Below are 230,686 nucleotides of genomic sequence, written 5' to 3'. Positions count from 1 at the left end.
GCCTCCAACCATGCCGCCTTCAATACCGCCAATGCACTCGGCCCGTGGCTGGGCGGCATGGCGATCAGCGCCGGCTTCAGCCCGGCCAGCACCGGCTATGTCGGTGCGGCCACTGCGATCGGCGGCCTGCTGCTGTGGTGCGTGGCAGTGATGCTGGACAGGAAGCGCAAGGCCACCGCCGGCAGCCACTGAACACGGCGCCGGCTCGTCAGCTGCTGCCCGCGCGGCGGCGGCGATCCGGACGCAGCAACGCCGTATCGCCGGCCGCCAACGTCGGTCGCGCCAACTTACCGCGCCGTACGCGGTCCAGCACCCGCCGCGAGTTGGCCGCGCAGTCGATGCCCTCCGGCCGTGCCTGGATGTCCTCGATCAGGGCCAGCAGATGGGCCCGGCTCTGTGCCAGCCGCAACTGCAGCGCCTCGATGTCGGTCACCTTCTGCTGCAGCATCGTGATCAATGCGTCGTGCTGCCACTGGCCCATGTCCGGTGGCAGCAGGGCGCGTATCTCCTCCAGGCTGAAGCCGGCGCGCTGCGCACCGGTAATCAGCTCCAGCAACAGCACCGCCTGCTCCGGGTAGTCGCGGTAGCCGTTGGCCTGCCGCTGGACCACCAGCAACCCGGCCTCTTCGTAGAATCGGATGCGCGACGCTGCCAGGCCTGTGCGCCGGGCCAGCTCACCGATCTTCATCTGCCTGAATCCTCGACATCGGAACCTGTTGACCTTCAATCAAACTTGAAGGTTAGCGTAGCGCCATTCCCCTGTCCTGGAGCTGTCCGATGTCGCTGTTCTCGCCCCTGGCACTACCCTCCGGTGCCGTCATCCGCAACCGCATCGCCAAGGCGGCGATGGAGGAAAACATGGCCGATGCCGACCACGCCCCCTCCGAAGCGCTGCTGCAGTTGTACCAGCGCTGGGCCGACGGCGGCGCCGGACTGATCATCACCGGCAACGTAATGGTCGATGGGCGTGCCATGACCGGGCCGGGCGGCGTGGTACTGGAAGACGATCGTCACCTCGACCGCTTCACCGCCTGGGCGGACACTGCCCGCTCGCGGGGTGCGCAGATGTGGATGCAGATCAATCACCCGGGGCGGCAGATGCCGGCCGCACTCGGCCAACCCGCGCTCGCGCCGTCAGCCGTTGCTTTGCAGATGGGCGCGCTGTCCAAGCAGTTCGCACCGCCGAAGGCGATGACCGAGGACGACATCGACGCGGTGATCGCGCGCTTCATCCGCAGTGCCGAGCTGGCCGAGCGCGCCGGTTTCAGCGGGGTGGAGATCCATGCTGCGCACGGCTACCTGCTCAGCCAGTTCCTGTCGCCGCTGTCGAACCAACGCAATGACCGCTGGGGCGGCAGCCTGCACAACCGCGCGCGCCTGCTGCTGGAGATCGTGCAGGGGGTGCGCGCGGCCGTGGCGCCCACCTTCGTGGTGGCGGTGAAGCTCAACTCCGCCGACTTCCAGCGGGGCGGCTTCTCGCCCGAGGACGCGCGCGCCGTGGTGGAGATGCTGGCGCCCCTCGGCGTGGATCTGGTCGAACTGTCCGGCGGCAGCTATGAAGCACCGGCCATGACCGGCGCCGCACGCGACGAACGCAGCGTGGCCCGCGAAGCGTACTTCCTCGAATTCGCACGCGAGATCGCCACGGTGGCAACGATGCCGCTGATGGTCACCGGCGGCATCCGCCGCCGCGAAGTGGCAGAACAGGTGTTGACCAGCGGCGTGGCCATGGTCGGCATCGCCACCGCGCTGGCGATCGAGCCGGATCTGCCGCAGCACTGGCAGCAGGGCCGCGACCCGGTGCCGACACTGCGCAACATCAACTGGCGCAGCAAGCCGCTGGCGGCCAGCGCGCACATGGCCGCAGTGAAGTATCAGCTGGGCCGGTTGAGCCGGCACCGCCCCACCGCGCCAGGTATCTCACCGGCCTGGGCACTGCTGCTGGCACAGGCGGACGTAAAGTGTCGGACCCGCCGCTACCGGCGCTGGATCGGCGCCAGCGTCATCGCACATTGAGCCGCGCGGACTTCTCTTCACCGCAGCGATGCTCCACCATCTGCAGGATCGGCGACACTCCGCCGCCGGTCGCAACTTGGAGATGGAAGCCACGTGGCAGCAGGATCGACCAGGAACCGCGAGAAGCTGCTCGACGACCTGCTCTCGCTGGGCCGCAACTGGGCACTTGCCATCGCCATCGCCGGTGCCGGCGCGGCCGTCCACTACAACGAATCGGTCTACGAGGCCGGGCTCTGGCGTGGCCTGCTGCCCACCCTCTGCTTCCTGGTCGCGATCATCTGGATCGTGCTCAGCATCATCCGCTTCGACCTGACCCTCCAGCAGCACTTCGAGCGCAAGCGCACGCGCTGGCTCAGCCGCCTGCTCTACGTGGTGCTGCTCGGTACCGGTATCACTGCCGTGTTCTTCGTGACCGAACTGGCGTCCAACAACCACATCGCAAGAATGTGCGACGCCGTGGCCAACGAACCGGCCAGCCGGATCCACAGGTCCGCCGAGTGCCAGCGCCTGTATCAGCATCGGGCGGCCTACCGGCAACGGCTGGAGTCGGCCGAGGGCGAGTTCGACTGAAGCCTGCGCCGGCTTCGCATCGCGTGCGCGAAAAACACATGGCGTGGATATGCCGTCGGGCACAGTGGCTGCGCCTCCCTTGCAGCGAACGAACGCCGCCGACATGCACCACCCACCCGCCCCTGCCCGTCACGATGCCATCGCCCTTCAGGCCGGTGTACTCGGCAGTGTGTTGGGCGTGACGCTGTTCAAGGCGATCGCACTGTCCGCACTGGCGAGTGGATCCTTGATGGTGATCGGGCTGTGGCTGCTGGCCTGCGCGCTGCTGGCTGCCTGGGCACTGGCCGCCTGCCTGGCCTGCCTTGCGCTGAGCCGGCGCGTATTCGTGCTGATGCTGGCGCTGAGCATGATGCTGATGATCTGCGTCGCCTGATCCCAGCAGGCGCGGGACTATCGCGCATCTGTTACAGAATAACAAGTGCGGTTGGTCGGATTGTGCGTGCCCGGGGTCACGGATTTGAATGCCATGGCCAGCCCGGCACCACCCGAGACCTCCCCATGACCCTGCAGCCCCTGCTTCGCGCCTCCCTCACCACCGTTGCCCTGGCCTCGCTCAGCGCCTGTGCCACCTATGACGACAGCAACATGCATCAGGCCTGCCAGGAATCACCGCATCTGAAGGACCTGCCGCGCGAAGTGGCTGCCCGCGAGAGCCGCTGCAACAAGGGCATGGAAGTGTGGTCGAGCGAGCGCAAGGGCAGTGACAGGCCGATCGACCTGAGCGGCAGGAAGAAGGATCTCTGAGCCGCCTGGCATCTTGATCGTTCCGATGCATGCGGATGACCAGCCCGTCACGATCAGAAGGGCAGGATAACGCCTCCCCACCGCGACGACTTTCCCGATGCCGGCCACTGGTCACCCTGTCATCCATGCCTTTGAAGCTGTGTTCGACCTGTCTGGCGGAGTGGAGCGCATTACGGCGCTCACTGTCATCTGCCGGCATTGTTCTGAAACCCGCTCGGCCAGCGAAGACAACTTGGTCCAGCTGCCGGGCGGTGCCTTGTTCCGCTGCGATGGATGCGGCAGTCATCAGGCGGTGAGCCATGCGCGGGTTGCCGATTGGCAGGTGAATTCGCTTCTGGGTGTCTGAGGCTGGAATACGACGGTGCCATGACGCAGGCTGTTGGCGCAGGGATGATGGTGAAGTCAGAGGCCGCCCCGTGAGCCACCTCGTCGGCCCGAAGGGCCGATGACGGCCAGGGCGCAGGACCTGTGCAGAGCGCAATGACATCACCTCGGCTAAGCTGCGGCACCTTTCTTCGCGCACGGCCATGCATCCCTTCCCCCTTCCTGTCTCGGCACCCGATCAACTCGCCTACCGGCTGCTGCAGGACAGCGACTGGGCCCGCTCCGCCGACGCCGCCAACGCTACTCCCGAACTTCGCGCTCTGCTGGCGATGATCCTGGATTCTCCGGAGCCGCTGTGGATCGCATGGGGCCGCGACAACAAGGCGTTCTTCTTCAACGATGCCTACCTGCCGATGCTGGGCGGCAAGCTGCACGGCGCCATGGGCAGCCGATTGGAAGACGTCTGGGCGGACGTCTGGGCCGACGTCGTCGATGCTGTCAACGACGCCTTCGGCGGCACGAGCCGCAGTTTCAAGAACATGCCGTTGATGATGGACCGTGATGGCACGTTGCGCGAGACATTCTGGACGTTCTCCTACTCGCCGCTGCGTGCCGGTTGCGGAGGCGTGGCCGGCATCATCTGCGTCGTCAGCGAGCAGACCGAACGGGTGATCGAGCGCGACCGGCACACGCGCCAGGTAGCGGCCATCACCGAGCAGGCACGCGAGGCCCACCTTGAACTGGTACGCGCCCGCGAACAGCTGCGGCAGTCGCAGAAGCTGGAGGCCATCGGCCAGCTGACCGGCGGCGTTGCACACGACTTCAACAATCTGCTGCAGGTCATCACCGGCTCCGTGGACATGCTGCTGCATACCTGGCCAGCCGGAGATGCGCGCCTGCGCTATGTACAGGCCATCGAAACCGCCGCTGACCGCGCCACTCGCCTGACCGCCCAGCTTCTGGCGTTCTCGCGTAGACAGAGCCTGTCGCCGCAGGTGTTCGACCTTTGCGAGAGCGTGCGCGCGCTTTCAGACATCATCACCACAGTACTGGGTGCGCGCATCTCCGTATCAGTAAACCTGCCCGACGCCCCGTTGCCGGTACTGCTGGACCGGACCCAGCTCGACACCGCACTGATCAACATCGCGGTGAACGCGCGCGACGCCATTGACGGCCACGGCAAGGTGACGATCGATGTGGAACAGCTGACATCGGTGCCTTCCGTGCGGTTCGCGGCGCCGATGAAAGGCAACTTCGCTGCGATCAGCGTCAGCGACACCGGTGCCGGTATCGATCCGTCCGTGGTGGACCGGATCTTCGAGCCATTCTTCACCACCAAGGGAGTGGGCGCGGGCACCGGGCTTGGCCTCAGCCAGGTGTTCGGCTTCGTCAAGCAGTCCGAGGGCGAAGTGGACGTACAGAGCCAGGCCGGTGTCGGTACGCGCTTCACGTTGTATCTGCCGCTGGCGCAGGAAAACGCCACCATCGAGCTGCCGACCACGCAACAGGGGCTGCTGCATGGCCACGGATTGTGCGTACTGGTGGTGGAAGACAACGTGGATGTGGCCGAGTTTGCAGTCGGGGCGCTGCGCGAGCTTGATTACAACGTCGTACTCGCGCGCAATGCCGACGAGGCACTGGCGGAGCTCGAGCGCGACGCTGCGCGTTTCCACGTGGTGTTCAGCGACGTGGTCATGCCCGGGACCAATGGGCTGGATCTCGCCCGCACCATCCGCAGCCGCCTGCCCGATCTTCCGATCATTCTCACCAGTGGCTACAGCGAACTGCTGGCCCGCGATCCAGGCCACGGTTTCACGCTGCTGCGCAAGCCCTACTCACTGAAGCAGCTGGCCTCCGTGATGACCGAGGCCAGCCGTCGCTCGCAGACGATGGTGACTGCGCTTTAGCCGGCAGATCACCGCGTCGGACCGGTCCAGGAAGCAAGCGCCGAATCAAGGCCGGGCATATCTCCTCCTATGCCGCAGGTCCAGGCAACGACGCCATCCGGGCGCACCAGCACCGCCCCCAGACCCGATGCCACATCTCCAGTATCTGCGGCGCAGGCGATGGAAGGCTGCCAGCGTTGGTCATGCTGCGGCGGCGAAGACGCCGGGTCGAAAACAATCAGCGCCCCCTGCCCCGCTCTCAGCAGTTCGCCCAGGCGGCGGCCATCGGCCAACCGGAAGTCCGGCGCGCTCCTGCCGACCAGCGGGTGCTCTCCGCCAAGTTCCAGCTGCTGCGAAACACCCCAGATCCGCTCGGCCAGATACGTGGCCCCATCGCGGGTGCCGGCCAGGTCGGCCATGATCGCTGCCAGCGCGCGCGAGCCGGCCCCGGGACGCATCAGCGCAACCTGCGCGCGCGACCAGTCCAGCACCTTGGTGCCCACCGGATGGCGCTCAGACTGATAGTTGTCCAGCAGCGCCTCATCAGCCTTGCCCCGCACTACGGCGGCCAGCTTCCAACCGAGGTTCATCGCATCGCCGATGCCAAGGTTCAGCCCCTGGCCGCCCAACGGTGAATGCATGTGCGCGGCATCACCTGCCAACAGCACACGGCCGCTGCGATAGGCCGTCGCTTGGCGCGCAGCATCGGTCCATGTCGTGGCCAGGTGCAATGCAGTGATCGTTGCCTCGCGGCCAGACACCCGCCGCAGCAACGCTTGCGCGGAGTGCCGGTCCAGTGGCGTGCGATGGCCCGCGCCACCGTCGAAATCGGCCAGCGCCAGCAGGCCTGGCGGGTTGAAATTGCACATCCCGTGATCGGTGAACTGTCGGCCCGGTGTGAGTACACACCCATCTGCCAGTTCGACCAGCAGCGTGTAACCGGTGAACTCCGGCCCGGTTCCGGCAAAGATGAAGCCCGATTGCTTGCGTACCGTGCTGCGGGCCCCATCACAACCGACCAGCCAGCGGCCGTGGACCCTGCCGGAGCCGATGTGCACGGCAACCTGCGCCTCGTGCGCATCCACCGCCTGTACCGCACGCCCGCGTTCGATGCGCACGCCCAGCGCAATCGCACGTTCGGCCAATACCGTTTCCAGGGCCTGCAGCTCCACCGCCATCTGAGTGCCCACTGGCGTCGGCAGGCGCCAGCTCCAGCGCGTGCGGTCGACGTCGTCCAACGCAAACGGAATGCCGGCGAAGTGGCCACCCAGCGCCCGCGGTTGCGCCAGCCAATGGGCGGTGCCTAGCGGCGGCGCGCCCTTGTCGGGCTTGAGCACCTGAGTCGCGACGACCGCGTCCAACAGGCCACGCCGATCCAGTGCCTCCAGCGTGGGGACGTTCAGGCCGCGCAGCCCGAATGGCAGGCGCTTCAACGGCGAATCAGCGGACCCGGCCTGTTCCAGCACCAGCACCGAACACCCGGCATGGGCCAGTTCGCAGGACAGGAACAAGCCAACCGGGCCAGCACCGGCAATGACGACGTCGTACAGCATGGAGATTCCTTGTGAGCGCCGGGTCGGCGCTCTGGCGGGACAAATGCTACACTCGGTGTACCTTTTCACACGTGAACCACCCATGACCCCGCTTCCTGGCCGTCGCGAGCAGCGCAAAGCCGAGACCCGACAAGCGATTTCCGACGTCGCCACCGAGCTGATCATCCGGCGGGGCTTCGAGGCCGTCTCCATGTCCGAGATCGCCGAAGCCGCGGGCGTCTCACGCAAGACGGTCTTCAACTACTTCGCCAGCAAGGAAGACCTGGTGTTCGATCGCGATGAGGAGGCGCGCACGCTGCTGCGCGAGGGCATGATGGCGCGCAGCGGAATGACCCCGCTGATGGCCTTCCAGTCACTCGTGCGCGAGTTGCTGGAGGCGGGCCATCCACTGCTGCGCATCAATGCCGGTGCTGCCGCCTTCTGGGGCACCGTGGCGGAGAGCCCGGTACTGGTCGCGCACGCGCGACGGCTGCAGGCGCAGTTGACTGACGATCTGGCGCAATTGATGGCCGACGCTGTCGGCCGGCCCGGACATGACGCCGAAGGGCGATTGGGCGCGGCCATGCTGCTGGCGTCGATGGTGGCGGCCTATGAGAAAGGACTGGCAAGCCAACTGCAGGGCGAGGACCCGCGCGAGGCCATGCTGCAGCTGATCGTGCGCGGCGCCAACGGGGTACTGGTGGCCTTGGCGGGCACCCCATATACGGACCCCGGCGCGCGTCCATAGCGCATTCGGGGGATAGGTTTCGAAGTGTTGCAAATGCTAATCTTTCTCATTTGCAGACACATAGCCCCTCCCCAATGCCCCTTCCCACACCCCTGCAACGCGCCCTGTACCTGGCACTGACCCTGCCCTTGGCACCGCTTGCCCATGCTGCCGAGTCCTCTACTGCCGCGCCCAAGGACCTGGACAAGGTCGAGGTTCGCGGACGTGCACAGGCGCTGTACCGGGTGGACGATGCCGCGGTCGGCACCCGCACGGATACACCGCTGGAGCTGGTCCCACAGTCGATCCAGGTCATCCCGCGTGAACTGATCGACGACCAGGCGGCGCGTCAGGTAACCGATCTCTATCGCAGCATCAGCGGCATCAGCTATTTCAGCTATGCCGGGGTGACCCTGCGCGGCTTCCGCCAGGAGAACGTGCTGTATGACGGTCTGCGCGGCGACCCGTATGCAGGATTCTCGGTGCCGCAGTTGTTCAACATCGAGCGCGTGGAAGTGCTGAAGGGACCGGCAGGCGCGCTGTATGGCGGGGGTGATGCGGGCGGTGTCATCAACTACGTGACCCGCAAGCCCAAAGCCGCTGCCGAGCGCCGCATCGAGGTCCAGCTGGGCGACAAGGACTTCCGTGCCGGATCGATCGAGGGTACCGGGCCGTTGAATGCCGCCGGCAGCGTGCGCTATCGCGCCGGGCTCTATGCCGACAATGAAAAGGGCGTGCGCTGGAACACCGACAGCGAGAGCGTGATCGGCGATGCCTCGCTGGCCTTCGACGTCGGACAGACCGGCGAACTGGTGCTGCAGTTCACCGACATCACCCAGAACCTTGGCGGCAACCGTCTGCGCGGCGTGCCGGTCAACGATGCAGGCACGTTTCTGACCGACCGCCGCTGGAACCACAACGAGGCCAGCGACTTTCTCGACATGCGCGCCAAGGTGGCGCTGGCGCAGTACCGCTTCGCGCCGCTCGACACGCTGGACCTGGACTTCGCCGCCCGCTGGTTCAGCAACAACGAGCACCAGATGTACCACGAGCCGATGGGCCTGCTCGATCGTGACCGCGATGGCGTGGCCGAATGGATGACCCGCCAGCTGCGCAACCAGATCCGCGACAACGACGCATTCACTGCCAACGGCAATGCAGTCTGGCGGGTGACCACCGGCGCGGTGGAGCACAAGGTGCTGTTCGGCGCCGATGTATACCGGCTGGATGCGGACTTCACCGCACAGACCGCGAACAGCGCTGACCTTGCGCGTGGCGCCGGGCCGGTGCGCGGCATCGACCTGTTCAATCCCGTGTACGGCGCCAGTACCTGGCACGACTACAACCTGGCGGCCCTGCCCTGGCGCAGCACGTCCACCCGCAGCAAGCGCTATGGCGGCTACCTGCAGGACGAACTGGCACTGGGCACACGCTGGCATGTGCTGGCCGGGCTGCGCTGGGATGGCTTCAAGGATGAGGACCGCATGGGTGGCAGCAGCGTGGATGGCAACGATCTCAGCTGGCGGCTGGGTAGCACGTTCACCGTGCGCGAGGGCCTGAATGTCTACGCCAACATCGCCAATGGTTTCGTGCCGCAGAGTGCCGCCAACCAGAACCCGGCCGCTGGCGGACCGTTCGATGCCGAGCGCAGCAAGCAGTGGGAAGTGGGCATGAAGTCGCTGCTGGCCGACCGTGTGACCTTGAACATGACGGCCTACCGGATCGACCGCAGCAACATCGTGCAGGCCACCGGCGAGGTGATCGGTGGCGTGAACCAGTTGGCCGCGCTGGGCCTGGTACGTAGCACCGGCATGGAGCTGGACCTTCTGGCCGACCTCACCGAGCGCTGGGTGCTGAACCTGACCTACGCCTACAACGATGCGCGGGTGAAGGACGCCGGCCCGAATGGCATCACCAACGCCTCCGGCGACCGATTCGCCAATGCGCCGCGCAACAAGCTGGGACTGTGGACGCGTTATGACCTGCCGGCGATCAACTCCGCCATCGGCTTTGGCGCCGATCACGTCGGCGAACGCCTCAGCCTGGATGGGCAGACGGTCAAGGCCTACACCGTGTTCGACGTGAGCTGGAAGACCACGTGGAGGCAATGGCACTTCCAGGCCAACGTCAAGAACCTGTTCGACAAGGTGTACGCGGCCAGTGGCTTCATTGAACGCAACGGGCATTTCCCCGGCGAGCCACGGCGGGTGTATGTGCAGGCGGCCTACAGCTTCTGACACAGGGCTGCGAACCATGATGACAGGGGGAGGCGGCTGCCCACCTCCCCTCCCGGCATCAGTGCGAGCAGGCCACCAGCATCGAGCGGGTGGTCATCTGGGTGGAGGTGAAGCCGTTCTTGTTGCCCACCGCGATGGCGTTGCCGTCGTCGCCATCCTTGCTGAAGACCACATAGCCGCCTGGGCATATCTGCCCGGCCTTTTCGTAGCAACCACTCCAGGAGCTGGAGCCGCTGCAGTCGATGGAGACGCCGCGTCGGCCATCGGGGGTAACGGTCATCCTGGCGGTGGTGCAGCCACTCAGCGCGGCCACGAACAACAACGGAACGAACAACTTCATGGGTACTCCAGGGGGTGGGATCAGCGAAAGGGCGCCAAGGCTGGAGTGCCCGGATTGCGCGAACCTTGCGCCGACATCCGCTTTCCTGCGTCCATTACAGCCTTGCGGGACATCGGGAAGGCACGCCATGTTCACGCAATGTTCCTGTCATACGGTGCCGGCGCGTGCCGAACCGCCCCGCCACGCCCCCTTCCTGCGCAAACCCCGCCGATGCACATCCTGCTGATCGAAGACGAAGCCGAACTGGCCGCTACCCTGAAGTCCGCCCTGCAGCGCGAGCGCTACGTGGTGGACCTGGCCAACACGCTGGCGCTGGCCCGCGAAGCGGCCCTGTGCGGATCGCACGACCTGGTATTGCTGGACCGCACCCTGCCCGACGGCGACGGACTGGGATTGATTTCGCTATTGCGTGAGCGCAACCCCGGGGTGCCGATCATCGTGCTGAGCGCGCTGGGGCAGCTGCCGGACCGCATCGCCGGCCTGGATGAGGGCGCGGACGACTATCTGGCCAAGCCCTTCGCACTGGAGGAGCTGTTCGCCCGCATCCGCGCTGCCGGGCGCCGGCCGAGCGGCATGCAGGTGGAACTGGTGAGCATCGGCCGGTTGGTGTTCGACCCGGCATCGGGCGAGGCGAGCGTGGGCGGGCAGCGGCTGGAGCTGCCGCGCCGTGAGATACGTGTACTGGCCGCGCTGGCCCGGCGTCTGGGTCGCACCGTGCTGCGCGAGTCGATTGAAATGGCGGTGTATGGATTCGATGACGGCATCCATTCCAACACGCTCGATTCGCACGTATCGCGCCTTCGCCGCAAGCTGGCCGATGCCGACGCAGGAGTAGAGATACACGCCATCCGCGGTGTCGGCTATCTGATGCGGGAAGCCAAATAATGGCGCGTCGTCCATCGCTGAAGCGTCCGTTGATCGTCAAAACGCTGATCTATCAGCTAATGGCGTTGCTGGTGGCGTTCTTCGCGCTGCTGATGGTGCTGATACGTGCCGACAGCGGTGGCTACTACACCATCCAGACCTTTGCGCCGGTGGCCGCCGACGCGGTGCACCGCGACCGCAATGGCGAACTGTACGTGCAGAACACACCGGAACTGGCCGAACTGCTGAAGATCGTTCCCGGTGCATGGTTCATCGCCGAGGATGAGCATGGCCACTACGTTACGTTCGGACCTGTGCCGCCGGCCTATGCCTCGCTGGTAGGCGCACTGGATGGCATCCCCTTTGGCGACCTGCGCGGGCGGGATCGCAGCGATGGCCTGGCCGTCGTGGTCCGCCAGCACAGCGGGCCGGCCGGCAAGCTGACCATCATGGCCCATGGCGAAACCGATACGCTGACCTGGCAGATGGCGCTGGCGGCACACATCATCACCCTGCCGATCTTCCTGCTGCTGGGCCTGGCCACCATCGTCCTGACACCGATCATCGTGAGACGGGCCCTGGCCGGGGTGGAGCGCATCGCCGAGGAAGCCCGCAACATCTCCGCCAGCCGCCGCGGTGTCCGCCTGACAGAAACCGCCGTGCCTGTGGAGATCGCTCCGTTGGTGACGGCGGTGAATGAAGCACTGGAGCGGCTGGACGAGGGGCACGAACGGCAACGCCGCTTCATCGCCGCCGCCGCGCATGAGCTGCGCACACCCATTGCGATTCTGAGGGTAAAGGTCGATGCGGCCGACGACGCCACCTCGTGCAGCCTGGCCGTGGAAGTGGCGCGACTGGCGACGCTGGCAGAGCAGCTGCTGGATCTGCACCGCATGGACGAAGACGGGCCGAAGGAAACCATCAACCTGGCGCGGGTGGCCAAACGGGTGGCCGCCGATCTGGCGCCGCTGCTGATCCAGTCGGACAAGACCGTAGCCGTGGCGGTGGAATCACATTTCCCGGTGCTCGGCGAGACCGGCGCAGTGGAACGGGTAATTTCCAACCTGGTACTGAATGCTGCCGAACATGGCGGACGCCAGATCATCGTGCGCATTCAAGGCAGCTGCCTGGAGGTCGAGGACGACGGCCCCGGCATACCGGTCGACCAGCGCGAACGGGTTTTCGAACCCTTCCAGCGGTTGCGGCCACGGCAGACAGGCGCGGGCCTGGGGCTGAACCTGGTGCGCCAGGTGATCGACCGCCACGGCGGCCACGTCACGATTCTGGATGCGCCGGGCGGTGGTGCATTGATCCGTGTCGAGTTTCCATTGCATCCGGGCGTGACCAGCACGCCACCGCTGGAGCACTGAACACATCGCATGCACCTGTGTAACCGGCGCCTGTCCATGCGTGGCCAGGAGCGAGGACAGGCAAGGTTGCGGCAATGTTCGCTGGACAGCATCGGGGTGTGGCACCTGCCGTGCCACCGCGTTCCTATCTGACAGGAAGCCTGCATGTGACCCAGGGAGCTCCCCCACCGTCCCCTTCCGCACGCACTGTGCCACCGCGGAATTCGTCGGGACTTACGGCTGCCGCATGGAATCGCCGCCCACACAATGTCCGCGCGCCCGGCCTGCAACATTGGCCGCTTTGGCTGCGGACAGTCCCCGATATCGAGCGCGCTGGCGTGTTGATGCGGCTGTTCGGCGCGTTGTTTCTGCTGCTGCCCGGCATTGCGCTGATGGCTTCAGCGTATCGGCATGCGAGCACAGCGGTGGCGACGGCCGTGCTCCTGTTCGTTGCCGTGCATGCTGCGCTGCATGGGCTGGCGGCATGGCGGGCGGCAACCCCGCACCCAACGCCACCGCTGCTGCGCGCCCTGGACGGCCATGCCGCTGGGATAATGATTGCCAGTACGCTGCTGATCGCCATCGGTGCAGGAATGGCGAAGCTGCATGCTTCGACCTTCCCCTGGTTGTTGGCCAGCGCGGCGATTCAACTCTGCGCTGCGCGCATCGCAGGTCACCGGCTGCGAAATGCACTGCTGGTTCTCGGTAGCGCCCTGCAGTTCATCGCCGTGGCACTGCTCGCTCTTCATGCCGCGCGCTGACACAACGATCGCCCCGCAAGGTTCGCGCAACCCAGCGCATCGAGACTCGACGCCCAACCACGTCTGCCCCGACAGACGTGTGTCTCTTCTGTCGCAAGGACCCCCGATGACCTGTCTCTTCTGGTTGCTGAGCCGATGAGCACCGTACCCCGCAAGCGCCGCCGTGCGCTCATCGTCGCTGCCGGCCTGCTGTGCTGCGCGCTGACTCTGTTCGCGTGGTTGCGGCCCGCACCACCTCCGCACCTGCAGGTTGCACCGGTCGCTCGCAGCAGCATCGAACAGGTGGTGGAGGCCACTGGCACGCTGAAGCCCTCGCAACTGGTAAGCGTGGGTGCACAGGTCTCCGGACGCATCGAAACCCTGCATGTAAAGCTGGGCGACAAAGTGAAAGCCGGCGATCCCATCGCCGACATCGACTCGCGTACTCAACGCAATGCATTGCTCAGCGCGCAGGCCGCACAACGCACCGCGCGTGCCAACCGCGATGCGCTGGCCACCGACCTGCGCCAGTTCGAGCTGACACTGCATCGGCAGCAGCAACTGGTGGCCTCGCAACTGGTGGCCCGCGCCGACTTCGATACTGCCAAGGCCAAGGTCGATGCCACCCGTGAACAGGTCGCTGCGCTGGACGGTGAAGTGGCGCGCCGACAGACCGACGTCGATGTTGCTCAGACCAATCTGGAGTACACCCGCATCACCGCCCCCACCGACGGAACCGTACTGGCCGTGGTCGCGCGCCAGGGGCAGACCGTGAATGCGGTGCAGAGCGCCCCCACCATCGTGATGCTGGGCAACCAGGACGTGATGACGGTGTACGCCGAGATCTCCGAGGCCGACGTCGTACACACGTCTGTTGGCCAGGAAGCATTCTTCACCATTCTTGGTGATGCCGGCCGCCGCTACAGCAGCACGTTGCGGGATATCGCGCCAGCGCCGGAATCCATCACCAACGAAGACAGCTCCAGCCTTGCTGCACCGGCAGTGTCGGGTGGCAGCCGCACGGCCATGTACTACAACGGCCAGTTCGACGTGGATAACGCCGATGGCCGCCTGCGCAGCTACATGACCGCGCAGGTCCGCATCGTGCTGGGCCGAGCCAACAACGTACTGACCATTCCCTCGGCCGCATTGGGTGCGCGCGCCGCCGATGGCAGTTACAGCGTGCAGGTACGTGGTGCCGACGGCCGCGCCAGCACGCGGCGCGTCACTACCGGGCTGGATGATCAGATCCAGGTGGAAGTACGCACCGGGCTGAAGGAAGGCGAACAGGTCGTGCTGGCGCAGGCCGACGCCGAAGCCACCAGCGCACCCACGCAGTCCAGATGAGCACGACCACGACCGAGCCGCTGCTGCGCGTTCGCGGCGTACGCCGCGAGTTTGCCGCAGGCGAGCAGACATTGGTGGTACTCGACGGCATCGACCTGGATATTCACGCAGGTGAACTGGTGGCCATCGTAGGCCAGTCCGGTTCGGGCAAGTCCACGCTGATGAACATCCTGGGCTGCCTGGATCGCCCTTCCGCCGGTGTCTATCAGATCTCCGGGCGCGAGACCGCGCAGATGTCGCCGGATGAACTGGCCGAACTACGCCGCGAACACTTCGGCTTCATCTTCCAGCGCTACCACCTGCTGACCGATCTGACTGCACTGAGCAATGTGGAAGTGCCTGCGATCTACGCCGGCATGCCTGCCGATGCACGCCATGCGCGTGCGGCCACGCTGTTGTCGCGGCTTGGCCTGGGCGAGCGCATGCAGCATCTTCCTGGTGAGCTATCGGGTGGCCAGCAGCAACGCGTTTCGATTGCACGTGCGCTGATGAATGGCGGCGCAGTGATCTTCGCCGACGAACCTACAGGTGCGTTGGACACGCATTCCGGCAAAGAAGTGATGAAGATCCTCGGCGAGCTGCACGCCGAGGGCCATACCGTGGTGCTGGTTACGCATGACATGGCCGTGGCCGAGCACGCGCAGCGCATCATCGAAATCCGCGATGGGCGGATTGCGGATGATCGTGCAACCGGTACTGGTCTGTCAGCGGGCGTGGCGACGCCAGCCGTGACCCAGCCTGTGGGCAACAGCGGCTGGCGGGTCTGGCGGGACCGTTTCGCTGAAGCCTTCCGCATGGCATTGCGCGCGATGAACGCCCACCGCATGCGCACCTTCCTGACCATGCTCGGGATCATCATCGGCATTGCATCGGTCGTAGCGGTGGTGGCACTGGGTACCGGCGCACGGCAGGCCATCCTGTCCAACATCTCCTCGTTGGGTACCAATACCATCGAAATCTATCCCGGATCGGGCTTTGGCGACCTCCATTCCGCGCGGGTGGAAACACTCACTCCCGGCGACAGCGTGGCCCTTGCCCGGCAGCCATTCGTGGACAGCGCCACCCCCGGTGTTGCCACCAGCGGCACTGCCCTGCGCGGCAATCGTTCGGCCAGCGTGCAGGTGCAGGGCGTCAGCGAGCAGTATTTCCGCGTGCATGGCCTGAAGCTGGGCGAAGGCGCATTCTTCGGCCCACCGGGTGTGAGCGGCTACCAGCAGGTCGTGGTGATCGACGCCAATACCCGCGCTCGCTTCTTCGCTGCCGCGGACAATCCCATCGGCCAGACCCTGCTGCTGGGCAACGTGCCTGTGCGTATTGTGGCCGTGGTGAAGAAAGATGCCGGTGCTGCCGGCGATGCGTCACTGCTGCGGGTATGGCTGCCTTACACCACCGCCATGGCACGCATGCTGGGGCAGAGCCACGTGTCCAGCATCACCGTACGCGTTTCCGATGCGATCAGCATGGAAGCGGCCGAGCAGGCCATCGGACGATTGCTGACGCGGCGTCATGGCAGCACCGACTTCTACATGAGCAACAACGCGCAGATCCGTGAATCCATCGAACAGACCACCGGCATCCTGACCATGATGATCAGCTCCATCGCGGCCATCGCATTGGTGGTCGGCGGGATCGGCGTGATGAACATCATGCTGGTGTCGGTGACCGAGCGAACCCGCGAGATCGGCGTACGCATGGCGGTGGGTGCGCGCCGCAGCGACATCCTGCAGCAGTTCCTGATCGAATCGGTGCTGGTCTGCCTGCTCGGTGGTGTACTCGGCATCGGCGTGGCCCTTGCGTTGGGCGCGGCTCTGGAGCTGGCCGATGCGGGCTTCAGCCTGGTGTTCTCCGTCAACTCGATTCTGGCCGCCTTCGCCTGTTCCAGCCTGATCGGCGTTGGCTTCGGATTCCTGCCGGCACGACGTGCCGCACGGCTCGATCCGGTGGAGGCACTGGTCCAATAGCCAATGCATCTACCTGTGTTGACAGCAGGTTCGCGCAATGTCCGCAGTGTGTACTACGGCTACCGAGAATGTCTGCACAGGAGCTGGACGATGTTTCTTAGAACAGGAAAGCCCGCACTGCTGCTGGTAGCTGCCGCGCAGCTACTGGTGTTGATGCCCTACTCCAGCGACGCCCACGCACAGCGTGGCGATCGCTACAGCCCAAACTGGAGCCAGGACTACCGTGATCGGGAGCGCGATGCATGGGAGCGGCGCGAACGTGAGCGGGAACGCGAGCGCCGGCACGACGCCAAAGCCACCGGCGTGGTAGTGGGCGTGGTGGGTGCAGCGGTGGTGGCCGGCGTGATTGCCGCTGCTGCCAAGCGCGAACGCGAAGTCCGCGAGCGCGCCGACTACTGCATGAACCGCTACGGCAACTACGACCGCCGCAACGATACCTATCGCGGCACCGACGGCTACACCTATCCCTGCCGCTGATTGACCCTCAACAAGGACAAACACCCCATGACCAGAACTGCTCTGTTGATTGCCTTGGGCGCTGCCCCATTACTGGCCGAGGCCGCACCGGCCGACCCGAAACAGGCCTACATCGATTCCACGTTCACCGCGATGGATACCAACAAGGATGGACGCGTCGACAAGTCCGAGTACGCAGAATTTCAGCAGGGCCGTTTCAACAAGCAGGCCGATTCAATCAATGCCGCATTTGCCGCGATGGACAAGAACAAAGATGGAAGGATCAGCAAGGATGAAGCCATCGTGGTGCCGGAGATCGCGAAGTACTTTACTGGCCTGGACACCGATGGTGATGGCTATCTGTCACTGAAGGAAATGCAACAAGCCATGGTGGCCGCTCAGACTGCAGACGCGCCAACAAAGTAAATCCAGGGCGGGGCGCTGAAGATGGATGCACATCCGGACACGGTGCGGGCTGAACACACCCTCTTCCCACGTTAGCCTCCGAGGTGCCCATGGAGGGCTATCAACGGAGTGAAGCATGAAGATTGGATTCAAGCTGCCTGTTGCTATTGCGGCTGCTGCACTGACCCTGGGAATCGGCAGTGCCTCCGCGCAGTCCCGCTGTACCCCGTGCTACACCGCCTACGAGGCTTGTCTGGCGGCGGGCAATGGCGAGAACGTCTGCTACCCGGCGTTTGCCCGTTGCCTGCGGAACAGCGGCTGCACCATCCCGTAAGTCACGCATTGCCGTGATGTGTGCCGCCCCCCATTTTGGGGGCTGGCACTGGTGCGCGCCACATTCCATGCGCGGCTGACAATCAGCTCAGGGCGAACGCTTGAAACCACGATAGGTTTCACCCCACTCGCGCATGGCCAGCAGCACGGGAACCAGCGTGCGCCCGAACTCGGAAAGCTCGTATTCCACCTTCGGCGGCACTTCCGGGTACACGTGGCGGATCACCACCCCGTCGGCTTCCAGTTCCCGCAGCTGGCTGGTCAGCATGGACTGGGTAGCGTTGGGCACACGCCGCGTGAGCTCCATGAAACGCCGCTTGCCTGTCATCAGGTGGAACAGAATGATCGGCTTCCACACGCCGCCCATGACCGACAGCGTGACTTCCACCGCGCAACCGCTCTTGCCGTCCCAACGCTTGCTACGCATGCATACTCCGGAAAACCATAGTACCTACGGAAAATCATCGTTCTTGTTGCGATAGTGGTGCGAGCCTAGCATGGGTTCATCCATTGAACGTGAGACCGCACCATGAGTTTCAAGGCACTGCTGACCCGCAAGACCAACGACGGCGTTTCCACGGAGCTGGTCGATTTCGATGAAGCCAACCTGATGGATGGCGACGTGCTGGTGCAGGTCGAGTACTCCACGCTGAACTACAAGGACGCGCTGGCCCTCACCGGCGCGCGCCCGGTGATCCGGACGTTCCCGTTGATCCCTGGCATCGACCTGGCTGGCGTGGTGCTGGACTCCAGCAGCGTCGACTTCAAACCCGGCGACCGCGTTGTGCTCAATGGCTGGGATCTCAGCATGGGCCACCACGGCGGCCTCGCCCAGCGCGCCCGTGTTCGCGGCGAATGGCTCAACAGGATTCCCGGCAACCTGAGCACCCGCGACGCCATGGCCATCGGCACCGCCGGCTACACCGCGATGCTGTGCGTGCTGGCACTGGAAGATGCCGGCGTGACGCCCGATAGGGGCGACGTGCTGGTAACGGGGGCCAACGGTGGCGTCGGCTCGATCGCGGTGGCGATCCTTTCAAAGCTGGGCTATCGCGTGGTGGCCGCCACCGGGCGCCCGGAACACGCCGAGTATCTGCACAGCCTGGGCGCCGCCGAGATCATCGACCGCGCGCAGCTTTCAGAACCGCGCGAGCGGCCGGTGAGTGCCGAGCGCTGGGCCGGCGTGGTCGATGTGGCAGGCGGCCCTACCCTCGTCAACGCCCTTGCCGAGACGAAGTACCGCGGCGCAGTGGCCGCGTGCGGGCTGGCGCAGAGTGATGAGCTGCATGGCTCGGTGCTGCCCTTCATTCTCCGCAACGTGACGCTTGCCGGCGTGGATTCGGTGAATGCGCCGCAGGCCGTTCGCCAGCGTGCGTGGGACCGGCTTGCCACCGACCTGGACCCGCAGAAGCTCGAAAGCACCGTGCAGCTGATTGGGCTTGCCGAAGTGCTGGACGTCTACGACCAGATCATTCCGGGCAAGGTGCGTGGGCGGATTGTTGTGGATGTGAATGCCTGACGACAGGCAGTCCCGCGGTGGCACGCTGCCGCCGCGGGGCCGATGCCGTGCTCTGCGTCAATGCAGCGCTATTCTGAAACTTCAATCGGCAGCTTGCATTCGCTGCGGAATTTCCCCGCTTTCCGGTCCAGTTCAGCACGTAGCTTCAGAATCTTCGCCAGCTTGCCGCGCATCGTCGCGATGGGCAGCACGCCCTTGGCGTAACTTTCCGTCACACCCAGAGCGTTAGGCGCACCGCGGATGTGCCACACCAGTTTTTCCAGGCCCGTACCGTAAGCCAGCAGCGTATCCAAAGACAGAAAAGCCCTTCCGCCGAGGTCTCCGTTTCGGAGGCGATTCCAGTCCATACTGCCCGTCAGGCTGGTGGAGTAGACTGAAAACTGCTTGTTCGGATCTTCCGACCGATACAGGTGTATCCAGGTGTGTCCGGGATCCTTCGGCTCCTGGCCGATCTCCTTGGCGTCAAAACGGAAATCCATGACCACTACAACCTCGGCCTCTGGAACAACCTTCTGGCGCGTCGCGTCTTGTGGCCAGTAGTAATTCAGGGTCCAGCTGCTGGCCATGCCAGTGCCGAATGGCGTGCTGTTTGACGTCCATTCGTAGGTGTCGCGCGATGCCGTGGCACCCGTTGCTGCGTCCACCTCTCGGGACACACTCCATGTTCCATCCGCCTCTTCAGTCCAGAAGCCACAGAACAGTGATGGGGTGGGCGATTGCGCCGCCGCAGGCAGTGCTGCCAAAGACAGTACAACAGCCAGAAGGCAGTTGCGGCCAGATGTAGAGAACATTCCTGCAGGCATTGGATTCCTTCCCGGGGCGCCATCCACGCAGTGGTCGCAGCCATCCGCTACGGCATGGCGACAGCCTAACCCACTCCGACCGCACGGCAACAGTCACGCGCCTGATCAAGCCCCCTTATCATGGGGCTGTAAGGGCGCTTTACGCCCAGTGACGTACGCAAGGCAGTATCTTGATGTCTATGGAATGGCGCCCCTCGGGCTGGGGCCAGCGTGTGACCCGCTCGCCGGACTGGCGGCTGCGGCTGGATGGCGAGCATGTCGAGCTTCTGATTGAAGGCCGGCAGTACCGCCAACACGTCGATGATGACCAGCGTGTGCGGGTTCTTCCGGGCCTGTTCTGGGCTAGGGTTGCGCTGCAGAGCGAGGACGGCGAAACGCTGTCCGTGGACGGCCTGCCCAACGGCCAGGCTTCCCGCCTCGCGGGTGCTGTCCAGCAGGTGCTCTTCGCGCGCACCACACGCGGGCGCAAGGCGCTCTTCGAGGACATCCTGGAGCAGATCCAATCGTGGCTGGCCGAGGCCGACGCCCTCACTGACCGGGGCACCGCCGGCCGCCGCTGGATCACCCACGAACAGCAGCATATCCTGCTGGCCGAGCGCCCCACCCTGCCCTTGTCGCCGGCCGAGCTGGAACGGCTGTTCCTCGATGAGGATGTGCACGACGACCTGCACTCCCATAGCCATCGTGCCGCATTGGATGCCCTGCACGACTGGCAGCTGGATTGGCCCGCCGTATGGGGGGACGCCAATGCGACCATGGCGACGCGGGAGTTGGTGCTGGCCAAGGACTTCCTGGACCGGGTCGAGAGCAAGCCGCTGACCGAGGAACAGGCCCGCGCCGTCATCTGCTTCGACAACCGGGTCCAGGTCGTGGCCGCGGCCGGCTCAGGCAAGACCTCCACGATGGTCGCCAAGGCCGCTTATGCCATTGACCGCGGCTTTGTCGAACCCGAACGCATCGTGATGCTCGCCTTCAACAAGGATGCCGCCAGAGAGCTTGAAGAACGCGCACAGCGTTCCTTCGACCGATTAGGCATGGGCGACATCACGATTGAGGTACGGACCTTCCATGCACTCGGCCTGGCCATCATCGCCAAAGCCACGGGGCGCAAGCCCGATATCCCGGAATGGGCCATTGACGCCACGCTGGGCTTCAACAAGCTGGCCGAACTGGTGGACGACCTGAAGGATCGCTCGACCCACTTCCGCACCCAATGGGACATGTTCCGCCTGGTATTCGGGCGCGACCTGCCGCCATTCGGCGCGGAAATGGAGGCCGACGGCTACGACCGCGATGGCATGCCCTACATCCGCACCCTGCAGGGTGAGCGGGTGAAGAGCCTGGAAGAGTGCGTGATCGCCGACTGGCTCTTCTACAACGGCGTGACGTACGACTACGAGCGGCGCTACGAGTTCGATACCGCGACAGACACCCACCGCCAGTATCGCCCCGACTTCTATTACCCGGACGCCGGCCTGTATCACGAGCACTTTGCGCTGGATGCCGATGGCCAGCCGCCGGCGCACTTCGCCCATTACGCCGAGGGCATGCACTGGAAGCGCCAGCAGCATGCGGCACGGGGCACCGCGCTGGTCGAGACGACGTCGTTTGGACTGCGCAGTGGACATGCCCTGCAGGATCTTGCGGAGAGGCTTGACGGGTCCGGTGTCGAACTCGACCCCAACCCCGACCGCGAGCTACCCGAGCAGGGCGCAAAGCCCATGCCGGACGCGGACCTGATCGGGCTGATGCGCACGTTCATTGCCCACGCCAAGAGCAACTGCCTGACGCTGGATGACATGGCCGAGCGCCTGCGACAGATGCCCGAAGATCAGTTCAAGGAACGGCATCGACGCTTCCTGGAAATCGCCAGCCCTGTCTTCCAGGCCTGGGACAAGGCACTGGCTGACGAGCACGGCATCGATTTCGAAGACATGCTCAACATGGCGGCCGGACTGCTGGAACAGGGCCGCTATGAATCGCCCTACGAACTGGTGATGGCCGACGAATTCCAGGATGCCTCGCGCGCCCGCGCTCGCCTATGCCGCGCCTTGGTCAGTAAACCGGGGCGCTACCTGTTTGCGGTGGGCGATGACTGGCAGTCGATCAATCGCTTCGCCGGCGCCGACGTTTCAGTGATGACCGGATTCCGCGAATGGATGGGGCAAGGCCAGGTGCTGAAACTGGAGCAGACATTCCGCTGCCCGCAGGCGCTTTGTGATGCTTCCAGCCGCTTCATCAGCCGCAATCCGGTGCAGATCGCCAAGGCGGTTCGTTCTGCGACGCCGGCGGTGGGCCCGGTGTTGCAGGCGTTCCAGATGAACCGACGCGAAGAAATGCAGGATGGTGTTCGCCAGTACCTCACCAGGCTGCATCAGCAGTTGTCGTCCGGGGCGGTGCCACAAGGGCGCAATGGACGCGTGACGGTGTTCATCCTGGGGCGCTACCGCGCCGATCGCAGCGCGATGCCTTCGGACTGGAAGACAGCCTTTGGCAGCACGATGGACGTCGAGTTCCTGACCGCTCATCGCTCGAAGGGGCGCGAGGCGGACTATGTCATCCTGCCGGGCATGGTCAATCGCGGCTTCCCGAGCCTGCGCGCGGATGATCCTGTGCTTTCCTTGGCGATGCCGGATGGCGACACCTATCCACTGAGCGAAGAACGGCGTTTGTTCTATGTGGCGCTGACGCGAGCGCGACGGTCGGTTGCCATGTTCACCCTGCAGGGCAAGCATTCGCCGTTCCTGGATGAGCTGGTGCGGGACGGCGCCGTGGAAGTGACCACGATTTCAGGCGCAGCCATCCACGAAGCACGCTGCCCGGTGTGCAAGGTCGGCGTGTTTGTGGACCGCAATGGGCCGCATGGGGCGTTCCGGTCGTGCTCCAGTTACCCGTTGTGCCACAACAAGCCGAGGGGTGGGCGTCGGGGATGACTGCATCCCGCCCCTTTCAGCACGCACCCGCCCGCCTGCATCAGAAGGCACTTCTACGCCATGGCGTCTCCGGAAAAGAAAAAGCCCCGGTTGGACCGAGGCTTTCGTCTGGATGGTGGCAAGACTGCGGGCATCGTAAAGACCCTGCAAATCCCCACGATGTGTTCTTACGGGATAATGCAACCGTTCGCACGCATGCATTGCGTATAGTTTCGGATGCAGATGCTCACGTCTGCGCCTGACGCCTCACACGCTCTGTACTGGACCTCGCAGACGGTACAAGGGCCGGGGGCTTTCGCCGTGGCGCTACTGATTCCAAAGGTCAACGCACAGGCCGCAATAGCAACAGAAAGCTTGAATCCAATCTTCATGCCATAACTCCGTTGATCGCCCTCCTTGGGCATGCGCAGCCTAGCGCGGGTGACTTGTACATTCAAATTGACCGGCACAAGTCTCTGCGCCTGTGTATCAGAACCGCTTACGGTTCTTGATTTTCCTCTGTCCTATCGGAGTCCCGATCAAAGGAAGGCATCCGTTTGTCCGTTCACTTGCCCTTGTGGGCGGATGGGTGGATGAATGGCAGCCAGGGCCGTAGAAACGAAAAAGCCCCTGTTTCCAGGGGCTCTTTGAAACAACTGGCGGAGAGAGTGGGATTCGAACCCACGGAAGGTTTGACCCTTCGCCGGTTTTCAAGACCGGTGCCTTAAACCGCTCGGCCATCTCTCCAATCGGGTCCCGGTCGCCCGGGCAGCGGCGTATTCTCGCACGTGAAGGGCATTTGCCCAAGACCACCCTTGCCCCCGCCCTTCGCATCCGGCACGGTGGGGCCTTCACTGCAATCGGAGCCCCCATGGCCCACCTCGACCTGGCCAACCTGCGCACTACCCTGCTGGACGACACCCAGCTGGCCGCTGTGGCCCTGCACCGCACCTTCGCCGGGCACCTGCCGGTCAGCAGCGGGCACGTGGTGGTCTGCGATCCGCTGGTGCAGGCCGAGGCGCCGGCGCTGGCCGACTACACCGCCCCGCTGGGGCGGCATCCGGTCGAGATCATCGTGCACAGCGGCCGCCCGGCGTTGGCCGTGGTCTGGTTCAAGCCACGCGAAGCTCTCACCGCGACCGCCCTGCACTGGCAGATGGCGCGCTGGACCACGCAGGACCTGACCGGACTGGATGAGGACAGCTTCATCGGCTACCCGGTCGACGCCGGCATCGGCTGCTTCATGGATACCGACACCCAGCAGGCACTGCTGGCCCTGATCGAACGGGCCGATGGCGACGAAGGCGGCGAGTGGTCGGATGCGCTGATCGACCATGATGGCCTGGACGAAGGCACCGAATACCGCCCCTGGGGCGAGGACTCACCGCATGGCCTGGTCGTATTCACCAGCGGCTGGGGCGACGGCGTTTACCCCAGCTACTGGGCGCTGGATACGTCCGGCATTCCAGTCGCTCTGGTCACCGATTTCCTGTGCATCCAGGGCGGAGACGGGCGCGACGAGCGCGAGATCGCCGACCAGGCCTATCGCGACAGCCTTCCATCCGAAGAGGCTGAAGCGCTGGCACGGCTTGTAGCGGCGGTGGAACGCGATGATGCGAACGCACTGCGCGACCTGCTGAAGGCTGCGCCACAGCGCGCCAACCAGATCGAGCCTGGTTGCGGCGGCACCGCCGTGTTCGAGGCGATCCGTCTGGACCGTCCAGAGGCATTGCGGGTACTCCTGCAGGGCGGCGCGTTGCCGGCAATGCCCGAGCGGCTGCACATGAGCAAGGTGACCAGCTACCTGGACTATGCGCGCTTCCTGAAGAAGCCGCGCAGCGCGGAGCTGATGGCGGTGCTGGAAGCACCGGTCATTGCCGAGCCCACACCGGCCGCACCGCCGCGGCGCGGCTTCTGGGTCCGGCTGTTCGGCCGGAACTGACCGGGGCCGGAAAGCAGCAACGCCGGGCATGGCCCGGCGCTACCGTTTCACAGATTGGCGGTGCAGTTGCGGGCAGGTGCCTCAGCCCGCATCCACTGCCAACGCGCCCAGCGCACTGGCCTTGATCCGCTCCTTGGCCTTTTCACAGGCGCCACCGCAATCCAGGCGCGAGGCCTCCAGCTGCGGCGGCAGGTGCTCGGCCAGAAAGTCGATGAACACGCGCACTGCCGGCAGCAGGCCGCGACGCGAGGCGAACACGGCATGGCACACGCCCTGCGGCAGCGACCAGTCCGGCAGCACCACTTCCAGCTCGCCGTTACGCACCGCATCGGCGCACACAGTCTCCGGTAGCATGGTGATGCCGAAGCCGTCCTTCACCATGCTCTGCAGCAGCGGGAAATCGAAGCCGGCCACGCGTGGCTGCAGGTCGACCCGGCGCACTTCGCCTTCCGGCCCATGCAGTTCCCAGCGCTGGCGGGCTTCGTCTTCGCTGATGCTGAGGGTGACGTGCTGGGTCAGCTCTTCCGGGTCCTTCGGGCGGCCAGCGCGGTCCAGGTACTTCGGGCTGGCCACCAGCAGTTCCTGCACCTGTCCGAAGCTGCGCATCACCAGGCTGCCGTCGTCGTCCAGGCGCGAACGCACGCGCAGGGCCACGTCATAGCCTTCATTGATGATGTCCACGCGGCGGTTGCTGATGTTCAGCTGCAGGCGCACCTTCGGGTACTGCTCAAGAAACTTGGGCAGCAGCTTGGGCAGCTGCATCTGCGCCAGCGACACCGGCACGCTGGCGCGCACCACGCCGCGCGGTTCCGCACTGAGGCGGTCGACCACTTCGCGGGCGGCCTGCGCCTCGGCCAGCATCGTCTGCGCGTGGCGGTGCACACTGGTGCCGACGTCGGTGACCGCGAAACGGCGCGTGGAGCGCTGCAGCAGGCGCACGCCCAGGTCGGTCTCCAGCTGGCTGATGCGGCGGCTCAGGCGCGACTTGGGGATGCCCAGCGCACGCTCGGCGGCGGCAAATCCGCCGTGGTCGACCACCATCGCGAAGTAGTACAGATCATTCAGGTCATGCATGCCCGAGTTCCATATCTAGAACAATACGTGGCATTCAAACACCTTTATCCCGCCTTTGCAACAACCTATCGTTCTCTCCGTCGGCGGGGCCACCCCGCCCCTCCCTCCCAGAACATAGGTGACTGCCATGAAGCTTCTGCATCTCGACGCCAGCGTGCTTGGCGAGAACTCCGTCTCCCGCCACCTGACCGCCGCCGTGGTGGCCCGCTTCAAGCAGCAGATCGAAGGCCTGCAGATCGATTATCGCGATCTTGACGCCAATCCGGTACCGCATCTTCGCAGCAGCTCGCTGGCCAAGGCGGACGCGGCCGAAGCCGCCGATGCTGAACAGGTGCTCGAGCAGTTCCTTGCCGCGGACATCGTGGTGATCGGCGCGCCGATGTACAACTTCAGCATCCCGTCCACGCTGAAGGCCTGGATCGACCGCGTGGCCGTGGCCGGGCGCACCTTCAAGTACACCGAGAACGGCCCGATCGGCCTGGCCGGCGGCAAGCGCGTGATCGTGGTCAGCAGCCGCGGCGGCATCTACACCGATTCGCCGGCCGACTTCCAGGAACCGTTCCTGCGCCAGACGTTCGCCTTCTGGGGCATCAACGACATCGAGTTCGTACGTGCCGAAGGCATCGCCTACTCGCCGCAGCACCGTGAAGACGCCATCGCTGGCGCGTTGGCGGCCCTGCCGTCGCACGAAGCGGCTGAAGCCGCCGCTGCATAAGCGTTCCAGCGTTCGGTGCCCCTCTCTCCTCGTCTGGGCGCTGAACGCGGGCCGGGATCCCCTCCCCCATCCCGGCCCACCTGGCGGCCCCGCTTTGCGGGGCCGCTTTTCTGTGTCTGGCCCGAGGGCTCGCCATCCACGCACGGTGTGGATCTACTGCACGTGTGCGTGGATTCGGTGCCATGCGCGGCGCTCACCAGAACGTTAGGCTGGGGCCATGAACTACATCGTGACCACTGCACACCGCAGCGAATTTCCGCACCCGATCACCCTGCGCCGTGGCCAGGCGCTGGTGGTGGGCGAACGCTATGAAGGCCCGGAGGGCTGGGACGACTGGTTCCTGTGCGAAGCCGAAGGGCAGCAGCCCGGTTTCGTGCCGGCGCCCGTGATCGGTCGCACTGCGCAGGGTGACGCGTTTGCCACCGAGGATTACTGCGCACGGGAGCTGGATGTGGATCCCGGGCAGGTGCTGCGTGGGCAGCGCACGCTCAATGGTTGGGCGTGGTGCGTGCCGGAGACCGGCGAACCGGGATGGGTGCCGCTGGAGAAGCTGCGGGCCATGCGGTAATCGCGGGGTTCATCCACGCTTGGCGTGGATCTACTGAGGCATCGGTGAATTCATGCCGGGCGCGTGCAACATCCTCCAGTAGATCCACGCCATGCGTGGATTCGGTGCCATGCAAGCATGGCACCCACCAGAGCCACAGCGGTGCCATGCATGCATGGCACCCACCCGATCAGAGAATCAGGCGATGGTTTCCAGCCCACCCATGTACGGGCGCAGCGCTTCCGGCACGGTGATGCTGCCGTCGGCGTTCTGGTAGTTCTCCATCACTGCGATCATCGCGCGGCCGACCGCCACGCCCGAGCCATTCAGGGTGTGCGCCAGCTCCGGCTTGCCGGTGGCCGGGTTGCGCCAGCGCGCCTGCATGCGGCGGGCCTGGAAGTCACCACAGTTCGAGCACGAGGAGATTTCGCGGTAGGTTTCCTGCGACGGCAACCAGACTTCCAGGTCGTAGGTCTTGATGGCCGAGAAGCCCATGTCACCGGTGCACAGCAGCACCTTGCGGTACGGCAGGCCCAGCTTCTCCAGCACCACTTCGGCGCAGCGGGTCATGCGCTGGTGTTCGGCGTCGCTGTCTTCCGGGCGGCTGATCGAGACCAGCTCGACCTTCTCGAACTGGTGCTGGCGGATCATGCCGCGTACGTCGCGGCCACCGCTGCCAGCCTCGGCACGGAAGCACATCGAGTGGGCGGTCATACGCAGCGGCAGGCGCTCGGCATCGACGATCTCGTCGCGCACGATGTTGGTCAGCGGCACTTCCGAGGTCGGGATCAGGTAACGCGTGGAGTCGCCCACGGCGGTCTTGAACAGGTCGTCCTCGAACTTCGGCAGCTGGCTGGTGCCGCGCAGCGAATCGGCGTTGACCAGCAGCGGCACGTTGGTTTCCTCATAGCCGTGCTCACCGGTGTGCAGGTCGACCATGAACTGGGCCAGCGCACGGTGCAGGCGCGCGATCGGGCCGCGCAGTACGGTGAAGCGCGAGCCAGACAACTTGGCCGCGGTCTCACCGTCCAGCCAGCCGTTGCGGGCGCCCAGTTCGACGTGGTCGAGCACCTTGAAATCGAACTGGCGCGGGGTACCCCAACGTGCCTGCTCGACGTTGTCGTTCTCGTCGGCACCGGCCGGCACGTCATCGGCCGGCAGGTTCGGAATGCCCATCGAGATCGCTTCGATCTTCTCGCGCAGCTCGTCCAGCGCCACTTCCGAGGCCTTCAGCTCGTCGGCGAAGGCGGCAACCTCGGCCATGATGGCCGAGACGTCCTCGCCCCTGGCCTTGGCCTGGCCGATGGCCTTGGAACGGCTGTTGCGCAGGCTCTGCAGCTCCTGGGTCCGCACCTGGATGCGCTTGCGATCGGCCTCCAGGGACTCCAGGGCAGACACGTCGAGCTCGAAGCCGCGGCTGGTGCGCAGGCGTTCGGCGAGGTCGGCGGGCTGGTGGCGGAGCAGGGCTGGATCAAGCATGGCAGGTGTCGTGGTGGGTATCAGGGATGGGATTATCGCTTGTTATACGGATTTCTGCCGCCCGGTTCATTCCCGCCGTGGCAGAATCGGGCCATTCCGTACTGGTCCGGTCCATGTCTGCACCCCGCTCGTCGTCCGCCAAGTCGTTCACTGTGCATATCCCGCGCAACGCCCTGAAGATCGCCGGCATCGCCTTCGGCGTGGGCGTACTCCTGTTCGTGCTGGTCTGGCTGACCGGTCGCGACAAGGAGTTCTTCCGCGCCGATCCTGCCGCCCAGACACCGCAGGAAACCGCCCAGATCGAGCCCCTGCCGGAGCCGTTGGCCGCTGCGGCCGGTTCCAGCGACATGCCCGATGCCAAGCCGGCCCCGGTAGAGGAAGAAGCACCAAAGCTGGTCGAAACGGCCCCACCGCCGCCTGCCCCCATCGCTGAAGCAGCCCCGGCCGCACCGGGCCCTGCGCCGGCGGCCACCGGCAACAGCCAGCCGATGCCGATTGCCGGCCAGTCGCCGCCCCCCGCCTACCCGGCTGCCGCGCTGCGTGCTGGCGAAACCGGCACCGTGGTGGTGCGGGTGGACGTGGACGCCACCGGCTATCCAAACAACGCCACGGTGATCCAGCGCAGCGGTTCACGCGAGCTCGACCGTGCTGCCACCGACGCCGTGCGCCGCTGGCGCTTCACTCCGGCGCAGAGCAACGGCCAGGCCGTCCCCGGCAGCATTGAAGTGCCGTTCGACTTCAAGACCCAGTAACTGAACGCTTCCCGGCAGGCAAACTGAACCCTGCCGGTGGCGTTGACGCAACGCTGACACTTCTCGTCCGTGGCTCGCGCAACACTTCCCACGTCGTCCATTGACGGAAGGAGTTAGCGATGACTGCCACCACCCACGAAGACCTTCATTCGCCGCAGCTGCAGGAGGATTCCAGCCTGCAGCACAAACCCACGTCGCCCTGGATGTGGATCGCGCTGATCGTGGCGATGTTTGCTGCCGCCCTGCTCTGGCTGCGTCATTCCAACCAGGAAGATGTGGCGCCAGCGCCGGTCGGTGAGCGCATGCTTCCAGCCCCCGAGCAGGCAGCGGTGACGGATGCAGCGGCCCCTGCCGCGCGCCAGGCAGCCCCGGCTACTGCTTCGCGGAAGGCCGCGCCGGTAGCGCGCAATCGTGAGGCCCGCCCGCTGGCCAGCAACCGCATGCCCACCTACCCCGCCGCTGCGCTGCGTAGTGGCGTGCAGGGCAGCGTGATCGCCAGCCTGAGTGTCGATACCCACGGCAATGTCGCTAATGCTGCGATCGTTTCGCGCAGCGGCGAGCGCAGTCGTGATCTGGATCGCGCGGTGCTGAACACCGTGCAGAACTGGAAGTTCCAGCCGGCGATGCACGAGGGCCGTGCCGTCGCCAGCGTGGTGCGGGTCCCGGTGGATTTCCGTACCGAGCAGCGTTGATCGCGGACGAGGGGTTCGTGATGTTTAGACGGAGGCTTCGGCCTCCGTCCTTTTATGCGGAAAAGCGTGCCAACCGAGGTTGGCACCTACCGGATGAGGTGAGCGCGCCAACCGAGGTTGGCTTCTACCGTGCAATGCGATCCGCCGGGCGTGGCCCGGAGGTTGCTGTGACGATCAGGCCAGGTTGAACCCGGCGCTGCGCGCCAGGCCATCGAAATCCGGGAAGGACGTGGCGACATTGGCGATGTCGTTGATGCGCACTTCGCCGTCACTGATCTGGCCGGCGATGGCGAACGCCATGGCGATGCGATGGTCACCGTGGCTTTCGATGGTGCCGCTGCCCAGGCGAACGCCACCATGCAGGGTGGCGCCGTCTTCGGTTTCGTCCACCTGCATGCCCAGCGCGCGCAGGCCGGTGGCCATCGCAGCAAGGCGGTCGGATTCCTTCACCCGCAGCTCGGCCGCACCGCTCACCACGGTCTGGCCTTCTGCGGCGGCGGCGGCCACGAACAGCGCCGGGAACTCGTCGATCATGTCCGGCACCAACGCTTCCGGAATGCGCGCGCCCTTGAGCGGCGCATAGCGCACCACCAGGTCCGCCACCGGCTCACCGCCCTGCTCGGCCGGATTCTCTTCGGTGATGTCCGCCCCCATCAGGCGCAGCGCGTGCAGCAGGCCAGTGCGGCGCGGGTTCAGGCCGACCTGCTTCAGGCGCAGCTCGGAACCCGGAATGATGCTGGCGGCCACCAGGTAGAACGCCGCAGACGAGAAGTCGGCCGGCACCACGATGTCCGTGGCGCGCAGGCGCTGGCCGCCACGCAGGCGGGCCTTGCCCGGTGAAAATTCGATGTCCACGCCGAACGCCGACAGCATGCGCTCGGTGTAGTCACGGGTCGGATGCGGTTCCAGCACGCTGGTTTCGCCCTGCGCGTACAGGCCGGCCAGCAGCACTGCGGACTTGATCTGTGCGCTGGCCACCGGCGAGGCGAAGTCGATGCCGTGCAGCGACTGGCCGCCATGCACATGCAACGGCGGCGTGCCGTCATCCTGGGTGTCGATCTTCGCGCCCATCTGCGACAGCGGGCCAGTGACGCGGCGCATCGGGCGGCCCGACAACGATTCATCGCCGATCAGCGTGCAGTCGAATGCCTGGCCTGCCAGCAGGCCTGCCAGCAGGCGCATGCCGGTACCGGCGTTGCCGCAGTCCAGCGGTGCGCTGGGTGCCTGCAGGCCGTCGATGCCGACGCCGTGCACGATGCGCTGCGACGGGCTGGGGGTTTCGATGCGCACGCCGAGCTGGCTGAAGATGCGCGCCGTGGCGCGGGTGTCTTCGCCTTCCAGGAAGCCCTCGATATGCGAGGTGCCATCGGCCAGCGCGGCGAACATCACCGAGCGGTGCGAGACCGACTTGTCGCCGGGAATGGTCAGGCTGCCCTGCAGCGGCTGGCCCTTGCGGGCAATCCAGTGTTGCGCGTTGCTCATCGTTCGATCATTCCGTAAACACCGGCAGCGCCGGCGATGCATCAGGGAGCGGCGGCTGTTGCCGCCGCAGCAGCACTCAGGGCACGGCCACCGGGTAGGAGCCGAGCACCTTGATCTGCGCCGAGTGCGCTTCCAGTTCGGCCAGCGCAGCCTGCATCGGCGCGTCGTCGATGTGGCCGGCCAGGTCGATGAAGAAGCCGTACTCCCACTTGCCGTGGTGCGACGGCCGCGACTCGATGCGGTTCATGCTGATGCCGTGGCGGGCGAACGGGCTGAGCACGTCGAACAGCGCACCGGGCTTGTCATGGATGAACACCAGCACCGAGGTGCGGTCGTGGCCGGAGGTCGGGAAGATGTTGCGACCCACCACCAGGAAGCGGGTGGTGTTGTCGGCATCGTTCTGGATCGGCTTGGTGACCACCTTCTTCAGGCCGTACACGTGGCCGGCGCTCTCGCCACCAATGGCCGCCGCATCATCGGCGTTGCGCGCGCGACGCGCGCCTTCGGCGTTGCTGGATACCGGAATCTTCTCGGCCTTCGGCAGGTTGGCGCGCAGCCACGCCGAGGTCTGCATGAACGACTGCGGGTGTGCGTAGATGCGCTCGATGTCCTCGATGCGGCCGCTGCGCGACATCAGGTACTGCTGCACGCGCAGTTCCACTTCGCCACAGATCTTCAGGTTGGAGGTCAGGAACATGTCCAGAGTGATCTGGATGGTGCCCTGCCCCGAATTCTCCACCGGCACCACGCCGAAATCGGCGTTGCCCGCTTCCACTTCCTGAAACACCTCCTCGATGCTGGCCATCGGCAGGCCCAGCGCGGAGCGGCCGAAGTGCTTGAGCACCGCCTGCTGGCTGAAGGTGCCTTCCGGGCCGAGGTAGCCGATCTTCAGCGGCTCCTGCTGGGCCAGGCAGGCCGACATGATCTCGCGGTAGACGTGCACCAGCAGTTCATCGCTGAGCGGGCCTTCGTTACGGTCCACCACCATGCGCAGCACCTGCGCTTCGCGCTCGGGGCGGTAGTAGTCGACGGCGGCGGCGAGCTTGCCCTTGGCCTTGCCGACCTGGTGGGCGAAGCGCGCGCGCTCAGCGATCAGGTTCTGGATGTCACGGTCAATCTGGTCGATCTTCGAGCGCACATCGGCCAGCGCCAGCGGCGCCAGGGTAGGCGCCGGATTCGACGCGGCCTTGGACGTGCTCTTGCCCTTGGCCTTGGTGGAGGCGCTGTCCTTGGCCGGTTCGGCCTTCTTCGGCGCCTTCTTGCTGGATTTGCTGCTTGCCATCGGAGTTCCTTGTTGCGGGGCACGCACCCGACGGTGCGCGCCGTTCATTGCTCAACCGTGACGCTGCTGGAAATCAGCCATGAAGGCGACCAGCGCCTCGGCCCCGGCCAGCGGCATGGCGTTGTACAGCGAGGCCCGGATACCCCCGACCACCTTGTGTCCCTTCAGCGCCAGCAGGCCTGCGGCCTTGGCTTCGGCGACGAAGCGGGCATCGAGCTCGGCATCGGGCAGGAAGAACGGGATGTTCATCCGCGAACGGGCCGCATGTGCGACCTCATTGCGGTAGAAGCCGCCGGAGCCGTCGATGGCGCCGTACACCAGCGCGGCCTTGGCGGCGTTGCGCTTGGCGAACTCGGCCACCCCACCTTCTGCCAGCATCCACTTGAACACCAGGCCGGCCAGGTACCAGTTCCAGGTGGGCGGCGTGTTGAGCATCGAATCACGGGCGACGTGCGAGCGGTAATCGAAGATGTCCGCACGTGGCTGGCCACTGCGCTCGAGCAGGTCGCGGCGGATGATCATCACCGCGATGCCGACCGGGCCCAGGTTTTTCTGCGCGCCGGCGTAGATCACGCCATAACGGCGCACATCCAGCGGTTCGCTGGCGATGGACGAGCTGAAGTCCGCGATCAGCGGAACGTTGCCGGTGTCGGGCACATCACGGAACTCGACGCCGTGGATGGTCTCGTTGGCGGTGATGTGCACGTAGGCGGCATCGGGCGACAGCTGCCAGTCGGCACGCGCCGGCAGTTCGCGGTAGCCGTTGGCCTCGCTGCTGGCGGCGATGTTGACGTCGACGTAGACACCGGCCTGCTTGACCGCGGTCTTGCCCCAGTGGCCACTGACCACGTAATCGGCACGCTGCCCCGGGGCAGCGAAGTTGAGCGGGATCAGCGCCTGCTGGGTGGTGGCACCACCGGACAGGAACAGCACCGCATAGTCTTCGGGGATATCGAGCAGGCGACGCAGGTCAGCCTCGGCCTCGGCGGCCACGGACATGAATTCCGCACCGCGATGGCTCATTTCCACGATCGAGGCACCGGTACCGTGCCAGTCCAGCATTTCCGCCTGCGCCTGGCGCAGGACCGATTCCGGCAAGGTTGCAGGGCCGGCACTGAAGTTGAACGCGCGCGTCATGTCACACCTGTGGGGCAAGACCCCTAGTATGCCGCAGTGCACCAGCCTTGCGGCCTTGTGGCGCAAGGGAAATTTGGTTTCATTGGAATCCATTGGCCACCCGCATGGCGCCGGTAGTCGCCGACCTTGGTCGGCGTACGCCGTCAGGCGTCATTCCCGCCGAAGGAGCGTGCCGACCAAGGTCGGCACCCACCAACGCGGACCCAGCGGATACGGGGTCAGCGCGCGCCGAACCAGAGCAGCAGGCTGAGCAGCGCGGCCAGCAGCAGCGCACTGACCAGCAGCCACGGCCAGCGCCGGACCTTGCGCGGCACGGCCGCCAGCACCGGCGCCTGCTCGGCGTCCTGGCTGGACTCGTCTTCATCCGGCAGCGGGCGACGGCGCGGGTCATGCGGCACTTCCAGCACGAACCGGTGCTGACCATCGAACACGACCTGGTCGCCCGCCTGCAGCCAGCAGTGGCGCACGGCCACACCGTTGACCCGGGTGCCGTCGGCACTGCCCAGGTCACGCAGCAGCACGCGCTCGCCGTGCACTTCCACACGGGCGTGCTGTTCGGCGAAGGCCGGTTCATTGATCTCGATGTCAGCGTCGCCGCCGCGGCCGATCAGGCGGGACCGCGACAGCGTGAAGCTGCGGCCATGGTGCAGGCCACCGACACCGCGCAGCAGGCGCTGCTGCTCATCGGAGCCGTCGTCGTTCTTCGGCGCAGGCGCCTGCAGCAGGCTCTCGACCTCGCCCTGCAGGACCATTTCCACGCCGTCCACATACACCGCATCGCCGGCACGCAGCAGCGCCATGCGCCGCACCGGGCGACCGTTCACATGAATGCCGCGGATACCGTTGCCGACCTGCAGCCAGAGGCCGCGATCATCCACGCAGAACTGCGCCAGCAGCAGGGCACCGTGGCCGGCATCGCCGAGCCGCACACTGCCGTTGGCCTGGCGCACGATGCGTTGCACCCCGGGCCGCAGCGGCTGGTCGGGCTGTTGTTGCTGACTGAAGTGGACAAGCAGGTTCTGCACGCGGCGCAGCCTAGCAGGTTGGCCGCCAACGAAGAAGAACCCACGATGAGTGCTTGGCGCGGAGGCCCTCGATGCGCACAATGCTCGCCCTCATTGATCATCCCCGCCCTGCGCCAGGAGCCTGCATGTCCACCATCGATGTCCGCCACGCCCACGCCCTGCCCGACGCACAGGCGCGCGCCGCGATCGAACAGGTTGCCGCCAAGTTGTCCGAGCGCTTCGGCCTGAAGTCGTCCTGGACTGCCGACGTACTGAATTTCTCCGGCAGCGGCGTGGATGGCGCGATCGAACTGCAGCCGGGCGCCGTACGCGTGACCGCCAAGCTGGGCTTCCTGCTGTCTGCGATGAAGGGCATGGTCGAAGGCGAGATCCAGCGCGTGCTGAAGGAAAAGCTGGGCTGAACCCCGGCGGCGGCCATCACGGCCGTGCAACGCCAACGCGCGCTACTCTCGGGGGCAGGCCCAACTCCCACGGGAAGTGCGATGAACCAGTACGAAAACGATGACCGCCGCAACGACGACGCCTCGTTCGGTGACCAGGCCGAGCGCTTCTCGCGCAAGCTGAGTGACTCGGCGCAGCAGGTCTGGCTGGCCGGCCTGGGCGCTCTTGGCCGTGCACAGGCCGAAGGCAGCCGCTTCTTCGACGGCCTGGTGAAGGAAGGCGAAGCCTGGGAAGCCCGCCGCCGTGAACGCAACGGCGAACAGGGCCCGGGCTGGCGCGACAACGTTGAAACCTCGCTGGACGAGGCCCGCGAGAAGGCCTCCGGCACCTGGAACAAGGTTGAAAAGGCGTTCGACGATCAGGTGCAGGGCGTACTCAAGCGCCTGCACGTACCCACCGCCGACGAGGTGACTGCGCTGGAGGCGCGCATCGATGCCCTGCAGGCGCGCCTGGCCAAGCTGGAGAACCGCGACGCCGCGGGCACTGATGCACCTGCACCGGGCAGCCATCAGTCGCCAGGCAGCGTGCCCTGACCGGCCATTGTTGCAATGCAATAAATTTTGATTGACAATCGCGAGCAACCCGCCAATCGCTTCGGCTGCCGTTTGTTCCCTCCCCTCACGGCTTCAGGATTGGCGGGTTTTTCGTGCCTGCGCTATTCCGAACTGCGCGTTCCATCACGCTTCCTGTCAGGAACCTCCTGACTCAGCGGCACGGCGCGACCTTTACACTGTCGCCTTCGCATTCGCCCCTTCCGCGCACCTCCTGCATGCTCCCTTGGATCCTGGCCCTGCTGTCGGCCCTGTTTACCTGTTCCCTGGCCGTTGTCTATCTGTGGTGGATCAAACGGCGGCAGAAGGAGATGCAACTCGGCCTGCAGGCCCTGGCTGGCATGCACTGGCGCGAATTCTCGGTACTGGTCAAGCGCATGCTGCGCGAGCAGCGCGGCCTGCGCGAACTGGATGACCCAGGCGAGGAATCCCGTGAGCCCAGCAGCGATTTCCTGCTCAGTGACGGCCCCAACAGCTGGCTGGTGTCGTGCAAGCACGGCCTGGCCTACCGCATCGGCACCGCTGCAGTGAACGAACTGGGTGCGGCCGCGCGCCTGGCCGGCGCCAAGGGCGGCGTGCTGCTGACCGAAGGCCGGATGGAACGCGACGGCCGCAACGCCGCCGAGAAGCAGGCGGTCGAGGTGCTGGACGGCCCGCGCCTGTGGCCGCTGCTGCAACCCTATCTACCGGCGGAAATCGAAACCCGTGTGCGCGCCAGCGCCCGCCATGAAGCCCTGCGCCGGATCGCCATTGCCGCGCTCGGCGCGGTCACGCTGGGCCTGCTGGTGGGATTGAGCCTGCAAGGGCTGCACGTGCAGGACGCCCCGCCCGTTGCCGAGGTGGCGGTCGCCCCCGCGCCGGTTGCGCCTGCGGTTGAAGCGGCGCCCGAACCGGCGCCGGCCCCCGCCACCATGCCGCCGGCCGCTACGCCTGCACCGGCCGCGCCCTCAACCGATGCGCGCAGCAACCCCAACCCGGATGCCGCTACGCTGGAGCGCTTCCAGGCCGATCTGTCCCGTGCCTTGGCCGGCAAGCCCGGCATCGCCAGCGGTGTCTGGTTGACCCGGCAGACGCTGGCGATCAACCGCACCGGCGAGCTGGACGCGGTGTGGCCGCAGGTCTGCGAGGAAGTGCTGCACTACCCCGCCCTGCGCAACGTGCGCATCCAGCTCAATGCCCGCCCCGGTGTGGATGAGCCGGTGCGCTGGCGCCAATGCGCCACGTATTGATGGGGCAGCATCCACGCATGGCGTGGATCTACCAGGGATTCACACGCGTCGGATAATCCCAACCGGGATTCAGTAGATCCACGCCATGCGTGGATACGCCTCTAGCGCGCCCCAGGCGCGAAGCGCGCAACCAGGTCCCAAGCATCGCCGAGGAACACCTGGCGCACGCGGGTGATCGGCTGCTCACCGCGCCAGGTCAGGCGCTCGATCACCAGACAGGCGGTACCGGGCTTCACATCGAGCAGCTTGGCGGTGACAGCATCCGCGCCCCAGGCACTGATGCGATGCTGGGCGCGGGTCCACGACACGTTCTGCAGCAGCCAGCTGCCCGGCGCGGTAGTGCTGAAATCGACCTCCAGCACCTCGGGCACGCCGACGGGGCTGATCAGGCGATGCTCCAGCGCCAGCGGGCGACCATCGGCCAGGTGCAGGCAACGCATCGCCAACAGCATTTCGCTGCCGGCCAGTTCCACTTCGCCGGCATTGCCCACTTCAGCCAGACGCAGCTCGCGCTGCAGCAGCCGGTAGCCGTACTGATGCCCGCGCGAACCGACCTCCATCGCAATGTCCGGAATTTCCAACGCCACCTGCTCCAGGTGCGGGGGTTGCCGCGCCACGAACGAACCCGCACGACGGCGACGTTCGATCATGCCGCTCTCGGCCAGCGCGGTCAGCACCTTGTTCACCGTCATCCGCGAGCAGCCGTACTGCTCCATCAGCTCGTGTTCGTATGGAATGCGGAAGCCCGGCGCCCATTCTCCGCTGAGGATGCGGCTTTCCAGATCGCTGCGGATACGCTGGTTGAGCGTGGCGGACTTGCTGGCCTTCACGTAATGGGGTCCCGGTGGCGGAGGCGATCAGCCCAGCACGCCCTTCAGGGCGGCGGCGAAGGCGGTGGTGATCGCCTCGCGCTGCAGGTGGCGGCCCTCGGCCACGCATTGGCGGCCATGGCGCCAGACCGATCGCAGCGCGCCATTACGTGCGGCGAACACCCAGCTGTCAAGCCATGCGTCATCCTGTCGCGCCTGCAGCGCCGGGAGCGCGGCGTCCAGTTCAACCAGATCGGCACTGGCACCGACCTGCAGGCCAGCGGCCACGCCCAGCGCCTGCGACCCACCGTGCAGTGCGCCTTCGAACAGGAAGCGGCCGGTGCTGCGGGTGGCGTCCGGGGCCAGCACATTGCGCCCACGCAGGGTCAGGCGTTGGCCGTATTCGAGCAGGCGCAGTTCTTCGGCGGCATCGATCAGCACGTTGGAATCGGAGCCGACACCGAAACGGCCACCCTCGCGCGCGAACGCCTGCATCGGGAACAGACCGTCGCCCAGGTTGGCTTCGGTGATCGGGCACAGGCCGGCCACGGCCTGGCTGGCCACGATGGCGGCACGCTCGTCGTCGGTGATGTGGGTGGCGTGCACCAGGCACCAACGCGCATCGACCGGTGCGTGGTCGTACAGCCACTGCACCGGGCGCTGGCCGCTCCACGCCAGGCAGGCCTCGACTTCACGCATCTGCTCGGCGATATGGATGTGCACCGGGCCATCGGTGAGCGGCAACAACGCACCCAGTTCCTCGCCCGTGACAGCGCGCAGGCTGTGCGGTGCGATGCCGAGCACCGCATCGGGCAGCGCGGCCAATGCCGGCTTGGCGGCATCCAGCAACTGCGCGAAGCCGTCCACATCGTGGATCAGGCGACGCTGAGCGGGATTCGGCGCTGCCCCGCCGAAATCGGCATGCGCATAGAACACCGGCAGCAGGGTCAGGCCGATGCCGGTCTGATCGGCTGCCGCCGCGATCCGCGCACTCATCTCGGCGCGGTTGGCATAGGCGCGGCCGTCGGCATCGTGGTGCAGGTAGTGGAATTCGCCGACGCGGGTGAAGCCGCTTTCCAGCATTTCCATGTAGGCGTGGGCGGCGATGGCCTGCACCGCGTCCGGGCGCAGATGGGCCAGGAAGCGGTACATCAGTTCGCGCCAGCTCCAGAAGCTGTCACCGTCAACGCCGCCGATCTCGGTCAGGCCGGCCATGCCGCGCTGGAAGGCGTGGCTGTGCAGGTTGGGCAGGCCCGGCACCAGGATGCCGACGCGGGTGTCACCGTCCTGCGCGCCCTGCCCCGTGCTGATCGCGGTGATGCGGCCGTCCTGAACCTGCAGGCGGACATCACGGGCCCAGCCCTCGGCCAGCAAGGCGTGGGCGGCATGGAAACAGTGCGGGGAACGCGAATGGGACATGGCTGGACAACCCGAAATGGACACCTATATTGTATAGACATATAAGCACAGCCGCGTTGTGGATGCCATGCACGTCGATACCCTCTGGTCCAACGTCCACCTGATCACCCTCGACGGCGAGGGGCTGGGTGTCATCCGCGATGGCGTGCTGGCCTGCGCCGACGGCCGCATCGTCCATGTCGGCCCGGCCGGCAGCGACGCCCACCTGAAGCCGACCACCCGCATTGACGGCGAGGGCCGCTGGATATCGCCGGGCCTGATCGACTGCCACACCCACCTGGTCTACGCCGGCAACCGCGCCAACGAATTCGAGCAGCGCCTGCAGGGCGTCAGCTATGCCGACATCGCCCGTGCCGGCGGCGGCATCGTCTCCACCGTGCGCGCCACCCGTGCCGCCACACCCGAGCAACTGGCCAGCGAAAGCCGCCCGCGCCTGCTGGCGATGCGCGCCGAAGGCGTGACCACGATCGAGATCAAGTCCGGCTACGGCCTGACCCTGGCCGACGAACGCAAGCAGTTGCAGGTCGCACGCGCATTGGGCGAGGAATGCCGGGTCAACGTGGTGACCACCTTCCTCGGCGCGCACGCGATTCCGCCAGGCCGCGAGGCGCAGGAGTACACCGACGAGGTGTGTGAGGTGATGATTCCGGCCATTGCCGCCGAAGGCCTGGCCGAAGCGGTGGACGTGTTCTGCGAGAACATCGCCTTCTCGCCCGCGCAGGCGCGCCAGGTCTTCGAAGCGGCGCGTGCGAACGGGCTGGCGGTGAAGATCCATGCCGAACAGCTGAGCAACCAGCACGGCGCCGAACTGGCCGCTGGTTTCGGCGCGCTGTCGGCCGACCATATCGAACATCTGGATGACGCCGGCATCGCCGCGATGGCCGCCGCCGGCACCGTGGCCGTGCTGCTGCCGGGCGCCTTCTACTTCACCCGCGATACCACCCTGCCGCCGATCGCTGCATTGCGCGCGGCCGGCGTGCCGCTGGCGCTGGCCACCGACAGCAACCCCGGCACCTCGCCGCTGACCAGCCCGCTGCTGGCGATGAACATGGGCGCCACCCTGTTCCGCCTGACCGTGGACGAATGCATCGCCGGCTTCACCCGTGAAGCGGCGCGCGCACTGGGCCATGGCGAGCGTATCGGCCGTCTGGCCGTCGGCATGGACTGCGACCTGGCGATCTGGGACATCGACGCCCCCGCCGACCTGGTCTATCGCATTGGATTCAACCCGCTGCACGCGCGCGTGGTGCGCGGGCAGCCCGACCTGCCTGCCTCCTGGAGCAACACATGAGCAACACCCTGGTTCTTCGCCCCGGCCATGTCACTCTCGCCCAGTGGCGGCAGGTCTATCGCGGCGCGCCGCTGGCACTGGATCCGGCCGCGCTGCCGCTAGTGCGCGCCAGTGCTGCTGCAGTCGCCGCCATCGTCGCCAAGGGTGCGCCGGTGTATGGCATCAACACCGGCTTCGGCAAGCTGGCCAGCGTGCGCATCGAGCGCGAGGACCTGGCCACCCTGCAGCGGAACATCGTGCTCTCGCACGCTGCTGGCGTGGGCGAACCGATGCCGGCCAGCGTGGTGCGGCTGATGATGGCGCTGAAGCTGGTCAGCCTCGCGCAGGGCGCTTCCGGCGTGCGCGAGGAAACCCTGCGGCTGCTCGAAGCGATGCTGGTCAGGGGCGTGCTGCCGGTAGTGCCGGCGCAGGGTTCGGTCGGCGCCTCGGGCGACCTCGCGCCGCTCTCGCACCTGGCCAGCGTGATGCTGGGCGTGGGCGAAGCGTTCATTGGTGACGAACGCCTGCCCGCAACCGACGCACTGGCGCGTGCCGGCCTGCAGCCGATCGAACTGGGCGCGAAGGAAGGCCTGGCGCTGCTCAACGGCACCCAGTTCTCCACCGCCTACGCGCTGGCCGGCCTGTTCGAGATCGAAACCGTGTTCCAGGCGGCACTTGTCACCGGCGCGTTGTCGGTGGAAGCGGCCAAGGGCTCGGACACCCCGTTCGATCCGCGCATCCATGCCATCCGTGGCCAGCGCGGCCAGATCGCCACAGCGGCCACCCTGCGCACGCTGATGCAGGGCTCGGGCATACGCGAATCGCACCGTGACAACGACGTGCGCGTGCAGGATCCGTACTGCCTGCGCTGCCAGCCGCAGGTGATGGGCGCGGCGCTGGACATCCTGCGCCAGGCCGCGACCACGCTGGAAATCGAAGCCAACGGCGTGTCCGACAATCCGCTGGTGTTCACCGATACCGGCGAAGCACTGTCTGGCGGCAACTTCCACGCCGAGCCGGTGGCCTTCGCCGCCGACATGCTGGCGATGGCGGTGTGCGAGATCGGCTCGATCAGCGAGCGCCGCCTGGCGATGCTGGTGGACCCGGCGCTGTCGGGCCTGCCGGCGTTCCTGACCCCACGCCCGGGCCTGAATTCCGGCTTCATGATTCCGCAGGTGACTGCCGCTGCGCTGGTCTCGGAAAACAAGCAGCGCGCCTACCCGGCCAGTGTTGATTCGATCCCGACCTCGGCCAACCAGGAAGACCACGTGTCGATGGCCGCACACGGTGCGCGGCGCCTGATGCAGATGGCCGAGAACGCGGCCAACGTGATCGGCATCGAACTGCTGGCCGCGGCGCAGGGCTGCGACTTCCATGCGCCGCTGCGCTCCAGTGCCGCGCTGGAAACCGTGCGCGCCACGCTGCGTGCGCAGGTGCCGACGCTGGAAGAAGACCGCTACTTCCATCCGGACATGGTAACCGCCACGAATCTGGTGCGCAGTGGTGCGCTGGCGCAGGGCCTGACCGACCTGCTGCCAACCGTGGAACCACAGGCATGAATACCCATCCCGAATGGCTGACGGTGCACGAGGGCGACGCACCCCTCATCGTCAGCTTCCCGCATACCGGCAGCGAGCTGCCGCACGACCTGATCGGCGACTACCACTCGCCGTGGCTGGCACGCCGCGATGCCGACTGGTGGGTGCACGAGCTGTACGACTTCGTGCGCGGCATGGGCGCGACCACGGTTCGCTCGGCGATCTCACGTTCGGTGATCGACCTCAACCGCGATCCCAGCGGTGTGTCGCTGTACCCGGGCCAGAACACCACCGGCCTGTGCCCGCTGACCACCTTCGACAACCAGCCGCTGTACCACGCGGGCCGCGAGCCGGATGACGCCGAGATCGCGCGGCGCCGCGACACGTATTTCCTGCCCTACCACGATGCGCTGGCCGCACAGATCACCCGCCTGCGCGCGCAGCACGGTACGGTGGTGGTGTACGACGCGCATTCGATCCGCTCGCATATTCCGCACCTGTTCGATGGCGAGCTGCCGCAGTTCAACCTCGGTACCGCCGGGCCGTCCGGCGCACCCGACACGTCCTGCGACAACGCCTTGAGCGATGTGGTGGAAAACCTGCTGAAGATCAGTGGCATGAGCCAGGTGCGCAACGGCCGCTTCAAGGGCGGCTGGATCACCCGCCACTACAGCAACATCGCCGGCGGCGTGCACAGCCTGCAGATGGAGCTGGCCTGCCGTGGCTACATGCACGAACCCCTGCCGGACCAGGTGGACGAACACAGCTGGCCCACCCCGCTCGACCCCGACCACGCCGCACCACTGCGCCACACCCTGGCGCAGGTGCTCAATGCCTGCCTTGAATTCGCTACGAACCGGAGCGCCGCATGACCCGCAACGACCCGTCCCGCACCATCGCCGCGCCGACCGGCACCACGCTCAACGCCAAGAGCTGGCTGACCGAAGCGCCGTTGCGCATGCTGATGAACAACCTGCACCCGGACGTGGCCGAGCGGCCGCAGGAGCTGGTGGTGTACGGCGGCATCGGCCGCGCCGCGCGTGACTGGGAGAGCTTCGATGCCATCGTCGAAACGCTCAAGCGCCTGGACGACGACCAGACTCTGCTGGTGCAGTCGGGCAAGCCGGTGGGTGTGTTCCGCACCCATGCCGATGCACCGCGCGTGCTGATCGCCAATTCCAACCTGGTACCGCGCTGGGCCAACTGGGACCACTTCAACGAGCTGGATAGGAAGGGCCTGGCCATGTACGGCCAGATGACCGCCGGCAGCTGGATCTACATCGGCGCGCAGGGCATCGTGCAGGGCACCTACGAGACTTTCGTGGAAATGGGCCGCCAGCACTTCGGTGGCGACCTGACCGGGAAGTGGCTGTTCACCGGCGGCCTCGGCGGCATGGGCGGTGCACAGCCGCTGGCTGCCGTGATGGCCGGCGCCTCCTGCCTGGCCGTCGAGTGCCGCAAGAGCAGCATCGACATGCGCCTGCGCACCGGCTATCTGGACACCTGGACCGACAATCTTGACGAAGCGCTGCGCCTGATCGAGGAGTCGTGCAAGGCCGGAACGCCGAAGTCGGTGGGCCTGCTCGGCAACGTTGCCGACGTGCTGGCCGAACTGCTCAAGCGCGGCGTGAAGCCGGACCTGCTGACCGACCAGACCTCCGCGCACGACCCGGTGAACGGCTACCTGCCGCAGGGCTGGACCGTCGAGCAGTGGGACGAGAAACGTGTCTCCGCCCCCAAGGAAGTGGAAAAGGCTGCGCGTGCCTCGATGGCCAACCACATCCGCGCCATGCTCGGCTTCCACGCGCTGGGCGTGCCGACCGTGGACTACGGCAACAACCTGCGGCAGATGGCGCTGGAAGAAGGCGTGGACAACGCTTTCGACTTCCCCGGATTCGTGCCGGCGTATATCCGCCCGTTGTTCTGCCGTGGCATCGGCCCGTTCCGCTGGGCGGCGCTGAGTGGCGACCCGGAAGACATCGCCAAGACCGATGCCAAGGTGAAGGAGCTGATTCCGGACAACCCGCACCTGCACCGCTGGCTGGACATGGCCGCCGAAAAGATCAAGTTCCAGGGCCTGCCGGCGCGCATCTGCTGGGTGGGTCTGGGCGACCGCGATCGTCTGGGCCTGGCGTTCAACGAGATGGTCGCCAACGGTGAACTGAAGGCGCCGGTGGTGATCGGCCGTGATCACCTGGACAGCGGCAGTGTGGCCTCGCCGAACCGCGAGACTGAAGCGATGGCCGACGGCTCCGATGCGGTTTCCGACTGGCCGCTGCTCAATGCACTGCTCAACACCGCCAGTGGCGCGACCTGGGTGTCGCTGCACCATGGCGGCGGCGTGGGCATGGGCTTCTCGCAGCACGCCGGCATGGTGATCGTGTGCGATGGCACCGAGGCAGCGGCGAAGCGGATTGGCCGCGTGTTGTGGAACGACCCCGCCACCGGCGTGATGCGCCATGCCGATGCAGGGTATGAAATCGCGATTGAGTGCGCGAAGGAGAAGGGACTGGATCTGCCGGGGATTCTGGGCTGATATGGGATTGTCAGCCAGCGGCCGGCACTATCGTGAACGTGTGGTAGTGCCGGCCGCTGGCCGGCTCTCCCTCGTGCGGGAATCGGTGCTCTTGACCCGATCTCCTGCCCTGACCAAGATGCGCCATCGCCGCTGATGGACCACCGCGATGTACCGCGCCCTTGCTGCACTCTTCTGCGCCCTGGCAGTCACCCTGCCCGTTTTGGCACGTGATGTTCGCGACGCTCTGTCGGCGCGCCTCGACACCCAGCTGCAGGCCAACCAGGAACGCTACGGCATCGCCGGGCAGGCGGTACTCGTTACCCACAACGGCCAGGTGCTCTACCAACGCGCCAGCGGAGATCGCGATCGCGTCACCCGCGCACCAGCTACCGTCGATTCCATCTTCGCCGCGCAGTCGATGGCCAAGCTGCTGACCAGCACACTGGTGATGCAGCTGGTCGACCAGGGCACGCTGGATCTCGACACGCCCGCCAGCCGTTACGTGCCGGAACTGCCCGCGGCATGGCAGACGATTCACGTGCGCGATTTCCTCAACCACAGTTCCGGCATCGCTGAGTATTACGACCGCGTCGACAACCGCTGGGTGAGCAGAGGCTACCCTGGCGTCGCGCCCACGCTTGCCGCTGCACTGGAGGTGGCTGGTGCGGCGCCGATGCAGTTCGCCACCGGCAGCCGCGTGCAGTACACCCAGGCCAACTATCTGGTGCTGACCGCGCTGCTGGAAGCGCACTACCGCAAGCCCTACCCGGCCATCGCGCGCGAACGGATCCTGCTGCCGCTGAGGATGCGCAGTACGTCCTGGGGACTGGCCAGCGTGCCAGTGCAGCGCGCAGCCGTGCCGTACATCGGCAAGGACGGCGCGTTGCAGCCCGCCAATGAAGATCCGTGGCCGGGCTACGGCTGGGGCCATGCCGATCTGCAGACCACCGTGGGTGATACGAATCGTTTCCTGCAGGCCCTGGCCAGCGGGAAACTGGTACGCACGGCGACACTGGAGAAGCTCTGGCAGCTACAGAAGCGCGCCAACGGCCGCAGTAATTTCTTCTCCACCAGCTGGGACACCACGCGCCGTGATGGCTACACCAAGGTCGGCCACGATGGCGGCCCCCGTGTGCGGGCACAGCTGGCCGACAAGGGCAGCCTGGCCAGCGGATACTGGGTGTTCGTGTATTTCACCAATGGCAGCGCGCGCAACGTGTGGTCGAGCACCCTTGTGGAAAGCACGATGGCGGTGGCTGCACCGCAGCAGTTTGCGAGTGCGGTGCTGCCCGAGCGCCTGATCGCCTGTGCGTCGGATGAGACGGCTGACGCGGCACGGGCGATGCGCGACTGGTTGCAGTACAACAACCGCATCACCGACAGCGAACGAGAACGCGCAATCAACGCCAGTGGTTACGCGATCCGCGAGCGCCTGGGTGCGGCGAAGGCGTTGAAGGTGTTCAGCCTGAACACCGAACTGCACCCGGATTCGGCCAACGCCTGGGACAGCCTGGCCGAGCGCCATGCGGCGCTGGGGCATGCCGAGATTGCCAAGGCGATGTACGAGAAAGCGTCGCAGATTGCCGAGCAATCGAAAAATCTGCAACCGGGCGATTCTCCCATGCCTCAGAAATAGACAAAAATTCGCAGCAACCGACCGGCCCATCCAATCAACGCCGCCGACTCAATCAACTACGGATCTAGCCATTGAAAATCGTCAGAAACCCCGCCTCGACCTGCATTTTCGCAAGAGATGCAAGCGCAGCCAAGAGAGCGCCAATCGGTACGTCGGTAATTTTTCCGTCAGACGATGACTGGAATGACTACGGATATCAGCTCAGAGCCAAAATTGCACTGAAAATCGACGATGCAACCACCGTAGTGACCGACATCCTAATCGGATTCTATGAAGAAGATGCAAAAGAAGAGAACGGACGAATCCGCCTCATCCAATTGGTTGGATCCTCGAAAGAGAAGATCCAAGCCAACCTCCATAAATTCTTCATCATGCTCCCCTCGATACAAAGCTATCGAGATCTAGCATCATCAATCAAACCACCCACACTCAAAAGAATGCTCATCAATGCAAACGAGCTTGCAACACTAAAACACTTCAAACCAACATCGAAAATCATCTCAAAAGCAATCAAGGAACGCATATTTAACCTTGGATTTCTTCGAGATTCAGAGGTCCATTTCGCCCTCCACAACGCAGGATCGATAATTCAAGGACTTTCCAACGAGAGAACAGTTCGCCCCGCCACACAATGGAGGCTCAACTTCAATCTCGACAAAAAGCAACTGCAGTATGAATTTGACATAAATTTCAACCATGAATCTGAACTTCCGCGACGCATTGCTGTAATCATCGGAAAGAACGGCGTAGGAAAGTCGCAATCCCTCAATGCAATATGCAGAAGCCTTCTTAATAGAGAAAATAATTTACGAGAGTCGGAGTCGGGCGAACGACCTCAGATCAGTCGCCTAATCGCTTTTGCATCAACTATAGAATCAATTTCAACTTTCCCTGCCGAGAGGCGAACCCAGCGGACCTGGTACAAGCGGCATCATATTGGCTCTGCATCCAAGCAGAAAGTGGGCTCAAGGCTACCGGAAACAATACTTAGGATCTCTCAGTCTGAACAATCAATTGCGAGGCGCAGCAGGCTCTCAATTTTCAACGACTCACTTTCTGCGATACGTGACCATGAACAACTGGCACTAGTACGCACCGACGGCGGCATGCCAGTTAGAATTTCGGAAATAAAGAGCGGAACCAGCATTCGAAACTTAGAGCAACAGGCCTCCATCGACCCACAAAAAGATCCTGTACGCGTAGTGGACGGAAAAGCAACGAAACTCAGCAGCGGCGAGCTCTCATTTATTAACTTTTCAGCCCTTGCCTGCGAGTCCATCGAGAATGGCTCACTAATCCTTCTTGATGAACCAGAAACCCACCTCCATCCTAACTTCATCAGCGAATTCGCAGCATTACTGGACCGCATTCTCGAGCTAACAGGCTCTTCCGCAATCATTGCAACACATTCATCCTACTTCGTCCGGGAAGTCTTCAAAGAACAAGTGTCGGTTATTGAAAAAGATGAAGACGGGAAGATTCAAGTGCTCAAACCTCGGCTCAGGACATTTGGTGCTGATGTAGGAGCAATTTCAAGGTTTGTATTTGGCGAAAATTCCAATTCAAGCATATCGAAAAGAGTAAAGAGAAAAATAATAAATTCCAACAACTCCTGGGAATTTATATACGAGAACTACAAGGATGAACTCTCACTCGAGACACTAGGGGAAATACACGAATTGATCTTAAACAAGGAGTCGAGCTGAGATGCGCCACTTGAACGCCTGGAAAATAAACGACCACATGCTCATAAGATCACTGGCGCGAAATAAAGAGCTTTCGAGCCATCCCCACTTGAGATCGGAAGCAGCAGCAATTTCAATAGCCTACATGACATATTTGGAATCGAATGGGAACGCACACTCCATAGAACCAAAGGGCGTTGGCAAAGCTGCAACCAAATACCTTCACGCACACTACAAACACCCCCCAGCCTCTCACAAATTTATCAAGAAACTAAGAGATGATAATGCCGCGATGACTTGCACCATGTGCGGATCACCGAACTGCGGAACGCTCGATCACGTTTTACCAAAGGCCATATACCCAGAGTTCAGCCTGTTTTCTGCAAACCTAGTTCCCGCCTGCCTCTGTAATAACAAGCGGAAGGACATCTATAGGGGAAAAGCGGGAGAACGGGTCCTCCACCCCTATTTCGATAGCTTCATGAATGAGAGACTGGTAACTTGCAGATTCCGCGACCATGACAGGGCACCATCTATTGAAATAGTTAATAATCTTGCGGCTTCGGATGCAAATTTCGCAGCTGTCGATTTTCACATTAACAATGTCGTAAAAAAAAGCGCAATAATCGGGTCATTACGCAGAGACTGGGGAACGCTCGTGAGAAAGCCAAGCCTCATAAACTCCAGCCTCGGAACCGCTCCTGCATCAAAAATTCATTTGGCTAGAATACTATCTGAAGAGCTACACAAATCGGATGACCGCCAAGAGAGCAAGAATAGCTGGCTCTCCATATTTGTATCTGGCCTACTAGAGGACGTAACGCTCGACTGGCTATTTAGCAGGCTAACTACCCCAGGTAGATGTGATGACGCCCCTCTGATCGCAAAAATATGAAATGCATTTTCTTTGATGTCTCGTCGAGAATTTCACGCATTTAATGTCGAATCGTGGGCGCCTGCTGACCAATTGTTCTAACTCTACTTGCGCGCAGGGCATTGAGGGGCGTCACAAAAAATTCAGTGCTCGATTAATCAGCACCGCACCCATACGCCGCCGATGGGTGACGTGGCACCCGCGATATGTTAACTTGCGCGACACTTTCGTAGTTTACAGCATGTCCGCATGTCCCTTTCGTCGTACCGCCCCACCCCGTCGCTGTTGTTCCTGGCCGTTTCCCTCGGCCTTTCCTCCACCGCCGGCGCGGCCCCGCAGGCCACCACGATGGATGCCGTGCAGGTCACCGCTGCTGCCGATGCCAGTGCCCAGGCGCGCGAGGCACTGAAGCGTGTACCCGGCGCCAGCAACGTCATCGACGTGGCCAAGGCCGACAGCCGCCTTTCCAGCAGCGCCGATGTGCTGGCCTCCCAGCCCGGCATCAGCGCGCAGTCGCCGGGCAACGAGGGCACCAAGATCTCGATCCGGGGCTCGGGCATCAACCGTGGCCCGGGTGCGCATGCGTCTGGTATTGCAGTTTCGATCGACGGGCTGCCGCTGACCGGACCGGGCGGCACGCCCTACGAGCTGCTGGAACCGCTGTGGCTGTCACGCGTGGAAGTGCTGCGGGGCGCCAATGGTTTCGAGCGCGGCGCGCTGGCGCTGGGCGGTGCCATCGACTATGTAAGCCGCAGCGGCCGTGATTCGGCCGGCGTGCAGCTGCACTACGAAGCGGGCAGCCGTGGCTACCAGAAACGCGGCATCAGCTGGGGCGGTGTCAACGGAGATCTCGATTACTTCCTGGCCTACACCGATACCGAGTTCGATGGTTATCAGCGCCATGCGCGCGGCGACGGCAAGGGCGCGATGGCCAACATCGGCTGGCAGATCACGCCCGACCTGCAGACGCGTTTCTTCGTGCGCTACCGCGAAACCAATCACGAAACGCCCGGTCGCTTGACCCGCGATCAGATCCGCAACGATCCGCATGCGGCAAACGCGGCCAACCTGGCCATCGATGCGCGCCGCCCGCAGCCGGGCAGCACCTGGGTGGGCAATGTCACCACGCTGCAGATCGATGAGGACTCCTCGCTGCAGGCCGGGCTGGTCTACCACACGTATCCGATGGACTTGAACGAGAGCCTGTACCGCCAGCAGCTGGACTACGCCAACCTCAACGCCACGCTGGACTACCACCGCCGCCACCGGCTGTTCGGCCTGGACAGTGAAACCACGGTCGGTCTGCGCGTCACCCACGATCTGGACGCCGACGTGCGCGAGTCGCTGCGCTTTGCCAGCAACGGCTATGCCGCCGGTACGCGCACGCGTGACTTCCGCCACCACGGCACCGACAGTACGCTGCACGTCGGCAATACCCTCACCTTCAACGACCGCCTGCGCATGCAGACCGGGCTGGCACTGATCAGCACCCGCCGCGACGTGCAGGTGACCTGGCCGAGCAGCGGAGGCCGCCTGCGCGACCACGACTGGGACTACGCGCCGCGACTGGGCTTCACCTGGCAGCACAGCGCGCAGACGCAGTGGTTCGGCAACCTCAGCCGTTCGGTGGAGGCGCCGCACCCGTGGTCGATGATCTGGGGCTCGAACCAGTACTTCGGGCCGGGCAATGGCCCGTCTACCGGCCGCCAGCGCGCGCCGGTGCCGATGCAGAACCAGACCGCCACCACGCTGGAACTGGGCGCGCGCGGTGACGCGGCGCTGGGTCGCTGGGAACTGACCGGCTACTACGCCCACGTGAACCATGAATTGTTGAGCGTGGAGCTGCAGCCGGTACCGAACCTGTTCATCGCAGAGAACAACGCCAGCCCCACCGTGCACCGTGGCATCGAAGCCGGATTGGACAGCACACTGTGGCAGGCCGCGCCGGGACGCCTGTCGTTGCGCCAGGCGTACACCTTCAGTGATTTCCGTTACCGCCACGATGCGCGCTTCGGCAGCAACCGCCTGCCGGGCCTGCCGCGCCACAGCTACCAGGCCGAGCTGCGCTTCGATCATGCCTCCGGCCTGTACGCCGCGCTGAACAGCGAATACGCCTCGCGCATCGCGGTGGACTACGCCAACAGCTACTGGGCCGATAGCCACGTGATCTTCGGCAGCCGCATCGGCTACGAGGCACCCGGTGGTCGCTGGCAGGCCTGGGCGGAGATGCGCAACATCGGCAACCGCCACTACGCGGCCACGGTCACGCCGGGCTACGACGACGCCGGCAAGGATGTCGCGCGCTCGACGCCAGGCGAAGGCCGCGGCGTCTATGCGGGCGTGCGCTGGCGCTTTGACTGATGGCCGCAGGCGGCGCCGGGTCTGACCCGGCGCCGTCGTTCCAGGGTCAGCCGATACGCCAGGCCGGCAGGCGTTCGCTGCGCTTCCAGATGGAAGGCGCGAAACCAATCAACACCAGCGCCGCCAGCCACTTCGGTGAGGTGTTGAGCAGTGTCGAGGTAAGCGAACCATCGCCGAGGGGGGCCATGTCCTGCCACGGGTTGTAGCCCAGGTAGACGACGCTGCCAGCCCACCATAGCAACGCCACGCCGACACCCACCAGCAGCAGGGACAGCGTGCGGCAGGTCCAGCGCTGCGACGTGGTGCCCCATTCCCGCGACGCTGCGATCAGCAGACCCACCACCAGCAGCGACACCAATGCAACCAGCCCGATATCGACTTTAGGCCCGATGCGTTCATAGCTGCAGGCGCGGCATTGCGCCTCTTCCGTGGCAGTGGCTGCTTCGGCGCCATCGGCCTGCCCGGCTGCGGGCTGCGCCAGTGCTGCAAACGGCATCAGTACTGCCAGCAGCGTCACCATGATCCAACGAAACAACGTCCTGTTGCGGCGTGTAGCGACATCCATGCGCTCTTCCTCGTCAGTGGTTGTACGTCCAGGGCCGCAGTATGCGGCCGTCCCATACGCCGCCCAGACCCCGTTCCGGGGGTTCGGCCATCCAGCGTCCTTGTTCCCGATGCAGCACGACAAGCTCCCGGTAGACGAAATCGTCGGAACACGAATCCCGGGCGACCGCAATCATAGCCCACTGCCCATCGACGCTGAAAACAGGCCGGGTCAGATAGGCGACGTGGTCGTATGTCCGAGTCGGCCCATGCACCGTTGCCCCGCCCCCCTGCTCCCGCAGCGCTCGAAGCCCCGCGCCGCCCATCCGCTGCGCACCGGCCAATGCGGCCGCAGGCACTGGCGTGGACCGGCGATTGGCGGGAACCAGGTCCGCCTGCAGCTGCAACCGCAGCGCATGGATGTCCGGCGGCCACCAATCGTCCAGCGGCAGGACCAGATCGTCCACCTCCTGGCAGATGGAGGCACTGCTGCCCGGCCAGCAATAGGGCAAGGTCTGCTCCATCACGTAGATGTCCTCCCCCACCGGGTCGGTCAACTGCGGCTGTTCCTGCGGGCGCCATTGATCAACGCGCGTGAAGGGTGTCTGCGGTGCGCTGGGCACCTCGCTCAGCGACGATGGCAGAACTGGCGTTGGCTGCGGCACTGGCGGGGGTGGAGGGGGGAATGGGGGGGCTCTGCCGGATCGCCAGCGCCATCGCCTCCGCCTGCATCTGCGCTGTTCCCAGGTTGATCGGTAGCCGACCGATCTCCTGCTGCCACCTCGGGCGCAGGCTGCAGATCCCGGCCATGAGAGCCAAAGCCGACAGCGCCGCCGCCAGCGATGCAATGCGTCGCTAGGTGATCCGTTGTTGGCAGTCACGGTCTGGCTTGAACGAGGTATCTGTCATCACGACTCCGCCAACACGGGCCACAGGCCGTGTCCAACGCTCATATGGCGGACAGGCTCCACTCGAATACGCTCCCATCCGCTCTTCCTGCGGTGCAGAAGGTAGAGGACGCGCATCGCCGTTCCTCCACTGCACAGATCCGAGGCGACCGATGCCATTGCCCAGTTCCCCTCCTGGCTGAACACAGGACGCTGCAGATAGACAACGCCCAGATCGGGATTGCCCGGGCCACCCGTGCATCCCTCGATGCCACGCGCACGCCGTTGCTGAAGCTCGTCCCACGTCATCCGTTGCGCTCGCACATGCGCAAGCTCAGACGCGAGGTCGGGTACGCGTACAGCCCGGCGGTTCGCAACCTGCAGCATCGACTCCAGATGCTGCTGCAGTTGAAAGGACGCCGCACTGTCATCATCACGCCATTCCACGACGCTGTGACGAACCTGGCAGACAGGGGCGGGGTCTCCTTCGCCACAGGTAGGCGCAGTCCATTCCATCACGACAAATGGCATGTCGGGCTCCCAGCCGCGCGGCTCGAAGTGTGCTGGCGCGACATCTTCCAGCGGCACTGCCGCGGTCGCGGATCCACTGTTACCGGTCAGCATCGGGGAGAAGATTCCCTTGATTGGAATCGGTGGTTCCGGCGGCTTCCCTGGTGGTGTCGGTCGCAGGTCGATGAGCTCTGCCATCACTTCGGCCTGCATCCGTGCCGTTCCCAGATTGATCGGAGGCGGGCCGACTGCCTGCCGCCATTGCGGGCGCACGCTGGCGATCAGCGCTACGACTGCAACCATCGATAGAACGACCGTTGTGGCCAGGACGCGTTTCCGTGCAATGCGCTGTCGCATGAAGTTCCTGGAAGAAATGAAGCAGGTTGGGATATCGGCCGGGGACGTGACGCTACAGCGCTTGAATGACCTGCAGCAGATGGGTCGCATCTGGCGCGAGTTCCTGCGCGAGCCAGCCCAGCACCACGAAGAACAGCAGCAGGCCGAGCAGCGGCCAGATCGTGTGCGTCACGCATACCCGCCACCACCCCTGCTCGTGCATGCCCTGCATGCGCCGGTACAGGCCACTGGCAATGGCCGCGTCCACCAGCAATTCGGCCATCAGCACCGGTGCCGACCACACCACCCACACGCTCGCCAGCAGGACGGACGCCACCAGCGCGACGATGCCGAGGATCGCCAGCAACGGCAGGCCCGCTTCGTCTTCGGCCAGGCCGGTCAACGGCAGCTCACCGGCATCGCCGCCGCCGGCCTGCGCCGACTCATTCCACGAAGCTGACGCGCCGCCACCTCCAGAACGGCCACCGACGCCGCCCCACGGTGATTCCACGGTACTTCCGCGAGGTGAAGGGCTGCCACTGCCCACATCCGGCGACAGGCCATCCAGCACGTTGTCCCAGCGCCAGCGGATCCAGATCCACATCAGCAGCAGGAACACGCCATAGGCCAGCAATACGGCCATCGGGTAGCGAAGCAGCATCGCGTCGATACCGGCCAGACGCAGCAGGTGCGAGGCAAGGAAACCGGCCGCACCGGTCAGGGCCACGATCAGTGCCATCTGCAGGCGTGGCCAGCCGCGTTCCCGCAGGTGTTGCCGTGCGCGCACAAGCTCACCGGCGCGGTTCACCGGCAACTTCAGCGGGCTCCGCGCAAAGAAACGGGTGCGTTTCATCGGCACCACCGGGTGCCGCGGATCGTGGAGCGTGGAAGCTCAAGAACCTGATACAGCATGCGGACATCCTTGCCGGGCACGCGCGGGTAGTGTTGCGCGGATTCTACCGCGGCCGGGGCCTCTGTGTAGGCGACGGGCCGAGGCCATTGATCATCAACTGCGGTCGACGATCCGCACGATGCGACCGTCCTCAAAAGCGAACTCGCTGTGTCCCTGCAGTGCCAGTTCCGTATCCGCGCCGGGACCATCGGGAATGTCCTGCGCGAACACGCCACGCCAGTCGATGCTGGCCAGCACCACGCCATCCTTGAAGATCAGCTCCAGCAACCGCTGCTCGCGCTCGCGGAACAACGGCGCCGATTGCCGTGCCAGTTCGCCAAAGGCATCGATGCCTTCGGTGACCATCGTCAGCTGGCCACCGCTGTGGTTCTCGAAACGCACGTTATGCGCCAGCACCGCCAGCATGGCGTCGATGTCGAAGCGGTTGTAGGCCTGCAGGTAGTGCTCGATCAGATGGCGGCAGTGCGATTCGTCCACGGCGGCGTCCAGTCAGGGCCTGCGCCGAGTCTCCCGCGACCGTTCAGCCGTATCAAGGAGGCGCGGCGGCCTTCAGCAACTGCGCGGCCACCTGGTCGAACGGGGCGATGTCCTGCAGTGCGCGGCACATCGCCACCGCACCTTCCACACTGGCAATCACCAGATTGGCCAGCCCACCCGCGGCGACCGGATCGTGGCCGTCGGCGATGAACGCTGCGGCCAGATGGGCCTGCCAACGTGCGAACACTTCAGCAGCTGCTGCACGGGGCTGGCTCGGCACTGCCTCCACCGGCTCCTCCACGGCAGCGGCCAGTACCGGGCAGCCCGCCCGGAACCCGGAGCGCAGCAGGCGCTCGCGCCACATTGCCAGGAACTGCTGCAGGCCCTGCACCGCCCCTCCCTTCAACAGCTCGACGAGAAGCGCCTCCACCTTGTCGCCGGCCATGTAGGTGGCGCGCGCCAGCAGTTCCTGCTTGCCGCCAGGAAAATGGTGGTAGGTGGAGCCCAGCGGCGCCTCGGCCAGCTTGGTCACCTCACGAATGCTGGTGGCATTGAGGCCTACCCGCGCCAGCATCTGTGCTGCGGCATCAATCACCCGTTGCGGGGCATCAGAGGGTCGTGGGCTCACGGCGATCGCCTTGCTAAGACAGTCGTCATAGATTAGCGTACCGGCCGTTCTATAACAGTCGTCATAGCCATGAATCTCTGGTTCCGCCTGCTCCATCTGCTGCTTTGCAGCCTGTTCCGGCCGAAGCTGGAGGCCCCGTTCGGGGTCTCGCGCCTGCAGTTCCGTGTGCTGCCCAACGACCTGGACAGCAACCTGCACATGACCAACGGCCGCTACTGGAACATCTTCGATCTGGGCCGGCTGGACCTGATCCTGCGCATGGGCCTGGGCCGGGTGGCGCTGCGCGAGAAGTGGGCGCCGATCGTCGGTGCCGGCACCATCCAGTTCCGCCGCGAACTCAAGCCGTTCCAGCGCTTCACCCTGGAAACGCGCCTGGTGGGCTGGGTCGGCTCGCGCGGCATCATGGAGCAGCGCGTGCTGATCGGGCCCGAGCAGAAGATCGCCACCCGTGCGCTGCTGGTCACCGGCATCTACGACCGTCGCGCGCGCCAGTTCCTGAGCATGCCGAAGATGATGGAAGCGATCGGCGTGGTCGCCCCACCGTCGCCGTCGCTCAGTGCAGCCGCCGAGGCGTTGCTGGCGGCCGATGCCGCGTTGAAGCTGGACGATGCCTGAGGCACGTCACCCTACCTTCGGCATGTTCTTGGTCACGCAATGGATGCCACCTCCGCCGCCGGCGATCGCATCGATATCCACCTGTTCGATCACGCGGCCGGGATACATGTCCTCCAGCAGTTCACGGCAGTAGCCATCGGCTGCGTCGTCACCGAACTGCGGCGCTACCACCGCGCCGTTGATCGGCAGGTAGTTGATATAGCCCGTCGCCAGATCGTCGTTGTCGCGGGTATGCACGTTGTCGCGCCCGTCCAGCGGCGGCGGCAGCGTATGCACCTGCAGGCGACGGCCATCGGCATCGGTGGCCTCGCGCAGGATCTGTAGATGTTCGCGGGTCAGGTCGTAGTCGTAGGACTCCGGATCATTGTCCAGGTTGGCAATCACTACACCCGGGCGCACGAAGCGCGCATAGAAATCCACATGCGCGTCGGTGATGTCCTCGCCGGCGATGCCGGGCAGCCAGATCACCTTGCGCAGGCCCAGGTGATGCTTCAGCTCGGCCTCGATCTCCGCGCGCGACCAGTCCGGATTACGGTTGCGGTTCACCCAGCAGCTTTCGGTGAGGATGGCGGTGCCATGGCCATCGACTTCGATGCCACCGCCCTCGCCCACCAGATCGCTTTCCAGCAGCGTCGCGCCGGTCACCTGTGCCAGCCAGGGCGCCACCGCGCCATCGTTGCGTGCGCTCTGCTTGCCTCCCCAACCGTTGAAGTTGAAGTCGACCAGCCCCAGCCCGCCCCGGTCATTGGTGACGAAGCAACCGCCGTAATCGCGCACCCATATGTCATCCAGCGGCACCTCGAGGAACTCGATGTTGTCGCGGCCGCAGCGGTCCTGCGCCTGCTTCAACTGGTCCGGGCGGCACAGCACGCTGACCGGCTGGTGGCGGGCGATGGTACGGGCCAGCCGCGCCACGGCGGTGTTCACCGCATCGGCCTGCGCGCCCCACACCCGCGGTTGCGCGGCGAAGGCCAGAAAGACACGTTCCTGCGGCCCGTGCTCGTCCGGCATGCGCCAGGCGCCCGCAGCTTGCCCCGCTGCGGATACGCGAGCCGGCAGCCCCGCCAGACCGAGGGCGGCCAGGCCGCCAAGACCGGCGGCGCCCGCCAGCTGGGTGAGGAAGTGACGACGGCTGCTCATGACGGGCTCCAGGGCCGGTGTGGGATGGAAGCTATGCTGCGCTTGCCTATCCATAAGAACAAACGATAGATTCAGCCATCAATTGAACAGTTTTACTTACCTGAAATGCTCAAGCATTGGCCACCGCTGAACGCGTTGCGTGGTTTCGAGGCCGCCGCCCGCCTGGGTAGTTTCCACAGGGCCGCCGAGGAACTGCATCTGACCCAGTCGGCCATCAGCCAGCAGATCCGGGGCCTGGAAGCCTCGCTGCAGCAGCCGTTGTTCTTCCGGCAGGGCCGCAGCGTCACCCTCACCGACGCCGGCATCGACCTGCTGGAAACCACCCAGTCCCTGCTGCGGCAGCTGGCCAGTGGCATCCGCCGGCTCGATCAGTACCGCAAGCCGAATCAACTGATCGTCAACACCAGCCCGGCCTTTGCGCGCCATTGGCTGGTGCCACGCCTGGCCGGGTTCCATCGCCTGCATCCCGGTGCCGACCTGTGGCTGCTGACCAGCGAGGACGCGCCGGACATGACCACGCAGACGCTGGACGTGGCGGTACGCGATGACCTGGACTCACAGGCGCAGTGCCAGCATCGCGTGCTGCTGCAGGATCGCCTCTATCCGGCCTGCCATCCGGCCCTGCTCGCCACACCGGTGCACGAACGACTGACCCTGCATGGCGAGCGCGAGATGGATTGGAGCCAATGGCAGGTGCAGGGCGGCGCCGATGTCGGCCAGCGCCGCGAGGGCATGAATTTCTCCGAGCCCGGGCAGCTGCTGGATGCCGCATGCCAAGGGCTGGGCATCGCGCTGGTCAGCGAGCTGCTGGCGTCACGCGCCTGCGAGCAGGGCCTGCTGCAGCCGCTGGATGAGGCACGCGTGCGTGGTCCGCGCTGGAGCTGGCTGGTGCATGAGGACAGCGCGGCCGATACGCTGGTGATCAGTTTCTGCGAGTGGTTACTGGCGAGTCTGCCCGCGGGAGCTACTTCTGCTGCAGCGCGCGCTTGACCGCCGCTTCGGCCAACGGCGCCATCACCGCATAGCCCTTCGCGGTGGGATGCACGCCGTCCTCGGCCAGCTGCGGATCGAGGCCACCAGCCGCATTGGCCATCGGCGTGTAGTAGTCCAGATAGACCAGCTGCTTCGCCTCGGCATAGCGCTTCAACGCCGTATTCAATGCGCGCACCTTCGGCGCAGGCGTGATGCCCGGCATCCACGGGTACTCGCTCACCGGCAGCACGGAGGCCAGCACCACGGCGATGCCATGTGCACGGGCCAGCTCCATCATCGCGTGCAGGTTGTCTTCGATCATCGCCTGCGTGGACGGGCCGGTGTTGCCGGCGATGTCGTTGGTGCCGGCCAGGATCACCACCACCTGTGGCTTCAGTGCCAGCACGTCCTGCGGGAAACGCACCAGCATCTGCGCCGTGGTCTGGCCACTGATGCCGCGGTTGAGCCAGCCCTTGCCGGGGAAGAAACCGGCATTGCCTTCCCTGCCCCAGCCCTCGGTGATGGAGTCACCGAAGAACACTACGCGTGGCTGGCCCGGCACTGCCGCAGGCAGTCGCGCGTTCGCGTCACGATAGCGTTGCAGCTGCGGCCAATCGGCCAGGCGCTGCTGCATGAAACGAATTTCGTCGGGGCGCAGCTGGTCGATCGGCGTCTGCAGCAGCGGATTGACTGCGACGGCTTCTGCAGCGCCCAGCGGAAAAGCCAACGCGAGGCCCAGCGTCACGACGGTGGCAGCGGCAAGCTCAACAGATCCACGCATGCGAGTACTCCTGAAATCATCTTCCGCAGTCTAACGCCCCGCCCTGTGCTCAGCGTGCAGCCGTACGCGCCGCCACACCCGTGACTTTCGCCGGCATCCACATGCCCGGCGTCCAGCCGCTGGCAGCGAGGATCGCCTTCGGGTTGTCCTGCTGGATCAGCGCACGCACCGCATCACGCTTGTCCTTGGCCTGCAGGTAATAGGCCTTGGCGATGCGGTAGCCCACCCAGTACCCGAGGTCGTAAGGCTCCTGCGAGCCCGGCTTGTAGTTGTACAGCCATGGCGACAGATCGGTGCTGTCCAGATCCAGCGCGAACGCGCTTTCGATATGCACTTCCCGGCCACGGGTCCAGGCCGCGTGGCGCCCGTTGCCGACGTTGCCGGAAATCAGTTCGGCGATGAACTCGGCGATGCCCTCCCCCAGCGAAACACGCAGCACCGTCGCATGCGGGTCGCCCGGCTCGAAGTCGGTCAGGCCCGTCTGCTGGATGTGCACGTACTCGTGCGCAATCACGTGCACGAAGCGGTCCTGCACATTGGGATTCATGAAATCGGCTGCGCACAGCGCTTCCAGGCCGATGATCACCCCGCTTTTCGAGGTCAGCCCGACCGGACGGCCACGGCCCACCGCGATGGTCACCGGCGGAAACGCAGCCTGCGGGTAGATCGCCTGCAGGTTGGAAAACACCTGCGTCAGGCGTTGTTTCACCGCTGGCAGTTCGGCCAGGCAGCTTCGTCCCTGCGCATACAGTTCCGGCTGGTTGGCGATGGACTCGGCAATGCGCTCGGGGGTGACCCGGCGCGCCTTCGCCAGTTCGGCCAGGCCCGCCGAACCCTCGGCCATGTATCCACGCAACTGCGCAACGCTGGGTTTGCCACCTGCGTTGTCGTACAGCGCGTAGAAGCGACTGACATCGTCAGTGACAATCTGAGGCCCGGCCGGTACCGCCGCCGTGGCCATGTCAACTGCCCCGGCACAGGCCAGGGCCAACAGGCCGCGCAGGATCATGGACATCGCTCCGTCCTTGGTGGAGTGCAGGCGAAGCGCGCAATCTATCACCCCGGCCCGGCCGCCGCAGCAAGCAGATGCGGGCACTCCGGCGCTGTGCCAGACTCGATTCGGCACCTGCCACGGAAGATGGAGCACCCCGCGATGATGATCGTTCCCGCGTACTGGGCTGAAGCCCGCCTGCAGGCCCGCTTCCGTGGCCGGCCGGTGGTGGTGCGCCGCTTCGGCTGGTCCGACGAAGGCCCTGCAGAGGCGCAGGTGCACGCCGACCGCCGCGCCAACGAAGCCCTCAATGCCATCCTCGCCGGGCAGGCGCTGCCGCGCCGCGAAGTGCGCAGCAACTACGGCGTGGAGGGCGTGCCGATCCGCGAGCAGATCGTGCAGCGCGACGGCGACGTCATCATCACCCGCAACAGCTATGGCGCACTGTGCCTCAACAGCCCGGACGTGCTGTTCGCCGACATCGACCATGCGCAGCCGCCAGCCGGCTGCGTGATGCCGGCCATTGTTGCGGCGGTCGTGCTGCTTGCCGGCGCCGTCACTGGCACGCTGCTGTGGCACTGGCTGGTGGGGCTGGTGCTGGGCGTGGCGGCGGTAGTTCTGGTCAATGCCGCATTGCTGTTGCGCAGCAGGCAGCGTCTGGCCGCCGCCGGGGGTGCCGAAGGGCTTGCGCTACGGCGCGTGGAAGTCTTCAGCGAACAACACCCCGACTGGCATCTGCGCGCTTACCGCACGCCTGCGGGACTGCGTGTGCTGGCGATGCATGCCACCTTCTCGCCCGAGGACGAGCAGCTGCAGGCGTTCTTCAAGGCACTGGGCACCGACACCTTGTACGCGCGCATGTGCCGACTGCAACACTGCTTCCGTGCGCGGCTGACACCGAAGCCGTGGCGCGTCGGCCTGCGTTATCGCATCCGCCCGCCGGTGGCCGCGTGGTCCGCCGAACAGGCCAACAACCCGGATCGTCTGGCCTGGATTGCGGAGTACGAAAAGAAGAGCGCCGGCTTCGCGGCCTGCGCTTATCTACGCAGTTTCGGCGATACCACCCGGGTGCATGCCAAGGCAGAACATGTGCGTGACCTGCATGACCGGCTGTCGCGCGCGCAGGACCGCCTACCGCTGGCGTGAGGGCGGGTACTCAGTCAGCGCTCTGCACGAACGGCTGCCCTGCCAGGGTAGTGCCCAGCCGCACCGCGATCTGTTGACCGTCCTTTTCGAAGGTCGTCGCACATTGCTTTCCATCCTTCTGGCATCCGACTTCCGGAAAGCCGTCCAGCGATTCCGGCGCGCCCTGCGCAGGTTTTGCCCGCCAGCCTGCGGCATCCAGCAGGCGCTTGGCCTTGGCGTAAGGCATGCCGGCGATGATCCCCAGCTGCGCCAATTCGGTGGGCAATGGCTGCGCACCTGCAGTTGAGACCAGGACCAAGGACAACGTTGCAGCAAGAAGGATGGCTTTCATTGCACCGACCTGGAACGAGCTATCAGGTTCAGCCTAGACCATTTGCGCGGCGTGCGAATGTGCCGGTAACACGTCGTTACCGAGTCTCCACAGTTGATTGCATAGCACCTGCAACTGTTTACAGGCCAACGGATAGCCGAGCGTGGGCTCGGCTCTACAGCAGGATGCAGGAAGGCCGCCCGAAGGCGGCCTTCTGCAAAGCGGTCGAGCAGGCTCGACGCTACTGGGCATTCTTCACGTAGGTGTCGAACCAGTTCAGCATTTCCGCCACCAGCTGCTCGTTCGATTCCAATGCGGTATACCAGTGCGGTTCGTTCGGCAGCATCACCAGGCGGGTGGTGCCGCCGTTGCCGCGGATCGCCTGGTAGAGCTTGCGCGACTGGAACGGCTCGGTGCCCGGGTTGGCGTCGTCCTCGCCGTGGACCAGCAGCAGCGGCAGCTTGATCTTGTCGGCATAGAAGAACGGCGAGGCCTTCAGGTACACGTCCTGCGCCTGCCAGACCGAGCGGCGTTCGTTCTGGAAGCCGAACGGGGTGAAGGTCTTGTTGTACGAACCGCTGGTCGCCACACCGGCCTTGAACAGCTTGGTGTGCGCAATCAGGTTGGCGGTCATCAGGCCGCCATGGCTGTGACCGGTCACGCCGATGCGGTTGCGGTCGACCACGCCCATGTCCACGGCCTTGTCCACCGCCGCCTTGGCGTCGGCTTCCAGCTGCTCCAGGTAGGTGTCGTAGGCGTTCTTCGGGTCACCCACGATCGGGAACGAGGCGTTGTCGATGATCGCGTAGCCGGCCAGCAGCATCAGGCGGTACGGCTGCAGGCGGGTGAAGGTCTGCTGCGAACCGGACACCTGGCCGGCCTGCGCGGCGTTGGCGAAGTCGGCCGGGTACGCATACAGGATCGCCGGCACGCGCTGGCCCTCCTTGTAGCCCGGCGGCGTGTACAGGGTGAACGACAGGTCCACGCCGTCGGCGCGCTTGTAGGTCACCAGCTGGTTCTTGATCTGGCGCACTTCCGGGGTCGGGTCGACCAGCTTGGTCAGCGCGGTCGTGGTGGACGCGAACTGCGCCTCGCCGGCCTTCGCGTCGGCCACCGCCTCACCCTGCTGCCGAATGAAGGCATTCGGCGGATCGATCACCGACTGGTGCCAGGTCAGGTAGCGCCCCGGCGTGTTGCTGAAACCGAGGAACTGTTCGTAGGCATCGGCACTGCTGCGGAACAGGCGCTCGCTCTTCAGCGTGCCCAGGTCCAGGCGGTCCAGGAACGGACGGTCGCCCTGCGGCGACGCGCCACGGCCGCTGAGGAACACATGGTTGCCCTCACGGCGCACGACCTGCGCGCCATTCGACAGGCGGGTGAAGACCAGGTTGCCGGGGTTGCCGTACAGCTCATCGCTGGACATGTCCCACAGCAGGCGGCCTTCCTTCTTCGGCTGGTCCACATCGACGATGCGGGTCTGCATCCAGTGGCGGTTCTCGTCGTTCTCGAACTGGAACGCCACGGCCGGATCGGCGGTCCATGCGAAGCCTTCGAAGCGCTGTGCGGTGCGGGTGATCTCGACCGGCTTGCCGTTGAACGGTGCCTTCAGCATCAGTACGCGGTCGCGATGCGGCACGTTGACCTTCCAGTCGCCCTTGTCCAGCGCTTCGGCATAGACCAGGGTGGCCGGATCGGTGGCACGCCAGTCGAAACCGCGCGGACCTTCCGGTACGCCGTGCACCGGCACGCGGTCGGCCAACGGCAGGCTGGCGATCGGCGTGGACTTGCCGCTGGCGATGTCCAGCACGGCCACGTCGTTTGCGAAGCGCTGGTAGGTCACCGCATGCGAATACGGTGCCTTGATCGATTCGGTCAGCACGTGCACGCCATCGGGCGCGGCGCTGACTTCATTGAACAGCGCCGGTTGCCCGACCGGGCGCACGCGGTTGGCGACGGCATCGACCACGGCCAGCTGCGAAGTACCGTAATAGGCGAACAGCTTCTCGTCATGGACGCTGGTCAGCGTGTCGCGGGCTTCGTAGGTGCTGCTTTCGCCGCTGCTGCCCAGCGACTCCTGCGCGTCCGGACCGGTCGGCACGCCGCCATTGGACGGCGCCGGGCCCTGATTGGCCGGGACCAGCTTCACCAGCAGATTCTGGCTGCCGCCCAGCCACTGCACGGTGTAGCCGAAGATCGGGTTCAGCTGCACGTTCGGCACCTGCTTCACCTGGCCGGTGGCCGCATCGCCCACCCACAGCTGCACGCTGGTATCGACCGCATTCTGGAAGGCGAAGTGGCTGCCATCGGCCGACCACAGCGCGCCGGTGGCGCAGCCCTGCGGCAGGTTGACCTTGGTCTCCTTGCCGCTGCCGATATCGACCAGGGTGAAGTCGGCCACGCAGGCCGGAATGCCGTAGCCACCGGGGGTGTCATGGCGGCTGCGATTCTTCGGCTCCAGGCGCACGCCGGCCAGCTTCAGGTAAGGCTGGGCGACGCGGCTGATTGACGGGTAGGTCTGCGCGGTGGTCAGCAGCAGGCGCTGGCCGCCCGGGGCCACGTTCGGCGCCGGCGGCGGCGGTGCCTTCAGCACCTTGAGCAGATGTTCCGGCGGCTTGGCGTAGTCGGCAAGCGCCGGGCCAGCGGCCAGCAGGCCGACGGTGGCGACGGCAACGGCCGCCGCCAGAGAGGTTCGACGGATCAGCATCCTTATCCCCTGGAGTGTGAATGGGTACCCGGAATCGGGCATGGACCCGAATCTAGCACCGCAGGGGTTGTCGTGAATGGGCCGGAAGGGCTAGTGGCCGGATGGGGCAAAGTGCAGCTCCGGGAGGTGCCGGGGAACTGCCGGCACCTGCCAGGCATGGCGTGGCACTACTGCTGCGCGTGCAGGTCCCAGGTGGCCAGGTAGTCGGGGTCGACCACGATCATGCCACTGGTGTGCATGCGGTACTCCCCGGGCTCGGCTGGCTGGTACTGGTCCAGCATCGGCGGCAGGTAGCGCTCGTGGCCATCATTCTCGTCGGCCAGCACCACGCCCTCGTCGGCGCTGATGCGCAGCACCGTGCCGGCATACTGCTCCAGCCCCTTTACCTGGCCGTCGCCGCCATAGCGGGTCACACCTACCAGTACGACCTTGCCGATCATTTCCTCGACCTTGGCGTCGTCCAAGGGCGGCAGCATGGGAGTGAATTCGTCGCTCATCGGTGCACCTCCGTAGCCTGCAGGACATCGTGGATGAGGTTTCCGCTTCGCAGTGCGCGTCGCTGGCAGCCGAGCAGGTGCCCGGCCTGAAGCCTCTGCATCGAGAGTGCCAGTACGCCCATGAACCCAAGGGTTCCTGGAGCACGATGCTGCCATCGCAGGCGGAAGGGACAGGTGAAGGCCGAACTCGGTCCTCGCCGATCAGGGGGTTGCACCCGCACCACGCTAGAATGCGCCCATGCGCACCGTACATGCCCTCCGCTACATCACTCCCTTGCGGGAAGGTGGCTCCCTGCCGGCCGTGGTCGAGACCGACGACGACGGCATGGCCGTGCTGAAGTTCCGTGGCGCAGGCCAGGGCCCGAAGGCGCTGATCGCCGAGCTGATCGCCGGCGAAATGGCGCGCACGCTGGGCCTGCCGATTCCGGAAATCCTGTTCGTGGAGCTGGACCGCGAGTTCGCCCGCACCGAACCGGACCCGGAAATCCAGGAGCTGATCCGTGCCAGCGAGGGCCTGAACCTGGGCCTGGACTACCTGCCCGGTGCGATCAACTACGACCCGGCGGCGATGCCGGTGGATGCCGATCTGGCCTCGCGCATCGTCTGGTTCGATGCGCTCACCAGCAATGTCGATCGCACCACGCGCAATCCGAACCTGATGGTGTGGCATCGAAAGCTGTACCTGATCGATCACGGTGCGGCCATGTACTTCCATCACGACTGGGCCAACGCCGGCGATGCCTGCGAAAAGCCGTTCGTGCTGATCCGCGACCACGTGCTGCTGTCGTTCGCCAGCCGCATCGCCGAGGTGGATGCCGAACTGGCCGCGCGCCTGACCGATGCCGAGATCGAGCGCATCGTCGGCCTGGTGCCGGACAGCTGGCTGGTCAACGAGCCGGCATTCGACAGTCCGCAGGCCTATCGCCAAGGCTACATCGACTATCTCAAGCATCGCCTGAAAGTGCGTGCGGTGTTCGTGCAGGAGGCCATCCGTGCCCACGCTGCACACGTATGACTACGCGGTCATCCGCGTGGTACCGCGGGTGGAACGCGAGGAATTCATCAACGTCGGGGTGATCGTCTCCTGTCCTGGCGCGCGTCATCTGGAGGCGGCCATCGAGATCGATCCTGCGCGCCTGCGCGCCTTCGCGCCGGCGCTGGACCAGGAGGCGCTGCAGCCGTGGCTGGATGCGATCGTGGCCATCTGCCGCGGCGACGCCAGCGCCGGCCCCATCGCGCAGCTGCCCGCGCGAGCGCGCTTCCATTTCCTTACCGCCAAGCGCAGTTCGGTTGTGCAGATGTCGAGCACGCATGTGGGCCGCACTGCGGACCCGGCGGGCGTGGTGGAACACTTGATGACGAAGATGGTGCGGGTGCCGCGCTGATGCGCCCGTCTCTCACTTCCTGGCGCGCGCCCGGTACCAGGCAATGAGTGCACAGGCTACCGCAGGGGAAATCAACACCCACCCGGCTGCTGCCTGTCCATGCAGGTAGCCTTGTGCATACGCAGCACTGGTACCTTCGCTGGCCATCGCCGGGACACCCCTGAGTATCACGTGCACCCCGCGCAGCAGGAGCACCATGCTGGCGACCAGACACACCACGGGAAGGAATCGGCTCATGGACCGATTCTGGTCCGCCAACTGCCCCAGCGTCAACATCGCTGCAGCACAGTCGCTCGGGGCTACAACGGCACTCTTCGCGCGATGTAGTTGACCACGTTGCTGATCGCATCCGGATCGACATTGGCCAGGCCAACGATCACATAGCCCTGTGCGGGCATCACCACGATGGCACTGTTCGATCCGGGCGCACCGCCTTCGTGGCCGTACTGGTGCTCCCTGCCCTTGCCCTGCACCACGAAGCCGAATCCATACCAGCCCTTGTGGTTCTGCGCCGTGGTGGCCTGCTGCAGCAATGCAGGTGAGACCAGCTTTCCACTGCGCAATGCCTCGGCGAACTTCACCATGTCGCCCACCGCGCTGTAGCCCCCACCGGCTGACATGCCGCGCCAGGGCAGCGACTTCGTTTCACGGACCCATTGCCCGTCCTTCTTCGTGTAGGCGACGGCACGCTGCGGGACGTTCACTGTTTCCGGTTCGAAGCCGGTGCCCATCATGCCCGCCGGGCGCAGGATGTGTTGCTCCACATAGGCGTAGTACGACTGCCCGGAGACGGCCTCGATGATCCGCCCAAGCACGATGAAGCCATAGTTCGAGTAGCTGTCCTGGCTGCCTGGCGTGAACTGCGGCGCATCCTTGGCAAAGCGCCGCACGTAGTCATCCAGCGTCTTCAACGACGCGGAATACTGTTCGAAATCGTCGCCGAAGAAGTCGCCCAGGCCACTGGTATGTGACAGCAGCTGGCGAACGGTTACGCTGTTGGCAACGGCCTTGTTCGGATAGTCCGGCAGGCGACTGCCGATCGTGTCATCGAGACTGAGCTTGCCGTCCTGCACCAGCCGCAGGACGGCCACTGCGGTGAACATCTTGTTGGAGGACGCAAGGCGGAACTGTGTATCCACGTCCACTGGAATGCCAGCGGTGCGATCGGCATCGCCACCGCGCCAGTCCAGCAGCACCTTGCCATTCTGCGCCACCTGCAATGCACCCGACAGCGCGTCCTGCGCCCGCAGCGCCTCCAGCCTTGCCGCGGCATCAGCCATCAGCGCAGGCAATGCAACCCGTGCCGGCTTGTATTTGTCTGGCGTTTCAGTGCCCTCGATCTGGAACTGCTTCACGTGCGACGGGTTGGCCGGGTCCATGACCGCCGTCACCCACATCGCACGTTCGCTCAGCTGGCCCATCACCAGCAGCTTCGCCTGGCTGGGCGCGCGCTCGAGTGTTTCCAGAACGCTCAGCGGGCCCGTGCTCTCGCGGAACTCGAGATAGTCCTTGGGCGTGCTGCCCTCCTGCTTGGCATATCTGTCGGCGAATGCCTGCAACCCCTCGAGGCTGCCCGCATTGAAGGCGGCAAGCCAGTCATCGATGGCATCCCGCGCGCGTGGATGTTCGCGCTCGGAAGATGCTGCGCCAACTGCCGGAAATGCCGAGGCGGTCACCAGGACCAAACAGGCCAGCGCATTGCAGAGAAACAGGCGTCCAACAGCCCTCATGGCAATTCCTTTGCGGGTATCCCTGGGCGCATCCTAGACGATGGATCGGCCCGCCGCATCCACGCTAGGGACGCTGCCGCACCACCTCGACGGTGACGTTGAATGCCTCGATGCTATGCCATTGGCCCCGTTCGTACGGCAGCGATTCCACCCCCATGCCGATCTGATACCTCACCGCATCCGGACCTTCGCGCCAGTAGTAGGGTGCGCCGTTGCTCCAGCCACAACAGACGTAGCGCAATGCAGGCAGGCCGAATGCCGTGTGCAGATAGGCTTCGACCTGCGCCGCTTGCGCGCCTGAAACACGATAGTGGGCCTCCATCGGCTTGATGTAGGACACGTCATCCTGGCTGCAGCTTACATACTGCAGTTCCGGAGGCTTCCGGCCCATTGCCTGCAGGAAATCCTGGCATTCAGTATCAGGTCGCGCCAGGCCATCCGCGCGCCCTTGCACCTCCCACTCGGCCAACGCCTGCGCAGGCGTCTGCTGCGCAAGCACGCTGGCGCTGGAAAATGACGCCAGCAGCAGGACGCGGGCGGCATGCTGCGGCAACGGGAGAGACATCACGGGGCGAGTCCTTCGCATGGGAGCACAGGAATGCTGATCGATGCCACGCTATCGCCTTGCCATCGTCTGCTCTGTGAAACGCGCCACGCAGAAGTCCAGGAAGCTGCGCAGCTTGGGCGTCAGCTGGCGGTCGCGCGGATACACCAGGTTGATCCACGTCGATACCGGCACATGGTCCGGCAGCACTTCCACCAGTTCACCACGCGCCAGCGCAGCGGCAAGCATTTCGTAGGGCTGCAGGATCAATCCCAGCCCACCCACGGCCGCTGTCAGCAGCGGCTCGGCCTGGTTGACCATGAAGCGACTGGACACCGGCACGGTCAGCACGCTGCCATCGGCATCGCGGAAACTCCAGCGTGTGCGGATGATCGAATGCGCGAAGCCCAGGCACTCGTGGCGGCTCAGGTCATTGGGATGGGTGATGGCCGGGCGCGAAGCCAGGTAGTCCGGCGAGGCACATAGGACGAGCGGATACGGCCCCAGCCGTCGCGCCACCAGCCCGCTGTCGGCCAGGTCACCGGTACGGAACACCAGGTCGTAGCCGTCCTCGACGATGTCCACCAAGCTGTTGGACAGATTCAGATCGACCTGCACATCCGGGTACTGCTGCATGTAAGCCACCACCGCCGGGCCGAGTGCGTGCACGCCGAAGGTGACCGGCGCGCTGATGCGCAGGCGCCCCATCGGCCGTCCACGCGCCACTTCCGCCAATTGCTCGGCGCCCTCCACTTCCTCCAGGATCACCCGCGCCCGCGCAAGGTAGGCCTGGCCGAAGTCGGTCAGGCTCTGCTTGCGCGTGGTGCGGTTGAGCAGGCGCATGCCCAGGTGCTGCTCCAGCGCCTGGATATGCTTGCCGACCAGCTGCGGCGACAGGTCCAGTGCCTCGGCAGCGGCGGCGAAGGAGCCGACCTCGGCCACCTTGGCGAAGGTCCGCAGGGGAGCGATCAGGTCCATTGCAAACAATTGTTCTTCAATGAAACACCAGATTACCCCTTATTCTGGATGCAGACTACGCGCACAGTAGCCGTGACCCTTTCGCCGGCGCCCTCGTCGGCCCTTCCTCGGAGCCCCCATGAGCCAGATTGTCCGCATCCACGAATATGGCAGTGCCGATGTGCTGCGCATCGACGATATCGACGTTCCCGCCCCCGCCCCTGACGAAGTCCAGATCCGGGTGAAGGCAATCGGCCTGAACCGCGCCGAGGTGATGTTCCGCAACGGCGCCTATCTGCAGGAAGCGCAGTTCCCCAGCCGGCTGGGCTATGAGGCCGCTGGCGTGATCGAAGCGGTCGGCAGTGCGGTGAGCGGCTTCACTGCTGGCGATGCGGTCAGCGTGATACCGCCACTGGACATCGCGCGCTGGGGCACCTATGGCGAGCTGGCCAACGTGCCGGCACGACTGGTGGTCAAGCACCCACAGGCGTTGGACTTTGAAACGGCGGCCGCGGTGTGGATGCAGTACGTCACCGCCTGGGGCGCGCTGCTGGAACAGGCTCATCTGGCCGCCGGGGATTTCGTCATCATTACCGCCGCCAGCAGCAGCGTCGGCCTGGCCGCCATCCAGATCGCCAATGCAGTAGGCGCCACGCCGATCGCGGTCACCCGTGGCCCGGGCAAGCGCCAAGCCCTGCTCGATGCCGGTGCCGCCCACGTCATCGCCACCCAGGAGCAGGATCTGGTGACCGAAGTGGCGCGCATCACCAGCGGTGCCGGTGCCCGTGTGGTGTTCGATCCGATCGGTGGCCCGCAGTTCGTGCCGCTCACCGAAGCGATGGCCCGTGCCGGCATCCTGCTGGAGTACGGCGCGCTGAGCAGCGAACCCACGCCGTTCCCGCTGTTCAACGTGCTGGGCAAGTCGCTGACGCTGAAGGGCTATCTGTACTCGGAAATCGTTTCTGACGATGCCGCACTGGGCCGCGCCAAGGCGTTCATCGTCGATGGCCTGGACAAGGGCACGCTGGCGCCAAAGATTGCCAAGGTGTTCCCGTTTGCGCAGATCCAGGAGGCACACCGTTACCTGGAATCGAACGAGCAGATCGGCAAGGTGGTGGTGACGGTGTGATCCAGCGTCATGCAATGGGGGTGGATCATCGCCCCCATTGCGGTTACCTGGGCAACGCAAACGCCATCACATAATCGCCGTTCGGGGTTTCCATGAAATGGTGGCCGCCGGCCATGATCACTACGTACTGGCGCCCGCCCTGCTCGTACACCATCGGATTGGCCTGGCCGCCCGCGGGCAGCTTGGCATGCCACAGTTCCTTGCCGGTCTTCAGATCAATGGCACGCAGCAGGTCATCGGTGGCAGCGGCGATGAAGATCAGGCCGCTGGCGGTGATCACCGAACCACCATTGTTCGGCGTGCCGATCTCGATCGGCAGGCCGGAACGGATGCCGAACGGTCCGTTGCCGCGCGCACTGCCGAATGGACGGTCCCACAGCAGCTTGCCGGTACGCAGGTCGATGGCACGGATACCGCCATAGGGCGGCTGCTTGCACAGCAGGCCGGTGAACGGCAGCCGCCAACCAGCGTTGACCTGGATGCCATACGGCGTGCCCACCTGCGGGTCGCCCGCGCCTTCTGCACCGCCCTTGTCGAACCGGATCTTCTCGCGTGGCAGCCAGCCCAGCCGGTCGGCCTCGGCGCGTGGCACCAGCCGGTTGTAGTTGGGCATGTCGTTGTAGTTGGCCACGATCACGCCGCGGCGCGTATCGATGGACACGCTGCCCCAGTCCGAGCCGCCGTTGTAGCCAGGGTACTCGATGGAATGGCGCTCGCTGCTCGGCGGCGTGTAGAAGCCTTCGTAGTACGCCTTGCGGAACTGGATGCGGCAGACCAGCTGGTCGATCGGGGTGATGCCCCACATGTCGCGCTCGGTCAGGTCATGTTCGCGGCGCAGCGTGTGGTACAGCGAAAACAGCTGGGTGGGTGAACGCTGCTCGGGTTCGACGCCGCCGACCGGCACCTTGCGCTCTTCGGCGGCGGTCAGCAGCTGGCCGTTGCGGCGATCGAGGATATAGAGGTCGCCCTGCTTGGTCGGCAACAGGATCGCCGGCACCTTGCCCGCCGCCGTCGGGTAGTCAATCAGGCTGGCCTGCGAACCCAGGTCGTAGTCCCACACATCCTTGCGCACCGCCTGGAAATGCCAGACCGGCTTGCCGGTGGCCACGTCGATCGCCACCAGCGAGGTTGCATAGCGGTTCTGGCTCTCCGTGCGCGAGCCACTCCAATAGTCTCCCGCAGAATTGCCCAGCGGCAGGTAGACCAGCCCCAGTGCTTCATCACCGGTGGCGGTGGTCCACATGTTGGGTGTGCCGCGCGTATAGGTCTGCTCGCGCGGCGGCAAGCCGCTGCGCTCGGGCTGGTCCATGTCCCATGCCCAGCGCAGCTTGCCGGTGATGGCATCGTAGGCCTGGATCACGCCCGAGGGCGCATCGCGGCGCTGTCCGTCGAGCACCTGATGACCGGTCACGATCACGCCGCGCACGATGGCCGGCGGCGAGGTGATCGACACATAGCCCGGCGGCACTTCGCCCATGCCCAGGGTGATGTCGACCTGGCCGTTGTTGCCGAAATTCGCGCACGGGCGGCCACTGTCCGCATCCACCGCGATGATGCGCCCATCCAGCGTGCCTTCGATGATGCGCGCCCAGCATGCCGGACGACTGCCCGGTGCAACACTGCGGGTGATGCTGGGCGGCGGTTCCGGCAGCGCCAGATCAGCGGCGACATCGGCCAATGCCGCATCAGCAACGGTCGGCGTGCTGGGCTGCTCGTAATAGCTCACACCGCGACAGGCAGCGGTATAGGGAATCGAAGCATCCTTCACCCTTGGATCGAACCGCCACAGCTCCTTGCCGCTGGCGGCGTCGAGTGCGATCAGGCGGTTGCGCGCGGTGCACAGGTACAGGCGATCGCCAATCTTCAGCGGCGTGGTTTCCGCGCCCCAGCGCTTCTTCGGCATATCGCCGGTACGGAACTGCCAGGCCGGCTGCAGCGTGGCCACATTGGCCGGGGTGATCTGCTGCAGCGGCGAATAGCGGGTGGCCGCATTGCTGCGGCCCCACGCCGGCCAGTCGCCCTCGGCGGGCTGGTCAGCCGGCTGCAGGCCCGTGGTATCGCGCGTAGGTTCCAGTCCGGCGCTGACCGCGCCTTCCGGGAACGGCAGGTGCCCGTCCACTTCACCATGCGGCGCAAAGGCCAGGCCGAAGGCAGCTACGAACACCAGCATCAGCACGCCCGCCACGCTGCGCGACAGGCGCTTGGACACCGGTTCGCGCAGGGTCGGTGCCAGCAGCGCCACCACGATGCCCAGGGCCGTAACGAGGCCCAGGCGCGGCACCCAACGCCAGTAGTCGCTGCCCGACTCCCACCAGGTCCACAGCAGTGTGCCGATGAACACCAGCGCGTACAGCAGCGCGCCGCTGCGACGGTTGCCGAACAGCAGGAGGCCGCTAGCCAGCAGGCCGAGCCCGGCGATGGCGTAGTACGCCGAGCCGCCAAGGCTGAGCAGCCATGCGCCGAGCCCGCCGATGACCAGGCCGAGCACGACCAGCAACAGCGACAGCACGGTCACCAGCGGATGGCGCGGGGTTCGGACAGGAGCAGGATCGGACGGCGGCGTGACGGACATCGTCGATCTCCGGGGGCAGCATGCGCCCTTATCCCACCGCCGGCGTGAAGCGCGCGCGTATGTGTGGCGTCCGGTTACGACGACGCCGGCACAGGGCCGGCGTCGTCGGGTACTTCAGGCTCGCGGCAGGATCACTCCTGCGCGGCGTCCTCGCTGCTGGCCGCAGCCGGGGCGCCGTCGGTCGTGGCCGGGGCGGCAGCCGCCACCTCGTCCTCGTCCTCTTCGATGGAGGCATCCATGCGCTCCACCGCCTGCAGCTTCTCGTCCTTGGACAGGCGGATCAGGGTGACGCCCTGGGTGTTGCGGCCGACGCGGCTGATTTCCGAGCCACGCGTACGCACCAGGGTGCCGCCATCGGAGATCAGCAGGACTTCGTCGCTGGAGCCCATCAGCACCGCGGCGACCAGCTTGCCGTTGCGCTCGGTGGTCTGGATGCCGATCACGCCCTGCGTACCACGGCCCTTGCGCGGGTAGTCCGGCAGCGGGGTGCGCTTGCCATAGCCGTTCTCGGTGGCGGTGAGGATGTACTGCACGCTGGCGTCGTCAGCGCCGTCGATCACCGCATCGCCATTGGCGGCGGCTTCTTCGACACCGTTGTCGTCCTCGTTCTCGTCCTCGATGCCACCGGCACTTTCGGCCACGATCAGGCTGACCACTTCCTCGCCGGCCGGCATCTTGATGCCACGCACGCCGGTCGCGGTACGGCCCATCGAGCGGACCTTGTCCTCGCCGAAGCGCACGGTCTTGCCGTTGGAGGCGAACAGCAGGATGTCGCGCTCGCCGTCGGTCAGGCCGACGCCAACCAGCGCGTCGCCCTCGTCGAGGTTGATCGCGATCTTGCCGCGGGCCAGACGGAAGGCGAACTCGCCCAGCGGGGTCTTCTTGACCGTACCGTTCTTCGTGGCGAAAAACACGAACTGGCCGTCGGCGTACTCGCGCACCGGCAGCACGGCCTGCACGCGTTCGCCCGGTTCCAGCGGAATCCAGTTGATGATCGGACGGCCACGAGCGTTGGAACCGGCTTCGGGCAGCTGGTAGACCGGCAGCCAGAACACCTTGCCCGAACTGGTGAAGGTCAGCAGCGTGTCATGCGTGTTGACCAGCCACAGCTGTTCGATGAAATCCTCTTCCTTGGTCGCCGCCGCACTGCGGCCACGGCCGCCACGGCGCTGCGCGCGGTACACGCTCACCGGCTGGCGCTTCACGTAACCGGCGTGCGACACGGTGACCACCACGTCTTCCGGCGCGATCAGGTCGAGGATGTCCAGGTCTTCTTCGCTGTGGCGGATCTCGGTACGACGCTCGTCGCCGAACTCGGCCTTGACGCTGACCAGCTCTTCGCGGATCACCTGCAGCAGGCGGTCGGGGTCTTCCAGGATGTGGATCAGCCCGGCGATCACTTCCAGCAGCTGCTTGTACTCGTCGGTCAGGCGGTCCTGCTCCAGCCCGGTCAGGCGGTGCAGGCGCATTTCCAGGATCTGGGTGGCCTGGATCTCGGTCAGCTGGTAGCCGCCCTCGATCAGGCCCACGCCCTTGGGCAGGTCCTCCGGACGCGAGGCTTCGGCACCGGCGGCGCCCAGCATCGCACCGACCAGGCCCGGCTCCCACACGCGCGCCAGCATGCGCTCGCGTGCTTCGTTCGGGTTCGGCGAGGTCTTGATCAGTTCGATCATCTCGTCGATGTTGGCCAGCGCGACGGTCAGGCCTTCCAGCACGTGGGCACGGGCACGCGCCTTGCGCAGCTCGAACACGGTGCGGCGGGTGACCACTTCGCGACGGTGGCGGACGAACGCCTCCAGCATCTGCTTGAGGTTCATCAACTGCGGGCGGCCATCGACCAGCGCCACCATGTTGATGCCGAACACCGATTCCATCTGCGTCTGCTGGTACAGGTTGTTCAGCACAACCTCGGCAGATTCACCGCGCTTGATCTCGATGTAGATGCGCATGCCGTCCTTGTCGGACTCATCGCGCAGCTCGCTGATGCCTTCGATCTTCTTTTCCTTGACCAGCTCGGCGATCTTCTCGATCAGACGCGCCTTGTTCACCTGGTAAGGAATCTCGGTGACGATGATCGATTCGCGGCCGTTGTCGGCCACTTCGATATCGGCCTTGGCACGGATGCGCACGCGGCCACGGCCGGTGCGGTAGCCGGCGACGATGCCGGCGGTGCCATTGATGATGCCGGCGGTCGGGAAATCCGGGCCCGGGATGTATTCCATCAGGCCGTCGACGTCGATTTCCGGGTTGTCGATCAGCGCGATGCAGGCGTTGATCGATTCGCTCAGATTGTGCGGCGGGATGTTGGTCGCCATGCCCACCGCGATACCGGCCGAACCATTGACCAGCAGGTTCGGGAACCGGGTCGGCATGACCGTCGGCTCCAATTCCTTTTCGTCGTAGTTGGGCTGGAAATCGACGGTTTCCTTGTCGATGTCGGCCATCAGCTCATGCGCGAGGCGCGACATGCGCGCTTCGGTGTATCGCATCGCTGCGGCGGAGTCGCCGTCGATGGAGCCGAAGTTACCCTGGCCATCGACCAGCATGTAGCGCAGCGAGAACGGCTGTGCCAGGCGCACCAGCGTGTCGTACACCGACTGATCGCCATGCGGGTGGTACTTACCGATGACGTCACCGACGATACGTGCCGACTTGAAGTAGGGCTTGTTGCTGTGCGCGTTCAACTCGTTCATCGCGAACAGCACGCGGCGATGCACCGGCTTGAGGCCGTCGCGCGCATCCGGGAGCGCGCGGCCCACGATCACGCTCATGGCGTAATCGAGGTAGCTCTTGCGCATCTCGTCTTCCAGGTTGACCTGGATGATTTCCTTGGCGGTTTCTGCCATTCGGGTTCCGTTGTCTGGTAGCGGTCCAGTCCGGCGCAGCCCTCTGCGGGAGGGGGTCGTGCCGGAACCTCGATTCAACCTGTGGATACTACCACAACAGGCCGTTTTCCGCCTCCCTTTACGGGGATTTTACCGGCACAAATCAGGAACTTAGGACCCCATACCGCCCCTGTAGAGCCGAGCCCATGCTCGGCTGCGGCGGATTCGCTGGCTGAGCCGAGCGTGGGCTTGGCTCTCCAGACATCCGCGACCCTGCCCGCCTCAGCCGCCGAAGGCGGCGCGCATGTTGTCGGCGGTCGGGTTCAGGATCACCCCGCGCTCGGTCACGATGGCATCGATCAGCTCGCCCGGAGTGACGTCGAACACCGGGTTCCAGGCGGCGATGCCCTCGGCCACGGTGCGGGTACCGCCCACGCCGTACAGCTCGCCCGGATCGCGCTGCTCGATCTCGATCTGGCTGGCGTCCACAGTTTCCATGTCCACGGTCGAGGACGGCGCCACCACCATGAACTTGACCCCGTGATGGCGGGCGGCAATGGCCAGCTGGTAGGTACCGATCTTGTTGGCGGTATCGCCGTTGGCACAGATACGGTCGGCACCCACGATCACCCACTGCACGGCACCGGTCTTCATCAGGTGCGAGGCGGCCGAATCGGCAATCAGGGTGGCATCGATGCCATCCTGCTGCAGCTCCCACACGGTCAGACGTGCGCCCTGCAGCCACGGACGAGTCTCGCCGGCAAATACCCGGGCGATGCGGTGCTGGGCCATGCCGGCACGGATCACGCCCAACGCGGTACCGAAGCCGGCGGTGGCCAGCGAGCCGGTGTTGCAATGGGTCAGCACGCCGCTACCGGCCTCGATCAGGCCGGCGCCCAGCGCGCCCATGTGGCGGTTGGCCGCCAGGTCTTCCTCGGCGATGGCCTGCGCCTCCGCTTCCAGCGCGGCCTTCCAGTCGGCACCGGCGGCATTCAGGCAGCGGCGCATGCGCGCCAGCGCCCAGGCCAGGTTGACAGCGGTCGGGCGCGACGCGTTCAAGCGCTGCAGCGCCGGCTCCAGCTGCTGCAGCGCATGCGCGCCATCAGCGGCCTGCACGTCACGTGCGGCCAGCACCACGCCCCAGGCCGCGGCAATGCCGATGGCCGGCGCGCCACGCACGGTCAGCGCGTGGATGGCGGCGGCAACCTCGTCACTGTCATGGCAGACCACGTGCTCGACCACGAACGGCAGCTTGCGCTGGTCCAGCAGTTGCAGGGCATCGCCGGTCCAGAGGATCGGGCGGATGTGGTCATAACGGGCGTAGTCGATGTCGGAGGCAGTGTTCATGGGCCCATTGTAGGGCCACGCCCCGCGCGGTTGGAGCCTGCCCCGGCTCAATTCACCGAGAATTCGGCGCGGCAGCCGCCGTCCACCCAGATCCCGTTGCGGTTCCAGCCCCAGGTGTTGCCTTCCTCGCACGGGGTGCTGGACAACTGTTCGGTGACGACGGCGCCGACCGAAATGCTCGCGCCACAGAAGCGGCGCTTCTTCGACTTCGACTCGCAGGTCAGGCGGCGTGGCACGTCGACAAAACGGCCGTCCTCGTCAGCCACTTCGAAATCGCCCTGGCAACCACGGCTGGTCCAGACTTCATTGCGCTTGTAGCCCCAGCCCTGCCCTTCGCGGCACGGCAGCACCGACAACTGGCGCAGCAGGCGCACCGGCGCCCCGTCCAGGCGCACCGGGCAACTCTGCGGGCGGCCATTGGATTCGCAGCGCACCACACGGCGGACCAGGCGCTTGCCTTCCGTTGCCGCAGGCGCTGCACCTTGCGCTCGACGCGCACGGAACTCGGCCCGACAGCCCAGGGTGACCCACACGCCACTGCGGTCGGTGCCCCACTCGCTGCCTCGGATGCAGCTGTTGCTGGACAGCTGGCGCACAAGGTCGATGCCATTGCTGACGTCGATATCGCAATGCACCCAGCCCATGTCGCGCGATTCGCAGGTCACCACTTCGCCGTCATAGCCCGCCTGCTGGGCCGACGCCGATGACGGCAGCCAGGCACCCCAGAGCGCGATGGAGTACACCGGTGCAGCGACAACCGCAAACCACTTGACCAAAGCCTTCCCCAGCAGGAATGGATGAACTGCGTGCCAGTGTCCGGCATCTGCCGTGATAAGAGCATCATCCCGCTTACCGAAGCAAGCGCAGAAACGCGGAATTCCGTTCAGTCTTCGATGTTCAGGAACGTGCGCACCGCGCTCACGCGTGGGCGAAGTCGTAGGCCAGCACATCGGCGATACGCGGCGTGCGGTTCATCGCCATCAGCAACCGATCAACACCCACCGCCACGCCGGCGCAGGCGGGCATCGAGGGCAATGCGGCCAGCAATGCTTCGTCCAGCGCCGGCTGCACCTGGCCGCGCTCATGGCGGCGCTGCAGGTCGCGCTGGAAACGCGCACGCTGCTCGTGGGCGTCGTTCAGTTCGTGATAGCCGTTGGCCAGTTCCACTGCACCCAGGTACAGCTCGAAACGCTCCGCCAGCGGCGGCGCGCCGGCACGGATGCGTGCCAATGCGGCCTGGCTGGCGGGCCAATCGTGGACCACGGTCATCACCGCGTCATCGAAATGCGGCTGGATATGATGGGTCATCAGCAGATCCAGCCAGTCATCGCGGGTCAGCCCGACCGGGTCGATGTGCACCTCGCCCAGCGCGGCACGCAGCGCAGTCTCATCGGCATCGAACGGATCCACGCCCACGTACTGCTGGAACAGCTCGCGGTAGCTGAGCACACGCAGCGTCGCACTGCGCCCGACCAGGGCCAGCGCCTGGCCAACCAGCTCGGCGGTTTCCTGCACCAGGCGATGGTGGTCCCAACCGACCCGGTACCACTCCAGCATGGTGAATTCCGGATTGTGGCGGCCGCCCGCCTCGCCATTGCGGAACACCCGGCCCAGTTCGTAGCAGTCACCCACGCCCGCCGCCAGCAGGCGCTTGAGCGGATACTCCGGCGAGGTGCGCAGCCAGCGGCGGCGTCCGCCGGCATCGACATGGCCGGTGAAATCGGTATGGAAGCTGTCGATGTTCGGCTCGGTGTTGCCGGCCACCGACAGGATCGGCGTCTCCACCTCCAGCACGTCGCGCTCGGCGAAGAAGCGGCGCACCAGCGCATTGAGCGCGGCGCGCTGCTGCAGCATGCGCAGCAGGGCCTCGCTCACAGGATGCCCTCCGGGCGCGGGTGGTCCAGCGGCAGAGTCAGCAGATCGCGGGTGTCATCGATGTAGCCGCTGGCCAGGTACAGGCGCCGGGCCAGTTCGTTGTGGTGGTTCACTTCCAGGCGCAGGCGGCTGACGCCACGCCCGCGAGCGCGCTGTTCGCAGATGGCCAGCGCCTGCTTGCCGCGGCCACGACCGCGCGCGCGATGGCTCAGGTACAGCTCGTCCAGCAGCATGAAGTGGCCGCCCTGCTCCAGGCTGAAACCCATCGCGATCACTGCGTAGCCGACCACCTCGCCCGCCTCGTCCAGCCACAGCAGCACTTCGCCATTGCGCGGGTCAGCCAGCAGCGCATCCACACCGCGACGCACGCGCGCGTCATCGAAGTCGATCCTGTCTTCGGCGTAGAACTCGCGCATCAACGCGATCAGCAGCTCTTCGTCAGCTCGGGTAGCCAGGCGGAAATCCAGCGGGGCGGTCTGCATCGGTGTTCCTTTGTGTTTCATGCCGGGCGCAGGGGCACCCGGCGGGGTCATCATTCGTGTTCGGCAAGATAGGCCAGCAGGCGGTCTTCGTCCCACACCGGCACGCCCAGCGACTGTGCCTTGTCCAGCTTGGAGCCTGCCTCGGTACCGGCCACCACAAAGCTGGTCTTCTTCGAGACGCTGCCGGAGACCTTGGCGCCCAGCGCCTCCAGGCGCTCCTTGGCGGCATCGCGGGTGAGCTGCGCCAGGGTGCCGGTCAGTACCACGGTCTGCCCATCCAGCGGACCGGCCACAATCTCGGCCAGCGCCGGCGCCTTGGCCAGGATCTGCTGCATCGCCTTCTCGGCGGCCAACAGCATCGCGCCATGGCCTTCGGCGTCCAGCCACTCCGCTAGACCGCGCGCAGTGTCGTCCGGTAGGCCGGCGTTGACGAACTGGCCATGCTCGGCGTCGAGCACCGCCTGCGCGCCAGGCAGCGCAGCCACCAGCTTTTCCGCGCGCAGGCGGGTAATGCCGGGGATCTCCGACTCGACCAACAGCTGCGCCAGATCCAGGCCCTCGCGCAGCTTGGCACTGGGCGCGTGCACATCGCTGATGCGCACCTGGCCAACCTGCAACAGGTCATCGATGGCCTGCTGGTTGCCCTGCTGCTCGAAGAAATGGCCGAGCGAGCGCGCCACTTCGCCACCGATGTCCGGCACACGCTTGAACAACGGCCACGGCAGATGGCGGATCAGCTCCAGGTCACCGAACCACTGCGCCAGCGCCTTGGCCGTGCTTTCGCCCACATGCTCGATGCCGAGCGCGAACAGCAGGCGCTCCAGCGTGGCATCACGACTGGCGTCGATCGCCGCGATCAGGTTGTCGGCCCACTTGGTGGCGATCTTCTTCGTGTTCCATTCGAAGCTGGCCGGCTGCACCAGCGCCCGCGCACGCCAGCCCGGATCGTTGCCGTCCAGCTTCAGCACCGCATTGAGCACCGCACCACTGCCCTCGGCGGGCAGGTGCAGCTTCAGCGCAGCGGCCAGTGCTGACGGATCCTCGGCGTCCAGTACCAGTTTCAGGTGCAGCAGCTGGTCACGGCTGAGGCGGTACAGGTCGGCCACGCTCTTGACGATGCCGGCGTCGACCAGGGTTTCGATGTACTTGTCACCCAGGCCATCGATGTCCATCGCGCGGCGCGAGGCGAAATGGGCGATGGCTTCCTTGCGCTGCGCCGGGCAGGACAGTTCGCCCGAACAACGCCACGCCGCTGCCCCCTCCTCACGCACGATCTCCGAGCCACAGACCGGGCAGCGCGTCGGCATCTGCCACGGCGCCGTGCCCTGCGGGCGGCGGTCGAGGATGACGCTGACCACTTCGGGAATGACATCGCCAGCACGGCGCACGATCACGCTGTCGCCGACGCGCACATCCAGGCGTGCGATCTGGTCGGCGTTGTGCAGCGTGGCGTTGGACACGATCACGCCGGCCACCGCCACCGGCGCCAGGCGCGCGACCGGCGTGGCCGCACCAGTGCGGCCGATCTGGATCTCGATGGCCTCCACGGTAGTGCTCTGTTCCTGCGCCGGGAACTTGTGCGCGATGGCCCAGCGCGGCGCGCGCGAAACGAAGCCCATCGCCTGCTGACCCGCACGGTCATCGAGCTTGTAGACCACGCCATCGATATCGAACGGCAGGCCATCGCGGCGCTCACCGATGTCGCGGTAGTAGCCGAGCAGGCCGTCGGTGCCGTCCACCACCTTGCACAGCTCACTGACCGGGAAGCCCCAGGTACCGAGCTGGGCCAGGGTGCCCGAATGGGTGTCCGGCAGTTCGCCGCCCTGCACTTCGCCGGTGCCGTAGGCGAAGAAACTCAGCCTGCGCTGCGCACTGATCTTCGGATCGAGCTGGCGCAGCGAGCCGGCCGCGGCGTTGCGCGGATTGGCCAGCACCTTGCCACCGTGCTGGCGTGCACGTTCGTTGTACGCCTCGAAATCGGCGCGCGCCATGTAGACCTCGCCGCGTACCTCCAGCACATCCGGCCAGTCCTTGCCGTGCAGGCGCTTGGGAATGTCACCGATCTCGCGCAGGTTGGCGGTCACGTCCTCGCCGGTACTGCCATCGCCACGGGTCGCGCCGAGCACGAAATGACCCTCTTCGTAGCGCAGGCTGATCGCCAGGCCGTCCATCTTCGGCTCGGCCGAGAACCGCAGGCTGCGACGACCCAGGCGCTCATCGATGCGGCGCACGAAATCGGCCACTTCTTCATCGCTGAAGGCATTGGACAGCGACAACATCGGTACCGCGTGGCGCACCTCCGGGAAACGGCCGGAGGGCCGCGCACCGACCTGCTGGGTCGGGCTGTCGGCACGGGCCAGTTCCGGGTGCTCGCGCTCCAGCGCTTCCAGCTCGCGCACCATCCGGTCGTAGTCGACGTCAGGGATCTCCGGCGCGTCCAGCTCGTGGTAGGCGCGGTTGGCCTGGGCGATCTGCCGGCGGAGGTCTTCGGCGCGTTCGGCTGGGCTGGGGCTCATCGGGATCCGGTGGTTCTGGGATGGCCGGGAATTCTACCGCGCCCGGCCGTCAGGCCCGGTAACGGCCCCGCTTTTGCAGCGTCGAGCCATGCTCGACTGCCCCCCCCTCCGCTCTGGCAGGTGCCAACCTTGGTTGGCACGTCTGTAGTCGAGCACGGCTCGACGCTGCAAATGCAGCTTGCCGCCCACCCTCACCGGCGCTAGCGTGCGACGGTCTGCCCTTCGGAATCCTGCCCGTGCCCCTGCCCGCTTCCCGTCGACGCTTCCTGCAACTGGCCAGTGCTGGCCTCGCCGTCGCCGGCAGCGGGCTGCCGCAGCTCGGCCATGCCCAACCCGCGACAGCCGCCGCCCCCGCCCCCGCCCCCGCCGAAGGTGCGGTGCTGCTGAATTTCAACGAATGCCCCTACGGCCCCTCGCCCGCAGCCCAGCAGGCGGCACGCGACAGCATCGCCGGTTGCGGCCGCTACCGTTTCGCACTGGCCGGACAGGTGCGCGACGCCTTCATCGAACAGGCACGCATTCCGGCTGATCACGTGCGGTTGTATCCGGGTTCCAGCGAACCGCTGAACCGTGCCGCCGTGCTATGGACCGGCCCGCTGGCGGGACTGGTAGTCGCCGACCCGACCTTCGAGACGCTGGGCGAGGTCGCCGCCGCACACGGTGCGCACGTGCAGAAAGTGCCGCTGCGCGACGACGGCGCACATGACCTGCGTGCAATGGTTGCCGCCGCGCATGCACGCCCGACCAGACTGCTGTATGTGTGCAACCCGAACAACCCGACCGGCTCGATCAGCCCACCGGATGAGCTTGCCTGGCTGCTGGCCCACAAGCCCGCCTCCACCCGCGTGCTGCTGGACGAGGCCTACCTGCAGTACAGCGAGCAGCCGAGCCTGATTGCGCAGGTGGCGCAGCGCGACGACCTGATCGTGTTGCGCACGTTCTCCAAGCTTTATGGCATGGCCGGCCTGCGACTGGGCGTGGCGGCCGCGCATCCCGACCGCCTGCGCGAACTGGCCAGCCTGGGCGACAACCCGCTGCCCGTGCCGGCACTGGCCGCTGCACTGGCCAGCCTGCGCGATCCGCAGTTGATTCCTCAGCGCCGCCTGCAGAATGCCAAGGTGCGGCAGGCCACCATCGCGTGGCTGGGCAAGCGTGGTTTCAGCTGCGTGCGGTCGGAAGCGAACTGCTTCGTGGTCGACGTCCGGCGCGATGGCAGCGCGTTCGCCAAGGCAATGGCCGACAACGGCGTGGTGATCGGGCGAAGCTGGCCGATCTGGCCACAGCGCGTGCGCGTGACCGTCGGCACCGAAGAGGAGATGGCCGCGTTCCGCAATGCGTTCGCGAAGGTGGCCGGCGTACCGGCCTGACCCTGTTGGTGGGGGCGAACCTTGGTTCGCCCCATCCACGCTTGGCGCGGATCTACTGTTGTGGGTGCCGACCGTTGGTCGGGGTGGGTGCCGACCGTTGGTCGGCACGCCATGGCGCTTACCAGCGCGGGGTCTTGGTCAACGGCGGAGCCTGGTGCTGACGGTCATAGGCGCGCAGCTCGTCACGGATGTGCGCGATGCGCTGGCGCCCCAGGGCGTTGCGGCTGTCATCCAGCACAACGCCATCCAGCAGCTCGGCCATGCGCTGCACGGTCGGCAGCATTTTCTCCCAGGCATCCAGCGCGGTCAGCGGCGCCGGCAGGGTCAGGAAGAAGGCGATGGCTGGGGTCTCCATGGCACGGATGTTGGCCATGTCGAAGCTGCCCGGCTTCATGATGCTGGCCATCGAGAAGATCGGGCCGCGCTCGGGGTGGCCTTCCACCAGGCGGTGGAACACGTTCATGTGGCCGAACACCAGGCCGGTCTTTTCGGCCGCCACCACGATGTCTTCGCCACGCAGCTGTTCGCCGGCCCGAGCGGCCACGAACAGCGAGACGATCTTGTCGAAGTCCTGGGTGGCGCGCTTGCCGAGGTCGCTGGCGCCCGGATCGGTTTCGCCCAGGCCGAGTTCGGCCTGCTCACCTTCCGTGCCCATGCCCGGTTCGACGCGGCCATCGGCCACGGTGACGCCGTCTTCGCCCAGCACCGGCTCGCGGCGCTCGCCGCTGTTCGGTTCCGCGCTTTCCACGCGGCGGCCCTGGGGCTTCTTCTTCGGACGGCCAAACAGGAAGATCGCGGCGATCAACAGCAGGCCGGCGGCCAGGATGCCGATGCGCAACAGTGCCGTGTCGGACATTCGATAGGTTCTCCGGCTAGTTCATTCAGGTAACTAGGATGGCACGTCAGGCCGCGCCCGCCAATCGCGCGGCTTCTTCCAGGTCCACGCTGACCAGGCGGCTGACGCCCGGCTCGCGCATGGTCACGCCCGACAACTGGTGCGCGGCCTCCATCGTCGCCTTGTTGTGGCTGACGAACAGGAACTGCACCTTTTCGCTCATTTCCTTGACCATGTTGGCCAGGCGGCCGACGTTGGCTTCGTCCAGCGGCGCATCCACCTCGTCCAGCAGGCAGAACGGTGCTGGATTCAGCTGGAAGATGGCGAACACCAGCGCCACCGCAGTCATCGCCTTTTCGCCGCCGGACAGCAGCGAGATGCTGGACACGCGCTTGCCCGGCGGACGCGCCATGATGGTCACACCGGTGTCGAGCAGGTCTTCACCGGTCAGCTCCAGGTAGGCGTGGCCACCGCCGAACAGGCGCGGGTACAGCGCCTGCACGCCGGCGTTGACGCGGTCGAAGGTGTCCTTGAAGCGGCCACGGGTCTCGCGGTCGATCTTGCGGATCGCATCTTCCAGGGTTTCCAGCGCCGTGGTCAGGTCGGTGTGCTGCGAATCCAGGTAGTCCGAGCGCTGCGACGCCTCGCCGTACTCGTGGATGGCGGCCAGATTGACCGGCTCCAGCCGGCGCATGCGGCCATCGATCTGATGCACGGCCTGCTCCCAGTCGCCCAGGCGGGCATCCTCGGGCAGCGCATTGAGCACGTCCTGCAGTACGAAACCGGCCTTCTCCACCGCCCCCTGCAGGGTCTCCGCGCTGAGCACCAGCGCCTGCTGGTCCAGCTTGCGCTGCGAAATGCGTTCGCGCTGGGCCAGCGCCTGTTCGTCGCGCTGGTGGCGGGTCTGTTCGTAGTTGCGCAGTTCGGCGTCGATGCCGTCCAGCAGCGTGCGCGCCTCGGTCAGCACGCGATCGGCCCGCACACGCTCTTCCAGTGCGTTCTGGTGCTCGGCCTGCAGCGACTCGACCGGCGAATCACCTTCATCCAGCTGCGAATGCAGTTCGCCCAGGCGCGAATCCAACTGCCCGCGCTGGGTACCCATGCGCTCCAACGCCTGGCTCAACGAGGCCAGCTGCGCCCGCTGCGATTCCAGGGTCAGGGCCAGCGAGTGCGACCGCTCGCGCACCGCACGTGCAGCGTCGCGGGCCAGGTCGCGGGCCTCGGTCAGCTGGCGGCGCTCGCCCTCCAGCCGCTGCCGGGTCGATTCCAGGTCGCCCATGCTGCTGACCGCGTTCTCCAACCGCGAGCGCGCCTCACGCGCCTGCTCGTTGTTGGCTTCCAGCGTGTCCTGCAGCTGCTTCAGCTCACCTTCGATGCGGTCGATGCGCGTGCGCGCGGCCTCCACCTTGCCCTGCTGGCCCTGCAGCTGGCCTGCCAGTTCAGAGACCGCGCGATGGGCCTGGTACAGCGCACGCTGCGCGTCTTCGCGCTGCTGTTCGGCGGCCTGCAACTGCTCGCGGAAGCCTGCCAGCTGTTCTTCCAGCTCGGCTTCGCGGTCCTGCAGCTGCTCGATCTGCTCACGCAGTTCATTGATCTCACGTTCGCGCAGCAGCGCGCCCTGCTGGGCCGCGCCGGAACGCGATACGCGCAGCCAGCCCTGACCCAGGCGCTCGCCACTTTGGGTGATGATCGAATCGCCTTCCGGCAGGCTGGCCTGCAGCGCCTTGGCTTCGGCCAGATCCCTGGCACCGTGCAGGTGCGCCAGCAGGCGCCGGATCGCTGCCGGGCCACGCACGCGTGCAGCCAGCGAGGTCGGCGCGACCTTCAGGTCCGCGCCATCGTTGGCGACCAGTGCAATGTGGCCCTCGCCCAGTTCGCCCAGCGCGTCGACCAGGCTGGCCGGGTCATCGACCAGCACGCCTTCGATCAACTGGCCAAGCGCGCTTTCCACCGCGTTTTCCCAACCGGCATCCACGTCCAGGCGTTCGCCGACGCGCGCCGCCGAATCCAGCCCGCGCGCCTTCAGCCAGGCCACGGCCGCGCCCTGCTCCTGGCCCAGTGCGGCCTGCTGCAGGGTTTCCAGCGAGGCCAGGCGACCGCGCAGGCCGTTGGCCTGCTTGCGCAGTTCAGCCAGTTCGTTCTGGCCATTCCGCTGCTGCTCCTGCACGGCCGCCACGCCCTGCTTGCGCAGCTCGACGTCTTCGCTCAATTCATCCAGCGCGGTCTTCTGCGTGTCGTGCTGCAGGTGCAGCTGCTCGAAGGCTTCTTCCAGCGCATCCACGTCCAGGCCGGCGCGTTCGGCGGCCAGGGCCTCGCGACGCCGGTCGGCGTCGAGGATCTGCTTGTCCAGGTAGTCCACGCGCGTGCGCTCGACATCGCCGGCGCGCGAGGCTTCCGAACTCTGCGAGGTGTGCTGTTCCCAGCGCTGCTGCCAGCTGGCCAGCCGCTCTTCAGCCTCACGCAGGCTTTCCTGCTTGATCTCGTTTTCTTCCTGCAGTGCTTCCAGCTGCGGAGTGGCGGCCTCCACCGCCTCGCGCAGCACCCTCAGTTTGGCCTCGTCGCCGCTGATGTGCTGGCCCAGTTCAGCCAGCGCCTGCTGGGTTTCATCGCGCGCCTTGTGCAGGCGCTGCGACAGCTCGCGCTGGTGCTGGATCTGCTGTTCCAGGCGCGCCAGCGTGCTGCCGACCTGGTAGACCGCCGCCTGCGCGGTGTTGAGCGCATCGGCGGCCTCTTCGCGGCGTACCCGCGAGGTCTCGATGCGGGCCTCGGCATCACGCTGGTCAGCGATCAGCTGTTGCAACCTGGTTTCTTCCTGCGACAGCCCTTCGCGCAGCTTCGACAGGCGCCCGTCGAGGCCACGGAATTCCAGCGCCTTCCATTCGGCATCCTTGACCCGGCGCTCTTCCTGCAGCGCCTGGTACTGCTCGGCCTGCTTGGCCTGGCGCTTGAGGTGCTCCAGCTGCTTGCTGATCTCGTCGCGCAGGTCGCCCAGCCGGTCCAGGTTCTCGCGGGTGTGGCGGATGCGGGTCTCGGTCTCCTTGCGGCGCTCCTTGTATTTGGAGATGCCGGCCGCCTCTTCCAGGTAGACGCGCAGGTCTTCCGGGCGTGCCTCGATGATCTGGCTGATCATGCCCTGCTCGATGATCGAGTAGCTGCGCGGGCCCAGGCCGGTGCCGAGGAACAGATCGGTGATGTCGCGGCGGCGGCACTTGGTGCCGTTGAGGTAGTAATTGCTGGTGCCGTCGCGGCTGACCGTGCGCTTGACCGAGATTTCGTTGAACGAGGCGTACTCGCCCGAGATCGTGTGGTCGGAGTTGTCGAAGATCAGCTCGACCGTGGCCTGCGAGACCGGCTTGCGCGCATTGGACCCGGAGAAGATCACGTCGGTCAGCGAGTCGCCGCGCAGGCGGCTGGCCGAACTCTCGCCCATGACCCAGCGCACGGCGTCGATGATGTTCGACTTGCCGCAGCCATTGGGCCCCACCACGCCGGTCATGTTGGTCGGCAGGTGCAGAGTGGTCGGATCGACGAACGACTTGAAGCCGGACAGCTTGATCGTGGAAAGACGCATGGCGTGATTGGGTTCCAACGGCCGCCCAGAGGGCGTCCGCATTGTGGATGTCAGGTCAGCCAGCACCTCAAGCCATTGATTTCAAAAGAATTCAATGAAGCCAAGGGTGACACAATGGAATGAGTATAACGGCGCGAATGTTCCACGGGCGGGATGACCGGCCGAGAATGCCCATACACGAACTCCGTTTCACGCTTGAATGTCGCTTTGGGACCGCGCAGCCCCCTCCCTCCTGAACCAAATATTTGATTTTAAAGTATATTTTTTGAGTCAGCCTAGCCAGCCACGTCTCTAGGCTGCAGCATGGACCGATGAACAGCCCTAGCCAGCCTGCCTACCAGGAGCTGAAGTTTGAGCACCTTGGCCAAGCCCGGGATCGCGCCTTTCTTGGAGGCAATCCATACCTGCCTCCCGATACTCGCTGGCCTTGCGACGCAAAGGGGAAGCCGATGCTTCATCTTGCGAGCCTACCTGCTCCCTTCATTCAAACGCACATCCCGAAGATCGCAATCAGAGCTCACCTCTGCGTGTCGATCTTCACGCCTTATGGCGTTCTTGATGATGCCTACATCGAAACCGCTGTACTGACTGGCGGACGTGTCATCGCTTACGCACCCTACGAATCCGGCCCAGACAGCGCAGCGCCCCCTTTTGATCCGCGCCTGATCACCACTGCCACGGCCTCCATCCCGGATGACGCCGAGAACGGAATCGCCAAGATTGGCGGAATTCCCGCTTGGCTTCAGGACGATTGCACTGATGGACGGGAATTCATCCTCCAGATCAACGGTTCCCGATTGAACCGGGCAGCACCGACGCATCGAGGAATCCTGGTCGGCGGAATGGGCTATCTGTTGCTTGATCGCAACATTCCCTCACCTTCGATGGACTGCGGTCGATTCGTCATCCAGACCACTTGAGAGCTGCCCATGCAGATACAGATCAGCGGCCAGTATGGCGATCCGCCGTCAGGCGCCCTATTTGCCCCGCTCCAGAGACAACTGAACATCTGCTTCGAGCGTCATGTGAAGGGGAACTATCTTCGATCCATCACCAAATTCGGAATCGTTCTTCGGGTCTCCGGGACGATCGGGACATTCGAACCGGATGGACCAGACCGCTTGAAGCTGTTTCTCAAAAGGCAGCTGCTGACCATGGATATGGTCTACGGCTGCCAGCCTTGGAAAACCGTCGACAGGAACGCCCTCGTGTCCGTTGTATCTGCAGATATGGCGACCTGTATCGGCATGATGATCGAACGGGCACATCGCGCAGGAGAACTTCTGCAACCCGATCAACTACGGATGGACGTTGCCAATGCGCTTGCAGATTTTGAACGCCACTTCCCGGGTGAGGCTGCCTAGCAGGCAGTGGTGCAGGACGGATGGCAAGTCGAGCATGGCTCGACTCTACATACCCGACATTCGCCCAAAACAAAACGGGCACCCTTGCGGGCGCCCGTTCTGCGGTGATGCCAGGCCTTACGGCGTGGGATCAGGCTTCGGCGACGACGACAACCTTGACGGTGGTCTCGACGTCGGCGTGCAGGTGGATCAGCACGTCGTACTCGCCGATGTTGCGGAAGGCGCCTTCGCCCAGGATGACTTCGCTCTTGCTGACCGGCAGGCCGGCAGCGGTAAAGGCATCGGCGATTTCGCGGGCGCCGACCGAGCCGTACAGCTTGCCTTCGGTCGAAGCGTTGGCCGGGATGGTCACGCTCGCGCCGTCCAGCTTGGCCTTGCGGGCGTCAGCTTCGGCGTGGATGGCCTGGGCCTTGGCTTCGTACTCGGCGCGCTTGGCTTCGAACTCGGCCTTGTTGCTCTCGGTGGCCGGCACGGCCTTGCCCTGCGGCACGAGGAAGTTACGGCCGTAGCCCGGCTTCACGTCGACCAGGTCGCCCAGGTTGCCGAGGTTGGTGACTTTCTGCAGGAGGATCAGCTGCATGGTATTGCTCCAGATGAGTTATTCGTTAGCGAGGCGATGCCCCGCAACAAAGGCTGTCCGAATAGCTGGCACAGCGGGGCGGCACCGGGCCGCCCCGCCGGGCATCAGACGTCGTGGTTGTCGGTGTACGGGATCAGGGCCAGGAAGCGAGCGCGCTTGACGGCGGTCGCCAGCTGGCGCTGGTACTTCGACTTGGTACCGGTGACGCGGCTCGGCACGATCTTGCCGTTCTCGGTCAGGTACTGGCGCAGGGTGTTGAGATCCTTATAGTCGATCTCCTTCACACCTTCAGCCGTGAACTTGCAGAACTTGCGGCGACGGAAGAACTTGGACATGGGAAGGCTCCTTAGGCGGCAGAAGCGGCGTCGTCGCCGGCTTCGTTGTCAGCGGTGGTGGTGGACTCGCCTTCTTCGTCGTCACGACGACGGCGCTCACCGCGCTCCGGCTTGTCACCCTTCTCGTCCTTGCTCTTCATGATCAGCGACTGCTCGGTGTCAGCCTCGTCACGCTTGATGACCAGGTTGCGCAGCACGGCGTCGTTGAAGCGGAAGCTCTCGGTCAGTTCGTTCAGAACGGCCTGGTCGGCTTCGATGTTCATCAGCACGTAGTGGGCCTTCACCAGGTTCTGGATCGGGTACGCCAGCTGGCGGCGGCCCCAGTCTTCCAGACGGTGGATGGTGCCGTTGCCGTTCTCGACCAGCGACTTGTAGCGCTCGATCATGGCCGGGACCTGCTCGCTCTGGTCCGGGTGGACCATGAACACGATTTCGTAATGACGACTCATGTTTTTTCTACCTTTCGGATGTGGCCTTGCGGCCGGACAGCCCCCCGCCGTTGAGACCGCGGTGGGGCAAGGGTTCCCGCCGGGTAGGCAGGAAGCCGCGCATTATGGCGCAGATGGGGAGGATGGGCAACCGGGGGTACCCGACATGCTGAACCGGGGTGCCCTGCCCCGGTGCCGATCAAGGTCGGCACCCACCAGGCGGGTAGCGCCGGGCCATGCCCGGCGGCCGGCCGTCAGGCCTTGTCGGCGTCGGTGGTGAAGCTCTCGCCGCAGCCACACTCGGCGGTGGCATTGGGGTTGCTGAACGTGAACGTCTCGCTCAGGCCGTGCTTGCCGAAGTCGATCACGGTGCCGTCCACCAGCGCCAGGCTCTTGGCGTCGACGTAGATCTTCACGCCGTCCTGGTCGAACACGGTATCGCCCTCGCGCTCGTCGCGGGCCAGGTCGGTGATGTGACCCCAGCCGGAGCAACCGGTCTTGGTCACGCCGAAACGCAGGCCCAGCGCGCCGGGGGTCTGGGCGACGAAGCGCTGCACGCGCTCGAAGGCAATGGGGGTCAGGCTGACGGCCATGGGGCTACTCCAGAGGTACGGGGACATTATAAGGAGCCGTTGCCGCGAAAAATGCCTCGCAAGCAGAACGCTGCAACCGGTAAACTCCCGTGTTCACAGATCGAGTCGATCAGCAGAGGATTCAAGTCATGACGGTGGTCAGCGTTGAACATGCGCTTGCCGGGAAGATCCCGGAAGGCGGCGAAGTCACGGTACGCGGATGGGTGCGCACGGTGCGCGGTTCAGCGAATCTGGCTTTCGTGAATGTGAGCGACGGCTCCTGCTTCGCCCCGATCCAGGTCGTGGCCGGCGACGGCCTGGCCAACTTCGACGAGATCAAGCGCCTGACCAGCGGCTGCTCGGTCATTGCCACCGGCACCTTGGTGAAGTCGCAGGGCAAGGGCCAGTCGTTCGAGATCCAGGCCAGCGCACTGGAAGTGGTCGGCTGGGTCGAAGACCCGCTCACCTACCCGATCCAGCCCAAGCCGATGTCGCCGGAGTTCCTGCGCGAAGTGGCACACCTGCGCCCGCGCACCAACCTGTTCGGCGCGGTCACCCGCATCCGCAACTGCCTGGCCCAGGCCGTGCACCGTTTCTTCCACGAGAACGGCTTCAACTGGATCAGCACCCCGATCATCACCACCTCCGACGCCGAAGGCGCCGGCCAGATGTTCCGCGTGTCCACCCTGGACATGGTGAACCTGCCACGCGATGAGAGGGGCGCGATCGATTTCAGCCGCGACTTCTTCGGCAAGGAAACCTTCCTGACCGTGTCCGGCCAGCTGAACGTCGAGGCTTACTGCCTGGCGCTGAGCAAGGTCTACACCTTCGGCCCGACCTTCCGCGCCGAGAACAGCCACACCACCCGCCACCTGGCGGAATTCTGGATGATCGAGCCGGAAATCGCCTTCGCCGACCTGGCTGAAGACGCGCGCCTGGCCGAAGAGTTCCTGAAGTACCTGTTCCGCGCGGTGCTGAACGAGCGCAGCGACGACCTGGCCTTCATCGCGGAGCGCGTGGACAAGAACGCAATCACCAAGCTGGAAGACTTCATCAACGCACCGTTCGAGCGCATCGACTACACCGATGCGGTCACCCTGCTGCAGAAGTCCGGCAGGAAGTTCGACTTCCCGGTCGAATGGGGCCTGGACCTGCAGACCGAGCACGAGCGCTGGCTGACCGAGGAACACGTCGGCCGCCCGGTGGTGGTGACCAACTATCCGGAGCACATCAAGGCCTTCTACATGCGCCTGAACGACGACGGCAAGACCGTCGCCGCGATGGACGTGCTGGCCCCGGGCATCGGCGAGATCATCGGCGGCAGCCAGCGCGAAGAGCGCCTGGACGTGCTGGATGCGCGCATGGCCCAGTTCGGCCTGGATCGCGAGCATTACAGCTGGTACCGCGATTTCCGCCGCTATGGTTCGGTGCCGCACGCCGGCTTCGGCCTGGGCTTCGAGCGCCTGGTGGTCTACGTCTGCGGGCTGTCCAACATCCGCGATGCGATTCCCTACCCGCGCGCCCCCGGCAGCGCGGACTTCTAAGCCCCACACGACCACGGAGGTACTGCCCCATGACCCTGTTCTTCGCCCTCTGTTTCGTCGGCGTTGCAGTGGCCGGGTTCAGTGCCTTCGTGATCTTCTGGCCGCTGACCCTGGTGCATGTGCGCGACCGCCATCCGGCGCTCGCCGAGCGCTTCGGCAGCGGCGCCTTCCTCAAGCCCGATGCCCTGGCCTGGCTGCTGCGCCGCGACTATCGCAATCAGCCGGACCGCTCGCTGTCCGGGCTGGCGACGCCGGCCTGGGTATCGCTGCTGACCCTGCTGGCCGGACTGGGCATGGCCGCCCTGCTCTGGCTGGCCTCGCTCTGGTAACACACCCATGAATGACATCACCGCCTCGCGCGACAGCTGGTGGCTGGCCAGCCTCGGCAACACCCTGATCTGGGCGCGCCTGCGCGTGCGCCCGGCCGGCACCGCCGAAGTGCTCGACAGCGATGGCAACACGCTGAGCTATGACAGCGAAGACACCGCCCGTTCGCAGCTGTTCGACGCCGAGTTCGTCGAGTACGACGGCCTGGACGAAGAGGACGCGCTGGTGCGCGGCTTCAGCCTGCACGAAGTGCAGCCGCCGCAGGCCGACAGCGACGAGGGCCTGCGTGGCCGCATGATCCAGTCGCTGGGCGGGCGCGCCTGAACCCAGCATGTTCACCCCGCGCGCCTTCGCCGAGACCGACCTGCTCTGGCTGGACCGCCTGCTGGCGCGCGACCCGTTCGTTACCGTGCTCACGCCCGGTCGCGATGGTCTGCCGGAGCTGACCCGGATGCCGGTACTGTACCGGCGTGACGGCGAACAGATCGAACTGCGCGGCCACTGGGCCCGCGCCAACCCGCAGTCGCGCCACAGCGGCGCGACCAAGGTGCTGGTCGACGGCCCGCACGGCTATGTCTCGGCCAGCTGGTACCCGGACAAGGAACCTGCGGCGCGGGTGCCGACCTGGAACTACGCCGCTGCCGAACTGCGTGGCCAGCTGCAGACCTTCGACGACACTGATGCGCTGGCCGAACTGGTCGGTACGATCAGCGACCGTTTCGAAGCCAGTATCGGCCAGGCCTGGCAGTTCGATGCCACGCGTGCCGAACACGGCCCGGAGCTGCGCGCCATCGTCGGCTTCCGTTTCCAGGTCGAGCAGGTGCAGCTCAAGCTCAAGCTGAGCCAGAACCATCCCGACGCCAACCAGCGCGCCGTGATCGCCGAACTGGAACAGCTCGGCACCCCCTCTTCCACCGAGTTGGCGCAGTGGATGCGCTGGCACCGCGAACAGGCTGCCCGCAGCGACTGAACGCCCCAGATTCCCGCGACGACGCAGCCGGATGGCTGCGGCGCGCCCCCACCCGACGCCAGGGACCCGTACATGAAAGACATCCACAAGCTGCTGCAGAACAACCGCGACTGGGCCGACCGCATCGAGAAGGAAGACCCCGAGTTCTTCCACCAGCTGGCCAAGCAGCAGCACCCGGAATACCTGTGGATCGGCTGCTCCGATTCGCGCGTGCCGGCCAACCAGATCATCGGCATGGCCCCGGGTGAAGTGTTCGTGCACCGCAACGTCGCCAACGTGGTCGCCCACACCGACCTGAACTGCCTGAGCGTGGTGCAGTACGCGGTGGACCAGCTGAAGGTGAAGCACATCCTGATCGTCGGCCACTACGGCTGCGGCGGTGTGCATGCCTGCCTGCACAACACCCGCGTCGGCCTGGCCGACAACTGGCTGCGCCATGTGGGCGACGTGATGCAGAAGCACACCGGCATCCTCGATGCGATCGAGACCGATGAGCTCAAGCACGCTCGCCTGTGCGAACTGAACGTGATCGAGCAGGTTGCCAACCTGTGCCGCTCGACCATCGTGCAGGACGCCTGGGCCCGCGGCCAGAAGCTGATGGTGCATGGCTGGGTCTACAGTCTGAAGGACGGACGCGTGCGCGAGATGGGCATCGACGTCGGTTCGCAGGAAGAGCTGCAGCCGGCGTATGAAAAGGCCCTGTCCTACATTCCGCGCAAGGGCAAGCGCGACTGATCCCTTACGGATGACCACCATGCTCGCTTCGCCGATCAACCTGCACGCCTGGATCGAAGAAAACCGCCACCTGCTGAAGCCACCGGTGGGCAACAAGATGATCGACAATGGCGACTTCATTGTGATGGTGGTGGGCGGGCCGAACTCGCGTACCGACTTCCACTACGACGAAGGCCCGGAGTGGTTCTACCAGCTCGAAGGCGAGATGGTGCTGAAGGTGCAGGAAGACGGCGCGGTGCGCGACATTCCGATCCGCGCCGGCGAGATCTTCCTGCTGCCGGCGAAGGTGCCGCACTCGCCGCGGCGTCCGCCCGGTGGCATCGGCCTGGTGGTCGAGCGCAAGCGCCTGCCGCATGAGATGGACGGTGTGATCTGGCATTGCGAACACTGCAACCACAAGCTGCACGAAGAGTACTTCCCGCTGCAGAACATCGAAACCGACCTGCCCAAGGTGTTCGCGCGTTACCACGCCAGCCTGGAGCTGCGTACCTGCAGCCAGTGCGGGCACGTGGATCCGCTGCCGGTGCCTGCGGCGGGCTGAGCACCTGCCCCTGTAGAGCCGAGCCCATGCTCGGCTTCGTGGCCCGGCAGCGGAGCATGGGCTCGGCTCTACAGGTTCGGCGGCAGGCACGCCGCCAAGCGCTACACTGGCGGTCCCGTTGCAGCCTGTTGCCCGACCATGTCCGACCTGCTCAGCCGCACCCACGCCATCGCCCTGGACGCCGCCGATCCGCTGCGCCCGCTGCGCAATGAATTCCTGATTCCGCGCCATGGTGGCGGCGAGCAGACCTACTTCGTCGGCAACTCGCTGGGGCTGCAGCCGCGTGGCGCACAGGCGGCCGTGCAGGAAGTGATGAAGCAGTGGGGCGAGCTGGCCGTGGAAGGCCACTTCACCGGCCCGACGCAGTGGCTGTCCTACCACCGTCTGGTGAGCGCGCAGCTGGCCCGCGTGGTCGGAGCATTGCCCAGCGAAGTGGTGGCGATGAACACGCTGAGCGTGAACCTGCACCTGATGATGGTCAGCTTCTACCGGCCAACGGCCGAGCGCCCGGTGATCCTGATGGAGGCCGGTGCATTCCCGACCGACCGTCATGCGGTGGAAGCACAGATCCGCTTCCATGGTTTCGACCCGACCGAGTGCCTGGTGGAAGTGCAGCCGGACGAGGCCAACGGCACGATCTCGCTGGCCGCGATCGAGCACGCCATTGCCGAACACGGCCCGCGCCTGGCGCTGGTGCTGTGGCCCGGCGTGCAGTACCGCACCGGCCAGGCTTTCGACCTGGATGCGATCACCCGTGCCGCCCGCCTGCAGGGCGCACGCATCGGCTTCGACCTGGCGCACTCGGTCGGCAACCTGCCGCTGCGCCTGCATGACATCGCACCCGACTTCGCCGTGTGGTGCCACTACAAGTACCTCAACAGCGGCCCTGGCGCGGTTGCCGGCGCCTTCGTGCACGAGCGCCACCATCGCGACACCAGCCTTCCGCGTTTCGCCGGCTGGTGGGGCCATGAAGAGTCCACCCGCTTCCAGATGGCACCACAGTTCACCCCGGCCATCGGCGCCGAAGGCTGGCAGCTGAGCAACCCGCCGATCCTCGGCCTGGCACCGCTGCGTGCCTCGCTGGAGCTGTTCGAGCGTGCCGGCATGGAGGCGCTGCGCAGCAAATCGCTGGCACTCACCGGCATGCTCGAAGCACTCGTACGCGCGCGCCTGCCGCAGGTGCTGGACATCATCACCCCGGCCGACCCGCAGCGTCGCGGCTGCCAGTTGTCGCTGCGCGTGATCGGGGGCCGCGAACGTGGCCGCGCACTGTTCGAACACCTGCGCGGCATCGGCGTGCTCGGCGATTGGCGCGAACCCGACGTGATCCGTATTTCGCCCACCCCGCTCTACAACCGCTACCTGGACGTGCACCACTTCGTCGAGGAAGTGGAAGCCTGGGCCGGCCTCTAAGCCGGTCCCTTCCCCTACTGCTGGACAGTTCGTTGATCGCACACGCTTCCCGCTCGTTGAGCATTATCGGTGCCGGCCTTGCCGGGTCCCTGCTGGCCATCCTGCTGTCACGCCAGGGCTGGCGCATCACCCTGTACGAGCGCCGCGGCGATCCGCGCGTGGCCGACTACGAGAGCGGCCGCTCGATCAACCTGGCGCTGGCCGAGCGTGGGCGCAATGCGCTGCGCCAGGCCGGCGTGGAAGACGAGGTGATGGCGCGCGCGGTGATGATGCGCGGCCGCATGGTGCACCCGCGCGAAGGCGAACCGCAGCTGCAGCGCTATGGCCGTGATGACAGCGAAGTGATCTGGTCGATCCACCGCAGCGACCTGAACACCACGCTGCTGGAACTGGCCGAACAGGCCGGCGCCACCGTGCACTTCCATCGCCGCCTGCACACCGTCGATTTCGATGCCGGCTACGCGCGCTTCATCGATGATCGCGACGACAGCCCGCACGACATCCGCTTCGACACCCTGATCGGTGCGGACGGCGCCGGCTCGGCGCTGCGCGCGGCGATGAACCGCCGTGCGCCGCTGGGCGAGGACATCGCCTTCCTCGACCACTCCTACAAGGAGCTGGAGATCCCGCCGGCCGCAGATGGCAGCTTCCGCATCGAGCGCAACGCACTGCACATCTGGCCGCGCGGCCACTACATGTGCATCGCCCTGCCCAACCACGAAGGCACCTTCACCGTCACCCTGTTCCTGCCCAACCAGGGCGAGCCCAGCTTCGCCACGGTCAACACCGGCGTACAGGCCGAGGCGCTGTTCGCGCGGGAGTTCGCCGACACCTTGCCGTTGATCCCGAACCTGCGCGCGGACTGGGAACAGCACCCGCCGGGCCTGCTCGGCACGCTCACCCTGGACCGATGGCATCAGCAGGGCCGCGCCGTACTGATCGGCGATGCTGCGCATGCGATGGTGCCGTTCCACGGCCAGGGCATGAACTGCGCATTCGAGGATTGCGTGTCTCTGGCCCGTCATCTGATGGAAGCGGACGACCTGGAAGGCGCGTTCGAAGCCTTCGAAGCCGAGCGCAAGCCGAATGCACGTGCCATCCAGCAGATGGCGCTGGAGAACTACCTGGAGATGCGCGACCGCGTGGCCGATCCTGCGTTCCTTCTGCAGCGCGACCTGGAGCAGGAACTGCAGCGGCGCTGGCCGACCCGCTTCGTACCGCATTACACGATGGTCACTTTCCTGCACACACCCTACGCCGAGGCGCTGCGCCGCACCGAACTGCAGCGCGAGATGCTGGCGGCGGCCACTGCAGGTCACCACTCACTGGACAACATCGACTGGACGGCACTGGAAGCGCAGATCCACGCGCAGCTGCCGATCCTGGAGGGCGCGCACTGATGGCTGACAGCTTCCTGTTCTACGATCTGGAAACCTTCGGCCAGGACCCGCGACGCACGCGCATCTCCCAGTACGCCGCCATCCGTACCGACGCCGACCTCAACGAGATCGATACCCCGGTCAGTTTCTTCGTGCGCCCGGCCGACGACCTGCTGCCCTCGCCGATGGCCACCCTGGTCACCGGCATCACCCCGCAGCAGGCCCTGGCCGAGGGCATCAGCGAGGCCGAAGCCTTCGACCGTATCAACGAGCAGCTGTCGCGTCCCGGCACCTGCGCATTGGGCTACAACACCCTGCGCTTCGACGATGAGTTCGTCCGCTACGGCCTGTTCCGTAACTTCCATGACCCCTACGAACGCGAGTGGCGCAACGGCAATTCGCGCTGGGACCTGCTGGACATGCTGCGACTCATGCGCGCGATGCGTCCGGACGGCATCCAGTGGCCGCTGCGCGAGGACGGCGCCACCTCGTTCAAGCTCGAGCACCTGGCCGAGGCCAACAACGTGCGCGAAGGCGACGCGCACGAAGCGCTGTCCGACGTGCGCGCCACCATCGGCATGGCACGCCTGTTCAAGCAGTCGCAGCCGCGGCTGTGGGAGTACGCGCTGAAGCTGCGCGACAAGCGCTTCGTCGGCAGCCTGCTGGACATGACCGCGATGAAGCCGGTGCTGCACATTTCCATGCGCTACCCCGCCAGCCGCCTGTGCGCGGCACCGGTGCTGCCCTTGGCCGTGCATCCCACCATCAACAACCGCGTGATCGTGTTCGACCTGGATGGCGACATCGACGACCTGCTGGCACTGCCGGCCGAGGTGATCGCACAGCGCCTGTACATGCGCGCCAGCGAACTGCCCGAAGGCGCGGTGCGGGTGCCACTGAAGGAAGTGCATCTGAACAAGGTGCCAGCACTGATCGCCTGGAACCACCTGCGCGCCGATGACCACGCGCGACTCGGCCTGGACGTGGCCGCGATCGAGGCCAAGGTCGAGCGCCTGCGCGCGTTCGCCCCACAACTGGCCGAGAAGGCGCGCCAGGTCTACAACCAGCCCCGTGCGGCCACCGTGGCCGACGTCGATGCCTCGCTGTACGACGGCTTCCTCGGCAATGGCGACAAGCCGCTGCTGGCGCTGGCCCGCACCACAGCGCCGGAACAGCTGGCCGCGCTGGAAGGCCGCTTCCGCGACCCGCGCCTGCCCGAACTGCTGTTCCGCTACCGCGCGCGCAATCATCCCGACAGCCTCGCGCCGCCTGAACGCCAGCGCTGGCAGGATTACCGCCGCCAGCGCCTGCTCGGAGACGGCGGCCTGGGCGAACTCAACCTGCCCCAGTACCAGCAGCAGCTCGATGCACTGGCCGCCGAAGCGCCCGATGACACCCGGCGCCAGGCCCTGCTGCAATCGCTGCGCGACTGGGGCCAGCAGCTGCAGGAGACCTTGTGAGTACCTATTTCTCGGACGCCAGCTTCAAGTTCCTGCGCAGCCTGGCGCGGCATAACGAAAAGGCGTGGTTCAACGATCACCGCCAGCAGTATGAAGACCACGTCCGGCAGCCGTTCCTGCGCCTGCTGGGTGACCTGCAGCCAGCGCTGGCGGAGATCAGCGACCACTTCCGCGCCGATACCCGTGGCGTCGGTGGCTCGCTGTTCCGCATCCACCGCGACGCGCGCTTCTCCAACGACAAATCCCCGTACAAAACCTGGCAGGGTGCGCGCCTGTTCCATGAGCGCCGCCGCGAAGTGGCCGCGCCTTCGTTCTACGTGCACCTGCAACCGGGCGAGAGCTTCGTTGGCGCCGGCCTGTGGCATCCAGAACCGGAGACCCAGCGCCGCGTGCGCCACTTCATCCTCGACAACCCGGGCAGCTGGAAGGCGGCCGCGCATGCTCCCGCGCTGCGCAAGCGCTTCGACTTCGAGGAGAGCGAAAAACTGGTGCGTCCACCGCGCGGCTTCCCGGCTGATTTCGAGTTCATCGACGACCTCAAGCATCGCAACTGGGTGATGTGGCGCTCGCTGGACGACGCCACCATGACCGGCCCTCGCCTGCTTTCCACGCTCGGCAGGGATCTGGCAGGGCTGGGCCCGTTCGTCGACTATCTGTGCGCGGCGCTGGACCTGGAATTCTGATGTCGTTGGCGCACCAACGCCGCACGCTGGGCCGCACCGGGCTGGCGGTTTCGCCGGTGGGCCTGGGCTGTTCCGGCTTCTGGGGGCATCGCCGGTTCCCGGAACAGTCGGCCGCGCACGTGGTCGAGCACGCACTGGCACAGGGCGTCAACCTGTTGGACACCGGTCACAACTACTCCGGTTTCCACGCCGAGCCGCGGCTGGGCCGCATCCTGCGCCCGTTGCTGAAGCGATACCCGCGCGAGTCGCTGGTGATCTCCAGCAAGGGCGGCACGCTGACCGGCCAGGCCGGCATCAGCGGCGCCGAGCAGCGCAATTTCTCGCCCGCCGCCATCACCGCCAGCTGCGAAGCCTCGCTGCGCAACCTCGGCCTGGATTACCTCGATATCTACCAGCTGCACGGTGCCAGCCAGCACGACATCAACGATGACCTGCTGGCCGCACTGCAGCGACTGCGCGAACGCGGGCTGATCCGGCACACCGGCATCAATACGCACACGGCGTCGACCCTGTGCTGGATGATCGACCATCCCATGCTGTTCGATGTGGTGCTTCTGGACTACAACGCCCTGCAACAGGACCGTGAACCGCTGATCGACCAGTTGCACGCGGCGGGCATCGGCGTGCTGGCCGGCACCGTGCTGGCGCAGGGCCATCTGCTGCCGTCACGCGCCCGCCTGCCGCGCCCGGCCGACGCCTGGTACCTGGCCAGAGCCTGGCTCAAGCCAAGCAGCCGCGCACTGATGCACAGTGCACGCCGGATGCGCCACGCCATCGCTACCATCCGCAGCCAGCGCCCCGCCCAGACCGCGTTTGCCTACGCCCTGGGCCATCCCGGCGTGGCCAGCGGCATCCTCGGCACCACCCGCACCGTCAGCCTGGACGAAGTACTGGCGACGCGGCTTGAGGCACTGACCGCAGCCGAACGCCAGCAGCTGGTGAACGCCTTCGGTGATGGGCGCGGATCACCCAGTCATTGAGTCTTCACCCCATGCCGCTGCGGTTGCGGCAGTCTGTGCGGCATGAAGAAACTCACTGTACTCGTTGTGCTGCTGGTCCTGGCCTTGGCCGCCTGGTGGTTCGGTGGCCCCTACATGACCGTGCGCGGGCTGTCCCAGGCCATTGAACAGCGCGACACCGCGCGCCTGGAGCGCTACGTGGATTTCCCGCGCGTGCGCAGCAGCCTGCGGGCGCAGCTCAACGACTACCTGGTGCGCCAGGCCGGCCCGGATGTGGCGGCCAGTCCCTTCGGTGCCCTGCTGTATGGGTTGGGCGACCAGCTAGGCGGTGCCGCGGTGGACACCATGGTGACCCCGACCGGTATCGGCGCGATGCTGCAGGGCCACGTGCTGTGGAAGCGCGGCCGCAATGAACTGCAGGGCGGCGATGCCTTCGGCCCGACCGAGCCGGCGCGACCGCTGAAGCATGCCGAGCATCATTTCGAAGCGCTGGACCGCTTCGTGATCGATGTCGATCGCGACCCCGGCCAGCCGCCGATGAAGGTCGTGCTGGAGCCGCAGGGCCTGCGCTGGAAGGTGGTGGACCTGCAGCTGGGGATGTCGGGCAGCCCTTGATCGCACCCGGGGGCCTGAGGGCGATGCCGACCTAGGTTGGCAACTACCGGGGCATGCGGCTCTGGTAGATGCCCACCTTGGTGGGCATGGATCCAAAGCAGTGCCAACCGACGGTCGGCACCTACCCGGCATGGCTTCAGCCTTCGTTGGCGACGCCGTGCGGTACGTGGCCGGCGGCCACATGCTCGCGGGCGCTGTCGATGTTGTGCTGCGAATCATCGAAGAAGATGTCGGCGCCGAACGCCTGCAGGAACGGGCCCTTGTGGCGGCCGCCGAGGAACAGCGCCTCGTCCAGGCGCACGCCCCACTCGCGCAGGGTGCGGATCACCCGCTCGTGCGCCGGTGCCGAGCGTGCGGTCACCAATGCGGTGCGGATCGGTGCGCTTTCGCCGGCCGGGAAGACTTCCTGCAGCGTATGCAGGGCCGACAGGAAGCCGCGGAACGGGCCGCCACTGAGCGGTTCCCGGGCACGTTCGCGCTCGTGGCGACCAAACGCTTCCACGCCCTGCTCGCGCGAAATGCGCTCGCTCTCATCACCGAAGATCACCGCATCACCGTCGAAGGCGATGCGCAGCTGCCCGGCCGGGCGGGTGATGTCGATCTGATCGGCTGCCGCCGCGGCGGTTTCGCCGGGCGGCTTGGGCAGGATGGTGGCCGCAGCGATGCCATGGCGCAGCGCGCTGCGCACTGATTCCGGGTTGGCCGACAGGAACAGGTCGGTGCCGAACGGCTTCACGTAGGGCCAGGTCGGCTCGCCGGCGGTGAACGTCGCGCGGATGATGCCCAGGCCATAGTGCTGGATCGAGTTGAAAATGCGCAGGCCGGTATCGGCCGAGTTGCGCGACAGCAGGATGACCTCGACCCGCGGGTTCTCCGGGCTGGCGCCCTGGTTCAACGCCAGCAGCTTGCGCACCACCGGGAACGCCACACCCGGGCCGAGGATGTCGTCTTCGTGCTGACGCTGGAACTCGGCATAGGCCGCCACGCCATCGCTCTCGAACAACGCGTGGCTTTCCTCGAGGTCGAACAGCGCGCGCGAGGTCACCGCGACGGTCAGCAAACGGGGGGAGTTGTCGCCCATCGGTGGGGGTCCTTCAAGCGGTCGGCATGGCCGGCCGCCTATTGTCCTCAAAAAACGAACTGTTCGCTCAGGATCCGGTCTTCCAGATTGTGCTCCGGGTCGAACAGCAGGGTCACGCGGCGGTCCTTCGACTCGCGGATGGTCACCTCGACCACGTCGCGGGTCTCGTGCGAATCGGCGGTCACGCTGACCGGACGCTTGTACGGATCAAGCACGCGGAAGCGCACTTCGGTATCCGCCTTCAGGATCGCGCCGCGCCAGCGCCGTGGGCGATAGGGCGCCAACGGCGTCAGCGCGATGGTGTGCGAGCCCAGCGGCAGCACCGGGCCATGCGCGGAATAGTTGTAGGCGGTGCTGCCGGCCGGGGTGGCCACCAGCACGCCGTCGCCGATCAGTTCAGCCACGCGCTCCTGGCCGTTCAGGTCGATGCCGATATGCGCGGCTTGCCGGGTCTGCCGCAGCAGCGAAACATCGTTGTAGGCCAGCGAACCGGTACTGGTGCCCGATTCGGTCAGCGCGACCATTTCCAGCGGGCGCAGGTTGGCCGGTTCGGCGCGCGCAATGCGGGCCTGCACGTCATCGTCGCCACGGTACTGGTTCATCAGGAAACCGACCGTGCCCAGCTTCATGCCGAACACCGGCTTGCCCAGGTGCCCGTGCCGGTGCAGGGTCTGCAGCATGAAGCCGTCGCCACCCAGCGGGCACAGCACGTCGGCCTGCTCCGGCGTGTGATCGCCATAACGCGAAATCATCGCCGCGCGAGCCATCTGCGCAGGTTCGGTGGTGCTGGCCAGGAAAGCGATGCGGGGGGTGTCGCTCATCGGTGGATCCGGGTGGGGTGTGCCAGCAAGAGCATACCCGGTAGTGCCGGCCGCTGGCCGGCAGCTGCACCCGGTTGCGGTTCATGCGGTTGCCGGCCAGCGGCCGACACTACCAGGCAATGCAGAACGGCCCCGCTTTCGCGGGGCCGTTCCTCCAACTGCTGCAGATCAGGAGCCCCCCTGAGTCAGGGGGGCGCGCCAACGGCGCGGGGGTCTGGGAGCATGGTTGGCATGGGGCCCACGGTTTGCAGAGCAAACCGTGGGGCGTCAGCGCGAATGCGCTTACGCACCATGCGCGGCCAGCTGGCCCAGGCGCTGGACTGCGACCGAAACGGTCGGGTAGTCCAGGGTCTTCTGCTCGGCCAGTTCGGCCAGCATCGCCAGGGTGAAGCGCAGGCTGTTGTCGTCACGGCCCATCCAGGCTGCGACCTTGGCCTCCGCGCTGCTGCCCTTGGTGCCCAGCACCTGGCCGGCCAGGTTGCGGTGGTTGGCCGCCAGTTCGTCACGCAGCACGCCACGTGCCACGGCGTGCCAACGACCGTTGACCTCCAGCGCGTCGACCTGCTCGAACAGCCACGGCAGCTGCAGGGCATCGCCCAGGCGGAAGTGGACCTTGGACACGTCCACCGGCTTCAGCTTGCGGGTGCGGGCCAGTTCGATGATGTCGAACGCCGGCTCCAGGAAGTGCAGTTCGGCCAGCTGCTGCGCCAGCGCGGACGGCAGGCCCTTTTCCTTCCACTCGGCCACCAGGGCTTCGTAGGTCGGACGCTGCGAATCCGGCAGCACACCCGAAGCAACGCGGATGTCGTTGAACGGACCCTGGTAGCGGTTGACCGCTTCGGTGATGCCCGGCATCGCACCCGGGCGCGACAGCAGCCAGCGCACGAACGAGCGCTGCAGCTTCCAGATCACTTCCAGCGCATCGATCTGCACCGACTCCGGCACTTTGCCGTCGAGGGCATCGATCTGCGCCCACAGCGCGCGTGCATCCAGCGTTTCGCGGCTGATGGTGTAGGCCTTGGCGACCTCGGCGATGGAACGGCCGGTGTCTTCCTGCATGCGCATCAGGAAGGTAGCGCCCATGCGGTTGATGGTCTGGTTGGTCACGGCCGTGGCGATGATTTCGCGCTTCAGGCGGTGACGCTCCATCGCGTCGGCGTACTTCTTCTGCAGCGGGGTCGGGAAGTAGCGCTGCAGTTCCTTGGACAGGTACGGATCTTCCGGGATGTCCGAATCCAGCAGCTGGGCGAACGCCACCAGCTTGGAGTAGGACAGCAGCACCGACAGTTCCGGACGGGTCAGGCCCTGGCCACGTGCCTTGCGCTGGGACAGCTCGGCGTCGGACGGCAGGAACTCGATCTGGCGGTCGAGCAGCCCCTGCTGTTCCAGGGTACGGATGAAGTGCTGCTTGGAACCCAGGCGCTTGACCGCCATCCGCTCCATCAGGCTCAGCGCCTGGTTCTGGCGGTAGTTGTCGTTGAGCACCAGCTCTGCGACTTCATCGGTCATCGAGGCCAGCAGCTTGTTGCGCTGCTCGACGGTCAGCTTCTTGGCCCGCACCACATCATTGAGCAGGATCTTGATGTTGACTTCATGGTCGGAGGTGTCGACACCGGCCGAGTTGTCGATGAAGTCGGTGTTGAGCAGCACGCCGGCCTGCGCGGCTTCGATGCGGCCCAGCTGGGTCATGCCCAGGTTGCCGCCCTCGCCCACTACCTTGCAGCGCAGCTCGCCACCATTCACGCGCAGCGCGTTGTTGGCGCGGTCGCCGACATCGCTGTGCTGCTCGCTGGCAGCCTTCACGTAGGTACCGATGCCGCCGTTCCACAGCAGGTCGACCGGTGCCTTCAGGATCGCGCTCATCAGATCGTTCGGCGACAGCGCCTTGACGTTGTCGTCCAGGCCCAGCGCTTCACGCACCTGCGGGGTGATCTCGATCGACTTCAGGCTGCGCGGATAGATGCCGCCGCCCTTGCTGATCAGCTTGGCATCGTAGTCCGCCCAGCTCGAACGCGGCACGGTGAACAGGCGCTCACGTTCGACGAACGTGGTGGCCGCATCCGGGTTCGGGTCCAGGAAGATGTGGCGGTGGTCGAATGCAGCGACCAGGCGGATGTGGCGCGACAGCAGCATGCCGTTGCCGAACACGTCGCCGGACATGTCGCCGACGCCGACCGCGGTGAAGTCCTGGCTCTGGCTGTCACGACCCAGCGCACGGAAGTGGCGCTTGACCGACTCCCACGCACCGCGTGCGGTGATGCCCATGCCCTTGTGGTCGTAACCGACCGAACCACCGGAGGCGAATGCATCGCCCATCCAGAAGCCGTGCGCAATGGCCAGGCCGTTGGCGATGTCGGAGAAGGTCGCGGTGCCCTTGTCGGCCGCCACCACCAGGTACGGATCGTCCATGTCGTGGCGCACGACATCCACCGGCGGCACGATCTTGTTGTTGACGATGTTGTCGGTGATGTCCAGCAGGCCCTGGATGAACAGCTTGTAGCAGGCCACGCCGTTGGCGAAGATCGCATCGCGATCGCCATTCACCGGCGGCATCTTGGCGAAGAAGCCACCCTTCGCGCCGACCGGCACGATGACGGTGTTCTTGACCATCTGCGCCTTGACCAGGCCCAGCACTTCGGTACGGAAGTCTTCGCGACGATCCGACCAGCGCAGGCCACCACGGGCCACGGCGCCGAAGCGCAGGTGGGTACCTTCCACGCGCGGGCCGTAGACGAAGATTTCGCGGTACGGGCGCGGCTTCGGCAGGTCCGGCACCAGCGCCGAATCGAACTTGAAGCTGATGACATGGCCGTGCTGGCCGTTGGCATCGGTCTGGTAGTAGCTGGTACGCAGGGTCGCGTCGATCACACCCATGAACGAGCGCAGGATGCGGTCCTCGTCCAGGCTGGACACGCGGTCCATCAGCTTCAGCAGCGCATCGCGCGCAGCCTGCATCTGTGCGTCGCGGTCACCCTTGCGGGCGTCGACCACGGTCTTGAGCACCTTCAGGGTGGCGTCGTCGCCAGCAGCCAGCACATCGAAGTGGGCCTTCAGCTGGGCCTGGCCGGCAGCGATGTCGTCCCTGCTCTCGTGGCCGGTGGCCGGATCGAAGCGTGCTTCGAACAGCTCGACCAGCAAGCGGGCCAGCAGCGGGTAGCGCGCGAAGGTGCCTTCCACGTAGGCCTGCGAGAACGGCACGCCGGTCTGCAGCAGGTACTTGCAGTAGCCACGCAGCATGGCGACCTGGCGCCAATGCAGGCCGGCAGCCAGCACCAGGCGGTTGAAGCCATCGTTCTCGGCATCGCCGTGCCAGACGCGGGCGAAGGTCTCGCCGAAGGCTTCATCGACGCTGGCGGCATCGATCGCGCCGGCGGTCGATTCGACCTCGAAGTCCTGCACGTACACCGGCGCGTTGTCGACCGACAGGCGGTACGGACGCTCGGCGATCACGCGCAGGCCCATGTTTTCCATCATCGGCAGCGCATCCGACAGCGGAATGTCGTCCAGCTGGCGATACAGCTTCAGGCGCAGGCCATCGCCGCTTTCGCGCGGCACGGCCTGCAGGCTCAGGCGCAGGTCGTCCGGGCCGGTCAGGGCGTCGAGCTGGCTGACATCGTTGGCGGCAACCGCGGTGCTGTTGTCTTCGATGTAGCCGGCCGGCAACGCCTTGCCGATGCGGGCGGCGATGCGCAGGCCTTCGGTCTCGCCATGGCGGGACACCAGCGCTTCGCGCAGGTCGTCCTGCCAGTTGCGCAGCACCTGGGCCAGCTTCTGCTCCAGTTCGGCGGTATCGACGTCGAGCATTTCACCCGGCTTCGGGCGCACGATCAGGTGCACCTGGGCCAGCGGCGATTCGCCCAGCACCACCGAGCTGTCCACGTACTCGCCGTGCAGCGCTTCCTTCAGCATCGCTTCGATGCGCAGGCGCACGTCGGTGTTGAAGCGCTCGCGCGGCAGGTAGACCAGCGCGGAAATGAAACGGCTGTACTTGTCGCGGCGCAGGAACAGGCGGCTGCGCACGCGCTCCTGCAGGCCCAGCACGCCCATCGCGGTGCGGAACAGTTCGTCCTCGCTGGACTGGAACAGTTCTTCGCGCGGCAGGGTTTCCAGGATGTGGCGCAGGGCCTTGCCGCTGTGGCTGGCCGGGGCCAGGCCCGACTGCTTCATCACGTGCTCGTGGCGCTGGCGCACCAGCGGGATTTCCCACGGGCGACGGTTATAGGCGCTGGAGGTGAACAGGCCGAGGAAGCGCTGCTCGCCGATGATCTTGCCCTTGGCGTCGAATTCCAGCACGCCGATGTAGTCCATGTAGCCAGCGCGGTGCACCCGCGAACGGGCATTGGTCTTGGTCAGGATCAGCGCGTCCTTCAGCCCGGACGTGGTGTTCAGGCCCTGCGCGGCCAGGGTCTTGACCGGACGGGCGGCGGACTTGTCCTTGCCGCGCATCAGGCCCAGGCCGGTGTCGTTCAGCGGCGCCAGCACGTCTTCCTTGCCCTGCTTCTCGACGCGGTACTCGCGGTAGCCGAAGAAGGTGAAGTGGTTGTCGGCGGCCCAGCGCAGGAACTCCTGTGCTTCCTTGCGCGACGCGTCGTCGACCGGCAGCTGGCGGCTGCCCAGGTCGTCGGCCAGTGCCAGCGCCTTGTCCTTCATCGGCTGCCAGTCGCGCACGATCGCACGCACTTCGTCCAGCGCCTTGTTGATGGCCTGTTCGATGGCGGCCATGGCGTCGGCCGGCTGGCGGTCGATCTCCAGCAGCATCACCGACTCGGCATCGCCTTCGCCGACCTTGACCAGCTTGCCGGCCTTGTCGCGGGTGAAACGCAGCACCGGGTGGCCCAGCACGTGGACACCCACGCCCTGTTCGGCCAGCGACATGGTGACGGTGTCGACCAGGAACGGCATGTCGTCGTTGACGATCTGCAGCACGGTGTGCGGCGACTCCCAACCGTTGGCCTTCGCGGTCGGATTGAACACGCGGACGTTGGCCTTGCCGGCCTTGCGGGCACGGGCGAATTCCAGCGTCTCAGCCGCGAGAGCGGCCCACTCTTCAGCGCTGTGGTGCGGGAACTCGTCCGACTCCATGCGCTTGTAGAAGTCAGTGGCAAATGCCACTGCTTCGGCCTGTGCGGCCGCGGGGTAGCGCTTGCGCAAGGCCGTGTACACCGGCTCCAGGGAGAAACCAGCGGTCACTGCGACCTCCGCTTCTGCTGGTTTGGTCTTGTTTTTCACGGTCTTGGCTGCGGTTTTTTGCGGTTTCATGGCAGAGCGATGCGCTTGCTCAGTTGGGAAAATGAAATTGTAGCCCTACCGCACGAAAAGGCCTTGCTGCAGGACGGAATAACCAGATTCGGGTTTGCTGCGGTTTAGACGCCTATTCAGTTCGCACCGGTATGGTGCTGGCGCCCGCTTCAGCACTGCCGACAGGATCGGCAAAGCGTGTTACCGGAAGACACACGCGGCGACACCGATTCGATTCCACAATCCTGAACTGGACGGTATAGTCCACCGCGTGAATCCGGCCTACCTCCCCGTTGCCCTCGACGCACGCGATGAGCGCGTGTTCGATGCCGTGCGCGAGCTGCTGGCCCAGCAGGGCATGCAGATGAGCATGGATGCGGTAGCCCAGCACGCCGGCTGCTCCAAGCAGACCCTGTACTCGCGTTACGGCAGCAAGCAGGAACTGCTGCGCCGGGTGATGCAGCGCCACGTCGGCCACGCCACCGGCGCCATGGTTCGTGCACTCCGCACTGACGACCTGCGTGCCAGCCTGCTCCAGTTCGCCACCGACTTTCTGGAGCACTTCAACCAACCGCACGTGGGCCAGGCCTGTCGGCTGATCGCCGCCGATGCATCCCAGTTTCCCGAAGAGGCGCGTACGCTGTACCGGCATGGTGCCGGCGCGCTGACGCTTCATCTTGCTGAATGGATTGAAACCGTTTGCATGCGAGGCCAGCTCCGGCATGACGACCCGCACTTCATGGCCGAACTGCTGCTGAGCATGATCGCCGGTCAGGATTTCGACAAACAGCGCTTCCATACCCCCCATCGTGATGACGCGCAGCTGCGTCGGCGCTGGGCAGAGTTCTCCGTCGACAGCTTCCTGCGCGCCTTCGCGCCTCAGCCGTCGCCGGCCCCGTCTTCAAACCAACCCCGGAGTTCCTCCTGATGACCGTCCCACTCCGCACCCTTGCCTTGACGTGCGCCGTTGCTGTCGCGCTGGCTGCCTGCAAGAAGCCGGAACAGCAGACGCCCCCGCCGCCGGAGGTGGGCGTGATCGACGCCAAGCCGCAGACCCTGCCGCTGCAGCGTGAGCTGGTCGGCCGCCTGTCGCCGTTCCGCAGCGCCGACGTGCGTGCGCGCGTGCCGGGCGTACTGCTCAAGCGCGTCTACCAGGAAGGCTCCCAGGTCAAGCAGGGGCAACCCCTGTTCCTGATCGACCCGGCGCCGCTGCGTGCCTCGCTCAACGCCTCCGAGGCCCAGCTGGCTTCGGCCCGCGCCACCTACGCCAATGCCAAGGTGGCCGCCGACCGCGCCCGTTCGCTGGCGCCGCAGCAGTTCGTCTCCAAGTCCGACCTGGACAACGCCGAATCGGCCGAACGCACCGCGCTGGCCGCGGTCAAGCAGGCCGAAGCGGCGGTGACCTCCTCGCGCATCAGCCTGGGCTATACCGAAGTGACCGCACCGATCAGTGGCGTGGCCAACAAGCAGCAGGTCACCGAGGGCGCACTGGTCGGCCAAGGCGATGTGACCCTGCTGACCACCGTCGACCAGCTCGACCCGCTGTACGTGAACTTCTCGCTGAGCGTGGATGAGCTGACCCAGCTGCGTGCGCAGCAGGCCAAGGGCGCGCTGGCGCTGTCGGGTGACGGCAAGGCCACGGTCAACGTCAAGCTGGCCGACGGCACCACTTACAGCGAGCCGGGCACGCTGGACTTCTCTTCGACCACGGTCGACCCGGCCACCGGCGCGGTGTCGCTGCGTGCGCTGCTGCCGAACCCGCAGCAGATCCTGCTGCCGGGTGCCTTCGTCAGCTTCCAGGCCAACCTGGGCGAGCGCAACAACGCCTACCTGGTGCCGCAGCAGGCACTGCTGCGTGACACCACCGGCGGCTACGTGATGGTGGTCGGTGCCGACGGCAAGGTCATCCGCAAGAACGTGAAGACCGACGGTGCACAGAACGGCAACTGGCTGGTCAGCGACGGCCTGGCCGCCGGTGACAAGGTGATCGTGGCCGGCGTGCAGAAGGTCAAGGAAGGCGCACCGGCAGTCGCCAAGCCGTGGACCCCGGGGCAGGACGCCAACGGCAAGCCTGCCGCAGGCGGCGCCGCTCCGGCGGGCGCGGCACCGGCCGCAGGCAAGGCACCGGCCGACGCGGCCAAGCCCGAGCAGGCCGATGCGGCCAAGCCGGCAGCCACCGATTCGAACAAGCAGTAACGGGAACCTTCCGTCATGCCTAAATTTTTCATCGAACATCCAGTCTTCGCCTGGGTGGTTGCGATCCTGATCTCGCTCAGCGGCGTGATCGCGATCCTCAACCTGGGCGTGGAGTCCTATCCCAACATCGCCCCGCCGCAGGTCACCGTCTCGGCCACCTACCCGGGTGCCAGTGCCGACACCACGGAGAAGTCGGTCACCCAGGTGATCGAGCAGCAGCTGACCGGTATCGATCACCTGCTGTACTTCAGCTCCTCGTCCGCCTCCAACGGCCGTGCACAGATCACCCTGACCTTCGAGACCGGTACCGATCCGGACATCGCCCAGGTGCAGGTGCAGAACAAGGTCTCGCTGGCCACGCCACGCCTGCCCTCGGAAGTCACCCAGCAGGGCGTGGTGGTGGCCAAGGCCAACGCCGGCTTCCTGATGGTGGTGGCGCTGCAGTCCGATACCCCCGCCATCAACCGTGACGCCCTGAACGACATCGTCGGTTCGCGCGTGCTCGACCAGGTCTCGCGTATCCCCGGCGTCGGCAGCACGCAGCAGTTCGGTTCCGAGTACGCCATGAACATCTGGCTGAACCCGGAAAAGATGCAGGGTTATGGCCTGTCGGCCAGCCAGGTGCTGGCGGCGGTGCGCGCGCAGAACGTGCAGTTCGCCGCCGGTGCGCTGGGTTCGGACCCGTCGCCGGAGGGCCAGCACTTCACCGCCACGGTCTCGGCCGAAGGCCGCTTCAGTTCGCCGCAGGAGTTCGAGAACATCATCCTGCGCGCCAATGCTGACGGTTCGCGCGTGCTGCTGAAGGACATCGCCCGCGTTGCCTTCGGTGCCAACAACTACGGCTTCGACACCCAGTACAACGGCAAGCCGACCGGCGCCTTCGCCATCCAGCTGCTGCCGGGCGCCAATGCCCTGAACGTGGCCGATGCGGTGCGCGCCAAGATGGACGAACTGCAGCCCAGCTTCCCGGCCGGCGTCACCTGGTTCTCGCCGTACGACAGCACCACCTTCGTCAAGATCTCGATCCAGGAAGTGGTCAAGACGCTGTTCGAGGCGGTGTTCCTGGTGTTCCTGGTGATGCTGATCTTCCTGCAGAACTTCCGCGCCACCCTGATCCCGACCCTGGTCATCCCGGTGGCCCTGCTCGGTACCTTCCTGGGCATGTGGATGATCGGCTTCACGATCAACCAGCTGACCCTGTTCGCGATGGTGCTGGCGATCGGCATCGTGGTCGATGACGCGATCGTGGTGATCGAGAACGTCGAACGCATCATGACCGAGGAGGGCCTGGCGCCGAAGCCGGCCACGCAGAAGGCGATGACCCAGATCACCGGCGCGGTGGTGGCGATCACCGTCGTGCTGGCCGCGGTGTTCATCCCCTCCGCCCTGCAGGGCGGTGCCGCCGGCGAGATCTACAAGCAGTTCGCGCTGACCATCGCCATCTCGATGGCGTTCTCGGCGTTCCTGGCGCTGGGCTTCACCCCGGCGCTGTGCGCGACCTTCCTCAAGCCGACGCACAACGACAACCCGAACATCGTCTACCGCACCTTCAACAAGTACTACGACAAGATCAGCCACACCTACGTGGGGCACATCACCTCGGCGGTGCGCCATGCGCCGCGCTGGATGATCCTGTTCGTGGTGCTGACCGCGCTGTGCGGCTTCCTGTTCACCCGCATGCCGGGCAGCTTCCTGCCGGAAGAAGACCAGGGCTATGCGCTGGCGATCGTGCAGCTGCCGCCGGGCTCGACCAAGGGCCAGACCAACGAAGTGTTCGCGCAGATGCGTGGCATCCTGGAAAAGCAGGATGGCTATGAAGGCATGCTGCAGGTGGCCGGCTTCAGCTTCGTCGGTTCCGGCGAGAACGTGGGCATGGGCTTCATCCGCCTGAAGCCGTGGGAGGAACGCAAGTTCACCGCGCCGGAGTTCATCCAGAACATGAACGGCGCGTTCTACGGCATCAAGGAAGCGCAGATCTTCGTGGTCAACCTGCCCACCGTGCAGGGCCTCGGCCAGTTCGGTGGCTTTGACATGTGGCTGCAGGACCGTAGCGGTGCCGGCTACGAACAGTTGACCCAGGCCCGCAACATCCTGCTCGGCCAGGCCGCGCAGAAACCGGACCACCTGGTCGGTGTGCGCCCGAACGGCCTGGAAAACGCGCCGCAGCTGCAGCTGCACGTGGACCGCGTGCAGGCGCAGTCGATGGGCATGTCGGTGTCGGACGTGTACAGCACCATCCAGCTGATGCTGGCCCCGGTGTACGTCAATGACTTCTTCTATGAAGGCCGCATCAAGCGCGTGACCATGCAGGCCGATGGCCCGTACCGCACCGGCCAGGAGTCGCTGAAGAGCTTCTACAGCCCGTCCAGCCTCACCACCAATGCCGACGGTACCAACGCGATGATCCCGCTCAACACGGTGGTCAAGTCCGAATGGGTGTCGGCACCGCCGTCGCTGAGCCGCTACAACGGCTACTCGGCGATCAACATCGTCGGTTCGCAGGCACCGGGCACCAGCTCGGGTGAAGCGATGCAGACCATGGAGGCGATCGTCAACGACGACCTGCCGGCCGGTTTCGGCTACGACTGGTCCGGCATGTCCTACCAGGAAATCCTGGCCGGCAACGCGGCGACGCTGCTGCTGGTGCTGTCGATCGTAGTGGTGTTCCTGTGCCTGGCCGCGTTGTATGAAAGCTGGTCGATCCCGGTGGCGGTGCTGCTGGTAGTGCCGCTGGGCGTGCTCGGCGCCCTCGGCCTGTCCATGCTGCGTGGCCTGCCGAACGACCTGTTCTTCAAGATCGGCCTGATCACCGTGATCGGCCTGGCGGCGAAGAACGCGATCCTGATCGTCGAGTTCGCGGTGGAGCAGCGCGCAGCTGGCAAGACCCTGCGTGATGCCACCATCGAGGCGGCACGCCTGCGTTTCCGACCGATCCTGATGACCTCGTTCGCGTTCATCATGGGCGTGATCCCGATGGCGATCTCCACCGGCGCCGGCGCCAACTCCCGCCACGCCATCGGTACCGGCGTGATCGGCGGCATGCTGTTCGCCACCCTGCTCGGCCTGTTGATGATCCCGGTGTTCTTCGTGGTCGTGCGCCGCATGCTGGGCGACAAGCTGGATGAACCGTCCAAGGAGTTCATGGAACGCCAGCGTGATGCGGATGCTGCACACCGCCCGGATCGTTGATCCGGTGGTGAGCTGAAACGAGAAAGGCCCCGGAGCGATCCGGGGCCTTTTTTCTGCTTTTGAATGCATCCCAACCAAGGTTGGCATCTACCAGGGCAACGACATGCCCGACGGCTGGCAATCACCAGAGCTGCGGCATGCCCGGTAGCCGCCAACCTTGGTTGGCGCCGTTCGGGCCACGTCTCAGCGCAGTAGCGCAATCACCACGCACACCACCACGAGAGCCAGCGCAGGCCATTGCATCGGCAGGAAGAAGAAGTGATGGGGTGCGGCCTCGCCCTTCTGCCGGGGCACACGATTGAGCCACAGGCCCAGCAGTACGTTCACCGCTGCGCCGATGCCTGCACCCAGCAGCACCTGGGGCAGTGGAGTGTTGCCCTTGGAGCCTTCATGCGGGAAGAAGTACGCCAGCAGCAGGATGGCTGCGATCGGCGTCACCAGCGTCATGAATCCCCAACCTCGATAGATCATCTTTGCAGACCGCGTAATAAACGACCTGTATTGGAACAGATCGGGTATCGCCCAGCCAGGAAGACCGTGTAGATCCACGCATGGCGTGGATCTACCGGCCGCGCCGCCGTTGCAGCGGCGCGGCCCTTGCCACTCAGCGCAGTCCGGTCTCGTTGCGGGCGATCACCAAGCGCTGGATTTCCGAGGTGCCTTCGTAGATCTCGGTGATCTTGGCATCACGGAAGTAGCGCTCCAGCGGCATTTCCTTCGAATAACCCATGCCGCCATGGATCTGCACCGCCTGGTGGGTGATCCACATCGCGGCTTCCGAAGCGGTCAGCTTGGCCACCGCGGCTTCGGTGCTGAAACGCTTGCCCTGGCCCTTCACCCATGCGGCGCGCAGGGTCAGCAGCAGCGCTGCGTCCAGCTTGCACTTCATGTCGGCGATCTTGGCCTGGGTCATCTGGAAGGTACCGATGGCCGCGCCGAACGCCTTGCGCTCCTTCACGTATTCCAGGGTCGCTTCATAGGCGGCACGGGCGATGCCGATGGCCTGCGAAGCGATGCCGATGCGGCCAGCATCAAGCACGCTCATGGCGATCTTGAAGCCCTCGCCTTCCTGGCCCAGCACGTCTTCGGCCTGCGCCACGTAATCGTTGAACTCGATCTCGCAGGTGGCCGAAGCACGGATGCCCAGCTTCGGCTCGGTCTTGCCGCGGCCGAAACCCGCCTTGTCGGTATCGATGATGAAGGCGGTGATACCACGCGCGCCCTTGTCCGGCTCGCTCATCGCGAACAGCACGATGTACTTGGCCACCGGGCCGGAGGTGATCCAGCTCTTCTTGCCGTTGATCACGAAGGTGCCGTCGGCCTGCTTCACCGCGCGGCAGCGCATGGCGGTCGCGTCCGAACCCGACTGCGGCTCGGTCAGCGCGAATGCACCGATGGCCTCGCCTTCGGCGATCGCACGCACGTAGGTCTGCTTCTGCGCTTCGGTACCGTGAGTGAGGATGCCGTTGCAGAACAGCGAGTTGTTCACCGACATGATGGTCGAATGGGCTGCGTCGGCGGCGGCGACCTCCACCATCGCCAGCACGTACGCGATCGGGTCCATGCCCGCGCCGCCGTATTCGGTCGGCACTTCGATGCCCATCAGGCCGTTCTCGCCGAGCAGGCGGATGTTGTCCAGCGGGAACTCGCCGGTACGGTCATGGTGCTCCGCGCTCGGAGCGATCTTCTCCTGCGCGATCCGCCGCGCCACGTCCTGCAACATCAACTGCTCTTCAGTAAAGCTGAAATCCACAACACCCTCCCGGGTACATGATGTTATGGGCCGCGCACGGCGTGCCCAGGTGCCCCGATTGTACCGGGGCCGGCGGCTTCCGTACGCCAGCGACTTGACCGCGGCAGGCCTTCTCAGCGAATATATCTCTATATCGCGATAGGTAGATATTTATGGATCTTGAAGACTGGTCGACCCGCCTGAAGGTGTTCGCCGATGCGACCCGCGTGCGCCTGCTGGCGCTGCTGGAGCAGGAGGAACTGACCGTGGCCGAACTGTCGGCGATCACCCGGCTGGCACAGCCGCGGGTGTCCACCCATCTGGCGCGCCTGAAGGAAGCCGGCCTGGTTCGCGACCGCCGTGCCGGCGTGTCGGCCTATTACCGCTTCGACGAGGCCCAGCTGGACCCCGCGCAGCGTGCATTGTGGCATGCCTTGAGCAATGGAAGCGACGACCCGCTGCTTCGCCAGGACGCCGAACGCGTCGCCGCCGTGCTGGCCCACCGCGCCTCCGACCAGAACTGGGCCGACAGCGTGGCCGGCGACATGGAGCGCCACTATTCTCCAGGCCGGACCTGGGAGGCCCTTGCGCGCACCGCGCTGCCACTGCTGGAAACCGGCGACGTGCTGGACATTGCCTCCGGTGATGGCGTGCTGGCCGAACTCGTCGCCCCGCATGCCAAGCGCTACATCTGTATCGACACCAGCGCACGCGTGGTCGCCGCCGCCAGCGAGCGCCTGCGCCGCCTGCCCAATGTGGAAGTGCGCGAGGGCGACATGCACGCCCTGCCGTTCAAGGACGGCAGCTTCGACCTGGTGGTGCTGATGCATGCGCTGACCTACGCCAGCAAACCGGCGCAGGCGGTGACCGAAGCCGCACGCGTGCTGCGCCCCGGTGGCCGCCTGCTGCTGTGCAGCCTCGCCCGCCACGAGCACAAGGCAGCAGTGGAGGCTTACGGCCACGTCAACCTCGGTTTCAGTGACAAGGAACTGCGCAGGTTCGTCGACAAGGCCGGCCTGCAGGTGTCCAGCCTGGAGACGGTCACCCGCGAAAAGCGTCCGCCGCACTTTGAAGTGATTTCACTGATCGCCAACAAGCCCTGAGCCGAGACCGCCATGCCTGCCCTGCCCTGGTTGCATCCTGATCGTGCCAACGCCCTGCTCGACGCCCTGCGCGAGCGGATCCTGATCATCGACGGCGCGATGGGTACGATGATCCAGCGCCATGGCCTGCAGGAAGACGATTACCGTGGCGAGCGCTTCGCCGATGGCTACGACCATCTGCATGGCCCCGGCTGCGATCACGCAACACCGGAAGGCCATGACCTGAAGGGCAACAACGATCTGCTGCTGCTGACCCGGCCGCAGATCGTCGCCGACATCCACACCGCCTACCTGGAAGCGGGCGCGGATCTGGTCGAGACCAACACCTTCAACGCCACGTCGGTCAGCCAGGCCGACTACCACCTCGAACACCTGGTGTACGAATTGAACAAGGCCGGTGCCGCAGTTGCGCGAACCTGCTGTGATGCAGTGGCTGCGACCACGCCGGGCAAGCCCCGCTTCGTGATCGGGGTGATCGGCCCCACCAGCCGCACCGCCTCGATCAGTCCCGACGTCAATGATCCGGGCTTCCGCAACACCAGCTTCGACGAGCTGCGCGACACCTACCGCGAAGCGATCGAGGGCCTGATCGACGGCGGTGCCGACACCCTCATGGTCGAGACCATCTTCGACACGCTCAACGCCAAGGCGGCGCTGTATGCGCTGGAAGAGGCTTTTGATGCGCGTGGCGCGCGCTTGCCGGTGATGATCTCCGGCACCATCACCGACGCGTCCGGACGCACCCTGTCCGGGCAGACAGCGGAAGCCTTCCATGCCTCGCTGGCGCATGCACGACCGCTGTCGATCGGACTGAACTGCGCGCTGGGTGCCGATGCCATGCGCCCGCACGTGGAAACCCTTGCACAGGTCGCCGGCTGTTATGTCAGCGCACACCCCAATGCCGGCCTGCCCAATGCCTTCGGCGAGTACGACGAAACGCCGGAGGACATGGCCAGTACCCTGCGAGGCTTCGCCGAAGATGGCCTGCTGAACCTGGTCGGCGGCTGCTGCGGTTCCACCCCGGACCATATCCGTGCAATTGCCGAGGCCGTGGCCGGGCTGCCGCCGCGCGCCCTGCCCGGTTCCCAGGAGCAGCAGGCCGCATGAGCACCTCGCCCTACACCCGCCTGTCCGGCCTGGAACCGCTGGTCATTACCCCGGATCTGCTGTTCATCAACGTCGGCGAACGCACCAACGTCACCGGCAGCGCGCAGTTCCGCAAGCTGGTCAAGGAAGGCCGCTACGAAGAAGCGGTGGACGTGGCCCGCCAGCAGGTGGCCAGCGGCGCGCAGATCCTCGACGTCAACATGGACGAGGGCCTGATCGATTCGGAAGCGGCGATGACCCGCTACCTCAACCTGATCATGTCCGAGCCGGACATCGCGCGTATCCCGGTGATGGTCGACTCCTCCAAGTGGAGCGTGATCGAGGCCGGCCTGAAATGCCTGCAGGGCAAGAGCGTGGTCAACTCGATCTCGCTGAAGGAAGGCGAGGCACTGTTCCGCGAACACGCACGCAAGGTCCTGCGCTATGGCGCCGCCGCGGTGGTGATGGCCTTCGATGAAAGCGGGCAGGCCGATACCTGCGCGCGCAAGGTCGAGATATGCACCCGCGCCTACCGCATCCTCGTCGACGAGATCGGTTTCCCGCCGCAGGACATCATCTTCGACCCGAACATCTTCGCCGTCGCCACCGGCATCGAAGAGCACGACAACTATGCAGTGGACTTCATCGAAGCCACCCGCATCATCAAGCAGACGCTGCCGCACTGCCATGTGTCCGGCGGTGTCTCCAACGTGTCGTTCTCGTTCCGTGGCAACGAAACGGTACGCCAGGCCATCCACTCGGTGTTCCTGTACCACGCCATCGCCGCCGGCATGGACATGGGCATCGTCAACGCCGGCGCCATGCCGATCTACGACGAGCTGGAGCCGGAACTGCGCGAGCGCGTGGAGGACGTGATCCTCAACCGCCGCAGCGACGCCACTGAGCGCCTGCTGGAAATCGCCGAGCGCTACAAGGGCAAGAAGGGCGCGGCAAAGACCGAGGACCTGGCCTGGCGCGAGAAGCCGGTGGCGCAGCGCCTGGCGCACGCGCTGGTGCATGGCCTGGACGCCTATGTGGAAGAGGACACCGAACTGGCCCGCCAGGCCTCCAGCCGCCCGCTGGATGTGATCGAAGGCCCGCTGATGGACGGCATGAACGTGGTCGGCGACCTGTTCGGCGCCGGCAAGATGTTCCTGCCGCAGGTGGTGAAGTCCGCGCGCGTGATGAAGAAGGCGGTGGCCTACCTGCTGCCGTACATCGAAGCGGAAAAGGCGCGCAGCGGCGACACCGCCAAGAGCAACGGCAAGATCATCATGGCCACGGTGAAGGGCGATGTGCATGACATCGGCAAGAACATCGTCGGCGTGGTCCTGGCCTGCAACAACTTTGAAGTAGTCGACCTTGGCGTGATGGTGCCGGCACAGAAGATCCTCGATGCCGCCCGTGAACACAACGCCGACCTGATCGGTCTGTCCGGGCTGATCACTCCGTCGCTGGAGGAGATGAGCCACGTCGCCCGCGAGATGCAGCGCCAGGGCTTCGAGCTGCCGCTGCTGATCGGTGGCGCCACGACCTCGCGTGCGCATACCGCGCTGAAGATCGACCCGCATTACAAGGCCCCCACGGTGTGGGTGAAAGATGCCTCGCGCGCGGTCGGCGTGGCCCAGTCGCTGATCTCGCGTGACCTGCGTGAAGCCTTCGTTGCCGCCAACGAGGCCGACTATGCCGAGATCCGCGCGCGCCACCGCAATCGCGGCGATGCCAAGCGCCTGGTCACGCTGGAACATGCACGCGGGCAGAAATTCCAGGGAGGATGGGACAGCTACACGCCGCCGGCACCGAACCAGCCCGGCCTGCACGTATTCGACGACTACCCGCTGGCCGAACTGGTCGACTACATCGACTGGACGCCGTTCTTCCAGGCCTGGGAGCTGGCCGGCAAGTTCCCGGCCATCCTCACCGACGAGATCGTCGGCACTCAGGCCAGCGATCTGTACAAGGATGCCCGCGCGATGCTCGAGCGCATCGTCGGCGAAAAGTGGCTGACCGCCAAGGCCGTGTTCGGCCTGTGGCCGGCCAACAGCGTCGGCGACGACGTGCGCGTGCAGCACCCGCAGGGCGAGACCACGCTGCACTTCCTGCGCCAGCAGGTGGACAAGCCGCCCGAGCGCCCCGATTTCTGCCTGGCCGATTTCATCGCGCCGGCCGACAGTGGCCAGCAGGACTGGATCGGCGCCTTCGCGGTGACCGCCGGCATCGGCATCGACGCCCACGTGGCGCGCTTCGAGGCCGACCATGACGATTACAACGCGATCCTGCTCAAGGCCCTCGCCGACCGCTTCGCCGAAGCGTTGGCCGAGCGGCTGCACCAGCGCGTACGCACGGAATTCTGGGGCTACGACCACGCCGAGACGCTGGACAACGAGGCACTGATCGACGAACAGTATCGCGGTATCCGCCCCGCGCCGGGCTATCCCGCCTGCCCGGAGCACAGCGAAAAGCGCTGCCTGTTCGACCTGCTGCAAGCCGAAGCGAACGCCGGCATGGCGTTGACCGAGAGCTTCGCGATGCTGCCCACCGCAGCGGTATCGGGTTACTACTTCAGCCACCCGCAGAGCCAGTACTTCGTGGTCGGCCGGCTCAGCCGCGAACAGGTCGGCGACTACGCACGCCGCAAGGGCGTGGACCGCGCCCAGGCCGAGCGCTGGCTGGCCTCCAACCTCGACTACGATCCCGAATGACACAGAAAAGGGGCGGAGGGGATCAAGTCGTTTGTGCCCCAAACGACTTGATCCCCTCCGTCCCCCTTTTTGCTTCATCATTCCGCGATGACTGTCCCCGTTGCCCGCCTCTCCAGCTTCTACCTGTTCTACTACGCAGCGCTCGGTGCGTTCACCCCGTACTGGAGCCTGTTCCTCACCGCGCGCGGCATGAGCGTGACCGCGATCAGCGTGATGATGGGCCTGTGGTATGCAACGCGTGTGGTTGCGCCCAGCACCTGGACCTCGCTGGCGGCGGCCTCGCCACGGCCGATCCGCCTGCTGCGTATCGGCTGCCTGCTGACCCTGATCAGCTTCGCCGCGTTCCTGCTTCCTCTGCCGCAGCCGTGGATGTATCCGGCAATGGTGGTGTTCTGCTTCTTCTACAACGCGGTAATGCCACAGTTCGAGTCGATCACCCTCACCCATCTCGGCAGCGACAGCCATCGCTACGGCCTGATCCGGGTCTGGGGCTCACTGGGCTTCATCGCCATCGTGACCCTGTTCGGCTGGCTGATCGAAGGTGACGGCACCTCCAGCCGCGCCGGGCTGCTGCCGTGGATGATGCTGCCGCTGTTCGTCCTGCTGGTCGCTTCCGCCTTCAGCAATCACTACGCGCGCGGCATCGGCCGGACCGAAGGCGACGCCAGCGGCTTCTGGCAGATCGTGCGCCGCCCTCCGGTACTCGCGTTCTTCCTCGCTGCCTTCATGGAGCAGCTTTCGTTCGGACCGTACTACACGTTCTTCTCGGTCTACATGGACCATCACGGCTACCGCACATCCACGCTCGGCCTGCTGTGGACCATCGGCGTGGTGTTCGAGGTCGGCGTGTTCTTCACCATCGGCCGTTTCTTCCGTCGCTACGACGCCAGCTGGATGCTGCTGATCGCGCTGGTCAGTTCCTGCCTGCGCTGGGCGGTCACCGCGCTGTTCCCGGAGAACCTGCCGGTGATGCTGCTGGCCCAGACCGCGCATGCGCTCGGCTTTGCTGCTTTCTTCGCCGCAGCCATGCAGATGCTGGCGACCTATTTCCCGGGCCGCCTCAACGGCCATGGCCAGGGCCTGCTGTACGGTTTCTCGTCCGGTGTCGGCGGCGTGCTGGGCGCGCTCATTGCCGGCCAGCTGTGGAAGATCGACGATGGCCGCACCGCATTCCTGGCGGGGAGCGGGTTTGCCCTGGTCGGCGCATTGCTGTGCTTCTTCGCACTGAGCCTGCCGTTGATCCGTGCACGCCGGAACCGCTCCGAGGCCTGACGACGGCGCCAGTCCTACTGCTGCAGCAGTACCTGCTGCAGCGATGGCAGAAGCACACGGTTGCCATGCGCGCTGAGGTGGTCGCCATCGAAGAACAGCGGCCGGCCATCGCGCTGCGCCCGGCACAGCACGTCATCGCACAGCACCGGCATCGGATCCCACAGCACACCGCCTGGCAGGCCATCGACCACCTGCTGCAGGCTGCCCAGCATCGGTGCCCGCAACGTTTCCATCGCCTCGCGCATGCTGTCCAGACCATTGCGGCAGACCTCGTTACGTGAATTGAAGCGATCCGAGCATCGATACGGCGGCGCCGGCAGCACCGGTTTGGGCGCCTCCAGCACGATGCGTACACCACGCTCTGCCAACGGCCGCCATTGGGCGATCGCCTCCACCACCTCGGCCTCACGCCCCGCCGTGGCTTCCGGGGTCAGCTCGCCCGCCAGCTGCGCCTGCGCATCGAACAACACGAACTGATCGGACAAGCGCGGTATGCGCAGCGACACCAGCACCACGGCATCACCCGGCTGCGCACGCCGCGTGATGTCGGCGAGCACCGCCGCATCGAAATCGCCACAGCCCGCGCCCGCACCCCGCCACTTCTGCAGGCTCACCTGCGGGCATCCACCACGGCCATAGAGGACGACCTCCGAACCGGTCTCAAGCGCCAGTCGCTGCAGTAGTTCGATGTAGGCCATCGCATGCGAATCGCCGGCAACGAACACCCGCTTCGACGTACCGGCCGGCAGCGGCCGGTTGCAGGCCCCACGGGCATAGGTGCGCATGCTGCCGCCCGCGAAGCGCTGCTTGTCCGTCACCAGTGCACAATCGGGATAGTCGCCTGCCACGCTCTTGCCGTTGGGATACCAGTCGGCCGGATGCCGGCTGACCGTGCTCAGTGATATCCACGGTGCCTGCAGGTACAGCACCGTCTGGGTGCCGGCCGCGACCAGCAGCACAGCCGCACCTGCCAGCACCCAGCGACCCGGGCGCAGACGCTGCGCCCATGGCCCCCGGAACGGTTGTTCTACCCAGCGCCACGACACCCACGACAGCAGCAGCACCAGCGCCATCGCAGCGGTCATCTGCAGGGGCGTCTGCAGGCCCACGGTCCAGCGCATCAGCACGAACACCGGCCAGTGCCACAGATACAGTGAGTACGACAGCAGGCCAATGGTGCGCATCGGCCTGCTGGCCAACAGGCGTGCCACCCAGGCCTGCGGATGATGATGCAGCGCCCATAGCAGGCCTGCCGATGCAAAGGTCGGCAGCAGGCCATCAGGCCACGGCGAACGGCCGGCCCGTGCGCTCCACAACGCCCAACTCAGCAAAGCCAACGCCACCACCGCGAGCAGCGAGAACACGGGCGCAGCGCGCTTCAATGCCGCCCCCGTCACTTGATCGAGTGATGCGCGCACGTGCAGCAACTGGAACAACAGTACGCCAACACCCAGTTGCCACAGCCGCGTAGTGGTGGCGTAGAACGCCCACGATGGGGGTGCCTCGCGCAGGCCCAGCACCGCCGCATGCAGCAGCGACGCCGCACTGACCACGGCAAACAATCCCAGGCTCATCCAACGCCCGCGCGCGCCGCGCGCCCAGGCCAGGAACAGCAGCGGGAACAGCAGGTAGAACTGCTCCTCCACGCCCAGCGACCAGGTATGGGTGTAGGGATTGAATTCGGCCTTGGGCGCGAAATAATCGTTGCCGATCAGCGCCAGTACCCAGTTGCTGAAGCCGAAGAATGCCATCAGCCCGGTCTTGTCACTGGCCTCGCTGAGCCAGGACTCGGGAATGAACAGTACGCTGGCGACGGCGGTCAACAGCAGGCAGCTGATCAGCGCAGGTGCGATGCGACGGATGCGGCGCGAATAGAAGCGCAGCATCGACTGCCACAGCGACAACGGCGGCAGCCGTTGCACCGACGCGCTGACCACAAACCCGGAAATGACGAAGAACACGTCTACGCCGGTGAACCCGCCTGGCAACCAGGCCGGGTCAAGGTGGAACACGATGACGGCCAGTACGGCAATCGCGCGCAGGCCGTCAATGTGCGGTACGTAGCCACGGCTTGGATCAGCGGTCATCCCTTTCTCCCGACCGCAGAGACAGTGCCGTCCGCAGTGGTTGCGCCTTTACCAGACCAGGTCGTCCGGCACCTGGTACTGCGGGTCCGCGTACGGATCTTCCTCGGTCGGCGCATCCGGATCGACCTTCAGCGCCACCGAGGCGGCGAACACCGCTTCGGACTGCGCCAGCACGTCGGCGGTTACCAGCAGGTAGCGGCCATTGAGCTGCACCACGCCCAGCTCACCGGCATTGAGCGCGGTCAGCTGTTCGGCGGTCACGTAGATGCGCTTGATCTTGCCGCCATACGGGAAGTGACGCGCGATGTCCGCCGCCTCGGCGTTGAGGCTCTTGTCCTTCAGCAGTTCTTCCAGCTTGGCCTTCGCCTCGCGGCGAACGCGTGCTTCTTCCTGCTTCAGGCGCTCGGTCTCGATGCGCTCTTCCTTCTCCCGCTGCGCGCGGATGGCATAGGCCTTGGCCAGGTCCATCTCTTCGGCGCTGCGCGGCTTGCGCGGCCCCTGCTGTCCCTGGCCACCGCGCGCATGCCCGCCGGGCTTGCCCGCGCCACCATGACCGTGCCCGCGACGCTCGCCGGGCTTGTGTTCGCCCTTGCCTGCGCCCTGCGGCTTTCCATTGCCGTTGCCACCCTTGCCCTGCGGGCGGCCATCACGACGGGGGCCATCATTCTTGCGCTCGGGCTTGGGCGCGGGCTTGAAGCCCAGGCCCATCAGCTGGTCGCGGAGGGTATCGCTCATAGGATTCGGATCAGTAGTGCGGCGGCGGCGGTTCGCTCGCCGGATCAGAAGAATTCAGTGCGTTGCGGACCTTGCCCAGGTCTTCCAGCAGCACGCGCAGCACATCGGCGTTGCGCATGCCCTGCATGCGGGCATCAGCCAGCGCATCGCTCAGTTCGGCCAGCGCCTGTTCCTGGAAGGACACGCGCATTTCCAGCTCGACCAGGCGCGCTTCCAGCGCCTGCTCGCGTTCAGTGGGCATATCAGACATGCAACGAGCGCCCCCGGCCAATGCCGTAGTACGCAAGACCTGCAGCTTCCACTTCGCCCGGCTCATACAGGTTGCGGCCGTCGAACACCACTGCGTCCTTCAACTGCTCGCGCAGCTTCTGGAAGTCAGGGCTGCGGAACTGCTTCCACTCGGTGACCACCACCAGTGCATCGGCGCCCTGCAGTGCTTCGCCTGCCGTGCTGCAGAACGTGAGGTCGTCGCGCTCACCGAAGATGCGCTGCGATTCATGCATCGCTTCCGGGTCGTAGGCACGCACCGTGGCACCGCCTTCCCAGAGCTGGGCCAGCAGGCGACGGCTGGAGGCCTCACGCATGTCGTCGGTGTTCGGCTTGAAGGCCAGGCCCCATACGGCGAACGTCTTGCCGCGCACGCCTTCGTCCTCGCCCTTGTCGTAATGGCGCTGGATGAGGGCGAACAGGTGGCCCTTCTGTGCATCGTTGACCGCTTCAACCGCATTGAGCAGCTTCGGCTCCAGGCCATACTGCTGGGCGGTACGGGCCAGTGCCTGCACATCCTTCGGGAAGCACGAGCCACCGTAGCCGGCGCCTGGATAGATGAAGTGCCAGCCGATGCGCGGGTCCGAGCCGATGCCCTGGCGGACCTGCTCGACGTCGGCACCCACGCGTTCGGCGATGTTGGCGATTTCATTCATGAACGAAATCTTGGTCGCCAGCATCGCGTTGGCGGCGTACTTGGTCAGCTCGGCCGAGCGCACGTCCATTTCCACCACACGGTCGTGGTTGCGGTTGAACGGCGCGTACAGGCGACGCATCACCGCCACCGACTCCTCGCTGGTCGCACCGATGATGATGCGGTCCGGGCGCATGCAGTCGGCGACTGCGTCGCCTTCCTTCAGGAATTCCGGGTTGGACACCACGTCGAAGGCGATGTCCGCGCCCCGCGCGGCCAGCTCTTCAGCGATGGCTGCACGCACCTTGTCAGCTGTGCCGACCGGCACCGTCGACTTGTTGACCACCACGGTCGGCACGCTCATGTGCCGGCCGATGGTGCGGGCCACGGCCAGCACGTACTGCAGATCGGCGCTGCCATCCTCGTCCGGGGGCGTGCCAACGGCGATGAACACCACCTGGCCATGCTCGATGGCGGCCGCCGCATCGGTGGTGAACGCCAGCCGCGAGGCGGCATGGTTGGCCTTCACCATCGGCTCAAGGCCCGGCTCATAGATCGGGATGATGCCCTGGTTGAGGCCATCGACCTTGGCCTGATCGATGTCCACGCAGACCACCTGGTGGCCTGCGTCGGCCAGGCAGGTACCGGTCACCAGTCCAACGTAACCGGTACCAAAAATCGCAACGCGCATATCCGTATTCGCTCCTGAATGACTTACGGCAGAACGCCCAGCAGCTCGACGTCGAACGTCAGCGTCGCGTTCGGGCCGATCGGGCCGCCGGGGGTGCCGTTCTCGCCGTAGGCCAGTTCGCCCGGGATCCAGAAGCGGTACTTCGAACCGACCGGCATCAGCGCGACGCCTTCGGTCCAGCCCTTGATCACCTGGTCCAGGCCGAACTCGGCCGGCTGGCGGCCGTAGGAACTGTCGAACACGGTGCCGTTGAGCAGCTTGCCTTCGTAGTTCACGCGCACCTTGCTGCTCGGCAGAGGGCGCTCGCCGCTACCCGGGCGGATCACCTGGTACTGCAGGCCCGACGAGGTGGTCACCACGCCCGGCTGGGTCTTGTTCTTGGCCAGGAATGCGTTGCCTTCCGTGCGGTTGGTCTGCGCAGCCTGGGCGGCCTTGGCCTGCATTTCAGCCTGCTTGGCACCCATGAAGGCCTGGATGGTGGCGGTCGCGTCAGCTTCCGTCATCTTCGGCTGGCCCTTGGTCAGGCCGGTGCTGATCGCGTCAAACAGCGAGGCGACATCGATATCGTCCTTCAGCTGCGCCAGCGACGGGCCCACCGAGTAGGAGCCGATCATCTGCGACACCTTGACGCGGTCGACCTTCGGCGGCTGCGAACCCGGTGCCACGCCCGGCACCTGCTGGCCACTGCGGGCCATCACGACCTGGCGCAGGGCGGCATCGGTGGCCTTGGCCTGTTCCTGGGTGATCTGCGGCTGCAGGCCCTCGAACGAGCGCTCAACGGCGGTGCGCAGGGCGGCCACATCGATCTCTTCGGCGATCGGGGTGAACGACTTGGCCACGTCCAGGCCGATGGCATAGCCGAGCTTCTGCTTGGGGGAATTCAAGGTTGCGGTCTCCTTGGCGGCTGCGGGGGCAGCCGGTTGTTGCGACAGAGCGACACCCGAAGTGCCCATCGCCAGAATCAGAACCGACGCCGCGGCGCCGCGCATTCCCATCTTCATTCGCTGCATTCCTGGAAGTGTCTGGGCGCCGACGTCGGCGCGAAAAGAAGCATTGTCGCACGCATGCCGTCGATGTCGAGGCATGCGTGCCGGATATCAATGCGTGGCGGCTGCCGCCAGCGCCTTGTCGATGGCCGCGGTCAGCTGCGGATCGTCCGGCGTCACCTTGCTGGCGAACTGGGCAATGACCTTGCCATCGCGGCCCACGAGGTATTTGTGGAAGTTCCAGGCCGGCGCAACGCCGGTCGCTGCGGTCAAGCGCTGGTACAGCGGCGTGGCCTGGGTACCGACCACATGCACCTTCTCGAACATCGGGAACTTGACGCCATAGGTCAGGGTGCAGAAGTCCTGGATCTGCTTCTCGTCACCCGGTTCCTGGCCCTTGAAGTCATTGGAAGGGAAGCCCAGCACCGCGAAACCGCGGCCGGCATAGCGCTTCTGCAGCGCCTCCAGCCCTTCGTACTGCGGCGTGTAGCCACACTTGCTGGCGGTGTTGACCACCAGCAGCACCTGCCCGTGATAGCGCTGCTGCAGATTCACCTGCTGCTTGCTGGCCAACGGCCGGTATTCCAGATCGAGCAGGTCGGCCGCCAGCGCACTGGCGGAACCGGCGACACCGGCCACCATCAGGGCCAGCAGGGACAGGCCGCGCAGGCGGCACGGGGAAACGGTCGGCAGGGGCATCAGAGGCGGTCCGCGGTAGCCATTCACAAGGCCCGGCCAGCGCTGGCCGGGAATCGGCCGAACTATAGCACCGGGCTCCGGCACCCCTGATGGCACAGGCCCACACGGGCTTTGCGCTGCGTGGCGGATGCGCTGCCCGGGCGCCATCGATGGCGCAGCGATGACATAGCATGGACATCACTGAATGGAAGGCGGCCCCGGGAAGACCCCTGCGGCAGTGCTAGTTCCCCTTTTAAATCAATCAAATAAAGGGATATTTCAGCAATCTGACCACCCCTGCCATCAGTTGGGGGCGGCAAGGGGTTGCACGTAGGCGTGCCGGTGTTATAGTTGCATACAACACCAGTCACCTGAGACAGGGGGAAGCCATGAACGTCCGGATCCGTCGCAACCTCACCGCGCCCGCGGCCGTCGCTGTTTCGACCCTGCTCGTGCTGGCCTGGTGGGCCACGCCCACCGCCCCTGCTTCTGCCGCTGCTGAAAGCGCGCAGGACGCGACGCTCTCCCCGGCAGGGAACGCCCCCTCCTCCCCCCCTCCCCCGCGTCGGCTGCACAGCGCGCTGTCCATGCCGTACTTCTCGTTCGCCCAGCCGCTGACCCCACGGAGCTGAATATGAGCGACATCCAGTGGAGCGACGGCGCTCCCATCTATCGTCAGTTGAAGGAGCGCGTGATCGCCATGATGCTCGACGGAATCCTCAAGCCGGGCGATGCCCTGCCTTCGGTGCGCCAGGTGGCCGCCGACTATCAACTCAATCCCATCACCGTTTCGCGCGCTTACCAGGAACTGGCCGACGAAGGCCTGGTCGAGAAGCGCCGCGGCCTGGGCATGTTCATGACCGAGCAGGCGGCCACGCAGCTGCGCAGCAGCGAGCGCGACCGTTTCCTCAACGAAGAATGGCCCGCGGTTCTGGAGCGCATCCAGCGCCTGGGCCTGAGCCTCGACGAATTGCTGCCCCAGGGGAAAGTCTGATGAATAGCACTGCAAGTGAGTCGGTCATCACCGCCCGAGGCCTGCGCAAGGCCTACAAGACCACGGTCGCCCTCGACAATGCCAGTTTCAGCATTCCAAGCGGGCGTATCGTCGGCCTGATCGGGCCCAATGGCGCCGGCAAGACCACCGCGCTGAAGGCCCTTCTGGGCCTGACCTCGGTGGAGGGTGAACTGAGCGTGCTCGGCCGCGATCCGCGACTGCACCGCGACGAACTGATGAACGACATCTGCTTCATCGCCGACGTCGCCGTACTGCCGCGCTGGCTGAAGGTCCGCGAGGCGATCGACTTCGTCGCCGGCGTGCACCCGCGCTTCGACCGCGCCCGTTGCGAGCGCTTCCTGGCCAATACCAAGCTGCAGCCGAAGCAGCGCGTGCGCGAGCTGTCCAAGGGCATGATCGTGCAGCTGCACCTGGCGCTGGTGATGGCCATCGATGCCCGCATCCTGGTGCTGGACGAACCGACCCTGGGCCTGGACATCCTGTACCGCAAGGAGTTCTACCAGCGCCTGCTGGAAGACTACTTCGACGAACAGAAGACCATCATCGTCACCACCCACCAGGTGGAGGAGATCGAGCACATCCTCAGCGACGTGATGTTCATCCGCGACGGCCGCATCGTGCTCGACGCGGAAATGGACGACGTCGGCCGGCGCTACACCGAGCTGCTGGTCAATGCCGACCAGCTGGACACCGCCCGCGCCCTGAAGCCGATCGACGAGCGCAGCCTGGCGTTCGGCAAGACCGTGATGCTGTTCGATGGCGTGCCGCGCACCCAGCTCTCCACCCTTGGCGAGACCCGCAGCCCGGGCCTGGCCGATCTGTTCGTCGCCATCATGAAGGGGACCTACGCATGAATGCCGTCAACCACCCCGTCAGCCCGATGGGCACCCTGCGCTGGCTGCTCAAGCGCGAGTACTGGGAGAACCGTGGCGGTTTCCTGTATGCACCGCTGATCGCCGGCCTGATCTCGCTGGTGATGAGCACCATCGGCATCGCCTTTGGCCTGTTCGCTCTGCATCGGGCCGCGCGTGATGGCGGCCTGCACATCGATGGCGAAGACGTGAACATCAACGGCCTGGACCTGGCCCTGCTGACCCGCGACATCAGCACCAAGGACCTGGCCGACCTCGGCAACGGCCTCGACCTGACCCTGGTGCTCAGCTCGGCCTGGCCGTTCCTGGTGCTGGCCTTCGTGGTGTTCTTCTACTGCCTGGGCGCCCTGTACGACGATCGCCGCGACCGCAGCATCCTGTTCTGGAAGTCGTTGCCGCTGTCGGACACGCAGACCGTGCTGTCCAAGGTGATCAGCGCACTGATCGTGGCACCGTTGATCGCGGTGATCGCTGGCATCCTCACCATGTTCGGTTTCATGCTGATCATCAGTGCCGTCGCGCTGCTGCACGGTGGCAGCCCGATGACCCTGATCTGGGGCCCGGCCAGCCCGCTGACCCTTGCCGCTGGGCACCTGGCCTGGATTCCGGTCTATGCCCTGTGGGCCCTGCCCACCGCCGGCTGGCTGCTGCTGTGCTCGGCATGGGCCAGGAGCAAGCCGTTCCTGTGGGCGGTGATGCTGCCGCTGTTTGCCGGCGTCATCATCAGCACCACCAAGGTGATGCCGCTGATCGGCCTGACCACGGGCTGGTTCTGGCAGAACATCGTCGGGCGCCTGCTGCTGGGCGCCGTGCCGGGCACCGACCTGGTGTACCGCCTAAGCGCCGATGAGGGCTCGCGCCGCGATCTCGAGTCGGTCGTCAGTCTGATGTCCCCCGCCTCGCAGCTGAAGTCGCTGGCGATGCCGGAACTGTGGATCGGCGCCGTCGTCGGTGCAGTGTTCATCTTCCTTGCCATCCGCCTGCGCAAGCGCGCCGGCGAGATCTGATCCCATCCATCCGGAGGCATTACCCATGCGTTCCCTGCTCGCCTGTTCTGCGTTGTTGCTGTTGCCGTTGTCGGCGCTGGCCGCCGATGCTCCGAACTGCAAGTTCACTGCTGCCCGCGCGCTGAAGCTGGACGTGGCCGGTGCCAAGACGGTGGTGTTCGAGGTCAACCAGCATGACCTGAAGGTGGTCGCCAGCGCTGGCGGCGGCCAGCTGGACGGCCGCGCCTGCGCGTCCAGCCAGGAATGGCTGGACCAGCTGGTACTGGACCAGCGCAAGGTGGGCGACAAGCTGGTGGTGAGCCTGCGCCGCGACGGCCGCCAAAGTGGCATCAGTCTGGGCAACAGCTACGCCTGGCTGGATATCCGCGGCAGCGTGCCGGACAACCTGCCGCTGCAGTTCAAGGTCGGCTCGGGCGATGCCAGCGTGGAAAACGCACAGTCCCTCAGCGTGGACGTCGGCTCAGGTGACGCGGTGGCCCGCGGCACCCACGGCAGCATCCACGCTGCAGTGGGTTCCGGCGACCTCAACATCGATGGCGGCAGTTCCTTGAATCTGCTGTCGCTGGGTTCCGGCGACGTCACCGTAAGCAACATCAGCGGCGACGCCAGCACCGGTACCGTCGGCTCCGGTGACCTGAAGATCACCGATGTACGTGGCAACGCGCGGCTGGACACGGTGGGCTCGGGTGACATCGAGTTCAAGCGCGTGCAGGGCAACGTTGAAGTGGGCGTGGTCGGCTCCGGCGGCGTCGACCTGGCCGACATCGGCGGCAATGTGCACGTCCGCAGCCACGGCTCGGGCGACATCCACGTCGACGGCGTGCGCGGCACCCTGACCGTCGATCACAGCGGCAGCGGTGACGTCGATCATCGCAACGTCAGCGGGCGGGTCACTCTGCCGCGCAGCAAGTAACCCTCTTCCAGACACTATCAGGGGAACACCATGAACCTGTTGCGCCTGTTGCCCGCTGTGCTGCTGTCCCTGCCGCTGATCGCCTGCGGCGGCACGTCGTCCGCGCCCGACAAGACCGTCGGCAAAAGCGTCGCCGAAGCCACAGGTGGCGTTGGCGAGACCGTCAGAAACGCCATGGACGATGCCCGCAAGGATATCGCCCAGGGCAACATCAAGATCTCGGCGGACAAGCAGCCGCGTGCGGAGATCACCCCGGATGGCCGCCTGCTGATCGCGGGCAAGGAGATCGCTGCCAACGATATCCAGCGCCGCCATCTGCAGGACTACCGCGGCCACGTGGTCGCCATCGCGATGGACGGCATGGATGTCGGTCTGGCAGGCGCCAAACTGGGTGCCAGCGCGGCCGGCGAAGCGCTGAAGGGCATTTTCAGCGGCGACAGCGAAGGTGTCGAAAAGCGCATCAATGCCGAAGCCGAGAAGATCGAAGCCCGGGCCAAGCGCATCTGCGACCGCCTTCCGGCGATGCTGGCCAGCCAGCAGGCGCTCGCACGCGAACTGCCGGCGTTCAAGCCCTACGCGACCATGGACCAGGGCGACGTGGACGACTGCGGCAAGGACACCGTGGTCCAGCGCTAGGCCTGTGACAGATCAGCGCACCCGGCCGGCAGCGGCGTCCGGCTGCCGGCCGTAGTGCGCCGTCCGGCTTACAATGGCGGCCCCGGACGCCCCCGAACCGAATGTCATGAAGAAGCTGTTTCTGCTGCTGACCGCCCTGCTCTGCCTCGGCCTAGTCGGCTGTGACCAGGAATACCGCAACCACCGTGCCGAGCGCGGCAAGCCCAAGATTTCCGTCAGCGAAGGCATGGTCACCGTGCGTCGCCCGCCAGCACCGAACATCATCATCCTCGCCGATGGCACGATGAAGATGGACGAGATCCAGATTCCGCTGGACGACGGACAGAAGCAGATGCTGCAGACCATGTTCGGCAAGCTGCAGGTGCTGCGCCAGAACACCCTGGTGGCCGCACCGGCCGATCCCAACATGCAGCCGGTGAAGATCCAGCCGCCCGAGGGCATGGAAGTGATTCCGACGGACCTGATCCAGCGCATCCCCGAGTTCAAGGATTACACCGACACCTTCGGCAACATCGTCGCCGACCGTCGCTGAAGAAAAACGCCGCCCGAGGGCGGCGTTTCCTTTTGTAGAGCCGGGCATGGGCTCGGCTCTACAGATTACAGAATCCGGATCAACCGCCGCCACCGCCACCGGCCTGGATGCCACCGGCCGTCAGCGCGGCCGGGTCCAGCAGACGACGCAGCTCGGCTTCGGCCAACCCGCTGTCCTCCAGTGCCACGTCCAGCACCGGGCGCTGTTCCTTGTAGGCACGCTTGGCAATCGCCGCAGCCTTCTCGTAGCCGATGATCGGATTCAGTGCGGTGACCAGGATCGGATTACGCGCCAGCGCCTCGGCCACGCGATCCTCACGCACCTTCAGCCCGGCGATCGCGCTGTCCGCCAACAGGGTCGACACGTTGGCGAGCAGGCCGATGCCATCGAGCAGGTTCACCGCGATCAGCGGCAGCGTGACGTTGAGCTGGAAGTTGCCGGTCTGGCCAGCCACGGTGATCGCGGTGTGGTGGCCGATGACCTGCGCACAGGCCATCACGGTCGCTTCCGGAATCACCGGATTGACCTTGCCCGGCATGATCGAGCTGCCCGGCTGCAGTGCCGGCAGTTCGATCTCGCCCAGCCCGGCCAACGGACCGGCGTTCATCCAGCGAAGGTCATTGGCGATCTTGATCAGCGCCACGGCCAGCGCATTGAGCTGGCCGGACAGCTCGACTGCATCGTCCTGCGCGGCCAGGCCTTCGAACTTGTTCTCGGCGCTGTCGAACTTGACACCGGTCTGCTGCTTCAGCGCCTTGGCCACTTGTGCACCAAAACGTGGGTCGGCGTTGATGCCGGTGCCGATGGCGGTGCCGCCCAGCGGCAGGCGACGCACGCGCTTCAGGCTGTCTTCGATGCGCTCCTGCGCCGAGGCCAGCTGTGCGGACCATGCGCCGAACTCCTGCTCGAAGGTGAGCGGCATCGCATCCATCAGGTGGGTACGGCCGGTCTTGACCACCTTGCGCAGGCTGCGGCCCTTCTTGTCCAGGGTCTTGCGCAGGTGCACCAGCGCCGGCAGCAGCTGCTCATGCGTCGCCAGTACCGCCGACACGCGCAGCGCGGTTGGAATCACGTCGTTGGAGCTCTGCCCCTGGTTGACGTGGTCATTGGGATGCACAGCGGCCTTGCCGGCCTTGCCGGCACGGTTGGCCAGGGTGGCGATGACCTCGTTGGCATTCATGTTCGAGGATGTACCCGAACCGGTCTGGTAGACGTCGATCGGGAAGTGCGCGTCCCAGTCGCCGGCAGCCACTTCGGCGGCGGCGGTCTGGATGGCCTTGGCCACATTCTTCGGCAGGTGGCCCAGCTCGGCGTTGACGCCCGCGGCGGCGCCCTTGACCAGGCCCAGGGCACGGATGAAACCGCGCGGCATGCGCTGGCCCGACACCGGGAAGTTCTGCACGGCACGCTGGGTCTGAGCGCCCCACAGGGCGTCCACAGGCACCTGCAGCTCGCCCATGCTGTCGTGTTCGATTCTGAAACCCTTGCTTGCAGCTTTGCTCATTGCATCAACTCCGCACTACTTCAGTTGGGGAAAGGGAAGCGGCGGCTGGCAGGGTGTCGCTTCCCGGGCTGGCGGCTGCGCCAACGATACTCCCTTGCCCGCAGCGTGGGATGACGAGCGCGGGCCAGATCGTTTCATCCGCAGGGCCGTGTTGTAGAACCGAACCTACGCTCGGCTGGCCCGTGGGCGCTGGATTACCCGGAGCAGCCGCGCGTGGGCTCGGCTCTACAGGGCACGCCTGCCCGGCACGTCGTAGAATATGGCCCCCGCCGCTCGTCCCAGCCCTGCCGACATGTCCGATTCCGCCCTGCTCGCCCTGTCCCCGCTCGATGGCCGCTATGCCGGCAAGGTCGATGCCCTGCGCCCGATCTTCTCCGAGTACGGCCTGATCAAGGCCCGCATCACGGTCGAAGTGGAGTGGCTGCTGGCCCTGGCCGCCGAGCCGGGCATCGTCGAGCTGGCCCCGTTCTCCGACGCCGCCGTCGCCCGCCTGCGCGCCCTGGCCGCCAGCTTCAGCCCGGCCCAGGCCGCGCGCGTGAAGGAAATCGAGCGCACCACCAACCATGACGTCAAGGCGGTGGAGTACTTCATCAAGGAACAGCTGAAGGACGACACCGAGCTGGCACCGGCGCTGGAATTCGTGCATTTCGCCTGCACCAGCGAAGACATCAACAATCTCAGCTACGGCCTGATGCTGGAGCAGGCCCGCCGCGAGGTGCTGCTGCCGACCCTGGACGGCATCGCCAACAGCCTGCGCAGCCTGGCCCACGCCCAGGCCGGCCAGCCGATGCTGTCGCGCACCCACGGCCAGACCGCCTCGCCGACCACCCTGGGCAAGGAACTGGCCAACGTGGTCGCGCGCCTGGAGCGCCAGCGCAGGCAGATCGCTGCCGTCGAGCTGACCGGCAAGATCAACGGCGCAGTAGGCAACTACAACGCGCACGTGGCCAGCTACCCGGACGTGGACTGGCCGGCCTTCGCCGAGCGCTTCGTGACCGGCCTGGGCCTGGTGTTCAACCCGTACACCACGCAGATCGAGCCGCACGACAACATCGCCGAGATCGGCGATGCCGCACGCCGCGCCAACATCATCCTGATCGACCTGGCCCGTGACATCTGGGGCTACGTTTCGCTGGGCTACTTCAAGCAGCGCCTGAAGGAAGGCGAAGTCGGCTCGTCGACGATGCCGCACAAGGTCAACCCGATCGATTTCGAGAATGCGGAAGGCAACTTCGGCATCGCCAACGCGCTGTTCGAGCACTTCAGCGCGAAGCTGCCGATCAGCCGCTGGCAGCGTGACCTGACCGATTCCACCGTGCTGCGTGCACTGGGCACCGCGTTCGGCCACAGCCAGGTGGCACTGGATTCGCTGGCCAAGGGCCTGGGCAAGCTGGAAGTGAACCCGCAGCGCCTGGACGCGGATCTGGACGCGGCCTGGGAAGTGCTGGCCGAAGCCGTGCAGACGGTGATGCGCCGCCATGGCCTGCCGAATCCGTACGAGCAGCTGAAGGCGCTGACCCGTGGCCAGGGCATCACCGCCGAGTCGATGCGTGCGTTCGTGCAGGGGCTGGAACTGCCGACGGATGCGAAGCAGCGCCTGCTGGAGATGACCCCGGGCAGCTACACCGGTCTGGCGGAATCGCTGGCGAAGAAGATCTAAGGTTTTCCTGCGGCGGCGGCCGCGGGCGCTGCCTGCGGCAGGCAACGGCAACAGCAACATAAACCTCAAGAGCGGCTCTGGATTGCTGCTAGCTGGGCGGGTCGGGACGGAATTTGAGAGGGACGCGGCTTCGCCGCGTCCCTCTTTGTCTTGGGATCGCTGTAGAGCCGAGCCCACGCTCGGCTGCCTTTCGCAATGGCAACGGCAAGCCGAGCGTGGGCTCGGCTCTACACGAGCAAGCGCAGCGCGCGACCCGCTTTTGCCTTTGATTTTCCTCTTCCATTCCGTGGCGGGCCGCGCAGGAAATTGTCAGGGGCCGGGCGGGTGGGCTGCGCGGGGGTGTCCGCCGCATGGATGCGGCGGCCAAGCTTACAGGGACGTACTTGCAGCGTCCCCCGCGCAGCCCACCCGCCCGGCCAAACCCGGCTTTTGCTTTCAGCGACCAACCCAGACCCGACACGAGGGGCTCCGCCGTTGGCCGGCACCCCGCGACAAACCACCGCACGTGCGCAATCCCAACGAACGTCGGACAATGGAGACCTTGGCGGCCCGCCGCGCCGCCCCTCCCGCTTTCCGCTGCAAGGATTCCCCCATGGCCGCCCGCAAGTCCTCCGCCCCCCTCATCGAAGTCACCGCCCGTCCCGGCCAGCCGCTGGGCATGGCGCCGGCCACCTTCCTGCGCGATTTCTGGCAGAAGCGCCCGCTGCTGATCCGTAACGCCTTCCCGGACTTCCAGACCCCGGTGCAGCCGGAAGACCTGGCCGGGCTGGCCTGCGAGGAAGGTGTACTGGCGCGCCTGATCGAGCACGACAAGGCCCAGGACGGCTGGCGCGTGCGCACTGGCCCATTCCAGGAAGACGTGTTCCCCGCCCTGCCCGACCACGACTGGACCCTGCTGGTGCAGGACGTGGACAAGTGGGACCCGGACGTGCGCGCCCTGATCGAGCACTTCAGCTTCCTGCCGCGCTGGCGCATGGATGACGTGATGATCAGCTTCGCCGCTACCGGTGGCTCGGTCGGCGCCCACGTCGACCAGTACGACGTATTCCTGCTGCAGGCCCACGGCCACCGCCGCTGGCAGATCGATGCCAGCGAATCGATCAAGGGCAAGCAGCCGCCGCTGGGCTTCCGCCCGGACGTGGAACTGAAGCTGCTGAAGGTGTTCAAGCCGACCCACGACTGGGTGCTGGCACCAGGCGACATGCTGTATCTGCCGCCGAACGTGCCGCACCACGGCGTGGCCGAAGACCCCTGCCTGACCTTCTCGTTCGGCATGCGTGCGCCGTCCTCGGCCGAGCTGATCAGCGACTATCTGGACACCCTGATCGCCGATGCCGACGAGAACATCCGCTACCAGGATGCCGACCTGAAGGTGCCGGCCGACCCGAACGAAATCGACACAGTGGCGATGGCGCGGGTGATCACCGCGCTCAATGCCATCCGCATGAACGACCCGGACAAGCTGGGCGACTGGTTCGGCCGCTTCATCACCACCTACCGTGCAGCGGGCGAAGTGATGGCCCACCAGGCCGCACCGGCACCGGAGGAAGTGGCCCAGGCGCTGGCCTCGGGCCTGCTGCTGCAGCGCCACCCGTGGGCGCGACTGGCCTGGCGCCGGGCCAAGCGTGGCGCCAGCCTGTATGTCAGCGGCCAGGACTTCGCGTTGCCGGTGAAGGACGCACAGCGCCTGGCCGGTGCCGAGCAGCTCGACGCCACCGCCTATCGCGGCCTGTCCGACAAAGGCCGCGCGGTGGTCCAGCAGCTGCTGGTCGGTGGCGTGTTCCAGTTGATCGATCCGAACGAGGTGTATGACGCCGAAGACGAGGACGACGGCGAAGACGCCGTGGTGCTCGGCGAAGTGGTCGAAGGCCGTGACCGCGTGGATGCGATAGACGCCGATGCGGTGTCCGACGATGTCCACTCCGTGACCGTGCACGACGACGGCATCGAGGTCATCGTCAACTTCGACGACGACGAGGAAGACGACAGCGACGCCGGCCGCGTCTGAGTCGCCGCCATGGTTCGGGTCCAGCAGGTCAGCCACGCCGACGCCCACGTCGCCATCCACGACGTGCGCCAATGCGTGTTCGTGCAGGAACAGGGCATCGCCGCCGAACTGGAACGCGATGCGCTGGACCCGGTCAGTGCCCATGTGCTGGCGCTGGACAGTGAAAACCAGCCGGTCGGCACCGGCCGACTGGCCCCGGACGGCCGCATCGGCCGCATGGCGGTGCTGGCCAGCCATCGCAGCCAGGGGGTCGGCGAGGCCCTGCTGGAGGCACTGGTCGAGGCCGGGCGCCGCCTCGGCCTGGCCGAACTGCACCTGCACGCCCAGCTGCCCGCCCGTGACTTCTATGCCCGCCAGGGCTTCCTGCCCGAGGGCGAGGTGTTCGAGGAGGCCGGCATCGGCCACCAGCAGATGCGTCGCCGGCTGGGCGCGGCCAGCGCCATCGACGGCCGCGCCGAGGCGGTGGCGATCACCACCGCCATCATCCACCGCGCCCGCCGCCAGCTGTGGCTGCACAGCCGCCAGCTGGACCCCGGCCTGCTTGACACACCGCCGGTGCAGGCCGCCCTGCGCCGCTTCGTCACCGCCCGCCACGACAAGCAGCTGCGGGTGATCGTGCACGATGCGGCTGCCGTTGCCTCTGCCGGGGCACCGCTGCTGGCGTTGGCCCAGCGCCTGCCAAGCGTGATCCAGTTCCGCGAGGTCACCGACCCGGTCGACCGTGCGTTGGCCTCGGCCTGCCTGCTCAACGATGCGGGCGACTTCTACTTTCGTCTGATCGGGCATCGCCTCGACGGCGAGGCCGGCATCGCGCTGCCGGCACGTTCGCAGCCGTTCGAGCAGCAATTGCAGCGTGTCTGGGACCGTTCGCGCGATTGCAGCGAACTGCGCGCGCTCGGCATCTGAGCGCGGGCCACCGCGCCAACCTGTCTGGAAGCGGCACCGGGGGACGCGCGATGCCTCTGGTGGTGCCCCTTCGTGTCCGGTTGGGGGTACAATTTGGCTGTTTGAACGCGCCCGTGCATGGCTATTCATCTTCGTGCCGGGTCCTTCTGAAGCCATACCCCACAAAGCGAATCAGCACCCTCCATCGTGGACAATCAACTGAAGCAGTTTGCGCAATCTTCGCAACTCGCCGGCGGCAACGCCTCCTATGTCGAGGACCTGTACGAGCAGTACCTGGTCTCCCCGGATAGTGTCGATCCCAAATGGAAAACCTACTTCGACGGCTTCAAGGGCCGCGAAGCAGGTGACATCCCGCACTCGGCTGTCATCTCCCACATCGCGGACGCGGCCAAGGATGCGCTGAAAGCCGGCACCGGCAGCGGTGCGGGCGACGAGCGTGAGCGCAATGTCGGTCGCCTGATCACCGCCTACCGCTCGCGTGGTCACTTGGACGCGCGCCTTGATCCGCTGGGGCTGGCCGCACCGGTCAACACCCCGGACCTGGGCCTCCCGTTCCACAGCCTGTCCGATGCCGACCTCAACAGCGAGTTCAGCACCGGCGGCGTCGGCGGCCAGCCGCGCATGAAGCTGCGCGACCTGCTTGCACGCCTGAAGGCGACCTACACCGGCTCGATCGGTGCGGAGTTCATGCACATCTCCGAGGTCGAGCAGCGCCAGTGGATCTACAAGAAGCTGGAAGCGGCCGGTGGCAACTACCAGCTGGACGCTGACACCCAGCGCCGCACCCTGGAGCGCCTGACCGCGGCTGAAGGCCTGGAGCGCTACCTGCACACCAAGTACGTCGGCCAGAAGCGCTTCTCGCTGGAAGGCGGCGACTCGCTGATCCCGATGATGGACACCATCATCCGCAGCGCCGGCAAGGATGGCGTCAAGGACGTGGTGATCGGCATGGCCCACCGCGGCCGCCTGAACGTGCTGGTCAACACCCTGGGCAAGAACCCGCGCAAGCTGTTCGACGAGTTCGAAGGCAAGTTCGAGCACGACGAGCACGCCTCGGCCGGTGACGTGAAGTACCACATGGGCTTCTCGGCCGACGTCGCCACCGAAGGCGGCCCGGTGCACCTGGCGCTGGCGTTCAACCCGTCGCACCTGGAAATCGCCGACCCGGTCGTGGCCGGTTCCGTGCGTTCACGCCAGGAGCGCCGCAAGGACACCGCCCGCAAGCAGGTCATGCCGATCCTGATCCACGGCGACGCGGCCTTCTCCGGCCAGGGCGTGGTCATGGAGCTGTTCCAGATGTCGCAGGCCCGCGGCTTCGCCGTCGGCGGCACCGTGCACATCGTGGTCAACAACCAGGTCGGCTTCACCACCTCCAACCCGCTGGATACGCGTTCCACGCGCTACGCCACCGACGTGGCGAAGATGATCGCCGCCCCGGTGCTGCACGTGAACGGCGATGATCCGGAAGCGGTGGTGTTCGCCGCGCAGCTGGCCTTCGAGTTCCGCCAGAAGTTTGCCAAGGACGTGGTCATCGACCTGATGTGCTACCGCCGTTGGGGTCACAACGAGGCCGACGAACCGGCGATCACCCAGCCGCTGATGTACCAGGTGATCCGCAAGCACGCCACCACCCGCGAGATGTACGCCGAGCAGTTGGAAAAGGCGGGCGTGATCGCCGCCGGCGCCGGCAAGGCGATGGTCGATGCCTACCGCGAGAAGCTGGACGCCGGTGAAGTGACCACCGAGCTGGCCAAGGTCGAGAAGACCCCGCCGACCAGCCCGCTGTTCGTCGATTGGCCGAAGCTGCTGGAAGGCAAGCTGTCCGATCCGATCTCGACCAAGGTCGAGAAGAACAAGCTGGTCGAGCTGGCCAAGCTGATCAACACCATTCCCGAAGACGTGCAGCTGCACTCGCGCGTGGCCAAGGTCTACGACGACCGCCGCAAGATGGCCGCCGGCGAGATCCCGGGCGACTGGGGCTTTGCCGAGAACCTGGCCTACGCCACCCTGCTCGATGAAGGCCATGCACTGCGCCTGGTCGGCCAGGACGTGGGCCGCGGTACGTTCACGCACCGCCACGCGATCCTGCACGACCAGAAGACCGACAACTACTACATGCCGCTGCGGCAGCTGGTGGATTCGCCGGAGAAGGCCACCGTCATCGATTCGCTGCTGAGCGAAGAAGCGGTGATGGCCTACGAGTACGGCTTCTCCACCACCGATCCGAACACGCTGTGCATCTGGGAAGGTCAGTTCGGCGACTTCGCCAACGGCGCCCAGGTGGTGATCGACCAGTTCATCGCCGCCGGTGAAGCCAAGTGGGGCCGTATTTCCGGCCTGACCCTGCTGCTGCCGCATGGCTATGAAGGGCAGGGCCCGGAACACAGCTCGGCGCGCCTGGAGCGCTTCCTGCAGCTGTGCGCGCTGGAGAACATGCTGGTTGTCGTGCCGTCGACCCCGGCGCAGGCCTTCCACATGCTGCGTCGCCAGCTGCACATGACCACCCGCAAGCCGCTGGTGGTGATGTCGCCGAAGTCACTGCTGCGCCACAAGCTGGCCGTGTCGACCCTGGACGAGCTGGCCAATGGCGAGTTCCAGCACCTGATCGGCGACGCCAGCGCGGACGCCAAGAAAGTCAAGCGCGTGGTGCTGTGCTCGGGCAAGGTCTACTACGACCTGCTGGAAGACCAGACCAAGCGTGGCCAGGACGACGTGGCGATCATCCGCGTGGAGCAGCTGTATCCGTTCCCACGTGCACTGCTGGCTGCCGAACTGAAGAAGTACGGCAAGGCCACCGACGTGGTGTGGACGCAGGAAGAACCGCAGAACCAGGGTGCGTGGTACCAGATCCGCCACCACCTGCAGTTCTGCCTGGCCGATGGCCAGAACCTGCACTACGCCGGTCGCGCACGTTCGGCTTCGCCGGCTGCCGGTCACATGGCTGACCACGTCCGCGAACAGCAGCAGCTGGTCGCCGACGCACTGGTCAACCCGTTCAACGACACGTTCGCTGAATAATCCTCCCCCTATTTAGAAGACAAACCAGGAAGCTCCCGCAATGGCCACCGAAGTCAAAGCCCCGGTACTGCCCGAATCCGTCGCCGACGGCACCATCGCCACCTGGCACAAGAAGGTGGGCGACGCCGTCAAGCGCGACGAAAACCTGCTTGACCTGGAAACCGACAAGGTCGTCCTGGAAGTGCCGTCGCCGGTCGACGGCGTGCTCAAGGAAATCAAGTTCAAGGAAGGCGATACCGTGACCTCCAGCCAGGTCGTGGCGATCATCGAAGAAGGCGCCGTGGCTGCTGCCCCGGCTCCGGCTGCTGAAGCCGCTCCGGCGGCTGCCGCTGCCCCGGCCGCCGCTGCTCCGGCCGCAGCCGCCGCTCCGGCCCCGGCTGCCAAGTCGGCCGCCGACGCCCTGCCGCCGGGCGCCCGCTTCACCGCCATCACCGAAGGCGTGAACCCGGCCGACGTCGACGGCACCGGCCGTCGCGGCGCGGTGACCAAGGAAGACATCGTCAACTTCGCCCGCAACGGCGGCGCCGGCAAGGCCGGTGGCGCACGTCCGGAAGAACGCGTGCCGATGACCCGCATCCGCAAGCGCATCGCCGAGCGCCTGATGGAGTCGAAGAACTCCACCGCCATGCTGACCACCTTCAACGAAGTCGACCTGTCCAAGGTCTCGGCGGCGCGCAAGGAACTGCAGGACGAGTTCGTCAAGGCACACGGCATCAAGCTGGGCTTCATGAGCTTCTTCGTGAAGGCCGCGGCCAATGCCCTGCAGCGCTTCCCGCTGGTCAACGCCTCGATCGACGGCGACGACATCATCTATCACGGCTACTCGGACATCTCGATCGCCGTGTCGACCGAGAAGGGCCTGGTCACGCCGGTGCTGCGCAACGTCGAGCGCATGTCGTTCGCCGACATCGAGAAGACCATCGCCGACTACGCCAAGAAGGCCCGTGACGGCAAGCTGAGCCTGGAAGAACTGCAGGGCGGCACCTTCACCGTGACCAACGGCGGCACCTTCGGTTCGCTGCTGTCGACCCCGATCATCAACCCGCCGCAGAGCGCCATCCTGGGCATGCACGCCATCAAGGAGCGTCCGATCGCCCAGAACGGCCAGGTCGTGATCGCGCCGATGATGTACCTGGCGCTGTCGTACGACCACCGCATCATCGACGGCAAGGATTCGGTGCAGTTCCTGGTGGACATCAAGAACCAGCTGGAAAACCCGGGCCGCATGCTGTTCGGCCTGTAAGACACCTCCCGCCCCTCCGCGCCTGCGCGGAGGGGTTCTGGTAATGCATCAAGGAATAATTCAATGGCTGAACAATTCGACGTCGTCGTCATCGGTGCCGGCCCGGCCGGTTACCACGCTGCCATCCGCGCGGCCCAGCTGGGCCTGAAGACCGCCTGCATCGACGCAGCGCTGGGCAAGGACGGCAAGCCGGCCCTCGGCGGCACCTGCCTGCGCGTGGGCTGCATCCCGTCCAAGGCGCTGCTGGATTCCTCGCGCCAGTTCTGGAACATGGGCCACATCTTTGGCGACCACGGCATCAGCTTCAAGGATGCCAAGATCGACGTCGAGGCGATGATTGGCCGCAAGGACAAGATCGTCAAGCAGTTCACCGGCGGCATCGGCATGCTGTTCAAGGCCAACAAGGTCGCCGCCTATTACGGCTTCGGCGAGCTGCAGCCGGGCAACGTGGTCAAGGTCACCCAGCATGACGGTTCCATCGTCGAGCTGAAGGGTACCAACGTCATCATCGCGGCCGGTTCGGATTCAATCGAACTGCCGTTCGCCAAGTTCGACGGCGAGACCATCGTCGACAACGTCGGCGGCCTGGACTTCACCGAAGTGCCGAACCGCCTGGCGGTGATCGGCGCCGGCGTGATCGGCCTGGAACTGGGCAGCGTGTGGAAGCGCCTGGGCGCCGAAGTCACCATCCTGGAAGCACTGCCGGAGTTCCTGGCCGTGGCCGACGCCGAAGTGGCCAAGACCGCTGCCAAGGAATTCAAGAAGCAGGGCCTGGACATCCGCCTCGGTGCCAAGGTCTCCAAGACCGAGATCACCGGCAAGGGCAAGAAGAAGGAAGTCGTTGTCACCTACACCGACAGCGAAGGCGAGAAGACCCTGACCGTGGACAAGCTGCTGGTGGCCGTCGGCCGTCGCGCCGCCACCAAGGGCCTGCTGGCTGAAGGCACCGGCGTCAAGATCAACGAGCGCGGCCAAATTGAAGTCGACGCGCACTGCCACACCGGCGTCAACGGCGTGTGGGCGGTCGGCGACTGCGTGCGCGGCCCGATGCTGGCGCACAAGGGCTTCGAGGAAGGCATCGCGGTGGCTGAGCTGATCGCCGGCCTGCCGGGCCACGTCAACTTCGACACCATCCCGTGGGTCATCTACACCGAGCCGGAACTGGCGTGGGTCGGCAAGACCGAGGCCCAGTTGAAGGCCGAGGGCATTCCGTACAAGGCCGGCAGCTTCCCGTTCGCCGCCAACGGCCGTGCCGTGGCGATGATCGAGCCGGCAGGCTTCGTCAAGATCCTGGCCCATGCCGAAACCGATCGCATCCTCGGCATGCACCTGGTCGGCGCCAACGTCTCCGAGCTGGTGCACGAAGGCGTGCTGACCATGGAGTTCAGCGGCTCGGCCGATGACCTGGCCCGCATCTGCCACGCCCACCCGTCGCTGTCGGAAGTGATCCACGACGCGGCGATGGCGGTCAGCAAGCGCGCCATCCACAAGGCGAACTGATCTGCATCCAGGTAGGTGCCGACCGTTGGTCGGCACGCGCCTGCAAACGAAAAACCCCGCCTCGGCGGGGTTTTTTGTTGCCCTTCTTCATGTAGCGCCGAGCCCACGCTCGGCTGCGCACTTGGCGGTCCGAGAAGGCCCAGCCGAGCATGGGCTCGGCGCTACACCTTTTCAGCTGGCTTCTTCGGCGGATCGTCACAGACCCTGTGCTGCACCACCGTCTCGCCAACCTTCCATTCCTTCGTGACCCGGCAGTGCGCCTTGGCCTCCGGCACCTTCGAAGCCGTCGCCCCCGCAGCATTCGCCTCGTCGGCACCGGCTGCCTGCTGGCGCTCCAGCCACGCCGATGGCGGCGCGGGCGGTGTGGCCAGCACCGGGCCTGACAACAGGACCAGGCCCATCAGCAACACGGCCCTCATGCCGCCACCGCCCGGCCGCCGAGCAACCGTGCCGGCAACATGAACAGCGCACGCAGGAACGCAAACAGCGCCGAGAAGGTGATGCCGACCAGTCGGAACGGCAGGCTCAGCAGCCAGACGAACGGCCAGGCGATCAGGGCGAGGATCGCCAGCGGCCAGCACAGCACGAACAGCAGGCACCACACACCGAGCGCGAACAGGGTCTTCATCACGGTCTCCTTGTGGCGGCACCTTGCCGCCTGCGGACACCTTGGCGCCCTGCCCTTGCCACGCACAAACGGTTTGCGACGAAACCGGGCTGGGGACGATGAAACCGGTCCAGCGCTGTTGTAGAGCCGAGCCTGCGCTCGGCTTTCCAGAAGCAGCCGAGCGTGGGCTCGGCTCTACAGGAGCTGCACTGCGCCCGGGCGGCCGTGGGTCACCTGGAAGCGCGCCGCGGTGCGCACTGCGGCGTCCGCACGCAGCACGCTGTCGGCGAAGCGCAGCTCCGCCTCAACGGTCTGCCGGTTCAGCTGCAGCTTCCACCAGCCACGGCGGTCGCCATCGAAATAGCGGATATGCGGGTTCTGCGGTATCGATGGCCCGTAATACGGACCATACGGCGTATCGTCGCCGCCGCTGCTGATCGCCGGGGCGATGAATTCGGTCGCCACGACCGGCGCACTGGCCGCGTCGAAATCCAGTTTCAGGTCGTTGACGAAGGTGGAATGCCAGTCACCGCCCAGCACAATGGCATTGCCCTGCCCGCCCGCCTGCAAGGCCTGCAGCAGGCGGTTGCGTGCGGTGGGATAGCCATCCCAGGCGTCGTTCCAGAAGCGCTCGCGCGGTGTGCCACCGTCCAGCCGCAGCTGCGCCATCAGCAGCTGCTGTACCACCACGTTCCAGCGCGTGCCCCGCGCGACGGCCATCGACTGCGCGAACCACGCCTCCTGGCCCGTGCCGAGCATGCTCATGCGTGGATCCAGCGCCGCCTCGCAGCGCGGTGACTCGCCCACACCGCAGGGATTGGCCGGGCGGAACTGGCGGCAGTCGAGCAGCGTCAGCTGTGCAAGATCGCCGTAACGCAGGCGCCGATGCACGCGCAGGCCACCGTTGCCCGCAGGCGTGCTGCGCATCGGCAGGTGCTCGTAGAACGCACGATACGCGGCCGCGCGGCGGATGATGAAATCCTCCATTGAGACGCCGGGCTTCTCCGGGTGGATGCCGGAGTAATCGTTCTGCACTTCGTGGTCATCCCAGATCACCGCGAACGCGTGTGCGGCGTGCGCGGCCTGCAGGTCGGGATCGAGTTTGTACAGCGCGTACTGGTCACGGTAACGTTCCAGGCTCACCGTCTCGCCACTGAACCGCGCCGCATCCAGCGTGCTGCCACGCGCGTTCTGCAGCGGGCTGTATTCATACAGGTAGTCGCCGGCATGCAGCACCAGGTCGACATCACTCTGCGCGATGTCACGCAGCACCGGGTAGTAGCCGCTGTGCCACGCCTGGCAGGTACACAGCGCCAACCGCAACTGCTGCAACTGCGTGTCCAGCAGCGGCGCGGTGCGGAAGTGGCCGACCACGCTTTCCTCATCGCCGTCGCAGGCGAAACGATAGTAGTAATCGCGGCCGGGACGCAGGCCGTTGACCTCCACATGTACCGAATGGGCCAGCTCCGGCACAGCCGCAGCAACGCCCCGCTGCACCAGCCGGCGCATGCCGGGGTCTTCGGCCACGAACCAGCGCACGGGCACCGCCCGCGACGGCATGCCGCCGCCGTTGAGCGGGTCCGGCGCCAGCCGCGTCCACAACACTGCCCCCTGCGGATCCGGATCACCGGCGGCGACTCCGAGGGTGAACGGATCACGCCCCAGCCGCGGCCGTGGGCCGGCCGTGGCCAGCCCTGGCATCGCCGCCAGCGCGATCGCCGCCCCTGTCCCCTGCCACGCCATGCGCAGCAGGCGACGACGGCGCTCCGGATCCACAGGCCCGCGCATCAGAAGCGCACGGTGGCGGTGGCCATCACCTGCCGCGGCGCGCCGACCTGCATGGTCGCCAGGCTGCGGGTCGGGTCGGCGGCGTAGGTGCCGTTGGTGTTGATCGAAGACAGGTAGCGCTTGTCGGTCAGGTTGGTCAGGTTCAGCGCCACGGTCAGGTTCTGTGCCGGGCCGAGCGTGCCGAAGTCATAGGCCACCGACGCATTGACCAGCCAGTAGCTCGGCACCGACACATCGTTGGTATAGGTCACGTAACGCTTGCCGACATGGTTGGCGGCCAGTCGCAGGTCCCACGGGCCCGGGGTCCAGGCCAGGGTGCTGGCGAACATCCACTCCGGTGTGTCGACGGTCGTCTTGCCGCGGGTCGGCACCACGCCGTTGTTCACGTAGTCGTTGTCGTAGGTACTGTCATTCCACGACAGCGCATTGGACCAGGTCAGGTTTTGCATCGGCTTCAACTGCAGGGTCGCCTCGGCACCGCGGCTGGTCACCGAACCGACGTTGGAGAACAGCGCCGGGCAACCGAGGATGCCCACGCACTGCGCGATGGCCAGCAGGCGGTTGTCGAACTTCACGTCATACACCGCCACCGAGGCTTCATAGCCCTGGCCGTAGCCGCGCCAGCCCAGTTCGAGGGTGCGCGACTGTTCCGGCTTCAGGCTCTTCGCGCTGGCATCGAACGCGGCCTGCGGCACGTTGAACGGACTGCCCACGCCCAGTGCATAGGCCGCGATGTTCTTGGCGAACGAACCGAAGATCTCGTTGCCTTCGTTGAGCTTGAAGTTGAAGCCGGCCTGCGGCAGGAAGCCCTTCTTCGAGGTCAGGCTGCTGTTGTTGGCATAGCTGCCCAGCGGTGTGCGCACGCGGGTGCGGGTGTGCGGCGACTTCGCACCGATGTCGATGGTCAGACGGTCATCGAACAGGCGGAAACGGTCCTGCACGTAGAACTGGCGGGTGATGGTGGTGTAGCGCTGGTGCCACACGCGCTGGTCCGGATTACGCAGGAAGAAATCGTCGGTGATCGGGCCGTCGATGTAATAGAAGTTGCGCTGCACGCTGTGGCCGTTGTCCTCGTACCACAGGCCCGCTTCCAGCTCGTGGCCCGCCACGTTCCAGGTGAACGCAGAGGTCACACCGGTGCGGTCGATCGCATACTCGGTAGTGCGGATCGAGATCGGGATCTCGCGGCTGGTACCCGGGTTGGACGGATTGGACGGGCTGAACCAGTGGCCCTGGCCACGGTTGCTGTGGTTGTAGACGTTGACCTTCAGGCGCATCGACTCGTTCAGGCCGAAATCGCCGGCGATGCTGGACAGGTCGTCATTGCGCAGGCCGTGGCCGGAGTAGTACGCATCCCACGGGCTGTTGACGCCGCCGCTGAACTTGCCGCGTGCAGCGGCCACGGCACGGTTCCAGTCCGGCGCGTAGTTGTCCCAGTCCCAGCCGAGACGATCGATCATCTCCAGCGACAGGTCCTGGTAATCGGCCTCGACGCGGCGCGAGGCGTTGAACAGCGCGGTAATCCTGCTGTCCGTTCCGAAGTTGTAGGTGGCCTTGCCGTTGAACTGCTTCAGCTCCTGCGAGCCCTTGCCCTTCCACTTGTCGCCTTCCGAGTATGCGCCGGACAGGTAGGCCGCAAAGCCCTGATGTTCACCAGTCTCCAGGCGCGCATAGCTACGGCGCGCGTTGTCGCTGCCAAAGCCCTGTGCCAGAACCACGCCGTATTCGGTGGACGGGTCGATCGAATAGAACTGGAACACGCCGCCAAGGTTGCTGGTGGACGGCGTACCCAGCGCGCCAATGCCGGTGGAAACCTCCGCGCCGCCCAGGTTCTCGCTGATCACCGCGCGGCTGATGTGCAGGCCGTTGCTGTTGCCGTAGGCCATGTTGCCCAGCGGGATGCCATCAAGGGTGTAGCCCAGGCGGTTCTGGTTGAAACCACGCAGGCTGATGCTGGTGGACCATTCGTAGGCGCCGGTGGCATCAGCCGATTCGAAGTGCACGCCCGGCTTGCTGGCCAGCAGCTTCAGCGGGTTGGCACCCGGCGGCAGGCTCTTCATGTCCTCGGCGGTCACACGCTGCACCTGGCGGGCTTCGCCGCGGCCGATCACCGAGATCGAATCGAGGGTGGTGGCCGACGGCGCGTCGGTCGTGGGGGCGGTTTCAGCGACAGCCAGCGACGGCAGCGAAGCACAGACCAGCAGGGCCAGCAGATTGCGGCGGAGCGGAGCGTGGGACGGCATGGGGGCGGATTCCTTGGGCACGCTGGACGCCGAAGGGCGGCGTCGAAGGGCAGCAGCGGCGGAATCGTAGAAGCGTCGCGTTACATGTCATTTACACGCCACATACGGACGTTTGGTGTTTCGAATGGTTTGCCGGCCAGGAGGAGATTGCCGGCCAGCGGCCGGCACGCCTGTTACTCGAACGAGCCGACCGAATCGTGGGCCAGGTTGTCGAAGCGGGTGTATTCGCCGAAGAACTTCAGCTTGCACGAACCGGTCGGGCCACCACGGTGCTTGCCGATGATGATCTCGGCCAGGCCCTTGTCCGGCGAATTTTCCTTGTTGTAGTAATCGTCGCGGTAGATGAAGACGATCATGTCCGCGTCCTGCTCGATTGCGCCCGATTCGCGAAGGTCGGCCATCACCGGGCGCTTGTCGGTACGTGTTTCCAGCGAGCGGTTGAGCTGCGACAGCGCGATCACCGGCACGTGCAGTTCCTTGGCCAGGCCCTTCAGCGAACGCGAGATCTCCGAGATTTCGGTCGCGCGGTTTTCGCTGTTGCCCGGCACGCTCATCAGCTGCAGGTAGTCGATCACCACCAGGCCCAGGTCGTGCTCGCGCTTGAGGCGGCGGCACTTGGAACGCAGCACTTCCGGCGACACGCCCGGCGTATCGTCGATGAAGATCTTGGTTTCCTTCAGCATCTTGATCGCACTGGTGACGCGGCTCCAGTCCTCGTCTTCCAGCTGGCCGGTACGCAGGCGCTGCGCGTTGATGCGGCCGTTGGAGGAAATCAGGCGCATCGCCAGCTGCGATGCCGACATTTCCATCGAGAACACCGCCACGCCCTTCTTCGATTTGATCGCCGCGTACTCGGCGATGTTCAGCGCAAAGGTGGTCTTGCCCATGGCCGGGCGCGCAGCCAGGATGATCAGGTCGGTCGGCTGCAGGCCGGAGGTCATCGCATCGAAATCGTTGTAGCCGGTCGGCAGGCCGGTGATGTTGCCGCCGTTCTCGAAGCGGCTGCGCAGCTCTTCGAAGGCATCCTTCAGTGCACCGGGCATCGCCACGAAATCGGTACGGCCGCGTGCGCCCTGTTCGGCGATGGCGAACACGCTCTTTTCCGCCGATGCCAGCAGCTCGCTGCTCTCACGGCCCTCAGGCTGGAAACCATCGTTGACGATGTCGGTGCCCACCTGGATCAGCTGCCGCAGCACCGCCTTGTCACGCACGATCTCGGCGTAGGCCACGATGTTGGCCGCCGACGGCGTGGTACTGGCCAGCTCGATCAGATAGGCACCATCGCCCACCAGTTCCATCTTGCCCTGTGATTCGAACCACTCGCCCAGGGTCACCGCATCGAACGGCCGCTCGCGCTCGGACAGCTCACGGATCGCGCGGTAGATCATCTGGTGGTCGCGGCGGTAGAAATCGCCTTCGGTCAGCTGGTCATTGACCCGGTCATAGGCCTCCGGGGCCAGCATCAGGCCACCCAGCACCGCCTGCTCGGCTTCCACCGAATGGGGCGGTACCCGCAACTGGTCGATGCGCGATTCGTCGCGATCGCGATCGAAGCCATCACCGCGCTCTCTGCGGTTGGAACGGAAGCCGGGGCGAGCGGACATGCTGCGGTGTTTCCTGCAAAAGTGGGCCGGACGAGTGTAGGCATGCGCCGACCCCGGCGGCCATGGACAAGCCTGTGGATAAGCCGTGGATAAACGGGGGATATCCGCCGGTGCCTGGCCAGATTGGCGTGGGGGCGTCGCACTGCCTGCGACGGGCGCCGTTGCGGCACCCGAGCGCGCATTATCGCAGATGGGGGTGGCAACCGCTGGCGTCAATCGCCCTTGACGTGAACCGCGATCAGCGCCAGGAACCGGTCCACATAGCCCTGCAGGAACTTCTGCGTGCCTTCGTTGTGGACCGTGCCGTCGGCATCGATCAGGCCGTCCTTGAAATGGATGAACGCCTCGGGTTGGCCGAGCACGTGCATGTCCAGGAAGGCCAGGCTGTTGCGAAGGTGCTGCTGGGCCACGGCGGTGCCGATCTGGCCGATGGAGGCGCCGATCACCGCCGCCGGCTTGCCGGAAAACGCGCTGTCGCCATACGGGCGGGAGCCGATATCGATGGCGTTCTTCAGTACGCCGGGCACGGACCGGTTGTATTCAGGGGTCACGAACAGCACCGCGTCAGCGGCACGCACCTGATCCTTCAGCCGGGTGCCCTGCGGCGGGTACTGGCCATCGAAATCCTGGTCGTAGAGCGGGAGATCGCCGATCTGCACGTACTGGAAGCGCGCGCGGTTGCCAGCGATCTTCTCCAGCGCATGGGCCAGCCTGCGGTTGCAGGACTCCTTGCGCAGGCTGCCGACGAACACGGCGATGGTGGGGACGGACATAGGGACATACTCCTCACGGTGCGGGAGGCCCAGCCTAGACGCCGGGCCCGTGCCGTCCGGTGAAGATCAGCCGCCGGTCACGCCGGCCCGCACCTGCCGCCAATGCGCCTGCCAAGCCTGGAACATCAGCACGTTCCACAGGTGGGTATGCCACTTGCGCTGGCCGCCCAGGAACTGCTGCCACAGCGGCTGCACCGCCGCCGCCGACAACACGCCTTCGCGCTCCAGGCGAGCCGGCTGCAGCAGGTCTTCGGCCCACGGCCGCAGGTCGCCCTTCAGCCAGTCGCTGACCGGCGCACCGAACCCGCGCTTGGGCCGGTGCACCATCGACTGCGGCACGTAGCGGCCAAGAACGCGCTTGAGCAGCACCTTGCTGGTGGTTTCGCTGCGCTTGAAGCCCAGCGGCAGCGACCAGGCGAACTCGGCAACGCGCCAGTCCAGCAGCGGCGCGCGTGCCTCCAGGCTGACTGCCATCGAGGTGCGGTCGACCTTGCACAGCAGGTCATCCGGCAGGTAGGTCACGTAATCGGCCAGCATCATCGCGTCGGCCGGTGTGCCGGCGCCGTGCAACGGATCGGCCAGGTCGTAGAAGCTGCCGGCAGCCTGCGCGCCCGGCACTGCCGCCGTCGGGTCGCGCCAGCGCGAAATGCGGTTGCGGTACACGTCACCGATGCCACGCGCGCCGGACTCGGCCAACAGCGCGGCCAGGCCGCCGGTACGCGAGGCCTCGCCCTGCTGCTGGGAGCGCGCGCCCATCCAACGCCGCAGCGGCCCTGGCACGCGGCCCAGCATCTGCCAGTTGCGCAGCGCGCGCACATAGCGGGTATAGCCGAAGAACAGCTCGTCACCACCATCGCCGGACAGCGCGACGGTTACGCCCTGCCGCGCCAGGCGGGCGACCAGCGCGGTCGGCACCTGCGAGGCATCAGCGAAGGGTTCGTCGAACATTGCCGGCAACTGCGGCACCACCGCCAGTGCATCGGCACCGCTGACGTAGAGTTCGGTGTGGTCACAGCCCAGATGCGCGGCCAGTTCCTTGGCCAGCGGCGCCTCGTCGTGGCCCGAACCAGTGAAGCCGATACTGAAGCTGTGCACCGGCTGACCGCTCTGTGCCTGCATCAGCGCGGCCACCAGCGATGAATCGGTGCCGCCGGACAGGAACACCCCCACCGGCACGTCGGCCACCATGCGCAGCGCCACTGCGTCGCGCAGCAGCCCGTCCAGCTGTTCCTCGGCCTCTTCGATGCGGCCCTGGAACGGCGCGGCCAGCGCCGCCTGCATGCGTGCCCGCGCATCCCAGTACGGACGCTGCGCCTGTTCCGGGCGATGCGCCGATGCACCCGCCGCGACGGCTTCGGCATCCAGGCGCAGCACGCGGCCCGGCATCAGCTTGTAGCAGCGCTGGTGGATGCTGTGCGGGGCCGGAATGTAGTCCAACCGCAGCAACAGGGTCAGTGCGTCGCGGTCGATGTCGTTGTCGAACGCCGGGTGCTGCCACAGCGCCTTCAGTTCGGAACCGAACACCAGGGTGTCACCGGCCCAGCCGTAGTACAGCGGCTTCTTGCCAACACGATCGCGGGCCAGCCACAGGCACTGCTGCTGGCAGTCCCACAGCGCGATGGCGAACATGCCGTTGCAGCGCTGCAGGGTGTCCTCGATGCCCCATTGCAGGATCGCTGCCAGCAGCACCTCGGTGTCGGAGTGACCACGGAAGGCATGCCCCAGCGGCTCCAGTTCGGCACGCAGGGCGGCAAAGTTGTAGACCTCGCCGTTGTAGGCCATCACGTAGCGACCATCGGACGAGGCCATCGGCTGGTGGCCCAGCGGCGACAGGTCGAGAATGCTCAGCCGACGGTGCGCCAGCGCGATGCCTGCCCCGGCATCGGCCCAGCTGCCGCCATCATCCGGCCCGCGGTGGTGCAGCGCCTCGCCCATGGCCAGGACCTGCGCCTGCAGCACTTCGGCCGACGCCACAGGCGCCGGCAACAACATTCCCGCCAATCCACACATGCATCAAGGTTCCTGCGCCAGTTCAAGGGCGGCGCCAATCACCGCATTGTCGCTTGGAAGCCCGAACATTGCTGCCCCCGCCAGCGGGGTATAGGTATCGGCACCGCAGACCCGGCGCAGCGGCAGGTGGCCGAAACCGGCCTCGACCAGTGCGGTGACCACGCCCTCGCCCACCCCGCCACTGTGGCGGCCCTCGTCCAGCACCAGCACCCGCCGTGCACTGGCGGCCTGGCTGGCGATGAAGCCGGCATCCAGCGGCACCAGCCAGCGCAGGTCGACCACCCGCACCTGCCAGCCCAGCTGCTGCTCGATCGCCCGCGCCGCGCGCAGCGCCATCGGCACGCCGTTGCCATAGGTGTAGACCACCAGGTCGCCTGCCTCCGGCGCATAGACCCGGCCTTCACCCGGTACCAGCGCCTGGCCCTGGTCCGGGTAGTCGAACAGCCACTGGCCATCGCCCGGCTCATGCAGGTCCTTGCTCATGTACAGTGCAATGGGCTCCAGGAACACCGCCACACGTCCATCCACCCGGGCCAGCGCCGCCAGCGTGCGCAGCATCATCACCGCATCGTCGCCACGCGACGGGCAACCGACCACCAGGCCGGGAATGTCGCGCAGCGCCGTGATTGAATTGTCGTTGTGGAAGTGGCCACCGAAGCCCTTCTGGTAGCCCAGCCCGGCCACCCGCACCAGCATCGGATTGCGGTACTGGTCATTGGAGAAGAACTGCAACGAACACGCTTCGCCGCGGACCTGGTCGATGGCGTTGTGCAGGTAGGCCAGGTACTGGATCTCCGGAATCGGCAGCATGCCCATGTTGGCCAGGCCCTGCGCCATGCCCAGGATCATGGTCTCGTCCAGCAGGGTGTTGAACACCCGGCGTGGGCCGAAGCGGCGCAGCAGATCCTTGGTGACGGTGTAGACACCGCCCTTCTGCGCGACGTCCTCGCCGAACAACAGGCTCTGCGGATACTTCGCCAGCAGTTCCTGCAGGCCGTGGTTGATCTGGATGGCGAGGTGCCGTGGCGCCTGCCGCTCAGGCAGGGTCTCCGCACCGCCATACAGCGCTTCGCGCATCTCGGCGGGCACCTCGCGGCATGCTTCGGCCTGCACCGCCGATGGCGTGTACGGCGCCAGCGGCGCCATCACGTCATGCAGCGACTGCAGCGTCGGGTGGCCTTCGGCGTCGGCGGCCGCCGCCATGCAGCGCGCGCGCATCGTTTCGTAGGCCACTTCGATGGCGGCTGCATCCATCCAGCCCGATTCCATCGCGATCTGCGCCGAGCGCAGCAGCGGATCCTGCGCCTCGGCCGCGCACAGCTCCGGCAGCGCGCGCCATTCCACTTCAAAGTCGGTGCCGGCATGGCCCATCAGGCGCGTGGTACGCAGATGCAGGAAGGTCGGCCGCCGCGTGCGCCGGCAGTGTTCCACCGCGGCCTGCACCTGGGCGTGCCCGGTGGCCAGGTCCAGGCCATCGGCGAAGAAATAGTCGAGCCCTGGCTGCCGGCTGAAGCGCTCGGCAATCCAGCCGTCCGGCGTCTTCACCGAAATGCCCAGCCCGTTGTCCTCGCAGACGAACAGGATCGGCGCCGGCAGCTTCTGGTAGGCCGACCACATCGCGGTATTGAACGCGGTCTGCGCGGTGGCATGGTTGGCCGAGGCATCCCCGAACGAGCACAGCACGATGCTATCGGTGGGAACCGGCAGCGCCTGCCCCAACCGCTTGCCGCTCTCGATGGCCAGCGCGGTGCCCAGCGCCTTCGGCAGGTGCGAAGCAATCGTCGAGGTCTGCGGCAGCACCCACAATGGCTTGCTGCCCCACACCTTGTGGCGGCCACCGCTGGCCGGATCATCCGCGCTGGCGGCGAAGGACAGCGCGGCATCGCGCAGCGGGTCGATACCCGGCACCTGGCGTGAACGCTCGGCCATGAAGGCACCGGAGCGATAGTGCAGGAAGGCGGGATCGGTATGCCGGCAGGCCCGCGCCAGCAGCGCATTGCCTTCATGGCCGGAGGAACCGATGGTGTAGAAGACCTTGTTCTGCACGCGCAGCACGCGTGCCATCAGGTCCAGCTGGCGGCTGGCCAGCTGCGAGTCGAACAGTTCGCCGAAAGCAGCGGCGGTGAGCGTGCTGCCCGGCAGGATCGGCGCATCCGGTGCCGGGCGCGGACGCGGGGTGCCGCGCCAGCCACGCACCGCATCGAGGAAGTTGACGTCGCACACTTCGGCGCGGTTGAGCACGCGCATGCGTGCGGGAATTGGATCTGGAACCACAGCGAACATCGAACACCCTCCGTGTCGTTGTTGCATTCCGCCGGGCATGGCCCGGCGCTACCCTGTGGGGGTTACCTTGGTGAGAGTCACGCGGCCTCGAATCGCGAGCGCACTTCGGCGGTCACCGCCGGCATCGGCAGGAAGCGCGGCTGCTCACGCACGCGCTGCAGCCAGGCGCGAACTTCCGGGAACGGCTCCAGGCTGATACCGCCCTCGCCCGCCACATCGGTATAGGCAAACAGGGCGATATCGGCGATGCCGTATCCGCTGCCGGTGAACCATTGCGCCTGGCGCAGGTGCTGCTCCATCACCGCCAGCGCGGTGGCGGCGCGTTCATGCAGGCGCGGCAGTTCGGCGCGGCGCGGCGAATCGGGGGCGGTCCAGCCGCGGATGAAGCGCGCCACTGCCACGCACGGCTCGTGCGTGTACTGCTCGAAGAACATCCAGCTCAACGCCTGCGCGCGCTCCCAGCCATCGGTGGGCAGGTACGGCGTGCCTTCGGCCAGCCAGAACAGGATCGCGTTGGATTCGGTCAACACGCGGCCATCGTCGCGGACGATGAGCGGCACCTTGGCGTTCGGGTTGAGCGCCAGGAATTCGGGGGTATGCGTCTGGCCGTGGGCGCTGTCCACCTCCACCCAGCGGTAACGGCTGCCGAGCTGCTCCAGCAGCAGGCGGACCTTGTGGCAATTGCCCGAGACCGACATGCCGTGCACCGTCAGCGGGACGCGCGCTTCCACCATTGCCTGCTCCATCACATCCGGCCGGCGGCCGGCTGCGTGCAGTCTGGCAAGCGCGCCGGTGAATGCCAAGCGCGGGTGCAGCATGCGGACAATCTGTAGAGCCGAGCCCACGCTCGGCTGCATTTGGCGAACGGCAGCCGAGCGTGGGCTCGGCTCTACAACCGTCAACGGCGCTGCCGCCACTGCTCGCGCGACTGGCCCCAGATCTGCATCGGCTTGTCGTTGTACGGCGCTGGCAGCTCCCCCATGCGCAGCATCGTGCTGCCGAGCTTGCGCGCGACCGCCCGCGAGTTGTCGTTGTTCTCGGCGATGGTGTGGATCACCTCATCCCACCCGAGCGTGTCGAACGCCCAGTCGATCGCGGCGACCGCAGCTTCCGGCGCATAGCCCCTGCCCCAGCTGGCATGGCGGATGCCCCAGCCGACCTCGGTACCAGGCCAGTCCTGCGGTTGCCAGGGACCCATGCGCCCGATCCAGTCGCCGCTGGATTTCTCGATCACGCTGAACATCGAGAAGCCGAACAGCTGCCAGGCGCCGGCCAGGCTGCAGAAGCCACGCCAGGCCACCGAAGGCGGCTGCACGCCACCGAGGGTGCGCATCGTTTCCTCGTCGGCGCAGAACGCCAGGTAAGGTTCGTAGTCCTCGCGCAGGAGTGGGCGCAGGATCAGGCGCTCTGTTTCGATGCGCAAGTCGAAAATGCTCATGCCGGCTCCATGTCGAAGGAAGCGTCCATGATGGTGGATTCGCGCTCCGCACGGATGAATTCGCCGGCTGCAACGAAACGGGCCGGCATGAGCCGGCCCGTGGGGTACTGCATGCTGCTTCCAGATTACTGGCGCGTGGTGGCCGCAGTGGCACCGGCGGCAGCGGTCTGCGTGACCAGCTGCCCATCGACCACCGGCAGGCGATCGCTGGCCGGCTTGTTGTCCATGCGCACGGTCTTCTCGGCGCCGTCGTAGCGATAGGTCACGTTGTAGCCCTTCACCACGTCGTTGGTGCCCATGGCGATGCGGTTACCCGGCTTGCTGGCCATGCGCATGGTGCCGGTGGTGCCGTCCTCGTTGCGGTAGGTCACGTTGTAGCCGGTAACACGGCTCGACTCGGAGGTTGCGGTCTCGGTGTGGCACTGGCGCTCGGTACGGTTGACCACGCGGCCCCCCACGTGGCGCTTGTCGATCTGGTTGCCGATGAAGCCACCGGCCACGGCACCGGCCGCGGTCGCGGCCTTCTTGCCGTTACCACCGCCGACCTGGTTGCCCAGCAGGCCACCCACCACAGCACCGACCACGGTGCCGCCGACGTTGCCGTCACGTTCCGGCAGGCGCTCCTGCACCGTCACGTCCTGGCAGACTTCATGCGGTGTCTGCGTGGTGGAGGTCTCGCGCACCGCATCGGTGCCGATCACGGTGGCGTAGGCCTTCTGCTTCTCGGTGATCGGGTCGACCTTCAGCACATCGGCATATTCCAGCCCACGCGGTGCCGACGGGTCGAGCGTGTCACCACGCGCGCCATCGCCAGTGGCGTTGCCATCGACCAGGCGCGATTCGCCATTGGGGGTTCCGGCGCTGATGGAATCAGGCGACGTGTCGCCGCTCTTCATGAAGGCGGCGGTGGCGATACCACCGACCAGCAGCGCGCCCGCTGCGACCAGGACAGTTGTAGTTGTGCTTTTCATGACCTGCTCCTTGCGGACCATCCGCAACGTTCTCGGACCAGATTGCAGCATGCGCTGCCTGAACGGAATCTCCACATTTCCTGCTCATTCCCGTAACCCATTCAGCATCGGGAAATGCTGGGCCCGTGGTAGCGTTTGCATATTCCCCAGGAGGACCCCCGCCATGGCCAACCCGATGCTGCTGCCGGTACTGCAATGGGCGCGCCGGCTGCGCTACCCCACCCTGTTCAAGCTCACCGCAGGCCTGTTCGTGCTGACCCTGTTCATCCCCGACCCGATCCCGTTCGTCGATGAACTGGTGCTCGGCTTCGGCACCCTGCTGCTGGCCAACTGGAAAAGCCGCAACACCGCCACAGCGCCGCCGTCGCTGGAACAGCGTTGAGCCTGCTGGTCGACAGCCACTGCCATCTCGATGCCGGCGGGTTCGACAGTGACCGCGCCGCCGTGATCGCACGCGCGCAGGCCGCTGGCGTGCGCCTGCAGGTGGTGCCGGCGGTGACGGCGGCCAGCTGGCCGAAGCTGCGGGAGGTCTGCCAGCAGGCGCCGGGGCTGTACCCGGCCTACGGCCTGCACCCGATGTTCCTGTCCGAGCACCGGCCCGGCCACCTGCCGCTGCTGCGCGAGTGGATCGAGCGCGAACGCCCCTGCGCGATCGGCGAATGCGGCCTGGACTTCTTTGTCGAAGGCCTGGATGCCGAGACGCAGCAGGCGTACTTCCTCGGCCAGCTGCAACTGGCCCGTGAGTTCGAGCTGCCGGTGATCGTGCATGCACGGCGCGCGGTGGACGTGGTGATCGCCGCGATCCGTCGCATCGGCGGCCTGCGCGGCGTGGTGCACAGCTTTTCCGGCAGTCCGGAACAGGCGGCACAACTGCACCGGCAGGGCTTCCTGCTCGGGCTCGGCGGCCCGTTGACCTACGAACGCGCGCAGCGCCTGCAGCGGCTGGTGCGCGACATGCCGCTGGAACAGCTTCTGCTGGAGACCGACGCGCCCGACCAGCCTGACGCCGGCATCCGCGGCCAGCGCAACGAACCGGCACGGCTGGCGGTCATCGCCCGCCACGTGGCCGCGCTGCGCGGGATGGAGCTGGACGCAGTGGCCCAGGCCACGACGGAGAATGCACGACGCCTGTTCGCGCTGCCGGCAATGTAACGGCAGGTGCCGGCCGCTGGCCGGCACGATCCATCACACCTCGCTGGCCTCTACCGCTTCGGCCTTCACTTTCTTCGGCTCCAGCAGCATTTCCAGTGCCTTGCCCACCGCCGCGAACGCGAACGCGCCAGTGATATGGGTCGCCGCACCCAGGCCGGCGCCGCAGTCCAGCTTCAACGCCGCATCGGCGCCAAGGTTCGGGCGGATGCCACAGACGCTGCCATCAGCCTGCGGATACTTCACGTTCTCCAGCGAATACACTGCCGGCACACCGAAATAGCGCTTGGCGTTCTTCGGGAAATTGAACTCGCTGCGCAGCTTCTTGCGGATCAGCGCCAGCATGGCGTCATGCTCGGTGCGCGAGACGTCGCGGATGCGCACCAGGGTCGGATCGGTACGGCCACCGGCGGCACCGACGGTCAGCAGCGGCAGCCTGCGGCGACGGCACCAGGCAATCGTCTCGACCTTGACCCGGAAGCTGTCGCAGGCATCGATCACCAGATCGAAGCCCCGGTCCAGCAGCTCCGCCATGTTCGACACGGTCAGGAACGCCTGCACGGCATCGACCTCGATGTCCGGATTGATCGCGCGGCAGCGCTCGGCCATCGCCTCGGCCTTGTTGCGGCCGTAGTTGCCTTCCATCGCCGGCAGCTGCCGGTTGGTGTTGGAGACGCAGATGTCATCGGCATCGATCAGGGTCAGGTGGCCCACCGCCGAGCGGGCCAGCGCTTCCACCACCCATGAGCCGACGCCGCCCATGCCCACCACCGCCACTCGGCTACCCTGCAGGCGCTCGAGCGCACCCACGCCATACAGCCGTTCGATGCCGGCGAAGCGTTGTTTGACCTGTTCATTCATCCCGCTATTTTAACGTGCAGGCGCCAGCGCCTGCAGCGCGCCGGCATCGAACCCACCGTTGCACGCCCGGAGAGCCCGCCATGAACGCCAGCCCACCCCGCCGTCCGTCCACCGCCTACCGCTATCTGTTCGTGCTCGGCCTGGGACTGTTGATCGGCCTGATCGCCACGGTGATGGTGGGCCGCGCCCTGCAGGCGCGCCGCGACCCGTTCCCGGACAGTCTGATGCAGGTGATGCAACGGCAATCGCAGCTGCTGCAGCAGGCCCAGCAGCAGAACCGCTGCAGCCTGGCCGACAGCGTGCCGCGCCTGCAGGCCCTGCGCCTGCTGTCCAACGACCTCGATCTGGCCTTTCCCGGGCTGAAGGACAACGCGCAGTTCCAGCAGCATGCCAGCCAGCTGCGTGGCAACCTCAACGCCGCCCTGGCCGCGCCGCCCAGCGACTGCACGGCCCTGGCCCAAGTGGTGGAAACCGTGCAGGCCGACTGCCGCGCCTGCCACCAGGACTTCCGCTGAGCCGCATTCATCCTGCAGCCGGGCAAGGCATGCACGGTTGGCGCGTCGTTCACGTTCGAAAGGAGACGATTCGTCCACCCTGCTGCATGACGCAGTACCACCCCAGACACCCGCCTTCACGGCCAGGAGACGCCCCATGAAGATCCAGCTCATTGCCGCCAGCGCCATCGCTACCCTCGCCCTGGCAGGCTGTGCCACCTCGCCTGGCTACGGCGGTGGTGGTTACAACAACGGCTACAACAATGGCGGCTACGGCAACAACGGCGGTTACAACCAGGGCCGCTGTGCTGACTGCGGCATCGTCACCCGCATCAACACCGTGCAGTCCGGCCGTACCGCCCCCAGCGCGACCGGCGCGATCCTGGGCGGCATCGTCGGCGCCGTGGCCGGCCACGAGATCTCCGACCACACCGGTGGCAGCCGTGGCAACAAGAACATCGCCGCCGCTGCGGGCGCAGTCGGTGGCGCGCTGGCCGGCAACCAGATCCAGAAGAACGTGACCAGCGACACCTACGACATCAGCGTGCGCATGGACGATGGCCGCACCATCGTGGTCAACCAGCGTGACCTCGGCGGCATCCGCGAAAACACCTACGTGCGCGTGGTCAACGGCAAGGTCATCCTGCGCTGACCCGCACCGGGCCATGCGCAACGAAAAAGGCCCGCTTGCGCGGGCCTTTTTCATGCCGACAGGCGGCGGGTATTACACCGGCTGCACCTTGTCAGCCTGCAGACCCTTCTGGCCCTGCACGACTTCGAAGCTCACAGTCTGGCCTTCCTTGAGGCTCTTGAAGCCCTGGGTCTCGATGGCGCGGAAGTGCACGAACACGTCCTCGCCATTCTGCCGGCTGATGAAGCCGAAGCCCTTCGCATCATTGAACCACTTTACGGTACCGGTCTCGCGATCAGCCATCTCACTAACTCCCTTTGACTCTCTCTTGTTGTTGGAAACGCCTGGTGGGCGGCTGACAAGCAAGGGGGAAGCGAGGTGCATCGATGCAGCGGATCGGGAAGATCTTGCTTCATCAGGCCACGATCCACGGTGACCTTGCCAAGCTCAGCGACTGCAACTTAACCCGCCCAAAACGAAAAAGCAACTGGCAAAATCTTTCACTGTCAACCCCAAAACGGCCACCATACGGGACAGCATGGGACTCTCATTCATCTTATATCTGCTAGCGGTCATTTTTGTCCTCGTCGGCATCGCCGGGATCATCCTGCCGGCCCTCCCCGGCATCCCGCTGGTATTCATCGGACTGCTGCTGGCGGCCTGGGCCGACGGCTTCGCCCATGTGGGCTGGCCAACCCTGGTCGCACTGGGTGTACTGACCGTGCTCTCGCTGCTGGCGGACGTGCTGGCCACAGTGGTGGGCGCACAACGAGTGGGCGCCAGCCGGAAGGCGCTATGGGGCACGTTCCTCGGCAGCATCGTCGGCCTGTTCTTCATGCCGATCGGCCTGTTCGCCGGCCCGTTGATCGGCGCCCTGCTCGGCGAGTACTGGCACACCCGCGAGCTGGGCCGCTCGACCAAGGTCGGCCTGGCCACCTGGCTCGGCATCCTGCTCGGCCTGGCGCTGAAGCTGGCGGTGGTGATCGCGATGCTGGGGCTGTTCGCCTTCGCCTGGTTCCTGTGACCGGTGCAGCCTTCACGCTACACGCACGCAGTGGCCGTGCATAAACCGTAGGGGCTGGCCGCGATCCGGTACAGCCGCCACACTGTGCAATTCCCGTATTCACCGAAGGGCCTGCTGGAATGACCCTCCCCCCGCTGCTTCCCCGCCTCGCGCCGCTGGCGCTGGCCCTGGCCAGTGCGCCGCTGGCCGCGCAGGAATTCGTGCCCAGCACCGACACTTCGCCGGCGGCGTGTGCCGCCATCACCACCGACGCCGCGCGCCTGGCCTGCTATGACCGCCTGTTCGCGCACACCCCGCAGGCCACGGCCGCTGCCGACGCCGCTGCCGAGGCGGCCGCGCAGGCCCGTCGCGAAGAGCGCCAGACCGCACGCGTGAGCCAGGGCGAAGAGAAACTGCGCGAACGGGTCAGCGACCTGTTCCGTCCGGCAGCACCGGACAGCGCGCTGGCCAACGCCGGACGCGGTTCGCTGCTGGACAGCCGCTGGGAGCTGGCCGAGGACTCCAAGCTGGGCCCGTTCCAGCTGCGTGCCTACAAGCCGGTATACCTGCTGCCGGCGTTCTGGACAAGCGACCGCAACACCACGCCGCATTCGCCGAACCCGGCCAACACGGTCACCACCCCGCAGGTACTCGACAGTGCCGAACTGAAGTTCCAGATCAGCTTCAAGACCAAGATCGCCGAGAACCTGTTCGGCGACAACGGCGATATCTGGGCCGGCTACACCCAGAGCTCACGCTGGCAGGCCTACAACGGCGAGGATTCGCGCCCGTTCCGCGAAACCAATTACGAGCCGGAAGTGATGATGGTATTCCGCAACGGCTACTCGATCGGTGGCTGGCGCGGGCGCATGACCGGCATCGCACTGAACCATCAGTCCAACGGCCGCGCTGATCCGCTGTCGCGCAGCTGGAACCGGGTGATGCTCAACATCGGCCTGGACCGTGAGAACTGGGCACTGGTGCTACGTCCGTGGTACCGCATTCCCGAGACCCGCAGCGACGACAACAATCCGGACATCGAGGACTACATGGGCCGCGGTGACGCGACCCTGACCTGGAACCGCAACGGCCATGAAGTCTCGCTGATGGCGCGTCATTCGCTGCGCACCGGCAGCCGCTCGCACGGCGCCCTGCAGCTGGATTACGGCTTCCCGATCAGCAACCTGCTGCGCGGCCATGTGCAGATCTTCGACGGCTACGGCGAAAGCCTGATCGACTACAACCACAAAGCCACCTACGTGGGTGTGGGCGTGTCGCTGCTGGAGTGGTTCTGATGGACGTGACGATCTGGCATAACCCGGCCTGCAGCAATTCGCGCGGCGCCCTGAAGCTGATCCGCGATGCGGGCTTCGAGCCGGAGGTGATCGAGTACCTCGGCAATCCCCCCGATGTGGCCACACTGCGCCAGGTGCTGGCCGAATCCGGATTGAGCGCGCGTGATCTGGTGCGCAGCAAGGAATCGCAGTTCGCCGAACTGGGCCTGGAAGATGCGGACGAGGCCACGCTGCTGGCCTCGATGGCCGAACACCCGCGCCTGATCAACCGCCCCGTGGTGCGCACGCCCAAGGGCACACGGCTGTGCCGCCCGCCGGAAACGGTGCTGGAGATCCTCTAGCCCGAAAAAGGGGACGGAGGGAATTAAGTCGTTTGTGCACAAACGACTTAATTCCCTCGGTCCCCTTTTTTGGTTATCGCCAGTCGGTGATGCCCTCGCGGCGATACACCTCGGCGAACGCCGGGCGCGCCTTCATCGACGTGGCATGCGCCTTCAGCACCGGCCAGGTGTCGCTGGGCTTCGGCATGCCGCGCGACCAGCGCATCAGCATCACCAGCATGTAGTCGACCACGCAGGGCATGGCGCCCAGCAGGTAGGGACCATGCACCTGCAGGTGCGTGGCGACATGCTGCCAGGCCGCTTCAAGGCGCTGACGGGCCATCTTGCGGCTCGCCTCGATATTCGCCTCCCCCGCCATTTCATGCGGGTAGAACCAGGCGCGATAGGCGGGCTGCAGCGTATTGGCACACCAGAACATCCATCGGTAGGCATCGGCACGCTGTGGCGTACCCACCGGGGGCAGCAGGTTGGCGTCCGGATGGCGATCAGCCAGGTACAACGCAATGGCCGCCGCTTCGGTCAGTACCAAGCCATCGATCAGCAGCGTCGGCACCACACCGGCCGGATTCAGCGCCAGGTACTCCGCCGACTTGTGCTCGCGCGCGTCGAAATCCAGCAGCACCAACTCGTGCTCGATGCCCAGCTCGATCAACAGCCAATGCACCACGAGGGCGGCAGTACTGGTCGAACCATACAGCGTGGTGCTCATGCGGAAGATCCTGTGCAGGTGGATCCGCCGATTATGCGCCCGCGCGCGCGATCGTTGCTCAGCCGCAGCTGCTCATGCAGGAATCCCGGCGTTCGCCACAGGACATCATCGGCGCGCGCATCGTGCAGTCATGCGCCTTCAGTTCGCAGGCACGGCGCAGTTCGGGGTTGGCAACGTCCTTGCAGCGCTTGTCCGGCGCAGGCACCGCCTGCTGCTCGCAGCTGAAGGCACTGTTGCCGGTGCTGCCCCGCGCCATGCAGCTGCGATAGTCGGCCTGGCACTGCATGCGGCACTGCGAGGAGGCGGAGAAATCCGCACCTTCATAGGATGACGTTGTGCTGCAGCCGGCCATGACCAGCAGGAACACAGCCGCGACGGATCGATGCAGGCGCATGGGCACATCCAGTGCAGGGGAGTGCCGACCCTATCAGACTACGGTTACTCGTGCAGGCACCTACGCGTGCCGCGATCAGTACACGGGAATACCGGTGTCGCTGCGGACGTCATTCACGGTACCGCCGCAGGAGAGCAGGCACTGGGCGTACGGGGCACTGCATGAAGGAAGCGCCGGGGGACCGCAGTAGTTGCCGGCACCGTTGCCCCCTTCGCAGTTGTGCCGCTGCTTGTCGTCGGCGATACCACTGCAACGGCTGATGATCCGGCTCTTCTCGCTTTCGCAGCTCCGCTGATCCGATTCGGCACGGGCGCGGTTGTGGAAGTCGCACGTCGCCTTCTGGCTCTCGCAGACCGACGCGCAGATCTTCCCCGCTTCGTGGGTGGGTGGCTCGACGAAATAACGTGGCCCGCAGGCGCTGCACGCCAGCGTGGCGGCCAGCAACACGAAAACACGCGACCACTGCAGCACGATGGACTCCCTTCCAGTACGCCGGCCAGTACGTTGGCAGAGCAGGCCGCGCGCGGGCAGGCTGCACACAACAACGGCGCCACGCGGGCGCCGTTGCCTGAAACGGAAGCGGAAGACTTACTCCACCACCACCGGAATCTTGCCGATGCGGGCCTGCCATTCGCGCGGGCCGGTCTTGTGTACCGATTCGCCAGTGGAATCCACTGCCACGGTCACCGGCATGTCCTGCACGGTGAACTCGTAGATCGCTTCCATGCCCAGATCAGCGAAACCGACCACCTTGGCCGCCTTGATCGCCTTGGACACGAGGTAGGCCGAACCGCCGACCGCCATCAGGTAGGCCGACTTGTGCTTCTTGATCGCCTCGATTGCGGCCGGGCCGCGCTCGGCCTTGCCGACCATACCCAGCAGGCCGGTCTGCGCCAGCACCTGCTCGGTGAACTTGTCCATACGGGTCGCCGTGGTCGGGCCGGCCGGGCCCACCACTTCGTCGCGCACCGGATCAACCGGGCCCACGTAGTAGATGAAACGCCCCTTCAGATCGACCGGCAGTTCCTCGCCCTTGTTGAGCATGTCGACCATGCGCTTGTGCGCGGCGTCACGGCCGGTCAGCAGCTTGCCGTTGAGCAGCAGGGTCTGGCCCGGCTTCCAGCTGGCCACGTCCTCCGGCGTGATCGTGTCCAGGTCCACCCGGGTGCCCTTGGACGAATCGTAGGTCAGCTTCGGCCAGTCCTCCAGCGACGGCGGGTCCAGCATCACCGGGCCACTGCCGTCCAGGGTGAAGTGCGCGTGGCGGGTGGCTGCGCAGTTCGGGATCATCGCCACCGGCAGGTTGGCCGCGTGGGTCGGGTAATCGTTGATCTTGATGTCGAGCACGGTGGTCAGGCCACCCAGGCCCTGCGCACCGATACCCAGTGCATTGACCTTCTCGTACAGCTCCAGGCGCAGCTCTTCGATGCGGTTGGACGCACCACGGGCCTGCAGCTCGGTGATGTCGATCGGCTCCATCAGCGCTTCCTTGGCCAGCAGCATCGCCTTTTCGGCGGTGCCACCGATGCCGATGCCGAGCATGCCCGGCGGACACCAGCCGGCGCCCATGGTCGGCACGGTCTTCAGCACCCAGTCGACGATCGAGTCGGACGGATTGAGCATGGCGAACTTGGTCTTGGCTTCCGAGCCACCGCCCTTGGCGGCGACGATCACGTCGACCGTGTTGCCCGGCACCACCTTGACGTTGACCACGCCCGGGGTGTTGTCCCTGGTGTTGATGCGCTTGCCGGCCGGATCAGCCAGCACCGAGGCGCGCAGCTTGTTGTCCGGGTGCATGTAGGCGCGGCGCACGCCTTCATTGGCCATGTCTTCCACGCCCATGGTGGCGTCATCCCAACGCACGTCCATGCCGATTTCCAGGAACACGGTGACGATGCCGGTGTCCTGGCAGATCGGACGGTGGCCTTCGGCGCACATGCGCGAATTGATCAGGATCTGCGCCATCGCCTCCTTCGCGGCCGGCGACTCCTCGCGCTCGTAGGCGGCGGCAAGGTTCTTGATGTAGTCGACCGGGTGGTAGTACGAGATGTACTGCAGCGCGTCGGCGATGGACTGGATGAGGTCTTCCTGCTTGATCGATGTCACGTCTTGCTCGCTTGCTCGAGGCTGGCGGGGGTAATCCGCCCATTTTACCCCCTCCCCCGGCCGCAGGGTGGTAGTGCCGGCCGCTGGCCGGCACTATCCGCGCAAGCCCTCTGTCACGCCATGCGCCACTGCGGCGTCCTTGCCCACATGAACGCCGAAACCGCTTTCCAGACCCACCGCCCGCGCCTGATGGCCCTGGCCTACCGCCTGCTCGGCAGCCGCGCCGACGCCGAAGACGTCGTCCAGGATGCCTGGCTGCGCTGGTCCGGCGCCGACCCGGCGGCCGTCCGCGACCCCGAAGCCTGGCTGGTCACCACCACCACCCGGCTTGGCCTGGACCGGCTGCGCGCGGCCAAGCGCGAGCGCGTGCACTACGTCGGCCCCTGGCTGGCCGAGCCACTGGCGGTCACCCTGGAGCCCGACCCGGCGCCCGGCCCGGCGCAGCTGCATGCGCTGGCCGACGATGTCTCGGTCGCCTTCCTGACCCTGCTCGAACAGCTCGGCCCCGAGGAACGCGCCGCCTTCCTGCTGAAGGAGGCGTTCGACCACGACTACCGCGAAATCGCCGACCTGATCGGCCACAGCGAAGCCAACTGCCGGCAGCTGGTGCATCGGGCCCGGCAGCGCCTGCAATCCGGGCGCCCACGCTTCAATGCCGATGCCAGCCAGCACCGGCAGCTGCTGGCGCGCTTCATGGATGCCTCGCAGCGCGGCGACAGCGAAGCGATCCAGGCCCTGCTGCACACCAACGCGCAGCTGGTCTCCGACGGCGGCGGCGTGGTCACCGCAGCGGTACGCCCGCTGCTGGGCGCCGAGCGCATCGGCCGCCTGTTCTGGGCCATCGCACGTCGTGGCGCGGTGCATCCGGCGCAGCTGGGCTACGTCAACGGCGAGCCGGCGATCCTGCGCTTCCATGGCGATCGGCTGCACTCGGTCACCACCATCGAGGTGGTCGATGGCCGCATCGCCAACGTGTACAGCGTGCTGAATCCAGAAAAATTGCCGAAGGTTGTCACGCACCACAACGCTGCGGCGTCCTTGTGATGAAGGCGGCCATCGTGGCCGCCGTGGAGCCCACGATGTCCGATCACACCTCCCCCCGCGTCCCCTACACCCGCCTGGCCGCCGAGGCCTTCAAGGGCCTGTTGGCCACCAGCCAGGCGGTGCATGACAGTTCGATCGACCCGACCCTGATGGAGCTGGTGTTCCTGCACGTGTCGCAGCTCAACGGCTGCGGCTACTGCATGGACATGCACGGCACCGCGCTGCGCAAGGGCGGCATTGAGCCGCGCAAGCTGGACACCCTGCCCGCGTGGCACGAAAGCCGCTTCTTCGATGCACGCGAACGCGCAGCACTGGGCTGGGCCGAGGCGCTGACCCGTTTGACCGACGGTGCGCCGTCGCAGGCGGCGTTCGATGCGTTGGCGCCGCATTTCGATGAGAAGGGCATCAGTGACCTGAGCATGGGCATTGCCGTGATCAACGCCTGGAACCGACTGGGCGCGGGCCTGCTGCCACCGCTGCCGTAAGAGGCTTTTGTTGGCCGGGCTGCCGCCCGGCACCCGCAGAGGCAACAACCAGAGCAACATCAAAAGCCGGCGCTACTGTGGGTTGGCGGGGCGGGTCAGGTCGCAGGGGACGCTGCAAGTACGTCCATGTAAGCTCGGTCGCCGCATCCATGCGGCTCACGCCCCTGCGACCTGACCCACCCCGCCGTCGACAGACTTCTACTGCTGTTGGCAGGTGTCGACCTTGGTCGACACGGTAGATCCACTCCATGCGTGGATACAGCAGGGTCAGATCCCATTGCAGGGCAAAGGGATCTGACCCCGGGCCGCACGCCTGCACTGACCCCCTCTGCACGGCCGGGGCGCGCACAATAAGCGGATGCCTGCTGCCTCCGAAAAGAAACCCAGCCTGCGCCAGCGCTTCAGGGCGATGCGCAACCTGCCGCCTTTCCTGCGCATGGTCTGGCAGACCAGCCCCGCGCTCACCCTCGCCAGCCTTGGGCTGCGCCTGATCCGTGCGCTGCTGCCGGTGGCAATGCTGTACGTCGGCAAGCTGATCATCGACAGCGCCCTGCACCTGAGCCAGCACGATGCCGGCTTCCCGCCGCTGGGCGAAGCGCTGTCCAGTGGTCTGCTCAACCCACTGCTGGGCCTGCTGGCGCTGGAATTCGGCCTGGCCATCGGCTCGGACCTGCTCGGCCGCCTGGTCAGCTACGCCGATGCCCTGCTCTCGGAGCTGTTCGCCAACGTCATCAGCATCCGGCTGATGGAACACGCGGCAACGCTGGATCTGGAGGACTTCGAGGATCCGGACCTGCAGGACAAGCTGGACCGTGCGCGGCGCCAGACCATGGGCCGGATGAACCTGATGAGCCAGCTGTTCGGCCAGGTGCAGGACGCGATCACCGTGGCCAGTCTCGCCGTCGGACTGCTGGTGTATGCGCCGTGGCTGATCCTGCTGCTGGCGCTTGCGCTGGTGCCGGCCTTCATCGGCGAATCGCACTTCAACGCGGCCGGCTACAGCCTCAATTTCCAGTGGACGCCCGAGCGCCGCCAGCTCGACTACCTGCGCCAGCTCGGCGCCAGCGTGGAAACGGCCAAGGAAGTGAAGATCTACAACCTGCACCGCTTCCTGGTGAAACGCTACCGGCGCCTGTCGGTGGCGCTGTTCCAGGCCAACCGGGCGCTCGCCCGGCGGCGTGCGTTCTGGGGCACGCTGCTGGCCGCGCTGGGCACGCTGGGCTACTACACCGCCTATGCCTACATCGCCTGGCGCACGGTGCGCGGCGACTTCTCGATCGGCGACCTGACCTTCCTTGCCGGCAGCTTCCTGCGCCTGCGCCAGCTGCTGGAAGGCCTGCTGATCGGGTTCTCGCAGGTGGCCAGCCAGGCGCTGTATCTGGATGACCTGTTCTCGTTCTTCCAGATCCAGCCGGAAATCCACTCGCGTGAAGGCGCTGTGCGCGTGCCGCAGCCGATCCGCCAGGGCTTCGTGTTCGAGAACGTCGGCTTCCGCTATCCCGATGCCGAGCAGTGGGCGGTGCGCCATCTGGATTTCCAGCTGCACGCCGGCGAAGTGCTGGCCCTGGTCGGCGAGAACGGAGCGGGCAAGACCACGCTGGTGAAGCTGCTGGCGCGGCTGTACGAGCCGGACGAGGGCCGCATCCTGCTCGATGGCCGTGACCTGCGCGACTACGACCTGGACGACCTGCGCGCCAACCTCGGGGTGATCTTCCAGGACTTCGTGCGCTACAACCTCAGCGCCGGCGAGAACATCGGCGTCGGCCAGGTCGAGGCGATGGACGACCAGGCACGCATCGCCGACGCCGCGCGGCGCGGCATGGCCGAGGACGTGATCGACGACCTGCCCGGCGGCTACGACCAGCTGATCGGCCGCCGCTTCAAGCAGGGCGTGGACCTGTCCGGTGGCCAATGGCAGAAGATCGCCATTGCCCGCGCGTGGATGCGCAATGCACAGGTGATGATCCTGGATGAGCCAACCGCAGCGCTGGATGCCCGAAGTGAGTTTGAAGTGTTCCAGCGGTTCAGGGAACTGGCGGATAATCGCACCGCAGTATTGATTTCCCACCGTTTTTCCTCGGTACGCATGGCCGATCGCATCCTGGTGCTGGCCGATGGCCACATCGAGGCCAGCGGCACCCATGATCAGCTGATGGCCCAGGGAGGACGGTACGCCGAGCTGTTCGAGCTGCAGGCAGCGGGTTACCGCTGAGAACGCCTCTCGTTCCGCCTAATGAGAACCTGTCTCATTTGAGATAGAATCACCCCCGACGACTTTCGATAGATACGCCCATGTCCTCCGCTTTCGGCGCCGAAACGGTGCTTGAGGTCCGTCACTGGACCGACGCCTACTTCAGCTTCACCACCACCCGCGACAGCGGCTTCCGCTTCGAGAACGGCCAGTTTGTGATGATCGGCCTGGAAACCGAGGCGCGGCCGTTGCTGCGCGCCTATTCCATCGCCAGCGCCAACTGGGAAGAGCATCTGGAGTTCTTCAGCATCAAGGTGCAGGACGGCCCGCTGACCTCGCGCCTGCAGCACATCAAGCCGGGCGACAAGGTGCTGGTTGGCAAGAAACCCACCGGCACCCTGCTGATCAGCGACCTGCACCCGGGCAAGAACCTGTATCTGCTGGGCACCGGCACCGGCATGGCACCGTGGCTGTCGGTCATAAAGGACCCGGAAACCTACGAGCGCTTCGAGAAGGTGATCCTGTGCCACGGCGTGCGCTACGAAAAGGACCTGGCCTACCGCGATTACTTCGAGAAGGAACTGCGTGAGCATGAGTTCCTGGGCGAGATGATCGGCGACAAGCTGCTGTACTACCCGGCCGTCACCCGTGAACCGTTCGCCAACCAGGGCCGCCTGACCCAGCTGATGGAGAGCGGCGAGATGCAGCGCACCCTCGGCCTGCCGGAGCTGAGCCCGGAAAACGACCGCGCGATGATCTGCGGCAGCCCGCAGATGCTGGCCGACCTGCGCACCGTGCTCGACGCGCGTGGCTTCCAGGTTTCGCCGCGCATCGGCCAGCCGGGCCACTATGTCTTCGAGCGCGCGTTCGTCGAGAAGTAAACCGTTGCAGCTGTAGAGCCGAGCCCACGCTCGGCTCGCGCGCACCGCGCGCGCTCAATGTCGGCCGGACAAGCAGCCGAGCGTGGGCTCGGCTCTACAACACCGCTTCGATCTCGTCGCGCAGCTGCTCCGGCTTGGTGGTGGGCGCATGCCGCGACACTACCCGCCCCTGGCGATCGACCAGGAACTTGCTGAAATTCCACTTGATACGGGCACTGCCAAGCAGGCCGCGCTTCTCGCGTGACAGCCAGGCCCACAACGGATCAGCCCCCTCGCCGTTGACCTCGATCTTCTCCGACAGCGGGAAGCTGACCGGATAATCCAGCGAACAGAACTGGCGGATCTGCGCGGCGTCGCCGGGCTCCTGCGCGCCGAACTGGTTGCATGGGAAGCCGATCACCACCAGGCCGCGCTCGCGGTAGTCCTGCCACAGCTGCTCCAGCCCGGTGTACTGCGGGGTGAAACCACAGCGGCTGGCCACGTTCACCAGCAACAAGGGACGGCCCCGGTACTGATCCAGCGCCTGCGGCTGGCCGTCGAGGTCACGGAAGCTGAAATCGTAGGCGCTGGTCATGATGGCGGGCCGTGGGCGGTGAATGCATGGTACCCGCGCCCGGCCCCACCAGCATGCCTTTTGACACAAGTGCGGGCGCGGCCGGCCGGGTTAACCTCGGGCCCTTGTCTGCCTTACCGGAGTTCCTACCTTGACCACTCGCCTTGCCCTTGCCGTGGCCATGTCCCTCGGCCTTGCCCTGCCCGCCTTCTCCGCCGGCGCCGCCACCCCGGCTGCCAGCACCCATGCCCAGCAGGCCAATCCGTTCTTCGCCGAAAGCCCGCTGCCGCTGCACTTCCCGCAGTTCGACAAGATCAAGGACAGCGACTTCGCCCCAGCCTTCGACGCCGGCATGGCGCAGCAGCTGAAGGAAGTGGAGGCCATCGCCAACAACAAGGCCAAGCCGACCTTCGACAACACCATCATCGCCCTGGAAAAGAGCGGTGACATCCTCGACCGCGCGACCACCGTGTTCTTCAGCCTGGTGGGCGCCGATACCAACGACACCCGCAAGAAGCTGCAGGCCGACTACTCGGCGAAGTTCGCCGCGCACAGCGATGCGATCGCGCTGAACGGCAAGCTGTTCGCGCGCATCCAGGCACTGTACGACACCCGCAGCCAGCTGGGCCTGGACGCCGAAGGCGTGCGCCTGGTCGAGAAGTACTACGACAACTACGTGCGCGCCGGCGCCAAGCTGTCCGACGCCGACAAGGCCAAGCTGAAGGAAATGAACGCCGAGCTGGCCAACCTGGGCACCAAGTTCAGCCAGAACGTGCAGTCGGAAGTGAACGCTTCGGCAATCACCGTCGACGACGTCAAGGAGCTGGACGGCCTGTCCAAGGAGCAGATCGCCGCCGCTGCCGAAGCCGCCAAGGCCCGCGGCCAGGACGGCAAGTACGTGATCACCCTGCTCAATACCACCGGCCAGCCGCCGCTGACCAACCTGGCCAACCGCGCCCTGCGCCAGAAGATCTACGAAGCGTCGGTCAGCCGTGGCAGCCGTGGCGGTGAGTTCGACAACACCGCGCTGGTCTCGCGCATCATGCAGCTGCGTGCCGACAAGGCCAAGCTGATGGGCTTCCCGAACTTCGCCGCCTACAACCTGACCAACCAGACCGCCAAGACGCCCGAAGCGGTCAACGCGATGCTGGGCAAGCTGGCCCCGGCCGCCGTGGCCAACGCCAAGCGCGAAGCCGCCGACCTGCAGGCGATGATCGACAAGGAACAGAAGGCCGCGCGCAAGCCGACCTTCCAGCTGGAACCGTGGGACTGGGCCTTCTACAGCGAGAAGGTGCGCCAGGCCAAGTACAACTTCGACGAGTCGCAGCTGAAGCCGTACTTCGAAATGAAGAACGTGCTGGAGAACGGCGTGTTCCATGCCGCCAACCTGGAATTCGGCCTGACCTTCAAGCAGCGCACCGACCTGCCGGTCTACCACGATGACGTCACCGTCTACGACGTGTTCGACGCCGACGGCAGCCAGCTGGCGATCTTCATCTTCGACCCGTATGCACGCGCCTCAAAGCGCGGTGGTGCGTGGATGAATTCCTACGTTTCGCAGTCCAAGCTGACCGGCTTCAAGCCGGTGGTCGCCAACCACCTGAACATCCCGAAGCCGCCGGCCGGCCAGCCGACCCTGCTGACCTGGGATGAGGTGAACACCACCTTCCATGAGTTCGGCCATGCCCTGCACGGCATGTTCTCCAACGTGAAGTACCCGTACTTCTCGGGCACCTCGGTGCCGCGTGACTTCGTCGAGTTCCCCTCGCAGGTCAACGAGATGTGGGCCGACAACCCGGTCATCCTGAAGAACTACGCCAAGCACTACCAGAACGGTTCGGCGATGCCGCAGGCGCTGCTGGACAAGGTGCTGGCGGCGGCCAAGTTCAACCAGGGCTTCGCCACCACCGAGTACCTGGGTGCAGCCATGCTTGATCAGCGCTGGCACCAGATCGGCGCCGACCAGGTGCCGGCCGCCAAGGACGTGATGGCCTTCGAGCGCGCCGCACTGGAGAAGGACGGCATCTATTACGCGCCGGTTCCGCCGCGCTACAAGACCCCGTACTTCAGCCACATCATGGGTGGCTACTCGGCCGGCTACTACGCCTACATCTGGTCCGAAGTGCTCGACGCCAACACCCAGAAGTGGTTCAAGGACAACGGCGGCCTGAGCCGCAAGAACGGCGACCACTTCCGCGCCACGCTGCTGTCCAAGGGTGGCAGCGTGGATGCCATGCAGCTGTTCCGCGATTTCGCCGGCCACGAGCCGCAGATCGAACCGCTGCTGGAAAAGCGTGGCCTGACCGGCGCCGGCAACTGATCGCCGCTGCGGCAGCCTGAAACGAAAACCGCCCGGGAAACCGGGCGGTTTTTTGTTGGGTCATCCACGCATGGCGTGGATGCTCTTGCAGATCAGCGTGGCGCCACGTACCCGCCCGGCACGCCTTCCGGCGACAGCACCAGCTGCCACAACTGCGCATGCCGGCAGCGGAAGGTGGCCATCGATCCGGCCAGGTAGAACCGCCACATGCGGCGGAAATGCTCGTCGTAACGCGTGTCCAGCTGCGGCCACGCCGCTTCCACGTTGCGTCGCCAGGCCTGCAGGGTCAGGTCGTAATCGGTACCGAAGTTGTGCCAGTCCTCCAGCACGAAACGGCCTTCGAACGCCCGTGTGATCTGCACTGCCGACGGCAGCATCGAGTTGGGGAAGATGTAGCGCGCGATCCACGGATCGGTGCGATGCCGGGAGATGTTGGTGCCGATGCTGTGCAGCAGCAGCAGGCCACGCGGCGACAGGCAGCGTTTGGCCACCTCGAAGAAGCTGGCGTAGTTCTTGTCACCGACGTGCTCGAACATGCCGATCGAGAAAATCGCATCGAACGGTTCGTCCAGTTCCCGGTAGTCCTGCAGGCGGATTTCAATCGGCAGCCCCGCGCACAGCTCGCGGGCAAACTCGGCCTGTTCCTGCGAAATGGTCACGCCGACGCCGCTGACGCCGTAGCGCTCGGCTGCGAACTTCAGGGCTTCGCCCCAGCCACAGCCGATGTCCAGCACACGCTGACCCGGGCGCAGCCCCAGCTTGCGGCACACCAGGTCGAGCTTGGCTTCCTGCGCGGTGTCGAGATCGTCGGCATTGCGCCAGTAGCCACAGCTGTAGACCAAGCGCTGGCCGAGCATGGCCTGGTAGAGATCGTTGCCGAGGTCGTAGTGGCGGCGGCCGACTTCGTAGCTGCCCTGCCCCACCTGCAGGTTGAACAGGCGCGCCTTCAGCGCATCGGCCACTTCGCGCCAACCGTGCACCCGTTCGTCCAGGTGCGCCTGCATCAGGTGGACGAGGAAATCATCCAGGACGTTGGCATCCCACCAACCCTCCATGTAGCTCTCGCCGAGGCCGAGCGAGCCTTGGCCCATGACCCGCGCGAAGAAGCGCGGGTCATGCACCTGGATATCCTGTGGCTGGGTACCGCCGATGCGGACCCCGGCTTCCTGCAGCAGGCCGGCGACCCGCTCCTGCAACCCTGTATCCACGCCACCTCCTCGACTGCGGTCAACCGCGTGCGAACAGCTCCACGTAGTCCTTGGCCACGTGCGGCAACAGCACCGCCGCCGGTACATCGGCGGTCTGGGTGCCGTCCGAGTATGGACCCACCTGGTAGGGCGGGAAAACAAAGCGCAGTGCCGTGATCTGCCCCTTGTCGTCGGTCAGCGGCTGGAACTGGCTGAAATTGTCGGCCTGCGGGCCGGTACCGTCGGCGATCATGCGCGATGCGTTGCGCAGCGATTCCTGCAGCTGGGCCGGGTCCATGTCCTCGCCGCTGAGCCGCGTGGCCACGCGTTCGCGCAGCTGGTCGGCAACGAAATCACTGATCGCCTTCCAGCCCTTGGCATCGGCCACCAGCTTGTCGGCACTGAGCATCTGCTGCTGCGCCGGCAGCCACACGAAACGCGCCACCAGCGGCTCGCCGTGGGCGCCACCGGTATAGCGGCTGCCATCGGCACTGACCACCACCAGCTGTGGCGTTTCCAGCAGCTTCTCGAAGCTCAGCGACAGCTCGTAGGGCATGGTCGGCTTGTCATTGCCCAGCCCGTCCAGTGCCTGCTGCAGGTCGCTGCGAGCGCTGGTGGCATAGTCCTGCAGCGCGCGTGCCAGGCCCGGGTAGCGGTCGATGCCGGCCGGGTAGCTGATGCCCACCACTTCGCGTTCGTTGTTCTCGATCACGTCGCGCAGGTCCAGCGGCGCTTCCGTGGCCGGCGTTTCGCCTGCGGCGGTGGTCTCGGCGGCAGGTGCCCCGTCGGCCACCGGTGCCGGTTCGCTTTCACGCTGGCAACCGGCCAGCAACAGCACGCCCACCACGCCGGCCAGCACGCTGCCGTGCAATGGCCGGTTGTTTCCAATCTTCATCGGGATCCCCTGTTCATGTTTGTACATCATCGCCTGCCATGGCTGAAGCGTGGCCCGCTGGCATTCAGCCAACGAGCAGGTCGTGGTACTCCTCATGCCGCTGCAGGAAGGCCTCGGCGTAGGAACACGCCGGCACCACCTTGTACTTCTGCTCACGGGCAAAACGCAGCGCCACACGGGTCAGCTCACCGGCAATGCCCCGGCCGGCGATCGGCTCGGGCACCTCGGTATGCGTGATGACCATGCGCCTGCGTTTGATCTGGTAATCCAGCACCGCCAGCTGTCCGCGCACACGGGCGGTGAAGCGATGGTTGGCCAGGTCGTGTTCGACCTCGTAGGCCAGACCGGGGGGCGTGACCGAAGCCATGGAACTGTCTCCTGCGGCGACTGCGTGGATGGTGCGCAGCCGGGCGCCATGATCGCGTGAAGCCTGAACAGGGGCAAGTCCAGTCCGTTCACGTCAGTTTTCGACCCTCAAGCTGGAGGGCCGGCGGCCGCTATCGCCTGTGGAGGGGTACGGCCAGGCTGGCACGGCCCTTGCGACCGTTGATCATGCGCACCACCGCGGAGGCACCGATGCACCCCAGCGATCCCCATTCCGATACCGACCGCGCCCTGCTGGAGGGCCTGCTGCAACTGGCGGTGGAAGGGCAGACCGAAGACCAGGATTTCCAGCGCATCGGCGAGGAAGTGTTCGCCCGCCTGCTGGACACCTACGGCCAGCAGACCGCGATCTGAGCCTGCCGGGGCGGATCGCTGCCGATCCGCCCCGCTCCCGCCATCAACCGCCGCCGAGGCGGAAGGTCGGGTTGGAAAGCTCGCGCAGGAAGTGGGTGAAGATGCTCGGCTGCATGGCCAGCATGAAGATCACGCCGAACGCCGCGCCCGCCAGGTGCGCGCTGTGGTTGATGCGGTCACCGCCGCGCTTGTCCATCCAGATGCTGTAGCCGACGTAGAACGCGGCGTAGACGATGGCCGGCGCCGGGATGAAGAACACCAGGATGATCGACCACGGCTTGATCAGGATGAAGGCGAACAGCACCGCCGACACCGCCCCGGACGCACCCAGGCTGAGGTAGTTCGGGTTCTTCTGGTTCTTCAGGTAGCTGGGCAGGATCGAGACCAGCAGCGCACCGATGTAGAACGCCGGGTAGGTCAGGTAGCTGCCGGTCAGCTGCACCATCACGCTCTCGATGAATCCCCCGAAGAAGAACAGGGTGATCATGTTGAAGATCAGGTGCGACCAGTCGGCATGGATGAAGCCATAGGTCACCAGCCGGTCGTACTGGCGGTGACGGTCGATGGCCGGCGGCCACAGGATCAGGCGGTCGGCCAGCTTGCGGTTGTTGAACGCCATCCACGACAGGATGGCGGTGATGGCGATCAACAGCAGATTGACGGGGGTCATGTCAGGCTCAGGCGCTACGGTAGTTGTCGACCATACGATAGCGTTTTGCGTACCAACCGAAGGCCAACGCCGCGACGAAGGCGAAACCGGCGAAGAAGAACATCAGGAATGCCGCCTCGCTCAGGCCGGTACTGGCGATCTTGTGGGTCACCACGTCATTGCGCACGGCTGCATTGGACAGCAGCACCCACAGGTTGCCGATGGTGGTGGTCAGGTTCCAGAAGCTCATGACCACACCCTTCATGGCCTGCGGCGCCTGGCTGTAGGCGAACTCCAGGCCGGTGGCCGAGACCAGCACCTCACCGAAGGTCAGCAGCGCGTACGGCAGCATCTGCCAGAAGATCGACATGGCGTTGCCCCCGTCCATCACCACCTGGATGCCGCCGACCACGATCCAGGCCAGGCCGCTGAAGGCGATACCGGCGGTCATGCGGCGCAGCGCGGTCGGCTCGAAGCCGAAGCGGCGCAGGGCCGGGTACAGCACCAGGTTGTTGAACGGGATCAGGATCATCACCAGCAGCGGGTTCAGCGCCTGCATCTGCGAGGCGGTGAACCAGCTCGGCATCTGCATCTGCTGGCCCTGCAGGACCCAGGTCGAGGCCTTCTGGTCGAACAGCGAGAAGAACGGCGTGGTCAGCGCGAAGATCACCAGCACGCGCAGCACCGAGCGCACGCCTTCCACGGCTTCGGCCGGATGCTGGCCACGGGCACGCTCCAGCTGCAGCCAGGTGCCGCCGCCGATGCCCGCCAGGATCGACACCAGCGCCAGGCACAGGCAGATGACGATGCCCAGCGAGCCGACCAGGCTGAACGAGGCTGCTGCCAGCACCAGGCCGAGCACGGCGATCACCAGGCCCGGACGGCCCTGGCCGGTCACGCGCGTGGTCAGTGCGGTACGCACCACGTTGGCGAACGAATGCGGATCCTTCGGCGGCAGCGGCACCAGCACGTAGCGCTTGCGGCCCAGCCAGAACACGAAGGTGGCGATGAACATCAGGATGCCCGGGATACCGAACGCCCACTGCGGGCCCCAGTTCTTCAGCACCAGCGGGATCAGCAGCGAGGCGAACAGCGAGCCGAAGTTGATGATCCAGTAGAAGGCGTCGAAGACGATCTTGGCCAGGTGCTTGTTGCTCTGGTCGAACTGATCACCCATGAACGAGGCCACCAGTGGCTTGATGCCGCCGGCACCGAGCGCGATCAGGCCCAGGCCGAGGAAGAAGCCCTCGCGGCTGTTCTCGAACAACGCCAGGCACAAGTGGCCGGCGCAGTAGACCAGGCTGAACCAGAGAATGGTGTGGTACTTGCCGAAGAACCTGTCGGCCAGCCAGCCTCCGAGCAGCGGGAAGAAATACACGCCGATCATGAAGCTGTGCATGATGTCCTTGGCTTCACCGGCACGGCCTTCCGCAGTGATTTCCTGCAGCAGCAGCGAGGTGATCAGGAACTGCACCAGGATGTTGCGCATCCCGTAGAAACTGAACCGCTCGCAGGCCTCATTGCCGATGATGTACGGGATCTGGCGCGGCATCTTTCCCTGGCCGGCGATGGGGGCAACTGCGTCGTGGCTCATCCTGTAAGGCAATCCTGCAAAGCGAAAGGCGCAAGATTACCGGAAGCAGGGCTTGCGAAGCACGCTGCAGGGCTGCATGACAACGGTGCCAATCCATGGCAGACACCGCATGCCATGCCGGAAGTCACGGCACCTGCACGACAAAAGCGTAAACTTATCGTTATGCGCCCCCTCGCCCCCGCCCGTCTCCTGCTCAGTTGCCTGGTGCTGCTGATGGCGTTGCAGGCGCAGGCGCGGCCGCAGGCACCGGCCACAACGGCCAGCTCCAGCGAGCCCCGCCAACTGACCGTGGCCGCGCTGGAGCTGCCCAGCCGCGATGATGCGCAATGGAAGTTGCGCCGCGAACAGGTCGCACAGTTGCTGACCGACCTGCAACCGGACGTGATCTCGGTGCAGCAGGTGCTGCAGCAGCAGGGCCGCAACCCGGCCTGCTGGCTCGCCACCCGGCTGCGCTACAGCTGCGACTTCGTTACTGCCGATCCGCCCAGCCAGCCGTTGCGGCATGGCAACGCGATGCTGACCCGGCTGCCGGTCAGCGAGGATGGCGTGACCCTGCTGCACCCACCCGGCACCTTCAGCGCCGCCGGCATGATGCGGCTGAAGCTGGGCGAGGCACTGGTCAACATCTATGTGGCACGGCTGCGCCCGGACCCGGACGAGGCCACCGCCCGCCAGCATCAGACCAGCGACCTGATGACCTGGATCGGCGCCACCGCCGAGGGCATGCCCAGCCTGATCGCCGGCGATTTCTCGGCAACCACCGTCGAGCTCGTGCGCAGCACCCCGGGGTTCCAGCCCGCCCGGCGCAATCCCGGCGGTCGCGTCGAGGCGCCTGCGGCCAGTGGCGGCGGCAGCAGCGGTCATGGCCTGGATGTGCTGTTCCAGGTCAAGCACTTTGGCGGCATCCGCCAGCAGCCGATCCTGCTGCCGGCCGACGGCGACCTGCCCGGCCTGCGCCTGGGCGTGATGGCCACCCTGCGCCTGCAGGGTGATACCGCCGCTACCGAATGACTCCTGCAACAGAAAAGGCCGGGTTTTCCCCGGCCTTCTCCGTTCATCCCATCACCGCGATCAGGCGATCGCTTCCTGGTAACGGCGCTCGACCTCGTTCCAGTCGATGACGTTGAAGAACGCGCCGATATATTCCGGACGGCGGTTCTGGTACTTCAGGTAGTACGCGTGTTCCCACACGTCCAGGCCGAGGATGGGGGTGTTGCCTTCCATCAGCGGGCTGTCCTGGTTGCCGGTGCTCTCGACCACGACCTTCTTGTCCGGGGTCACGCTCAGCCAGGCCCAGCCGCTGCCGAAACGGGTCAGCGCAGCCTTGGTGAAGGCGTCCTTGAACTTGTCGAAGCCGCCCAGGTCCTTGTCGATGGCCTTGGCCACGTCGCCCACCGGGTTGCCGCCAGCATTCGGAGCCATCACGGTCCAGAACAGCGAGTGGTTGGCATGGCCGCCACCGTTGTTGCGCACCGGACCCTGCAGGTTCTCCGGCAGCGACTTGAGCTTCTTCACCAGTTCTTCGACCGGCAGGTCAGCGTACTCGGTGCCTTCCAGCGCCGCGTTGACGTTGTTGATGTAGGTCTGGTGATGCTTGGTGTGATGGATTTCCATCGTCGCCGCATCGATGTGCGGTTCCAGCGCGTCGTAGGCGTAGGACAGCTTGGGCAGGGTATAGGCCATGATGCATCTCCTGATTGCGAGGGCACCCGACGGTGTCGGGCGTTGCGCGGTGAATGATGGGGACAGACCGCCAGATTACCAAGGGGGATGTAAAGGAAATTGCGTCCTGCCAGTGAGCACGACGGCAATTGTTACGCAGCAGTGACGCGATGCCATCCTCATGCACCGTGCAGCGCACAGGCGCTACAGTGCCTGCACCGCCCTCGCCCGCTCCTTGCCCATGCGCAACCCCCGGCTGCTGATCACCGCCATCGCCCTGCTGCTGCTCGGCCTGGTCGTCAACCATTTCATGCAGCGCCCGCCGGCGCCGCAGTTCGCGCCGGACCTGCAGGGTGCGCCTGCCGCGCGCGCGCCGGCCACCGCCTCGCCCGGCAAGAACAGCGGACTTCCCGCGTTCCTGCCCGCTGAAGCCCGGCAGACCATCGCCCTGATCCAGCGTGGCGGCCCGTTCCCGCACCGCCAGGACGGCAGCACGTTCGGCAACCGCGAGCAGCAGCTGCCGCAGCGCCCGCGCGGCTACTACCGCGAATACACAGTCGATACCCCCGGCGCCCGCACCCGTGGCACGCGCCGCATCGTCACCGGCGGCGATCCGCCGGAGGCGTGGTACTACACCGACGACCACTACGAATCGTTCCGCAGCTTCACCGTACCGGCCCAGGGAGCGCAGTGATGAGCCACGATGATTTCGGCCTCGGCCTGCATGACATCAACAATGCTGGCGTCTACGCCATCGACAGCGACGACATCGGCGCACTTGCCGCAGCGATGCGCGATGCCGGGCTGAAGGTGATCCGCATCGATCTGGAAGGCGTGGGCGACAAGCGCACCCTGCTCGCCCGGCTGGCCGCGCAACTGGATTTCCCGACCGGCTTCGGCGGCAACTGGGATGCGCTGTCGGACAACCTGCGCGACCTGCAGTGGCTGCCGGCCAACGGTTACGCGCTGTTCCTGGCCGACGTGGACACGTTGCGCGCCTCCACGCAGAAGGACTTTGACACCCTGCTGGACGTGATGGACGAAGCCAGCCGCGACTGGGTCGGCCGCGACGTGCCGTTCTGGGTGTTCCTCTCGCAGAGCGCGTGAGGTCACTGCCCTGGTGGATGCCGACCTTGGTCGGCATGCGCTGATGCCTCGGTAGAGGCCGACCTTGGTCGGCGCTTCTGCGCCAACCAAGGTTGGCACCTACCCAAGCGCGAGCCGACCACTGTGTGGCGCGCCCGCCTTGCCTAGCGGCTCCCGTTGTCTTCCTGCAGTTCCTTCTTGAACGGGATGTCCGGCGGCGGTCGCGCCACGGCCGGCTGGTCCTGCATGTTCGGATTGGTCAGGCCGCAGCCACCACCGGCCTGCAGGATCGAGATCACGCAGGAGATCCTCGTACTGGTACCCGGCAATGGAATCTCCATTGCCTTGACTCCCTTGCGCACCCACTCGGCCAGCAGCGATTCCTGCGGGACCCAGTACTTGTCGAACGAAGTGGGCGTGTAGTCGTAAGGCGGTCGCTTCAACCAGGTGCCCGATTGCGCGATGCGTTCCTTGCTCCAGCCATCGTTGGCACCCCCGGGCGCACCGCGCTCGGCACGACCCTCGCCTTCCTGGCCCGGCACACGCACGCTGCCATCGGCATTGAACAGGCCACTGCCCTTGCCGGTGGTGCCGGCCTGGCGGGCGCCCTTGTCGGCGCCGTCATGGTTGCGGCTCGATGCACCCCAGTCATCCCCCTTGGCGGGGGTGGCCCAGTTGCCCGGATTGGGGGCCGGGCGCGCTCCTGCCTGAGCCGGGGTCGTGCTGGATGCAGCAGGCCGCGCAGTGCTGCTGCTCGCCTGCGTCGCGCTGCCATTGGCTGCCGGCGCGGGTGTTGCCGCGGGTGCATTCCCACTGGAAGACGAAGGGGCTGCGGCCGGTGCCGAGGCTACTTCGCGCTCGCGCACCTGTACGTCACGACCCGCCGGCGCACGCACCGCCGGATCACGACCGGCAACGGTTGCCATCCGCACCTGCGGATCGACCACCGCCTGCACTTCACGCTCGCGCACCTGCACGTCGCGCTGCGGTACCCGCACCTGCACATCGGCCGTGCGCAGCGGCTGCGACACCGCCGGTGCATCGACCGTACTGACTTCGCGCTCCTGCACCTGGATGTCACGCAGCTGCGGCGTCCGCACCGCGATTTCCGGCGCACGCAGTGCGGTTGGGGTTGGCGGCGCCTGCACCGGCTGCACGCTGCGCTCGCGCACTGCGGGCGTGGTGTCACGCGGCACGATGCTGACCTCGGTGCGCGGCACGCTCACCGGTGGCACCACGAAATCCGTACTGGCCTGCGCTACTTCGGTGGCCTGCACCGGCGAGGGTGGCGGGGCCGCAAGCGGGGCCGGCTCGGCTTCGGCCGACGGCGACGGCACGCTGGCTGTCGGTGCTGGAGCCGGCGCGGGTGCAGGCGCCGACGCGGCCGCAGGACGTGGCTCAGGTGCCGTCGCTGCCCCTGCCTCCTGGCCGGCGGCAACCTGACCCGCCGGTGCAGCCGCAGCCGCTTCGGCACCCGGCTGATCGCCACCACCTTCCTCGCTGGCGCGACCGACGAATTCCACCTGCACACGCTCGCCTTCGGCGCCCTCTGCTTCCGGTGCCGTGGTGCGGATCACCGCAACCCACAGCAGCAGCATGAAAAACAGCAGGTGCAGCAGCGCGCTGGCAAACGCCGAGGTCCAGCGCATCCAGCGCTGATCGCGCGGCGCAGCGTCCCAGTCCTGCCAGAACAGCCGTCGCAGCGACTGCCACGGTGACAGCCGGGGCGATTGACCCGGCGGCCCAGGCAGCGGGCGCGGCAGCAATACCGCAATCACTTCGCGGGCGTGGAACGGCCGCGGCAGCGGGCCCAGCGAGCGCAGCCACAGCGCCCAGCCATAGGGCAGGCGCGTAGACTTCTCGAGGACGGCGCGTGGCTGCTGGCGGGCCAGCAGCAGTTCGATGAGTTGCTCGGCCCGGGTCAGAGGCACGCGTCAGCGGTCAGGCGACGTTGCCGCGCGGGATGTACGGCGCGTGGCCGCTGTCGTGGTCGGTCGCGTCGCGCACGGCGGTCACGCCCGGCACGCGGCCCATCAGAGTCTTCTCGATACCCTGCTTGAGCGTCACGTCGGCCATGCCACAGCCCTGGCAGCCACCACCGAAGCGCAGCAGCACCACGCCGTCGGCCGAAACTTCCTGCACGGCCACCTTGCCGCCGTGCGAGGCCAGCTGCGGATTGACTTCGTTCTCCACCACCCAGTGCACGCGCTCGACCAGCGACGCGGCATCGCCGGGGGCCTCGCCCTTGATGCGCGGTGCCTTGATGGTCAGCTGCTGGGTACCGGCGGTGCCGGCGACGATGTCGATCTCGGCGCCGTCGAGCCAGCCGACGCTGCTCGCATCGACGTAGAGGGTGAAGCCATCGCAGTCCACTGCCCACTCGTCACCGAGCAGGTCGGTCGGTTCGGCGAATTCCAGCCGGGCATCGGCGCGCGGGGTACCGGGGTCGACCGCGCTCAGGCGCACGCCCATGCCGGGCACGCCCTCGCGTTCGATCAGCTTGCGGAAATGGGTCTGGGCAGTGTCGGAGATCTGGATCATCAGGCTATTCTAGCCAAGTAAGCGTCAGCCGCTCATTCGGTTTATACACCGTCCGGCGCATTGTTCAGTCAACACGAAGTGGAGATTCCCATGGCCGACCTGATTCCACTGGCCCAGGCCCGTTGCGTGCCGCGCAAAGGCAGCGACCACAAGCTTGGCGAGGCCCGCCTGGCCGAACTGCTGCCGCAGGTTCCCGGCTGGGAGCTGAGCGAGGGCGGGCAGGCCCTGACGCGCACCTTCCGCTTCAAGGATTACTACGCCACCATGGCCTTCGTGAACGCGCTGGCCTGGATCGCCCATCACGAGGACCACCATCCGGACCTGGGCGTGCACTACGACCGCGCGGTCGTGCGCTTCTCCACCCACGATGTGGGCGGCCTGAGCGAGAACGACTTCATCTGCGCGGCAAAGACTTCGGCCCTGACGGAGCAACTGCCATGAACGTACGTTTGCTGAGCCTGTCCCTGATCGCTGCGACCGGCCTGGCCGGCTGTGGCCCGTCCGAACCACCGGCACCACCACCGCCGCCGCCGACCGAAGTGGCCGCGGTGAAGACGCCGCCGCCGCAGTACCCGCTTGAGCTGGCCTGCATGGGCGTGGGCGGCACCAGCACCTTCAAGGTGACCATCGGCGCCGACGGCAAGCCGAGCGAGGTCGCGCTGTTGACCGGGGCCGGCAACCCGCAACTGGACGAACTGGCCAGGACCGCCGTGCAGGGCTGGCAGTTCAAGGCCGCCACCCGCAACGGTGCTGCAGTGCCGGCCACCATCCAGGTACCGGTCAGCTTCAACCCGCCGCAGCCGAAGCCGGACCAGTGCTTCGCCATCGAAGAACGCCTGCGCCGCGGCGGCTGATCGCCCGCGCCCCGACGAGGCCAGCCGACGCCCGCCTCGCCCTCGCCGCCCCGGCCTTGCCCGGGGCGGTTGTCTATTGACCAGGACCGCGTCGGTACATGCTGCAGATTCCTCCCGAAAACATCTGGATCGCACTGGCGGTCACTCTTGCGGCCGGCCTCGCCACCGCCATCGGCAGCCTGCTGGTGCTGTTCTCACGGCGCCCCAACCCGCGCCTGCTGGCATTCGGCCTGGCCTTCGCCGGCGGCGCGATGGTCTATGTGTCGCTGTCGGAGATCCTCAACAAGTCCATTGCTTCGTTCGCGCTGGCCTATGGCGAGCGTACCGGTTTCACCTACGGCACCCTGGCCTTCCTGCTGGGCGTGATCGTGATCGTGCTGATCGACCACTTCATTCCCAACCCGCACGACAGCCTGGACAAGCAGGACCCCGCGTTCCGAGAGAACAGCCGCGAATACCTGAAACGGGTCGCGCTGCTGACCTCGGTCGCGATCACCGCGCACAATTTCCCGGAAGGGCTGGCAACCTTCTTTGCCACGCTGGAAAGCCCATCGGTGGGCATGCCACTGGCCTTCGCCATCGCCATCCACAACATTCCCGAGGGCATCGCGATCGCGGTGCCGGTGTACTTCGCCACCCAGAACAAGTTCTATGCGTTCAGTGCCAGCCTGCTGTCCGGCCTGGCCGAACCGGTGGGCGCGGCGCTGGGCTACTGGCTGCTGTCAGGATCGTTGTCGCACGCCACGTTTGGCTGGGTGTTCGGACTGATCGCCGGCGTGATGGTGTTCCTTGCGCTGGATGAGTTGCTGCCGGCAGCCAAGCGTTATGCCAAGGGCCACGAAACCGTGTATGGCCTGGTGGCCGGCATGGGCACCCTGGCGATCAGCCTGGTGTTGTTCAAGTGGTGAGGGGGTTGCAGCCAACGGGCTGAGCCCCCTCGCGGCTGGCGGAGCGAGATTCCGGGGTTGGGCCGGGCGAGGTGGGTTTGCGGGGGACGCCGTAAACCCATCCATGGGGGCTTGGGCGCGCCATCCATGGCGCTTACACCCCCGCAAACCCACCTCGCCCGGCCTCTGACAGGCTATAGGCGTGCCAGCCGCGCGATGAAAGAATGAGAAAGCGAAGCCCGCGCTGCGCGCGTGAGTCGAGCGTGGCTCGACTCTACAAGGGCTGCGTGCGGGTATGGGTCTACGCTGCGGCTGTCAGGTCCGCCTTGTAGCGAGCCGAGCACCGCAGGTCCGGCGAGGGCGAAGAGGCGCGGGTGTCTGAGCGCAGCGAGTTCCGCGCCGCCCCTCGGCGGACCGAGGAGCGCAGGGCACCGGCGCGCAGCGCCGGCTCGCGGATGGCGGCGTGTTTCTTTGGTTACTTTCTTTGCACGAGCAAAGAAAGTGACAAGCCCACTCATCGCAGGGAAGCGACGGCGCCGACCAAGCACCCGGCGCCGCCGAACCGCCGTCAGCGCAGGCGGTCCAGCGCCTCAACCAGCTCATCCGCCAGCGGCGCGTTCAGCACGTATGGGCTCTTGCCGTCATCCAGCGCGAACTCCAGCGAAGCCGCGTGCAGGAACAGGCGTTTCAGGCCGATCTGCTCACGAAGCCGCTTGTTGACCGCCGGATCGCCGTATTTGTCGTCACCGGCCACTGGATGCCCCAGATGCTGGGCATGCACGCGGATCTGGTGGGTGCGGCCGGTCTCGATACGCACCTCGCAGTATGAATGGCCGCCACGACGTTCCAGTACCCGGAAGTGGCTGATCGATTCCTTGCCGATCGCATTGACCTGCACATGGCGCTCGCCGCCCTGGCGCAGGCCCACATGCAACGGCGCGTCAACCGTCATCACGCCGTCGGGCATGCGTCCGGTCAACAGCGTCAGGTAGCGCTTGCGGATGCCGGCACCGTGGTCTTCACGCAGCAGCGCCTGCAGTTCGCTCAGCGCCGAGCGCTTCTTGGCCACGATCAACAGGCCCGAGGTGTCGCGATCCAGCCGGTGGACCAGCTCCAGGGTCTGCCCCGGGCGCAGCGCGCGCAGGGTCTCGATGGCGCCGAAGCTGATGCCGCTGCCACCGTGGCTGGCCACGCCGGTGGGCTTGTTCAGGGCCAGCAGGCGGGCGTCCTCGAAGACAATGGCCTGCTCCAGGCGGCGCATGAACGCCTCCGGCGGGCCAGCCTTGTCTCCCTCCTCACTGAGACGGACCGGCGGCACACGCACCTCGTCACCCGCCTCCAGCTTGCGTTCGGCCTTGGCACGGCCGCCATTCACCCGTACCTGGCCGCTGCGCACCAGCTTGTAGACCAGGCTGCGCGGGGCGCCCTTCAGCTGGCCAAGCAGGAAGTTGTCCAGGCGCTGGCCGGCGCGGTCGGCGGGAACGGTGATCATGCGCACGGATGGCTTGTCGCCAGCGGGTTTGGTCGGGTCTTGGGCGGTCATCAGGCTGTTTATTCTGTTACACTCGGGGGGCGAGATAAGGGATTGATTTCGTTGGAAGTTACTCAGGGCCAGAAGCCCAGCTTCCGACGAATCCGGCACAGTGCGCGACCACCGCCCGCGGGGCGGCCATGTTAGCGGCTCACCGGCCTTCCCGGCCATCGCCGGATGCCTGACACGCAACCGTGCTGAACATGTCCCGCGTGGCGCTCCAGCCTGGCTGACAGCTGCCTGCGGCCTGTAACACCCCAAAACCCATAAGAGTGAAGCGCTCCCGCGGCCTGCCGTGGTGTCGTAGCGCTGGAAACCCAAGCCGCCCTCCCCGCGCTTGCGCGAATGGGCGGCGAACCGTGTCCAGAGGCGAAACCCCATGGCGTTCCGCGCGGTAGCCGCTTGCGAGGAACGCAACAATGAAGCGAATGCTGATCAACGCCACGCAGGCTGAAGAGCTGCGTGTTGCCATCGTGGATGGCCAGTCGTTGTATGACATCGACATCGAACAGCCGTCGAAGGAACAGAAGAAGTCCAACATCTACAAGGGCCGGATCTTCCGCATCGAGCCCTCGCTGGAAGCGGCCTTCGTCGAGTACGGTGGTGGCCGCCATGGCTTCCTGCCGCTGAAGGAAATCTCCCGCGACTACTTCCAGGCCGGTGTCGACCACAACAAGGCCGGCATCCGCGAACTGCTGAAGGAAGGCCAGGAGATCGTCGTCCAGGTCGACAAGGAAGAGCGTGGCAACAAGGGCGCTGCCCTGACCACGTTCATCTCGTTGGCCGGCCGCTACATGGTGCTGATGCCGAACTCGCCCAGCGCCGGCGGCGTGTCCCGTCGCATCGAAGGCGAAGACCGTGCCGCCCTGAAGGACGCCCTGGACAAGCTGAACATCCCCGACGACATGGGCGTGATCATCCGTACCGCCGGCGTCGGCCGCGATGCGGAAGAGCTGCAGTGGGATCTGGACTACCTGCTCAACGTCTGGCGTGCCATCGCCGAAGCCGCGCTGAGCAAGCCGGCCCCGTTCCTGATCTACCAGGAATCGCGCCTGATCGTGCGCGCCCTGCGTGACTACCTGCGCGCCGACATCGGCGAGATCCTGGTGGACACCGAGGAGATGTACGAGCACGCCCGCGAGTTCATGCAGCAGGTGATGCCGCAGACCCTGCGCAAGCTCAAGCATTACAAGGACGACATCCCGCTGTTCAACCGCTTCCAGATCGAATCGCAGATCGAAGGCGCCTACGAGCGCAACGTGCGCCTGCCGTCGGGCGGCTCGATCGTGGTCGACCAGACCGAAGCGTTGACCGCCGTCGACGTGAACTCCTCGCGCGCCACCAAGGGCAGCGACATCGAGGACACCGCGTTCCAGACCAACCTGGAAGCGGCCGAAGAAGTGGCCCGCCAGCTGCGCCTGCGTGACCTGGGCGGCCTGGTGGTGATCGACTTCATCGACATGGCCTCCAACAAGCACCAGCGCGAAGTCGAGAACCGCCTCGCCAACGCGCTGAAGTACGACCGCGCGCGCGTTCAGGTCGGCCGCATCTCGCGCTTCGGCCTGCTGGAAATGAGCCGCCAGCGCCTGCGCCCGAGCCTGGGCGAGTCCAGCCAGATCGTCTGCCCGCGTTGCGACGGCCACGGCCGCATGCGCAGCGTCGAGTCGCTGTCGCTGTCGATCATCCGCGTCGCCGAAGAACATGCGATGAAGGAAAACACCGGGCAGGTGCTGGTCCAGGCCCCGGTGGAGATCGCCAACTACCTGTTGAACGAAAAGCGCAGCGCCCTGCGCGAGATCGAGCAGCGCCACGAGGCGCCGATCGTGATCGTCGCCGACGAGCAACTGCACACCCCGCACTACACCGTCACCCGCCTGCGCGAGAACGAGCTGGGTGAAGAGAGCAACAAGCCCAGCTACCAGCGCGGCACCCCGCGCAAGTTGCCGGTGCACGCGCTGACCAAGGGCCAGCTGAACATCCCGCCGCCGGCGGTGACCCAGGTCAAGCACACCTCCCCCGCCCCGGTGCGCGAGGAAGTGGAGCCGGCCAAGGCAGCCCCGGCCCCGGTCGCGGTCGCACCGACGGCCCCGGCCCCCAGCGGCGGCGTGATCGGCTGGCTCAAGCGCGTGTTCGGTGGCGAGCCGGCCCCGGCGCCGGCGCCGGCCGCTCCGGCGGCGCGTCAGTCGCAGGACGGTGGCCGCAAGGACCGCAACAAGGATCGCAACAAGGACCGCAAGGACCGTCGCGACGACAATCGTGGCAACGGCAACGCGCAGCAGCAGAAGGACGGCGGCAACCGCAAGGACCGCGGTGAGCAGCGCAAGGATGGCCGCAACGGCAACAACGGCAATGCCCAGCCGCAGCCGCAGCAGGGCAAGCAGAAGGAGCCGCAGCAGAAGGATGGCCAGCAGCAGCCGCAGCAGCAGAACAAGCCGCGCAACGAGCAGCAGGGCCAGAACCAGAACCAGCAGCAGCCGAAGCTGAAGCAGCCCAAGCAGCCGCGTCCGCAGCAGCAGGACGGTGACAAGCCGACCGAGAAACCGCAGCGCGGTGCCGCCGATGCACCGGTCGACGCCGTGACCGCGGCAGCAGCCGTGGCCGCCACGGCCGCCGCCGCCAATGGGGTGACCGCACAGGAAGCCACTGCACCGGTCGCCCCGGTGGCCGCCGCTCCGGTGGACGCCGCAGTAGCGGTCGAGACCGGTGCCAACGAGGCCGAGGTGGTTGCGGTTGCCGGTGAAGAGGCCGCAACCGACGCCAATGGCGAGCAGGCAGGCGAAGGCGCGACCCGCCGTCGCCGTGGCCGTCGTGGTGGCCGTCGTCGTCGTCGCGGTGGCGCCGAGAACGCCGCCGCCAGCGACGCTCTGGGTGATGACCAGGACGAGGGTGATGACAGTGATGACGCCGACGGCGCCGAGCCGAACGTCGACAGTACTGCCGGCACTGCGCCGGTCGCTGTTGCGCAGCCGGCCCGTTCGCAGCCGGAGTTCGACTTCGATGACGAAGTCGAGCCGGTCGTTGCCGACGCCGCGAAGCCGGTCCGTGCTGCCGCCGCCGTCGCCGCCGCACCGGTTGCCGTGGTGAGCAGCGCCGTGGTCGAAGCCGCCGCCCCGGTCGTGGCTGAAGTGCAGGCCCCGGTCGAAGCTGCTGCGAAGACCGAAGCGGTGTCCTCGCCGGTGCAGACCAGCATGCTCGATGCCATCGACGCCGCGACCCCGGCCCAGCCGGTAGCCGCTGCCGCGCCGGTGACCGAAGCACAGCCGGTCGCGGTTGAAGCAGCCCCGGTGGCTGAAGCCGCTCCGGTGATCGAAGCGAAGCCGGCGGCGGTCGAAGCTGCGCCGGTGGTTGAAGCCAAGCCGGAGATCGTTGAAGCCACTCCGGTGGTTGAAGCCAAGCCGGTCGTCGAACCCGTCGTAGCCGCCGAACAGCCGGTCGCTCCGGTGGCGGTGGAAGCCGCGCCGATCGAAGCCGCTGCCCCGGTCGCCGAAGCGGTGGTGACGCCGTCGATCGACCCGGTCGCCGATGGCCATGCCGACGCTGCAGCCCAGGCTGCAGAAGCCAAGGCCGACGAAGAAGACGAAGAGACTGCCAAGCGCACGCCGCCGGCGAACTGATCGCTCTTTGATCGCATGAAAACGAAACGGCGGGGATCAATGATCCCCGCCGTTTTTGTTTGTGCCTCCGGCGCGTGCAGCGCTCTGGAAGAGGCCGACCTTGGTCGGCGCCGTTGTTGGAGCGGACGCGGACACGTCCGTGCCAACCAAGGTTGGCACCTACCGAAGCGTGCTCCGTCAGGGTTTCGGCGCGAACTGCAGACGGGTCCACACGCCGTAGTGGTCCGAGGCCCAGCGACCGCTGTCATCGGGCTGGTCGAACAGCAGCTTGGCCTCACGCGCGACCATCTCGTCCTGCTGGAAGAAGATGTGGTCGATCCGCGAGGGTGCCTGGTAGTAGTGCCGGTTCAATGTACTGACCCCGGCCAGGTCAGTGTTGACGTGCACGCTGCCGTAGCTGTCGCCGTAGTGGCTGCGCAGCTCGCTCAGGTCACCAGCATCCACCAGCGCATTGAAGTCGCCGGCGATCACCACCGGAGCACCGGCCGACGTTGCAGTGATGAAGCGCAGCAGATCCTCGACCTGGCTGCGGCGGATGCGCTGCCCGCTCTCGTCACTGCGCTCGTTGAGGTGCGTGGCATAGACGTTCACCGGCGTGCCATCGACGTCGATGCGCAGGTGAGCAACCGTGCGGTAGTCGTCCAACGGCTGCAGCAGATGATCCCCCTGGGCGAGGATCGGCCGCCGCGTCAGCAGCGCATTGCCGTAGCGCTTGGGCGCCCCAACAGGATCGGTGGACACGAACACGTACCTGTAGCCGAGTTGGCTGGCCAGCCATTGCGCCTGGTTGCGCACGTTGCGGCGCTGGATCACCTCCTGCAGGGCAACCGCATCCGGCTGCAGGCGCTTGAGTTCGGCCAGAATGGTGCGGCGCCGGCTCGGCCAGTCTTCGCGGTCATGATGCAGGTTGAAGGTGACCATGCTCATGCCCGGCGCGCTGGCAACGTCGGGCGCCGCGGTCGTGGCAGCCGGTTCGGCCGCCATCAACACGCCCGGCAATGTCAATGCAATGGCCAGCCCCAGGGCACGCACCGATGTGCGCACCCTCGCCCCCTGCTGCTTCATCGTTACTGTCCCTTGCGCTCGGCGCGGCGCACCGCGCTCGGCACTTCGATCTCGATCCGCGCCGGCAGCTGGTGCACGTGCAGTTCCTTGTTGATCCACTCGGCGGCTTCGCCGTTGACCGTCACCTCGCCCGGATCACCCGCGTACGGCCATGGCAGCACCACGCCCCCTACCGGCGGCACCAGGCCCGGCTGCACCTCCAGCACCAGCTGCTTGTCGCTGCGCTGCAGGCGGTAATTGAGCTGGCCCTGTGGCGTACGCAGGCCCTGCACCGCGACACCCTCACCCTGCAGCCACGCGCTCGGTACGCCGGCGGCCAGCACCAGCGCATCGTCCATGTCACGGTTGTAGGCGAACATGTCCAAGGCCGAGCGCGCGAAGTCCGAGGCCACCCAGGCATGCGGCAGGTCACCGACGAAGAACGGCTTGCGCGGCGTGCGCGAGACCACTTCGGCCCACTGGTTCCAGGCCTGCGGTGCGCGGTCCTTGAAGAAGAACTCGGTGGCCTGCCAGGCGCGGTCGCGCCAGCCCAGGCGCACGAACGCGGCCACGTTGCGCCATTCGTACGGGGTGTAGTCCTTCCACTCGCGCTTGCCATCGCGCCGCGCGACGAACTCGTTCCAGTAGCGTTCGAAGGTCGCCTCCAGGGCCTGCTGCGGCAGTCGGCCCTGCTCGCCGCCAGGCGCCAGTGCGATCGTGGTCGAGGTCGCATCGAAATCGCCCAGCTCGGCCGAGCCCGGCAGGTAGTCGATGCTGTGCTGCTGCATCGCCGACAACAGCGAGGCCTGCAGGTCATCCCTGAACTGGTCGCGCGATTCGGCAATCTGCATCGCCTCGACCTTACCCAGCTGGGTCGCCAGCAGCGCCGCGTCCTTGTAGCCGCGCAACGCCCAGAAGTTGTCCCAGTACGAGTGCATCGGCTTGGCCGAATAGCCTTCGTGGCTGATCGAGGCCGGCATCATCCCGTAGAACGCCGGGTTGCGCGCGCGGTTCTCTTCAGTGCGCTCGCTGGCGCGCAGCTGCTCCATGTAGGTGAAAGCGCCCTGCACGTGCGGCCACATCAGCTCGGTGAAGGTGCTGTCGCCGGTGTAACGCCCGTACTCGGCGATGCTGTAGATCAGCTCGCCATGGCTGTCGTTCTCCGGCACCGGATCACTGCCGCGCGCATCGACGCAGCACGGCACCTTGCCGTTCTCGAACTGGTACGGCGCATACCAGTTGATGTAGTCACGCACCGCATCGCTGCGGCCCATGCGCAGCAGGCCCTCGGAAATCATCGCGCCATCGCGGATCCAGCTGCGCGCATACGAACGCGTGCCCGGCTGCAGCCGCGGCCCGACCCGCGAGATCAGCATGTGCGCGACCGCCGTGCGCAGGGTATCGACCAGCGGTTGGCCTGCAGCGGGCACCTGCAGCGTGACCACGCCCAGCTTCTTGCGCCATTGTTCGGCCACCTGCGCCTGCGCCTTGGCCACGTCCAGCGCCTGCGGCGCCCAGCCACCGGTCTGTGGCAGCACCACCGCCACCTCGCGGCTCTGGCCAGGCTCGAGCTTGATCGTATAGATCAACGCGCCCGACGCCATGCCGGTGCTGTCCTTCACCGCGGTCTCAGCCGGGTACTTGCCGTCCGCCAGGTGCATCGCATCGAGCTTGCCATCGAACGTACTGGCAAAGCGCGCGTCCGGCACCTGCAGCGGATAGAGGCGCGGCTCGCCGTTGACCCGCACCAGCTGCTCGCCGACATCCAGTGCATCGATGCGGCTGAAGCCACCGACGGTGTTGAGGAACTGCGTGGGCGGATTGACCTGCCACGGACGGATCGCCAGTGCCAGGGTGTATTCGTGTGCGACCTTGTCCGGATTGCTCAGCCGGTAGCGGCCGATCAGCTGCGCGCGCTCCGGCGTGCCCTGCACGAAGCCGGTCACCGCCAGGCCAACCTTTTCATGCACCCAATCGACGTTGGCGATCGGCAGGTAATGATCCTGCAGCGACTGGGTGATGGCCACCTTCGACCAGTCCAGCAGCTTGCCATCGAGGCGGATGAACGGTTCGATGCTGAAGCTGCCCTTGGCCGGCTCCAGTGCGCCGTCCTCGCTGATCAGCGCCTGTTCCTGGCCGCCATCGAGGCCGAGCAGGGTCCAGTACGGCTGCTCACCCACATAGGCACGTGGCAGCGAGCCGCGTGGCAGGTCGGCGGCGACCGAGGAGAGGAAAGCGTTCGGGGTGGTGGCAAAGGCCAGCGGCTTGAGCGTGATGTCACGGATGCCATAGCGCCAGTTCGGCCCGTCCTGCAGATCGAAGCGCACGTAGCGCGCATCGGTGTCCGGCAGCGCCAGCCAGTCGCGGCCACCGGCACCACTGGTCACTTCACGCACGGTACGCCAGTCACGGCCATCCTCGGAAGTGCGCACGGTATAGCGGCGGGCTTCCAGATTCGGCAGCCAGTCGATCACCGCACCGCCGATCTCGCGGCTCTTGTGCAGGTCCAGGCTGATGGTCTGCTGCTTGACGCCACCACTGATCCAGAACGTATCGCTCTTGCCGTCGATCATGCGGTCCTGCAGCGCGGTGGCGGTATCGGCAATCACCGATGGCACCAGCGCCGAATCATCCTGAGCTGGCAGGCCCTGCAGGGTCAGCTTGTCGAAGCACACCGTGCCGCGGCCGCCGACCTTGCTGTAGATCGTGAACTCGACCGCAGCACTGCGTGCCATCTCCTTCTCGGGCGAGGGACCCCACGCCTTGTCGATCTGGCGGCGGCGGTACTCGACCGGCGTCCACGCCCTGGGGAAGCTGTAGCCGGGCCGGTTGACCCACCAGACGTTGTCGCCACTGGTATCGATCAGCTTGAACTGCAGGTCGTTGCCCGGCGAATCACCGCGCAGCTGGAAACCGAAGCGGTAATTGACCGGGTATTCGATGTTCAGCGCGCGACGGATGCCGACGTAGCCGGAGACATCGTGGAAGTCATAGTCCAGGCACAGCGCGCGGCCACCACCGGCGCCGCTGACCGGCCGAAGCGAACCGCTGACCTGGTCGGACAGCACCAGCTTCCAGGCCGCGATGTCGTCGAAGTCGTCCAGCACCTTCGGTGCCGGCAGCGCCGGGGGGGCGGCGATCGCCAGGGAGGTCCACAACAGGCCCAGTCCAACGGCGATCGCTCGCTTCATCCCTTGACGCTCCCCAGCAACAGACCTTGGATGTAGTACCGCTGCAGCACCAGGAACAGCGCCAGCACCGGGACCACGGTGACCACCGCGCCGGCCATCATCATTTCCACGTCCATGATGTGCTCGCGCGAGAGGGTGGCCAGCGCCACCGGCAAAGTGTAGTGCTCCTGATCGGTCAACACGATCAACGGCCACATGAAATCGTTCCATGCACCCATGAAGGTGAAGATCGCCAAGGTCACCAGCACGGGCTTGAGCATCGGCAGCACGATCTGGAAGAAGATGCGCAGCTCCCCTGCCCCGTCGATGCGGGCCGCTTCCAGCAGCTCGTCCGGAATCGAACGCGCGTACTGCCGCACCAGGAAGATGCCGAACACGCTGGCCAGCGCCGGCACGATCACGCCACCGAAGCTGTTGACCAGGCCCAGCTGCTTCATCAGCAGGAACAGCGGCAGCATCGCCACCTGCGCCGGAATCACCAGCGCCGCCATCAGCACCTGGAACAGGCGCTCGCGGCCGACGAAATTCAGCTTGGCGAAGGCATAGCCGGCCATCGTGTTGAGCAGCAGCGAACCCAGCGTGATACCGACCGACACCAGCAGGCTGTTGGCGAAGTTGCCGCCCATGCCGGTGCGCGCGAACAACTCATGGTAGTTGCGCGTGGTGATGCTCGATGGCAGCAGCGGCGGCGGGAAGTGGGTCGCCTCGCCCTGCGGCATGAACGAGACCGAGAGCATCCACAGCAGCGGCGCCAGGCTGACCAGGGCCAGCACCAGCAACGCACCATTGATCAACCACGGGTACCAGCGCGACTGGCCGATTTCACGACTCATACCAACTGCCTCTTGCGGCCGAAACGCAGCATCACGGTGGTCACCGCCAGGATGATCAGGAACAGCAGGAACGCCACTGCGGAGGCGCGCCCCAGGTTCCACCACTTGAAGCCTTCCTCGAACATGAAATACAGCACGCTGACGGTGCTCTGCAGTGGGTCGCCGCGGGTCATCACGTACGGTTCGGCGAACAGCTGGAAGTAGCCCGACACGGTGATCACGCCGACCACCAGCAGCACCGGGCCGAGCATCGGCAGGGTGATGTGCAGGAACTGCTTCCAGCGCGAGGCACCGTCGATGCGGGCGGCCTCGTACAGGTCATGCGGGATGGCCTGCAGGCCGGCCAGGAAGATCACCATGTTGTAGCCGAAGTTCTTCCACACCGCGAACAGCATGATGGTCGGCATCGCCCAGTTGGGATCGCCCAACCAGTCGATCGGGCTGATGCCCAGATGGCCCAGGCCGTAGTTCACCAGGCCGTAGCTGGTATGGAACAGGTAGCGCCAGATCACCGCCACCGCCACCAGCGTGGTCACCACCGGCGCGAACAGGGCGGTGCGGAACAGCGCCTTGAAGCGTGCGGCCGGTGCATTCAGCAGCATCGCCGCACCCAGCGACACGCCAATCGACAACGGCACGCCGATCAACACGAAGTAGGTGGTGTTCCACAGCGACTTCCAGAACATCGGCGTCTGCAGCAGGTCGATGTAATTGCCGAGGCCGACGAACCGCAGGTTGCTGCTGTCAGCCAGTGCATAGAGGTCGAAGTCGGTCACGCTCAGCGCCAGCGCCGAGGCGACCGGTAGGCCGAAGAACATGCCCAGCACGATCAGCGAGGGACCGGCGAAAATCCAGCCGGCAAGCGAAGTACGTTTCATTGCGCGCTCCCGGCGGCCACGGCACTGCTCGATTGCGGCGACGGCACGCGCTGCTGCAGGCGTTGTTGTTCATGCATCCAGCGGCGCTTGGCCAGCACCTTGTCCACGCGCTGGTCCAGCTCTTCCACGGCCTTGTCCTGCGCCAGGCCACCACGCACCACCTTCTCGGTGACGATGCGCATTTCCTGCACGATGCGCTCCCACTCAAGCACCTTCGGCGTCGGCTTGACCCGCTCCAGCTGGTCACGGAACGCAGCGGCCAGCGGATCGTTGGCCAGCGACGGCGCGTTCCAGGTACTACGACGCGGCGGCAGATCGCCGATGATCGAATGGAAGCGCGCCTGGATTTCCGGTCGCGACAGGAACTCGATCAGCTTCCACGACGCTTCCTTCTGCTGCGACTTGCGGAAGATCACCAGGCTGGTGCCTCCGGCAATACCGGCACCCGGGCCGTCCGGACCCGGTAGCGCGGCCGTACCCCACTGCCCGTCCAGCCCCTTGGGCTGCAGCTTCTTGAACTCACGGATGTTCCAGGGGCCGGAGATGTAGAACACATTGAAGCCACGGAAGAACTCGTCCCAGACGTTGGAGATCTGCGTCTCAGACATCTTCGGCGCCCAGCCCTGCTCGAACATGTTGGCGTAGAAGGCCAGCGTGCGGCGGAACCCCGGGCTGGCGAAATTGCCGCGGGTGTCATCGTCGCGCAGCAGCGGATCGGGCTGCTGCAGCGCCAGCGACAGCTGCTGCTCGAACTCGTTGATCGGCATCAGCACCGCATAGCGGTTCGAGCCCTGCATGCGCTTGATCGCCGCCATCTGTTCGTCCCACTCCTGCCACGTGCGCGGCGGGTGGTCGTAACCGGCCTTGGCCAGCAGATCCTTGCGGTAGAAGATCAGGCGCGTATCGACATACCACGGCACGCCCACCAGCTCGCCGTGGATCACATTGGTATCCCAGATGCCTTGGAAGTAGTCCTTCGGGTCGACCACGGCCGAGCGCTGCACGAACGGCTGCAGCGGCGTCAGCGCATCCAGCTCGGCGAACTCCGGTACCCAGGTGTTGCCCAGCTGGCACACGTCCGGCAGGCCGTCGGCGGCGAACGCGGTCAGCAGCTTCTCGTGCGCGGCCGTCCACGGGATGTTCTGCACATCCACCTTGATGCCCGGATTCTCGGCCTCGAACTCATGGATCAGCTCGCTGACCACCTCCGCCTCGCGGCCCATCGCCCAGAAACGTACGGTGGTGGTGCCCGGATCGGTACGGGCACAGCCGGCCACGGCCAATGCAGCCAAGGCAGGCAGCGCCCAGCGGCGCAGGCGGTCGATCCAGTTCGGCATCGGGTTACTTGCCCTGGCCTGTGGTGCGGTTGGCATTGTTCTTCTGTTCCTGCGCGGCAGCCGCGCGTGATTCGGCGATACCCACCGCGCGTGCCGCCGCGGCCTTTTCGTCTTTCTGCAGTTCCAGCGGCTGGAACGAACCTTCCGGTGCCAGCCAGCCACCACTGAACCCGGCCCGTTCCAGGCCCTTGCGGATGTACTGGTTCTTCTTCATGACTTCCCAGACGAAGTCATCGCGGTAGTTGGCGATCATGGTCAGGATCGGGCCCTGATCGATGGCGATGTAATCGCTGGCGACCCAGCCGCGATCCGGCACCAGGCGGCCGGTCTTGATCGGGATGTCGTAGTTGAAGCTGGGGTTGAATGAATCCAGGAAGCCGTAGCTGGAGTAGATGTAATCGCCAAAGCGCTTGTGCATCTCCAGCGTGGCCGGAATCACCTGCTCCGGCGCGAACACCACCGACGCGATCGCAGCGGTGGGAGCGATGGTGCCGTCATCGAAGTTCTCGCGCAGGCCGGCGCCGCGCGAGGAGTAATGGCGGAACTGGCGCTGCTCGCCGCGATAGTCCTGGGTGGTGTTCTGTGGTCCATCACTGGCGGTCAGGCCCCACACATTCTCGCCATACTCCTTCCACTGCATCGGGTTGGCGATGGCGTACTCGCGCTGGGCCAGTGCGGCCGAGCGGCTGTTGAGGAAGTAGGTGCTGCCGCGCTCGCGCATGTACGCATCCTGGATATCGCGGAAGTCGATCCAGACGTGGCTGTACTGGTGGCCGAACAGCGGGCCGAAGGACAGGTATTCCTGGCCCTGGTAGACGCCCCAGTCGTTGTCATAGGTACGCGTCCACACCGTCCACGCATCCGGGCTGACCGGGTGCGTCGGCGAGCCCAGGGCAAGGATGTAGACCATCATCGCCTCGTTGTAGCCCATCCAGTCGTGGTCGATGAAGCCGCTCTCGGGGAACCAGCCCATCGAGATCAGCGGTGCACGCTGCTGCAGCCACGGCCAGTCGACCTTCTTGTACAACGTGTCGGCGATCTGGCGGATCTCCTTCTCACGCGGATCGTCGCCGTCGTAGTACGACTGCGCGAACAGCACTCCCATCATCAGCAGCGCGGTATCCACCGAGGACAGCTCAACCCAGCTGTCGTAGCGACGCCCTTCCTGCATGTCCAGGAAGTGGTAGTAGAAGCCCTTGTAGCCGGCCTTGCCGGTGCGCTGCGGGCCCATCGGCACGTCGCGGAAGAACTTCAGCGTGGTCAGGGTGCGGTCGATCGCCTGGTTGCGGCTGACCCAGCCGTTCTCGATGCCGATCGGGTACGCGGTCAGTGCGAAGCCGACCGAGGCGATGCTGGCGAACGGCCGCGACGGATAGCGATCCGGGGTCAGGCCATTGATCTCGTTGGTGGTATCCCAGAAGAACTGGAAGGTACGACGCTCGATGTCATCGAACAACGGCGGCAGCACCGGCTTCATCGGCCGCGGCGGTGCGTCGGCCTCGATCAGGATCACCGGCGGCCGCGGCTTGGCAGGTTCCTGCTGGGCCGGCTGGCAGGCGGCCACGGCCAGGCTCAACGCTGCGGCGGACAACAGATGGCGTGCCTGCATGGCGCGATTTCTCCGGTGGTCTGATCGATGGGAAAGCATACCGTCCAATGATCTGAAATCGTTTACAAGATGCGTTCTGAAAAAACCACGAAAAACGTGGTTTGACACCGCGATCATTGCCCATGCCGCTGCCCCCTGGCCGGCAGCGGCATGGGCAATGGACCGGCGCGGGGCCGGCCATTGCCGTTTTCAAGCAGCCGATGCCGCCGGCGGAACGGCGGCATCGGGTCGTGCATCTACATCCGGGCTTAGAAGCGGAAGCCCACTTCGGCCTTGATCTGGCGCGGCGTACCGACGATGTCGCCGGTCTCGTTGTAGCTCGCGGTCAACTTGCCATTCTTGTAGTAGTTGTAGTTCGAGAAATTGTCGAAGTTGAACACGTTGATGATGTCGATACGCGCATACAGCTCGGTATCGCCCGGCATCTTGAACGTCTTCGTCGCCTGCAGGTCGACCGAGCGATAACCGAAGATCTTGCCACCCAGCAGGAACTTGCCGTTGCCACCCGGAACCGCCGCCATCGGGGTCGGCAGGTCGAAGCCATTGGCCTGCGGCACGCCGTACCAGTCGTTGATCGCGGTCGGGGTGGCCAGGGTGATCTTGCCACCGAAGGTGATGCCCCAGAAGCCCGCATACGAACCGGTCACCACCAGGCGGTGACGCGGCGCGCCGTTGGAGCGGATGGTCGGATAATCACCGATCACGCCACGGTCGAACGCGTAGTGCTCGTTGATGTCACGGTTGTGGCGGGCGGTGGTCCAGGTATAGGCGATGGAGGTGCCCCAGCCGCTTTCTTGGGTGAACGGCTTCTGCGCCGACAACAGGATCTGGGTAGCACGGGTCTTGATGCCCTGCTGGCCGATGATCAGGCTGCCGAAGCCCGGCACGTTGCAGCTCCACGCCTGGCCCAGACCGGCTTCGGTGCCACCGCACAGACGCGGATCGTCGAAGAAGTTGCCGGTCGGGTAGCGATTACCCAGGGTGAAGGCGAAGCCGTCATAGGTGAGCGTGCGCGAGATGGTGGCGTCGGTCAGCCAGTCGCCGATCTGATTGCTCATGCCCAGGCTGAACTGGTCAGCGTAGGGGACCTTCAGATTGTTGTTCAGCAGGTCGACTTCCAGGCCGGCATTGCTGGTCGAACCGACCAGGCTCTGGAGGTTGCCGATACCGTTGAGCAGATTCGGGTTCCAGTCATAGCACGCGGCGTTGCCCTGGAAGCACTGACCGGTTGCCGGATTGCGGAAGTAGATCGTCGGCTGCGGCAGGGCCAGCTTGGTGGTTTCCAGCTGCAGGTAGTCGAACAGGTCGCGGTCGTAGGAACGACCGGCACCGCCGTGGATCACGTGCTGCTCGTCGGCATTGATGTCATACGAGAAACCCAGACGCGGCTGCCAGGCATTCTTGAATGCCTTGCGGTTGTGGCCGTTGCTGATGTAATCGTTGATGTTCAGGCCGCTCAGCGCCAGTGTGTCGGCGTAGCTCTGGCCAGCGGCGGCACGCGGATCCTGCGCGAACAGCGCATTGACCACTTCCGGCGGGGTCACGAAGTCCAGATAGGACGGGTTCTTCTCGTAGTCCCAGCGCAGGCCGAGGTTCAGCTGCAGATGGTCGTTGACCTGCCAGTCATCCTGGATGAACAGACCGATCTGCTTCACCTTCGAGCGCACTTCGCCAGACACGCCGGACACGCCGGTGACCGGCTTCACGAACTGTGCCTTGTACGGGATGCTGTCCGGGAAGGTCGGGTTGTCGATGGTGTAGTAGAACTGCGGATTGATCTGCGCCGCATCGGAGGCGTACAGGTCGATCTGCTTGTACTTGGCACCCATCTTGATGGTGTGGTCGCCCGCCCACTCGATGCCATCCAGGGTCAGGTTGTCTTCGATCGACCAGCCCTTCTGGCCCTTCACCTGCGACGACATTGCCGAGGAACCACCGATCGAGACGATGGCGCGCTCCTCGCTCTTGCCGTCCGGCGCGGTGTAGTTGAAACCGTTGCCCATGCTCAGCGGCTTGGGATTGTTGAACGAGTCCTCGTGGGTAACCATCAGCTCGTTGTAGTAACGCTCACCGCTGTGGTTCCAGCGCAGCGCGTAACGACGGTCAGTGTTCTTGGTTTCCTTGCCGTGCATCGGCGCGGTCTGGTCCGAGAACTGCTGCTGGGTTTCATCACGGTCCTGGAAGGTCAGTTCCAGGCGATCGTTGTCGGTCGGCTCGAAGTCGACCTTGGCGAAGATCAGGTCCTGCTGGAACGGCTGGCTGGCCGGGCCCAGGCCGGCCTGGGCATCAGCCGGGACGCGGTTGGCCTTGTTGGTCACCGCACCATGCGGTGCGATGGTCACCGGCAGATCGAAGCGCTTTGCTTCATAGGTCACGAAGAAGTGGGCCTTGTCCTTGACGATCGGGCCGCCCAGGGCGAAGCCGTATTCCTTCTCGGCCGAATCCTCCTTGCCCTTGCCCGGCTGACGCTCGGCCGGGGTCATCGCGCGCATGCTGTCGTTGGTATAACGGTAGAAGGTTTCACCCTTGAACTCGTTGGTACCCGACTTGGTCGCGGCCGTGACCGCTGCACTGGACACCTGGCCGTACTCGGCCTTGTAGTTGCCGGTGATGACCTTGTACTCGCCGATGGCCAGCTGCGGGAACGGGTTACCGGCACTGCCGGACTGACCGGCCACGCCGCCACCCTTGACGTAGCTCTTCTGGCCCACGCCGTCGATGTAGACGTTGGTGCCGTCGGAGTTGGTCGCGCCGCCACGCAGCGAAGTATTGCCCTTGGCATCGCGGGTGAAGATCATGCCCGGCACCGCGTCGGCGAACTCCAGGAAGTTGCGCGAGACCTGCGGGGTGGTCTGGATCTGCTGCAGGCTGACGGTCTTGCCGACTTCGGACGTGCGCACTTCCTGCAGCAGGGTCGGCGCGACGACGTTGACGGTGTCCAGGTTGGTGGCCGCGGTCGAACCCGGGGTGCTGCTGGCCGCGCCGGCAAAGTTCAGCGTCGCGGTCGAGGCCACGGTGACGGTGACCTTCTGCGACTGGCCGTTGGCGACCACGTCGTAGGTGCCTGGGTCCAGGCCCATCAGCGAGTAGCTGCCGTCGGCGCGGACGGTGCCGCGACGGACGGTGCCGGTGGCGACGTTGGTGGCGGTCACTTCGGCGCCGGCCTGGGCGCCGGATACCTGGCCGCGCAGGCTGGCATTGGCCGACTGCGCCATGACGTTCGGAGCGGCGGCCAGCATCAGGCAGCTGACCAGTGCGGTGCTCAGCAGCCGGCGTGCCGGCGTGCGGAAGGTGGTGTGCATCATCAACTCAATCTCCGGGTGGCGGTAACCGCTTGCGCGGTCCCTGCGATCAATCAAAAAAGAAGGAACGCCTCTGGCTTCAACGGCCCGATGGCGGAGTGGTGGAATCGCGAACTATCAAGCGGGGAACCAGGGTCTGCTTGTCCCCTGTCCCGTCCGTGGAGGTGCCGTCCATCAACTGCAGCAGGCGCGTCATGGCCCGGTCGCCGAGCTCGGCGATGCTGACCTGCATGGTGGTCAGCGACGGGTGGACGAAACGCGCCAGTGGAATATCATCGAAACCCGCCAGGGCCACATCGGCCGGGACACGGACCCCTGCCTGCGTGAACGCATACAGGCAGCCCAGCGCCATCATGTCGTTGGCGGCGAACACGGCATCAGGCAGCGCTCCGGCTGCCAGCAACTCCTGACCGGCGCGATGGCCGGAAGCTTCGTCGAAATCACCGGGCAGCTCGATGCCTTCGGCGCCACCGCCAAAAGCCGCCAGCGCGTCACGGAAGCCGCGCAGGCGCTCGCGCGCGTCGAAGTTGAGATCCGGGCCAGAAATGAAAGCGATGCGACGGTGGCCAGCGTCAAGCAGATGACGGGTCATCGCCATCGCACCGGCATGGTCGTCGATGCTCAGCACCGGGTGGTCCTGCCCGGGCAGATAGGTGTTGATCAACACCGTCGGCAACGACTGCGGCAGGTTGTCGGTCAGGAAGCCCGGGCTCTCGGCATAGGGCGAGAGCACCAGCAGACCGTCGACGCGGCCGCGCATGGCGCGCAGGGCCGCACCCTGCTGCTCCTGGTCACCGTGGTAGCTGGACACCAGCAGGTGCTGGCGGCGGCTACGGGCGACATTGTCGATGCCACGCATCAGCTCGGAGAAGAATTCGCCGTACAGGTCAGGCAGCACCACGCCCACCGTATTGGTGCGGCGGCTGCTCAGGCTGCGGGCGGCGGCGTGCGGGGTGTAACGCAGCCGTGCGGCGACCTCCAGCACAAGCTGGCGGACCGGTTCGGCGACATTTTCATGCCCGTTGAGCGCGCGGGAAACCGTGGCCACGGAGACCCGGGCTTCGCGTGCGACGTCTTTGATTGTGATAGCTGCCTTGTTCACGAAGCCGCCCTCCACGGCTTGGACCTACCAGCATTGGCGCGGAATGTAAGCGTTTCCATCTGGGCTTGTAAACAGTCCGTTAGGCGAATGTCCCGAAATGGACATGGAAATCTGTCTGCAGCGAGCCCCCGCGGGGACCCGCCAGGACAGTGTGGGACAAAGGCTCAGCCCTGTTCTGACGGGGTCTGCGCGCGGATGGACAACGCGTGGATGTCGGTCTCCATCATCGCCCCCAGCGCGGCGTACACCGCGCGATGCCGGGCCAGCGGGCCCAGTCCGGCAAAGCGTTCACTCACCACATGCACGTTGAAATGGCCGCGGCCATCGCGCGCACCGGCATGGCCTGCGTGGCGATGGCTGTCGTCTTCGATCTCGAGCACGCTCGGCGCCAGGGCATGCTGCAGCGCATCACGCATTCGCGAGATCCGTTCCGCGCTCACGGCAACACCTTGCGGAACGGTCGCACCTGCACGCGGGTGTAGACGCCGGCGGCCACGTACGGGTCGGCGTCGGCCCAGGCCTGGGCCTGCAGCAGCGACTCGAACTGCGCGATCACCACCGAGCCGCTGTAACCGGCCGGGCCCGGGTCTTCACTGTCCACCGCCGGGCACGGGCCGGCCAGCAGCAGGCGTCCCTCGTCGCGCAGCGCGTGCAACCGCGCCAGGTGTTCCGGCCGCGCCTGCAGCCGCTGCGCCAGCACATCCTGGCCGTCATACCCTTCGATCACATACCACACCGGCATTTCCTCGCTTGCGTTGTCGGGTCCGCAGATTCTAGCCAATGCGGCCCCTGCCCCGGCCCGGCTGGACACTGGCGCAACAAAGGCTTACCCTAGACTCCATTGCACGTGGCTGGATGCAGCAGCCCGTCGGTTTTTGCGGCCAACGCAGCCCCCGACGACCGTCCCGCTGCTTCAAACCGGTCCACCTGGCCGGGCCACGTAGACGACCTCCCCGTAGTTCCGTCGCCGCCGTTTCGTGCGGCGCGTCCTGCTGTTTGATATGTGTGGAATCGCGCCGATCCCGGCGTGTCTGGTGCCCTGGGGCTCCGTGGCGTTGGCCCGGCGAACCCGGTGCCGCGACTGGTCCGTTGCAATCCTGATGTCCATTAGATGACTTCCGAACTCGCGCTCGACGCGAACCCGCCAACCCGGCCGCCCGCCCCACAGCAGCAGGAAATGCCGCTGGCCGTGGTGCATGGGCAACCGGTCCTGCAGATTCCGCAGGACCTGTACATTCCGCCGGACGCGCTGGAAGTCATCCTGGATGCCTTCGAAGGCCCGCTGGACCTGCTGCTGTACCTGATCCGCCGCCAGAACCTGGATGTCCTGGACATTCCGGTAGCCGAGATCACCCGGCAGTACGTGGAATACATCACCGTGATGCGCGAGCTGCGCTTCGAGCTGGCCGCCGAGTACCTGGTGATGGCAGCGATCCTGGCCGAGGTGAAGTCGCGCATGCTGCTGCCGCGCCCGGTCAGCGAGGAAGGCGATGAAGCCGACCCGCGCGCCGAACTGGTGCGCCGGCTGCAGGAGTACGAACGTTTCAAGCAGGCCGCCGAGGACATCGATGCCCTGCCCCGCCAGGACCGCGACACGACGGTGGCGCACGCCTTCATGCCCGAACGCGCCACGGTGAAGCTGCCGCCGCCGGTGGACCTGAAGGAGATGCTGCTGGCCCTGCACGACGTGCTCAAGCGCGCCGAGCTGTTCAGCGGTCACGCCATCAAGCGTGAGGCACTGAGCGTGCGGCAACGCATGGGCGAAGTGCTGGGACGCCTGGAAGATGGCAAGTTCTATCGTTTTGAAGGGCTGTTCACGGCCGAAGAAGGCAAGCTGGGCGTGCTGGTCACGTTCCTGGCGGTGCTGGAACTGGCCAAGGAACAGCTGCTGGACATCGTCCAGGAAGAACCACTGGCGCCGATCTACGTGAAATCGCTGGCCGCCGGCAACACCAATGCCCCGCTGCAGTTCAGCAGCGAGTTCGACGACAACGACGCCGCCAATGCAGACGAGTGAGCGCTGACTGCCGATGGATCAACTGCTGATCAACCGCATTGTCGAGGGTGCCTTGCTGGCCTCCAGTCAGCCGCTCACCCTGGCCCAGCTGAAGGACCTGTTCCCGGAAGAGGAACCGGCACCGCCGGGCAGCATCGAACGCGCGCTGGAACGCCTGCGCGAAGCCTGCGAAGGCCGCGGCGTGGAACTGGTCGAGGTCGCCTCCGGCTTCCGCTACCAGGTGACCGGCGAAGTGCATGGCTGGATCAGCCGGCTGTGGACCGAACGCAAGACCCGTTACACCCGCGCCACCCTGGAAACCCTGGCGCTGATCGCCTACCGGCAACCGATCACTCGCGGCGAGATCGAGCAGGTACGCGGCGTGGCGGTCAGCAGCAACATCATCCAGGCGCTGGAAGAACGCGAGTGGATCCGCGTGGTCGGCCACCGCGATGTGCCCGGCAAGCCTGCGCTGTTCGGCACCACCAAGGGCTTTCTGGATTATTTCGGCCTGAAGCGATTGGATGAGCTGCCGCCTCTGTCGGAACTGAAGGAGCTGGGCGAGCTGGAACCCCAGCTGTCCCTGGACCGCGATGCGCCAGCAGCAGCAAGCGCCGACGGTCCTGACATCTCGGCCGGCGACGAAGGCGCTGCCGCGAACGATGATGCCGGCCTGGCCGGCAGTGACACCCCCGATTCCGCCGACGCAGCTCCTGCGGCGGCTATAGATGAGCAAGCACCTTCGCCCCTCGATGATGGGCACCCCGATTCCGCGCCGGGCGAGCGCGCGGTGCCAGTGAACGAACGCGAAGACAACGCCGTCGCGATGACGACCGTGGCTGTTGACCAAGCCGATTCCGAACCAGAGGCCGACCTCGAAACCGTCGGCCGGAGCAAAACTGATGAGTGACACCCCCCGTAACAAGCTCTCGCTGAAGCGCGAAGCCACCTCCGAACAGTTCAAGCTGGAAGAGCGCCTGCACAAGGTGCTGGCCCAGGCCGGCCTCGGCTCGCGCCGCGCGCTGGAACAACGCATCGCCGAAGGCCTGGTCAAGGTCAACGGTGAAGTCGCGCAGACCGGCATGTCGGTCAAGAGTGGCGACAAGATCGAGCTGGATGGCCGTGGCTTCGTCGCCACCGCCCTGGCCGAGCCGTCGCGCGTGCTGGTCTACAACAAGCCGGAAGGCGAAGTGACCACGCGCGATGATCCGGAAGGCCGCCCGACCGTATTCGAATCGCTGCCGCCGCTGAAGGGCGCGCGCTGGATCGCGATCGGCCGCCTGGACATCAACACCACCGGCCTGCTGCTGGCCACCACCGACGGTGAACTGGCCAACGCCATGATGCACCCGTCGTTCGAGGTCGAGCGCGAATACGTGGTCCGCGTGCGTGCGCCGGAAGGCGAGGAAAAGGTCTCCGACGCCATCGTCGACCGCCTCACCCGTGGCGTGGCACTGGAAGACGGCCCGGCCAAGTTCGACGAGATCGAACGCATCGGCGGCACCGACTCGCACGACTGGTTCCGCGTCGTGGTGAAGGAAGGCCGCAACCGCGAAGTGCGCCGCCTGTGGGAGTCGCAGGGCTGCCAGGTCAGCCGCCTGAAGCGCACCCGCTACGGCAAGGTGAGCCTGCCGCGCGAACTGGCCCGCGGCCATTCGGTGGAACTGGGCACCACGCAGGTTGAAGCCCTGCGCGCGCAGCTGAAGCTGGAAGAAGGCGCGCCGTCGGCACTGACGCTGCAGCCGGTGATCGGCCAGCGCCGCGCCGCCAAGACCACCGTGCGCGTGCGCGAAGGTGGCCGCGGCAACGCCTACGTCAACGGCCACAACACCGCCGACGAGGGCCGCGAGCTGCGTCGTTTCGATAACGTCCGCGAAGACCGCGGCCGTGGTCGCGGCGGCAAGGGCGGCGGCTTCAAGGGTGGCCTGACGGTCAGCGGTGAAGCGGCAGCCAAGCAGTCGCAGAAGCCGTTCAAGCAGCGCGCCCAGAAGAACGATCGTTCGCTGCCGGAAGGCAACCCGGCCGCGTTCCGCACCTGGTACGTGCCGGATGGCGTGAGCACCGGCCCGAGCGGCCATCGCAATGCCGGCCCGGGCGCCCGTGGCCCCGGTGCCCGTGGTCCGGGTGCAGGCGGCCAGGGCCGTCCGTATGGCAAGCCGAAGGGTCCGGGCGCAGGCGCCGGTGGCGGCCAGGGCCGTGGCGGTTTCGGCGGTGAAGGCCGTGGCGGCGCAGGCGGCCAGGGTCGTCCGGCCGGTGCGGGCAACCGCTCGCAGGGCCAGGGCAACAAGCACCCGTACGGCCATCCGGGCAATGCCCCGAGCTTCCCGTCCGACCACGCCACGCCGGGCTTCAACCCGTATGGCAGCCCCAAGCCGGCACAGGGCGCCCGTCCGGGCGGTCGCGGTCCGGGTGGTGGCAACCGTGGTCCGGGCGGCAATCGCGGCCCCGGCGGTCCGGGTGGCAACCGTGGCCCGGGTGGCCCCGGCGGCAACCGCGGTCCGGGCGGCCCGCGCCGCAGCGGCCCGCGCGGCGGCTGATCACCGGCACGCCTGAAATGAAAAACCCCGGCGCAGGCCGGGGTTTTTCGTTGAAAAGGGGACGGAGGGGATTAAGTCGTTTTTGCCACGGTCTGTGTCGAAGGGGCGAAAGCGACTTAATCCCCTCCGTCCCCTTTTGCGTGGCGCTGGAACGCGGCGGGCGTGGTGCCGGTCATGCTGCGGAAGAAGGCGATGAACGGGCTCTCGGCGGAGAAGCCGGTGTCCTGCGCCACATGCGCGACGCGATGACCCAGCAGCAGCAACTCCATGGCCCGCATCAGTCGCCATTGCTGGCGCCAGGCCTGGTAGCTCATGCCGGTATCACGCTGCATCAACCGGCCGACGGTACGCGCGCTCAGGCCCGTGCGCGCGGCCAGCTCCCCCAGTTCGGGCGGCAGCTGCTCGGCCAGCGGCAGACAACGTGCGATCCGCGGATCACGCGGTAAAGGCAGGTCCATCGGCGCCACCGGTGCAGCGGCGATTTCCAGCACGCACAACGCCAGTTGATGGTGCGCGCGCGGCGACTGCCAGTCATGGTCGAACGGCGCCTGCGCGATCGGTTCCAGCAAGGCCTGCAGCAGCGGACCGACGCCGATGATCGCCGGCTGCCGGGGCAGCTGGGCCGACAGGGTGGCGTCGAAGTACAACGAACGGTAGTCGACTGCCTGGCGCATCTGCGCACGATGGCGCAGCCCACCCGGAATCCACGCCGCGCGCGCGGGCGGCAACAGGCTGACGCGGTCACCGTAGGTCAGGCGCGTACAGCCCTGTCGGGTGTACAGCAGCTGCGCGCGTGCATGCTGGTGCCAACCCGAGTCGTGATCCGCCAGTGAGGCCGCGATCCCCAGCACCGGAGCCCTCCAGGCATCGGCATCGAAGTGCGCGTCGGGCTGCAACCAGGCCATGTCCTATTCTATACATTTGATGACAGGACAGACAGGGTGCGCCATTGCGGGCGCGACCACAATGCGCGGCCCTGTTCCTGGAGCGCCCGCATGTCGCGCCGCCTGTTGTTGCTCGCCATTGCACTGCTGATGTTTCCGCAGCTGGCACAGACCCTGTACAGCCCGGCCCTGGCCGATCTGGCCGAACGCTTCGCCCTGCCGCCGAGTGCCGCCAGCCAGGCCATGAGCCTGTACCTGTTCGGCTTTGCTGCAGGCGTGCTGCTGTGGGGGCGCCTGGCCGATCGTATCGGTCGTCGCCCCGCCCTTATCTGTGGCCTCGGCGTCTTCGGAGTAGCTGCACTGGGCGGGCTGATGGCTGGCAGCTTCGGCCAGGTGCTGCTGGCCCAGGCGTTGGCCGCAGTCGGCGCCGCCGCCGCTTCGGTGGTGACCCAGACCGTGCTGCGCGACCATCTGCAGGGTCCAGCGTTGGCGCAGGCATTCTCCTGGATCGGCATGGCCCTGGCCCTGAGCCCGGCCATCGGTCTTGCACTGGGCACGCTGCTGGTCGCCGCCCATGGCTATGCCGGCGTACAGTCCGGCCTGCTGCTGGTTGCTGCCCTGCTGGCAGTCGCATGCCTGGCTGGCCTGCGCGAAAGCCGTCCTGCACATATCCCGCACACGCCCATGCTGCCGCTGCTGCGGGAACTGCTGCGCGATCGCTGGATCTGGTCACACGCGTTGCTGGTGATGGCCTTCAACGTGGCGATGTACAGCTGGTATGTGCTCGGCCCCTTCGTGTTTGCGCGCCTGCACTGGCCAGCCACCTGGTTCGGCGCCAGCGGCGCGGTGCTGGCACTGGGCTCGGCACTGGGCGCGTGGGGCAATGGCCGCCTGCTGCGTGCAGGCGTTGCCACAACCACGCGCATCCGCATCGCCGCAGGACTGGTTCTGACGGGAGGCCTGCTGGCCGCGCTGCTGCATGATCACCCTGCCCTGGTCGCGGCGATGGTGCCGGTGGTGACGGGCTTCGGCCTTGCCATTCCCAATGTGCTCGGCCAGGCCTTGCGCGGCTATCCACACTGTCTCGGCAGCGCAGGCGCGCTGTTCGGCCTGCTCTACTACCTGCTGATCGGTGCGGCAATGGCGCTGGTCGGTGCAGTGCAGCTGCTGGCACCGACCCTCATCGTGTGCGGCCTGCTGGCCTTGTGGCTGCAGCGGCAGCGTCCCGCTGCAGCCTAGGAATTGCTGCAAAAGCAGCGCACTGTGCGCGCCTTCCGGGAACGGCTTTGATTCCCTGGCTATCGTGCGCGCTCTCCCACACAAGGCAGATGCCCATGATCACCATCACCGCCGAACAGGCCCGCGCCAACGTCGATGCCGCCAAGCGCCCGATCGAACTGTTCTACAGCGATCTCGACAACGCCATCCAGATCGGCTCGGAAAATGGCCGCCGCTACGTCGTGTACGGCTTCAGCCAGGTGATGGCCAGCGAGCAGCTCGTCGAAGACGTGGTCGCACAGCTGCTGAAGAATGGTTTCGGTGTTGAACGGTTGTTGAGCGATTCCGAACAGCACTACATCCGCATCAACTGGGGAACTGCCGCGCCGTCGCGCCTCAGCGCCGGCTGAGGGTGAACGCGGTGCCGTCCACGCCCAGGTCCCAGCCCTTGCCGGTACCGGACAGGGCCAGCGAGATGTCGCCCTTGGTCATCACCTGCGCGTTGCTGGACTTCACCGCACCGGCATGCGCGCCGACCGAGGCGTAAGTGCCCAGCAGCTCGTTGACGCTGACCGCGCCGGTGAAGCTGCCACGCCCGTTGGTGATCTTCGACTTGCCGACGGTCAGGCCGCCACCCTTCATCTGGATGCGCACCGGCAGGCTGGCGCCGTTGCTGCAGGTGACCGTGCCATTACCGGATGCGGTCTTGTAGATCAACGACCAGCCGGACAGGTTGTAGCGCAGCTCGCAATCGAGGTTGCCGGCAGCGTGCGCGGCGGGGGCCAACGCTGCGGCGGACAGCGCCAGCAGCAGGGCGAAGGGCTTGTTCATGGCGGGACTTCCAGTTCGGTCGGACTGGCGGCGAATCTAACAGCGCGCGCGTGCACGTTGAATGCAGGCGCGCGCGCTGGTGCGGCGGCGTTCAGGCCGTCGCTCAGGCCTGCTCGTCCAGATGGAAGGCATCGGCATCAAGCATGGCCGGGAAGCGCGCGCGGTGTGCTGCCAGCGCCTCGGCCGAGACGGTGGTGGTGACCACCTGTTCGCGTTCGCGAATCTCCACCTGCGGTTGGCCGAGGAAATCCAGCACCGCGCTGTCGCCGGTGTAATGCAGCTGGTTGCCATCGACGCCGACACGGTTCACCGCAGCAACGAAGCACAGGTTCTCGATCGCACGTGCACGCAGCAGTGTCTTCCACGCATAGGCGCGTGCCGACGGCCAGTTGGCAACGAAGATCTGCAGGTCGAAATCCAGCTGCTGCGGACGCTCCACGTTGTAGCGGTTGCGGCAGAACACCGGGAAACGCAGGTCGTAGCAGACCTGCGGATTGATCCGCCAGCCCTTCCATTCCACGCTCAGGCGGTCGCGACCGGCAGCATAGCGCTCGTGCTCGCCGCCGTAACGGAACAGGTGGCGCTTGTCGTAGTACTCCAGGTTGCCATCGGGCGTGGCGAACAGCAGGCGGTTGTAGACGCCTTCGCCATCACGCAACTGCACGCTGCCGATCACCGCCGCGTTCAAGGCCCTGGCCTGCTCGCGCACCCAGGCCACGGTCGGGCCGTCCATGCCTTCGGCCTGGGCGATGGCGTCGTTGGAGAAGCCACTGGTGAAGGTCTCCGGCAGGATCACCAAGTCGGTGGTGCCGGCCAGCGGTGCCAGCAGTGCGCCGTAGTACTCACGGTTGCCCGCCGGATCATGCCAGCGGGTGTCGCCCTGGACGAGGGAAATGCGCAGGTCCTGCATGGTCACTGCTCCGCTCAAAGAAGGCGCAGGCGTTCGATCGCCGCGTCCATGGTCGCTTCATTCTTGGCGAAGCACAGGCGCACCAGGCGCTGGCCGGCCGGCGGATTCTCGTAGAACGGCGACAGCGGGATGGCGGTCACGCCCTTCTCGATGGTCAGCCACTTCACGAATTCGTGGTCCGGCAGGTCGCTGATGGCCGAGTAATCGACCAGCTGGAAGTAGCCGCCGGGGACCGGCAGCGCCCTCAGGCGGGTGCTGGACAGCTGCTCGCGGAAACGGTCGCGCTTGGCCTGGTAGAACGCGCCCAGCTCGAGGTGGTGTTCGGGCTCATCGCGGATCATCGCGGCGAAGCCGTATTGCGCCGGGCCGAAACTGGTGAAGGTGTTGTACTGGTGCACCTTGCGGAATTCGGCGGTCAGCGCAGGCGGTGCGATCGCATAGCCGATCTTCCAGCCGGTGCAGTGGTAGGTCTTGCCGAAGCTGGAGATGACGAACGCGCGTTCGCGCAGTTCCGGGTAGCGCAGCGCCGATTCATGGCGGCGGCCGTCATAGATGATGTGCTCATACACCTCATCGGAGATCAGGTAGATCTGCGTGCCGCGCAGCAGCTCGGCCAGCGCCTGCATGTCCTGCGCCGACAGCATCGCGCCGGACGGGTTGTGCGGGGTGTTGACGATCAGCATGCGTGTGCGCGGGGTGATCGCCGCACGCACGCGGTCCCAGTCGACGGCGAAGGTCTGCGGATCCAGCGACACATGCACGGCCTTGGCACCGGCCAGATCGATCGCCGGTTCATAGCAGTCATAGGCCGGGTCGAGCACGATCACTTCTTCGCCGGCACGCACCACGGCGTGGATGGCGTTGAAGATGGCCTCGGTACCGCCGCTGGTGACGGTGATCTCGCTGTCCGCATCGACCTGCGCGCCGTAGCAGTCCAGTGCCTTCTGCGCGATGGCCTGGCGCAGCGGCGCCACACCGGTCATCGGCGGGTACTGGTTCAGCCCGGCGGCCATCGCCTTGGCCGTCTCATCGATCAGGCGCTGCGGCGCGGAAAAGTCCGGGAAACCCTGGCCCAGGTTGACCGCGCCGTGTTCGGCGGCGAGCTGGGACATCACGGTGAAGATCGTGGTACCGACCTTGGGCAGCTTGGTGTTGGGTTGCATCGGCCTGGAGTCTGGGGGAACGAGGCCCAGAAGTGTACGAAATCCACGCTGCGACTGTGGGTTCAGCCGGTAGCGCCGGGTCATGCCCGGCGGCTCTTTGCATATGCCTTGCGGCCGCCGGGCATGGCCCGGCGCTACCGGGACAGCATTCACCGCTACAATTGCCGCCGCACTCCGGCATGAAGACCTTTGCCCCTTGAACACCCCTGCATTGCTGGCCGCCAGCGGCCTGAGCTTCTCCCGCAATGACGAGCCGGTGTTCGGCCCGCTGGACTTCCATGTGGACGCCGGCGAAGCCCTGCTGGTGCAGGGCGGCAACGGCGCCGGCAAGACCACGCTGTTGCGCGTGCTGGCCGGCCTGGCCCGGCCCGGTGCCGGGCAGGTGCAGATCGATGGCCGACCGGCCGGCAATGCCGAGCGCGCGCGCTATGTCGCCTACCTCAGCCACCTGCCCGCATTGAAGCCCGATCTGGACACGCTGGAGAACCTGCACTTCCTGTGTGGCCTGCACGGCCGCCGTGCGCGGCAGATGCCCGGCAACGCGCTGGCCATCGTCGGCCTGGCCGGTTATGAGGACACCCTTGTTCGGCATCTGTCCGCCGGGCAGAAGCGGCGGCTGGCACTGGCACGCATCTGGCTGTCGCCGGCGCCGCTGTGGCTGCTCGACGAACCCTATGCCAACCTCGACCTGGAGGGCATCACCCTGGTCAACCGGATGATTTCCGCGCACCTGCGCGCCGGTGGCGCGGCACTGGTCACCACCCATGGCGCCTATGCCGCACCGCCGGTGCGTACCCGCCAGCTCGACCTCGGCGGTGCCGCATGATCGCGCCAGGCACCGAACCGGGCCTGTGGCAGACCGCGGGCGCCCTGCTCAAGCGCGACCTGCGCCTGCTCTGGCGCCGCCGCGGCGATGCGCTGCAGCCGCTGCTGTTCGCGGTGCTGGTGGTGGTGCTGTTCGCGCTGGCGCAGGGTCGCGAGCCGCAACTGCTGGCCGCCACCGCAGGCGCAGTGCTGTGGCTTGCGGTGCTGCTGGCCGGGCAGCTGTCGCTGGATTCACTGTTCCGCTCCGATGCCGAAGACGGCTCGCTGGAACAATGGCTGCTGGCGCCGGTGCCGCTGGCCTGGCTGGTGCTGGTGCGCGTGCTGCTGCACTGGGCCACCACCGCCCTGCCGTTGATCGTGGTCAGTCCGCTGCTGGCCGAAATGCTGCATCTGCCGCATGACCAGCTGCCGATGTTGCTGGCATCGTTGCTGCTGGGAACGCCGTTGCTGAGCCTGATTGGTGGCGTGGTCGCCGCGCTGACCGTAGGCATCCGACGCTCTGGTATTCTCGTGGCGTTGCTGTCGCTGCCGCTGTACGTGCCAGTGCTGGTGTTCGGCGCAGGCAGTCTGGCGGCAGCCGGACGCGGACAGGATCCGGTCGGTGCGCTGCTGATGCTGGGCGCCGGCCTGTTGGTCGCGCTGGTGCTGGCGCCGTTGGCCACCGCCGCTGCAATACGTATTTCTCTGAGTTGACCGAGCTGAGAGCCAATCCACCCCTGCTGGATAGCCGCCACGCATGAATCCGATTGTCCGCTGGTTCCACCAACTCGGTTCGCCCCCCACGTTCGACCGATTCGCTGCCCGCTGGTCGCGGGTGTTCTACCTCGCGGCGGTGCCGGTGCTGCTGGTCGGCATGTGGCAGGCGCTGCTGGTGGTGCCGCCGGAAGCCAAGCAGCTGGACAGCTTCCGCATCCTCTACATCCACGTGCCCAGTGCCTGGATGAGCCTGTTCGTGTTCGCGCTGATGGCGCTGTATGCCGCCATCGCCCTGATCTGGCGGATCAAGGTCTGCGAGATCCTGGCCATGGCCTGTGCGCCGATGGGCGCCGGCTTCACCCTGATCACCCTGCTGACCGGCAGCATCTGGGGCAAGGGTACCTGGGGTACCTGGTGGGACTGGGACCCGCGCATGACCAGTGAACTGGTGCTGCTGTTCCTGTACCTGGGCGTGATCGGCCTGTACCACGCCATCGAGGACCGCCGCAGCGCCGCGCGCGCGGCCGGCCTGCTGGCCATCGTCGGTGTCAGCCTGCTGCCGGTGATCCGCTATTCGGTGGACTGGTGGGGCGGCCTGCATCAGCGCCAGTCGATCAACGTGTTCGGTGAATCGGCAATCAGCAGCGCGATGATCGCGCCACTGTGGTGGATGGTCATCGGCACCAAGTTCTGGTTCGCCGGTTCGGTGCTGGCCAAGGCCCGCGCCGACAATCTCGACCGCGAGGCCGGCAAGGCCTGGGTCGGTGGCCGGGTCGATGCCGCACGCGCGGCCGGGGAGGCCCAGCCATGACCCACCTGCCCTATGTGATCGGCGCGTACGCCGTGTTCGTGCTGGTGCTCGGCGCCGATGCCATCGGTTCGTGGCTGCGCCTGCGCATGGCACGCCGGTTGGCGCTGGCACGCCAGCAGCGGCAGCAGACCCGCGCCGTCAAACAGGAAGCTGCGGCGCCGCTGTCGACGGAGCTGGAACGATGACGCCGGTACAACGCCGCCGCCTGGCCTGGGTACTGCTGGCCCTGCTCGCCTCCGGGCTGGCCACCGCACTGGTGGCGATGGCGCTGGAACGCAACATCGCCTACCTCTACACGCCCTCGGAAGTGCTGCGCGGGGATGTCGATGCACAGTCGCGGTTCCGCTTGGGCGGCATGGTGGTGAAGGGCTCCTTCAACCGCCCGGTCGGTTCGCTGGAAGCACGTTTCGAAGTAACCGACGGCGATGCCCAGCTGGCGGTGACCACGTCGCGGATTCTTCCGGACATGTTTGCCGAAGGCACCGCGGTGGTCGCCAGTGGCCGCCTGCAGGATGGTGTCTTCGTTGCCGACGAAGTGCTGGCCAAGCACGATGAAAAGTACGTGCCGAAGGAAGTGGCCGACAAGATGGGCGATGCCCATCGCAAGCATGACGTGCCGGTGACGGCACCCGAGGTGCGCTGAGTGCTGCCCGAACTGGGTCAGATCCTGCTGTTGTGCGCGTTGCTGGCCTCGCTGCTGCAGGCCGGCCTGCCGCTGGTCGGCGCGCATCGCAGCAATACGGCATGGATGGCGGTGGCACGGCCGGCCGCCTTCGCACAGCTGCTGCTGCTCGCCGGCGCGTTCGCGGTGCTGACCGCCGCGTTCGTGCAGCAGGATTTCTCGGTGCGCTACGTGGCCGAGAACTCCAATTCGCTGCTGCCGATGATCTACCGCTACTCGGCGGTGTGGGGGGCCCACGAGGGCTCGCTGCTGATGTGGGCGCTGGTGCTGGCGCTGTGGACCGGCGCGGTGGCGCTGTTCTCGCGGCACCTGCCGGCACACGTGCAGGCGCGCGTACTGGCGGTGATGGGCGTGGTCAGCGTCGGCTTCCTCGCCTTCCTGATCTTCACCTCCAATCCGTTCCTGCGCCTGAACCCGGCGCCGCTGGAAGGCCGCGACCTCAACCCGCTGCTGCAGGACCCAGGGCTGATCATTCATCCGCCGATGCTGTACATCGGATACGTGGGCTTTGCCGTTCCGTTCGCATTCGCGGTGGCGGCCCTGCTGGAGGGGCGCATCGATGCGCGCTGGCTGCGCTGGACGCGGCCGTGGACCAACGTCGCCTGGGGCTTCCTGACCCTGGGCATCGCGCTGGGCAGCTGGTGGGCCTACTACGAGCTGGGCTGGGGCGGCTGGTGGTTCTGGGACCCGGTGGAGAATGCCAGCTTCATGCCCTGGCTGGTCGGTGCGGCATTGATCCATTCGCAGGCCGTCACTGAAAAGCGCGGCACGTTCGGCAGCTGGACCCTGCTGCTGGCGATCGCCGCCTTTGCGCTGTCGCTGCTGGGCACGTTCCTGGTGCGCTCCGGCGTGCTGACCAGCGTGCATTCGTTTGCCGCCGATCCGTCGCGCGGCCTGTTCATCCTGGTATTCCTGTCGGTGCTGATCGGCGGCAGCCTGCTGCTGTACGCGCTGCGCGCCAGCCAGCTCAGCGTGGACGCCGACGACCCACGCCGTGGCTTCACCGCCACCTCGCGCGAGACCCTGCTGCTGGCCAACAACCTGCTGCTGGCCACCGCCTGCGCGATGGTCCTGCTCGGCACGCTGTATCCGCTGCTGGCAGATGCACTGTCGCTGGGCAAGATCTCGGTCGGCCCGCCCTACTTCGGCAGCCTGTTCCTGCTGCTGATGGCGCCGATGATCCTGCTGCTGCCGTTCGGCCCGCTGGTGAAGTGGCAGCGCGACCAACCTTCGCGTGCATTCGCCCTGCTGGCGCCCTGGCTGGGGCTGGCGGTGCTGCTGGGCGCGCTGGCCTGGTGGCAGGCGCCGCAGAACGGCTGGAAGGCCGGTCTCGGTGTCGCCGCCGGGGCCTGGGTCGGATTCGGTACCGCACGCTTCGTCTGGCAGCGCCTGCGTGGCAATGGTCGCTTCACCGCCGAGATGCTCGGCATGATCGTCGCCCACGCAGGCATCGCCGTGTTCCTGGCCGGTGCGTTGCTGGTGGAAGCCCTGAACGTGCAGCGCGAAGTGGCGCTGGCACCTGGCCAGCAACTGGTGGTCGGCCGCTACGAAGTGCGCTTCGAGGGCGTGGACCATCGCGAAGGTCCCAATTTCATCGCCGACCGCGGTCACCTGCGGGTGTTCCGCAACGGCCGCGAACTGGCCCTGCTGCATCCGGAGAAGCGCCAGTACGCCAGTGGTGGTCAGGTGATGACCGAGGCCGGCATCGATGCACGCTTCGACGGCGACGTCTACGTGGCATTGGGCGAGCCGCTGGGCAACAATGCATGGGCGGTCCGGGTCCACATCAAGCCGTTCGTGCGCTGGATCTGGCTGGGCGCGCTGTTGATGGCCCTGGGCGGATTCATCACCGCCGCCGACCGCCGTTTCCGTCGTCCGTAGGAGTTTCCATGTCCGAGTCCCCCGCCCCGCGCCCCTCCCGCCCGCTGCCGCCGGTAGCCATCGTGATCGGCGTGCTGTTCTTCTTCGGCCTGCTCGGGCTGATGATCTACGGGGTGATGAAATCGGGTGATCCGCAGCGCGACGTGCTGCCCTCGGCGCTGATCGACAAGCCGGCGCCGGCGTTCGCCCTGCCGGTGCTGCACGACCCGGAGATGATCGTGCACAGCGACGAACTGCGCGGCGCGCCTTACCTGTTGAACGTATGGGGCAGCTGGTGCGCGGCCTGCCGCGAGGAACACCCGGTGCTGACCCGTTTCGCCGAGAGCAAGCGCGTGCGCGTGATCGGCTACAACTGGAAGGACGAGCCGACCGATGCCCTGCACTGGCTGGAGCAGCTGGGCAACCCGTTCATGGTCGTGCTCAGTGATGTTGAAGGCCGCACCGCCATCGACTGGGGCGTGACCGCTGCACCGGAGACCTTCCTTGTCGACGGCAGCGGCATCGTGCGCTGGAAGTACAGCGGTGCGATGACCCAGCGCGTAGTCGACGAGAAGCTGATCCCGGCGCTGGAAAAGATCGAGAAGGCCCAGGGCAATGCCGGCAGCACGCTGCACACGGCGCCCTGAGCCCATGCGCTGGCTGCTGGCGCTGCTGCTTCTGATGCTGCCGCTGGCCGCAGTGGCACAGCAGCCGCTGCACGATCCCCAGCCGCTGCAGTTCCGCGATGGCGCCGAAGAACGCCGCTTCCATGACCTGGCCGCGCAGCTGCGCTGCGTGCAGTGCCAGAACCAGTCGCTGGCCGATTCCAACGCGCAGATCGCGCAGGATCTGCGCCGCGAGGTGCTGCAGCTGATGCAGCAGGGCCACGACGATGCACAGATCAAGCAGTTCCTGGTCGCCCGCTACGGTGAGTTCGTGCTCTATCAACCACCGTTGCAGCCGGGCACCTGGCTGCTGTGGGGCGGTCCCCTGCTGATGCTCGGCGCCGGCGCACTGGTGGTGCTGGGCATTGTCCGCCGTCGTGGCCGTACGGTCGGCGCAGCACCGGCCGGCAAGGCCGATGAAGGAGACGGATGGTGAGCCATTGGCTGCCGGTGCTGGCCGGTCTGGTTGCTGCGCTGATGGCAGCGCTGGTGCTGTGGCCGCTGCGCCACCACGGTCGTCGCGGTTTCGCGGTCGGCGTGTTCGCACTGGGCGTGGCCGGTGCCTGCCTGTATCTGCTGGTCGGTGATCCGCGTGCAGCACAGGTGCAACCGACGCCGTCGGTAGCCACCCTGCGCGATGGCGTACAGGCCCTGCAGGATGCACTGGAGCGTGACCCACAGCGGGCCGATGGCTGGGCACTGCTGGGCCGGTCGCAGGCCGAACTGGGCAACGCCGCAGCCGCGGCGGACGCCTTCGCACGTGCCGCCGCTCTCGCCCCGGAAGACCCCGGCGTGCTGGTGGAAGCGGCGCAGGCACGTGCGCAGGCCGATGCCGGCAAGCAGTTCGATGACACCGCGATGGCCTGGTTGCAACAGGCGCGTGCACAGGCACCCGATGCCGAGCGCGCCAGCTGGCTGCTGGGCATCGCCCTGCGCCAGCGCGGAAAGAATGCCGAGGCCGCGGATGTGTGGAGCGGCCTGCTGCCACGGCTTGAGCCCGGCGCCGCGCAGGCGCTGCAGGCGCAGATCGCCATCGCCCGCGAAGCCGCAGGCCTGGCACCCGATGCCGCTCCTGCAGCACCAGCGGCGCTGCTGCAGGTACGCGTGCAGCTGCCTGCGCTGGAGAATGCCGAGTGGCCGGCCAGCACCCGGGTATTCGTGCTGGCCCGCGCCGTGGGTGGACCGCCGATGCCGGTGGCCGCACGCAAGCTGCCGCTGGCCGGTTTCCCGGCCACGGTCGGGCTGGGCGACGCTGACAGCCCGATGCCGACCGCGCCGCTGTCGGCACATCGCGACGTGGAAGTGCTGGCACGCATCTCGCGTACTGGTAGCGCCAATCGCAGCGAGGGGGACCTGCAAAGCGACGTGGTGCGGGTGACGCTGCCGCATGACGGCGTGGTTGAGCTGCGGTTTCCCTGACTTGTAGAGCCGAGCCCACGCTCGGCTGCGATTGGGTTGCCGGCGCCCGCCAGCCGAGCATCGGCTCGGCTCTACAGCAGATCCACGCCATGCGTGGATACGACGGTCCGGTCCGCGTCCAACCGCTGCTGGAAACCAGCGTGTCGCCAGCTCCACATGCGGCCCCGCTAGAATGGCTGCATGACCGAATTCATCCCGCCCGGCACCCGCTTCCACGCCCTGCCCTCGCCCTTCCCGTTCAAGCGCGGGGGCGCCCTGCACGGCGCGCGCGTGGCCTACGAAACCTGGGGAACACTGGCGGCCGACGCCAGCAATGCGATCCTGATCGTCACCGGCCTCTCGCCGGATGCGCATGCCGCGGCCAACGACGCCAATCCGGCACCGGGCTGGTGGGAAGGCATGGTCGGCCCCGGCAAGCCGATCAATACCGACCGCTGGTTCGTGGTCTGCGTGAACTCGCTGGGCAGCTGCAAGGGTTCGACCGGTCCGGCCTCGCTCAATGCGGCCACGGGTGAACCGTATCGCCTCGACTTCCCCGAGCTGTCGATCGAAGACGGCGCACGCGCCGCCATCGAGGTCGTGCGCGCCCTGGGCATCGAGCAGCTGGCCTGCGTGGTCGGCAATTCGATGGGCGGCATGACCGCACTGGCCGTGCTGATGCTGCAGCCGGGCATCGCGCGCAGCCACGTCAACATTTCCGGCAGTGCGCAGGCGCTGCCGTTCTCGATCGCGATCCGTTCGCTGCAGCGCGAGGCGATCCGTCTTGATCCGCGCTGGAATGGTGGCCACTACGACGATGCCGAATACCCCGAGTCCGGCATGCGCATGGCGCGCAAGCTGGGCGTGATCACTTACCGCTCCGCACTGGAATGGGATGGCCGCTTCGGCCGCGTGCGGCTGGATTCGGATCAGACCGACGACGATCCGTTCGGCCTGGAGTTCCAGGTGGAAAGCTATCTGGAAGGCCACGCACGGCGCTTCGTGCGCTTCTTCGATCCCAACTGCTACCTGTACCTGAGCCGCTCGATGGACTGGTTCGACCTGGCCGAGTATGCCGACGGCGACGTGCTGGCCGGGCTGGCGAAGATCCGGGTGGAAAAGGCGCTGGCGATCGGCGCCAACACCGACATCCTGTTCCCGGTGCAGCAGCAGCAACAGGTCGCCGACGGCCTGCGCGCTGGCGGCGCCGATGCGCGCTTCATCGGCCTGGAATCGCCACAGGGCCACGACGCCTTCCTCGTCGATTTCGAGCGTTTCGGCCCGGCCGTGCGCGGCTTTCTCGACGCGCTGTAGGTGGCATGGCGGCGTAATCTCGCGCTGGCCGCGTTCGGCGCGTTGATCGCGCTGACGGTCAGCGGCGTGCTGCCGCTGTGGCTGGGTGGGTGGTGCCTGCTGGCCAGCGCGGTGTCGTTCGGCCTGTACGGCCACGACAAGCGCGCGGCGCAGAGAAAGCAGTGGCGTATTCCGGAGCGCACATTACAGCTGCTGGCCTTTGCCGGCGGTTGGCCCGGCGCGCTGCTGGGCCAGGCGATGTTCCGCCACAAGCACCGCAAAGCCTCGTTCCAGTGGGTGTTCTGGCTGTGCGTGCTGGCCAACGTGGCCTCGATCGCGGTGATGCTGCGCGAGTTCTCGCGATAGCCAACCTGTAGAGCCGAGCCCATGCTCGGCTCCGTACAGAGGCAGCCGAGCATGGGCTCGGCTCTACAGTAGATCCACGCCAGGCGCGGATGTGCATCGGTCAAAGTTCGCGGACCAGCGCCCCATCGCGCAACCGGTACTGCGCATCGACCACGCCTTCAGGCAGGTCGTCGTGGGTGATCATCAACAGGCTGCGCCCGTCCAGCAACCCGGAAAGGTCCTGCAGCAGCGCACGTGCGGTATCCACGTCGAGGCCTTCGGTCGGTTCGTCCAGCAGCAGGATCGGCGCATTGCGCAGCAGTGCACGGGCCAGCGCCAGCCGCCGCGCCTGGCCGGCCGACATCGTCGCGCCGTTCTCGCCCACCCAGGCCTGCAGGCCACCGTTGCGCTCGGCCCATTCGCCCAGGCGCATGCGGCGCAGCACTGCCCACAAGGCGGCGTCGCTGGCATCGGGATCCCCCAGGCGCAGGTTCTCGGCCACGGTGCCGGCGAACACCGGCGCGTTCTGCGGCAACCAGGCCAGCTGCCGATGCCAGTCGGCCTGGCTGAAATCACGCAGGTCGATGCCACCATAGGTGATTCGCCCCTGCTGCGGATCCCACAGCCGCAGCAGCAGGCTGGACAGCGTGGTCTTGCCACTGCCGCTGTCGCCGCGGATGGCGATTCGTTCGCCCGGCGCGAGGGTCAACTGCAGGCCGGACAGCACCGGTCGCGCGGCGCCCGGCCACTGGAAATGCACGTCGTCCCAGTGCACGCGCGCGGCCTGCGGTACCGGCTGTGGCACGGCGGGATCCTCCACCGTCGGCGGCTGCTCGACGATGGCCTGCAACCGATCGGCGGCGATCCGCCCGGACTGCAGTGACTGCCACGCCAAGCCCATCCCGGCCCACAGTTCGATCAGCGCGACGGTGAGGAACACCAGGCCCGCGGCCATTTCCGGCGCGATACGCTGCTGTTCGGCCGCGTGGAGCGCCAGTGCCAGCATCGCCACCAGCCCCAGCCCTGCGACCAGGCCATGCAGGGTCGAGGCCGCGATCAGGCGCCAGCGGCGCCGACGATCCCGCGAAGCCAGCTGCTTGGCGGCCACGCGCACCTTCAGCTGCCACGCCGCATCGGCATGCAGCGCGGCCAGATCGCCCGCGCCCTCCAACCCTTCAAAGGCGGCGGTGCGCAGTGCGGCGCGATGCGCGGCACGGTCCGCCTCTTCATCGTCACGACCGCGCACACCCAGCCACGGCACGCCGAAAGCGATCAGCAGCGCCAGCACTGCCAGCAACACTGCTGCCGACGGCAGGATCAGCGCCGCCGAGGCCACCGCCACCAGCGTCAGCGCACCCAGCGCCACCAGCGGCCCGATCGCACGCACCAGCAGGCCGTCCACTTCACCGATGTCACCGAGCAGGCGCGCCAGCAGATCGCCGGTGCGCGTCGCCCCCAGCCGTGCCGGTGCCAGCGGCAGCGCGCGGCGGAAGAACCACACGCGCAAGTCGCGGGCGATGCGCAGGGTGGCGTCGTGGCCCACCAGCTTTTCGAAGTAGCGCGACACGATGCGCGCCATGGTCAGCCCGCGGATACCCGCGGACGGCGAGAAGAAGTTGAAGCCCTGGCCGAGGCCGGCCGCACCGGCCAATGCAGCTGCGGTGAGGAAACCACCGGACAGGCCCAGCAGTGCGGTGCCGGCCAGCATGGTGGTCCACAACAGCAGGATCGTCAGCAGCAGGCGCGGCCGATGGCGCAGGAACACCGCACGCAGCGAATCAGGCGAACGGCTCATGCGCGCACCGCCTGTGCCGGTTCCACCAACCGACCTTCCGGCAACAACAGGCAACGGTCGGCCCAGGCGATCACCGCCGGGCTGTGGGTGGCGACCACCACGCTGCGGCCGCGTGCATAGGCGGCCAGGCTGCGCAGCAGCGCCGCTTCGGTATCGGCATCGAGGAACGCGGTGGGTTCGTCCAGCAGCAGCACCTGCGGGTCGCGCAGCAGCAGGCGGGCCAGGCCGATGCGACGTGCCTCACCACCGGACAGGCCGAAGCCGCGCTCGCCGATCACCGTATCCAGTCCCTGTGGCAGGCGCTGCGCGAACTGCAGCACCTGCGAGGCCTCGGCCACTGCGCGCAACCGCGCGTCGCTGGCGCCGGGATCGGCCAGGCGCAGGTTGTCGGCGATGCTGCCGTGGAACAGGTACGGCCGCTGGCTGGCATAGGCTACCTGCACGCCGGGCCGCAGGTGCAGCTTGCCGGCACGCGGTGGCAGCCAGCCCGCCAGTGCTTCCAGCAGCGTGCTCTTGCCGGATCCACTGGGGCCGACCAGGGCCAGCCGCTGGCCCGGTTCCAGCAGCACATCCAGATCCTGCAGCACGTCGTGCGGCGCGCCCAACGGGCGCAGCACCAGCCCCTGCGCCTGCAGCGGCGGCAACGCGGCCTCGGCCGGTTCCACAGCCACCGGCGCACTCTCGTTCTCGATCAGGCCCTGCTCGTCCGGCAATGACTGCAGCAGACGCTCAACCTCGGCCGCCGCGGCCAGTGCATTGGCGCGGTCGTGGTAGTGCGCAGCCAACCGCCGCAGCGGCGCGTAGAACTCCGGCGCCAGCAGCAGGCAGAACAGGCCCGCGCCCAGCGTCGGCACCGCCGAATGCAGCGACATCATGCCCAGATAGCTCAGGCCCAGGTACAGCGCGACCATCGCCACGCTCACCGAGGCAAAGAATTCCAGCACCGTGGACGACAGGAAGGCGATCCGCAGCACTTTCAGGGTACGCACGCGCACACCTTCGGCGGCCGCCTCGATACCCTCCAGCTCGGCCTCGCCGCGGCCATACAGGCGCAGCAGGCCCAGGCCCTTGATGCGGTCGGCGAAGTGGCCGCTCATCCGCGCCAGCTCCCCCAACTGGGCGCGACCGGCGGCTTCGGCGCCCCAGCCCACCAGCATCATGAAGAACGGCACCAGCGGCGCGGTGAACAGCAGGATCAACGCCACCACCCAGTCAACCCAGGCCACCGCGGCCAGGATCAGCAGCGGCACCACCAGCACCTCGGTGCGCACCGGCAGGAACCCGCTGTAATAACTCTCGATCGCATCACCGTGATGCAGCATCAGTTCGCCCAGTTCGCCGGTGCGGCGCTGGCGCAGCCACAACGGGCCATGGCTGAGCAGTCGGGCGAACACTCGCTCGCGCAGGGCCAGCCGCGCGGCATCGGCTACATCCCCGGCAGCCGCCTGGGTGGCGCTGCCCAGCAGCGTGCGCAGCACCAGGATCACCACCAGCCCGCCCAGCACTGGCAGCCCCGAGGCCAGCGGCGCGCGCTCCACCAGCACCTGCTGCACCAGCCAGGCGATCGCGGCGGCCTGGCCGATCAGCAACGCACCGGACAGGCTGATGCACAGGGCCGCCAGGCGTTGGCGCCCCCGGGCGGAATGGGCCAGATCAGCCAGCCACGCCGCGCGGACACGGCGCTGGCGGGCAGTTTCGGCTTCCGGGGACAGGCTGTCAGGGGTCGTTTCGGCAGCGCTCAAGGGGTCTTCACGGGCAACGGGGGAGACACGGCATTGTAGGCGCAGGCAATGGCCGGCCTCTGCGGCCAGCGGTCGCAGTCTTCATCGGGTTGGCATACGATCAACCGGGGCACCTGTTCATACATTGATCTGGATCAAGGCTGTTTGAAGTAGTCGGTCACATCATTCACGTCGTAGACCACCCTTCCCGCCACCTGCAACGGCACTATCCAACGAGGTAGCCAGGCCATGATTGATCAGACAGTCGTAGAGCTGTCGCGGCTGCAATTCGCGCTGACCGCGATGTACCACTTCCTATTCGTACCCCTCACCCTTGGCCTGTCGTTCATGGTGGCCATCATGGAGAGCGTGTACGTGATGACCGGCAAGGAGATCTGGCGCAGGATGACCCTGTTCTGGGGCGTCCTGTTCGGCATCAACTTCGCCATGGGCGTCGCCACCGGCATCGTCATGGAATTCCAGTTCGGCATGAACTGGTCCTACTACAGTCACTACGTGGGTGACATCTTCGGCGCGCCGCTGGCGATCGAAGGCCTGATGGCCTTCTTCCTGGAAGCCACCTTCGTCGGCCTGTTCTTCTTCGGCTGGAACCGCCTGAGCAAGGTCAAGCACCTGATGGTGACCTGGCTGATGGCACTGGGCACCAACCTGTCGGCGATCTGGATCCTGGTCGCCAACGGCTGGATGCAGAACCCGACCGGTGCAGTGTTCAATCCGGAAACCATGCGCATGGAAGTGGTCGACTTCATGGCGGTGGTGTTCAACCCGGTGGCGCAGGCCAAGTTCGTGCACACCGTCAGCGCCGGCTACGTGACCGGTGCGGTGTTCGTGATGGCGATCAGCGCGCTGTTCCTGCTGCGCAACAAGCACAAGGACCTGGCCCGTCGTTCGTTCGCGGTGGCCGCGGCGTTCGGCCTGCTGTCATCACTGTCGGTGGTCGTGCTGGGTGACGAGAGCGGCTACGCCGCCAGCGAACACCAGAAGATGAAGCTGGCCGCGATCGAAGCGATGTGGGAGACCGAGCGTGCGCCGGCCGACTTCACCGCCTTCGGCATCCCGAACCAGGAAACCCACCAGAACGACTACGCGGTGAAGATCCCCTACCTGATGGGCCTGATCGCCACCCGCTCGTTGAACCAGCCGATTCCGGGCATCCTGGAACTGGTCGAGCGCGCCGAACACCGCGTGCGTGGCGGCCAGCTGGCCTACGGTGCATTGGAACGCCTGCGCGCCAACAAGAACGACGTTGAAGCACGCGAGATGTTCGACCGCCACTGGCAGGACCTGGGCCACGGCCTGCTGCTCAAGCGCTACCGCGACGACATCCTCAACGCCACCCCGCAGGAGATCTCGCAGGCGGCGATGGACACCGTGCCGCGCGTGATGCCGCTGTTCTGGACCTTCCGCGTGATGGCCGGCCTCGGCTTCTACCTGATCGCCTTCTTCGCACTGGCCTTCTACTACTCCTGCCGCAACAACTTCCAGGACAAGCGCTGGTTCCTCAAGCTGGCCCTGTGGACGCTGCCGGCACCGTGGATCGCGATCGAGTGCGGCTGGTTCGTGGCCGAGTATGGTCGCCAGCCGTGGGCGGTCGATGGCGTGCTGCCGACCTTCTATGCGGCGTCGGGCCTGGCCCTGCATGAAATCGTGCTGACCCTGGCCGGCTTCACCGCAATCTACACCGCGCTGATCGTGGTCGAGATCAAGCTGATGCTCAAGGCGATCCGCAAGGGTCCGGACGAGGTGCTGCCGTCGCTGCAGTCGCCCCAGCCGCATGCTTCCCACAATGCCTCGGCGCCAGCCGCCGGCCAGGCCTGAGGCAGGAGAACCAAGATGGATTTCATTCTTCTGGACTACACCACGCTGCGCGTGATCTGGTGGCTGCTGCTCGGCATCCTGCTGATCGGTTTCGCCGTGATGGATGGTTTCGACCTGGGCGTGGGCACCCTGCTGCCCTTCGTCGCCCGCAACGACGCCGAGCGCCGGCGGGTGATCAACACCATCGGCCCGGTGTGGGAAGGCAACCAGGTGTGGCTGATCCTGGGCGGCGGCGCGATCTTCGCCGCCTGGCCGCCGCTCTATGCGGTCAGTTTCTCCGGGTTCTACCTGGCGATGTTCGTGATCCTGTTCGCGCTGATCCTGCGTCCGGTCGGTTTCAAGTTCCGCAGTAAGATGCCCAGCGAACGCTGGCGCAACACCTGGGACTGGGCGCTTTTCATCGGTGGCTTCATCCCGGCGCTGATCATGGGCGTGGCGGTGGGCAACGTGATGCTGGGCGTGCCGTTCCACTTCGATGACAGCATGCGCATCTTCTACACCGGCTCGTTCTTCGGCCTGCTGATGCCCTTCGCGCTGCTGGCCGGCCTGCTCAGCGTGTCGATGCTGGTCGCCCACGGTGCCGCCATGCTGGTGCTGAAGACCGACGGCCCGGTGGCTGAACGTGCAGCCCGTTTCGGCAGCATCGCCGCGATCATCGCCTTCGTGCTGTTCGCAGTGGGCGGTGCCTGGGTGGCCTTCGGCCTGCCGGGTTACCAGATCACCTCGCAGGTGGTTACCGATGGCGCCACCAATCCGCTGCTGAAGACCGCCGAACTCGGCGCCGCCGGTGGCTGGATGCGCAACTACAGCGCGATGCCAGCCACGATCCTGGCACCGCTGCTGGGCCTGGCCGGCCTGCTGGCCAGTGCGGTGCTGCTGCGTGCCCGTCGCGGCGGGCTGGCCTTCATCGCTTCCGGTGCGGCCATCGCCGGCATCATCCTGACCGTCGGTTTCGCCATCTTCCCGTTCCTGCTGCCGTCCTCGAGCCAGCCCACCTCCAGCCTGACCGTGTGGGACGCATCGTCCAGCCACCTGACCCTGTGGATCATGCTGCTGGCCACGGCGGTGTTCCTGCCGATCATCCTCGCCTACACCACCTGGGTGTACCGCGTGCTCAAGGGCAAGACCACCACCGAAGAGATGGGCAACAACCCGAACGCTTACTGATTGACGGTGTGCCGGCC

General features: G+C 66.1%; 209 protein-coding genes and 1 tRNA gene (1 of these 210 running past the window's edge). 113 read left to right on the top strand and 97 right to left on the bottom strand.

The features are described 5' to 3' along the window. A protein-coding gene (locus RI032_RS16925; RefSeq protein ID WP_322547363.1) for an MFS transporter crosses the window boundary here: on the top strand, positions 1–192 show its 3' end. It extends 1,017 nt beyond the left edge of the window; only the last 192 of its 1,209 coding nucleotides appear in the window; the start codon falls outside the window, past its left edge; the stop codon is at positions 190–192. A 16-nt stretch (positions 193–208) separates the two neighbouring features. On the opposite strand, the gene RI032_RS16920 is transcribed toward RI032_RS16925, so the two are convergent. Then, a complete protein-coding gene (locus RI032_RS16920) occupies positions 209–688 on the bottom strand; it encodes a MerR family transcriptional regulator (protein WP_043398672.1) in 480 nt (159 codons plus the stop codon). An 89-nt stretch (positions 689–777) separates the two neighbouring features. On the opposite strand from RI032_RS16920, the gene RI032_RS16915 reads away from it, so the two are divergent. From RI032_RS16915 to RI032_RS16890, 6 genes are all read left to right on the top strand, one after another. Next, positions 778–2,016, top strand: a complete 1,239-nt coding sequence (locus tag RI032_RS16915; RefSeq protein WP_322547362.1) for an NADH:flavin oxidoreductase/NADH oxidase family protein — start codon at positions 778–780, stop codon at positions 2,014–2,016. Between the two features lie 93 nt (positions 2,017–2,109). Further along, positions 2,110–2,586 carry a hypothetical protein gene (locus tag RI032_RS16910; protein WP_010484832.1) on the top strand — a complete coding sequence of 159 codons (477 nt, stop codon included), beginning with the start codon at positions 2,110–2,112 and terminating at the stop codon, positions 2,584–2,586. A gap of 103 nt (positions 2,587–2,689) precedes the next feature. Continuing rightward, positions 2,690–2,959: a hypothetical protein gene (locus tag RI032_RS16905; protein ID WP_010484830.1), complete on the top strand. Its 270-nt coding sequence runs from the start codon at positions 2,690–2,692 to the stop codon at positions 2,957–2,959. Positions 2,960–3,084: 125 nt separating this feature from the next. After that, complete coding sequence (locus tag RI032_RS16900; protein ID WP_322547361.1) at positions 3,085–3,330, top strand: hypothetical protein; 246 nt, start codon at positions 3,085–3,087, stop codon at positions 3,328–3,330. Positions 3,331–3,427: 97 nt separating this feature from the next. Further along, positions 3,428–3,676: a hypothetical protein gene (locus RI032_RS16895; protein ID WP_005410137.1), complete on the top strand. Its 249-nt coding sequence runs from the start codon at positions 3,428–3,430 to the stop codon at positions 3,674–3,676. Positions 3,677–3,857: 181 nt separating this feature from the next. Beyond that, positions 3,858–5,561, top strand: coding sequence for an ATP-binding protein (locus RI032_RS16890; RefSeq protein ID WP_049455406.1), 1,704 nt, complete (start codon positions 3,858–3,860; stop codon positions 5,559–5,561). A gap of 8 nt (positions 5,562–5,569) precedes the next feature. Here RI032_RS16890 and RI032_RS16885 read toward each other — a convergent pair whose 3' ends face one another. Next, the gene (locus RI032_RS16885; RefSeq protein ID WP_322547360.1) at positions 5,570–7,093 is read right to left on the bottom strand and encodes an FAD-dependent monooxygenase; all 1,524 of its coding nucleotides are present in this window, start codon (positions 7,091–7,093) and stop codon (positions 5,570–5,572) included. A gap of 82 nt (positions 7,094–7,175) precedes the next feature. On the opposite strand from RI032_RS16885, the gene RI032_RS16880 reads away from it, so the two are divergent. Both RI032_RS16880 and RI032_RS16875 read left to right on the top strand, forming a co-directional pair. Continuing rightward, the gene (locus tag RI032_RS16880; RefSeq protein WP_043398660.1) at positions 7,176–7,820 is read left to right on the top strand and encodes a TetR/AcrR family transcriptional regulator; all 645 of its coding nucleotides are present in this window, start codon (positions 7,176–7,178) and stop codon (positions 7,818–7,820) included. Positions 7,821–7,894: 74 nt separating this feature from the next. Continuing rightward, the gene (locus tag RI032_RS16875; RefSeq protein ID WP_322547359.1) at positions 7,895–10,036 is read left to right on the top strand and encodes a TonB-dependent siderophore receptor; all 2,142 of its coding nucleotides are present in this window, start codon (positions 7,895–7,897) and stop codon (positions 10,034–10,036) included. A gap of 58 nt (positions 10,037–10,094) precedes the next feature. Here the strand turns inward: RI032_RS16875 and RI032_RS16870 are convergent, their stop codons facing one another. Beyond that, a complete protein-coding gene (locus RI032_RS16870) occupies positions 10,095–10,376 on the bottom strand; it encodes a hypothetical protein (RefSeq protein WP_322547358.1) in 282 nt (93 codons plus the stop codon). A gap of 210 nt (positions 10,377–10,586) precedes the next feature. Between RI032_RS16870 and RI032_RS16865 the strand changes: the two genes are divergently transcribed. The 8 genes from RI032_RS16865 to RI032_RS16830 all read left to right on the top strand — a co-directional run bounded on the left by RI032_RS16865 (position 10,587) and on the right by RI032_RS16830 (position 17,832). Beyond that, a complete protein-coding gene (locus RI032_RS16865) occupies positions 10,587–11,261 on the top strand; it encodes a response regulator transcription factor (RefSeq protein WP_019338179.1) in 675 nt (224 codons plus the stop codon). Next, a complete protein-coding gene (locus RI032_RS16860; protein WP_322547357.1) occupies positions 11,261–12,610 on the top strand; it encodes a sensor histidine kinase in 1,350 nt (449 codons plus the stop codon). The genes RI032_RS16865 and RI032_RS16860 overlap by 1 nt, the downstream gene beginning before the upstream one ends. Before the next feature lie 323 nt (positions 12,611–12,933). Continuing rightward, entirely contained in the window at positions 12,934–13,350 is a 417-nt protein-coding gene (locus RI032_RS16855) for a hypothetical protein (RefSeq protein WP_322548276.1), read from the top strand. A gap of 135 nt (positions 13,351–13,485) precedes the next feature. Beyond that, the gene (locus tag RI032_RS16850) at positions 13,486–14,676 is read left to right on the top strand and encodes an efflux RND transporter periplasmic adaptor subunit (protein ID WP_134958468.1); all 1,191 of its coding nucleotides are present in this window, start codon (positions 13,486–13,488) and stop codon (positions 14,674–14,676) included. Next, positions 14,673–16,637 (top strand): MacB family efflux pump subunit, encoded by a 1,965-nt coding sequence (locus tag RI032_RS16845; RefSeq protein WP_322547356.1) that lies wholly within the window; start codon positions 14,673–14,675, stop codon positions 16,635–16,637. Before RI032_RS16850 ends, RI032_RS16845 begins: the two co-directional genes overlap by 4 nt. Positions 16,638–16,727: 90 nt before the next feature. Then, positions 16,728–17,114, top strand: coding sequence for a hypothetical protein (locus RI032_RS16840; protein ID WP_322547355.1), 387 nt, complete (start codon positions 16,728–16,730; stop codon positions 17,112–17,114). 27 nt (positions 17,115–17,141) lie between these two features. Further along, complete coding sequence (locus tag RI032_RS16835; protein WP_322547354.1) at positions 17,142–17,519, top strand: EF-hand domain-containing protein; 378 nt, start codon at positions 17,142–17,144, stop codon at positions 17,517–17,519. 115 nt (positions 17,520–17,634) lie between these two features. Next, on the top strand, positions 17,635–17,832 hold the full coding sequence (locus tag RI032_RS16830) for a hypothetical protein (RefSeq protein WP_049455411.1): 198 nt from the start codon (positions 17,635–17,637) through the stop codon (positions 17,830–17,832). An 87-nt stretch (positions 17,833–17,919) separates the two neighbouring features. On the opposite strand, the gene RI032_RS16825 is transcribed toward RI032_RS16830, so the two are convergent. Further along, positions 17,920–18,258 carry a winged helix-turn-helix transcriptional regulator gene (locus tag RI032_RS16825; RefSeq protein WP_049412996.1) on the bottom strand — a complete coding sequence of 113 codons (339 nt, stop codon included), beginning with the start codon at positions 18,256–18,258 and terminating at the stop codon, positions 17,920–17,922. A gap of 102 nt (positions 18,259–18,360) precedes the next feature. Between RI032_RS16825 and acuI the strand changes: the two genes are divergently transcribed. Further along, a complete protein-coding gene (gene acuI / locus RI032_RS16820; RefSeq protein WP_109813642.1) occupies positions 18,361–19,350 on the top strand; it encodes an acrylyl-CoA reductase (NADPH) in 990 nt (329 codons plus the stop codon). Between the two features lie 68 nt (positions 19,351–19,418). On the opposite strand, the gene RI032_RS16815 is transcribed toward acuI, so the two are convergent. Further along, complete coding sequence (locus RI032_RS16815) at positions 19,419–20,153, bottom strand: hypothetical protein (RefSeq protein ID WP_322547353.1); 735 nt, start codon at positions 20,151–20,153, stop codon at positions 19,419–19,421. 179 nt (positions 20,154–20,332) lie between these two features. Between RI032_RS16815 and RI032_RS16810 the strand changes: the two genes are divergently transcribed. Then, positions 20,333–23,086, top strand: coding sequence for a UvrD-helicase domain-containing protein (locus RI032_RS16810; RefSeq protein ID WP_322547352.1), 2,754 nt, complete (start codon positions 20,333–20,335; stop codon positions 23,084–23,086). A 636-nt stretch (positions 23,087–23,722) separates the two neighbouring features. Here RI032_RS16810 and RI032_RS16805 read toward each other — a convergent pair. Then, positions 23,723–23,812, bottom strand: a tRNA-Ser gene (locus tag RI032_RS16805). A gap of 124 nt (positions 23,813–23,936) precedes the next feature. Between RI032_RS16805 and RI032_RS16800 the strand changes: the two genes are divergently transcribed. Beyond that, complete coding sequence (locus RI032_RS16800; RefSeq protein WP_322547351.1) at positions 23,937–25,007, top strand: DUF4241 domain-containing protein; 1,071 nt, start codon at positions 23,937–23,939, stop codon at positions 25,005–25,007. Positions 25,008–25,088: 81 nt separating this feature from the next. On the opposite strand, the gene RI032_RS16795 is transcribed toward RI032_RS16800, so the two are convergent. Next, a complete protein-coding gene (locus tag RI032_RS16795) occupies positions 25,089–26,081 on the bottom strand; it encodes a LysR family transcriptional regulator (protein ID WP_005410175.1) in 993 nt (330 codons plus the stop codon). 127 nt (positions 26,082–26,208) lie between these two features. On the opposite strand from RI032_RS16795, the gene RI032_RS16790 reads away from it, so the two are divergent. Both RI032_RS16790 and RI032_RS16785 read left to right on the top strand, forming a co-directional pair. Beyond that, positions 26,209–26,796 carry an FMN-dependent NADH-azoreductase gene (locus RI032_RS16790; RefSeq protein ID WP_010480565.1) on the top strand — a complete coding sequence of 196 codons (588 nt, stop codon included), beginning with the start codon at positions 26,209–26,211 and terminating at the stop codon, positions 26,794–26,796. Positions 26,797–27,013: 217 nt separating this feature from the next. Beyond that, positions 27,014–27,364: an SH3 domain-containing protein gene (locus RI032_RS16785; RefSeq protein WP_019337278.1), complete on the top strand. Its 351-nt coding sequence runs from the start codon at positions 27,014–27,016 to the stop codon at positions 27,362–27,364. Positions 27,365–27,541: 177 nt separating this feature from the next. Here the strand turns inward: RI032_RS16785 and serS are convergent, their stop codons facing one another. Next, positions 27,542–28,822 (bottom strand): serine--tRNA ligase, encoded by a 1,281-nt coding sequence (serS, locus tag RI032_RS16780; protein ID WP_322547350.1) that lies wholly within the window; start codon positions 28,820–28,822, stop codon positions 27,542–27,544. Positions 28,823–28,935: 113 nt separating this feature from the next. Between serS and RI032_RS16775 the strand changes: the two genes are divergently transcribed. Continuing rightward, positions 28,936–29,574: an energy transducer TonB gene (locus RI032_RS16775; RefSeq protein WP_010480562.1), complete on the top strand. Its 639-nt coding sequence runs from the start codon at positions 28,936–28,938 to the stop codon at positions 29,572–29,574. Between the two features lie 119 nt (positions 29,575–29,693). Further along, entirely contained in the window at positions 29,694–30,266 is a 573-nt protein-coding gene (locus RI032_RS16770) for an energy transducer TonB (RefSeq protein ID WP_049482538.1), read from the top strand. Between the two features lie 174 nt (positions 30,267–30,440). Here the strand turns inward: RI032_RS16770 and aroA are convergent, their stop codons facing one another. The 4 genes from aroA to RI032_RS16750 form a co-directional block, all read right to left on the bottom strand. Next, positions 30,441–31,748, bottom strand: a complete 1,308-nt coding sequence (gene aroA, locus RI032_RS16765; RefSeq protein ID WP_053443256.1) for a 3-phosphoshikimate 1-carboxyvinyltransferase — start codon at positions 31,746–31,748, stop codon at positions 30,441–30,443. Between the two features lie 76 nt (positions 31,749–31,824). Then, positions 31,825–33,030, bottom strand: a complete 1,206-nt coding sequence (gene pheA, locus RI032_RS16760) for a prephenate dehydratase (protein ID WP_057503311.1) — start codon at positions 33,028–33,030, stop codon at positions 31,825–31,827. A 51-nt stretch (positions 33,031–33,081) separates the two neighbouring features. After that, complete coding sequence (serC, locus tag RI032_RS16755) at positions 33,082–34,167, bottom strand: 3-phosphoserine/phosphohydroxythreonine transaminase (RefSeq protein WP_197618028.1); 1,086 nt, start codon at positions 34,165–34,167, stop codon at positions 33,082–33,084. Between the two features lie 218 nt (positions 34,168–34,385). Continuing rightward, entirely contained in the window at positions 34,386–35,192 is an 807-nt protein-coding gene (locus tag RI032_RS16750) for an FHA domain-containing protein (RefSeq protein WP_312250047.1), read from the bottom strand. Between the two features lie 125 nt (positions 35,193–35,317). On the opposite strand from RI032_RS16750, the gene RI032_RS16745 reads away from it, so the two are divergent. From RI032_RS16745 to RI032_RS16735, 3 genes are all read left to right on the top strand, one after another. After that, positions 35,318–35,593 (top strand): polyhydroxyalkanoic acid system family protein, encoded by a 276-nt coding sequence (locus RI032_RS16745; RefSeq protein WP_005417302.1) that lies wholly within the window; start codon positions 35,318–35,320, stop codon positions 35,591–35,593. 81 nt (positions 35,594–35,674) lie between these two features. Further along, positions 35,675–36,166 (top strand): phasin family protein, encoded by a 492-nt coding sequence (locus RI032_RS16740; protein ID WP_322547349.1) that lies wholly within the window; start codon positions 35,675–35,677, stop codon positions 36,164–36,166. Positions 36,167–36,402: 236 nt separating this feature from the next. Further along, positions 36,403–37,413, top strand: coding sequence for a restriction endonuclease (locus RI032_RS16735; protein ID WP_049436705.1), 1,011 nt, complete (start codon positions 36,403–36,405; stop codon positions 37,411–37,413). Between the two features lie 101 nt (positions 37,414–37,514). Here RI032_RS16735 and hutC read toward each other — a convergent pair whose 3' ends face one another. Together hutC and RI032_RS16725 are read right to left on the bottom strand one after the other, a co-directional pair. Further along, positions 37,515–38,243 carry a histidine utilization transcriptional repressor HutC gene (hutC, locus tag RI032_RS16730; protein ID WP_049412977.1) on the bottom strand — a complete coding sequence of 243 codons (729 nt, stop codon included), beginning with the start codon at positions 38,241–38,243 and terminating at the stop codon, positions 37,515–37,517. Positions 38,244–38,270: 27 nt separating this feature from the next. Then, positions 38,271–39,641 (bottom strand): formimidoylglutamate deiminase, encoded by a 1,371-nt coding sequence (locus RI032_RS16725; RefSeq protein ID WP_322547348.1) that lies wholly within the window; start codon positions 39,639–39,641, stop codon positions 38,271–38,273. Between the two features lie 67 nt (positions 39,642–39,708). Here RI032_RS16725 and hutI point away from each other — a divergent pair, with 67 nt between their 5' ends. The 8 genes from hutI (at position 39,709) to RI032_RS16685 (ending at position 51,523) form a co-directional block, all read left to right on the top strand. Next, positions 39,709–40,932, top strand: coding sequence for an imidazolonepropionase (gene hutI, locus RI032_RS16720; protein WP_322547347.1), 1,224 nt, complete (start codon positions 39,709–39,711; stop codon positions 40,930–40,932). Next, on the top strand, positions 40,929–42,470 hold the full coding sequence (gene hutH, locus RI032_RS16715) for a histidine ammonia-lyase (protein WP_322547346.1): 1,542 nt from the start codon (positions 40,929–40,931) through the stop codon (positions 42,468–42,470). The genes hutI and hutH overlap by 4 nt, the downstream gene beginning before the upstream one ends. Next, a complete protein-coding gene (hutG, locus tag RI032_RS16710; protein ID WP_049455446.1) occupies positions 42,467–43,321 on the top strand; it encodes an N-formylglutamate deformylase in 855 nt (284 codons plus the stop codon). Before hutH ends, hutG begins: the two co-directional genes overlap by 4 nt. Beyond that, on the top strand, positions 43,318–44,985 hold the full coding sequence (gene hutU / locus RI032_RS16705) for a urocanate hydratase (protein WP_322547345.1): 1,668 nt from the start codon (positions 43,318–43,320) through the stop codon (positions 44,983–44,985). The genes hutG and hutU overlap by 4 nt, the downstream gene beginning before the upstream one ends. A 148-nt stretch (positions 44,986–45,133) precedes the next feature. Next, positions 45,134–46,603, top strand: coding sequence for a serine hydrolase domain-containing protein (locus tag RI032_RS16700; protein ID WP_322547344.1), 1,470 nt, complete (start codon positions 45,134–45,136; stop codon positions 46,601–46,603). Positions 46,604–46,674: 71 nt separating this feature from the next. After that, positions 46,675–48,309, top strand: a complete 1,635-nt coding sequence (locus RI032_RS16695; RefSeq protein WP_322547343.1) for an AAA family ATPase — start codon at positions 46,675–46,677, stop codon at positions 48,307–48,309. A 1-nt stretch (position 48,310) separates the two neighbouring features. Then, entirely contained in the window at positions 48,311–49,183 is an 873-nt protein-coding gene (locus RI032_RS16690) for a hypothetical protein (RefSeq protein WP_322547342.1), read from the top strand. A gap of 228 nt (positions 49,184–49,411) precedes the next feature. Next, entirely contained in the window at positions 49,412–51,523 is a 2,112-nt protein-coding gene (locus tag RI032_RS16685) for a TonB-dependent receptor family protein (protein ID WP_322547341.1), read from the top strand. Between the two features lie 46 nt (positions 51,524–51,569). On the opposite strand, the gene RI032_RS16680 is transcribed toward RI032_RS16685, so the two are convergent. From RI032_RS16680 to RI032_RS16655, 6 genes are all read right to left on the bottom strand, one after another. Next, entirely contained in the window at positions 51,570–52,088 is a 519-nt protein-coding gene (locus tag RI032_RS16680; RefSeq protein ID WP_322547340.1) for a hypothetical protein, read from the bottom strand. Between the two features lie 13 nt (positions 52,089–52,101). Further along, positions 52,102–52,623, bottom strand: a complete 522-nt coding sequence (locus tag RI032_RS16675) for a hypothetical protein (protein ID WP_322547339.1) — start codon at positions 52,621–52,623, stop codon at positions 52,102–52,104. A 351-nt stretch (positions 52,624–52,974) separates the two neighbouring features. Next, a complete protein-coding gene (locus RI032_RS16670) occupies positions 52,975–53,820 on the bottom strand; it encodes an energy transducer TonB (RefSeq protein ID WP_322547338.1) in 846 nt (281 codons plus the stop codon). A 52-nt stretch (positions 53,821–53,872) separates the two neighbouring features. Then, positions 53,873–54,652, bottom strand: coding sequence for a hypothetical protein (locus tag RI032_RS16665; RefSeq protein ID WP_322547337.1), 780 nt, complete (start codon positions 54,650–54,652; stop codon positions 53,873–53,875). 153 nt (positions 54,653–54,805) lie between these two features. Further along, the gene (locus tag RI032_RS16660) at positions 54,806–55,189 is read right to left on the bottom strand and encodes a nuclear transport factor 2 family protein (RefSeq protein WP_322547336.1); all 384 of its coding nucleotides are present in this window, start codon (positions 55,187–55,189) and stop codon (positions 54,806–54,808) included. A 52-nt stretch (positions 55,190–55,241) separates the two neighbouring features. Next, positions 55,242–55,817: a TetR/AcrR family transcriptional regulator gene (locus RI032_RS16655; RefSeq protein ID WP_029379700.1), complete on the bottom strand. Its 576-nt coding sequence runs from the start codon at positions 55,815–55,817 to the stop codon at positions 55,242–55,244. A gap of 69 nt (positions 55,818–55,886) precedes the next feature. Between RI032_RS16655 and RI032_RS16650 the strand changes: the two genes are divergently transcribed. Then, the gene (locus tag RI032_RS16650; RefSeq protein WP_057503324.1) at positions 55,887–56,432 is read left to right on the top strand and encodes a thioesterase family protein; all 546 of its coding nucleotides are present in this window, start codon (positions 55,887–55,889) and stop codon (positions 56,430–56,432) included. 6 nt (positions 56,433–56,438) lie between these two features. On the opposite strand, the gene RI032_RS16645 is transcribed toward RI032_RS16650, so the two are convergent. Then, entirely contained in the window at positions 56,439–57,572 is a 1,134-nt protein-coding gene (locus RI032_RS16645; protein WP_322547335.1) for an agmatine deiminase family protein, read from the bottom strand. A 105-nt stretch (positions 57,573–57,677) separates the two neighbouring features. Between RI032_RS16645 and RI032_RS16640 the strand changes: the two genes are divergently transcribed. Next, positions 57,678–58,562, top strand: a complete 885-nt coding sequence (locus tag RI032_RS16640) for a LysR family transcriptional regulator (RefSeq protein WP_322547334.1) — start codon at positions 57,678–57,680, stop codon at positions 58,560–58,562. Here RI032_RS16640 and RI032_RS16635 read toward each other — a convergent pair. Both RI032_RS16635 and RI032_RS16630 read right to left on the bottom strand, forming a co-directional pair. Next, positions 58,537–59,325: an SGNH/GDSL hydrolase family protein gene (locus RI032_RS16635; RefSeq protein WP_322547333.1), complete on the bottom strand. Its 789-nt coding sequence runs from the start codon at positions 59,323–59,325 to the stop codon at positions 58,537–58,539. The two genes, RI032_RS16640 and RI032_RS16635, sit on opposite strands and share 26 nt — an antisense overlap. A gap of 49 nt (positions 59,326–59,374) precedes the next feature. After that, positions 59,375–60,340: a DUF2268 domain-containing putative Zn-dependent protease gene (locus RI032_RS16630; RefSeq protein WP_164191410.1), complete on the bottom strand. Its 966-nt coding sequence runs from the start codon at positions 60,338–60,340 to the stop codon at positions 59,375–59,377. A gap of 138 nt (positions 60,341–60,478) precedes the next feature. Here RI032_RS16630 and RI032_RS16625 point away from each other — a divergent pair, with 138 nt between their 5' ends. Further along, complete coding sequence (locus RI032_RS16625) at positions 60,479–61,462, top strand: hypothetical protein (protein ID WP_322547332.1); 984 nt, start codon at positions 60,479–60,481, stop codon at positions 61,460–61,462. 10 nt (positions 61,463–61,472) lie between these two features. Here the strand turns inward: RI032_RS16625 and RI032_RS16620 are convergent, their stop codons facing one another. From RI032_RS16620 to RI032_RS16610, 3 genes are all read right to left on the bottom strand, one after another. Then, positions 61,473–61,793 (bottom strand): hypothetical protein, encoded by a 321-nt coding sequence (locus RI032_RS16620; RefSeq protein WP_029379698.1) that lies wholly within the window; start codon positions 61,791–61,793, stop codon positions 61,473–61,475. Positions 61,794–62,013: 220 nt separating this feature from the next. Next, complete coding sequence (locus RI032_RS16615) at positions 62,014–64,476, bottom strand: S9 family peptidase (RefSeq protein ID WP_322547331.1); 2,463 nt, start codon at positions 64,474–64,476, stop codon at positions 62,014–62,016. 167 nt (positions 64,477–64,643) lie between these two features. Then, positions 64,644–64,973, bottom strand: a complete 330-nt coding sequence (locus RI032_RS16610) for a hypothetical protein (protein ID WP_010480503.1) — start codon at positions 64,971–64,973, stop codon at positions 64,644–64,646. A gap of 238 nt (positions 64,974–65,211) precedes the next feature. Between RI032_RS16610 and RI032_RS16605 the strand changes: the two genes are divergently transcribed. Next, the gene (locus RI032_RS16605) at positions 65,212–65,988 is read left to right on the top strand and encodes a HipA family kinase (RefSeq protein WP_043398508.1); all 777 of its coding nucleotides are present in this window, start codon (positions 65,212–65,214) and stop codon (positions 65,986–65,988) included. Next, positions 65,966–66,358, top strand: a complete 393-nt coding sequence (locus RI032_RS16600; protein WP_019337307.1) for a DUF3037 domain-containing protein — start codon at positions 65,966–65,968, stop codon at positions 66,356–66,358. The genes RI032_RS16605 and RI032_RS16600 overlap by 23 nt, the downstream gene beginning before the upstream one ends. Before the next feature lie 299 nt (positions 66,359–66,657). Here RI032_RS16600 and RI032_RS16595 read toward each other — a convergent pair whose 3' ends face one another. The 3 genes from RI032_RS16595 to RI032_RS16585 form a co-directional block, all read right to left on the bottom strand. Further along, positions 66,658–68,088: a serine hydrolase domain-containing protein gene (locus RI032_RS16595; RefSeq protein ID WP_322547330.1), complete on the bottom strand. Its 1,431-nt coding sequence runs from the start codon at positions 68,086–68,088 to the stop codon at positions 66,658–66,660. A gap of 64 nt (positions 68,089–68,152) precedes the next feature. Then, the gene (locus tag RI032_RS16590; RefSeq protein ID WP_049455460.1) at positions 68,153–68,653 is read right to left on the bottom strand and encodes a DUF4952 domain-containing protein; all 501 of its coding nucleotides are present in this window, start codon (positions 68,651–68,653) and stop codon (positions 68,153–68,155) included. A 51-nt stretch (positions 68,654–68,704) separates the two neighbouring features. Continuing rightward, positions 68,705–69,610, bottom strand: coding sequence for a LysR family transcriptional regulator (locus tag RI032_RS16585; protein ID WP_057503330.1), 906 nt, complete (start codon positions 69,608–69,610; stop codon positions 68,705–68,707). A gap of 118 nt (positions 69,611–69,728) precedes the next feature. On the opposite strand from RI032_RS16585, the gene RI032_RS16580 reads away from it, so the two are divergent. Continuing rightward, positions 69,729–70,718, top strand: coding sequence for a zinc-dependent alcohol dehydrogenase family protein (locus RI032_RS16580; protein ID WP_322547329.1), 990 nt, complete (start codon positions 69,729–69,731; stop codon positions 70,716–70,718). A 43-nt stretch (positions 70,719–70,761) separates the two neighbouring features. Here the strand turns inward: RI032_RS16580 and RI032_RS16575 are convergent, their stop codons facing one another. The 7 genes from RI032_RS16575 to ligA form a co-directional block, all read right to left on the bottom strand. Next, positions 70,762–73,290, bottom strand: a complete 2,529-nt coding sequence (locus tag RI032_RS16575) for a membrane-bound PQQ-dependent dehydrogenase, glucose/quinate/shikimate family (RefSeq protein ID WP_241888046.1) — start codon at positions 73,288–73,290, stop codon at positions 70,762–70,764. Between the two features lie 131 nt (positions 73,291–73,421). Next, positions 73,422–76,136, bottom strand: coding sequence for a DNA gyrase subunit A (gene gyrA / locus RI032_RS16570; RefSeq protein ID WP_010480491.1), 2,715 nt, complete (start codon positions 76,134–76,136; stop codon positions 73,422–73,424). 261 nt (positions 76,137–76,397) lie between these two features. Beyond that, on the bottom strand, positions 76,398–77,462 hold the full coding sequence (gene mtnA, locus RI032_RS16565) for an S-methyl-5-thioribose-1-phosphate isomerase (RefSeq protein ID WP_322547328.1): 1,065 nt from the start codon (positions 77,460–77,462) through the stop codon (positions 76,398–76,400). A gap of 47 nt (positions 77,463–77,509) precedes the next feature. Next, positions 77,510–78,238: a DUF3011 domain-containing protein gene (locus RI032_RS16560; RefSeq protein ID WP_010480486.1), complete on the bottom strand. Its 729-nt coding sequence runs from the start codon at positions 78,236–78,238 to the stop codon at positions 77,510–77,512. A 142-nt stretch (positions 78,239–78,380) separates the two neighbouring features. Continuing rightward, positions 78,381–79,316 (bottom strand): EF-P lysine aminoacylase EpmA, encoded by a 936-nt coding sequence (epmA, locus tag RI032_RS16555; RefSeq protein WP_322548275.1) that lies wholly within the window; start codon positions 79,314–79,316, stop codon positions 78,381–78,383. A 17-nt stretch (positions 79,317–79,333) separates the two neighbouring features. Further along, the gene (locus tag RI032_RS16550; protein WP_010480482.1) at positions 79,334–79,819 is read right to left on the bottom strand and encodes a GNAT family N-acetyltransferase; all 486 of its coding nucleotides are present in this window, start codon (positions 79,817–79,819) and stop codon (positions 79,334–79,336) included. Positions 79,820–79,869: 50 nt separating this feature from the next. Further along, the gene (gene ligA, locus RI032_RS16545; RefSeq protein ID WP_043398485.1) at positions 79,870–82,335 is read right to left on the bottom strand and encodes an NAD-dependent DNA ligase LigA; all 2,466 of its coding nucleotides are present in this window, start codon (positions 82,333–82,335) and stop codon (positions 79,870–79,872) included. Between the two features lie 236 nt (positions 82,336–82,571). Between ligA and RI032_RS16540 the strand changes: the two genes are divergently transcribed. Further along, a complete protein-coding gene (locus RI032_RS16540) occupies positions 82,572–83,702 on the top strand; it encodes a pyridoxal phosphate-dependent aminotransferase (protein WP_322547327.1) in 1,131 nt (376 codons plus the stop codon). A gap of 118 nt (positions 83,703–83,820) precedes the next feature. On the opposite strand, the gene zipA is transcribed toward RI032_RS16540, so the two are convergent. Together zipA and smc are read right to left on the bottom strand one after the other, a co-directional pair. Further along, positions 83,821–84,558, bottom strand: a complete 738-nt coding sequence (gene zipA, locus RI032_RS16535; RefSeq protein ID WP_010480476.1) for a cell division protein ZipA — start codon at positions 84,556–84,558, stop codon at positions 83,821–83,823. 46 nt (positions 84,559–84,604) lie between these two features. Then, a complete protein-coding gene (gene smc / locus RI032_RS16530) occupies positions 84,605–88,108 on the bottom strand; it encodes a chromosome segregation protein SMC (RefSeq protein WP_260362434.1) in 3,504 nt (1,167 codons plus the stop codon). 311 nt (positions 88,109–88,419) lie between these two features. Here smc and RI032_RS16525 point away from each other — a divergent pair, with 311 nt between their 5' ends. Then, on the top strand, positions 88,420–89,028 hold the full coding sequence (locus tag RI032_RS16525; RefSeq protein WP_322547326.1) for a DUF1963 domain-containing protein: 609 nt from the start codon (positions 88,420–88,422) through the stop codon (positions 89,026–89,028). A 9-nt stretch (positions 89,029–89,037) separates the two neighbouring features. Then, complete coding sequence (locus tag RI032_RS16520) at positions 89,038–89,472, top strand: hypothetical protein (protein WP_260362436.1); 435 nt, start codon at positions 89,038–89,040, stop codon at positions 89,470–89,472. Between the two features lie 130 nt (positions 89,473–89,602). Here RI032_RS16520 and rplI read toward each other — a convergent pair whose 3' ends face one another. The 4 genes from rplI to RI032_RS16500 all read right to left on the bottom strand — a co-directional run bounded on the left by rplI (position 89,603) and on the right by RI032_RS16500 (position 91,408). Continuing rightward, on the bottom strand, positions 89,603–90,052 hold the full coding sequence (gene rplI, locus RI032_RS16515) for a 50S ribosomal protein L9 (RefSeq protein ID WP_043398478.1): 450 nt from the start codon (positions 90,050–90,052) through the stop codon (positions 89,603–89,605). A gap of 104 nt (positions 90,053–90,156) precedes the next feature. Beyond that, positions 90,157–90,387, bottom strand: a complete 231-nt coding sequence (gene rpsR / locus RI032_RS16510) for a 30S ribosomal protein S18 (protein WP_002804494.1) — start codon at positions 90,385–90,387, stop codon at positions 90,157–90,159. Positions 90,388–90,398: 11 nt separating this feature from the next. Continuing rightward, entirely contained in the window at positions 90,399–90,836 is a 438-nt protein-coding gene (gene rpsF / locus RI032_RS16505) for a 30S ribosomal protein S6 (protein ID WP_006452997.1), read from the bottom strand. A 233-nt stretch (positions 90,837–91,069) separates the two neighbouring features. Next, positions 91,070–91,408 (bottom strand): HesB/IscA family protein, encoded by a 339-nt coding sequence (locus RI032_RS16500; RefSeq protein WP_006376495.1) that lies wholly within the window; start codon positions 91,406–91,408, stop codon positions 91,070–91,072. A gap of 128 nt (positions 91,409–91,536) precedes the next feature. On the opposite strand from RI032_RS16500, the gene asnS reads away from it, so the two are divergent. The 12 genes from asnS (at position 91,537) to RI032_RS16440 (ending at position 102,013) form a co-directional block, all read left to right on the top strand. Beyond that, positions 91,537–92,931: an asparagine--tRNA ligase gene (asnS, locus tag RI032_RS16495; RefSeq protein ID WP_043398473.1), complete on the top strand. Its 1,395-nt coding sequence runs from the start codon at positions 91,537–91,539 to the stop codon at positions 92,929–92,931. Between the two features lie 29 nt (positions 92,932–92,960). Further along, positions 92,961–93,260 carry a hypothetical protein gene (locus tag RI032_RS16490; RefSeq protein ID WP_010480464.1) on the top strand — a complete coding sequence of 100 codons (300 nt, stop codon included), beginning with the start codon at positions 92,961–92,963 and terminating at the stop codon, positions 93,258–93,260. 7 nt (positions 93,261–93,267) lie between these two features. Beyond that, on the top strand, positions 93,268–93,582 hold the full coding sequence (locus tag RI032_RS16485) for a hypothetical protein (protein WP_006453002.1): 315 nt from the start codon (positions 93,268–93,270) through the stop codon (positions 93,580–93,582). A 7-nt stretch (positions 93,583–93,589) separates the two neighbouring features. Further along, complete coding sequence (locus tag RI032_RS16480) at positions 93,590–94,228, top strand: FMN-binding negative transcriptional regulator (RefSeq protein ID WP_134958662.1); 639 nt, start codon at positions 93,590–93,592, stop codon at positions 94,226–94,228. Between the two features lie 72 nt (positions 94,229–94,300). Continuing rightward, positions 94,301–94,963 (top strand): carbonate dehydratase, encoded by a 663-nt coding sequence (gene can, locus RI032_RS16475; protein ID WP_010480460.1) that lies wholly within the window; start codon positions 94,301–94,303, stop codon positions 94,961–94,963. 19 nt (positions 94,964–94,982) lie between these two features. Further along, entirely contained in the window at positions 94,983–95,504 is a 522-nt protein-coding gene (locus RI032_RS16470) for a 3-hydroxyanthranilate 3,4-dioxygenase (RefSeq protein ID WP_029379697.1), read from the top strand. A gap of 138 nt (positions 95,505–95,642) precedes the next feature. Further along, a complete protein-coding gene (kynU, locus tag RI032_RS16465; protein ID WP_010480455.1) occupies positions 95,643–96,917 on the top strand; it encodes a kynureninase in 1,275 nt (424 codons plus the stop codon). A gap of 32 nt (positions 96,918–96,949) precedes the next feature. Continuing rightward, on the top strand, positions 96,950–98,317 hold the full coding sequence (locus RI032_RS16460) for an FAD-dependent oxidoreductase (RefSeq protein WP_049412943.1): 1,368 nt from the start codon (positions 96,950–96,952) through the stop codon (positions 98,315–98,317). Then, a complete protein-coding gene (gene sbcB, locus RI032_RS16455; protein ID WP_322547325.1) occupies positions 98,317–99,756 on the top strand; it encodes an exodeoxyribonuclease I in 1,440 nt (479 codons plus the stop codon). Before RI032_RS16460 ends, sbcB begins: the two co-directional genes overlap by 1 nt. Beyond that, a complete protein-coding gene (locus tag RI032_RS16450) occupies positions 99,753–100,439 on the top strand; it encodes a DUF2461 domain-containing protein (protein WP_049436750.1) in 687 nt (228 codons plus the stop codon). The genes sbcB and RI032_RS16450 overlap by 4 nt, the downstream gene beginning before the upstream one ends. After that, positions 100,439–101,419 (top strand): aldo/keto reductase, encoded by a 981-nt coding sequence (locus RI032_RS16445; RefSeq protein WP_134958660.1) that lies wholly within the window; start codon positions 100,439–100,441, stop codon positions 101,417–101,419. Before RI032_RS16450 ends, RI032_RS16445 begins: the two co-directional genes overlap by 1 nt. A 42-nt stretch (positions 101,420–101,461) precedes the next feature. Further along, the gene (locus RI032_RS16440) at positions 101,462–102,013 is read left to right on the top strand and encodes a DUF2939 domain-containing protein (protein ID WP_322547324.1); all 552 of its coding nucleotides are present in this window, start codon (positions 101,462–101,464) and stop codon (positions 102,011–102,013) included. Between the two features lie 136 nt (positions 102,014–102,149). On the opposite strand, the gene RI032_RS16435 is transcribed toward RI032_RS16440, so the two are convergent. The 3 genes from RI032_RS16435 to RI032_RS16425 form a co-directional block, all read right to left on the bottom strand. After that, positions 102,150–103,094 carry a 5'-nucleotidase gene (locus RI032_RS16435; RefSeq protein ID WP_010480444.1) on the bottom strand — a complete coding sequence of 315 codons (945 nt, stop codon included), beginning with the start codon at positions 103,092–103,094 and terminating at the stop codon, positions 102,150–102,152. A 47-nt stretch (positions 103,095–103,141) separates the two neighbouring features. After that, positions 103,142–103,915: an NAD kinase gene (locus RI032_RS16430; protein WP_010480442.1), complete on the bottom strand. Its 774-nt coding sequence runs from the start codon at positions 103,913–103,915 to the stop codon at positions 103,142–103,144. Positions 103,916–104,197: 282 nt separating this feature from the next. After that, the gene (locus tag RI032_RS16425) at positions 104,198–109,174 is read right to left on the bottom strand and encodes an NAD-glutamate dehydrogenase (RefSeq protein ID WP_322547323.1); all 4,977 of its coding nucleotides are present in this window, start codon (positions 109,172–109,174) and stop codon (positions 104,198–104,200) included. Positions 109,175–109,424: 250 nt separating this feature from the next. On the opposite strand from RI032_RS16425, the gene RI032_RS16420 reads away from it, so the two are divergent. Genes RI032_RS16420 through RI032_RS16410 form a run of 3 tightly spaced genes read left to right on the top strand, consistent with a single transcriptional unit; the run spans position 109,425 to position 114,538 of the window. Then, entirely contained in the window at positions 109,425–110,081 is a 657-nt protein-coding gene (locus RI032_RS16420; RefSeq protein WP_010480437.1) for a TetR/AcrR family transcriptional regulator, read from the top strand. Beyond that, on the top strand, positions 110,081–111,349 hold the full coding sequence (locus RI032_RS16415; protein WP_322547322.1) for an efflux RND transporter periplasmic adaptor subunit: 1,269 nt from the start codon (positions 110,081–110,083) through the stop codon (positions 111,347–111,349). The genes RI032_RS16420 and RI032_RS16415 overlap by 1 nt, the downstream gene beginning before the upstream one ends. 15 nt (positions 111,350–111,364) lie before the next feature. Continuing rightward, positions 111,365–114,538 (top strand): multidrug efflux RND transporter permease subunit, encoded by a 3,174-nt coding sequence (locus tag RI032_RS16410; protein ID WP_322547321.1) that lies wholly within the window; start codon positions 111,365–111,367, stop codon positions 114,536–114,538. A 183-nt stretch (positions 114,539–114,721) separates the two neighbouring features. Here the strand turns inward: RI032_RS16410 and RI032_RS16405 are convergent, their stop codons facing one another. Together RI032_RS16405 and RI032_RS16400 are read right to left on the bottom strand one after the other, a co-directional pair. Beyond that, entirely contained in the window at positions 114,722–114,985 is a 264-nt protein-coding gene (locus RI032_RS16405; RefSeq protein WP_019337351.1) for a hypothetical protein, read from the bottom strand. A gap of 157 nt (positions 114,986–115,142) precedes the next feature. Next, positions 115,143–116,291: an acyl-CoA dehydrogenase family protein gene (locus RI032_RS16400; RefSeq protein WP_010480433.1), complete on the bottom strand. Its 1,149-nt coding sequence runs from the start codon at positions 116,289–116,291 to the stop codon at positions 115,143–115,145. A 152-nt stretch (positions 116,292–116,443) separates the two neighbouring features. Between RI032_RS16400 and RI032_RS16395 the strand changes: the two genes are divergently transcribed. From RI032_RS16395 to RI032_RS16380, 4 genes are all read left to right on the top strand, one after another. Next, complete coding sequence (locus RI032_RS16395; protein ID WP_010480432.1) at positions 116,444–117,373, top strand: ArsR/SmtB family transcription factor; 930 nt, start codon at positions 116,444–116,446, stop codon at positions 117,371–117,373. Between the two features lie 12 nt (positions 117,374–117,385). Beyond that, a complete protein-coding gene (locus tag RI032_RS16390) occupies positions 117,386–118,480 on the top strand; it encodes a homocysteine S-methyltransferase family protein (protein WP_010480431.1) in 1,095 nt (364 codons plus the stop codon). Then, positions 118,477–121,161, top strand: coding sequence for a methionine synthase (metH, locus tag RI032_RS16385; protein WP_322547320.1), 2,685 nt, complete (start codon positions 118,477–118,479; stop codon positions 121,159–121,161). The genes RI032_RS16390 and metH overlap by 4 nt, the downstream gene beginning before the upstream one ends. 87 nt (positions 121,162–121,248) lie before the next feature. After that, positions 121,249–122,433 (top strand): MFS transporter, encoded by a 1,185-nt coding sequence (locus RI032_RS16380; protein WP_171954521.1) that lies wholly within the window; start codon positions 121,249–121,251, stop codon positions 122,431–122,433. A gap of 14 nt (positions 122,434–122,447) precedes the next feature. On the opposite strand, the gene RI032_RS16375 is transcribed toward RI032_RS16380, so the two are convergent. From RI032_RS16375 to RI032_RS16350, 6 genes are all read right to left on the bottom strand, one after another. Then, complete coding sequence (locus RI032_RS16375; protein ID WP_322547319.1) at positions 122,448–124,520, bottom strand: acyltransferase family protein; 2,073 nt, start codon at positions 124,518–124,520, stop codon at positions 122,448–122,450. 48 nt (positions 124,521–124,568) lie between these two features. After that, positions 124,569–125,255 (bottom strand): DUF2058 domain-containing protein, encoded by a 687-nt coding sequence (locus tag RI032_RS16370; RefSeq protein ID WP_019337355.1) that lies wholly within the window; start codon positions 125,253–125,255, stop codon positions 124,569–124,571. 10 nt (positions 125,256–125,265) lie between these two features. After that, complete coding sequence (locus RI032_RS16365) at positions 125,266–125,505, bottom strand: SlyX family protein (protein WP_019337356.1); 240 nt, start codon at positions 125,503–125,505, stop codon at positions 125,266–125,268. Then, a complete protein-coding gene (locus RI032_RS16360; protein WP_010480421.1) occupies positions 125,498–126,847 on the bottom strand; it encodes a UDP-glucose dehydrogenase family protein in 1,350 nt (449 codons plus the stop codon). The genes RI032_RS16365 and RI032_RS16360 overlap by 8 nt, the downstream gene beginning before the upstream one ends. A 23-nt stretch (positions 126,848–126,870) precedes the next feature. Continuing rightward, the gene (locus RI032_RS16355) at positions 126,871–127,848 is read right to left on the bottom strand and encodes an FKBP-type peptidyl-prolyl cis-trans isomerase N-terminal domain-containing protein (protein ID WP_010480420.1); all 978 of its coding nucleotides are present in this window, start codon (positions 127,846–127,848) and stop codon (positions 126,871–126,873) included. A 96-nt stretch (positions 127,849–127,944) separates the two neighbouring features. Further along, complete coding sequence (locus RI032_RS16350; protein ID WP_010480418.1) at positions 127,945–128,532, bottom strand: glutathione peroxidase; 588 nt, start codon at positions 128,530–128,532, stop codon at positions 127,945–127,947. 613 nt (positions 128,533–129,145) lie between these two features. On the opposite strand from RI032_RS16350, the gene RI032_RS16345 reads away from it, so the two are divergent. From RI032_RS16345 to RI032_RS16320, 6 genes are all read left to right on the top strand, one after another. Continuing rightward, a complete protein-coding gene (locus RI032_RS16345) occupies positions 129,146–129,505 on the top strand; it encodes a GntR family transcriptional regulator (protein WP_006453095.1) in 360 nt (119 codons plus the stop codon). Next, entirely contained in the window at positions 129,505–130,380 is an 876-nt protein-coding gene (locus RI032_RS16340; RefSeq protein ID WP_010480412.1) for an ABC transporter ATP-binding protein, read from the top strand. Before RI032_RS16345 ends, RI032_RS16340 begins: the two co-directional genes overlap by 1 nt. Beyond that, positions 130,377–131,405 (top strand): ABC-2 transporter permease, encoded by a 1,029-nt coding sequence (locus RI032_RS16335; RefSeq protein ID WP_010480410.1) that lies wholly within the window; start codon positions 130,377–130,379, stop codon positions 131,403–131,405. Before RI032_RS16340 ends, RI032_RS16335 begins: the two co-directional genes overlap by 4 nt. A gap of 25 nt (positions 131,406–131,430) precedes the next feature. Then, positions 131,431–132,318 carry a GIN domain-containing protein gene (locus RI032_RS16330; protein WP_322547318.1) on the top strand — a complete coding sequence of 296 codons (888 nt, stop codon included), beginning with the start codon at positions 131,431–131,433 and terminating at the stop codon, positions 132,316–132,318. Between the two features lie 30 nt (positions 132,319–132,348). Next, a complete protein-coding gene (locus RI032_RS16325; RefSeq protein WP_322547317.1) occupies positions 132,349–132,954 on the top strand; it encodes a YggN family protein in 606 nt (201 codons plus the stop codon). A gap of 106 nt (positions 132,955–133,060) precedes the next feature. Next, positions 133,061–133,486, top strand: coding sequence for a hypothetical protein (locus RI032_RS16320; RefSeq protein WP_010480403.1), 426 nt, complete (start codon positions 133,061–133,063; stop codon positions 133,484–133,486). 79 nt (positions 133,487–133,565) lie between these two features. Here the strand turns inward: RI032_RS16320 and RI032_RS16315 are convergent, their stop codons facing one another. Then, the gene (locus RI032_RS16315) at positions 133,566–134,990 is read right to left on the bottom strand and encodes a class II fumarate hydratase (protein ID WP_049412921.1); all 1,425 of its coding nucleotides are present in this window, start codon (positions 134,988–134,990) and stop codon (positions 133,566–133,568) included. Positions 134,991–135,282: 292 nt separating this feature from the next. Here RI032_RS16315 and purB point away from each other — a divergent pair, with 292 nt between their 5' ends. The 6 genes from purB (at position 135,283) to lpdA (ending at position 145,325) form a co-directional block, all read left to right on the top strand. Next, the gene (purB, locus tag RI032_RS16310; RefSeq protein ID WP_134958817.1) at positions 135,283–136,650 is read left to right on the top strand and encodes an adenylosuccinate lyase; all 1,368 of its coding nucleotides are present in this window, start codon (positions 135,283–135,285) and stop codon (positions 136,648–136,650) included. A 592-nt stretch (positions 136,651–137,242) separates the two neighbouring features. Then, positions 137,243–138,658: a ribosomal protein uL16 3-hydroxylase gene (locus RI032_RS16305; RefSeq protein ID WP_197656608.1), complete on the top strand. Its 1,416-nt coding sequence runs from the start codon at positions 137,243–137,245 to the stop codon at positions 138,656–138,658. 9 nt (positions 138,659–138,667) lie between these two features. Next, positions 138,668–139,564: a GNAT family N-acetyltransferase gene (locus tag RI032_RS16300; RefSeq protein ID WP_057504171.1), complete on the top strand. Its 897-nt coding sequence runs from the start codon at positions 138,668–138,670 to the stop codon at positions 139,562–139,564. A 186-nt stretch (positions 139,565–139,750) separates the two neighbouring features. After that, complete coding sequence (locus tag RI032_RS16295) at positions 139,751–142,582, top strand: 2-oxoglutarate dehydrogenase E1 component (RefSeq protein WP_043401613.1); 2,832 nt, start codon at positions 139,751–139,753, stop codon at positions 142,580–142,582. A gap of 40 nt (positions 142,583–142,622) precedes the next feature. Continuing rightward, on the top strand, positions 142,623–143,825 hold the full coding sequence (gene sucB, locus RI032_RS16290) for a dihydrolipoyllysine-residue succinyltransferase (protein ID WP_049409293.1): 1,203 nt from the start codon (positions 142,623–142,625) through the stop codon (positions 143,823–143,825). Between the two features lie 63 nt (positions 143,826–143,888). Next, on the top strand, positions 143,889–145,325 hold the full coding sequence (lpdA, locus tag RI032_RS16285) for a dihydrolipoyl dehydrogenase (protein ID WP_010486837.1): 1,437 nt from the start codon (positions 143,889–143,891) through the stop codon (positions 145,323–145,325). A 161-nt stretch (positions 145,326–145,486) separates the two neighbouring features. Here the strand turns inward: lpdA and RI032_RS16280 are convergent, their stop codons facing one another. The 11 genes from RI032_RS16280 to RI032_RS16230 form a co-directional block, all read right to left on the bottom strand. Further along, positions 145,487–145,744 carry a hypothetical protein gene (locus RI032_RS16280; protein ID WP_032952780.1) on the bottom strand — a complete coding sequence of 86 codons (258 nt, stop codon included), beginning with the start codon at positions 145,742–145,744 and terminating at the stop codon, positions 145,487–145,489. Next, a complete protein-coding gene (locus tag RI032_RS16275) occupies positions 145,741–145,953 on the bottom strand; it encodes a hypothetical protein (protein ID WP_010486834.1) in 213 nt (70 codons plus the stop codon). Before RI032_RS16275 ends, RI032_RS16280 begins: the two co-directional genes overlap by 4 nt. Before the next feature lie 174 nt (positions 145,954–146,127). Next, on the bottom strand, positions 146,128–147,720 hold the full coding sequence (locus tag RI032_RS16270; protein ID WP_322547316.1) for an alkaline phosphatase D family protein: 1,593 nt from the start codon (positions 147,718–147,720) through the stop codon (positions 146,128–146,130). Continuing rightward, a complete protein-coding gene (locus tag RI032_RS16265) occupies positions 147,720–149,963 on the bottom strand; it encodes a TonB-dependent receptor family protein (RefSeq protein ID WP_322547315.1) in 2,244 nt (747 codons plus the stop codon). The genes RI032_RS16270 and RI032_RS16265 overlap by 1 nt, the downstream gene beginning before the upstream one ends. A gap of 173 nt (positions 149,964–150,136) precedes the next feature. Beyond that, positions 150,137–151,567 carry a replicative DNA helicase gene (locus RI032_RS16260; protein WP_010486827.1) on the bottom strand — a complete coding sequence of 477 codons (1,431 nt, stop codon included), beginning with the start codon at positions 151,565–151,567 and terminating at the stop codon, positions 150,137–150,139. A 212-nt stretch (positions 151,568–151,779) separates the two neighbouring features. Beyond that, complete coding sequence (locus tag RI032_RS16255; RefSeq protein ID WP_057504167.1) at positions 151,780–152,340, bottom strand: NADPH-dependent FMN reductase; 561 nt, start codon at positions 152,338–152,340, stop codon at positions 151,780–151,782. 66 nt (positions 152,341–152,406) lie between these two features. Continuing rightward, positions 152,407–154,350, bottom strand: a complete 1,944-nt coding sequence (gene asnB, locus RI032_RS16250) for an asparagine synthase (glutamine-hydrolyzing) (protein ID WP_322547314.1) — start codon at positions 154,348–154,350, stop codon at positions 152,407–152,409. A gap of 3 nt (positions 154,351–154,353) precedes the next feature. Then, the gene (locus RI032_RS16245; protein WP_322547313.1) at positions 154,354–156,633 is read right to left on the bottom strand and encodes a thiamine pyrophosphate-dependent enzyme; all 2,280 of its coding nucleotides are present in this window, start codon (positions 156,631–156,633) and stop codon (positions 154,354–154,356) included. 77 nt (positions 156,634–156,710) lie between these two features. Beyond that, the gene (locus tag RI032_RS16240) at positions 156,711–157,367 is read right to left on the bottom strand and encodes a glutathione S-transferase family protein (RefSeq protein WP_071306053.1); all 657 of its coding nucleotides are present in this window, start codon (positions 157,365–157,367) and stop codon (positions 156,711–156,713) included. 164 nt (positions 157,368–157,531) lie between these two features. Next, on the bottom strand, positions 157,532–158,071 hold the full coding sequence (locus tag RI032_RS16235) for a GNAT family N-acetyltransferase (RefSeq protein ID WP_010486816.1): 540 nt from the start codon (positions 158,069–158,071) through the stop codon (positions 157,532–157,534). 125 nt (positions 158,072–158,196) lie between these two features. After that, the gene (locus RI032_RS16230; protein WP_049409337.1) at positions 158,197–159,042 is read right to left on the bottom strand and encodes a glycine zipper 2TM domain-containing protein; all 846 of its coding nucleotides are present in this window, start codon (positions 159,040–159,042) and stop codon (positions 158,197–158,199) included. A 163-nt stretch (positions 159,043–159,205) separates the two neighbouring features. Between RI032_RS16230 and RI032_RS16225 the strand changes: the two genes are divergently transcribed. Then, on the top strand, positions 159,206–159,424 hold the full coding sequence (locus tag RI032_RS16225) for a DUF6116 family protein (RefSeq protein ID WP_010486812.1): 219 nt from the start codon (positions 159,206–159,208) through the stop codon (positions 159,422–159,424). Continuing rightward, the gene (locus RI032_RS16220; RefSeq protein WP_057504164.1) at positions 159,421–160,194 is read left to right on the top strand and encodes a TatD family hydrolase; all 774 of its coding nucleotides are present in this window, start codon (positions 159,421–159,423) and stop codon (positions 160,192–160,194) included. Before RI032_RS16225 ends, RI032_RS16220 begins: the two co-directional genes overlap by 4 nt. 33 nt (positions 160,195–160,227) lie before the next feature. Here RI032_RS16220 and RI032_RS16215 read toward each other — a convergent pair whose 3' ends face one another. Beyond that, positions 160,228–161,052, bottom strand: coding sequence for a ThiF family adenylyltransferase (locus tag RI032_RS16215; RefSeq protein ID WP_164194010.1), 825 nt, complete (start codon positions 161,050–161,052; stop codon positions 160,228–160,230). Between the two features lie 80 nt (positions 161,053–161,132). On the opposite strand from RI032_RS16215, the gene RI032_RS16210 reads away from it, so the two are divergent. Both RI032_RS16210 and RI032_RS16205 read left to right on the top strand, forming a co-directional pair. Then, the gene (locus RI032_RS16210; protein ID WP_043401586.1) at positions 161,133–161,567 is read left to right on the top strand and encodes a cytochrome c; all 435 of its coding nucleotides are present in this window, start codon (positions 161,133–161,135) and stop codon (positions 161,565–161,567) included. A gap of 136 nt (positions 161,568–161,703) precedes the next feature. Further along, positions 161,704–162,198: a glycine zipper 2TM domain-containing protein gene (locus RI032_RS16205; protein WP_010486804.1), complete on the top strand. Its 495-nt coding sequence runs from the start codon at positions 161,704–161,706 to the stop codon at positions 162,196–162,198. A 72-nt stretch (positions 162,199–162,270) separates the two neighbouring features. Here RI032_RS16205 and RI032_RS16200 read toward each other — a convergent pair whose 3' ends face one another. Further along, entirely contained in the window at positions 162,271–162,480 is a 210-nt protein-coding gene (locus tag RI032_RS16200) for a cold-shock protein (RefSeq protein WP_010486802.1), read from the bottom strand. Positions 162,481–162,715: 235 nt separating this feature from the next. Here RI032_RS16200 and RI032_RS16195 point away from each other — a divergent pair, with 235 nt between their 5' ends. From RI032_RS16195 to arsC, 3 genes are all read left to right on the top strand, one after another. Continuing rightward, the gene (locus RI032_RS16195; RefSeq protein ID WP_019337375.1) at positions 162,716–163,201 is read left to right on the top strand and encodes a DUF456 domain-containing protein; all 486 of its coding nucleotides are present in this window, start codon (positions 162,716–162,718) and stop codon (positions 163,199–163,201) included. Between the two features lie 119 nt (positions 163,202–163,320). Continuing rightward, positions 163,321–164,475, top strand: coding sequence for a phospholipase A (locus RI032_RS16190; protein WP_019337376.1), 1,155 nt, complete (start codon positions 163,321–163,323; stop codon positions 164,473–164,475). After that, positions 164,475–164,816, top strand: coding sequence for an arsenate reductase (glutaredoxin) (gene arsC, locus RI032_RS16185; protein WP_019337377.1), 342 nt, complete (start codon positions 164,475–164,477; stop codon positions 164,814–164,816). Before RI032_RS16190 ends, arsC begins: the two co-directional genes overlap by 1 nt. 73 nt (positions 164,817–164,889) lie before the next feature. Here arsC and RI032_RS16180 read toward each other — a convergent pair whose 3' ends face one another. The 4 genes from RI032_RS16180 to RI032_RS16165 form a co-directional block, all read right to left on the bottom strand. After that, on the bottom strand, positions 164,890–165,525 hold the full coding sequence (locus tag RI032_RS16180; protein ID WP_322547312.1) for a glutathione S-transferase family protein: 636 nt from the start codon (positions 165,523–165,525) through the stop codon (positions 164,890–164,892). 58 nt (positions 165,526–165,583) lie between these two features. After that, a complete protein-coding gene (locus tag RI032_RS16175) occupies positions 165,584–165,919 on the bottom strand; it encodes a hypothetical protein (RefSeq protein WP_010486792.1) in 336 nt (111 codons plus the stop codon). Between the two features lie 75 nt (positions 165,920–165,994). Then, entirely contained in the window at positions 165,995–166,390 is a 396-nt protein-coding gene (locus RI032_RS16170) for a hypothetical protein (RefSeq protein ID WP_322547311.1), read from the bottom strand. Between the two features lie 117 nt (positions 166,391–166,507). After that, positions 166,508–168,025, bottom strand: coding sequence for a fumarate hydratase (locus RI032_RS16165; RefSeq protein WP_049409314.1), 1,518 nt, complete (start codon positions 168,023–168,025; stop codon positions 166,508–166,510). Positions 168,026–168,172: 147 nt separating this feature from the next. Here RI032_RS16165 and RI032_RS16160 point away from each other — a divergent pair, with 147 nt between their 5' ends. The 4 genes from RI032_RS16160 (at position 168,173) to RI032_RS16145 (ending at position 172,626) form a co-directional block, all read left to right on the top strand. Beyond that, positions 168,173–169,069, top strand: coding sequence for an RNA polymerase sigma-70 factor (locus RI032_RS16160; RefSeq protein ID WP_322547310.1), 897 nt, complete (start codon positions 168,173–168,175; stop codon positions 169,067–169,069). 35 nt (positions 169,070–169,104) lie between these two features. After that, complete coding sequence (locus RI032_RS16155; RefSeq protein ID WP_322547309.1) at positions 169,105–169,554, top strand: carboxymuconolactone decarboxylase family protein; 450 nt, start codon at positions 169,105–169,107, stop codon at positions 169,552–169,554. A 358-nt stretch (positions 169,555–169,912) separates the two neighbouring features. Then, positions 169,913–171,766, top strand: a complete 1,854-nt coding sequence (locus RI032_RS16150) for an ABC transporter ATP-binding protein (RefSeq protein WP_322547308.1) — start codon at positions 169,913–169,915, stop codon at positions 171,764–171,766. Between the two features lie 80 nt (positions 171,767–171,846). Next, positions 171,847–172,626: a ferredoxin--NADP reductase gene (locus RI032_RS16145; RefSeq protein WP_010486777.1), complete on the top strand. Its 780-nt coding sequence runs from the start codon at positions 171,847–171,849 to the stop codon at positions 172,624–172,626. A 94-nt stretch (positions 172,627–172,720) separates the two neighbouring features. Here RI032_RS16145 and RI032_RS16140 read toward each other — a convergent pair whose 3' ends face one another. Then, positions 172,721–173,200 (bottom strand): glutathione peroxidase, encoded by a 480-nt coding sequence (locus RI032_RS16140; protein ID WP_049482383.1) that lies wholly within the window; start codon positions 173,198–173,200, stop codon positions 172,721–172,723. 130 nt (positions 173,201–173,330) lie between these two features. On the opposite strand from RI032_RS16140, the gene RI032_RS16135 reads away from it, so the two are divergent. Further along, on the top strand, positions 173,331–175,499 hold the full coding sequence (locus RI032_RS16135; RefSeq protein WP_010486771.1) for a M3 family metallopeptidase: 2,169 nt from the start codon (positions 173,331–173,333) through the stop codon (positions 175,497–175,499). A gap of 92 nt (positions 175,500–175,591) precedes the next feature. Here the strand turns inward: RI032_RS16135 and cfa are convergent, their stop codons facing one another. The 3 genes from cfa to RI032_RS16120 are packed head-to-tail and all read right to left on the bottom strand — an operon-like array spanning position 175,592 to position 177,948. After that, a complete protein-coding gene (gene cfa / locus RI032_RS16130; protein ID WP_057503449.1) occupies positions 175,592–176,707 on the bottom strand; it encodes a cyclopropane fatty acyl phospholipid synthase in 1,116 nt (371 codons plus the stop codon). Positions 176,708–176,726: 19 nt separating this feature from the next. Next, on the bottom strand, positions 176,727–177,608 hold the full coding sequence (locus RI032_RS16125; protein WP_049482644.1) for a DUF3298 and DUF4163 domain-containing protein: 882 nt from the start codon (positions 177,606–177,608) through the stop codon (positions 176,727–176,729). A 37-nt stretch (positions 177,609–177,645) separates the two neighbouring features. After that, positions 177,646–177,948 (bottom strand): GNAT family N-acetyltransferase, encoded by a 303-nt coding sequence (locus RI032_RS16120; RefSeq protein WP_006455911.1) that lies wholly within the window; start codon positions 177,946–177,948, stop codon positions 177,646–177,648. Between the two features lie 185 nt (positions 177,949–178,133). On the opposite strand from RI032_RS16120, the gene RI032_RS16115 reads away from it, so the two are divergent. Continuing rightward, positions 178,134–178,319, top strand: coding sequence for a hypothetical protein (locus RI032_RS16115; RefSeq protein WP_049453088.1), 186 nt, complete (start codon positions 178,134–178,136; stop codon positions 178,317–178,319). Between the two features lie 43 nt (positions 178,320–178,362). Here the strand turns inward: RI032_RS16115 and RI032_RS16110 are convergent, their stop codons facing one another. Both RI032_RS16110 and RI032_RS16105 read right to left on the bottom strand, forming a co-directional pair. After that, a complete protein-coding gene (locus RI032_RS16110; protein WP_010486760.1) occupies positions 178,363–178,989 on the bottom strand; it encodes a rhomboid family intramembrane serine protease in 627 nt (208 codons plus the stop codon). A 7-nt stretch (positions 178,990–178,996) separates the two neighbouring features. Then, a complete protein-coding gene (locus tag RI032_RS16105) occupies positions 178,997–180,562 on the bottom strand; it encodes a POT-type proton-dependent oligopeptide transporter (protein ID WP_049409328.1) in 1,566 nt (521 codons plus the stop codon). A gap of 162 nt (positions 180,563–180,724) precedes the next feature. Here RI032_RS16105 and RI032_RS16100 point away from each other — a divergent pair, with 162 nt between their 5' ends. Further along, positions 180,725–181,573 carry an endonuclease/exonuclease/phosphatase family protein gene (locus tag RI032_RS16100; protein WP_126559435.1) on the top strand — a complete coding sequence of 283 codons (849 nt, stop codon included), beginning with the start codon at positions 180,725–180,727 and terminating at the stop codon, positions 181,571–181,573. Between the two features lie 60 nt (positions 181,574–181,633). Here RI032_RS16100 and RI032_RS16095 read toward each other — a convergent pair whose 3' ends face one another. Further along, entirely contained in the window at positions 181,634–182,245 is a 612-nt protein-coding gene (locus RI032_RS16095) for a superoxide dismutase (RefSeq protein ID WP_005410310.1), read from the bottom strand. Positions 182,246–182,465: 220 nt separating this feature from the next. Between RI032_RS16095 and RI032_RS16090 the strand changes: the two genes are divergently transcribed. Both RI032_RS16090 and RI032_RS16085 read left to right on the top strand, forming a co-directional pair. After that, positions 182,466–182,918 carry a guanyl-specific ribonuclease gene (locus RI032_RS16090; RefSeq protein ID WP_029380094.1) on the top strand — a complete coding sequence of 151 codons (453 nt, stop codon included), beginning with the start codon at positions 182,466–182,468 and terminating at the stop codon, positions 182,916–182,918. Next, positions 182,918–183,331 (top strand): barstar family protein, encoded by a 414-nt coding sequence (locus tag RI032_RS16085; protein WP_010486750.1) that lies wholly within the window; start codon positions 182,918–182,920, stop codon positions 183,329–183,331. Before RI032_RS16090 ends, RI032_RS16085 begins: the two co-directional genes overlap by 1 nt. Before the next feature lie 143 nt (positions 183,332–183,474). Here the strand turns inward: RI032_RS16085 and RI032_RS16080 are convergent, their stop codons facing one another. Beyond that, positions 183,475–185,241 (bottom strand): hypothetical protein, encoded by a 1,767-nt coding sequence (locus tag RI032_RS16080; RefSeq protein WP_322547307.1) that lies wholly within the window; start codon positions 185,239–185,241, stop codon positions 183,475–183,477. A 10-nt stretch (positions 185,242–185,251) separates the two neighbouring features. Further along, positions 185,252–185,851 carry an NfuA family Fe-S biogenesis protein gene (locus RI032_RS16075; RefSeq protein ID WP_010486746.1) on the bottom strand — a complete coding sequence of 200 codons (600 nt, stop codon included), beginning with the start codon at positions 185,849–185,851 and terminating at the stop codon, positions 185,252–185,254. Positions 185,852–185,941: 90 nt separating this feature from the next. Between RI032_RS16075 and RI032_RS16070 the strand changes: the two genes are divergently transcribed. From RI032_RS16070 to zupT, 3 genes are all read left to right on the top strand, one after another. Then, the gene (locus RI032_RS16070) at positions 185,942–186,292 is read left to right on the top strand and encodes a 4a-hydroxytetrahydrobiopterin dehydratase (RefSeq protein WP_005417612.1); all 351 of its coding nucleotides are present in this window, start codon (positions 185,942–185,944) and stop codon (positions 186,290–186,292) included. Further along, positions 186,289–186,705, top strand: a complete 417-nt coding sequence (locus tag RI032_RS16065; RefSeq protein WP_010486743.1) for an energy transducer TonB — start codon at positions 186,289–186,291, stop codon at positions 186,703–186,705. The genes RI032_RS16070 and RI032_RS16065 overlap by 4 nt, the downstream gene beginning before the upstream one ends. Positions 186,706–186,803: 98 nt before the next feature. Further along, positions 186,804–187,613 carry a zinc transporter ZupT gene (zupT, locus tag RI032_RS16060; protein ID WP_010486740.1) on the top strand — a complete coding sequence of 270 codons (810 nt, stop codon included), beginning with the start codon at positions 186,804–186,806 and terminating at the stop codon, positions 187,611–187,613. Positions 187,614–188,160: 547 nt separating this feature from the next. On the opposite strand, the gene RI032_RS16055 is transcribed toward zupT, so the two are convergent. Then, positions 188,161–189,135, bottom strand: coding sequence for an RluA family pseudouridine synthase (locus RI032_RS16055; protein WP_049453080.1), 975 nt, complete (start codon positions 189,133–189,135; stop codon positions 188,161–188,163). A 407-nt stretch (positions 189,136–189,542) separates the two neighbouring features. Between RI032_RS16055 and rne the strand changes: the two genes are divergently transcribed. Then, positions 189,543–192,737: a ribonuclease E gene (rne, locus tag RI032_RS16050; RefSeq protein WP_322547306.1), complete on the top strand. Its 3,195-nt coding sequence runs from the start codon at positions 189,543–189,545 to the stop codon at positions 192,735–192,737. Positions 192,738–192,914: 177 nt separating this feature from the next. Here rne and RI032_RS16045 read toward each other — a convergent pair whose 3' ends face one another. From RI032_RS16045 to RI032_RS16000, 10 genes are all read right to left on the bottom strand, one after another. Continuing rightward, entirely contained in the window at positions 192,915–193,802 is an 888-nt protein-coding gene (locus RI032_RS16045) for an endonuclease/exonuclease/phosphatase family protein (protein ID WP_019336628.1), read from the bottom strand. 2 nt (positions 193,803–193,804) lie between these two features. Continuing rightward, a complete protein-coding gene (locus RI032_RS16040) occupies positions 193,805–196,972 on the bottom strand; it encodes a discoidin domain-containing protein (RefSeq protein WP_322547305.1) in 3,168 nt (1,055 codons plus the stop codon). Continuing rightward, positions 196,969–197,805 (bottom strand): carbohydrate ABC transporter permease, encoded by an 837-nt coding sequence (locus tag RI032_RS16035; RefSeq protein WP_006378064.1) that lies wholly within the window; start codon positions 197,803–197,805, stop codon positions 196,969–196,971. Before RI032_RS16035 ends, RI032_RS16040 begins: the two co-directional genes overlap by 4 nt. Next, complete coding sequence (locus RI032_RS16030) at positions 197,802–198,683, bottom strand: carbohydrate ABC transporter permease (protein WP_006378065.1); 882 nt, start codon at positions 198,681–198,683, stop codon at positions 197,802–197,804. Before RI032_RS16030 ends, RI032_RS16035 begins: the two co-directional genes overlap by 4 nt. Then, a complete protein-coding gene (locus tag RI032_RS16025; protein ID WP_322547304.1) occupies positions 198,680–200,020 on the bottom strand; it encodes a sugar ABC transporter substrate-binding protein in 1,341 nt (446 codons plus the stop codon). Before RI032_RS16025 ends, RI032_RS16030 begins: the two co-directional genes overlap by 4 nt. Before the next feature lie 4 nt (positions 200,021–200,024). Then, a complete protein-coding gene (locus RI032_RS16020) occupies positions 200,025–201,629 on the bottom strand; it encodes a glucoamylase family protein (RefSeq protein ID WP_322547303.1) in 1,605 nt (534 codons plus the stop codon). A 248-nt stretch (positions 201,630–201,877) separates the two neighbouring features. Beyond that, the gene (locus tag RI032_RS16015; RefSeq protein ID WP_049408975.1) at positions 201,878–204,934 is read right to left on the bottom strand and encodes a TonB-dependent receptor; all 3,057 of its coding nucleotides are present in this window, start codon (positions 204,932–204,934) and stop codon (positions 201,878–201,880) included. Between the two features lie 76 nt (positions 204,935–205,010). Beyond that, entirely contained in the window at positions 205,011–206,048 is a 1,038-nt protein-coding gene (locus tag RI032_RS16010; RefSeq protein WP_019336632.1) for a LacI family DNA-binding transcriptional regulator, read from the bottom strand. A 149-nt stretch (positions 206,049–206,197) separates the two neighbouring features. Next, positions 206,198–206,473: a BolA family protein gene (locus RI032_RS16005; protein WP_019336633.1), complete on the bottom strand. Its 276-nt coding sequence runs from the start codon at positions 206,471–206,473 to the stop codon at positions 206,198–206,200. Beyond that, on the bottom strand, positions 206,470–206,769 hold the full coding sequence (locus RI032_RS16000; RefSeq protein WP_029550673.1) for a YciI family protein: 300 nt from the start codon (positions 206,767–206,769) through the stop codon (positions 206,470–206,472). The genes RI032_RS16005 and RI032_RS16000 overlap by 4 nt, the downstream gene beginning before the upstream one ends. 375 nt (positions 206,770–207,144) lie before the next feature. Here RI032_RS16000 and RI032_RS15995 point away from each other — a divergent pair, with 375 nt between their 5' ends. Genes RI032_RS15995 through RI032_RS15985 form a run of 3 tightly spaced genes read left to right on the top strand, consistent with a single transcriptional unit; the run spans position 207,145 to position 210,566 of the window. Next, the gene (locus tag RI032_RS15995) at positions 207,145–208,050 is read left to right on the top strand and encodes a segregation and condensation protein A (RefSeq protein ID WP_010486714.1); all 906 of its coding nucleotides are present in this window, start codon (positions 207,145–207,147) and stop codon (positions 208,048–208,050) included. Between the two features lie 13 nt (positions 208,051–208,063). Continuing rightward, positions 208,064–208,939, top strand: coding sequence for an SMC-Scp complex subunit ScpB (gene scpB, locus RI032_RS15990; protein WP_257471185.1), 876 nt, complete (start codon positions 208,064–208,066; stop codon positions 208,937–208,939). Then, positions 208,932–210,566 (top strand): pseudouridine synthase, encoded by a 1,635-nt coding sequence (locus RI032_RS15985; protein ID WP_049408982.1) that lies wholly within the window; start codon positions 208,932–208,934, stop codon positions 210,564–210,566. The genes scpB and RI032_RS15985 overlap by 8 nt, the downstream gene beginning before the upstream one ends. 116 nt (positions 210,567–210,682) lie before the next feature. Here the strand turns inward: RI032_RS15985 and RI032_RS15980 are convergent, their stop codons facing one another. Beyond that, positions 210,683–211,471, bottom strand: coding sequence for an AraC family transcriptional regulator (locus RI032_RS15980; RefSeq protein WP_053443302.1), 789 nt, complete (start codon positions 211,469–211,471; stop codon positions 210,683–210,685). A gap of 90 nt (positions 211,472–211,561) precedes the next feature. Here RI032_RS15980 and RI032_RS15975 point away from each other — a divergent pair, with 90 nt between their 5' ends. Both RI032_RS15975 and RI032_RS15970 read left to right on the top strand, forming a co-directional pair. Then, complete coding sequence (locus RI032_RS15975) at positions 211,562–212,689, top strand: MFS transporter (RefSeq protein ID WP_322547301.1); 1,128 nt, start codon at positions 211,562–211,564, stop codon at positions 212,687–212,689. A 95-nt stretch (positions 212,690–212,784) separates the two neighbouring features. Then, complete coding sequence (locus RI032_RS15970; RefSeq protein WP_322547300.1) at positions 212,785–213,078, top strand: hypothetical protein; 294 nt, start codon at positions 212,785–212,787, stop codon at positions 213,076–213,078. Here the strand turns inward: RI032_RS15970 and RI032_RS15965 are convergent. From RI032_RS15965 to RI032_RS15955, 3 genes are all read right to left on the bottom strand, one after another. Then, positions 213,065–213,499 carry a hypothetical protein gene (locus RI032_RS15965; RefSeq protein WP_010486698.1) on the bottom strand — a complete coding sequence of 145 codons (435 nt, stop codon included), beginning with the start codon at positions 213,497–213,499 and terminating at the stop codon, positions 213,065–213,067. The two genes, RI032_RS15970 and RI032_RS15965, sit on opposite strands and share 14 nt — an antisense overlap. Positions 213,500–213,602: 103 nt before the next feature. Further along, positions 213,603–214,409 carry an amidohydrolase gene (locus RI032_RS15960; protein ID WP_100446243.1) on the bottom strand — a complete coding sequence of 269 codons (807 nt, stop codon included), beginning with the start codon at positions 214,407–214,409 and terminating at the stop codon, positions 213,603–213,605. A gap of 14 nt (positions 214,410–214,423) precedes the next feature. Continuing rightward, positions 214,424–215,572 (bottom strand): pyridoxal phosphate-dependent aminotransferase, encoded by a 1,149-nt coding sequence (locus RI032_RS15955; RefSeq protein WP_260362480.1) that lies wholly within the window; start codon positions 215,570–215,572, stop codon positions 214,424–214,426. A 196-nt stretch (positions 215,573–215,768) separates the two neighbouring features. Here RI032_RS15955 and ccmA point away from each other — a divergent pair, with 196 nt between their 5' ends. The 11 genes from ccmA to RI032_RS15900 all read left to right on the top strand — a co-directional run bounded on the left by ccmA (position 215,769) and on the right by RI032_RS15900 (position 224,168). Then, positions 215,769–216,398: a heme ABC exporter ATP-binding protein CcmA gene (gene ccmA / locus RI032_RS15950; protein ID WP_019336398.1), complete on the top strand. Its 630-nt coding sequence runs from the start codon at positions 215,769–215,771 to the stop codon at positions 216,396–216,398. Beyond that, positions 216,395–217,090, top strand: a complete 696-nt coding sequence (ccmB, locus tag RI032_RS15945) for a heme exporter protein CcmB (RefSeq protein ID WP_006456616.1) — start codon at positions 216,395–216,397, stop codon at positions 217,088–217,090. The genes ccmA and ccmB overlap by 4 nt, the downstream gene beginning before the upstream one ends. A 43-nt stretch (positions 217,091–217,133) precedes the next feature. Further along, positions 217,134–217,904 carry a heme ABC transporter permease CcmC gene (gene ccmC / locus RI032_RS15940; RefSeq protein WP_010486688.1) on the top strand — a complete coding sequence of 257 codons (771 nt, stop codon included), beginning with the start codon at positions 217,134–217,136 and terminating at the stop codon, positions 217,902–217,904. After that, on the top strand, positions 217,901–218,089 hold the full coding sequence (locus RI032_RS15935; protein ID WP_010486686.1) for a heme exporter protein CcmD: 189 nt from the start codon (positions 217,901–217,903) through the stop codon (positions 218,087–218,089). Before ccmC ends, RI032_RS15935 begins: the two co-directional genes overlap by 4 nt. Then, positions 218,086–218,547: a cytochrome c maturation protein CcmE gene (ccmE, locus tag RI032_RS15930; protein ID WP_100446247.1), complete on the top strand. Its 462-nt coding sequence runs from the start codon at positions 218,086–218,088 to the stop codon at positions 218,545–218,547. The genes RI032_RS15935 and ccmE overlap by 4 nt, the downstream gene beginning before the upstream one ends. Beyond that, complete coding sequence (locus RI032_RS15925; RefSeq protein WP_322547299.1) at positions 218,548–220,467, top strand: heme lyase CcmF/NrfE family subunit; 1,920 nt, start codon at positions 218,548–218,550, stop codon at positions 220,465–220,467. 8 nt (positions 220,468–220,475) lie between these two features. Further along, positions 220,476–221,093 carry a DsbE family thiol:disulfide interchange protein gene (locus tag RI032_RS15920; protein ID WP_005410345.1) on the top strand — a complete coding sequence of 206 codons (618 nt, stop codon included), beginning with the start codon at positions 220,476–220,478 and terminating at the stop codon, positions 221,091–221,093. Positions 221,094–221,097: 4 nt separating this feature from the next. After that, positions 221,098–221,547, top strand: coding sequence for a cytochrome c-type biogenesis protein (locus tag RI032_RS15915; protein WP_019336393.1), 450 nt, complete (start codon positions 221,098–221,100; stop codon positions 221,545–221,547). Further along, positions 221,541–222,530, top strand: coding sequence for a tetratricopeptide repeat protein (locus RI032_RS15910; RefSeq protein ID WP_057503874.1), 990 nt, complete (start codon positions 221,541–221,543; stop codon positions 222,528–222,530). Before RI032_RS15915 ends, RI032_RS15910 begins: the two co-directional genes overlap by 7 nt. A 180-nt stretch (positions 222,531–222,710) precedes the next feature. Continuing rightward, a complete protein-coding gene (gene metX, locus RI032_RS15905) occupies positions 222,711–223,823 on the top strand; it encodes a homoserine O-acetyltransferase MetX (RefSeq protein WP_322547298.1) in 1,113 nt (370 codons plus the stop codon). After that, positions 223,824–224,168, top strand: a complete 345-nt coding sequence (locus RI032_RS15900) for a DUF1294 domain-containing protein (RefSeq protein WP_019336390.1) — start codon at positions 223,824–223,826, stop codon at positions 224,166–224,168. 100 nt (positions 224,169–224,268) lie between these two features. Here RI032_RS15900 and cydC read toward each other — a convergent pair whose 3' ends face one another. Further along, entirely contained in the window at positions 224,269–225,942 is a 1,674-nt protein-coding gene (gene cydC, locus RI032_RS15895; RefSeq protein WP_049453052.1) for a thiol reductant ABC exporter subunit CydC, read from the bottom strand. Continuing rightward, the gene (cydD, locus tag RI032_RS15890; protein ID WP_322547297.1) at positions 225,939–227,684 is read right to left on the bottom strand and encodes a thiol reductant ABC exporter subunit CydD; all 1,746 of its coding nucleotides are present in this window, start codon (positions 227,682–227,684) and stop codon (positions 225,939–225,941) included. Before cydD ends, cydC begins: the two co-directional genes overlap by 4 nt. Positions 227,685–227,912: 228 nt before the next feature. Here cydD and RI032_RS15885 point away from each other — a divergent pair, with 228 nt between their 5' ends. Both RI032_RS15885 and cydB read left to right on the top strand, forming a co-directional pair. Next, positions 227,913–229,502 carry a cytochrome ubiquinol oxidase subunit I gene (locus RI032_RS15885; RefSeq protein ID WP_005410352.1) on the top strand — a complete coding sequence of 530 codons (1,590 nt, stop codon included), beginning with the start codon at positions 227,913–227,915 and terminating at the stop codon, positions 229,500–229,502. 15 nt (positions 229,503–229,517) lie between these two features. Then, on the top strand, positions 229,518–230,669 hold the full coding sequence (cydB, locus tag RI032_RS15880) for a cytochrome d ubiquinol oxidase subunit II (protein WP_279938719.1): 1,152 nt from the start codon (positions 229,518–229,520) through the stop codon (positions 230,667–230,669). Positions 230,670–230,686: the final 17 nt, after the last annotated feature.

The organism is Stenotrophomonas geniculata, assembly GCF_034508895.1.
GTDB classification, from domain to species: domain Bacteria; phylum Pseudomonadota; class Gammaproteobacteria; order Xanthomonadales; family Xanthomonadaceae; genus Stenotrophomonas; species Stenotrophomonas geniculata.
This window is presented reverse-complemented; position numbering and strand designations above follow the sequence as displayed.

Coding starts and splice junctions, on each gene's coding strand:
- zupT (WP_010486740.1), top strand. CDS start 186,804: ATGCTGCAGATTCCTCCCGAAAACATCTGGATCGCACTGGCGGTCACT.
- RI032_RS16605 (WP_043398508.1), top strand. CDS start 65,212: ATGCGCACCGTACATGCCCTCCGCTACATCACTCCCTTGCGGGAAGGT.
- RI032_RS16850 (WP_134958468.1), top strand. CDS start 13,486: ATGAGCACCGTACCCCGCAAGCGCCGCCGTGCGCTCATCGTCGCTGCC.
- RI032_RS16885 (WP_322547360.1), bottom strand. CDS start 7,093: ATGCTGTACGACGTCGTCATTGCCGGTGCTGGCCCGGTTGGCTTGTTC.
- RI032_RS16180 (WP_322547312.1), bottom strand. CDS start 165,525: ATGAGCACCACGCTGTATGGTTCGACCAGTACTGCCGCCCTCGTGGTG.
- RI032_RS16030 (WP_006378065.1), bottom strand. CDS start 198,683: ATGAAACGTACTTCGCTTGCCGGCTGGATTTTCGCCGGTCCCTCGCTG.
- RI032_RS16880 (WP_043398660.1), top strand. CDS start 7,176: ATGACCCCGCTTCCTGGCCGTCGCGAGCAGCGCAAAGCCGAGACCCGA.
- RI032_RS16480 (WP_134958662.1), top strand. CDS start 93,590: ATGTTCACCCCGCGCGCCTTCGCCGAGACCGACCTGCTCTGGCTGGAC.
- RI032_RS16200 (WP_010486802.1), bottom strand. CDS start 162,480: ATGGCTGATCGCGAGACCGGTACCGTAAAGTGGTTCAATGATGCGAAG.
- serS (WP_322547350.1), bottom strand. CDS start 28,822: ATGCTTGATCCAGCCCTGCTCCGCCACCAGCCCGCCGACCTCGCCGAA.
- RI032_RS16340 (WP_010480412.1), top strand. CDS start 129,505: ATGAATAGCACTGCAAGTGAGTCGGTCATCACCGCCCGAGGCCTGCGC.
- RI032_RS15885 (WP_005410352.1), top strand. CDS start 227,913: ATGATTGATCAGACAGTCGTAGAGCTGTCGCGGCTGCAATTCGCGCTG.
- RI032_RS16330 (WP_322547318.1), top strand. CDS start 131,431: ATGCGTTCCCTGCTCGCCTGTTCTGCGTTGTTGCTGTTGCCGTTGTCG.
- RI032_RS16015 (WP_049408975.1), bottom strand. CDS start 204,934: ATGATGCACACCACCTTCCGCACGCCGGCACGCCGGCTGCTGAGCACC.
- RI032_RS15955 (WP_260362480.1), bottom strand. CDS start 215,572: ATGCAACCCAACACCAAGCTGCCCAAGGTCGGTACCACGATCTTCACC.
- RI032_RS16520 (WP_260362436.1), top strand. CDS start 89,038: ATGCAGATACAGATCAGCGGCCAGTATGGCGATCCGCCGTCAGGCGCC.
- RI032_RS16235 (WP_010486816.1), bottom strand. CDS start 158,071: ATGAGCATTTTCGACTTGCGCATCGAAACAGAGCGCCTGATCCTGCGC.
- smc (WP_260362434.1), bottom strand. CDS start 88,108: ATGCGTCTTTCCACGATCAAGCTGTCCGGCTTCAAGTCGTTCGTCGAT.
- RI032_RS16795 (WP_005410175.1), bottom strand. CDS start 26,081: ATGCATGACCTGAATGATCTGTACTACTTCGCGATGGTGGTCGACCAC.
- RI032_RS16270 (WP_322547316.1), bottom strand. CDS start 147,720: ATGCGCGGGCCTGTGGATCCGGAGCGCCGTCGTCGCCTGCTGCGCATG.
- RI032_RS16195 (WP_019337375.1), top strand. CDS start 162,716: ATGGGACTCTCATTCATCTTATATCTGCTAGCGGTCATTTTTGTCCTC.
- acuI (WP_109813642.1), top strand. CDS start 18,361: ATGAGTTTCAAGGCACTGCTGACCCGCAAGACCAACGACGGCGTTTCC.
- pheA (WP_057503311.1), bottom strand. CDS start 33,030: ATGGCAAGCAGCAAATCCAGCAAGAAGGCGCCGAAGAAGGCCGAACCG.
- RI032_RS16415 (WP_322547322.1), top strand. CDS start 110,081: ATGACCGTCCCACTCCGCACCCTTGCCTTGACGTGCGCCGTTGCTGTC.
- ccmB (WP_006456616.1), top strand. CDS start 216,395: ATGATCGCGCCAGGCACCGAACCGGGCCTGTGGCAGACCGCGGGCGCC.
- RI032_RS16620 (WP_029379698.1), bottom strand. CDS start 61,793: ATGAAAGCCATCCTTCTTGCTGCAACGTTGTCCTTGGTCCTGGTCTCA.
- RI032_RS16425 (WP_322547323.1), bottom strand. CDS start 109,174: ATGAAACCGCAAAAAACCGCAGCCAAGACCGTGAAAAACAAGACCAAA.
- RI032_RS15920 (WP_005410345.1), top strand. CDS start 220,476: ATGTCCGAGTCCCCCGCCCCGCGCCCCTCCCGCCCGCTGCCGCCGGTA.
- RI032_RS15910 (WP_057503874.1), top strand. CDS start 221,541: ATGGTGAGCCATTGGCTGCCGGTGCTGGCCGGTCTGGTTGCTGCGCTG.
- hutG (WP_049455446.1), top strand. CDS start 42,467: ATGAATACCCATCCCGAATGGCTGACGGTGCACGAGGGCGACGCACCC.
- RI032_RS16870 (WP_322547358.1), bottom strand. CDS start 10,376: ATGAAGTTGTTCGTTCCGTTGTTGTTCGTGGCCGCGCTGAGTGGCTGC.
- RI032_RS16490 (WP_010480464.1), top strand. CDS start 92,961: ATGACCCTGTTCTTCGCCCTCTGTTTCGTCGGCGTTGCAGTGGCCGGG.
- RI032_RS16140 (WP_049482383.1), bottom strand. CDS start 173,200: ATGACCAGCGCCTACGATTTCAGCTTCCGTGACCTCGACGGCCAGCCG.
- RI032_RS15980 (WP_053443302.1), bottom strand. CDS start 211,471: ATGGCCTGGTTGCAGCCCGACGCGCACTTCGATGCCGATGCCTGGAGG.
- RI032_RS16175 (WP_010486792.1), bottom strand. CDS start 165,919: ATGCGCCTGCATCGATCCGTCGCGGCTGTGTTCCTGCTGGTCATGGCC.
- RI032_RS16875 (WP_322547359.1), top strand. CDS start 7,895: ATGCCCCTTCCCACACCCCTGCAACGCGCCCTGTACCTGGCACTGACC.
- RI032_RS16280 (WP_032952780.1), bottom strand. CDS start 145,744: ATGAGGGCCGTGTTGCTGATGGGCCTGGTCCTGTTGTCAGGCCCGGTG.
- RI032_RS16825 (WP_049412996.1), bottom strand. CDS start 18,258: ATGCGTAGCAAGCGTTGGGACGGCAAGAGCGGTTGCGCGGTGGAAGTC.
- rplI (WP_043398478.1), bottom strand. CDS start 90,052: ATGCAGCTGATCCTCCTGCAGAAAGTCACCAACCTCGGCAACCTGGGC.
- hutU (WP_322547345.1), top strand. CDS start 43,318: ATGACCCGCAACGACCCGTCCCGCACCATCGCCGCGCCGACCGGCACC.
- RI032_RS16345 (WP_006453095.1), top strand. CDS start 129,146: ATGAGCGACATCCAGTGGAGCGACGGCGCTCCCATCTATCGTCAGTTG.
- scpB (WP_257471185.1), top strand. CDS start 208,064: ATGGATCAACTGCTGATCAACCGCATTGTCGAGGGTGCCTTGCTGGCC.
- RI032_RS16525 (WP_322547326.1), top strand. CDS start 88,420: ATGAACAGCCCTAGCCAGCCTGCCTACCAGGAGCTGAAGTTTGAGCAC.
- zipA (WP_010480476.1), bottom strand. CDS start 84,558: ATGTCCGACACGGCACTGTTGCGCATCGGCATCCTGGCCGCCGGCCTG.
- RI032_RS16020 (WP_322547303.1), bottom strand. CDS start 201,629: ATGCAGGCACGCCATCTGTTGTCCGCCGCAGCGTTGAGCCTGGCCGTG.
- RI032_RS16260 (WP_010486827.1), bottom strand. CDS start 151,567: ATGTCCGCTCGCCCCGGCTTCCGTTCCAACCGCAGAGAGCGCGGTGAT.
- can (WP_010480460.1), top strand. CDS start 94,301: ATGAAAGACATCCACAAGCTGCTGCAGAACAACCGCGACTGGGCCGAC.
- RI032_RS16350 (WP_010480418.1), bottom strand. CDS start 128,532: ATGCCCCTGCCGACCGTTTCCCCGTGCCGCCTGCGCGGCCTGTCCCTG.
- ccmE (WP_100446247.1), top strand. CDS start 218,086: ATGACGCCGGTACAACGCCGCCGCCTGGCCTGGGTACTGCTGGCCCTG.
- RI032_RS16650 (WP_057503324.1), top strand. CDS start 55,887: ATGAATCTCTGGTTCCGCCTGCTCCATCTGCTGCTTTGCAGCCTGTTC.
- RI032_RS16255 (WP_057504167.1), bottom strand. CDS start 152,340: ATGTCCGTCCCCACCATCGCCGTGTTCGTCGGCAGCCTGCGCAAGGAG.
- RI032_RS16370 (WP_019337355.1), bottom strand. CDS start 125,255: ATGAGCGATACCCTCCGCGACCAGCTGATGGGCCTGGGCTTCAAGCCC.
- RI032_RS16775 (WP_010480562.1), top strand. CDS start 28,936: ATGTCTGCACCCCGCTCGTCGTCCGCCAAGTCGTTCACTGTGCATATC.
- hutI (WP_322547347.1), top strand. CDS start 39,709: ATGCACGTCGATACCCTCTGGTCCAACGTCCACCTGATCACCCTCGAC.
- RI032_RS16435 (WP_010480444.1), bottom strand. CDS start 103,094: ATGGGCGACAACTCCCCCCGTTTGCTGACCGTCGCGGTGACCTCGCGC.
- purB (WP_134958817.1), top strand. CDS start 135,283: ATGTCCGATTCCGCCCTGCTCGCCCTGTCCCCGCTCGATGGCCGCTAT.
- RI032_RS16635 (WP_322547333.1), bottom strand. CDS start 59,325: ATGCGTGGATCTGTTGAGCTTGCCGCTGCCACCGTCGTGACGCTGGGC.
- RI032_RS16860 (WP_322547357.1), top strand. CDS start 11,261: ATGGCGCGTCGTCCATCGCTGAAGCGTCCGTTGATCGTCAAAACGCTG.
- RI032_RS16430 (WP_010480442.1), bottom strand. CDS start 103,915: ATGAGCGACACCCCCCGCATCGCTTTCCTGGCCAGCACCACCGAACCT.
- RI032_RS16190 (WP_019337376.1), top strand. CDS start 163,321: ATGACCCTCCCCCCGCTGCTTCCCCGCCTCGCGCCGCTGGCGCTGGCC.
- RI032_RS16615 (WP_322547331.1), bottom strand. CDS start 64,476: ATGCTGATCCGTCGAACCTCTCTGGCGGCGGCCGTTGCCGTCGCCACC.
- RI032_RS16500 (WP_006376495.1), bottom strand. CDS start 91,408: ATGGCCGTCAGCCTGACCCCCATTGCCTTCGAGCGCGTGCAGCGCTTC.
- RI032_RS15965 (WP_010486698.1), bottom strand. CDS start 213,499: ATGAACAAGCCCTTCGCCCTGCTGCTGGCGCTGTCCGCCGCAGCGTTG.
- RI032_RS16265 (WP_322547315.1), bottom strand. CDS start 149,963: ATGCCGTCCCACGCTCCGCTCCGCCGCAATCTGCTGGCCCTGCTGGTC.
- RI032_RS16640 (WP_322547334.1), top strand. CDS start 57,678: ATGCTCAAGCATTGGCCACCGCTGAACGCGTTGCGTGGTTTCGAGGCC.
- RI032_RS16155 (WP_322547309.1), top strand. CDS start 169,105: ATGTCCGATCACACCTCCCCCCGCGTCCCCTACACCCGCCTGGCCGCC.
- RI032_RS16485 (WP_006453002.1), top strand. CDS start 93,268: ATGAATGACATCACCGCCTCGCGCGACAGCTGGTGGCTGGCCAGCCTC.
- RI032_RS16840 (WP_322547355.1), top strand. CDS start 16,728: ATGTTTCTTAGAACAGGAAAGCCCGCACTGCTGCTGGTAGCTGCCGCG.
- RI032_RS16610 (WP_010480503.1), bottom strand. CDS start 64,973: ATGAGCGACGAATTCACTCCCATGCTGCCGCCCTTGGACGACGCCAAG.
- RI032_RS15995 (WP_010486714.1), top strand. CDS start 207,145: ATGACTTCCGAACTCGCGCTCGACGCGAACCCGCCAACCCGGCCGCCC.
- RI032_RS16790 (WP_010480565.1), top strand. CDS start 26,209: ATGAAGCTTCTGCATCTCGACGCCAGCGTGCTTGGCGAGAACTCCGTC.
- RI032_RS16685 (WP_322547341.1), top strand. CDS start 49,412: ATGTCCCTTTCGTCGTACCGCCCCACCCCGTCGCTGTTGTTCCTGGCC.
- ccmC (WP_010486688.1), top strand. CDS start 217,134: ATGAATCCGATTGTCCGCTGGTTCCACCAACTCGGTTCGCCCCCCACG.
- RI032_RS16745 (WP_005417302.1), top strand. CDS start 35,318: ATGTCCACCATCGATGTCCGCCACGCCCACGCCCTGCCCGACGCACAG.
- cydC (WP_049453052.1), bottom strand. CDS start 225,942: ATGAGCCGTTCGCCTGATTCGCTGCGTGCGGTGTTCCTGCGCCATCGG.
- RI032_RS16900 (WP_322547361.1), top strand. CDS start 3,085: ATGACCCTGCAGCCCCTGCTTCGCGCCTCCCTCACCACCGTTGCCCTG.
- RI032_RS16380 (WP_171954521.1), top strand. CDS start 121,249: ATGACTGTCCCCGTTGCCCGCCTCTCCAGCTTCTACCTGTTCTACTAC.
- RI032_RS16145 (WP_010486777.1), top strand. CDS start 171,847: ATGTCCTCCGCTTTCGGCGCCGAAACGGTGCTTGAGGTCCGTCACTGG.
- RI032_RS16115 (WP_049453088.1), top strand. CDS start 178,134: ATGCGCACCACCGCGGAGGCACCGATGCACCCCAGCGATCCCCATTCC.
- cydB (WP_279938719.1), top strand. CDS start 229,518: ATGGATTTCATTCTTCTGGACTACACCACGCTGCGCGTGATCTGGTGG.
- RI032_RS16160 (WP_322547310.1), top strand. CDS start 168,173: ATGAACGCCGAAACCGCTTTCCAGACCCACCGCCCGCGCCTGATGGCC.
- lpdA (WP_010486837.1), top strand. CDS start 143,889: ATGGCTGAACAATTCGACGTCGTCGTCATCGGTGCCGGCCCGGCCGGT.
- RI032_RS16690 (WP_322547342.1), top strand. CDS start 48,311: ATGCGCCACTTGAACGCCTGGAAAATAAACGACCACATGCTCATAAGA.
- RI032_RS16300 (WP_057504171.1), top strand. CDS start 138,668: ATGGTTCGGGTCCAGCAGGTCAGCCACGCCGACGCCCACGTCGCCATC.
- RI032_RS16725 (WP_322547348.1), bottom strand. CDS start 39,641: ATGTCCCATTCGCGTTCCCCGCACTGTTTCCATGCCGCCCACGCCTTG.
- RI032_RS16855 (WP_322548276.1), top strand. CDS start 12,934: ATGCGGCTGTTCGGCGCGTTGTTTCTGCTGCTGCCCGGCATTGCGCTG.
- RI032_RS16920 (WP_043398672.1), bottom strand. CDS start 688: ATGAAGATCGGTGAGCTGGCCCGGCGCACAGGCCTGGCAGCGTCGCGC.
- hutH (WP_322547346.1), top strand. CDS start 40,929: ATGAGCAACACCCTGGTTCTTCGCCCCGGCCATGTCACTCTCGCCCAG.
- RI032_RS16865 (WP_019338179.1), top strand. CDS start 10,587: ATGCACATCCTGCTGATCGAAGACGAAGCCGAACTGGCCGCTACCCTG.
- RI032_RS16470 (WP_029379697.1), top strand. CDS start 94,983: ATGCTCGCTTCGCCGATCAACCTGCACGCCTGGATCGAAGAAAACCGC.
- RI032_RS16215 (WP_164194010.1), bottom strand. CDS start 161,052: ATGAATGAACAGGTCAAACAACGCTTCGCCGGCATCGAACGGCTGTAT.
- RI032_RS16275 (WP_010486834.1), bottom strand. CDS start 145,953: ATGAAGACCCTGTTCGCGCTCGGTGTGTGGTGCCTGCTGTTCGTGCTG.
- RI032_RS16905 (WP_010484830.1), top strand. CDS start 2,690: ATGCACCACCCACCCGCCCCTGCCCGTCACGATGCCATCGCCCTTCAG.
- RI032_RS16625 (WP_322547332.1), top strand. CDS start 60,479: ATGATGATCGTTCCCGCGTACTGGGCTGAAGCCCGCCTGCAGGCCCGC.
- RI032_RS16440 (WP_322547324.1), top strand. CDS start 101,462: ATGAAGAAACTCACTGTACTCGTTGTGCTGCTGGTCCTGGCCTTGGCC.
- metX (WP_322547298.1), top strand. CDS start 222,711: ATGACCGAATTCATCCCGCCCGGCACCCGCTTCCACGCCCTGCCCTCG.
- RI032_RS16105 (WP_049409328.1), bottom strand. CDS start 180,562: ATGAGCCACGACGCAGTTGCCCCCATCGCCGGCCAGGGAAAGATGCCG.
- RI032_RS16680 (WP_322547340.1), bottom strand. CDS start 52,088: ATGGATGTCGCTACACGCCGCAACAGGACGTTGTTTCGTTGGATCATG.
- RI032_RS16845 (WP_322547356.1), top strand. CDS start 14,673: ATGAGCACGACCACGACCGAGCCGCTGCTGCGCGTTCGCGGCGTACGC.
- aroA (WP_053443256.1), bottom strand. CDS start 31,748: ATGAGCAACGCGCAACACTGGATTGCCCGCAAGGGCCAGCCGCTGCAG.
- RI032_RS16040 (WP_322547305.1), bottom strand. CDS start 196,972: ATGAAGCGAGCGATCGCCGTTGGACTGGGCCTGTTGTGGACCTCCCTG.
- RI032_RS16035 (WP_006378064.1), bottom strand. CDS start 197,805: ATGAGTCGTGAAATCGGCCAGTCGCGCTGGTACCCGTGGTTGATCAAT.
- RI032_RS16325 (WP_322547317.1), top strand. CDS start 132,349: ATGAACCTGTTGCGCCTGTTGCCCGCTGTGCTGCTGTCCCTGCCGCTG.
- RI032_RS16090 (WP_029380094.1), top strand. CDS start 182,466: ATGCGCAACCCCCGGCTGCTGATCACCGCCATCGCCCTGCTGCTGCTC.
- rpsF (WP_006452997.1), bottom strand. CDS start 90,836: ATGAGTCGTCATTACGAAATCGTGTTCATGGTCCACCCGGACCAGAGC.
- RI032_RS16770 (WP_049482538.1), top strand. CDS start 29,694: ATGACTGCCACCACCCACGAAGACCTTCATTCGCCGCAGCTGCAGGAG.
- rne (WP_322547306.1), top strand. CDS start 189,543: ATGAAGCGAATGCTGATCAACGCCACGCAGGCTGAAGAGCTGCGTGTT.
- RI032_RS16735 (WP_049436705.1), top strand. CDS start 36,403: ATGCTCCCTTGGATCCTGGCCCTGCTGTCGGCCCTGTTTACCTGTTCC.
- RI032_RS16245 (WP_322547313.1), bottom strand. CDS start 156,633: ATGTTCGCTGTGGTTCCAGATCCAATTCCCGCACGCATGCGCGTGCTC.
- RI032_RS16395 (WP_010480432.1), top strand. CDS start 116,444: ATGGATCTTGAAGACTGGTCGACCCGCCTGAAGGTGTTCGCCGATGCG.
- RI032_RS16320 (WP_010480403.1), top strand. CDS start 133,061: ATGAAGAAGCTGTTTCTGCTGCTGACCGCCCTGCTCTGCCTCGGCCTA.
- RI032_RS16590 (WP_049455460.1), bottom strand. CDS start 68,653: ATGTCTCTCCCGTTGCCGCAGCATGCCGCCCGCGTCCTGCTGCTGGCG.
- RI032_RS15975 (WP_322547301.1), top strand. CDS start 211,562: ATGTCGCGCCGCCTGTTGTTGCTCGCCATTGCACTGCTGATGTTTCCG.
- RI032_RS16110 (WP_010486760.1), bottom strand. CDS start 178,989: ATGACCCCCGTCAATCTGCTGTTGATCGCCATCACCGCCATCCTGTCG.
- serC (WP_197618028.1), bottom strand. CDS start 34,167: ATGACGCGCGCGTTCAACTTCAGTGCCGGCCCTGCAACCTTGCCGGAA.
- kynU (WP_010480455.1), top strand. CDS start 95,643: ATGTCCGACCTGCTCAGCCGCACCCACGCCATCGCCCTGGACGCCGCC.
- RI032_RS16810 (WP_322547352.1), top strand. CDS start 20,333: ATGGAATGGCGCCCCTCGGGCTGGGGCCAGCGTGTGACCCGCTCGCCG.
- RI032_RS16205 (WP_010486804.1), top strand. CDS start 161,704: ATGAAGATCCAGCTCATTGCCGCCAGCGCCATCGCTACCCTCGCCCTG.
- RI032_RS16225 (WP_010486812.1), top strand. CDS start 159,206: ATGGCCAACCCGATGCTGCTGCCGGTACTGCAATGGGCGCGCCGGCTG.
- RI032_RS16335 (WP_010480410.1), top strand. CDS start 130,377: ATGAATGCCGTCAACCACCCCGTCAGCCCGATGGGCACCCTGCGCTGG.
- gyrA (WP_010480491.1), bottom strand. CDS start 76,136: ATGGCAGAAACCGCCAAGGAAATCATCCAGGTCAACCTGGAAGACGAG.
- RI032_RS16150 (WP_322547308.1), top strand. CDS start 169,913: ATGCCTGCTGCCTCCGAAAAGAAACCCAGCCTGCGCCAGCGCTTCAGG.
- RI032_RS16835 (WP_322547354.1), top strand. CDS start 17,142: ATGACCAGAACTGCTCTGTTGATTGCCTTGGGCGCTGCCCCATTACTG.
- RI032_RS16305 (WP_197656608.1), top strand. CDS start 137,243: ATGGCCGCCCGCAAGTCCTCCGCCCCCCTCATCGAAGTCACCGCCCGT.
- RI032_RS16360 (WP_010480421.1), bottom strand. CDS start 126,847: ATGCGCGTTGCGATTTTTGGTACCGGTTACGTTGGACTGGTGACCGGT.
- RI032_RS16230 (WP_049409337.1), bottom strand. CDS start 159,042: ATGAAAAGCACAACTACAACTGTCCTGGTCGCAGCGGGCGCGCTGCTG.
- rpsR (WP_002804494.1), bottom strand. CDS start 90,387: ATGTCCAAGTTCTTCCGTCGCCGCAAGTTCTGCAAGTTCACGGCTGAA.
- RI032_RS16580 (WP_322547329.1), top strand. CDS start 69,729: ATGAGCCAGATTGTCCGCATCCACGAATATGGCAGTGCCGATGTGCTG.
- RI032_RS15960 (WP_100446243.1), bottom strand. CDS start 214,409: ATGCAGGACCTGCGCATTTCCCTCGTCCAGGGCGACACCCGCTGGCAT.
- arsC (WP_019337377.1), top strand. CDS start 164,475: ATGGACGTGACGATCTGGCATAACCCGGCCTGCAGCAATTCGCGCGGC.
- RI032_RS16075 (WP_010486746.1), bottom strand. CDS start 185,851: ATGATCCAGATCTCCGACACTGCCCAGACCCATTTCCGCAAGCTGATC.
- RI032_RS16240 (WP_071306053.1), bottom strand. CDS start 157,367: ATGGTGGAAGCGCGCGTCCCGCTGACGGTGCACGGCATGTCGGTCTCG.
- RI032_RS16445 (WP_134958660.1), top strand. CDS start 100,439: ATGTCGTTGGCGCACCAACGCCGCACGCTGGGCCGCACCGGGCTGGCG.
- RI032_RS16375 (WP_322547319.1), bottom strand. CDS start 124,520: ATGACCGCTGATCCAAGCCGTGGCTACGTACCGCACATTGACGGCCTG.
- RI032_RS16575 (WP_241888046.1), bottom strand. CDS start 73,290: ATGTCCGTCACGCCGCCGTCCGATCCTGCTCCTGTCCGAACCCCGCGC.
- asnB (WP_322547314.1), bottom strand. CDS start 154,350: ATGTGTGGATTGGCGGGAATGTTGTTGCCGGCGCCTGTGGCGTCGGCC.
- RI032_RS15915 (WP_019336393.1), top strand. CDS start 221,098: ATGCGCTGGCTGCTGGCGCTGCTGCTTCTGATGCTGCCGCTGGCCGCA.
- asnS (WP_043398473.1), top strand. CDS start 91,537: ATGACGGTGGTCAGCGTTGAACATGCGCTTGCCGGGAAGATCCCGGAA.
- RI032_RS15935 (WP_010486686.1), top strand. CDS start 217,901: ATGACCCACCTGCCCTATGTGATCGGCGCGTACGCCGTGTTCGTGCTG.
- RI032_RS16915 (WP_322547362.1), top strand. CDS start 778: ATGTCGCTGTTCTCGCCCCTGGCACTACCCTCCGGTGCCGTCATCCGC.
- RI032_RS16585 (WP_057503330.1), bottom strand. CDS start 69,610: ATGGACCTGATCGCTCCCCTGCGGACCTTCGCCAAGGTGGCCGAGGTC.
- RI032_RS16055 (WP_049453080.1), bottom strand. CDS start 189,135: ATGACCGCCCAAGACCCGACCAAACCCGCTGGCGACAAGCCATCCGTG.
- RI032_RS16665 (WP_322547337.1), bottom strand. CDS start 54,652: ATGAAACGCACCCGTTTCTTTGCGCGGAGCCCGCTGAAGTTGCCGGTG.
- RI032_RS16210 (WP_043401586.1), top strand. CDS start 161,133: ATGAACGCCAGCCCACCCCGCCGTCCGTCCACCGCCTACCGCTATCTG.
- RI032_RS16065 (WP_010486743.1), top strand. CDS start 186,289: ATGAACGTACGTTTGCTGAGCCTGTCCCTGATCGCTGCGACCGGCCTG.
- RI032_RS16410 (WP_322547321.1), top strand. CDS start 111,365: ATGCCTAAATTTTTCATCGAACATCCAGTCTTCGCCTGGGTGGTTGCG.
- RI032_RS16355 (WP_010480420.1), bottom strand. CDS start 127,848: ATGAAGATGGGAATGCGCGGCGCCGCGGCGTCGGTTCTGATTCTGGCG.
- RI032_RS16890 (WP_049455406.1), top strand. CDS start 3,858: ATGCATCCCTTCCCCCTTCCTGTCTCGGCACCCGATCAACTCGCCTAC.
- RI032_RS16785 (WP_019337278.1), top strand. CDS start 27,014: ATGAACTACATCGTGACCACTGCACACCGCAGCGAATTTCCGCACCCG.
- RI032_RS16830 (WP_049455411.1), top strand. CDS start 17,635: ATGAAGATTGGATTCAAGCTGCCTGTTGCTATTGCGGCTGCTGCACTG.
- sbcB (WP_322547325.1), top strand. CDS start 98,317: ATGGCTGACAGCTTCCTGTTCTACGATCTGGAAACCTTCGGCCAGGAC.
- sucB (WP_049409293.1), top strand. CDS start 142,623: ATGGCCACCGAAGTCAAAGCCCCGGTACTGCCCGAATCCGTCGCCGAC.
- RI032_RS16670 (WP_322547338.1), bottom strand. CDS start 53,820: ATGCGACAGCGCATTGCACGGAAACGCGTCCTGGCCACAACGGTCGTT.
- RI032_RS16595 (WP_322547330.1), bottom strand. CDS start 68,088: ATGAGGGCTGTTGGACGCCTGTTTCTCTGCAATGCGCTGGCCTGTTTG.
- RI032_RS15970 (WP_322547300.1), top strand. CDS start 212,785: ATGATCACCATCACCGCCGAACAGGCCCGCGCCAACGTCGATGCCGCC.
- RI032_RS16645 (WP_322547335.1), bottom strand. CDS start 57,572: ATGAGCAGCCGTCGTCACTTCCTCACCCAGCTGGCGGGCGCCGCCGGT.
- RI032_RS16085 (WP_010486750.1), top strand. CDS start 182,918: ATGAGCCACGATGATTTCGGCCTCGGCCTGCATGACATCAACAATGCT.
- RI032_RS16045 (WP_019336628.1), bottom strand. CDS start 193,802: ATGAAGCAGCAGGGGGCGAGGGTGCGCACATCGGTGCGTGCCCTGGGG.
- RI032_RS16895 (WP_005410137.1), top strand. CDS start 3,428: ATGCCGGCCACTGGTCACCCTGTCATCCATGCCTTTGAAGCTGTGTTC.
- RI032_RS16095 (WP_005410310.1), bottom strand. CDS start 182,245: ATGGCCTATACCCTGCCCAAGCTGTCCTACGCCTACGACGCGCTGGAA.
- metH (WP_322547320.1), top strand. CDS start 118,477: ATGAGCACCTCGCCCTACACCCGCCTGTCCGGCCTGGAACCGCTGGTC.
- RI032_RS16125 (WP_049482644.1), bottom strand. CDS start 177,608: ATGTACAAACATGAACAGGGGATCCCGATGAAGATTGGAAACAACCGG.
- RI032_RS16815 (WP_322547353.1), bottom strand. CDS start 20,153: ATGCCTGCAGGAATGTTCTCTACATCTGGCCGCAACTGCCTTCTGGCT.
- RI032_RS16630 (WP_164191410.1), bottom strand. CDS start 60,340: ATGTCCATGATCCTGCGCGGCCTGTTGGCCCTGGCCTGTGCCGGGGCA.
- RI032_RS16390 (WP_010480431.1), top strand. CDS start 117,386: ATGCCTGCCCTGCCCTGGTTGCATCCTGATCGTGCCAACGCCCTGCTC.
- RI032_RS16700 (WP_322547344.1), top strand. CDS start 45,134: ATGTACCGCGCCCTTGCTGCACTCTTCTGCGCCCTGGCAGTCACCCTG.
- RI032_RS16550 (WP_010480482.1), bottom strand. CDS start 79,819: ATGCAGACCGCCCCGCTGGATTTCCGCCTGGCTACCCGAGCTGACGAA.
- epmA (WP_322548275.1), bottom strand. CDS start 79,316: ATGCTGCAGCAGCGCGCCGCGCTCAATGCGCTGGTGCGCCGCTTCTTC.
- RI032_RS16740 (WP_322547349.1), top strand. CDS start 35,675: ATGAACCAGTACGAAAACGATGACCGCCGCAACGACGACGCCTCGTTC.
- RI032_RS16120 (WP_006455911.1), bottom strand. CDS start 177,948: ATGGCTTCGGTCACGCCCCCCGGTCTGGCCTACGAGGTCGAACACGAC.
- mtnA (WP_322547328.1), bottom strand. CDS start 77,462: ATGAACACTGCCTCCGACATCGACTACGCCCGTTATGACCACATCCGC.
- RI032_RS16365 (WP_019337356.1), bottom strand. CDS start 125,505: ATGTCTGATATGCCCACTGAACGCGAGCAGGCGCTGGAAGCGCGCCTG.
- RI032_RS16315 (WP_049412921.1), bottom strand. CDS start 134,990: ATGAGCAAAGCTGCAAGCAAGGGTTTCAGAATCGAACACGACAGCATG.
- RI032_RS16405 (WP_019337351.1), bottom strand. CDS start 114,985: ATGACGCTGGTGACGCCGATCGCAGCCATCCTGCTGCTGGCGTACTTC.
- RI032_RS16800 (WP_322547351.1), top strand. CDS start 23,937: ATGGCCCACCTCGACCTGGCCAACCTGCGCACTACCCTGCTGGACGAC.
- RI032_RS16070 (WP_005417612.1), top strand. CDS start 185,942: ATGGCCGACCTGATTCCACTGGCCCAGGCCCGTTGCGTGCCGCGCAAA.
- RI032_RS16100 (WP_126559435.1), top strand. CDS start 180,725: ATGCGCCCCCTCGCCCCCGCCCGTCTCCTGCTCAGTTGCCTGGTGCTG.
- ligA (WP_043398485.1), bottom strand. CDS start 82,335: ATGAGCCCCAGCCCAGCCGAACGCGCCGAAGACCTCCGCCGGCAGATC.
- RI032_RS15985 (WP_049408982.1), top strand. CDS start 208,932: ATGAGTGACACCCCCCGTAACAAGCTCTCGCTGAAGCGCGAAGCCACC.
- RI032_RS16025 (WP_322547304.1), bottom strand. CDS start 200,020: ATGCCGAACTGGATCGACCGCCTGCGCCGCTGGGCGCTGCCTGCCTTG.